The sequence below is a fragment of the Halomicrobium sp. IBSBa genome (assembly GCF_017612575.1).
Taxonomy (GTDB): domain Archaea; phylum Halobacteriota; class Halobacteria; order Halobacteriales; family Haloarculaceae; genus Halomicrobium.
Window position 1 is genome coordinate 1 of record NZ_JADPQC010000001.1, and the last position, 220,867, is coordinate 220,867.

Here is a 220,867-nt window from a genome sequence, read left to right on the forward strand (position 1 = left end):
ACAGCGTAGAGACCGAGGTCCCGTCGGCGCATGCGCCGACGAGGACCTCGTAGATGTCCTCAGCGTCGATTTCAGCGTTGTTGGCGAGGCTCAGAGAGACTTCCTCGTCAAGTCGGTTGACGAGGAAATTAAGGAGCTGGTCTTCGTGGATTTCACTGTCTGCTTGCTGCTGCTGTTTGGACACATCTTCAGCAAGCAGACGTTCTAACTAACCGGCTTTGTGAAGTACTGATGATTTCTCGCACCCGTTCAACGTGGTTCGTCTCGGATTGAACGAATGCTGTGAGGATGGCTTCGACGATCTCGGAGCGACTGGCTCCGAGATCGTCACACTCATCGACCAATTCATCCACTTCTCGCACGATTTCCTCGTCAACAGCGACGCCGAATTTCTCTTTCGCCATTGATAAAACAATTTAGCAACAGCGTGCACCAAGTGTACGCCGGTTTCAATTTGTCTGAGCTGATTCAGCAAGCCATGTGAACTCTTCTATGACAGGCTCTATATTCCGCCAATATCCGAGAATAGTGACTGATAATTATTCGATGACATTTTGTGATTGCATACTTAGTATCGAAGGGCGAGTGAATGAACCGACCAGATTACTTCTACACGAAAGATTTGAGAACACGTGAGTTGAGAGCGCGAGACCGAAACTATTGGAGACAGTTCGGTCTCGTGCGTGCGGCGGGAACAATCATCCCACTACGTTGAACGGTTATATTTTACGAGGTATAGATAAATAAATGACCCAAACACATGTCCGTATATTACCGGTGAGCATCCGACCCAATCATTATAATCGGATCACTTGTGAGGAGTGAGATCTGAACAATACTCTCTTCACGCCAATCATTAGATATATCCTAAGTTTCTGAGTCGCTCGTCAACCTCCTCCAGTTCGTCCGTTTTCTCACTTTGTGGTTGATAGCTCCCTTCGTCGGTCGCTGTCGTCTCGACCCATGGGACTCTTTTGACGGCAGGATGGGGCAATCCTGGTGGATGGCCGGTCAGCCCTAACTCTCCAATGAGTTGTCCATGATCTGCTGTTATTACGACCCGTTCTGCCTCAATATTCTTGAGTAAAAGACCGACTGAATCCAGAACTGCCCTCAGATTCTCTATATAGCCCTCCCACAATTCCTCGTGGGAGATTTCGCCGGCCTCGTACTTGTTGTACGGTCTGTCATAGACCAACTTCGACTCGGTGGCGGGGTCATCGGTGCGGGAAATGAATGGGCGATGTGGCTGGAAATAGTGGACGACCATTCGATCAGCAACACTCTGTCGACCGATGTCTATTGCTCGGTCGGTGGCCTTCGATGGTGGAACGTTCCCTCCGAGGTTCGTCCTGTCAGTCGACACCACCTCGAAATACGCGAAATCGGTCTTCCGTACTGGGTTCCATGCCAGAGACCCGATCGGAAATGCCCTCTGGTACGGTGGGTTGAGTTCATCTCTAAAAGTTGCTGTCGCAAACGGATTGGTCGAAATCAGGGCGGTCTCTTCGATCTCGCCTTTGTATCTGGTTGAAAATGTTTGCACGGTCCACTCGTGGGAAGAACTACCGACTGACCAGATCGTGTCTACATCCGTTATAAACGGATACTCATCTGCGACTTCGCGCATCGCATCAACACGACAGGCGTCTAAGACGAGTAGCAGATCCCACTCCTCAGAGAAGATGTTTTTGCCGATCGGATATCGACTGGTGACCGTGAAATTAACTCCATTGAACACGTCTAGTCCAGCGCGTTGAACCGCATACGTAAGTGACCGGTCAGTGATGTTTTGTTTAAACTCCCGTACGAATTGAAGTGGGTCCACAGTCATACAGTGATACAGACATCAACGAGGGCAACGATATATAACTTCGTACACTCTTCCAGAGATCGCGTTAAGCTATAGTAACAATTGAAACGATTCACACACCGGTCGCACTGCTGTCGTGCGATCGAGTGTGCATTGACTTTCAATAGCTACTATAGCTAAGTATCCCCATCTAGTTTTCTCGACTGCATGGCAGCCCAACAGACGCCATCCTTCGACGATCTTGAACCGGTCGACACGAACACGCAGGACGACGAGTACGATAGCGAGTGGATCGAGCTCGACCAGGGCGAGGACGTGGGCGGCATTCGCCACACCGAGCAGACTGCCGTCTTCGAGCCGGAGGACGGCGAATCTCGTCGGGAAGTGACTGTTGACGCCGACGAGGCGCGGGTCACTTGCTGGTCGGCTCCGCGTCGTCGGCTCCGACGACTGTCTCGTCGGGCAGATCCACGTCGGGCGTCCGGCCGAGCGTCAGCAGTCGTTCGGTGAGAGTCAGTTCGTCGGGACTCGGCGTCGGCTTCTCGATCTGTTCGTACTCGACGGCGACGCCGTCCTCGGTGGGGGCGATTCTGACCGCACAGAGCTGATAGGAGGGGTAGAACACCGGCGGGAGCAGGCCAATGACGCCGTCCCGGCGGTGGAGGCGTTTGAGCCACGTGCCGGTGTTGACGACGAGGCCGCCGTCGACGCTCTGGACGGAGGGGCGGTGGGTGTGGCCGTAGCAGAAGATGGTCGTCGCCGGCTGCTCGTCGAAGACCGTCCGGGCGGCCGCGGCATAGGGTGCCTCTGCGTCGACGGTCAGGCCGGTCTCGAAGATGCCAAAGCGGTCGATGGTCTTCCTGATGTCGCGTCGGAGCAGGGACAGTGGGATCGCGACGAGCAACAGGACACCGGCGACGGCGATGTTGATCGCGAGCAAGAACCACACTGCGGTTCCGATGGTACCGAACTGACCGAGGAACGTGGTCGTGGCGTTGACGGGGAGCGACCAGATGTTCAGGAGATCCAGGCCGGCCAGGACGGCCAGGACGGCGCTGACGTTGAACAGCAACAGGAACGGGATCAGTGCGTACCGCAGTACCGGATTCATCTCGCGGTAGAAGTACTTCGAGAGCATCCAGACCGGCACGCGCTCCGTGGGCGTGACCGCCTGGACGTCCTTGAGCCAGTTGTACTTCCCCCGGTTCGAGAGCTGGCCGGCCCGGCTCGTCACGAGCGTGTTGTAGTAGTAGCCAAGCGGCGTCACGTGTGGGTCGCCCCAGTTGTCGATGTGGTTGTTCGGATCCTGCTGGTGGCCGTGTTCGAAGTGGATCGCGTGGTCGCCGACCGGGCGAGTGATCGATTTCGACTGGACGAGATCGACGTTGTACTCGGCGAAGCGCTCGACGTAGGCGTCGTAGGCGGCGAGTTCGTGGTCGTGGTTGCCGGGGACGAGCGTGATGGGAATCTGGTCGCCGGTCGCGCGCAACTGCGCGAACAGCTCCGGATACGTCGATTCAAGCACGTCGAACTTCGCCATCCCCTCGACGGTGGTGAACTCCCAGAGGCCGAACGCGTCGCCGTTGATGACCAGCGCAGCGTTCTCGTCGGTCCGTTCCAGCCGTTGCAGGAAGGCGAGCAGTTCGTCGAGAAAGTCGACCTCCTCCAGTTGCTCGTCGCCGCCGATGTGGAGGTCGCTGATCACGTAGTAGACGCGGTCGTCGTCGCCGGCCATTGCACTATGGTGTCGAGGCCACCGCAAAAGGCGTTGCTCTCGGTAAGTGGGATCGCCGGCCGTTCGGCTGCCGTCCGCCACCGCCGAGATCGGTCGTCTCGGAGCAGTGACAGCCGGCGGTGTCAGTGCCGACCCGTACTGGTCACGTCGATGCCGACACCGGATTCTCGAACGGAGACGCTGACGCTGGTACCGAAGTACTCGAACTGGAGTTGGCTGCCCGCCTCGGCAGTGCTCACGAAGTCGTCGATCGCTTCGGGATCGAGCGCGTCGTAGAGTGGTGGGAGGTCGGTTCGGGGCACGTCCCGCGTGTGTGCGACAGTCCTGATGATCCGATCGCTCGGTGTCAGCGGCTCGCCGTCCGTCTGTAGCATTGTTCTCGTCGCAGGGCTACGCGGTAGCGTGTGAAAAGTGACGCTCATTCTGATAGTACAGTCGTTATCTATTCTTGGTTGCCAGAACGGGGAGGAGTACGCGCAGCCAGCCGATCAGGCGGCTGCTTCGACGGCGGCCAGCACGTCGTCGTAGTCGGGTTCGTTGGTGGGGTCGTCGGCGACCCAGCTGTAGGTGACTGTGCCGTCGTCGTCGAGCACGAACACCGCGCGGTTGGCGATGCCGTGGAGGCCGAGGTCCTCGATGTCCATCTCCAGGTCGTAGGCGCGGATCGCCTCGCCGCTCATGTCGCTGACGAGGTCGAACTCGATGCCGTGTTCCTCTCGGAACGCACCCTGTGAGAACGGCGAGTCGGCGCTGATACCCAGCAGTGTCGCGCCGGCCGCTTCGAAGTCCGCGAGGTGGTTCTGGAGCGCGACCATCTCGTTGGAACACGGCGGCGTGAACGCGCCGGGGAAGAAAGCCAGGACGATCGGGCCGTCGCCGACGTGGTCCGAGAGGTCGAACGGTTCGTGATCGCTCGTTCCGACAGTCGCCGTGAACATCGGGGCGGAGTCTCCTTGGGATACCATCGCCCGAGGGTACACACGGTGCGGTTGTAAAACCGACCCCAAACGGACGGGCAGTGTTTAGTGAACTGATTTTGGGTAGCAATGCATCGAAAGCCCTCGCGCTGTTCCGGTCCCGGGACCACTGCTGCGCTCCGGTGGGTGCTTGCAGGGTCCGGGTTCCCGGAACGGCGCTCGCCCTTTCATCCGCCAGGACGTAGCTGGTGGCACTGTCCACGAGCCTGGTGGATGAAAGGGCGAGGTGCGCTTCGCGGCGTCTGCGGCGGCTCTATCCTCGCTCCCGCTCGGATAGAGCCGCCGCAGACGCCGCCGAACGTGTCGAGGGCTTTCGGTGCAGCAACGGCCGCATTCGATTCACTAAATACGACCAACGGACGCCGCGTCGTCGCCGGTCGTAGCAGCACTCGTGGTCACTGGTCGGTCGCGGTCTCCAGTAGCGTCTCGCGCTCCTCGAAGAAGGCGGGCGCGTCGGCGTCGGCCTCCAGTTCCAGCACTCGTGTGATCGCCTCGGTCGCGTCGCTCTCTGCCTGGAGGGACGCTGCGAGGTCGACGTAGGCTGCTGCGAGTGTGCCGATCTCGTCGAGGCGCTCCTGCTTGTCGGCGACCGTCGACTGCTTGGCCTCCAGTTCCGCGACGGTCGTCTCGTCGACGGCCTCGCCGGGGCCGGCCGGCTGGTCTGGACTGTCTGCCTGTTCCCGACCGGACGCGAGTCGGTCGCGGACGGCGGCGGCCTCCGTGTCGATCTCGTCGAGGAGGTCGTCGATCTCCGCAGAGAGTCGCTCCGACTGGCCCGAGAGGAGGCGCGCCTGTGTGTGACAGTAGTCTACGACGGCCTCGACTGACTGCTCACGGTCGTCCATACTGGAAGTACGCCATCGAGCGGGAAGGTCGTTCCGTCACGAGCCCGGCCGCTCAGAACGTGAAGTCGTCGCCGCTGCCCTCGTCGCGGGCTGCGGGGTCGGTCTGGTCGTTCATGTTCTGATCGAAGAGGTTCTCACCGGGTTCTTCGGTCTCTTCCTCGGCGGGTCCGTACGCGGACAGGCCCATCGTCAGCAGTTCCTCGTAGGCCTGTTCGCGGTTGAGGTACTCGCCGGACTCGACGAGCCGGTCGATCTCGGAGACGATCCGGTCGGGGAGGTCGACGCTTGTCTTGGCCATGTTCACCCCTCTGTGAGGTACCACCGTCAACGTTACGCTCCCCGTAAGGGCGCTGCCGACACGAACATTAAAGTATGTGTGGTGTTAACATGGATGTAGCGCCAGGGAGCAACCGGCGGGAACCACCGTCGAGGCAAACTGGTCGTGGCACTGCACCACAACGTCGAACGCGGCGACCGTGGCTCCGATCCCACCACGAACGCACACCAGCGGAGTCCACGGTTGCCCCCTTCACTGGCAGGACCGATCCCCCTGCCTCGCACCGTTTCGCTTTTTTGCGCGAACGTTAAGGGCTCGGGCTCACGTAGCCACCGCTATGGACGGGGCCCGGTTGCCGGGAACGTCGGCAGACGACGGCGACCGCATCGTCGCCCACGTCGACATGGACTGCTTCTACGCGGCCTGTGAGCGCCGCCGCGAGCCGGCACTGGAGGACGAACCCGTCGTTGTCGGCATGGGCTTCGAGCCCGGAGAGACACACGGTGCGGTCGCGACGGCCAGCTACGAGGCCCGCGAGTACGGCGTCGACAGCGCGATGGCGATCTCGGCGGCGCTCGAACGGCTCCCGCGAAAGGTCGACGCCGTCGAGGATCCGGCCCTGGATGTCGCCGACGCCGGCTTCTACCGGCCGGTCGACATGGAGTACTACGAGTCGGTCAGCGACGCGGTCCGGACGATCCTCCACGACCACGCGCCGGTCGTCAGAGAGGTGAGCATCGACGAAGCGTATCTCGACGTGACCGACGTGACAGAGTGGGAGGCCGTCGAGCAGTGGGCGGCGCGACTGAAGGACGAGATCCGATCGACCGTCGGCGTCCCGGCCAGTGTCGGTGTCGCCCCGACGATGAGCGCCGCCAAGGTCGCGAGCGACCGCGACAAGCCCGACGGGCTCGTCGTGGTCGAACCGGGGGATGTCCGGAAGTTCTTCGCAGACCTCCCGGTCGAGGACGTTCACGGCGTCGGCCCGGTCACGGCCGAGGAACTGGGCGAGCTCGGGATCGAGACGGCCGGGGAACTGGCGAGCGAAGAACCGGACGTGCTCGAAGCGCGCTTCGGTGAGCGCGGGCTGGAGATCTACCGCTACGCACGCGGCGAGGACGACCGCGATGTCACGCCCCGCGGGCGGCCAAAGAGCCTCTCGCGGGAGTCTGCCTTCACCGAGGCGACGGACGACCGCGAGCAACTGGCCGACCGCGTCCGCTCGCTCGCGGCGTCGGTCGCGGATCGGGCCACGAGCAAGGACGCGCTGTACCGGACGATCGGCATCAAGGTGGTGACGCCGCCGTTCGACGTCAACACTCGCGCCCGCTCGCTTCCGGGACCGGTCGACGAGCCCGACCTGGTCGAATCCGTCGCGCTGGACCTGCTGGACGAGTTCGAGGGCCAGCGCGTCAGGAAGGTCGGCGTCCGCGTCTCGAACCTCTCCTTCGCCGCGGGTCGACAGGCGAGCCTCGGGGGCTTCGACGGAGCTGACGACGATGGCGAGAGCGTCGAGACGACGAAGGTCGACGACGGAGCCGCCGAACGGGCTTCGGACGGACAGGTAACGCTGACCGGTGCCCCCTGGGCCGGCGACGAAGCGGCCGACGACGCCACGGCAGACTCTCTGGAAGGCCAGACGACGATCGACGACTTTCGCGGGTGATACTGCCGGCTGTACCTTCGTGACGAGCTTCGCCACCCCGGGAGTGGCGAAATCGGTCACAGATGTACAGCCGGTAGTACGAGCGTCGGCGTCCCCAGCGACGGCACACGACGGCCGTTCTCGCCGCTCGTCGCCCGCCCGCTCGGCTGCGCGTGACGGGCGTCTGACGGAGAGTTATGAGGCGGTGGAAACTGGTAGTGGACAACTGAACCATGGCCGAGACGGAACACATCACTGTCGCGACGACCAGCGCCGGTGTCGGCGGAACTGACGAACCGGACCGTTCCGTCGACCTCCCGGTCGTCGAACTCCTCACCGGCCGGGGGTTCGTCACGGGCAAGTCCGGCTCCGGAAAGTCCAACACGGCGTCGGTCATCGCCGAGAAGCTGCTGGACAACGGCTTCGGACTGTTGATCGTCGACATCGACGGAGAGTACTACGGCCTCAAAGAGGAGTACGAGATCCTCCACGTCGGCGGCGACGAGGAGTGTGACATCCAGGTCACCGTCGAACACGCCGAGAAGATCGCCTCGCTCGCGCTCGAACAGAACGTTCCGATCATCCTCGACATCTCGTCGTTCCTCGACCAGGAGGAGGCCGAGGACCTCCTCACCGAAGTCGCTCGGCACCTCTTTGCCAAAGCCAAAAAGCAGAAACAGCCGTTCCTCATGCTCGTCGAGGAGTGCCACGAGTGGATCCCGGAGAAGGGGTCGGTCAACGAGGTCGGGCAGATGCTCATCAAGATCGGCAAGCGTGGGCGCAAACACGGCCTCGGAATGGTGGGGATCTCCCAGCGGCCGGCCGACGTGAAGAAAGACTACATCACGCAGTGTGACTGGCTGGTCTGGCACCGGCTGACCTGGAACAACGACACCAAAGTCGTCGGTCGGATCATCGACTCGGAGTACGCCGACGCCGTCGAGGATCTGGACAACGGCGAGGCGTTCCTGATGACCGACTGGGCCGAGACCATCCGCCGGGTCCAGTTCCACCGCAAACAGACCTTCGACGCGGGCGCGACGCCGGGACTGGACGACTTCGAACGGCCGGAGTTGAAGTCAGTCAGCGACGACCTCGTCAGCGAACTGGAGACAATCAGCGAGGAGAAAGAACAGACTCAGGGACGGATCAAGGACCTCCGGGAGGAACTGGACAAGAAGAACTCCCGGATCGCAGAGTTGGAGAAGGAACTCCAGGACGCCCGTGACATGACCCGCATGGCCGAACAGTTCACCGAGGCACTGCTGGACCACGTCGAGGGGTACAACCCCGGCCGCACGCAGAAGGAGAAAGAGCGGACCCGACAGGCACAGCTCCGGGGTGCGCTCGACGACGGTGACGAGGCCGACGACGAATCGACTGAGGCCGAATCGACCGAGCACGAACCGACGGAGGGCGAATCGACCGACGACCAGTCCGCGGGATCGGACGGCCCGGACGGGGAGCCGACCGACGAATCCGAGCCCGCATCGGCCGCGGACGAACCAGCGGACACCGCTGACGAACCCGTCGATAGCTCGGACGAACCCGCCGACACGCCGGACGAAGGCGCTGTGGCCCCAGACACGGACGAACCCGCTCCCGACGGGACCTCTGGCGGCGGGTTCGGCGACGCCTTCGGCTCGTTCGCCGACGGTGGCCCCGCCATCTCCGGCGGCGAGCCGGCGGGCGACGCTGGCGAGGCGACGACTGCCGATGGCTCGACCGACGCCACCGACGACGCTGGCGACGAACCGGACGGGCTCGACCTCGACTTCGAACCGGCGGCCTCGGGGAACGCCGACGGCGGTGCCGAAGTCGCGTTCGCGGACGCGACGGCCGAGGAGAACGAGTCCGGCGACGCTGACGACCGGCGAGAGTCCTCCACCGACGAGGGACCCCACTCACAGCCGCGGTTCGTGGTCGACCTGCGAACCGAACTCGAAGAGATGGACGAGAAGACCAGACGGATGTTGCAGTACTACGTCGAGCAGGGCGCGGACACGCCGCTGAACGCGCACTTCTCTGCGGGCGGGAGCGGTGATCGGACGAGCGCCTACGCGCACAACCGCGAGCTCCGGCTGGCCGGGTTCGTCGAACACGTCGGCCGCGGGCGGTACGCGCCGCGGCTGAAAGCGCTCGTCCGAGAGCGTGCTCCGGACGAGCCGTCGGCGACCGCGGTCGTCGACGCCGTCACGGAGCTTCGAAGCACGATCGGAACGGCGTGAACGGGCGGGCTCTCGCCCCGAAGTTCCACATCTGCCGACCCGTCGAGACGGTGACGTTACTTCAGCGGTGCGACCAGATCCTCCAGCGCGGCACGCGGATCGTCGGCCTTGGCGACGCCGCTCGCGAGCAGGACGCCGCTCGCGCCGAGGTCGCCGGCCGACACCACGTCTTCGCCGGTCGAGATGCCAGCGCCACAGAGCACGTTGACGCTCTCATCGACCGACGCCGCGGCCGAGACCGCGTCCGTGACGATGTCCGGGTCGGCCTTGCTGACCGGCGTCCCGGTCCCGATCAGGGCGGGCGGTTCGACGGCGACGGCGTCCGGTCCCAGCGCCGCCGCGGCGGCGATCTGTTCGGGGTTGTTGGCACAGACGATCGTCTCCAGGTCCGCGCGCTCGGCGGCGTCCAGCGAGCCGTCGACGTCGGCGAGCTTCAGTCGGTTCTCGGAGTGGTTCAACAGCGTCCCGGTCGCACCGGCGTCGGCCGCGGCCTCCGCGAGCGTGGAGCCGGTGTGGCTGCCGTGCTCGACGGGACTGACGTGCTGGGCCCACGTCTCGACACCGGTCTCGGCGACGGCGTCGAGGTGGGCCGCCTGGGGGGCGACGGCGACGCGAACGCCGGTCTCGTCGCTCACGTCGGCGGCGGCGGTCGCGACTTCGATCGGATCACACGGGTACGCTTTGAGGTTTACCAGAACGAACATACAGAGGCCACCGGACGCCGGGATCATATGCGTTGCGTGACGGCCCCGCGCTCGCCGGTCCCAGTATCGTTAATACGAACAAGCGGGTACCCACTGCTACGAGCGTGAGTGATCTGGTGCCAGACGAACCGACGGTGTTGGTCGTAGAAGACGAGCCCCAGCTGGCGGATCTCTACGCGGAGTACGTCGACGACTCGTACACGGTCCTGACGGCCTACAGCGGCGAAGCGGCGATCGAACAGCTCGACGAGGCCATCGACGTCGTGCTGCTCGACCGGCGGATGCCGGTCTGCTCGGGCAACGAGGTGCTCGCCGCCATCGAAGACCACCCACTGGACTGTCGGGTCGCGATGGTGACCGCCGTCGACCCCGACTTCGACATCATCGAACTCGGCGTCGACGACTACCTCGTCAAACCCGTCACCCAGGACGAGATCCGGGAGGTCGTCGATCGACTGTTCAAGATCTCGGAGTACAACGATCAGCTCACGGAACTCACCGGAAAGAAGCTCAAGCGCAACGTCCTCCAGGTCGAGAAGCCACCGCGTGAACTCGAAGCCAGCGAACGGTTCCAGCAGCTCGAAGCCGAGATCAGAGAACTCGAAGCGACGGTCGAGACGATCGCAGACGACCTCGACGTCGAGGAACGCGACCTGCGACTCTAGTCCTTTCGCTTGACCACGTCGCCGAGCGTGTACTCGCCACTCGACGAGCCACCGCTCCACTCCTCGTCGGCGTCGGTGCCGCCGGCACTCAGCGAGATGTCGAGCTCGCGTTCGAGCGTCGTCTGGACGTCGTCGCTGGGCAGCGTGTCGCCGTGTTCGAGCTTGCGGATCAGACTCGCCTTCAGATTGAGCTCACCGGCCAGCTCCTCTTGAGTGAGGCCGCGTTCTTCGCGGGCCTCGCGGATTCGCTGATCGTAGTCCTGTGCCAGCTCGTCCATCTCGTCGAACATGTCGTGTCGGGGGCGGCTACTGGAGCTGCTGGAACTGCTGGAGCTGCTCCCGGAGCTGCCGGACGAAGAACTGCTCGTCGAGTACTTCGTCGAGGTCGAGGAGCTGTCCTCCGTCGTGACCTCGGTCCCGAAGTCGGTACATTCGTCGCAGACGTCGAGCTCGGCACCCTCGATCTTCACTCGATTCGGAGAAGCGACGTCCTTCCCGCACATCTCACACTGAACCATACGCACGGCTTCGATGTGGCGAGGCATAAATGGTGTGGCACCGGGTCACGGCTCGTCGTGCCTCCCAGTCCCGAGTAGCGTTCCCCGTCGCGACGGACTGTGGCGTCGGTCAGTCCAGCGCCCGCATCGCGTAGTAGAACCGCTGGAGCGCCGTCAGGTGGCCCACGACCGCGAAGACGACCAGCAGCCAGCCGACGACGGTGAGCCCCTGGAAGGGCTGGGTGAGGACGGCCGCGAGCGCGCCCGCGACGCCGATCAGCGCCAGCCGATCCGCGCGACCGAGCAGCCCGCCGTACACCCGATCGAGGTCGACCGCCTGGGCCTGTGTGCCGAGGTAGGAGGTCATCAGGACGCCGGTGACGGCCGCCAGTCCGAGGTCGTACCGACCGATTCCGGCCGCGAGGCCGACCAGCATGACGATGTCGGCGTACCGGTCGAGCACGTGATCCAGCAGGTCACCGCCAGAGGAGGCGACCGACAGCTCTCGAGCCAGCGCGCCGTCGACGAGGTCGAGCCAGCCGTTGGCGAACACCAGCACGGCACCGACGGCGTACAGCAGGGGCCGATCGCCCGCCAGGAAGAACACGCCGCCGGCTGCGGCCGCGAGGGCGAACGCGACGACGCTGACGCCGTTGGGGCTCACGCCCAGCCGTTTTGCGACCGTCACGAAGGGGCCAAGCGCCCGGTCGGCGAGTGGGCGGAACTGATCCAGCGTCATAGCCACTCGACGAACGAGACGGTGCCGGCACTCGGCTCGCGCTCACCGGCGACGACGGCCTCGATCGCTTCGGCGACCGCTGCTCTCGATCGGTCCGTCGTGTCGATCTCGTAGACGGCGTCGGTGCCGTGGGCCTCGACGGCCTCGGTGAGGATCACGTCGAGGGCCTCGCTCTCCGCGTTCTCCGCGATCGAGGCGTCGCTCTCGTCCCGGTCGGCGAGGCGCTCCTCGATCGTCGCCGGGTGTGCCCGCAACACGATCACGCGATCCGCGTCGAAGTGGTGGGCGAGGTGAGACTCGACGAGCACGTCGTCGCGGCCGTCGAGCCACGACTCGATCGCCGCGAAGTCGGCCACGACGCTGTCGCGGTCCTCGTCGACGCCGTCGGCCAGCCCCTCGCGCTTGATCGCGTCGTTGAGGTGGATCACGTCAAGGTCGGTCGCCAGTCGCTCGGTCGCCGTCGTCTTCCCGGTGCCCGGCGTCCCGGTGACCGCGACGCGCATCAGTCGAGCACCCCGTTGACGACCTCGACGGCCGTCTTCGCGTCCTCGCGCGTGCCACAGGTGATCCGGACGCACTCGGGCAGGCCGAAGCTGCCACAGTCTCGGACGATGACGCCGTCGCGCTGGGCCGCGTCGGCGACGGCCTCGGCGTCGCCCACCTCCGCGAGCACGAAGTTCCCCCCGCTCTCCCAGGTCCGTGCGTCGAGGTGCTCGTGGTAGTACTCGCGGGCCCACCGGGCGGTCTCGACGGTCTTCTCGACGTGTTCGTCGTCGTCCAGTGCGGCCAGTCCCGCCCGACAGGCCAGTTCGCTGGCCGCGAACGGGGTGTTGATGCGCGCGTAGGCGTCGGCCCACTCCTCGGGGACGAAGCCGTAGCCGAGGCGAACACCGGCGAGTCCGTACGCCTTCGAGAAGGTCCGCAGGACGGCCACGTCGTCGCGCTCGTCGACGAGTGCGCGCGCGCTGGTCGCGTCGGTGAACTCGCCGTAGGCCTCGTCGACGAGGACGAGCGTCTCCTCGTCGGTCCGGTCGGCGATCTCGGCCACGTCGTCGTTTCCGATCTCCGTCCCGGTGGGATTGTGGGGGCTGGTGAGATAGACGATCCGCTCGCCGTCGTAGGCTTCGAGCACCGTCTCGGCCGTCTGCTCGAAGTCGTCGGCCTTCGAGAGGGTGTACTCTCGGATCGTCCCGTGGTGGAACCGCGCGCTCATCGGGTAGTAGGCAAACCCCGGCGCGGGGACGAGGACCGCGTCGCCCGGCTCCAGCATCGCGCGGGCGAAGTAGTCGAGGACGCCGTCGCCGCCGTTGCCCAGCCAGACCTGTTCCGGGGCGAGCCCCCAGCGGTCGGCGAGGCGATCGACGAGGTCCGCGTGGGAGGCCTTCGGGTACGAGTGCATCTGTTCGGCCGACGACCGGATCGCCTCGACGGCGGCCGGACTCGGACCGTACATGTTCTCGTTCGACGCGAGCTTCACGAGATCGTCCGGGTCCACGTCGAGTTCCCGAGCGACCTCTTCGATCCCTCGCCCGGCACGGTAGACGCCGTGGGCCGAGAGGTCCCGTGGTTGCATGGTCGATGCAAGCGGACGGGAGGGCTTAAGCGTGCTCACTGTGGGCGGTGTGGCGCGATTACAGTCGTTGATAGCGCGGGGGAAAACAATATGATACGGGCACTGTTCCTGTGAATCGATGCCGTTACTCATCGACGTTCGGAAGCTGTCGATCATCAACCAGCTGATCAAGAGCGGGGCCGAGAACGTCACGGCCTCGCTGGAGACGCTGGCCGGCGTCGAAGCGACCGTCGAGATCAAGAGCCTCTCGTTCGTCGAACCGTCGGACATCCCCGCAGAGATGGGTGACGGCGAGATTTACGGGGCTCGCGTCAGGCTCACCGAGCCGCCCTACGGCGTCTTCCTGATGACCTTCTCCCCGGCGACGGCGGCCGAGGTCGCCAGTCTGCTCACGAACACGTCGACGGAAGACGGCTTCAATCAACTCCACGAGAGCGCACTCTCGGAGATGTGTAACGTCCTCACCTCGGGGTTCATCGACGGCATCGCGAACACGCTGGAGACGACGATCGACTTCGCCACGCCACAGCTGGAACGGGATCAGGCGACGGCGATCGCCGACGACGCGTTGACCCACGTCAGGCGCGACTCGATGTCGATCGTCCTGGACTCGATCGTCGACATCGCCGACTCCGACGTGGCGTTCAAGCTCCGGATCTTCCTCGTTCCGGACCCGGGCTCGTTCGTCCACGTGATCGACCAGCTGGAGCTCGATCGGTCGACGAGCGAGCCGACGCGGTCGAAGGCCCACGAGGTCGAGGAGCTCGACATGACGGCCGACGACCCGGTCGATCTCGGCGAGTAATCCCCACTGTTTGATTACGGTCGAGTCCCGACGGCAATCCATGAGCGAGCTACTGGCTGGTATCTACGCCGTCCACATGACGTTTGCCGCTCTGTGGACGGGGAGTGTCGTGTTCGTCGCAATCGCCGTCCTGCCGACCGCGATGGACGGCGAGGGATCGCCCGCGCCGCTGTCGGCGATGATCGGGAAACTGAAGCTCATCTCGCGGACGAGTGCCCTCTTGCTCTTCCTCACTGGCGGCCACCTCGCGGCGACCCAGTACGGAGCCAGCGGTCTCACGGGGACGTTCCGTGGCTACCTCGTCATCGCGATGCTGGTCCTCTGGTTCGTGCTGGCCGGCCTCGTCGAGGTCGGATCGAGCAAGCTCACGGACGGGTTCGACCAGCAGAAGCTCAGAGAGCCGGCGCGGAACGCCCGGCCGTTCTTCCTGGGGGCGACGGTCGTCGCCGTCCTCCTGTTGCTCGACGCGGGCATCATCCTCGGTATCTGATCACAGCCGTTCGTCGAGTGCGTCGCCACACCGAAGCGCCAGCGCCGCGATCGTCAGCGTCGGGTTCATCGAGCCCGCGCTCGGGAACACGCTCGACGACGCGATCCAGCAGTTGTCCAGGTCGTGGGTCCGGAGGTCGGGGTCGACGACGCTCGCTGCGGGGTCGGTCCCCATCCGCGTCGTCCCCATGTGGTGGGCAGCGGGACCGGTCGAGTCTGGCCCCGCAGTCCAGCCGATGTCGACGCCAAGCTCCGAGAGGACGGCGTGTTGAATGCGGTTCGCCCGCTCGATCGTTCGGAGCACGCGCTCGCCCCACGACCAGTGGATCTCCGGGACCGGGTTGCCGTGGTCGTCGGTCGTCGACGAGTCGAGCGTGATCCGGTTCTTGGCCCGCGGGGGCTGGCCGACGAGCCCCCCCATCGCGACGTGGTTCCCGTAGCCCGCCCGGAGGTCGTCGAGCAGGTCGTCACCCCACGTCTCGGCGTCCAGCGCCATCTCGACCGGCGACGGGCCGGCGTAGTTGAGAAACTCCAGTTTGATCGGCGACAGTGGCTCCTCCGCCTGGGCGACGACCACGTCGCCGTCTCTGGTGACCGCCTGTCCGGGCTCGTCGTAGAACTGGTGGCTCTCGCTGGTGAGGAAGCCGACGTGGTTCTGGCGGGTCGGCTCGTCGATCGTCCCGCCGGCCCCGGCAAAGAGGTGTTCCATGAAGTACCGGCCGACAGCGCCCGAACTGTTCGCCAGTCCGTCGGGATGATCGGGCGAGCGAGACAACAGGAGGAGCCGCGGAATCTCGATCCCGCCGGCCGCCAGCACGAACTGGCGAGCCCGCTGGCGGTGTTCGGTTCCGTCCGGCGTCGCGTACACCGCGGCCGCGATCCGTTCGGCGTCGTCGCCGGTCTCCAGTCGCTGGACCGGTGCGCGGTCGACGACTCGGGCACCCGCGCGCTCGGCCTTCTCGACGTGGGTGTCGGCGCTGTACTTCGCGCCGGAGGGACAGACCGGCTGACAGGTTCCGTAGCCGACGCAGGCCGATCTGTCGTCGTAGGGCTCGCTGTTGCGAGCGTTGGGCACGCTGTGGGTCGTGATACCGAGCCGTTCGCAGGCGGATGCAAACAGCGAGTCGCTGTACGACGGCTCGAACGCCGACATGGGGAACGGCGTTCGCCGTGGCGGTCCGAAGGGGTTGTCCGACGCCCCCGCGACGCCCAGCGCCGACTCCGCCTCGGCGTAGTAGGGGCGGAGCTCCTCGTAGTCGATCGGCCAGGCCGGATCGTCGTTCGGGTGGTCCCCGGCGAAGTCTGTCGGATGGAGCCGCGGGACCATCCCCTGCCAGTGGAGCGTCGACCCGCCGACGCCCTTGACGCGGTTGGCGTTCAGCGGGTAGAACTGCTCGCCGCCCGTCGAGTACTCGTCGCGCTCGCCGCCCATCTCCCAGATCGACAGGTCGTCGTGAGCCGGTCGGATCGAGCGCTCCATCTGCTCGGGCCGTGCGTCGAAGTCGAACCGCGGCCCCGCTTCCAGTACGACCACGTCGTGGCCGGCGCTGGCGAGCCGATGGGCCACGAGCGCGCCGGCCGGCCCCGCACCGACGACGCACACGTCCTGTCTGGGTGACGGCGTGTGCGACTGCACGCGCGAGAATTAGGCAATCCTAAACTTATGGGTTGTCATCCGGACCAACACCACTCTCCACGGCGATGGGCACGGTCGTCGACGCCAACGACACGTTCTGTGACCACTGGAAACGGCGAACGGTGCACTAAGAAATCCCGCCGTTCCGGTCAGGGAATCCGCACGCTGTGTTTGAGCGTGCCGACGCCCTCGATCTCGATCTCGACGTTGTCGCCGTCGGCCAGCGGGCCGACACCCTCCGGCGTCCCGGTCGCGATCACGTCGCCGGGCTCTAACGTCATGTAGGCCGTGATCTCCTCGATGAGCTCCGGGATCGAAAAGATGAGGTGTTCGATCGAGGAGGACTGTTTGGTCTCGCCGTTGACGCGGGTCTCGATCGTCGCGTCGTCGGGGACGTGTTCCGGCGTCGCGACGAGGGGGCCGATGGGACACGCGTTGTCGAAGGCTTTCCCGCGAACCCAGTTTTGTTCTCTCTCCTGGTCGTCGCGGTTCGAGAGGTCGTTGACGCAGGTGTAGCCCGCGATCACGTCCTCGGCGTTGCGCTGGCTGACGTTCTTGCACTGCTCGCCGATGACCACGCCCAGCTCTGCCTCGTAGTCGATCCGGTCTTTGTCCGCCAGCAGCGTCACCGTCTTGTCGTGGCTCGCGACGGTGTTTGGCGGTTTCAGAAAGAGGAGCGGTCGATCCGGCACGTCGTTGTCCATCTCGTCGGCGTGCTCCGCGTAGTTGCGGCCCACACAGACGATCTTCGTGGGCTCGCAGGGCGGGAGTACGTCGACTTCTTCCGGGGCGTAGGATTCGTCGCCGAAGGCGATGCGGCCGTAGGGGCCGGCCGCCGCCGTGACGACCGGCTCACCGTCTTCGACGGTCCACCGCCCGCCACGGACGTTCCCCGCAGAGTCGCGAAATCGAACACGCTTCATACGGCCGGCAACACGGCCGGTACTGATAAGCGTTTACACGGCCATTCGAGGGCCGTCGTGCGGTACGACGGCTGCCTAGGATCCTATCGTCAGTCGTCTCTGCCGTCGGGCGAAACGACCGCACGCCGCAGCGGTCGGGCCACACCGTCGGCCGTCCATCTGTGACGGTCGACGCCGCCACGGACGGCGAATCGATTCATACTACCGGCTGTAAATCTGTGACCGATTTCGCCACCCCGGGGTGGCGAAGATCCTCACGAAGTTACAGCCGGCAGTATCAGGCCGTTATAGTAACAATTGAAACGATTTACACACCGGTCGCACTGCTGTCGTTCGATCGGGTGTGCATTGATTTTCAATGGCTACTATAGCCAACGGGCTCACTCCACGTCGATGGGATCTTCGATGTCGCCCGTGATCGACTCCAGCAGGTCGGTGACGGTCACCATGCCGACGACCTCGCCGTTTTCGATGACCAGCGCGAGTTCCTGGTTCTCGGCCTGGAACTGGTCGATCGCGTCGCTGACGTCCACGTCCGGCGAGAGAGTCACCGGCGGAGCTGCGAGCGCTTCGAAGTCGACGGTTCCCTCGGCCAGATCGTCGCGGTGGCGTGCGAAGACCGGGAAGTAGAGGATGCCACGGAAGTCGGTCAGCTCCCCGCCGACCAGCGGGTACCGGGTGTGTGGGTTCTCGGCCATCCGCCGGAAGTTCTCCGCTGGGTCGACCGTCGTCGACAGCGCGACGATCTCGTCGGTCGAGACCATGACGTCACGAACGGGCTGTTCGCCGATCTGGAGTGCGTTCATCACCTCGGTGCGACGCTCCTCGCTGAGGTCGCCCTCGTCCAGGACCGACCCGAGCTTGTTCCGGAGGTCCGCCCGCGACTCGATGACGTCTTGTTCGGTTTCGAGCCACGCGCCGGTCATCTCGATACCGAACAGCTTCAGCGTCCACTTGGCGACTCCGTCGCCGACCGTGATCAGCGGCGAGATCAGGTGATTGAACCAGTACAGCGGCCTCACACCGTAGCGACACACCATCCGGGACCGCTCGACCCCGAGGTACGTCGGCGTCTGCTCGCCGTGGGTCAGGTGGAGGAGGTTGATGATCAGGAACGCGAGGATGGCACCAGAACCGACCGTCGCGAGCAGGGTATTCCTGAACAGCGGTTCGAACAGCGCTGCCAGCGCCGGCTCGGCGACGATCCCGACGGCGATGCTCGAAGCCGTGATCCCGACCTGACAGGTGGTGAGATAGATTTCGAGGTTCTGGGTCATCTCCCACGCCCGTTCGAGCGCGGCGTCGCCGTCGCCGACGAACTCGGACTCGGAGAACTGGCGAGCCCGCGTCAGCGCGAACTCGATCGCGACGAAGAAGCCGTTCGCGAGTATCAGCGCGACACCAGCGACCAGTCTGACGCCGATCTCTGGAGGATTCATCGCCGATCCGTTCTGGCCGACGCCTGTTATACCTCATGGATCGAAAACCACCGCAAAGTGTTTGTTCCAGAGTTCCCTAATTTCCCATTGTGAAATTGTCGCGTCGGCTACGGGACTCGCTCGCCGGGAAGCTCCCGGCCGCGCCCGTGCTCGTCGTGACGGGGATCCTGTGGTTCGGCGGCGCAGTCTGGAACTTTCAGGGAGAAGTCACGACGCTCGAAAGTGCCGCGTTACCGGTCGTAACGTTCGTGCTGACGGGTGGATTCTCGACCGGCGTCGTCTTCGTCGGCTACCGGCTCTCCCAGAGCCAGTTCACACCCGAACAGCGGTGGTCGATCGTCGGCTGGACCGTCGGCGGACTGGGGATCACGGTGTTGTTGCACACCGCGACGCTGGCGATCCGCGCCGCGGAGGGGCGACCGATCGGCGAGCCCCAGTTCCCGCTGCTCGTCGCCGGGGGCGTGGGCGCACTTGCGGGCTACGGGATCGGTGAGTTGCTGGTCGACGTACGCCGGTCGGCCGCCCGGGCCGAACGGGCTCGTGACGGCATGGCGTTCGCGAACAGCCTCCTGCGCCACGACGTTCGCAACGCTCTGCAGGTAATTCTCGGACAGGTCGACGTGTTGACGGCCGTCGACGACGAGCGAGCGACCGAGGCCGCGAACCGAATCGAGAGCCAGGTCGAGGCGCTGTACGATCTCACGGCCAACGCCGAGGCCGTCACGGGCGTCCTGACGGGCGAGGCGACTCCGGAACCCAGAAACGTCGTCGAAGACATCGAGGCGAGCGTCGCGACCGTCACCGAATCGTTTCCCGACGCCACCGTCGAGACCGCACTGCACGACGAGCTGGTCGTCCGGGGCACCGACGCGCTCAGACCGGTCTTCGCGAACATTCTCGACAACGCTATCGAACACACGGGTCCAGAACCGACTATTCGCGTGACGACCGAGACGGCCGACGGTATCGTCCGCGTTCGATTCGCCGACGACGGCCGAGGCATTCCCGAGGCCCAGCGCTCCCAGATCTTCGAACGCGGCGTCACGACCGACGGAGGGAGCAACGGGCTCGGGCTCCACATCGTCTCGACGCTGGTCGAACGCTCTGACGGCTCGATCTACGTCGAGGACAGCGATCTCGGCGGGGCGGCGTTCGTCGTCGAGTTACCGATCGCGGAGTGAGACCGCTGGACGGGACTTCCCGACCGGGACGGCGACGTTCGCGAGCGACGGGTGTGCCACGGCAGGGTAACCTGCACGGGAGGGAAGCGTTTTGCCCGTCCAGAAACTGCAGGCGGACATGAGCGACCCCACTGTGACCGTCCTCCCGGGCGACGCCGACCTCGAACCCGCCTTCGACGTTCGCCGCGACGTGTTCGTCGACGAGCAGGGCGTCGACGAGGCAATCGAGATCGACGGCAAAGACCCCGACGCGACCCACGTTCTCGCCGAGGTCGACGGCGTCCCGGTCGCCACCGCACGGCTGCGAGTGATCGACGACGGCGTCGGCAAGGTCGAGCGCGTCGCGGTTCGTGGCCCTCACCGCGAGTCCGGCGTCGGTCGCCAGGTCATGCATCGGATCGAGCAACTCGCGATCGACGACGGGCTCGACCGCCTGGAACTGCACTCCCAGACCCGTGTCGAAGGGTTCTACGAACGACTGGGCTACGAGACGGTCAGCGACGAGTTCGACGAAGCGGGCATTCCCCACGTCGAGATGCGAAAGGACCTGTGAACGCGACGATCCCCGAAGGCCGCCCGTGACCGGTTCCGTGGCTCACGGACTCGTTCGCGATGCTCCCGGCACCTCACGTTCGTTCGAAACACGAGAAACGGGCCGGAAGGGATTTGATACTACCGGCTGTAAATCTGTGACCGATTTCGCCACCCCGGGGTGGCGAAGATCTTCACGAAGTTACAGCCGGCAGTATGAACCACGGTCAGAGCGAAGCTCTTCCCTGCTTCAAATCCATCCGCGAAGCTCTTGGCTTCTCACGTTCGTTCGAAACACAAGAAGCGGGCCGGAAGGGATTTGAACCCTCGACCGACGGCTTAAGAGGCCGTCGCTCTGCCAGACTGAGCTACCGGCCCAGTGCATTCGAACGTTAGCGGGGCGAGTAAAATAGGTTTCCTTTCGACGCCGCCGTGCAGGGGTTCCACATCCCGCCGCCACCGGAGACAGTTGATATAAGAGGCTTCGATCCGACTCGTATACACACAAATGAGTACAGCCAGCGGGATCACCATGGCCTCTATGTCGAAGTACGCTATTCTCGGGTGTGGGAGCGTGGGCCATGCCGTTGCGGAGGAACTGGTCGACGAGGGCAAGGACGTGCTGATCCTCGACCGCGACGAGGGACGGGTCGAAGCACTGCGCGACCAGGACCTCAACGCCCAGGTGGGCGACATCGCGGACGACGAGATCAGCCAGACGCTGAGCGACAGAGACGTGGTGTTGATCCTCTCGTCCGACGTCGAAGCCAACGCCGCGGCGGTCCGGAACATCAGGGCCGACGACGGCGAGCAGTTCATCGTCGCCCGGGCCGACGACCCGGTCTCGGCCGACGATCTCAGCGAGGTCGGGGCGGACGTGGTGATCAACCCCTCGACCGTGATCGCCGACTCGGCGATGCGGGCTCTCGAAACGGGCGAGTTGGAGTACAAGGCGAGCCAGCTCGCCGAGGTCATCGAGGACACCGACCAGCGGATGGCGGTGCTCATCCACCGCTCGCCGGACCCAGACTCGATCGCCAGTGCGGCGGCGCTGCGGACGATCGCCCAGAGTCTCGACGTGGAGGCGGACATCATCTACGAGGGCGAGATCGGCCACCAGGAGAACCGGGCGTTCGTCAATCTGCTCGGGATCGACCTGGTCTCGCGCGACGACGTCGACCTCGACGACTACGACACGTTCGCGCTCGTCGACACCGCCAAAGGCGGCGACCCGACGGTCGAACAGGTCGATCTCATCATCGACCACTACGAGCACGACCACGCGCACGACGCGACCTTCGAGGACATTCGACCCAACGTCTCTGCGACCTCGACGATCCTGACGAAGTACATCCAGGAACTGGAGCTGAGCCTCCAGCAGGAGGTCGCGACGGCGCTGCTCTACGGGATTCGGGCGGAGACGCTCGACTTCAAGCGAGATACGACGCCGGCCGATCTCACGGCGGCGGCGTACCTCTATCCGTTCGCCGACCACGACACGCTCGAACAGGTCGAGTCGCCGTCGATGTCCCCGGAGACGCTGGACGTGCTCGCGGAGGCGATCCGCAACCGCGAGGTCAAGGGCTCGCATCTGGTCTCGAACGCGGGGTTCATCCGCGATCGCGACGCTCTGTCACAGGCCGCCCAGCACCTCCTCAACCTCGAAGGGATCACGACGACGGCGGTGTTCGCGATCGCCGACGACACGATCTACCTGGCGGCACGTTCCAAGGACATCCGGATGAACATCGGCAAGGTACTCGACGACGCGTTCGGCGAGATCGGCGACACCGCGGGCCACTCGACGGACGCCAGCGTCGAGATTCCGCTGGGCATCTTCACCGGCATCGAGACCAGCGAGGACAACCGCGACACGCTGCTGGCACTCACCGAAGAAGCCGTCCGGAGCAAACTGTTCGAAGGGATGGGCGTCGACAGCGAGAGTTCGAACGGGAACTGACGGGCGTCTGGTGGCGGTCGCCGCGTCGATTCTCTAGGCGGTAACTTCGTCTTCTTCCTCTTCGTCGGCGGGTTCGTTGCCCGCTTGGAGTCGCTCGACGATGTCGTTGACCACGACGACGTCGCCGACGGCCTGGACCCAGCGGTAGGGGACGATGACGCCGCGCGCCTGGTTCGCCTTCGCCGAGAACAGTTCGCGGTTCAGTTCGTGCAGCGCGAGTCCGGTCACGCTCTGGCGGTCGAGGTCGAGCCGGATGTCTTCGACTTCACCGACGAAGACGCCGGTGTTCGTGTACACCTCGCGACCCACGAGCGTCGTGATTTCCTGGGGAACGCTGTCCCGATCCATATGGCTCCGGAGGGTGGCCGGCACCTTAATTGTTGGTAGGTGTCTGACGCGGCGGCCACACGACCGCCTGTCGTCGGCCACTCGTCTGGTCCCCTCGCGGGCGAACACCTCACCGCGCGTCGACGACGCGGTCGACGCTGCGCGCGAAGCTGTCGGCCAGCTGGTCGTCGAGCGCGTCGCCGGTGATCGTGTAGACGCCCCGGAGGGTCCGGTCGCGGGCCGCCGTGGTGACGTGATCGAAGAAGCGACACACTCGGTCCTGATGGGCGTACATCGCCAGTACGTCGAGCGCGTCGAACAGGACCCAGCCGTGGCCGGCGTCGAGTGCGCCCAGCGCGCTCGTAAAACGCATACTGAGGCCGGTCAGATCGTCCGGGACGACCGGCTCGCTCGTCCACAGCGGTCCGTCGTATTCGAGCTCGGAGCCGGTGACCGGCACCAGCCCGACCCTCTCGACGGCCAGGCCGCGTTCTCGAAGCCGGCGTTCGACGGTCGCCGGTGGCGTCGACGAGACGAACACGACGTTGCCCGTGACGCTCCTCGGCAACAGCGAGAGCGACCGCTGCATCGACGGCATCGAGACCAGTACTTGCGTTCCGGGCTCGACGCGGAGTCGCCGGTCGTCGAGTCCCTGTGTGTCGTTTTCGCTGCGCACGTCGTGTCACCACCGACCGCACTGCCGGCACAGGCCGCTGGGCCTGCACCACCCAGAGGGGACCCAGCCCTCGTTTCTGGTCGTTGATTCGTCCCGACGCTTAAGTGTATTCCGCCCCCGTTCTCGCCGCCCCCAAACAGTATCGGTCACTGAGACCAAACACCGGTGTATGCCGTCGACAGTCGTACACATGGCGGTCGCGGGCCTCATCGGGGCGGCACTGCTCGGGACGGCGTTCGACCGGCGGTCGGTGCTGATCCTCTTCGGGGCGATGATCGCCGCGGATCTGGACTCGTTCGTCGGTCTGGTCTCGGTCGTGGGCCACCGGACGGCGTTTCACACGCTGCTGGTGCCGATCACGGCGACCGTCGTCCTGCTGGTCGATCTCCGCCGGGGCGAGGGGTCGTGGGTACGGCGGCGCTGGGGCCCTCGTGGCGTGCGCATCACCTGGGTGACGATCGTGGCGTACGCCGGTGCGGCGATCGGGCTGGACCTGTTCTCCGCCGGTGGAGCGAACCCGTTCTGGCCGCTCCACGACCAGTTCTACGTGATCGACGGGAAGATAGAGCTCTCCAGTCGGCGGGGAATCGTCCAGACGTTCGTCGATCTCGGTTCCGAGCGGGGCAGCGACGCGAGCAGTAGCGAGACGGTTGCTCGGGGGACTTCTCGGGACGTCAACGTGAGCACGGGCATCGACCCGAACCCGGACGGCGGCGACACGCCCGGACCCGTCGACCGTGTGTTCCCCGTCGTGCGGTCGGGGTGGCAACTCCTCGTGCTCGTGGTGGGAACGACCGTCACCGCCGCGCGGTTCTACGTCGACCAGACGGTGCCAGCGGAGTGACTACTCGGGATCCGGGACGGCGGCCGGCGTGTCGGGGACGTGATCGACGCCGCCGACGAGGTCGCGCGCGCTGGCGGTGTCTTTCAGCCCGGTCCCGGTGACGACGAGCGTGGCGCTGTCTCCTGGGGCGACGACCCCCGCCTCGACCGCGGATTCGAGGCCCGCGAGCGTCGCGGCGCTCGCGGGCTCGGCGTAGATGCCCTCGGTCCGACCCAGCGTGCGCTCGGCGTCCAGAATCTCTCGATCGGAGACGACGACGGTGGCTCCGCCGCTGTCTTCGAGCGCGCGACACGCCTTCTGTGCGTTGTGTGGGTGGCCCACGTCGATGCTGTCGGCCTGCGTCTCGCCGCCGGCCCGTGCCCGCTCGCCGGTAAAGCGGTCGTGGATGGCGGTTGCGCCCTCGGCCTGTACGCCCAGCAAGCGCGGACACTCCTCGACGATGCCTAACTCCGCGAACTCGCGGAACCCCTTCCAGGTCGCCGCCAGCCCGCAGCCGTTGCCCATCGGATAGACGATCCAGTCGGGCACCGAGGCCCGGCTCTGCTCGGCCAGTTCGTGGCCGACGGTCCGGAGTCCCTCGACGGCGTAGGGGTTGACTGCGGCGCTGCAGTCGTACCACTCGCGGTTCGCTGCGACGCGGCGACACAGCGAGAAGGCGTCGTCGTAGTCACCGTCGACGGCGTACACGTCGGCACCGTAGACGAGCGGCTGGACGGCCTTGCCCTCGGGCACGTCTGCCGGGACGAAGATACAGCACTTCAGGCCCGTCCGGGCGGCGTACCCCGCCAGCGACGCCGCGGCGTTGCCCGTCGACGCACAGGTCAGTACCGACTCGTCGCCGGCCAGTGCGCGACTCGTCAGGACGGCGCTGGCCCGGTCTTTGATCGATCCCGTCGGATTGCCGCGTTCGTCTTTGAGCCGGACGGTGACGCCGAGTTCCCGCGAGAGCGTCGGCGCGTCGAGCAGCGGCGTCCCGCCCGCGCCGAGATCGACCGCGTGCCCGTCCGTCGGCAACAGCGGGGCGTACTTCCAGAGGTCGTCGATCCCCTCTCCGACGCCGTCCGCGACCGCCTCGCGAGCACCGGACTGGTCGTACTGTACGTCGAGGATGCCGCCGACCCCGTCGTGGTCCGGACAGACGAGTCGCTCGTCTGCCGGGACGAACACGCGGCCACAGTCGATGCATTCGAGTGCGATAGTGGGGTTCACGGTACCAGCGACGCTGAATCTGCGTTCGTGGATTGGTTCCCTGCGACGCGTATATGCCTTCTGGGATTCCGCGGTCCCCCGCCGCGTTCCGGACCGTTGATGTACCCCCTCGCACACGTCCCGGTATGGGTCTCGCAGTGCGACGACGACTCGGGGTCGCCGACACCGTGACGCTGGTCAACGCCGTGATCGGGTTCGCCGCCGCGGTCGTCGCCTACAGCGATCCGGCGCTGGCGGCGCGACTGATCCTGCTGGCCGCGATCGCCGACGCGCTCGACGGGATCGTCGCCCGCTTCGCCGGGAACACGGAGGTCGGACCGCTGCTGGATTCGATCACCGACGTGGTCTCGTTCGGTGCGACGCCGGCACTGTTCGTCCACGGCGTCGCCCGCGAGGCCTACGGCCCGCTGGGCGAGACGGACACGCTGTTTCGTCTCGGGCTCGTCGTCCTCGCGTCGTCGTTCGTCGTCTTCTCGGTCGTCCGAACCGCGTTCTACACCGTCTACGTCGACGAGGGCGAACAGCGGCCGGGTATCCAGAACACGCTGGCAGCGACGATTCTCGCGGCGGCCTACCTCGCTGGCGTCGCACCCGTGCCGGTGTTGCTGGCCGGAACGGTCGTCCTCTCGGTGCTCATGATCGCGCCGGTGGGCTACCCCAAACTCCGCGCTCGGGACGCGCTGGTCCTGGGACTCGTCCAGGCGGGTGCGATCGTCGATCCCGGCGCTTTCCAGCGGGTGTTCCCTCGCGTCCTGCTGGTCGCCGCCGTGGCGTACCTCTCGCTCGCACCCCGCTACTACTGGGGAGAGTGACGCCGTCGTTCGCACTGCGTCAGGCCGTCGGAGTGATCGATTCGACGCGCTGATGGGGAAAGATTTTACCGCCGGACATCGAACAGACGAGCGATGTCGAAGAAAGCCGTACTTCTGGTTGCAGCAGCCGCCCTGGCCCTCGTCTACTTCGTCAAGAAGTAACTGACGGGTGTCCGAATCGCACGTCAACCGTCGTCCCACCCGGTCTCTGCTCCGACCGGCGGGCGTTCCTTTTCCGAAGTCACTTACCCGGTCCAGGTCGTAGCGACGGACATGTACGGCGTCGTCACCAGGAACGAGGAGGAACTGTCGTGGTCCGAGTTCGACCGCGGATTCTACGAGGTCAAAGACGTGACCGGCCGTGCGGCCGAGCCGGTCGCCGACGCCGTGAACATGGTGTCGTGTTTCGGCGACAACGCCGCCGAGGAGTCGCCGGAGCTGCTGCCGGTCGACGACGAGGGCAACGAGGCGACGCGGGACCGACCGTACTTCGACTGGTCGTACGTCTGTCCCACCCACGACCGATATCGGGAGGGGCTGCTGGAGCTGATCGGGGACGCCGCCGCCGAGAGCGAGGATCTGCGTCTGGACGACGTCGGCTTTCCCCGCGACGAGTACTGCCACTGTGACCGCTGTGAACGTCGCTTCGAAGCCAGCGACTACGACGAGTGGACCGAGTGGCGCGACAGCGTCATCACCTCGTTCGTCGCCGACGCCCGCGAGCGCGTCCCCGGCGACCTGTACCTCACGCTCTACCCCGATCCGTACCCCGGCCACCTCTCGCGGCGAGCCGGAATCGACGTGGAGGCGCTCGAAGCCTACGTCGACGAGTTCGTCGTGCCCGTCTACGACATGGCCTACACGACGACCTACTGGCTCGAAATTATCGCCCAGGGGTTCGTCGACCGGCTCTCGACGCCGTTCAGTCTCGAACTGTACGCCGTCGACGTGGACATCGACGACCTCCTGAAAGCGGCGGAGGTCGCAAGCGAGTACGGAGAGAGCGTGCTCTTTGGCTACGACGCGAGCAACGCCCGGGCGACGCTGCGCCGACTCGACGCCGACGAGCGCGACGGGAAGTCGTTCGGTCCGGACAGCTAGGCCTGTTTCTCGCGCCACTCACGCAACTGCTCCCGGTCTCGCGTGTCCTCGGGCAGTTCGTCGAACCACCCGGCGTCGGAGATCTCGCCGTCGGGGTCGTCGACGGTCAACTCCGTCTCCACTGCGCGACCCTGGAACATCGGGAGGACGCCCCAGGTGTCGTACTCCGCACAGTGGAACTCGGCGCGTGCGAGAATCGCGAGCCCCTCGTCGGTCGCCTCGATGCCGGCTTCCTCGCGTAGTTCGCGGCTGGCGGCCTCGCGGAACGACTCCGTTCCGTCGACCTGTCCGCCCGGCAGCACCCACATGTCCACGTCGTCGTGGCGCACGAGCAGCACCTCTCCGGCGTCGTTCGTGACGACGGTGTGGACTCCGTAGGGCAGTCCGTTCTCGCGGGTCCGTTCGGCGACGGTCTTGAACCGCGGTCGCGAGACACTCCGGTGGCGCGAGAAGGTGCTGTAGTCCTCGTAGTTCGAGGCGAACTGGTGGCGGGTCTGCTCGGCCTGCTGGCGGGCCTGGTCTGCCAGGTACCACAGATTGTCGACGGCCGTCATACCCGTCTGTGACAGGGACGGCCGCGACAATCGCTCTCCGATCCTGACCCACGTGTCCGAGCCCGATCCGACGCCGGCAGTGTCGACGGCGGGCACCGTGGAGACGGGTCCGTGGCCCGAGAGCGCCACGAACGACGACGAGTGGCGAACGCGATCATGCCCGCCAATAGAGCGGGTACTGTCATAAGTGTTCGAGGGCGAAGGGAAAATCAGTCCCTTTTTGCGGGCCGGTCGACTACGGCGAGGTATGGCATTCGAAGAAGACGACACTGTCGTGTTGCACGACAAGCACAGCGAGTACGACGGCGAGGAAGGGACGATCACGCAGGTCGTCGAGACGATGTTCGGTGACGCGAACTACACGATCTCGTTCGAGGACGGCCAGGAGCAGGGCATCCCCGAGGACTCGCTCGAAGCGGTCGAGGAGTAGGCCGGGATGTCGTCGGTCCCGTTTCACTACGTCGACCTGCGGGCGTTCGCCTACGCGACCGAAGACGAAAAGCGGGTCGCAGAGGCGCTACAGACGTATCTCCCCGAGGAGACCGAACTGGAGCGGGCCGAGTCGGAGGGCCACTACGGCGACCGAATCGTCGTCCTCTCTGCGCGGGTCGAGAACGCGGACGACATCCGCCACGTCCTCACGCAGGTCGCGGCGGTCGACGACCTCGAAGCGGTGCTCGAAGAACTGGATGACCGCGTCGACGACAACTGTTCGTTCTTCCTCACCTTCGACAAACAGGCGGCGTTCGGGAACAGCGTCGAGCGAGGCGACGGGATCACGCTGCGCGCGAAGGTCGAAGCCTATCCCGCCAAACGCGAGACGGCCATCGAGAACGCCCAGGACGCCCTCTCGGAGCTGTGATGTACGCGGCCGTTCACGCCCGTCCGGACGGGCAGAGTACGGTCGCCAGGATGGCCCAAACGGCCAGCCAGTATGGCTACGACGGGATCGTCGTCAGGAACCACGGCGACTGCGCGGCGACGTTCGACGCCGAGGCGATCGCCGACGAGTACGACGTAGCCGTCGTCGAGGGGATCGAGGTCCGGGCGTCTGATCCGTCCCGGGCCAGTGGCCTCGTCGGGAACCACCGGTCGTCCAAGACCATCGTCGCGGTCCACGGCGATTCCGTCGCGATCAATCGCTTCGCCGTCGAGCAGCCCACCGTCGACGTCCTCGCCCATCCGACGCGGGGCGACGGCGACGTGAACCACGTACTGGCGAAGGCCGCCGCCGACAACGGTGTTCGCCTCGAATTCTCGCTGCACGACGTGCTCCACGAGACCGGTGGGACGCGGGTCCGTCACATCCAGTCGCTGCGGAAACTGCGCGAACTCGTCGAACACTACGACGTGCCCTACGTCGTCAGCGGGGACCCACACAGCCATCTCCAGCTCAGAGCGCCGCGGGACCTGATCGCGCTGGGCGAGACCATCGGCTTTTCGCCGGACCAGATCGAGACGGGACTCAGAGAGTGGGCCGAGTTGACCGAACGGAACCGCCGCCGACAGTCGGACGCGTTCGTCGAACCAGGTGTCTGGCTCGACGACGAGTGAGCCACTGGGCCTCGTCGAGATCTGGAGACGGCAACTGCCCCTCCGAACGCGACTGTACGACAGCAATCGAATAGGTCGACACGCCGCCAGCTTTCCCGCTTTCGGACGGCGGCACGAATTGATACAGGGTCGTTGCGGTGGATTTATGATGTATGGTTGTTTTCCTAACACTCATGGGGGAGACTGTCAAGTCGTTCGACGCGTACGTCCTCTCGGGCGTCGCAGCGGTGCTGGGTACAGGGTTCGTCGTCGGTGCGATGCTGGCGTTGCTGGGTGGTACCGAGACGACAGCAGCGATGGTACTGACCGACTCGGTGCCGGTCGGGACGGCGGTCGGCGTCTTGCTGTTGTTGACCACGGGCGCGTTCGTTTCTGGCCAGCGCTGGGCTCGCTATCTCGGCTTTCTCGCGTTCGTCGCCGTCGTCCTGTTCGGGTTCCCGTCGCTGTCGAGTCCGTCGGTGATACCGGTGGTACACACGTCTCTGTCGGTGCTCGCGGCGGTGTACCTCCTCTTCCGGAATCCGATCTCGAAGGCAGAGCGCTCGCAGGTCGACGAGTCCACGAGCGCGAGCAAAGTCGGCTCGACGATCCGGTGACGGCCGGGGTCCAGCGGGGCGAGATTTCGACAGTGTATTTGGGCCTGCCGACCAACGACGCCCATGAAACGATCGATCGACGAACACGCCGACCGATTCTCCGACCACGCCGCGGACTACGACGAGAGCCAGGACTCCGAGGAGTACCGCGAGTGTGCCGACCTCGTCGTTCGCCACGCTGCCCCCTCGGCCGACGACGTGGTGCTCGACCTCGGCACCGGAACCGGTGCGATCGCGCTGCCGCTGGCTGATGCGGCGGCCGAGGTCGTGGGTCGGGACATCAGCGAGGGAATGCTCGAACAGGCACAGGCGAAGGCCACGGAGCGTGGCATCGACAACGTCTCCTTCGGCGAAGGACGATTCCGGGAGCCCTCGGTCGAGGGCGAAGTCGACGTCGTCACCTCGAACTTCGCGATGCACCACCTCGACGACGAGGCAAAGCGCGAGGCGATCGACGCCATCGCGGCGCTCGAACCGCAGCGGTTCGTCCTCGGTGACGTGATGTTCTTCGACGAGCCCGATCCGTCGATCCCCTTCTACGATCCGTCGGTCGACGACCCGGCCACCGTCGGCGTCCTCGCAGACGCGTTCACCGACGCCGGCTTCGCACTGACGGCCGTCGAGATGGTCCACGGACAGGTGGGGGTCCTCGTCGGCGAGCGAGTGCCCGACGCCGAGGCCGTCGACCAGTCCTGACGGATGAAACACCACCCCAAACACCTACAGCCCCGGTGGCGCTACCTCGGGGTCGAAATCGAGAGCTGGCCCGACGCCGACTTCGGTCGCCGCGCTCTCCAGCGGGAGCTCTGGTACGCTGCCCAGAACCTCGTGGGCGACGCCGGCAGTGCCGACCTCGATCTCACCGTGCTCCGGTTCGCGTTCGAGGACGGCCTGGGGAGCGCGCTCGTCCGGACGCGGCGCGGCCGGACCGACAGCGCACGTGCCGTGATCGCCTCGCTGTCGACGATCGACGACGACCCGGTCGGCGTCCGGGTCCGTGGCACGAGCGGCACCGTCCGTGCGTGTGAGGAAAAATATATACGACGCGCATCGGAATCGTCCGCACAGAGACAGGTCGCGTTCGACGGCGACGAGCGGACGGCAGTCGCCCGTGACGGCCGTGTCGACGTTGCCACCGACGACGGATTTTCGGGCGCGACCGACCTCGATCTCCAGTAACTATGCAGGGACAAAACCAACAGCAGGCCTACGACCGCGGCAGCACCATCTTCTCGCCCGACGGGCGACTCTACCAGGTCGAGTACGCGCGCGAAGCAGTCAAGCGCGGCACCGCGAGCATCGGCGTCAGGACCAGCGGTGGCGTCGTACTCGCCGTCGACAAGCGGATCCGCTCGCCGCTCATGGAGCGATCATCGGTCGAGAAGATTCACAAGGCCGACGACCACATCGGGATCGCCAGCGCCGGCCACGTCGCAGACGCCCGCCAGCTGATCGATCTCGCCCGGCGACGGGCACAGATCAACCAACTCCGCTACGAGGAACGGATCGGCGTCGAGACACTGACCAAAGAGATTACCGACCACATCCAGCGATACACGCAGGTCGGTGGCGCGCGTCCGTTCGGCGTCGCGCTGATCATCGCCGGGGTCGCCGACGGCGAACCCAGGCTGTACGAGACCGATCCCTCGGGAACGCCCTACGAGTGGAAGGCGCTCGCGGTCGGTGCCGACAGGGCCGACACGCGGGCCTACCTCGAAGAACACTACTCGGAGACGCTGGCCCTCGACGGCGCGATCGGACTCGCTCTCGAAACACTGGCCTCGGTCAACGACGACGCGCTCGCGCCGGAGGCGGTCGGTCTCGCAACGGTCGACGCCGAGACCGAACAGTTCCGCACGCTCTCGGACGAGGAGACGGAAACACACCTCGCCGAGCGAGACCTCCTCGCGGACGACGAGGACCTCGAAGAGTAACCTACCGCCGCGTCCGCAGTCGGTTTTCGCTGCCGTCGTGGAAAGGTCTTTGAACCGGGCCCCAGTAGCGTCGGGTATGATATCACTTGACGAAGCGGTGACGGCGAGACTCGAATCCCACGGCCAGCGGTTCGAAGTGCTCGTCGACCCCGACGCCGCGCTGGCGATCAAACGCGACGAGTTCGACGGGGAACTCGAAGACGTCATCGCCGCCGAGGACGTGTTCGAGGACGCCTCTCGTGGCGACCGCCCGCCGGAAAACTCCCTGACAGAGGTGTTCGACACGACGGAGCCACTGGCGATCATCCCGGAGGTGATCAAGCAGGGGGAGATCCAGATCACGGCCGATCAGCGCCGCGAGATGCAAGAACAGAAACACCGACAGCTGATCCAGCAGATCACACGCAACGCCGTCAACCCCCAGATGGACGACGCACCGCACCCGCCAGACCGCATCGAGTCGGCCCTCGAAGAGACGGACTTCAGGGTCGATCCGATGGAACCCGTCGACAATCAGGTCGACGACGCGCTAGACGCGCTCCGACCCGTGATCCCGATCCGGTTCGACGAGGTGACCGTCGCGGTCCAGGTCCCCGCGGACTACGCCGGTGCCGCCCAGTCTCGCATCCGGCAGTTCGGCGACCTCGAACGCGAAGAGTGGCAGGCGGACGGCTCCTGGATCGGCGTCATCACCTTCCCTGCGGGGATGCAAAACGAGTTCTACGACGTGGTCAACGAGCACACGAGCGGCGAGGCCGAGACCCAGATCGTCAAGGACGAAGACGAGATCTCGATTCGGTGAGCGACCCAGAAGTGTCTTTCGTGGTCGCACAGACCGAGATCCCAGCCGGAGAGTAGCCCGTCGCTCTCGGACGAGTGCTGGGTCGGACGAGATTGTTCGACTGCGGCGAGAACGATTCGTACCGGCGCTATCCCTTCCGGAAGCCAACGAGGAAGCCGCCGGTGAAGCCGGCGCTCACGGGCAGGGCCGAGAGGAGGCTCATGACCCATCCCGGCGGCTGTGCGCCCGCCGTCTCACCGGCCGCAGACGAGACGTTTCCAGCGGTGCCGCTGATGGCGCTCCAGTTCACTTCGAGGATGCCACGGGTCTCCAGGAACTTGAACAGCGCCAGTTCGATACCGACGAGGATCGCGATGAGCTTCGCGACCTTTTTGGCCGCGAAGCCGATGACGCCCCCGATCACGGCACCGCCGCCGACTTCGAGGCCGACCTGCTGGAGGCCGGGAAGCTCTAGCTGCAACGGCAACTCTATCATATCCGTACTCTCACCGTGATCCGTTAAGGGTCTTGTGCCCTCTGGATCGGCCGGCCGAATCGAAGTAAGCAGCGGCTACTGCACGTCGGAACGGAACGCTAGCTGCCCGATACCGTCGATAGCCGTCGCTGTGGCTGCTGTGGCCGGCGGATCGTGTGAGTACCCCGCAGACTAAATAATCGGGCGACGTAGGAAGCGACGAGTGACGGCTAGTACCACAGCGGAGCGAGCGGTCATCGCCAAGCGCGTCGACTCGGGCACCGCAGACACCGAGGAGATCACCGACCTCGCGAGAGCCGCCGGCTACGAGGCCGTCGGCGAGGTGACACAGACGCGGACGGAAGATCCCGCCTACCACCTCGGAGAGGGGAAGGTCACACGCCTCGCGAACGTCGTCGCCCGCGAGGGCGCGACGGCCGTGATATTCGACAACGAGCTGGGACCCTACCAGACGTACAACATCGGCAACGAGCTTCCCGACGGCGTCCAGGTTGTCGACCGCTTCCGGCTCATCCTGGAGATCTTCGGCCAGCGCGCCCAGACACGCAAGGCACAGCTCCAGGTCGAACTGGCAGAACTGCGCTACGAGTTGCCCCGGGCCGAGGCGAAGGCCAGCCTCGCCAAGCGCGACGAGCGGCCCGGGTTCATGGGGCTGGGCGAGTACGACGAGAGCCGCGAAGAGGACATCAAAAAGCAGATCTCGCGAATAGGCGACGAGCTGGCGTCCATCGAGGAGACCGAGCAACACCGCCGCGAGCAGCGCCGCGAGTCCGGTTTCGATCTCGTCGCGCTGGCGGGCTACACGAACGCCGGCAAGTCGACGCTGTTGCGCCGCGTGGCCGACGACGTCGATGTCGACGAGAACGAGGAGCTACACCCGGACCTCGATCCGACCGCCGAGAGCGAAGACCGGCTGTTCACGACTCTTGGGACGACGACCCGCCGTGCAGACATGGACCAGCGGGACGTGCTGGTGACCGACACCGTCGGCTTCATCTCGGATCTCCCCCACTGGCTCGTCGAGTCGTTCAAGTCGACGCTGGACGCCGTCTATCGCGCCGACCTGGTGTTGCTCGTCGTCGACGTGAGCGAACCCATCGAGGAGATCCGCGAGAAGCTGGTCACGAGCCACGACACGCTGTACGAGCGCAACGAAGCGCCGATCGTCACCGTCCTCAACAAGACGGACACGGTCGACGACGCGGAGATCGAGCGCAAACGCGCGGCGCTCTCGGGACTGGCTCCCAACCCCATCGCCGTCAGCGCGAAAGAGGGCGCAAACGTCGACGCGTTGCTCGACCGGATCCACGACGAACTGCCGGACTACGAGCGCGAACGCCTCGTCTTGCCGATGACCGACGAGACGATGAGTCTCGTCTCCTGGATTCACGACCACGCACAGGTCGACAACGTCGACTACGGCGATCAGGTGATCGTCGAGTTCGAGGGCCGGCCGGCCGTCGTCGAGCAGTCACGCGCCAAGGCCGGCGAACTCGTCGAAGCGTCGGCCTAGGTCGGAACGCTACTGTTCTCCCTGCCAGAGCGCCCGTGGGAGCGCCGCGACCAGATCCGTCGCCACGAGTCCGTTGCCCTGCTCGTCGGCGACGAGGTCGCCTGCTCGCCCGGTGACGTACGCGCCGATCGCCGCGGCGTCGTGTCCCCCACACGTCGCGGCCAGCGCGCCGACCACGCCAGCGAGCACGTCGCCGCTACCGCCGACGGTCATGCCGGGGTTGCCGGTGCGGTTGACGCGGGTGCGCGTCCCGTCCGAGACAATGTCGTAGGCACCCTTGACCAGCATCGTCTGACCGATCCGTGCGGCGAAGTCGGCGACGCGCTCTGTGCGCTCGCGCCACTCGTCTGCCGTCTCGCCGCCCATCGTCCGAAGCTCGCCCTGGTGGGGCGTACAGATCAGGTCCGCCGTCGTCTCGACCTCCGGGACGACCGACAGCGCGTCGGCGTCGACGACGGCGCGACCGTCGTACCGTTCGAGGAAGTCCGCGGCCGCGTCGAGTGTCGGCTCCGCGTCACCGAGCCCCGGCCCGAGGACGACCGCGTCGCTGGCGTCTGCGAGGGCGATCAGTTCGTCGACGTGTGACGGCGCGAGTGTCGCGCCGTCCAGCGGTCTGACGATGAGGTTCTCGCTGTAGCCCTGTACCGCGTCGGCGACGCCGCGGGGACAGGCGACCCTGACGAGGTCGCCGCCGGCTCGCAGCGCCGCCTGTGCCGCCAGTGCCGGTGCGCCCGTGTACGGGCCGCCGCCGACGACGAGCACCTCGCCGTTGTCGCCCTTGTGGCTCGTCGGATCGCGGTCGAGCCGACGCAGGTCGCCCCGCTCGACGAACAGCTCGGCGGTGTCGGGGATACCGATGTCCGCGACGGTGACGGTCGCATCGAGCTCGTCCAGCCCGGGCTTCGTGTCGTGGAACGTGACGACCCGGTCGGCCTCGACGGCACCTTCCGCCAGCGATCCGGTGTCGCCGTCCATCCCCGAGGGCACGTCGACGGAGACGACGGTGCTCTCGCTGTCGTTTATCCGTGTGGCCGCCGTCGCCGCCGGCTCGCGGAGCGAGCCGCTGATCCCCGTTCCGAGCATCGCGTCGACGATCACGTCGGGGTCGTCGAGCGCGAACTGGCTGGCGTCCCGGACCTGCTCGGTCTCGTAGTCGGACTGCCGAAGCGCCGTCCAGTTCTGACGTGCGATCTCCGTCGTGATCGTCTCGGGCCGCCCCAGCAGCGAGACGTGCAGGTCGTATGCGTCGAGAAACCGGGCCGCGACGAACGCGTCGCCGCCGTTGTTCCCACGGCCGGCGACGATCCGCACCGACGCACCCTCGTCTGCGATCCCTTCGACCACCCGAGCCACCGCGTTCCCCGAAGACTCCATGAGCTGTTTTCGAGGGATGCCCAGCGCGGCCGCGTTCTCGTCGACGACTGCCATCTCCGAACCGGTGATCATGGCTGGGTCTTGGCGCGCGACCACCCTAACGGTAGGGGACGCCGTCGGCGTCGACACACCAGCCGCGCCTTCGCGGTCTCGTCGTTGCCACCTCGAAGGCGCGAGATCAGCGCCGAATCTCGAAGCCCTCGATCCCCGCCGGCTCCTCGTACTCGACCTCGACGCCGTCGACGCGAGCTCTGGGACTGCCCTCGTGACACCACTCGACCATCGACTCGACGGCCGGCGCAGGTCCCTCGAAAACTGCTTCGACGCGGCCGTCCGCGAGATTCTTCACCCAGCCGTCGACGCCCGCCTCCCCCGCAGTCTCGCGGGTGTTGGCGCGGTAGAAGACGCCCTGTACCTTGCCGCTGACGAACACGTGTGCGCGTGTGCGGTCGGACATGGTCGAGTGTGATTACGCCGAGACCCAAGAGCGTGTTCACGCCGCGTCGCCGCCGCTTCGGAGGTAGTGAAACACGTACGTCTGCGCGTAGCCGGCGTACTCGCCGCCGAGGGCCTCGCGGATCGCCCGCGAGGTGTCTGCGTAGTTGCCCCGATCGGCGGCCGGGAAGTACTCCTCGATGGTCGTCTTGATCCAGGTGTCCAGCGGGACCGCCTGGAGGAAATCGAGCGAGAACAGTAACACGCAGTCGGCGACCTTGTCCCCGACGCCGACGAACTGGGTGAGGTGGTCGCGAGCGTCCTCGTAGGCCATCTCGCGGGCCGCTTGCGGGTCTGCCTTGCCCTCGGCGACCATCGTCGCGGTCCGCAGGACGTACGGCGCGCGGTAGCCCAGCCCGAGGTCTCGCAGCGCCTCCTCTGTCGTCGCTGCCAGCTGTTCCGGCGTCGGGTACGCGTGGTAGGTCTCGCCGTCGAACGTGACCGGATCGCCGTACGTCTCGCGCAGCGCCTGTTGCATCCCGTGGATGCGGCCCACGCGCATCTGTGCCGAGCAGATGAAGGAGATCAGCGAGCCGAACGGCGGATCGCGGACGAGACGCATCCCCCAGTACTCGTCGTACGCGTCCTGGACGACGGCGTCGTCGGGTGCCGTCGCACGGATCGCTTCGAGGTCGTCGTCCAGCCGGAGCAGCCGCCGGAGGTGTGGCGTCGCGTCGATGTCGCTCTCCCATTCGAGGTGGCCGTCGCGCTGTCGAACCCTGATCACGTGGGCTCGACCGTCGACTCTGACAGTCGTCCAGTACCACGCCGAGCCGCCGTGTGCGCCGTCCTGATCGTACATCCGACCGTCAGAGCGGTCCCAGAGGTACGACTGGCCGCTCTCGACCGTCGACTGGAGGTCGACGCCACCAGGCAGGCTCGTGATCGCTATCTGGCCCCGTTCCATCGACTCGTCGTCGGGGCTTGGGCGGTTTCTAGTTTTCGAGAGCGTGACGGGCTAACCTTCTTAATACTGGCAGTCGAATCGACATGTATGGATTGTCGAGTTGTCGTCGAGGCCGCTGTGCCCGTCTACGACGTGGAAACTCCCGACGAGGCGGTCCGGATCGCGATCTCGAAGACCGGCGAGATGCTCAATCCGGACCTCAACTACGTCGAGATCAACATGGGCGAACGACAGTGTCCTCACTGTGGCGACGAGCTCGAACCCGCCTTCATCGCTGCCGACGAGAGTCTGGTCGCGCTCGAACTGGAGATGACCGTCTTCAACGTCGAGCGCGACGAACACGCCGCCCGGATCGCTCGCAAGGAGATCGGGCAGCGCCTCGAGAACATCCCGCTGGAAGTGTTACAGATCGAAGCGATCGAGGAGACGGACGACTCCGACGCCGAGGACCCAGCGGAAACGACCGACGACGGAGGCAACGACGCTGAATCCGATACTGACGAGACGGGCGCGGAGTCGGATTCGGACGACGTGTTGCCCGAGTTCGACGAGTTAATGAACGAATAACGTCGGTATCTCTCACGCGACAGCGCACTATCCGTCGATTTTGTAGATGACGGCGACTGGTGACTGAGAGCGAAGTTCAGTCGGCAGCAGCAGAAACGGGTTCTTTCTCTTCGGCGTTCATCTCGGAGGTAATACCCTTCGCGAGGGCAAATACAGCGGCCTTGTGGTCCGTCTTCGACTTGTGGATCGAGGTCGGCTGGACACCGAGATCGACGTACTTGTCGTGTTCTACTGTGTCCCCTGTTTCTTGTTCGTAGTGGTTCTGTACCTGTGCAAGCAGGCCGTGGAGATGGATGAGTTCCTGCTTCTTCATAGTCACCCACACCTAGAAACCGAAGGGTTATAGTACTACTCTGAGTGTGGTTAACACACACCTTTCAATTACGGTCCCGAAGTAGACGGATTGTACTCCGCTCTCGCCGAAACGAATACGGTGTCTACTGTCTCTTGACCGCTGTGTAGTCACTGTCTACGCTCTGTGCAGGCGGAGCGTGAAAGATTTTTGGTCGCCGCTGTGCTGGGTGACAGTATGGACTACGACGAGATGCTCGACCAGGCGATCGAGGAGACGCCGGAGATCGAGGGCGACGGCGAACGGTTCAAAATTCCCGACCCGGACCTCCGCCAGGAGGGGAACGCGACGGTGTTCGAGAACTTCCAGTCGGTCTGTGATCGGCTCTCGCGAGCGGACGAACACGTGATGCAGTTCCTCCAGAACGAGGTCGGGACGAGTGGCCACATCGACGAGAGTGGCCGGGCCAGGCTCACTGGTGAGTTCCGGGAGCGACGCATCGCCGACGCGCTCGACGCCTACGCCGACGCCTACGTGCTGTGCCCGGAGTGTGGGCTCCCCGATACGAAGCTCAAGGACGAGCAGGGCGCGACGGTACTGCGATGTGAAGCCTGCGGCGCGCAGTCACCGGCCGGGCCGTAGCTACTGTAGTCCCTTCAGCGTCTCCAGGTCTCTGTCGGTTCTGGTGTACTCCGCGAGTCGCCGACTGGCGTGACAGTTCGGACAGTGGTACGTGGCGTCGTGTTTCGGGAGCGCGGTCGGCGTCGACTCCCAGTCTTTCTTGCACTCGGGACAGAGCAGTCGAACGTAGGCCTCCTCCATGATTGTGAATAACACGCAATGGACGCCGAAAAAGGTTCGTGTACCAGCAGCGAGCGCAGCCGACTCGGCGAGCGAGGGGTTACGCCGGGAGGCCGTCGACGTCGAGCAGCTCCTTGTAGCGGTTGCGGATCGTGACCTCTGAGATGTCCGCGACGCCGCTGACCTCGCTCTGTGTGACCTTCTCGTTGGTCAGCAGGGCCGCTGCGTACACGGCCGCGGCCGCGATTCCGACCGGGGACTTCCCGCTGAGGATGCCACCGTCACGAGCCGCTTCGATCAGTTCGCGTGCGCGTCGCTCGGTCTCGTCCGACAGCGACAGCTCGCTGCAAAAGCGCGGGACGTAGCTCTCGGGCTTGGCCGGGGCGACTTCCAGGCCCAGCTCCCGGATGATGTAGCGGTAGGTCCGGGTGAGCTCCATCCGCTCGACGCGGGAGACGTGGGTCATCTCGTCGAGTGACCGGGGGTTGTTCGCCTGACGGGCGGCGGCGTACAGCGCCGACGTGGCGACGCCCTCGATGGAGCGACCGGGCAGCAGGTCCTCGTCGAGCGCGCGGCGATAGATGACGCTGGCGGTCTCACGGACGTTCTTGGGGAGTCCGAGCGCCGAGGCCATGCGGTCGATCTCGCCCAGCGCCTGCTTGAGGTTGCGCTCCTTGGAGTCGCGGGTGCGGAACCGCTCGTTCCAGGTACGCAGGCGCTGCATCTTCTGGCGCTGGGAGCTCGACAGGGAGTTGCCGTATGCGTCCTTGTCCTGCCAACCGATGTTGGTCGACAGGCCCTTGTCGTGCATCATCTTTGTCGTCGGCGCGCCGACGCGGGACTTGCTGTCTTTCTCGCTGGCGTCGAACGCGCGCCACTCGGGACCGTGGTCGATCTCGTCTTCCTCGACGACCAGTCCACAGTCCTCACAGACGGTCTCACCGTGTTCGGAGTCGAGTTGCGTGTGGCCGCCACACTCGGGACAGACGTCTTCGTCGACGTCCGCCTCCTCTCGCTCGATCTCTGTGCTGGTCTGCTGTTCGCCGCTGTTGGTTCGGGTATGTATTTCGCTCATAGTGGATGCCTCGCTTGCTGAGGACACAAACCTTAAAAAACAGTCTGCGACCTTCTTAACAAGTAGTTAGTTAGAAAAGTATATAAGGCTTTTGGTAGCGGAAGCGGCAATTCGCAAGACTGCACCGTGCTGTCAGTTGTCATGGGTGTGTAGAGCGTCGACAGGAGACGGTAGTTCGAGCGGTCGCCTTCCCGCGGTGGCAACTGGTAGTGACCGCCTAGACGGTAAAGAGGTGGCCCTCGGTCGGCACGTCGAACAGTCCGATTCGCGCCCCGGCGTCGAGCCACGCGTGGCCGTAGGAGAACGACGCCAGCGCGTTGACCGGGTCGTCGTCCGCCCGGAAGTGTCGGCCGTCTTCGAGATACGACGCCGCCATCTCCGCGCACTCGACGGCCGCGTCGTGCATCGGCGTCCCCTCCGGTGGCGCGATCTCGGCCGCCGCGACGGCCTCTGCGAGCAGTCCCTCGTATCGATCGGTCTTCTCCCGTAGCTCCGCAGCCATACCCGGTACAGACCGTCGAGTGGCTAAGCGGTTTCGTCCGATGGGCGCGGACCAGACACGACAGCGCAACCTACAAAGCCCGCCACGAAGTAGGGAAAGTAATGACTGAAGACGTCGTCGAACACCGGAGACTCATCATCGCTGGGACGGGTATCGCGGGGCTCACCGCCGCCATCTACGCCGCCCGCTCGAACAACGATCCACTCGTCTTCGAGGGGGACGAACCCGGCGGACAGCTCACGCTCACCACAGACGTTGCGAACTATCCGGGCTTCCCGGAGGGGATCAGCGGCCCCGACCTGGTCAACGACATGAAAGAGCAGGCCCAGCAGTTCGGTGCCGAACTCGATCACGGAATCGTCGAGAACGTCGACGCGAGCGATCGCCCGTTCCGTGTCGAACTCGCCAACGGCGACGCCTACACCGCCGACGCCGTCATCGCCGCCTCCGGAGCGAGCGCGCGCACGCTCGGCGTCCCCGGCGAGGACGAACTGATGGGCTACGGCGTCTCGACCTGTGCGACCTGTGACGGGGCGTTCTTCCGCGACGAGGACATGCTCGTGGTCGGCGGCGGCGACGCCGCCATGGAGGAGGCCACCTTCCTGACGAAGTTCGCGGACACCGTCTACCTCGCACACCGCCGCGAGGAGTTCCGTGCGGAGGACTACTGGATCGATCGCGTGCAAGAACAGGCCGAGGACGGCGACATCGAGATCATGCGCAACACGGAACTCCTGGAGATTCACGGCTCGGCCGAAGACGGCGTCGACCACGTCACGCTGGCCCGCAACGACGAGGGGTACCCCTCGGAGGCGCTCGACGACCCCGACACCGAGCAGTTCGACTTCGACGTGGGCGCGGTCTTCCTCGCGATCGGCCACACGCCCAACACCGGCTACCTCGAAGACACCGGCGTCGAACTGGACGAAGCCGGGTACCTCCAGACCGAGGGCGGCGTCGGCGACGGCGAGACCGCCACCGCCGTCGAGGGGCTGTTCGGTGCCGGCGACGTGGTCGACCACCACTACCAGCAGGCCGTCACCGCTGCGGGGATGGGCTGTAAGGCCGCCCTCGACGCCGACGAGTACCTCGAATCGCTCCCCGAAGCGTCCCAGGCCGCCGAGACGGCCCCGCAGGCAGACGATTGAGGAATCGGACACCGCCTTCCCGCGGTGTGCTCGCCGACCCGCAGTCCCTTTACGTAGCGGCGGCCAACGAGCAGTCATGACAGACGACACTGTCACCGTGACACTCGAAGCCGGCGAAGAACGCGACGAACTGACCGTCCCGACTGCGCTCGTGGACATGCTCCGAGAAGGCGAGGAGTCCGATCCGGAAGTCGTCGGCGACATCGCGATGTTCGGCATGGCCCAGCGGATTCACGGTGCCGTCCACCACGCACAGGGCGAACCCGACGCCGAGATCGAGTCCGTCAACGAGACGGCGATGGAGCTGTTCGAAGAGCGCTTCGGCGCGACGTTCTCCGAGCTGACCGGCCACGACCACTGATTGCGATCTCTCTTTCCGAGCCGACGGCTCCCGTACTGTCGGCTGTAAGATAACGCTCCATCGACACGCTCACGCCGCGTCGGTGACCGTCCACGAGAGGAGGACGCCGTCGTCTACCCGCTCGACGCCGTCGAGCGAGAGCGCCGGAAACTCGTCGACGAATCCCTCGCCGTCTGCCAGGGTCGGGGCGTCCCGTCCGCCGATCACCGTCGAGCCGACGAACACCGAGAGCTCGTCGACCAGTCCCGCCTCGAACAGCGAGAAGATCAGCTCGCCCCCGCCCTCGACCATCAGCTGGTCGATGCCGTCGCCCTCCAGCTTGGCGAGTGCGGTGACCAGATCGACGCGGTCCTCGCCGGCTGCGATGACGGTCGCGCCCGCTTCTTCCATCTGCGTGACGAAGTCCGTCGGTGCCGCCTGGCTGACCAGCAGGTATGTGAGTGCTGCCCCGTTGAGGACGCGTGCGTCCGGCGGGGTCCTGATCTGCGAGTCGGCGACGACTCGCGCGGGATTGGCGGGCTCGCCACGTTCCTCGCGGGCCCGCTGGCGCTCGGGGTCGTCGAGTGTGAGCGACGGATCGTCGGCCAGCACCGTCCCGACCCCGACCATGACCGCGTCGCTCTCGGCGCGCAGCTCGTCGACCCGGTCGAAGTCCCGCGTTCCCGAGATCTCGATCTGTTCGCGGCGGCGCGTCGACAGCTTCCCGTCGGCGCTCATGGCGGCGTTGACGACCACGTGCATGATCGTCAGGAGGGAAGTGGCGCAAAAACCGGTTACGAAACGCTATGCTTCGGACTCGCGCTTGCCGTCGGCCAGTAGCTTCCGGGCGTCGATGGCCTTCTTGCCGTGGGCGCTCGTCCGGAGCCTGACCGCCGGCCCGTCGAGCCAGAGTTCGCGAACGTCGACGACGATCTCGGACGACCAGCTCTTGATCCGACCCTCGCCGTGGCTATCGATTTCGATAAAGGTGCGCGGCGTTCGCTGGCGACCCATCGTCCACTCTGTGTCCCCCAGCTCCATCGTCTCCGCTTCGAGCGCTTCCCACTCGAAGATCACGACGTGTTGCTCGCGTGGCTGATCCGACCGCTCGTGGTCGACTCGCGTTCGGGTCTCGTAGTCGACGCCGAAGTGCGCGGCCCACAGCTCCAGATACTCGAAGTCGAACTTCTTCTTGCCCTCTCCCTCGCCGTCCCTGTTCGTCCAGACGACGTGGGCGTCCGAGGGCTTCTTCCCGAATGCGCCGCCCATGTCATCGACCCCGCTGGCGCTGTCGTTCACGTCCGTCACCGAGCGAACGCGGGCCGACCAGTCCCGCGCTCGATCGCCGTCGACGCACCGAGCTGTCGCCCGTGATACTGTCGGCTCTCACCGTTTCGAGAGACTCGTGACCCCGTCCCGGGGTTCGTAACAGACGGACGGCCGGCAGTGTGACCCCGCACTGTGGCATACGCGTGAAGTACCGTTATCTCGAATAAAAACGTGCTGGCCATACGTCAACGGGAGAATACGTACACGTTCGTCTCCGCTCGGTCGCGGTGTCGGCCCACCACCGAACGCTTTTCATCGCCGCCGCCGAACCACGGCCCGATGACACTCGACGAGCATGCCGAGGAACTCGCCTCCGACCTCGGTGTCGACAAAGAGGAGGTCAAAGAGGATCTGGCGAATCTCGTGAACTACTCCGTCCCGATGGACGAGGCAAAGCAGAGCCTCAGACGCAAGTACGGGGACGGCAGCGAGGGCGGGGCGACGCCATCGAGCAAAGACATCGCCGACATTTCGGCGAGCGACTCGAACGTCACCGTCACGGCCCGAGTGCTGACCGTCGGTCAGCGGTCGATCCAGTACCAGGGCGACGAACAGGTGATCTTCGAGGGCGAACTCGCCGACGAGACCGGGACGATCTCGTACACGGCCTGGGAGGACTTCGGACTGGCTGCCGGCGACACGATCACCGCGGGCAACGCGGGCGTCCGCGAGTGGGACGGCCGACCCGAGCTGAACCTCGGCGAGAGCACGAGCATCGAGCGATCCGACGAGCCGCTGGACGTGCCCTACGAGATCGGCGGCGACGCCGAACTCGCGACGCTCGCGCCGGGCGACCGCGGGATCAACGTCGAGGTGCAGGTCCTGGAGGTCGAGGAGAAGACGATCGACGGCCGCAACGGCGAGACCGACATCCTCAGCGGCGTCTTCGGCGACGAGAGCACCCGGCTCCCCTTTACCGACTGGGACCCACACGCCGAGATCGAAGCCGGCGCGTCGATCCGCATCGAAGACGTGTTCGTCCGGGAGTTCCGGGGCGCGCCGTCGATCAACGTCTCGGAGTTCTCGACGGTGACGCCGCTGGACCGGACGGTCTCGGCGACCGAGAACGCACAGCAGATGCCGATTCGCGAGGCTGTCGACTCCGGCGGACTCTTCGACGTCGAACTGACCGGCAACATCATCGAAGTTCGGGACGGCTCGGGCCTGATCGAGCGGTGTCCGGAGTGTGGCCGCGTCGTCCAGAACGGCCAGTGCCGGAGCCACGGCACGGTCGACGCCGTCGACGACCTGCGGACGAAGGCGATCCTCGACGACGGCAGCGCCACCGTGACGGTCGTGCTCGACGACGAACTGACCGCCGAGGTGTACGGGGGTGACCTCGCGGACGCGACCGAGCACGCGCGCGACGCGATGGACAAGGAGGTCGTCGCCGAGCGGATCGCCGACCGCATCGTCGGCCTGGAGTACGTCGTCCGTGGCTCGCTGTCGGTCGACGAGTACGGTGCGAACCTCGACGCGACCAGCTTCGAGGAGAGCGACGACGATCCGGCAGAACGTGCTCGGACGCTGCTCGCGGAGGTCGAGCCATGAGCACCGACGAGGACCAGGGCGGCGCAGGCCGGCGCGAGGTCGCCTATCGCCTCTTTGCGGCCGAGTTCGACGACGCGGACTTCTCGTACTCCGAGAGCGACGAGGAGCGTGCGCCCAACTACGTCGTCACGCCGACGGGCGCACGCGTGAACAGAGTGTTCCTGGTGGGCGTGCTGACCGAGGTCGAGACGGTCAGCGAGGACTACCTCCGGGCCCGCGTCGTCGACCCGTCGGGTCCCTTCGTCGTCTACGCCGGCCAGTACCAGCCCGAGGCGCTTGCCTTCCTGGAGAGTGCCGACCCGCCGACGTTCGTGGCGGTCACGGGCAAGGCTCGGACCTACCAGCCCGACGACAGCGATCAGGTGTACACCTCCGTCCGGCCCGAGTCGATCAGCGAGGTCGACGCGGCGACGCGGGACCGCTGGGTCGTCCAGACGGCCGAGCAGACGATCGACCGCGTGGCACGCGCCGCAGAGGGCAAACACGCCGACCTGACCGGCGACGACCTGCGGGCGGCGCTCGTCGACCACGGCGTCGACGAGGGGGTGGCCGCTGGTATCCCCATCGCACTGGAACGGTACGGAACGACCGGCGACTACCTCGCGGCAGTGCGGGACCTCGCGACCGACGCCGCCCGCGTCGTCGCCGGCCAGCGAGACGAGGTCGAGCCACTGACCGTCCGACCGGGACAGGGCAGCGACGATCGACTCGCCGGGCTCGTCGAGCGACCGATCGAATTACCGGCCGACGACGAAGGGGCTGAGACGGTCGCCGAAGAACCGGTCGAAACAGACCGACCGGACGAGGGGGCCGACGATCAGCGTGCGGGAACCGCCGAAGCGACGACGGGCCAGCAGCCGAGCGGTTCGGACGACCCCTCGATCGACGACGAGTCCGCGGGCGAGACGACCGAGAGCGTCGGCGACGTGGCCGAGGAAGAACCGTCCGGATCCGACTCGACGGACGAGACAGCGGAAGCGTCACCAGGCGAGACGGTAGAAGTGTCGCCGGACGAAACGGTGTCCCCAGACGAGACGACAGAACCGTCGCCGGACGAGATCGACGCGACGAGCGACGAGCCCACCGACGAGTCAGCGTCAGACCGCGAGACGGCGGCCACCGATCCGTCCGCTACGGCGGAGACAGAGCCGACGGACGACGATCTCGGGGAGTTCGACCCCGAGTTCGAACTCGACGAGAGCGAACGCGAGGAGATCGAGTCCGAGTACGGCACGGAGTTCCAGAGCGGGACCGAGGTCGACGAGCCCGGAGCGGCCGACATCGACACGCCCGATCCCGAGGCCGTCGACGCCGAGAGCACCACGGCAGCCGACGCGGAGCCGTCGTCCGACGCCGAGCCGAGTGAGGGCGAAGCCGCCCGAAGCGCCGACTCGCCCGACGAGGACGACGCGACCGACGTGGATCTCGAAGACGCGGTGATGGACGTGATGGACGATCTGGACGACGGGGACGGCGCAGCCCGGACGGCGGTCGTCGACGCCGTCGTCGATCGGACCGGCGGCGATCCCGACGCCGTCGAGGACGCCATCCAGGATGCGCTGATGGGCGGGCGCTGCTACGAGCCTGACGACGGCCTGTTGAAACCGATCTGATGGGCGTCGAACCGGTTCCAGACCGCCCCGCTGCGGTCGCAGCCACCGGCGAGGAGCGCTGTCTCGTCGTCGCGGACTACCACGCCGGTATCGAGCGGGGGCTGCGCCGCGAGGGCGTCGAACTGGCGAGCGACGCCGACGTGCGACGTGACCGGCTCCTCAATCTGCTCGCCGAAACCGCGCCCGACCGACTGGTCGTCCTCGGCGATCTCGTTCACTCGATCGGCGATCCGGCAGGGGCCGAACGCGAGGAGGTGACGGCGCTCCTCGACGCGGTCGAGGTCCCGGTGACCGTCGTTCGCGGGAACCACGACGGCGGGATCGACGAACTCTGTGCGGACGCGGCGACGCCCGTGACGGTCACACCCAGCGACGGCGTCAGGATCGGTTCGGTCGGGTTCGCACACGGCCACACCTGGCCGAGTCGAGCGGTGCTCGGAGCCGACGTGGTCTGTGTCGGCCACGAACACCCGGTCGTCCGTCTCGAAGACGAGGTCGGCGGCCGGCGGGTCGAGCGCGCGTGGCTCCGCGGACGCGTCGACCCCGCGCCGTTCGAGAGCCAGTTCGACGGCGCACTGGGTATCGACGCCGATCTCGTCGTGTGCCCGGCGTTCAACGACCGCTCTGGAGGCACGTGGGTCAACGTCGCCGGCCAGGAGTTTCTCTCTCCGTTCCTCCCGGCGGGACTGGCCGACGGACAGGCCTACCTCCTCGACGGCACGCGTCTCGGTCGGTACCGATCGATTTGAAGGCCGTAGTCCGATCCTACCGGCCAGTAGCGGGCGTATAACAACGTGGGTAGCACCGGGCTGTCCACCATGGGCGCGGTATCGTCGGACCACACGCTGGGGCGCTGTCCGGACTGTCAGACCGAAATCCCGCTCGGGCTGGTCATCATCGAGTACGAGACCGACGCCGGACGAGAGTCCTACGCCGAGTGTCCGGGCTGTCGGGAAGTGGTCCACCCGGTCTAGAACCATGTCGCGATCGTCGTGAGGACGAACAGCGACGCACCGACCACGACGACCCACAGCAGCGGCCCGCTCTCGGTCGGCGCACCGGATTCCTCGGGATTCGAGAACCCCGCCAGAGCGGTGAGCAGGACCAGCGCGCCGACGCCACCGGTGATCCAGTCGATCGTCGTGAGACCGGTGGATGCGGCGAGTGCGGTGTCGACGACCGAGACGACGCCGAACGCCGTCAACGAGACGAGATAGAGGACGCGAACGTTCATACAGTCGTTCGGGCGAGCGCGAACATATGGCTGGCGTCCCGCGTGGGAGCGATTACTGAGTCCCAACTGCTATTAAGATAGACTGTATTCGTATAAAAATCTGTACACTATCTCCGATATTCACATAATTTTCCGGCGGTATCTCATGGCTGATAATTCCCGGGGAACGTATTTATACCAAAAAATATTTCTATCATACCATGCGTACAAGGCGCGACGCACTCAAAACGGCCGTCGGTACCGCGGCGGTTGGCCTCTCTTCGGGCTGCTTGGGTACTCTCAGCGGCAGTGACCAGACTGTCTCGTTCGGGGCCGTGTATCCTCTCAGTGGACCCCTGGAACAGGTGGGGACACACGGCAAGCGGGCGACCGAGCAGGCGGTTCGAGACATCAACGCTGCAGGCGGTATCAACGGACGCAAGATCGAACTGACGGCGATCGACAGCGAGGCGACCGTCGAGACCGCGGTCGAGGGATACCGCGAGTTCGCCGAGAGCGGCGGCGTCGGACTCGTCGGCGGACTCGTCAGTGACGTGTCGATCGCACTCTCACAGGAAGTCGCCGACGACGAGATCATGGAGGTCAGTCCAGCCAGTACGGCACCGCAGCTGACGACCGCCGGGCGGGCCAGCGATCGGAAGTACTTCGGGCGGACCGTTCCCAGTGACGGGCTCCAGGCGGCGGCGATGGCGAAAGTCGTCGACGACTCACTGTACATCGGTGCCGACTCCGTCGCGCTGTTGAGCATCGACAACTCGTTCGGGGCCGGGCTCGCGGAGGCACAGCGGTCGCTGCTTGACGCCGAGATCGTCGCCGACGTGCGCTACGACTCCGAAGCCGATTCGTTCGACGGGACGCTCGATACCGTCTTCGAGAACGACCCGGATGCGGTCGCATTCACGAGCGTCTCGGGACAGGAACGGGGCATTCTCGACGCGTACAGCCAGCGAGACGAAGACGTTCCGTGGGTATTCTCCGCGGGTATGTTCGGCGGCGACGTGCCGTCGTACTACGAAGGGTTCTACAGCGCGTCGCTGTCCTCGTCACGGACGGACGCGTACTTCGATCTGGTGCGCCGGCTCTCGGACATCGATTCACTCGCAGCGTTCGCCGCCAACGGCTACGACGCGATGTTCCTGATGGCTGCCGCCGCACAGCAGGCGGGCGAGACGACCGGCCCCGCGATCGCCGACACGATCCGGTCGGTCTCTGGGGGGACGGGCCACACCGTCTCTGTCGGTGACTTCGACAAAGTGCGCTCGCTGACGGACGCGGGACGCGAGCTGAACTATCAGGGCGCGTCGGGCGGCGTCGACCTGACCGAGAATCTCGAACCGCTGAGTTCGTACCTCATCCAGCAGGTCGACGGCGGCGTCGTGGAGTCCCTGGAGTTGCTCCAACGGGGCTTCTTCGAATCGGAGGGCCAGCGATGAGCTGGGGGAGCAAGCGGCTCGTCAGCTCGATCGAGCGGTCCCTCCCGGACGTGATCAGACGACGGTACGCCGCGAAGTTCGGCGTCCTGTTGCTCGGCGTCGTCCTCGTCCTCGCGGCCGGTGGGGGGCTCGTCATTCTGGAGACCGAGTCGCTCGTCGAGAGCCAGACCGAAGACCAGATCCGCGGCGTCGCCGAGTCACAGGCCGCGTCGATCTCCGAGTGGTCCTCGACCAAGCAGTCGACGGCGTCGTTCCTCGCCGACTCGCTGTCGGATCGGTCCGGCGAGAGCGCAGCCGACAACCAGCGATGGCTCGAACAGAAGCTCATCGGGCTCCCCGGTGACGTTCGCTCGCTCCACTACGTCGACGCCGCGGAGGGCTCCGTCGTCGCGAGCACCGACGACGGCCTCCAGGGCACGTCGTTGAGCGCCGTCGAAGCACCGTGGACCGACGGCAGCGGCGCGATCGTCGCCTCGGGGCCGACCTCGACCTCCGAGCCGTACGAGAGCGGCAGCGAGCCGGTCATCGCGTTCGTCCAGCCGGTGCCCGGAAACGACCAGTACGTGGTGCTGACCGCGTCGCTCGAAGCGCGATCCCACGAGTTCACCTCGCCGTTCGCCACCGGCGACGTGAAGGTCGTCAGCCAGGACGGGCGGATCGTCCTGGACAACCGAAAGGGATCGCTCCTCGAACAGTACGAGACGACCGACGGCTCGACGGAGACCGCCGTCGAGTCGGCACTCGGCGGTGAGACCGGGTACAGACAGGTCTCGGCCCGAACCGGCATGGACGAGGGTCAGTACGTCATGGCGTACACGCCGATCACCGGCACGGAGTGGGTCCTCCTCTATCACGTGCCCGCGAACCGCGCGTTCGCGCTCCAGTCGGCCGTCTCCGAGAACATCGGACTCCTGCTTGCGCTTGCGGTCGGCGCGCTGTTCGTCGTGGGTGCGACGATCGGCCGGGGGACCGCCCGTTCGCTCGCCCACGTGGCCGAGAGCGCGGAGGACATCGCTGCGGGCGACATCAACAGCTCGATCCCCGAGACCGACCGCATCGACGAGATGGGACAGCTGTACGACGCCTTCGCCGCGATGCAGTCGTACCTGACGACCGCCGCCGACCAGGCCGACGCGATCTCGGAGAAGCGGTTCGACGACCCCGCGCTCGACGAGGAGATCCCCGGCGAGTTCGGCGCGGCGCTGGAGAAGATGAGCGTCGACATCCAGGAGCTGATCGCCAACATCGAGGAGGCCAAAGACGAGGCAGAGTCCGCACAGGCGGAGGCCGAGTCGATGGCGACCGCCCTCGAAGCGAAGGCCGAACAGTTCAGCGACGTGATGGACAGTGCCGCGGCCGGCGACCTCACCCAGCGGATGGACACCGACAGCGACTACGACGCGATGGTCGACATCGCGGAGAGCTTCAACGAGATGGTCTCGGAGCTCGAACGGACCGTCGTCCGCATCGAGGAGTTCGCTGGCACCGTCGACTCCTCGACGGAGTCGATCTCCGCGAGCGCACAGGAGGTCAAGTCCGCGAGCGAACAGGTCAGTCGGTCCGTCCAGCAGATCGCGGAGGGCGCAGACCGTCAGAACGACCACATCCAGCAGGTCAGCGGGGAGATGACGGATCTCTCGGCGACCGTCGAGGAGATCACGTCCTCGACCGACGAGGTCGCCTCGAAGTCCCAGCGCGCAGCCGAAACCGGCGCTGAGGGACGCGAATACGGGCAGCTGGCCGCAGACGAGATCGAAGCGATCGACGAGACGGCGACCGAGGCCGTCGAGCAGGTCGAGTCCCTCGCCTCGGAGATGGAGCGGATCGGCGAGGTCGTCACGCTGATCGACGACATCGCCGACCAGACGAACATGCTGGCGCTGAACGCCTCCATCGAGGCCAACCGAGCCGGCGAAGCCGGCGAAGGGTTCGCTGTCGTGGCCCGCGAGATCAAGGCACTGGCCGAGGAGACCCAGGACGCGACCAACGACATCGCGTCGCTGATCGAGAACATCCAGTCTCGGACGGACGACACCGTCGACGACATCCGCGAGATGGGCGACCGCGTCGACAACGGCAAGGAGACCGTCGAAAACGCCACGGAGGCCCTCTCGGAGATCGTCACGCAGGTCGAAGACGCCAACTCCGGGATCCAGGCGATCAGTGACGCGACCGACGAACAGGCGGCCTCCATGGAGGAGGTCGTCTCGATGGCCGAGGAGGTCGGCTCGATCAGCGAGGAGACCTCTTCCGAGTCGGAGAACGTCGCGGCGTCGGCCGAGGAACAGGCCGCGTCGATCTCGGAAGTCACGAGCAGCATCCAGTCGCTGTCGAGCCAGGCGAGTGACCTGAAGGAACTCGTCAACCAGTTCGACACCGACGCCGAAAGCACCACCGGCGAAGTGTCGGCCGCGTCGGACGACTGAACAGTCCGCACCCGAGTCGGGCCGTTGCGGACCGGCGCTGTCCGCATCTTTAACCTCGTCCAGCCGTTAGCAGTGGCGATGAGTGAGACGGGCGCTGACGCGTTCACTGCACTCGGCGGGTCGGTCCGTTCGGCGCTGTCCGAGCGGGGCTTTACGACGCCGACGGAGCCCCAGCGAAAGGCGATTCCGCCGCTGGCGGCGGGCCACGACGCGCTCGTCGTCGCGCCGACGGGGACCGGGAAGACGGAAACGGCCATGCTCCCCGTCTTCGACGCGCTGGCCGACGAGGACCGCTTCGGCATCGGAGCGCTCTACATCACGCCCCTCCGGGCGTTGAACCGCGACATGCGCGAGCGACTCGACTGGTGGGGCGACACGCTCGACCTCGAAATCGACGTGCGCCACGGCGACACGACCGACTACCAGCGACAGCAGCAGGCCGACGATCCGCCCGACGTGCTCGTGACGACGCCGGAGACGCTCCAGGCGATGTTGACCGGATCGAAGCTCCGGACCGCACTGGAAGCCGTCGAGCACGTCGTCGTCGACGAGGTCCACGAACTCGCGGCCGCCAAGCGCGGCGCACAGCTGACCGTCGGGCTGGAACGACTGCGCGAGGTGTCGGGCCCCTTCCAGCGGATCGGGCTCTCGGCGACCGTCGGCGATCCCGAGGCCGTCGGACGCTTTCTCACCGGCGACCGTGGCTGTCGGATCGTCGAGGTCGACGTCGGGAGCCGTCTGGACGTGTCTGTGGTCCGGCCGACGGTCACCGACGACGACGAGCGACTGGCCAGCGAACTCGTCACCGACCCCGAGGTCGCCAGCCACGTCCGCCGGATCGACGAACTGATCGCGGCCCACGACTCCGTCCTGGTGTTCGTCAACACGCGTCAGACGGCGGAGGCGCTGGGCTCGCGGTTCAAAGAACTCGGCACGAACCTCGGGGTCCATCACGGCTCACTGGCCAAGGAGACGCGGATCGACGTGGAAGACCGCTTCAAAGAGGGCGATCTCGACGCCCTGCTCTGTACCTCGTCCATGGAGCTCGGGATCGACGTCGGCCACGTCGACCACGTGGTCCAGTACGGCAGCCCCCGACAGGTCGCTCGCCTCCTCCAGCGCGTCGGCCGGGCAGGCCACCGCCGGGACCTGCTGTCTTCGGGAACCGTCGTCACCACCCACCCCGACGACACGCTGGAGGCGCTGGCGATCACGCGACAGGCTCTCGACGGCGAGGTCGAGCCCGCCGAGATCCACGACGGCAGCCTCGACACCGTAGCCAATCAGGTACCCGGCATCGTCATGGACGTCGGCGAGATCCGCGCCATGGAAGCCTACGAGATCGTCACGCGGGCCTATCCCTTCCGGGATCTGACCGTCGACGAGTTCCGGGAGGTGGTTCGCGAACTCGGCGAGAATCGCGTCATCTGGATCGACGAGGACCACGATCGACTGGAGAAGCGACGAGGGACCTGGCAGTACTTCTATCAGAACCTCTCGATGATCCCCGACGAGGCGACCTACGACGTCGAAGACGTGGCCTCGGGCGACCAGATCGGCACCCTCGACGAGCAGTTCGTCGTCAACTTCGCGAACCCCGGCGAGGTGTTCATCCAGCGCGGGGAGATGTGGCGGATCACGAACGTCGACGAGGACGAGGAAGTCGTCACGGTCTCGCCGATCGAGGACCCGGCCGGCGAGGTGCCGTCGTGGGTCGGCCAGGAGATTCCGGTCCCACAGGCGGTCGCCCGCGAGTTCGGCGAACTCCGACGCGTCGCCGGCAGACAGCTTCAGGACGGCGCTGGAGCCGACGCCGTGGCTCGTGACCTCACGCGGCGCTACGAGGGCGATCCGGCCACCGTCGAGAGCGGGCTCGAACAGCTCCGAGACCACGAGGCTCCCATCCCCGACGACGAGACGATCGTCGTCGAGATGCACGGCCGCGAGGTCGTCGTCAACGCCTGTCTGGGCCACCAGGTCAACGAGACGCTGGGCCGACTGCTCTCGTCGCTGGTGGGCCAGCGAGCCGGCGCGACCGTCGCGATGGAAGTCGATCCCTACCGGATCGAACTCGAACTGCCCAGCGGCGTCAGCGGCGGCGACGTGATCGACGTGCTGGAGACGACCGATCCCGAGCACGTCCGCCACATCATCGAGCTGAGCCTGAAAAACGCCGACGCCCTGAAGTTCAAGCTCGCACAGGTCGCGGCGAAGTTCGGCACGCTCAAGCGCTGGCAGGGCTCCGGATCGGGCCGGTTCGGGCGCGATCGACTGCTGGCCGCCCTCGAAGACACGCCGATCTACGACGAGGCCGTCCGCGAGGTGTTCCACGAGGACCTGGCCGTGGAAGCGACCCAGACGGTCCTGTCGGCGATTCAGTCTGGCTCGATCACCGTCGAGACCGTCGGCGACCGCACGCCGATCGGCCTCGGCGGCCGTTCCTCGGGTCGGGAACTGCTCTCGCCGGAACACGCCGACGCCAGCGTCATCCAGACCGTCAGGGAGCGCATCCAGAACGACCGAGTGCTCCTGTTCTGTCTCCACTGCCGGGACTGGCGGCGCAAACAGCAGGTCGGTCGCGTCCGCGACCAGCCCGACTGTCCCGACTGTGGGTCGACGCGCATCGCCGCACTCAATCCGTGGGCCGAGGAGGTGATCTCGGCGGTGCGAGCCGCGGACAAAGACGAGGAACAGGAGAAGATGACCGAACGGGCCTACCGGTCGGCGTCGCTGGTCCAGAGCCACGGCAAGCAGGCGGTGATCGCGCTGGCCGCACGCGGTGTCGGCCCCTACAACGCCGCTCGCATCATCAACAAACTCCGCGAGGACGAAGACGAGTTCTACCGGGACATCCTCCAGCAGGAACGCGAGTACGCACGGACGCAGTCGTTCTGGTGAGGGCACTTGCACACACGATCTGCTCGGTGGCTGGAGATTGGGTAGCTTTTTGTTCGTCAGTTGATCACGATGGATCATGCCAGAGACTGCGGTATCGGAATCCAGAGCGCTCCTCGAACGGTCGCCCGACGAGCGCGAGGCACTCGATATCGGCGACGACGAACTCGTCGACGCTCTGTTCTCGGTGATCGAGCACGGGAGTCAGGCCGAGAAAGTAATCTCTGACTGTACGTTACCGGCACTAAACCTCGACTTCAGAACGATCGAGAGCGACAACAACCATCCGGTCGTCTTCAGGAACTGTACGTTCGAAGGGGCGGTTAGCGCTGTCGACGCCGACGTGACCGTGCCGATCAGCTTCGAGAACTGTGACATCGGCGGTCTCGAACTCTCTGGAGCCCGCTTCGAGTTCGATCTGTCACTGTCCGGGTCGACCGTGAGCGGTGACGTAGACGCCTTCGAAGCGCGGTTCGACGACCAGTTCGACGTGACGGGATCGACGTTTACTGGCCCCGTTACACTACAGGAAGCACACTTCGGCAACGACGCGGACTTCGAACGGGCCAGCTTCGAGGAGTCGGTCTCGTTCGAAACCGCCTCGTTCAGTGGTGCATCGAACGAACTCGGAGACAATGCCAGTTTCGAGGATGCGACCTTCGAGGCGGAGGTCGACTTCCGTCAGGCAGCGTTTACGTACGCAGACTTTGCAGACGTATCCGTCGCCGGTCGTGTCAGATTCGAAGAGACGACGTTTACCGGCGACGTGGCGTTTACCCGTGCGACCTTCCAGAGCGAAGCGGACTTCGACGAGGTCGATTTCGGTGGCGATGTCGACTTCGAGTCGGTCACTTTCCAGGGCACTGCGGTGTTTCGCGGAGCGGAGTTCGAGGGCGGTGCCCGTTCACTCGAAGAGGACGCGACGTTCTCGCAAGCGGTGTTCGACGACGAACTGAACGCCTGTGACGCGCACTTTCGAGACGGGCTGTTCGACGGTATCACGGTGAACGGCCGTGCGACGTTCGAAGGTATCCGCTTCGACGGCGACGCTTCCTTCGAAGCTGCGACGTTCGCCGACGAGGTCGACTTCGACGAGGCCCGGTTTTACGGCGACGTGAGCTTCCAGCAGGTGTCGTTCGACGGCGTCGCCATATTTCGCGGAGCGGAGTTTCGGGGTGCCGACAATCACCTCGATGAGGACGCCTCGTTCGACGCAGCGACCTTCGGCGCGCGGGCGGGTTTCGAGGACGCCGTCTTCAGCTCCGGATCGTTCGTCGACACCCGCTTCGCTGCCGAGACCACCTTCCGCGGTGCAAAGTTCGATCGCGCCGTCTTCCACGTCGTTCCGATCACGAACGAAAGCTACGTCGACTTCACCCGCGCGATCATCAAGGACGGAGAGATCCGTCAGCCAGAGGGAGGCTGGGTTCGTTACGATCTGACGAACGCGAGTCTGGGCTCCGTGTCGTTGCGTGCAACCACCGAGAGCGACCACCGACAGCTCCTCGACTACTTCCGTTTCTGCAACACGGAGTTCAACGAGTTCGACGGCTACGACTTCGACTTCTCGGCTCACACGGACTACCTGGATCGAAACGACTGGTCGCTCCACGAGTTCGACGAGAACTTCGCCGACGTGACGTTCGCGCTGCCGATGACCCCCGAGAACGTCGAGCGTACCTATCTCAAAGCCAAGACGGCAGCCTCCAGTGCTGGCCAGATGAAGGCTGCTGGCGAGTTCCGGGTCAGACGCCAGCAGTTCGCCCGGAAGAAGTACGTCGGCATCGCCAGAGACGGGACGACCGATCTCGTGACGCGGGCGAAAAACGCCAGTCGCGCCGTGGAGAACGCGTTCCTCGGCGTCACCTGCGGTCACGGAATGCGATTGGGGCGGATCGTCGCGGTCTTCGCGCTCTTCCCGTTGTTCCCAGCGATGCTGTACGCCTTCGGTGGATCAGCGTTCTCGACGACGATCCCACCGATTTCTGGTGCCCCAAGTCTGTTCTCTCCCGAGGGACTGTCGATCCTCTATCGGAATATCCACTTTAGCTACATCACGTTTCTCACTATCGGCTACGGTTACATCGGCCCGGAGGGTGCCGCCGCGAGAGCGATGGCCGGGATGGAAGTGTACGTCAACGTCATCCTCTCGGGGCTGGTGTTGTACTGTCTGATCAAACGCTCAGAGATATAGGGTCCCCGGAGTGCGCTACGGGAAAAGACCTTTTCGAGTCCTCGCCGAACGCTCGATCATGACGGAACGAGTGAGCGGAGAAGACGTGATCGTCGAACACGCAACCGAGGATGTCGTCGTCGAGTCGGCCGAAGATGTACACGTAGACGCCGGTCGCATCGAGGGGAAACTGGTCATCGAGTCGGCCCAGGACGTGATCGTCGAGAACAGCAGCGAGGTCCACGTCGAACAATCCGAAGACGTGACCCTCGATTCCGGAACGGTAGAAGGCGACGTCAACGTCGACAACGCACAGGACGTGTCCGAGGACGACAGTTTCCTCTGAAGATGGGCGGGAACTCCGAGCTACGGGTCGTCGGCACGCGCAAATCCCGGTCACTGGGGGAAGTAGGGGGCACGATCTCCGTCGAGAGCGAGCGCGGATCGGTCGAGTTCACTGCGACCGACGACGTCGTCCTGACTGTCGGCGGCGAACGGAACTCGGTCACGGCACACGGAAGCGGTAGCACCGTCCGTCTCAGTATCGACGGCGACCGGAACAGCGTCTCGATCGCCCGGTCGCTCGACCTGGAGATCCACGACGACGAAGGCGTGGCGAACTCGATCGATCGTCACGGCGAGGAACAGAGCGGCCCCGAACTCGTGCGAACCGACCGAGCGGAGGCCTACGCAGATCTCGGGTTGTTCGACTATACGATGGTGTCCTACCAGACCAACGCCACCGAGCGAGAGTTCTGTCACAACTGCGGCCGCGACGCCGAGACGATCGTCCGACGACACGAAGAGACGGTACTCGCCGTGTTCGGGTTCACCGTCACGCTCGGGGAACGAACGGGGTCGGACGAGTGTCCCGAGTGTACACCCCACGTCCCCGACGAAGACGTGGAACTCACTGAAGCAGAGCGACGCGAGATCTTCCGCTGATCATCCCGTTTCGGGCCGTCCCCCGAGTCGCTCGAACAGGGTTTCGGTAAAGACGGCACAGTCGTGTTCCGGATACGTGTGCCACGTCTCGTAGCCACTGTCGACCGCGTCGACGGCGGTTACTGCACGGTCCGAAAAGTCGTAGCGCAGATCGAACGATCGCGTGGTCGGGAAGCGCTCGATCGGGTCGACGCGGATCTCCGTCGTACACGCGACCCGTTCAGTTTCGTACGAGACGCAGCGAGCGTCTCGTCGGCGAAGGTCGATCGTTCGACTCCCAGTGACGGTTCGCTCGTCGCAGGACGCGATCTCTGCGAACCCGAGCGACTGGGCACGAACGCAGTGAGAGCTACCGATGACGGCAGCGGCGAAATCGACGCCGTCGACGGTCACTGTCGTCTCCTCGTAGACGTTCAGCCGGTCCGGATCTGTGAGTTCGTATCCAAAGTGAAGCAGTTCGTGGTTCATACGTAGCCGATGACGATGTCGTAGTTGGGATCGAAGATGCTGTTTGGCTCGACACCCCGATATCGATCGATCGCGCGCCACTCTCGGCGTTCGTAGGCAGACTGCACTCGTTCCGTTCGAGCGTTTCGTGCTGTTTCGAGTGTCAGTTTCTCGCTCGGACTCGGGGAGAGCAAGTAGAACTGTTCTCCACGCTCTAACTGTCCGTCCCGATCGAAGTCGCCGTATGTGCTGTAGTCGACGTAGCCACGAAAGCCGGCCTCGCGGACAGTGTTGGCGTAGGCCATGTGGTGGTTCGCAAACTTGTGCCGGGAGTACACCCACGTCGCCACCATCCCGTCGTCGGTCACGTGTTGTCGTAACTGCGTGTAAAATTCCGTCGAGTACAGCGGTAGTGCGTCGTCGGAACGCGCACCTGGCAAGTCCAGCAAGATCAGGTCGTACTGTCGATCGGTCGAGCGGAGGTACGTTCGAGCGTCTGCGACGTGTGTCGTCAGTCGGTCGTACTCGTAGGCGTCGTTGTGGTACTGCTCGAAGAACGGGTGGTCTCTCGTGTAGTTCATGAACTCCCCGTCGATGTCGACGTGGTCGACGGTGACACCGTACTCTCGGAGGTGATCAACGGCGATCCAGTCACCGCCACCGATCAACAGGACGCGCGTCTCGGACCCGTTCTCGAACTGGGACATCGGCACGTCGACCAGTCCCTCGTGGTAAGAATCGACCCACCGGTCACAGAGCTGGACGGCCATATCGAGCCGTAAACACGTATCAGTGCCAGGCACGTCAGTGAGCTGTCGCTCGTACAGAACGGCGTCCTGATACTTGGTGGTGTGGCGTTCGGTCACGTCGACCGACGCCGTGCTGGGCGGATACTCGCTCTCGATCGCCCCCTCGACGTAGAAGTCGGTCAGCGAGTCCTCGACTTGCTGCTCGTTCGCCAGCACACCGGCGTACGTACCGGTAAGGAGGAGACCGACCAGCAGTAGTGCCTTGCTGCTCTCGGTGAAACGTACTGCAAACGACAGTGCCGCGACGGCGTTGAGCAGGCCCAGAACGACGATCGCGGTGATCAGACCCATCGAGGGGTAGAGGAAGAGTGCGTAGACCACCGTCCCGACGAGGCTTCCGAAGTAGTCGACGCCCAGCACCTCGCTGAACGCCGAGCGCTCGCTGGTCACCATCGAGGACAGGAACGGAATCTCCAGTCCAGAAAGCACGCCGACTGCGATAATCGGCAGGTGAGAGGCGACGAGAACAGCGGTGTCTTTCGCCGGAAAGCGAACGTCTGGAACGCTGTTGAGCAGGATCATCACCAGTAGTCCCAGCGGTCCGACGACGGCCAGCAGCACCTCGATCCTGAAGAAGTTCGTCTCCGCTTCGCCGACGTAGTTGTACAGGAAGGCACCGACGCCCAGCGAGAACAGGTACAGGCCGATCGTGATCGAGTATCGTAGGACTGTTCCGCCAAAGAGGACTCGCAGCATCTCCGAGTAGATCAGTTCGTAGACGATGCTACAGAAGGCAACGACCAGCGTCAGGCCGAGCAGGAGCACTCGATCGGACCGCAGTGACGAACGGAACTGTGAGAGCACGCGTTACAGGCGCGGTGAAACTTTCCACGGGTTCTCGATCTGGTAGCCCGTCCCCTCTTCGGTGACCTCGAAGTCGATCGCTTCCCAGCCGAAGTCGTGTGTTCCCTGTTCGGCTTCGAGTTTGGACCCGACACGGAACCATCCGGGGCGAACGTTCTCGTAGGTCAGGGTCTGTTTGCTGGGATCGGACCAGGTTTCGTCCCAGTCGACGGGACCCGGTCCTGGTGGATCGTCGGAGTACTGATCGTCGGACCCGAGATACGCGAGCCCCACTCGCCGGTGAGCGGCCTGGTACTGCTCGATCTCGTCACGGTGGTCTTCGCGCCACTCGTCGTCGTCGTCGTCTCCATGGTAGATCGCCCGACCGTGATGACCGTGCGGTGCCGCCGCGTATCCCCCAGCACCGCGTCCCGTCGCACCGCCACCTCGTCCACCGCCTTTCTGTCCTCGTGCCGTCCCGACTATCGAGCGTCCACTGCCCGCGATGTCGAGACTCGCTTCTACATCTGCTCGTGACTCGACAACTGGCTCCTCGACCAGCGGTACTTCTAACGTCCCGGAGCTGACTCGCAGCTCGTCGAAGACGTCCGATTCTCTGGGAGGGGTCGACGTGGAGCCGCTACAGCCCGCGAGGGAACCAATTCCGGCGAGGCCAAAGACACTCGCGCGGACGAACGATCGTCGGCGCATATTTCACGCACTATCTGTTTGGGACAATGAAAGTTGCGAAAGTCACGCACCACGCGCAAAGCGGTGTGACGGCCGGCAGACGGTGGGACCTGCTCGGCAGAAACGACTAAACCCGGCCCCCGACAGGGGACACACATGCGACTGGAGGAATACTGGGGTATCGGGCCGAAGACGAGCGCGCTGCTCTCGTCGGAACTGGGCGTCGACCGCGCGGTTGCGGCCATCGAATCCGCCGACACCCGCGAACTGACGAAGGCGGGGCTCTCTCGGGGCCGAGCGACGCGCATCCTCAGGCGGGCGACGGGGGCCGAGGCGATGGATCTGCTGGCGACCCGCGACACCCGCGACGTGTACAAGGCGCTGCTGGACCTCGCCGAAGAGCACGCGGTCACGGAGCACGCGGCCGACCGAATCCGAGTGCTGACGCCGCTGCCGGACCGGGCGGCGATGGAAGAGCGACTCTCGTCCGTCCTCGACGCGCGCGACGCGTGGGCCAGCACCGACGAGGCGACGCGCGACGACGTGCTGGCGGCGTTCGACCGCTACGACAGCGTCGACGGGGGCGAGCTGTCTGCCGTCCGGACGGCGCTTGCGCTACAGGAGACCGGCGTCGACGACGGGGTGTTCGAGCCGATCGCGACGCTGGAGGGCGACCGACTCGACGACGCGGCGCGTGCGCTGGCCGGGTTGCGGGGCGACGGCGACCGGGTCGGCGACGGTGCCGACGACCAGCTCGACGGACTGCGAGCCCAGCTCGGACAGGTGGAGGATCTCGTTGCGACCTCGCCGGAGGTCGTCGAGGAACTCCAGTCCGAGGCCCGCCGGCCCGACGAGTTTCGGGACGCGCTGACTCGCTATCTGACCGGCGAGACCGGCGTCGACGCCGCGCGCGTTCGCGACGCGGTTCCGCAGGAGGCCGCCGACGCACGGGACTTCGTCGAGAGCGCGCTCCGGTCGCTCGCCGGCGATCTCCGCAGTGCGGTAGACGAACGCGAAGCGACCGTCGCCGCGACTCTGGAGGAGGATCTCGCGGCCGCCCGCGAGACCGTCGACGCGGCCGTCGAGGCCGTCGACGACGCCGCGCTGTACGTCTCACTGGCACGCTTCGCGCTGGCGTACGACCTCACCCGTCCGACGTTCGTCGCGGACCGGGAGACCATCGCCGTCCGTGGCGCGCGCAACCTCGCGCTACAGGACGCCGGCGACGACGTACAGCCGGTGACCTACGCCGTCGGCGACCACGACCTGCCCGCGGGCCGGGAGCCCCCGACCGGTGACCGGGTCGCCGTCCTGACCGGCGCGAACTCGGGCGGGAAGACGACGCTGCTGGAGACGCTGTGTCAGGTGCAGCTGCTGGCCCAGATGGGGCTGCCCGTGCCGGCCGACGACGCCGAAGTGGGGCTCGTCGACGCGATCGTCTTCCACCGCCGTCACGCGTCGTTCAACGCGGGCGTCCTGGAGTCGACGCTCCGGTCCGTGGTTCCGCCGCTGACCGATGCCGGGCGGACGCTGATGCTGGTCGACGAGTTCGAGGCGATCACGGAACCGGGCAGCGCCGCCAACCTCCTGCACGGACTGGTGACTCTGACCGTCGAGCGCGACGCGCTCGGCGTGTTCGTCACGCACCTCGCGGACGACCTGGAGCCACTCCCCGAGGCCGCACGGACCGACGGGATCTTCGCCGAGGGGCTGTCGCCGGACCTCGATCTCGAAGTCGACTACCAGCCGCGTTTCGAGACGGTCGGCAAGTCGACGCCGGAGTTCATCGTCTCTCGACTGGTCGCCAACGCGGCCGATCCGGTCGAACGCACCGGCTTCGAGACGCTGGCACAGGCCGTCGGCGAGGAGGCGGTCCAGCGAACCCTCTCTGACGCCCGCTGGTCCGAGGGCGACAGCGACGACTGACACTGTCGTCGTCGTTGTTTTATCCGCGATCTCAAGTTCGACGACGATCGACACAGCGGGATATTGACAAGGCAGGGGGCACAACTGTCGGTGATGGCAATCCAAAAGCTGCTGCCGGTAACGTACGCGTGGCTCGTCGTTCAGGGACTGCTGGCGTCGCTCCTGCCCAAGCAGGCGATCGAGCTGAACTCGCGCCTGACGCTCTCGGGGTTCGAGAATCCCGGTGACCTGGAGCCCAAGGCCTGGTACGTCAGAGCGACTCGCGTCGCCGGCGTCGGCATGCTGACCGCCGGCCTCGCCGGTCTGCTGTCGGTGTCTCAGCTGGAGGACGACGACGCCGAGACTGCGGAGTCGACCGACCCGATCGAAGTCGACATCGAACCGGACGACTGACACAGATTACTGTCGTCGTTTTCTCAGATCGATCGACGCCGCCGCGCGATCGGCTGGAAAATTGCGACAACCGCCCGTATCAGGCGTCGTCCGCCAGGACCAGTCCGTCGACGGCGACGACGCCGAAGCCGTCTTCGAGTTTTGCTTCGAGGCCCGACGCGGGATCGGTCTCGTCGACCGTCGCGGTCACCGCCACGTTCACGTCGACGCGGATGTCGGTCCAGGTCGGGTCGACGCCAGTGACACGGTCGATCGTCACCGCGTCGACGGCGTCGACACCGGCGAGTACCGCCGCGGCACCGGTTTCGAGGTCTCCGGACTCACCGCGCGGGACGCGCAGTGAGACGCTGGCCGTTGCATCGACCGTGGGTGTCGCTGTCAGCGACATAGCACTTCGCCGCGAGTCGAACGCGGAGCGGCCGAGGGCCGCCTGGTACCGACCAGCGAAGCGGTGATCCATCCGCCGGCGTCGAGCGCCAGCGATGCCTCTGTCTGGCACCTGCGGTCGTCGACGCCGAACTGCCGGGCACCACGGCGGTGCCACCACGACGCGGCGTCGTGGATTTGAGCGTCTCACCGGGGGTCGAACCCGCCCGTCAGACCGAACGGTGGTCGACGGGAGTCCAGCACTGTGAGACGAGAGCGCGGGTCACGGACAGACGGGACGCCGCCCGTCGTGACCGTGGGGAGTCCAGAACCGTGGCCCGCGCCGGTCGCCTACGCGGCGATCGATGCGGGCCGACGATCCCAGGTGTCCACGCGAGCGCCCAGCGCCACCGGAATAGGGGACCGCAGTGCCCGGATCGCTGCCCCGGGATTTGCGGCGGACTCGCAGCCGGCGAGGCGTGCGAGCGTGGTGGTTGTGAGCGGATTGAGCATTTGGAACACCGTGGGTCGTCGTTCGTGCCACTTCCTACAGGAGGATATATATTAAATCTTTATCACGAATGGCAGGACGTACCACGGGTTGTGGTACCGCATCTAGCGGTACGGAGAGACGGTTGATACTGAGGGTACATAAATAAGTGGGGCGTTCCCGGCGGTTGAAAAGCCGCTGTCCGACTTATGTGTCGGAGACGCTACGGTCGATACATGGCACGAGACGCTCGACACGGAGACTGGGCGACGATCACGAGAGCCGCGTTCGTAGTCGGGGGTGGTGTTCGATGACCGACGCCGACGTGACCCGCCGACGCCTGCTGCAGGGTGCGGCCGGGCTCACCGTCGCGGCCGCCGCCCGTCCCGCAGTTGCGCAGTCCGACGGGCCGGAGTTCGGGGGCTGGTTCGACAACGTGGGCAACTACGACGGCGTGGTCGACGAGACCGGTAGCGGCGAAGTGACGGTCTCTGTCGGCGCAGACGCCAACGGCGGTGCCTTCGGGTTCGGCCCCGCAGCCGTCGAGGTCTCGCCGGGAACGACGGTCGTCTGGGAGTGGACCGGGAGCGGCGGCTCACACAACGTCGTCGCCGAAGACGGCACGTTCGAGAGCGAACTCACGAAAGAGAGCGGCCACACCTTCGAGTACACCTTCGAGGAGACGGGCACCTACAAGTACGCCTGTACGCCCCACCGCTCGATGGGGATGAAGGGTGCCGTCGTGGTCAGCGAGGGCGGCAGCTCTGGGACTGAGACGGCCCAGAGCGAGGAGAGCGGCGGCTCGGAGCCGGAGTTCGGGGGCTGGTTCGACAACGTGGGCAACTACGACGGCGTGGTCGACGAGACCGGCAGCGACGAGGTGACCGTCTCTGTCGGTGCAGACGCCAACGGCGGTGCCTTCGGGTTCGGCCCCGCAGCCGTCGAGGTCTCGCCGGGAACGACGGTCGTCTGGGAGTGGACCGGGAGCGGCGGCTCGCACAACGTCGTCGCAGAGGACGGGACGTTCGAGAGCGAACTCACGAAAGAGAGCGGCCACACCTTCGAGTACACCTTCGAGGAGACGGGCACCTACAAGTACGCCTGTACTCCCCACCGCTCGATGGGGATGAAGGGTGCCGTCGTGGTCTCGGAAGCCAGCGCCGGTGCCAGCGGTGACGGAGGCGGCGAAAGCGGCGGTGGCTCCGGTGGCTCGGGTGGCGACCCGTTCTCACCGGGTGCCAGCGCGCTCGGCATCTCGCTGCTGATCGCGTTCCTCTCCCCGCTCGGACTGGCCGCGTTCCTCCGACGACGCGGAGCGGACGAGTCAGGCTCGGGCGGTCGCCCACGCGCTGGCGACTGATCGCACGACCGGGCGGCCCCCGCGGCCAGCAGCCACCGTTATCTGCTTCCCGCTCGACGCTCGCGTATGAAGCAGTACGACAGACTCTACCGACTCTACGACGACTTCGATACGGCGTCGTTGCGTGCCTATCAGGAGTTCGTCGACCTCTTTCCGCCGGTCGATTCGCGGGTCGCACTGGACCACTGGCAGGACGCCAGCGACGAACTGGACGAGCGAAAGCGCGAGATCCGGGAGGCGTACCCGACGACCGGCGAGCGCTACGCGGCGATCGCGGCGTACCTCGACCGAGACCAGGCCTTCACCGCGCTGGATCTGGCGACCGAGTACGGCCGGCCGATCAACGCGCTCGTGCTTGACGTCGACGAGACGCTGCGCAGTGCCGGGACGACCGACAACGAAATCCCCCGAGAGACGCTCCACTTCCTCCATCTCCTCCACGAGGACGGCATTCCGATCGTCGTCTGTACCGGACAGACCCTGGAGAACGTCAAGGGATTTCTCATCCAGGGGCTCGGCAACGCCTTCGTTCACTCCGGTGACGTGAGCATCGTCTACGAGTCGGGCAACGGCGTGTTCACGCCCCGCCACGGTAGCCAGACCAAGCAGCTGCTGTACGAATCGCTGGACGAATCGATCACGAACGTCTTCGACACCGTGCGCTCGCGGATCCTCGCCGACGCCCCCGACGCCGTCGCGCGAGGCTGTCACCTCCAGGGCAACGAGTTCAACGTCACGCTGAAGCCAAACGCCGAGAACGGCACCCGCAAGGCGGTCGAGATCATCGACGACGGCCTGCTGTACCTGCTCGATCTCCTCGGCGAGACGGTCGCGAGCGAGGTCGACGCCGACGTAGACGAACCCGGCGAGTGGGCGCGGGCGTACTACGCGTCCGACCCCGAGATCCGCGCGGTCATCGAAGACGCGGGCGAGGGACAGGAAGCCAGTCCCGACGAAACGCCGCCCGCCCTCCGGTCGCTGTTCGACCGCATCGACGTGGGGTACTACGAGGGTGACGCCGCGGAGATCGTCAGCCTCGAACTCGACAAGCCGACCGGGGTCCGGGCCGCGTTCGACGTACTCGACATCGACGACCCGTTCGCGCTCGTGATGGGCGACAGCAAGAGCGACCTGCGGGTCATGGAGTGGCTCGAACGAGACGACGCCGGCATCGCCGCCGCGCCGGAACACGCCTCGCGGGACGTGCTCGATCACGTCGTCCGGACGAACGAACTCCTCTTCGACGAGGGCGACGCCGCTGCGGTGCTGGCGGTCGTCTACGGCCTGAACCGGCTCGTCACGAGCCGCGACGACGCGGACGCGTGAGCGCGGCGACAGCCGCCCGGACGGTCAGGACTGGGAGTGAGCGGCCTCGACGTGTGCCAGTGCCTCCTCGGGCGTCATCCCGCGGACGCCACAGGAACACGAGCGCAGCTCCGGATCGGTGAGCTCGTCGACTTCGACCGTCCGAGCGCGCTGAAGCCCCTCGTCCGGGTCGTAGTCGTAGTAGAGCCGGTAGTTCACCTGCGTGACCCCCTCGATGCGATGGTCGGCGTCGGGATCGGGGTTCTCGATCGCGTCCTCGTGTTCGGCCTGCATCTCCGCTTGCCACTGTTCGAGCGTCGCCTCCGGATCGCGGTCGTCGGTCATACCTCGTCCTCGCCGCGACGCCTGAAAAATCTCCGGCCCGTGTCCTCGTTCGCGATCAGGGCTCGACGAGCACTTTGATCGCGTCGCGTTCGTCCATCGCCCGGTAGCCCGCGGCGATCTCCTCCAGCGAGACGGTCTCGGTGAAGATCGGCGACGGATCGAGCGTCCCGCCGAGCACGTCTTCGAGTAGCTCGTCGGCGTACGCTCGCACCGGCGCGACGCCGCCCCGGAGAGCGACGTTGTCTCCGAACATATCGAAGATGGGCACACCGGCGTCGTCGACGCCGTGAGGGACACCAACGTAGCCGACGGTACCGCCCGGCCGACAGACCTCGACGGCCTGCTCCATCGCGCTGGCGGCACCCACGCATTCGAGCACGTGCTCGGCACCGCCGTAGGTCAGTTCGCGCACCCGATCGATGACGTCGGTGTTGTCGCCGCCGAGCACCGTCTCGGTCGCCCCGAACTCGGCGGCCAGCTCCAGCCGATCGGGGTGGTGTCCGACGGCGACGATCCGGGACGCTCCCAGTCGTCGCGCCGCCAGGACACCACAGAGCCCGACAGCACCGTCTCCGACGACCACGCAGGTGTCGCCCGCGTCGACGCCCGCACTGACCGCCGCGTGGTGGCCCGTCCCCATCACGTCGGTCAGCGGGAGCACGGATTCGAGCACGTCCTCGTCGTCGGCGTACCGATCCGGGACGCGGACCAGCGTCCCGTCGGCGTGGGGCGAACGGACGTACTCGCCCTGCGCGCCGCCGTTGTCCCCGCCCCAGCTGTCGCCGTTGACACAGGAGGTGTGGAGTCCGCGACGGCAGTACTCACAGTAGCCACAGCTGACGACGAAGGGCGCGAACACGCGATCACCCGGCCGAACGCTGTCGACGTCGTCGCCGACGGCCTCGACGATCCCCATCGGCTCGTGACCGACGCGTGAACCCGCCTCGCGGTCGCTCTCGCCGCGGTAGAACCAGAGGTCCGAGCCACAGACCGCGGTGTGTGTCACGCGGACGATGGCGTCGCCGGGGGCTTCGATCTCCGGCCGCGGTACGTCCTCGACGCTGATCTCGCCTGGTCCGTCGTAGATGGCAGCACGCATGTGTACTCCCACGGCGACGAGGCCCTAAAGTGGGACGCCTACGCGCTCCCGCACTGATAGTAACAATCGAAACGATTTACACACCGATCGCACGACAGCAGTGCGATCAGGTGTGCATTGCCTTTCATACTGCCGGCTGTCACTTCGTGAAGAGCTTCGCCACCCCGGGGTGGCGAAATAGATCACAGATGTACAGCCGGCAGTATCAATAGCTACGATAGCTCTATGGACTACACTTCCGTGTCGTGTCGTTTCGCAGAAGAGAACTCCTCACGTACGTTCGTCGCAGAATGCTCCGTCAGGGATTCGAACCCGATGCCAGACCTCGCTTCGCTCGGTCTGCTGTGATTCGAATCCCTTCCTTCCGCGCTTCTGTTCGAACCAACATCGTCGCTATCGCTCTGGAGTTGGTTCGAGAGAAGTGCTCCGTCAGGGATTCGAACCCTGGTCCTTGCCGTGAGAGGGCAAGATGATTGGCCGGACTACACCAACGGAGCGCACCTCAACGTATCGGGGAGATACGTATAATGGTTGCGTTTTGGCACCGCCCTGTGTGGGTTACGCATGCAAGCACGCCCCCTCGCCGTCACTCTTCGTCGTCGAACGGCGAGCCGGCGGCGTCGGGTTCGTGGCCGGCGAGGCTGATGATGTTCTCGCGGCCGACGCGGAGCTTGCTGATCTCACCGTCCTCTTCCATGTCCGAGAGGAGCATGCTGACTTTGGACTTCGACCAGTCGGTCTCCTCGACGATGTTGACCTGCTTCATGCGCCCGCCGTTCGATTCGAGGAGCTTGACGACGCGGTCGCTGTCCGAGAGCAGTTCCTTGTCGGGGATCGGCGTCTGGCTGTCCGTCGCCGAAGCGGTTGTCTCCGAGTCGCTGTCGGTGTCGCTGGCGGTGCTCGCGGTGTCGCCGGGCAGCGAGACCGAACCGTTCCGGTACGCGATCGCGCTGCCGACGCCGAGCACCAGGATGACGACCCCGACGATCCAGACCATCGGGTTGTCGGTCCCGCTCGGGAGCGGTGCCGTCGTCTGCGGGCTCTGCGTGTCGTCCTCGGCACCAGAACCGCCAGCGGCGGTCGTCGCGGCAGAACGCGGTTCGAGTTCGAGGTACGGTCGCTGCTGTGCGAACTGCTGTTCGCCCTCCCAGGTGACGCTCTGGCTCTGTGTCAGCGAGTCGGGCTGGGTCTGTGAGGTCGGCGCGGGGTCGACAGTGGCGAACTGGAGCCCCTCACCGCTGACGAACACGATCGACTGGTCCGGCCCGATGTAGAAGTTCTCGCCGAACACGTCGCCGACGACGACCCGCACTCCGTCGGTCCGGGCGAAGTGCGTCCAGGTGAACGACAGTGCGATCGTCCCGCGGTCGTCGAAACTCGCCGTGACGTTCGTGTAGGCGTTGCGGTCGAACGACTTCGCTGCCATCGGCCGACCGGTGGCGTTGCGGCCGATCGCGGTCAGCGCCTCGGAGCGGCTGACGAAGTTCCGGTACAGATCCGTCTCCTCGCTCTCGAAGCGCTCGCCGAAGTCCCGAAACTGCCGTTTCTCGGAGTCGTTGGCCAACCGACGGTGGTGCTGGATCGACCAGCGCGCAGAGCCGTTCTCGGTGACCGTGATCTCGAACGTCGTCTGGTCGAATCCGTCGGGCTGGACCAACAGGCCACTCGACCTCGTCTCCTGGGCAGTCGTGACGGCGGCCCCGCTCACGAGCGCGGCCACGAGCAGACACCCGAGGAGGACCTGACGATGCATCTGTCATATACCACCTGAGGACAGAATAAAAACGCTGTGTTGCGCCGAACGCTCGCCCCGACGAGAGCGGAGATTCCGGTCTCGTACGGATGAGCCCCTTCGTGTGGGTGTTCGCTACCTTGCGACGGCGAAATCGGTCACAGAAGGAAGGAGAGTCAGTCAGCGAGCGCGTCTGCGAGCCGTTCGACCGGATGTGACGGTGATTCGTGCCCGCGTCGATCACCGAGCTGTGTGCGACAGGACGCCCCCGGTGCGACGACGGCGTCGCCGTCGCTGTCCGCGATCTGATCGAAGAGAATCCGTCCGATCGCCTGGCTCATCGAGTAGTGTTCGGCCTCGTAGCCGAAGCTGCCGGCCATCCCACAGCAGCCCGAATCCAGCGGGTCGACGGCGTAGCCCGCCCGCCTGAGGACCCCGACGGCGTGGTGGTCTCGCGAGACGGCCTTCTGGTGGCAGTGGCCGTGGTAGGTCAGCGTCTCCTCGCCACCGGTCCAGTCGACGCGCTCGTCGAGGCGGAACCGATCGAGGTACTCACAGAGGCCGTACGCGTTGTCGGCGACGGGGGCGGCGTCCGAACCCAGGAGGTCACGGTAGTCCGACTGGAACATCACGGCGTCGGACGGCTCGACGAGAACCACGTCCCACCCGTCGCCCACGCGGCCCTCCAGCGCGTCGACGTTCGTCCGTGCGCGCTCGCGAGCCACGTCGACGAAGCCCTTCGAGTGGGCGGCGCGACCGCTGCTGGTCGCGTCGTCTGGGACGGCGACGTGTACGTCGGCGGCTTCGAGGACGCGGACGGCCGCACGGAGCACGTCGGGGTTGCTGTAGTTGTTGTACGTGTCGGGGACCAGCAGCGCCCGGCGCTGTGCGTCCTCTGGGTCGACGGCGGGGCCGCGCTGGGCGAACCAGTCCTCGAAGGACTCGCGCCGGAAGGTCGGGAGCGATCGCTCGCTCGCGATCCCGACCAGCCGCTCGGCCAGTACGTCACTGCCGGGTGCCCTGGCCAGCCAGTTCGACAGCGGTGCGAGCCGACTCCCCCAGGCGCTGAGCGTCTCGACGTGCGCGAACAGCTTCGACCGGAGGCTCGCACCGTGTTCCTGGTGGGAGGCGTGTTCGACCTCGGTCTTGAGCTTGGCCATGTCGACCTCGCTGGGGCAGTCTTTCGCACACCCCTTGCAGCCGATACAGAGGTCCATGATCTCGTCGACGAACGTCTCGTCTGTCGGATCTGCCGGGAGGTCGCCGCTCATCGCCTGGCGGAGGGCGTTGGCTCTCCCCCGCGTCGCGGTCGACTCCTCGCCCGCGGCCCGATAGGTCGGACACATGACGCCGCCGGTCGTCTCCTGAGGGCCGCGACAGCCCCCACAGCCGTGACAGAGCTCGACCATCCCCTGGAACCCGTTCTCGTTGTCCCACTCCATGGCCGGCTCGAACGACATCTCGAACTCGTAGTCGGGATCGAACCGCAGGTCGTCGGTCATGTCGACGGCGCGGGCCCGCGCGGGGACGCCCTCGGGAATCGTCTCGTCGGCGGCGTAGCCACACACCTGTCCGGGGTTCAACAGCCAGTCCGGGTCGAAGGCCGCTTTCAGCTCCCGGAACACTTCCCACACGTCCTGTCCGTACAGCTTTCGGTTCCACTGGGTGCGCGCACGCCCGTCGCCGTGCTCGCCCGAGACGCTGCCGCCGTAGGTCGTGACGAGGTCGGTCGCGCCGTCCGCGATGGCTGCCATCTGCTCGACCCCCTCGACCGTCTTCGTGTTCACCAGGGGCCGAATGTGGAGACAGCCCGGACCGGCGTGGGCGTAGAAGCTCGCGAACGTGTCGTTGTCGGCCAGCAGCTCCTGGAACTCGGCGACGTAGTCCGCGAGGTTCTCCGGCGGGACGGCGGTGTCCTCGATGAAACTGATGTGTTTCGCGTCCGAGGTCCGACCGAGGAGAATCGGGAGCCCGCTCTTGCGGAGCTTCCAGAACCGCTTTCGTTCGCTCTCCTCGTGGGCCTCCTGGCCGTGAAACGCCTCTCGTGGCGCGTCGGTCAGCGAGTCGGCCCCGCTCTGTGCGACGCCGTCGGTACCGACGCTCCCGACCCGATCCGCGAGGAGATCCGCGACCCGCTCTTTGCCCTGCGGGTCGTTCTCGGCGTAGAACTCGACGAGCAACACCGCGCCGGTGTCCGCCGGGAGGAGCTGGTCGACCAGGTCGCCGAACTCCTCGGTGTCGGCGGCCAGCTCAAGCAACACGTCGTCGAGGACTTCGACCGCCGCGGGATCGTGTTCGAGGATCGCCGGCACGTCGGCCATCGCGTCGATGAGGTCGTGATAGGAGATCAGCGCCAGCGACTTCGTCTCGGGGACCGGCTCCAGCGAGACCGTCGCTTCGGTCACGATGGCCAGCGTCCCCTCGCTGCCCGCGAGCAGCCGCGCGACGTTGACCGATCCGTCTTCGGCCTCCGAGAGGAGGCGATCGAGATTGTAGCCGGAGACGTTTCGCTTGAGGTCGGGAAACGCCGCGGTGACCGCCTCGTGCTCGTCGTCGACGAGCCGTGCGATCGCCGCGTATATCTGACCTTCGAGCCCGTCCCGGTCGGCCCGCGATCGCAGTTCGTCGAGTGTCACCTCGCCGAACGTCGTCACGGTCCCGTCCGCGAGGACGGCCTCGCAGTCCTCGATGTACGCGTCGGTCTTGCCGTACTTCAGGGAGTGTGCGCCCGTGGAGTTGTTGCCGATCGCGCCCCCGAGGACGCTCTTGTCGCCCCACGCCGGATCGGGGGCGAACTTCAGGTCGTGGTCGGCGAGCCTGTCGTTCAACGCCCCGAGGGTGACGCCGACCTGTGCGCGTGCCGTGCGTCGCGCCGGATCGACCGACTGGATCGCGTCCATGTGGCGCGAGCAGTCGACGACGACTGCTTCGTTGACCGCCTGTCCCGCGAGGCTCGTCCCACCGCCTCGCGGCAGGACCGGCGTTCCCCGCTCGGCGCAGTAGTCGACGACCGCTGCCACGTCGGCCGTCGAGGTCGGATAGACGACGCCGATCGGTACCACCTCGTAGGCGCTCGCGTCGGTCGCGTACAACTGTCGCGTGTACTCGTCGAACCGGACCGCCCCGTCGATGCGGTCTTCGAGGGCGGCGACGAACGCGGGGCGCTCGACGGAACCCCCCTCGTAGTCGTAGTCCGCCCGATCGTCGGTAGCCGGGTCCGGCCCACCCCGATCGTGTCGTGTTCCCATATCGGATTCTTCGACCGGATCCCGATTAAAGCACCGGGCCACCGCTCTCGCTGCCGGCTGTCAGCCCGCTCTCTGCTCTCCGGACGGGAACCGAACGGCCGCGACAATCAGAGTTCTTTCCACTCGGAGGGCTGGCTCGTGAGACCCATGACGCGGGCCTGACGGGTGCCGTCCTCCTCGCGGAACTCGACGAGGCCGTCGAACGCCTGCTTGATGACCTGGAGGGTCTGGTCGTCGTGTGCGCCGGAGTCGATCGTGAACACGCCGACGTAGCCCGCCGAGTCCAGTCGCGACGAGAGGATGTGACAGAGCTTGAACACGGTCTTCTTGTCCGTGTACGTCAGCATCGTCGACAGGGAGACCAGCGCGAGCCGTCCCTGGTCGCGCCCGCTCTTGTGGAGCCCCTCCAGTGCTTTCGTGATGCCGATACCGATGCCGGTCAGGTCGCCCGGTGAGTTCACGTGATGGATGTATGCGCCGCTCTGTGCGGCTTCTCCTCCGCTGTTGTCGCCGCGGCAGTCGACGACGCCGAGCTGGGAGTCGTCCATCTCGGGTACGTCCGTTCGGAACTCGTCGACGACCGAGCTCGCCTGATCGTTTGTCGTCACGACGACCGCCCCCTCGCCGTTACCCACCCCATCTTTGAGGATATCCATCGCGAGGGCCTCTTTGCCACTCATCGCAGGTCCCGCGACGAGTAGGCTCGTCCCCGGACGAACCGAGTCCAGCGCGTCGAAGTCGAGTACGGTTGACAGGTCGTACATATTCTCTGACAGTTTATTCGTCTTCACCATTACTGAGCCCACGCAACGTTGCGATAAAGTCGGCGTCGTCGCCGATACCACCGAGTGATTCCGAGAGTTCGGATTTTAGTTCTCCGATCTCCTCCTTAAGTTCATCGTATTTGTCGCTCTCTTCCAGCTCCGCGCTACTCTTGCTCGCTTCGAGCGTCGCTTGCTTCTCGACCAGCGAGTAGTACTCCTGCAGGAGAGTGTCGTACTCCGAGCGTTCGAGCAGGTTCTCCACGGTCTCGTGGAGCTGTTCGCTCCGGATCGGCTTCGAGAGATACGCGTCGAATCCCATCTCCAGAATGTCGAAGTCCGGTTCGACCGCCGTCACCATCGAGACGCGACAGCCGAGATCACGTTCCCGGATACGCTCTAGTACCTCGTCGCCCGAGAGTCCCGGCATCATACGGTCGAGTAACACGACATCGACGCTGTCGTCGAGTAGGTCGAGCCCTTCGTCACCGTCGTGGGCCATCCGGACTTCGTAGTCGTTTCGGAGCCATAGCTTGTATGTTTCCGCGACGTCCGGTTCGTCCTCGACGATGAGCACGACGGGGCGATCCGATTCAGACATCTATTCTCTACACGTGGTTACTTTTTCATCATACATAGCCCTGTGGGTCTGTCAGCGCGCCGAATCAGCGGCCAGTAAGTCAGTTAGGTCCCACTGTGTGGCGGCCCTCCTGCGTCCCGATCGAGCCCTCGCGTCTCCGAACAGTGCCTTCCGGCGAGACAGACCAGCACACACAAGCCCGTCGGGCCCAACCTCGATCGTATGATCCGAAACCTTGCACCGTCGAGCGGGGTCTTTACCAGCAACGTCTTTCTCGTCGAGGGCGAGACGACGACGCTGGTCGACGTGGGCAACGACTTCGACGTGGTCTCCGAGGTGCGAGCCGTCGTCGACGAGGTCGATCAGGTCGTCCTGACACACACCCACCGCGATCACGTCGGCACCCTCGACGCGGTCCGGGACGCGTTCGACGCGCCGGTCTGTGGCTACGACGACGGCTTCGACGGCGTCGACCGGGCGATCGCCGACGAGGCGACCCGACAGATCGGCGACGAGGAGTACGTGGCGCTTCACACGCCGGGTCACAAGGACGACCACCTCTGTCTCTACGCGGCCGAGGCGGGCGTGCTCTTCGCCGGTGATCTGGTGTTTGCCAACGGGAGTTTCGGTCGGACGGACCTCGAAGAAGGCGACCGATCGCTGCTCGTCGAGAGCATCGACCGCCTCCTCGATGTCGTCGACGAAGACCTCGCCGAGATGCACGCCGGTCACGGTCCCAGCGTCACGGACGACCCGTACGGCAACATCGAACTGGCGAGGCAGGCCGCGCGGTTCTGATACTGCCGGCCCCGGCAGTCGAACACGCTCTGTCAGGCCAGCCCGTAGTAGCCCGGCTCGTCGTCGGCACTCGGCTCGGCGAAGACGAAGGCGTCGGCGTGTTTGATGAGCCACGGAATGGCCCAGTCCATCAGGACGTTCTCGGTCTCGACGTCGAGTTCCGCCTCGGCTTCCAGCCCCTGGAGGAGGCGACCGATCTCGTAAATCGTGTACATCTCGTCGTCGTCCAGTACCTCCTCTGGCTCGCGAAACTCCAGCGGGCGGAGATCGTCGAACTCGTCTTTCGGTTGTGGCATGGGCGCTGGTTCCGCGCCGCCGTGCGTAAAGCCCTCGAAAGCGACGCGCCGTCGTCGACGGCGAGTGTCGCCACTGATCGACGATATCGAAAGAAAGTGCGAAGCTCGGGAGCCCGCCGTCGGGCGACGTTACTCGAAGTGACCGACTGCGGTCTCGTACTGCGATGCGACCTCGTCCCAGTCGACGACCTCGAAGAAGGCGTCGACGAAGCTGCCGCGGTCCGGGCCGTAGTCGTAGTAGTACGAGTGCTCCCAGACGTCCAGCGCCATGATGGGGTGAGAGCCCCAGAGCGCGCCCTGGTCGTGCTTGTCGACCGTGACGTTGCGGAGCTGTTTGGCGACCGGGTCGTAGACGAGCAGCGCCCAGCCACCGGCGGCCGAGGCGGCTGCCTCGAACTCGCCTTTCCAGCCTTCGTAGGAACCGAAGTCCGCTTCGATCCGGTCACGGAGTTCGCCCGACGGCTCGCCGCCGCCGTTGGGGGACATGTTGTCCCAGAACAGCGTGTGGAGATAGTGTCCACTGCCGTTGTGGGTGACGTTGCCCAGCGCACCGGCGCTGGATCCGAACTCACCCGACTCGCGGTTCTCCGCGAGGGTCTCCTCGGCGGCCGCGAGGCCGTTGACGTACCCCTGATGGTGGGTGTCGTGGTGCCAGGTGAGTACCTGCTCTGAGATGTGGGGCTCCAGCGCGTCGTAGTCGTACGGAAGTGGCGGCAGTTCCGGATCTGAGTGTTCGGACATGATAAATCTCCTCCATCTTTTGGGTCGGGCGGACGCCTGTTAAACGTTTAGGAGACGCACGATACCACACCGCACGCACGTGCCGACCGCCTGCTGGCCGTTCTCGGCCGGTAATTCGGGTCCCGACGCCGAGACCGTCGGCGACCCGTCTTGGGCCTAACTCTCGCCGCGGGCAGTCTCGAACATCTCCAGGGCCTGGTCGCGTCGCTCGCTGTGGTCGACGATGGGATCGGGGTACTCCGGGGCGGCGTTGCGACGCTGGGTCGGGCTGAGATCGGGCCATTCGTGGATCACCGACGGCTCGGCGTCGCGCAGCTCGGGCACGTACGTCTTGATGTACTCCGCGTCGGGGTCGTAGCGCTCGCCCTGCGTCATCGGGTTGAAGATCCGGAAGTACGGCTGTGCGTCGGTACCCGTTGAGGCCGCCCACTGCCACCCGCCGTTGTCGTTCGCGGTGTCGTGGTCGACCAGACGCTGTTTGAACCACTCGTATCCCGCTCGCCAGTCGATCAGCAGGTCCTTGGTGAGAAAGGAGGCGACGATCATCCGGACCCGGTTGTGCATGAACGCCTCCTGGCGGAGCTGGCGCATCCCGGCGTCGACGATCGGGTACCCAGTCTCGCCGTCCTTCCAAGCCTGGAGCGCCTCGGGGTCGTCGCGCCACTGGAGCGGCCGCTCGTAGGACTTGTAGTTGTCCGTGACGACCGACCGGTTGGCAAAGAGGACCTGCGTGTAGAACTCTCGCCAGGCCAACTGCGACTGAAACTCCTCGACGGATTCGCGCCGTTCCTCGTCGTTGGCCGCTTCCGCCGCGCTCGCAGTCCGTTCGTACACCTCTCTGATACCGATCGTCCCGAACTTGAGATGTGCGGAGAGCCGCGACGTACAGTCGTCTGCGGGGTAGTCCCGGCGATCCTCGTACCGATAGATGTCGTCCTCGCAGAACGCGTCGAGGAGAGCACGGGCCGGCTCCGTCCCGGCTGAGGGGATCTCTGCCTGTGGTTCCTCGAAGCCCAGATCGTCGATCGACGGCAGGGGGTCGCCGGACACGTCGGCCAGTTCGTCCGGGCTGGGTGCGTCGTAGGGCTCGTCTTTCTCTCGGTCGTGCCACTTCCGCCCGAAGTAGGTAAACACTGAGTACGGATCGCCGTCGTTGGTCGTGATCTCGCCGGGGCGATGGAGGACCGAATCGGTGACCGCCTCGCGTTCGACGCCCGCGTCGTCGAGGGCCTGTCGGACGGCGATGTCGCGCTCGATGCCGAGCCCGGAGTAGGCTTCGCCCCAGGTCACGCCGTCGGCTCCGAACGCCTCGGCCAGCCGCGGGATCTCGGCCGTCGGATCGCCGCGAGCGATCACGAGGTCGCTCCCGCGGTCACGGTACTGTGCCCGCAGCGAGTCGAGGGCGTCCAGCATGAACGCCACACGGGGCGGTGCGGCGTGGTCGAGGACGGCGTCGTCGAAGACGAACACCGGGACGACCGGGCTGTCGGCCGTCGCCGCGGCCAGGCCGGCGTTGTCGCTCGTCCGGAGGTCGCGTCGATGCCAGTGGATTCGCATACGAGACAATCGGCCCGGCCCCTTCTCAAAGGCACCCCTACTCTGTTGGTGGCGACCTGACCAACGCTTTTGGTCGTCCTGGTCGTCGGTGCGGGACATGACCGGAGATCAGGTCCGCGTCGAGATCGCAGACGAGGTCGCAACGATCACGCTGAACCGCCCCGAGGCACGGAACGCGCTCTCCGCGGAGGCCGCAGACGAACTCGCTGCGGCGATCGAGACCGCTGAAGACAGCGGGGCACGGTGTGTCGTCCTCCAGAGCGAGGGTGCGGCCTTCTGTGCCGGCGGAGACGTGGACGCGATGCTGGAGAGCATCGACCGGGACGTGCCGCCGGCAGAGCGCGTCGAGGTCGTCGTCGGCGCGGTCAACCGCGCGATCAAGCGCGTCTACGACTGCCGGCTCCCGACCGTGGCGAAGATCGACGGCCCGGCCTTCGGAGCGGGTGCGGGGCTGGCGATCGCCTGTGACCTGCAACTCGCGAGCCCGGCGGCGAAGATCAGCTTCGGCTTCCGCCGCGTCGGGCTCGCGGTCGACTCGGGCGTTTCCTACCTCCTCCCGCGGCTCGTCGGGCTCAACACGGCCAAGGAGCTGATCTTCACGGGCGAACTGGTCGACGCCGACCGCGCCCGCGATCTCGGGCTCGTGACCCGCGTGTTCGAGGCGTCGTCGTTCGACGAGGGCGTCGAGAACATCGTCGAGACGATCGCGACGGGGCCGACGGCCGCACTGACGGCCTCGAAGCGACTGGTGAACCATCAGCCCGACTCCTTCGACGCCGCGACGGCGCGGGAAGCGAACGCGCAGGGCGTCGCCTTCTCGACCGCGGACCACGAGGAGGGCGCGCGAGCCTTCGTCGAGAGTCGCGAACCCGAGTTTGAAGGGCGCTGATACCGCCGGCTTCGCTCGTTCGTCAACGCTTATGTAGTGTGGGGTTTACGCCACGACCAATGGCCGACAAGGCGACGTTTCGACTCGCGCTCGATCGGGAGAGCCGATCGGGACGCTACTACCGCAACGCCGTCGAACGACACTGGGACCCCGCGGCGATCGACCTCGACGACGACCGCGAGCCACTCGTCGAAGTACACCCCGCGACCTTCGACCACCTGCGCTCGACCGTCGCGAAGTTCGGTGCCGGCGAGCGCGCCGTCACGGAAGATCTCGCCCCGCTCTCGGTCGTGCTTGACGACGCCGCCGACCAGGCGTATCTCAGCACGCAGCTGTACGAAGAGGCGCGCCACCTGGATTTCTTCGAGCGGTACTGGACGACGGTGATCAACCCGGTCGAGCGCGAGCGCGACCTGCCGGTGAGTTCGCCGACCGAGGACCGGTGGGTCAACGACGCGTACGACGAACTGCTCGCCCGCACGGACGCGGCGATGCACCGACTCCTCGACGACGACACGCCCGAGCACCGCGCGATCGCGCTGTGTCACTACCACCTGACCATCGAGGGTATTCTGGCACAGACGGCCTACTGGGGGCTCCAGCAGAGCTACGGCCCTTCAGAGCCGGCCCTTCCGACGCTGCCGGGCTTTACCACCGGACTGGAGCGCATCCGGAGCGACGAGGGCCGCCACGTCGGGTTCGGGATGAGCAAACTCCGCGAACTCGTCGCGGACGGCGTCGATCCACAGCTGCTACACGACACCGTCACCGAACTCCTGGGACTGGTCCAGCAGACGACGACCGACGGACTGGGCGAGGGCAGCGAGGAGACGCCGGGCCCTTCCGCCGACGACCTGCAGAACTACGCGATCGAGAAACACACCGAGCGGATGGCACAGATCACGTCTCCCGAGACCGACCTGCCGGACGTGGACACGCTCGTGACCCTCGATTCACCGTGATCCGTGCCGACGACAGCGTGCGCCGAGAGATGCCAACTTCCAAGACCATAACACCGGAATGTGGGATATGAACGCGGACGAATCTCCAGACTGGGAGTTCAAGGAACGTGACGTGTTGATCCTCAGAGAGCTGGCCGACGATCCGGAGCTCTCCTCGCGAGACCTGGCCGACATCCTCGAAGCGGACCACGACATCTCGGTGTCACACGTCACCGTCAGCGAATCGATCCGCAAGATGCGCCAGGAGGGGGTCTTCCGCGACACGATCGTCCCCAACGAGGAGTACTTCAACTTCGCGCTGTTCGAGTTCAAGTTCAACCCGGAGCACTTCGAGGACGGCTGGCGCGAGGCCATGACGGCGATCCGCGACGACAGACACACGATGTTCTACTTCCTCTCGGACGGGGAGTACCAGTGGAAGTCGGTGATGATGTTCCCGAGCCGGAAAGCGGAGTCACGCTGGATCCACGAGTTCTACAAGGACCACGGACGCGTCGTCCAGAACATCCGCAACTCCGTGATACACAACGTCTTGAAGTTCCAGACAGATCCCGAGATATTCACGGAACTCGAACAGGACGACACCTAGAGCTTGCTCTCGGCGTCTTCCGCGAGTTCCTTCATCCGCTTGCCCACGCGGCCGGCGTCGGAGAACTCGTCTTCGCTCATCGCGGTCGCCAGCGAGTTGCCCAGCACGAAGACGGCGTGTTTGTGTTCGCTCTTGGACTTGTGAACGTCCGAGGGGCGCACGTCGAGCTCGCCGTAGGCGTCGAACAGCTCGGGGTCGACGCTGTCCATCTCGTCGCGGAAGAAACGCATGATCAGCACCATCTGTTCGTGAAGCTCGAGAAGCTCGTCTTTGTGCATCTTGCCACTAGTAGGCGGTGCCAATAGTATAAGAATTGCTTGTGAACAGCTACCAGTGGTGGTTCGTCTGCTGAGCGCCGCTCGCTAGAAGACGTACTCGTCGTCGTGACCCATCATCCCGTCGTCCTCGAACCCCCCGGGGTCGTCCTCGTCGTCCATGGGCCCGCTGGTCTTGTAGGCTTTCAACCCGGTCGAGAGGAGATCCTCGATCGCTTCCTCGCGGGTGAGGAACTCGCCTTCTTCGACGAGCTGGGCGATCTGCATCTCGAGATGTTCCGGGATCGTTATCTCTACCTGTGGCATCGGAACGTACGGTGGTTCGATAGATCCCCTTATAAATCTGGCGGGGCGAGTTACCGAACGTGAGAATAATATTGTGGCTTCCGACGACATAGGTTTTCGATATCGAAATATTTCTGTTGAATGCAGAAAGCGACGACGCCCGGCCACGCGGCGGCCAGTAGCCGGCCGATCGATCACGAACGACCCGCCACTTCGTGACGATAGTCACGCTGAAGCGTCCCCCGTCCGTAGGTCGCACTATGTGTAGAACGGGTCGTCGGGACCGACGCTGGCAGCCGAGCGAGGGTGACCGGCAGTGACCGAGCCAAACGAGAACACGCTCTGGGGACGGGTCATCGTCGAAGAACTCGTCGCGAACGGGATCGAGGCGGTCTGTGTCGCACCCGGCAGTCGCTCGACGCCGCTGACCGTCGCGGTCGCACAGCACCCCGAGATGCGCGTCTACTCTCACCTCGACGAGCGGTCGGCGGCCTACTTCGCGCTCGGTCGGGCACGGCGGACCGGGACACCGACGCCGCTGATCTGTACCTCCGGCACGGCAGCGGCAAACTTCCACCCGGCGGTGATCGAGGCCGACCAGTCCCGTGTGCCGATGGTTCTGTTGACCGCCGACCGGCCCCGAGAACTGCAAGACAGCGGCGCGAACCAGACGATCGACCAGGAGAAGCTCTACGGCGACGCCGTCCGTCAGTACCGCTCGCTCCCAGAGCCCGCACCGGAGCCGCGTCGGCTCCGATCTCTTCGGACCACTCTCTCTCGGGCCGTCGCGACTGCGACCGACACGCCCGCGGGTCCGGTCCACCTGAACGTGCCCGTCTCGAAGCCGCTCGAACCGACGCCGGTCGAGGGCGCGGTTCCGGACGATCTCCCGGAGCGCGCTCCGGTGGGTGCGAACGGCCGGGACGGGCCGATGGTCCGAACGACCCGCGGCGACCGGACGCTCTCGGCGTCGGAACTGTCCGCGCTCGCCGACCGACTCGACAGAGAGCGGGGCCTGATCGTCGCTGGTCCGTCGAACGGACCCACGCCCGACCGAGACGCGCTGGCAGCGCTCGTCGACGCCACGGGCTTTCCGGTGCTCGCCGATCCGCTGTCGGGGCATCGCTTCGGTTCCCACGTCGTCGACCGGCCCATCTGTGGGGGGTACGACTCGTATCTCGACGCCGGGGAGTGGCCCGATCCGGATATCGTCCTCCGGTTCGGGGCCTCGCCGACCTCGAAGACGCTGCGTCACTGGCTGCGCGACGCCGACGCCGCCCAGTTCGTGGTCGATCCGGCCGGCCAGTGGCGCGAAGCGACGTTCACCGCGACCGATCTCGTCGTGGCCGATCCGACGCGGCTGGCGACGGGGCTGGCCGAGCGACTCGACCGACCGGCCACGGCCTGGACCGAGCGGTTCGAGACCGCAGAGGCCCGCTACTGGGACCTCGCCGAGCGCGCACACGGCGAGCAGTTCTTCGAGGGGACGGTCGCCGCGACGGTCGCCAGCGCCGTCCCGAATCCGGCGACGGTGATGGTCTCGAACAGTATGCCGGTTCGGGACCTGGACCGGTTCGGACGGCCCCGAGCGGCCGACGTGACCGTCCTGGGCAACCGCGGGGCCAGCGGGATCGACGGGATCACCTCGACGGGACTCGGTGCGGGCAGCGCGACCGACGACCCGCTGGTCGTGCTCACCGGTGATCTGGCCTACTACCACGACATGAACGGCCTGCTCGCGGTCGTGCGCTGTGACGTGGACGCGACGATCGTCCTCGTGAACAACGACGGCGGCGGCATCTTCCACGAACTCCCCATCGAGTCCTTCGAGCCGCCCTTCACCGACCAGTTCCGGACGCCCCACGGACTGGACTTCGAGCCGACGGGCGCGCTGTACGACCTCGAATACGGCCGCGTCGAGGATCGTGGTGCCCTCGCCGACGCCGTGGCGTCCTCGGCCGGTGCGTCCGGCACGCAGATCGTCGAGTGTCGGTTCGACAGCGAGCGGAGCCATCGGTACCGGGATCGGGTCCACGAGCGCGTTCGCGAATCGCTGTAGGGCGCTATCGACCAACGATCGAACGGGTCAAAAGCGAGAAGCCAAACGGCAGCCAGACGCTCCCGAGCGCGACGATGCCCACGAGCCCGGTCACCGGGACGCCGAGCGCGACGAGTGCGAGGGGCACCAGGAGACTCCAGGTGCCAAACACCAGGACGCCCACCGACGGCTGGGACTGGAGGTAGCCGATCAACAGCAGGGCACACAGGCCGACGGTGGCGTTGACCACCAGCGTGAACGGTGGAAACACCGTGGACGCCACCATGATCGGATAGAGGACGAACGTCAGCGCGGCGAGTGAGAGCGGTGTGTCGGCCACGAACGCCCGCAGCGAGTGGCCGCTCGAACCCACGTCGTGTCTGACGTTGTAGGTCGCCTGACGGCTCGCGGTCCCCGTCTCGTAGATCCGTTCGCGCTGGCGGCTGTCACGGGTCGAGGTACCCGTCGGCCGGGTCCGTCCCGTCGACGTGCCACTGCCGGGCGACGCGCCCGCCGTCGTCTGTCCGGCCGCGGTCGCTCCCGTCGCCGCGTCGCGTGCGTCTCGCACGCGCTCGCTGGCCGTTCGCTCCCGGCGTCGCCGCTCCGAGGGACCCGCGTTCGTGCCCGCGGCAGTCGACTCGCTGGGACCCTCCGTCTCGCTGTCCGCCCAGCCGGCTTCGCGGGCCGCACGGGCCGCCGCGCCACGGGCGTCGTGGTGGTGATCGCTCCCCGCTGTGTCCGCGCCGACGTACGCCTCGTGTCCGAGTCGATCGTAGCGGGCGCGCTCGTCGTCGTCGGTCAGCACGTTGCGGGCCTCGATCACGCGCTGGGTGGCCTCGTCGGCGTCGGCGTCGTCGTTGTGGTCCGGATGAGTCTCTTTCAGTCGCTCGCGATAGGCGTCCTCGATGTCGCTCGCGGTGGCATCCGGTTCGACCCCGAGCACGTCGTAGAACGTCTCTGTCATCGAGCGAACACGCTTGGGGTGATATCGTCGTGTGGTGATATTAACAGTTGTGTCGCGCCGATCCCACGCTACAGCGTCACGCGCTCGCCGGTCCGGGCGGACTCAACGGCCGCGCGGATCACGCGCATGTCGACGACGCCGTACTCGCCGTCGGCGAGCGGTTCGGTGTCGGCCAGGAGGTGGTGGCTGAAGTAGTCGAACTCCGCTTGCATCTGCTGGGCCTCGCCCATCTCCGGGAGGTCGTAGGTCGTGTCGATCCCGCTGCGAGAGACGGTGAGTCCGGAGGGCTTCAGGAAGGCCGGCTCCAGCACGAGCTGGCCCTCCGTGCCGGTGACCCGCAAGAATCCGTCCTCGTAGCTGTTCTGACTGGCCGAGATCGACGCCAGCACGTCGTCCTCGTAGACGATCGTCGCCGCGGCACGCTCGTCCGGCACGTCCTCGAACCCCTCGCTGCCCGAGTACATCGCCGACTGGACCGCTACCGGGTCCCGGTCGAGGACGAACCGCGTCGTGTTGATCGGATAGACGCCCAGATCTGTGATCGATGCGCCCTGACCGGCGAGGTCGGGGTTCAGCCGCCACTGGTCGCGGTCGGGAATCATCTCCAGCAGGCGCTGGGACATGTGGCCGTGGACGTGGGTCGGGTCGCCGACGAACCCGTCGGCCACCAGCTCGCGCATCCGGCGGACGGCGGGGTCCGTGTGCATCCGATAGGCCACCATCAGCGTCACGTCCGTGGCGGCCTCGGCCATCGCCTCGGCGCGCTCGACGCTGGCTTCCATCGGCTTCTCACAGAGCACGTCCTTGCCGTAGCTCGCCGCGGCCTCGACGTAGGGCAGGTGCAGCGCGTTCGGCGTCGCGACGTAGACCGCGTCGTACTGGTCCGTGCCGGCACCGTCGGTGAACTCGTCGTAGGTCAGCGCCGTCTCGACGCCGTCGAACTCCTCGGCGAAGGACTCTGCCTTTTCCGCCGAGGAACTGACGACGGTCGTCGTCTCGCAGTGCTCGGACTGCTGGGTCGCGGGGACGGCGTAGTCACGCGTCCACCACCCCAGACCGACCATCGCGAAGCGGACGGTTCCGCTCACGTCGGTCTCCCAGTCGCGCCCCATGAAGTCGTCGAAATACTCGGCGAGTGCCATGCGAGTAGGGTCGCCCGCGAGCGAGATAAGTGTGACCTCGACAGCCAGCGTGTGGCTCTGCCACGCTCGCGGCCGCCCTGTTCAGTTCGCTCGTGTTGCTCGCTCCGCTGACGTTCGCTCTCCTCGTCGGCGGGGCCGTGACGGTGTTCGATCTCCTCGGCATCGGGGCTCCGGAGCCGCTGGCACTCGTCGGGCCATTCGTCGCCGGAGCGGTGGCGCTGTGGCTCGCCGTCGAGAGCGCGCTGGTCCAGCTGTACGGCCTCGGGGTGCTCGACCGCGGGCGGCCGATCCAGCGGCGGCTCCGGTACCTCACGATCGGTGTCACCGTCGTCGCGAGCGTCGTCGCCATCGGTCGCTTCCTCGCGATGACGGTCCCGTGGGCGATCGAGACCCGCTCGACGACCGTGCTGGTGCTCGCTGGCGCGCTAGTGCTCGCCGTCGTCGGAGCGTGCTATCGGACGGCCGCGGCCGCCAGGACGGGGTACGCGCGGGTCTCCCGACCGCAGACGGACGAGCCCCGAGAGTAGCGCTGTCATACTGCCGGCTGTACGTCTGTAACGCATATTGCGAACCGGTGGTCGCGAACGTCTCGAAACAGTGACAGCCGGCAGTATCAGGCGCGCCACTCCAGCACCGTCGCCGCCCACGTGTAGCCCGTCCCGGCGGCGAGAAAGAGGACCACGTCTCCGTCGTCGAGCCACCCGCGGTTCCTGGCCTCGTGGGTCGCGAGCGCCTGGTCGACGCTCTGGACGTGGCCGTACTCCTCCAGGTACAGCTGGTCGCGCTCGCCGAGCCCGAACTGGTCACAGAGGTGGTCGTGGAACGACCGCTTCATGTGGGTGATGGCAGCGAAGTCGACGGCGGCGCGGTCGTAGCCCGAGGCGTCGAGGGCGTCGTCGGCCACCGCGAGGAAGTTCGGCAGACTCACCTCGGCGAGCCGCGCTTTCATCGACTCGTGGTCCGGGACACGCAGGGAGTGGCGACCCTCCTCGACGGTGGCTTTCGAGGGGGGCTGGACGGTCCCGCCGGCCGGGACGATCACGTCGCGCGAGAAGCTCCCGTCCGTGATCGCGGCGCTCTCCCGAACCGTCGCGAGGGCGCGCTCCCCGGCGTCCCGTTCGAGGACCATCGCGCTCGCCCCGCTCCCGAAGTTGAACATGAAGGAGGTGTCCGGGTCGTCGTAGTCGACGAGGTCCTCCTCGCGGCTCGCGGCGATCAGCAGCGCGCGGTCGATCGCTCCGGCCGCGAGCTGTGCGGTCGCCTCTCGGATCGCGATCGGCGCGCCGGCACAGAGCGCGTAGCTCTCGCTGGCGTAGGCGTCGCTCGCGCCCAGCCGCTGGGCCACGTCCGCGGCGAGGCTCCAGACGACGTGGTCTTTCAGCTCGCTCCCGTGGTAGCTGACCAGATCGAGGGCCGCGGCGTCGACGCCAGCGTCGTCCAGCGCCCGCCGTCCCGCCTCGACACAGAGGTCGCTGGGCTGCTCGTCGCGCGCGACGCGCTTCTCGCTGACGCCCATCTTCTCGACGACGACCGACTCGGGGATGCCCGACCGCTCGGCGATCGTCGCGCCGGAGATCGTCGCTTCGGGCAGTTCGACGGCCAGACCGGTCAGGTGGACCGTCATCGGTCACCCCACAGTCGTTCGGGCAGTCGCCGCGCGACCCGGCCGCCCAGCCGCGAGCGGACCGTGCCGACGATGCCGTCGGGGACGTAGAGGACGAACAGGACGAAGACGATCCCGACGTAGAGGCTCGCGTGGCCGTTCAGCGCGGCCGTGATGAACCCCTCGACCGTGAGCCCGCCGACGAGTTCGGTCGTCAGGAACCCCTCCGAAAGCGTCTGTTCCAGATACGGGAGCAGGCCGCCGCCCTGACCCCGCTTCGAGAGGAACTCCCGGACGGTCTCGTCGAACAGGTGGCCCCAGAGCGGGCCGGCGAGGGTCCCGAACCCGCCGATGATGCTGGCAAGCAGCGCGTCGCCGCTGGTCAGGAAGTAGAACCCGGACTCGGGGGTCACGGAGCGTTTGAACCCCGCGAGCAGCCCGCCGGCGACGCCGCCGAAGAAGCCGCTGATCGCGAACGCGCCCAGCTTGTAGCGGAAGGTGTCGTAGCCGATGGCCTCGGCGCGTTCCTCGTTCTCGCGGATCGCGACCATGACCCGGCCAAAGGGCGAGTGGAGGATCCGCTGCATCGCCGCGAAGCACAGGAGGACGACGATCCCCACGGCGTAGAACGAGACCGTCGTCGTCCCGAGGGTGTGGCCCGCGAGCGCCAGCGTGTCGCCGGTCAGCGTGCCCAGCGCGACGGTCAACTGATCGACGTAGGGCACCCCGAGCTCGAAGCCGCGGGCTCCGCTCAGCGCGATCCCGTCGCGGGGGTTCGAGCCGACGTAGTCCCAGTCCCGGACGAAGACGTAGAGTACCTGTGCGAAGCCGAGCGTGATCATCGCGAAGTAGACCCCGGTCAGCCTGAACGAGACCAGACCGATCACCACCGCGAGCACCGTTGCGAGGACCGCACCGACGACGAGTGCCACCAGGAACGGCGTCTCGGGACCCAGCAGTGGGACCTTCCCGTTGGCGATCAGGAGGACGGTGTAGGCCCCGGTGCCGTAGAACGCCGCGTGGCCGAAAGAGAGGTAGCCGGTGTAGCCGCTGACGAAGTCGAACGACATCGCGAACAGCGAGAAGTACAGCACGGCGACCATCGTCTCCATCCGCGGGAGGACGGTGACGGCCACCTCGGCCAGTGGCGACTGGGTGAGGAGGTGATAGATCGCGGGGTAACACGCCAGCAGCCCGACGACGACGAGATACACCTGGTGGCGCTCGACGGACTCGATCGGCCAGCTGGTCCGGACACGCCGTCGGATGGAGGTGCTGGCGCTAATGGCCCCCCACCTCCTCGACACCGTAGATGCCCTGTGGGCGGACGATCAGCGCCACGACGAGGATCATGAAGATGGCGACCTCCGGGAGCCAGGTCCACTCGACGACGACGTTCTGGAACCACCAGGTCGTCGTCGCGTCGACGAGACCGACGATCAGTCCGCCCACGACCGTCCCCCGGAACGTGCCGAGCCCGCCGATGATGACGACGACGAACGCCGGCAACAGCGACTCGGCCGCGAGCGGGACGCTCGCTCCCCAGACCGGGTCCCACATCAGGAGGGTCCCAGCGACGCCCGCGATGCCCGCCCCCAGCGCGAAGACGACGGTGAAGACGCGCCGAACGTCGATGCCGAGCGCCTCGGCCATCTCGCTGTCCTCGCTCCCGGCCCTGATGAACAGGCCGTATCGCGTGCGCGTGAGGAATCCCCAGATGGCAGCGACCGTCAGTGCGCCGAGGACGATCTCGAACAGCGCGAGTCCGCGCACGGAGACCGGTCCGAGCGACTGGGACGTTTCCAGAAAGGCAGGGATCGTCCCGAGCGCGGCCTGCCACTCCGCGAGGGGCTGGAGGCCGTAGAAGCCGACGACGATCCGGGCCAGCTCTTCGAGCACGAGCGTCACGCCGAAGGTCAGCAGGATCTGGTAGATCGGCGGCCGATCGTACAGCGGCCGGATCAGGCTCACCTCGATGGAACCACCCAGTGCCGACAGCAGGCCGAAGACGACCGCCATCGCCACGAAAAACAGCGCCAGCCGAGCCCACGGCCCCGTTCCCTGTGCCACCGTCAGGACCATCACGAGGCCGCCGAGGTACGCGCCGATCATCGTCAGTGCCCCGTGTGCGAAGTTCAGCACGCCCAGCAGCCCGAAGATCAGCGTCAGCCCGGCCGCGATCATGACGTAGATCGCCGCCTTCGAGAGCCCCTGGAGGACGACCTCCGCGAACGTGCCCGGCCGGACGAACTCGGCGAGGCCGTCGACGAAACCCACCTGCAAGAGGGCCTGCTGGACCAGTTCGAGCGCGAGCGTCATGCGGACAGGTACCTCCTGAGCCGGTCGTCGTCGGCCGACACCGCGTCGGCGTCGCCCTCGTCGACCACCCGCCCGTTGTCGAGGACGTAGAAGCGATCTGCCAGATCCAGCGCCAGCGGGAGGTTCTGCTCGACCAGCAGCATCGTCGTCTCGCTGGCGGCCGCGGCCAGTGCGTCGGCCACGTCCGCGACGATCTGGGGGGCGAGCCCCTCGCTGGGTTCGTCCACCAGCAGGAGGTCGTTGTCCCCGACCAGTCCGCGCCCGAGTGCGAGCATCTGCTGTTGGCCCCCCGAGAGCGTGCCGGCCGCCTGATCGCGGCGCTGTTCGAGGATCGGGAACGTCTCGAAGGCGATCGACAGCGCCTCGGCCACGTCGTCACCGTCGGGCACCGACACGCGGAGGTTCTCTGCGACGCTCAGCTGCGAGAAGATCCGCCGGTCCTCGGGGATCCACCCCACGCCCATCTCCGCGACCTCGTGTGTCCGGCGGCCGACGAGGTCGGTCCCGTCGTAGGTCACACTCCCCGACCGCGGGGGCGTCAACTGGAGGATCGAGCGCAGCGTCGTCGTCTTCCCGACGCCGTTGCGACCCATCAGCGCGACCACGTCGCCGCGCTCGACCGACAGGGAGACGCCTTCGAGCACGTGGCTCTCGCCGTAGTACGTCTCGATGTCGGCTACGTCGAGCAGGGCCACGCTACGCGACCCCCTCGGGCTCGCCCGGTTCGTCGCTGTCTTCGCTCAGGTCGCCGGTCTCGTAGCCGCCGAGATAGGCCTCCTGGACGGCCGGATCGGCCCGAACGGCGTCCGGTTCGCCGTCGGCGATCACCGACCCCTGGTTCAGGACGACCACGCGGTCCGAGACCTCCATCACGATGTCCATGTTGTGCTCGACGAGCAGGACCGCGTGGTCTCGGGCCACGTCCTCGATGAGCGCGACGATGTCGTCGACGCTCTCGGAGCTGACACCGGCGTTCGGTTCGTCGAGCAAGAGCACGTCCGGGTCGCCGGCCAGCGCGATCGCCACTTCGAGCTGTCGGCCCGCTCCGTGGCTGAGGTTCTGAGCGAGGTCGTCGGCCCGTTCGGACAGCCCGACCCGTTCGAGGATGTCGCGAGCCGCGGTCAGATCCGCCTCGTAGGCGTCGCTGGTCCGCCAGAACGTCGCCGCGTGGTCGCTGTGGGCCTGTACGGCGACCCTGACGTTTTCGAGTACCGTCGAGGTCGGGAAGACGTTCGTGATCTGGTACGAGCGGTGGACGCCGAGGCTCGCAATCTCGGCCGGGGGCGTCGCCGTCACGTCCACCCAGTCGCCGTCGTGGCGGAACTCGATCCGTCCGTCTGTCGGCTCCAGTGCGCCCGTCAGCAGGTCGAAGAACGTCGTCTTGCCCGCGCCGTTGGGGCCGATCAGCGAGCACAGCTCCGACCCGAGGTCGAAGTCGACGCCGTCGACCGCCGTGATACCGCCGAACCGCTTCGTGAGTCCCCGCGTCCTGAGCATGTTACAACGAGCAGTTCATGTCGTCGCTGTCTGCCGGAATCGTTACCTGGTCGCCGGAGATTCGGGCCAGGGGGTCGCCGGGCTGGATGAGCGAGTCCCAGCTGTCGGCCCACTGGTCCCGTGTCGGAACGGGGTTGGCGACGGTCATCTCCGAACGGGCCTGGTTGTTGTACTCCTGGAAGGTGTAGCCGTTCTCGCCTTTCGGCGTGTCGGTGACGGTCATCCCCTTGAGCGCGCCCGTGATGTCGTCTGGATCCGTCGAGCCGCCCTCGGTGACGGCCTGGTGGATCGCCGACGCGCCCGTGAACGTGCCTGCGGTAAAGAGGTCGGGAACGACGCCGTAGGCGTTCGTGTACGACTCGACGAAGGCGTCGTTGATCGGGTTGTCGTACTGGTTCCAGTGATAGCGCGTCGTGAACGGTCCCAGTCCCGCGCCCTCGATTTTCTCCTCTGTGAGCGGGTCGCCGAGCACGCGCTGCATCGTCTGGCCGACGACGGCGTTCGTGATCCGGGTGGCGAACCCGCCGAAGACGCGATAGGAGTAGTCGCCCGAGAGGAAAGCGCTGAACAGATTCGGGAGCGTCGCGACGGTGAACCCGCCGACGATCCCCTCCGCGCCCGCGTCTGCTGCGTTCTCCAGCAGCCCGTCCCACTCCGAGTACCCCTGGTTGACGAACCGCTCGCCGACGATCTCGATGCCCTCGGACTCCAGCACCGATCGGTAGTTGTTGACGACGGCCCGGCCGAAGCTGTAGTCCGCGCCGAACAGGTACACCTTCGATACGTCGGTCTCGGTGGCGACGTACCGGCCGCCAGAGCGGGCGTCCATCGCCGTGTTCTCGCTGGCCCGGTACACCAGATCGCCGCAGGTCTCGCTCTCTGCAGTGATCCCCGCCGACGCCGCCGGCCCGACCATCATCGGGACCGACGACGCCTTCACGACGTTGGTGATGACACGCGAGGCCGCACCCGAGGACGAACAGCCAAAGAGCATGTCGACGCCCTCGTTGCTCACCAGATCCGTCGCGGCCGACTGCGCGCCGTCGGCGGTGAACTCCGTGTCGCGGACGATCAGCTCGTACTCCACGTCGCCGGCCGAGACTGTCGTCGTCCCGGTGCCCACGTCGGTGGGCGGATCGGCGTCGCCCTTGTACGCGAGCCCGGAGAGCAGTCCCCAGAGGCCCTGCTGGCCGTAGTACGCCAGGTCCCCCGAGAGCGGCTGGAGGACACCGATCGAGAGCCGTTGCGAACTCGACTGTGTCGTCGACGTGTCTTGCATGTTTGTCTCCGTGTCGCCGTCACCACCGTCGCCGGTACAGCCCGCGAGCGCGACGACGCCCGCACCACCGAGCGATCGGATCGCACGCCGTCTCGTGACAGTCCGGTTCATAACGAATAATGACTAGCTCCACAGCCACAAAGCCACGAAGGTTTACATGTTAACGAGGGCGGGAGCGCTACTCGATGTCGTCCAGCGCCGTGACGACGCGGTGTATCATCTTCCGTTGCCCCCGGCGGAGGTTCTTCGAGACCGCCGGCTTGGAGACGCCGAACTCGTCGGCCAGGCTCCCGAGGGTTGCGTCGCGCGGCGTCTCGAAGTAGCCACTGGAGACGGCGGCTTCCAGGGTCTCGCGTTCGGTGTCCGAGAGATCCTGGCACCCCTCGATCAGCGTCATCGCCGCACCGGCGTTTTGCACCAGATCACCCATCTCCGGGAGGGAGGTGTCGGTGCGCTCGACGACCTCGTACTCGTTGTTCCGGTCGAGCTCCGAGAGGGCGCTGTCGGCCTCGCTACTCGCGTCGAATCCGACGTGCCAGACCTCGCTCCCGTCCTCGATGTAGAAGGGACCGGTGACGTAGCCGTCGTTGCTCCTGATCGTCGCCATCGCGTCGGTCTCGGCGATGACCGTCCTGATCTGGGCGACGTTGTCGCGCCGCGCCACGAGCGAGCAGTCGTTCATGTTCCCGTGCTCGCGCAGCGTTTCGAGCCCCACGGAGAGTTCCTCACGGTCGGCCCCCTCCACGACCATTCGCGTCTCTAGCTCCTGCGTTCGCCGATCGAAGTCCCAGTGGACGGCCGAAAAGGTGAGAGCGTGATCTGCCGTCGTATCGATGAACGGACAGTCGTACTGCTCTACGTCCATTGATAGTTCGATCATGCGACGACCTTTCTCTCTGTACCACACGCTAGACCATGATAAACAATTCCGCCCTCGAAGGAAGTAGGGAGCTGTTACTGTGTTGATACCGTCGCCGGACCGTACTGCTGCCCGCCACAGTCTCACGACAGTCGCCGCCCAGGCGCGGCGACACTCGTCACAGACAGTATCAGGAACCGTACTCGTCAGCGACCGCGTCGCGATCGATCTTGTCGGGACCGCTGCGGGGGAGCGAAGCGACGAAGACGAGATCTCTCGGTCGTTTGTACCGTGCGAGTCGGCCGTCCAGAAACGACGTGAGCTCTTCGAGCGTGAGCGAGTCGTCGCCGACGACGACGGCTCGGCCGACCTCGCCCCACTGGTCGTCGTCGACGGGCACGACGACCACGTCGTCGACCTTCGGATGGCCGGAGACGGCGTCCTCGACCGCTGCGGGGAAGACGTTCTCGCCCCCACTGACGTACATGTTCTTCTTGCGGCCCTCGATGCTGACGTAGCCGTCGTCGTCGATCCGCGCGAGGTCGCCGGTAGCGAGCCAGCCGTCCTCCCGGAAGGTTGCGGCGGTCGCTTCGGGCCGGTGCCAGTACTCCGTCGCGGCGTGGGGCGACCGGAGGTGGAGTTCGCCGACTTCGCCGCGAGGGAGTTCCGTGCCGGTGTCGTCGACGATCCGCACGTCGACGTGGACGTTCGGGACACCGACGGTGTCGGCCTTCTCGCTGGGCCAGTCGTCGGGCATCGCGAAGTTGTTGGGGCCACACTCGGTCAGCCCGTACCCCTGTGAGAGGTCGACGCCGCGGTCCCACCACGCCGACAGCACCGACTCTCGACAGGGGCCGCCGCCGGACTTGGCGAGTCGCAGCGTCGAGAGGTCGGTTTCGGCCCACCGTTCGTGGTCGACCATCATCCGCAACACCGCCGGGACGGCCACGAGGAGCGTGGCCGACCGCGCCTCGATCAGTTCGAGCACCTCGCCGGGATCGAACTCTCGGGCGAGGACGACGGTCCCGCCCATGTGAAAGACCGGCACCGTCAACACGTTCCACCCGCCGGTGTGGAACATCGGGAACGTCAGCGGCGTCACGTCGTCCGGCCGCAGCCCCCAGGCGGTGACGGTGTTGGTCGCGTTCCAGACGATCGCCTCGTGGCTGAGGACGGTCTCTTTGGGGATCCCCGTCGAGCCGCCGGTGTGCAAGAACAGGTGTGGGGCTGCCGGCTCCAGCGTCGGCCCGTCGTAGGGGGATCGGTCGGCCGGCAGCGATTCGTCGAGGCGGTCCCAGGTCGTCTCACCGGCCGTCGCCAGCGAGCGCACCGGACAGTCGATGTCGGCGTCGGCGAGGGCCTCGGCCGCGTCGTCGGCGAACGGCTCCTCGACGACGAGCAGCGACGGGGCCACGTCGTCGAGCAGCGTCCCGAGTTCCGGCGGTGCCAGGCGATGGGAGAGGGGCGCGAGCACGCCGCCTGTCTTGCCCGTCGCGAAGAACAGATCGACGAACTCGGGACGGTTTCGTGAGAGCACGGCGACGCGGCCGCCTGCGTCGGGATCTGCCCCGCCCTCGCGGGTCACGCCGTGATCGGCCAGCAAGCGCGCACAGCCGTTGGCGCGGCGGTCGAGTTCCGCGTATGTGTACTCCGTGCCGCTGGTCGCGTCGACCAGTCCGACCCGGTCGGGCGACAGCGCCCGCCTGCGTGCGCTCCAGTCACCCACCCACCGCTGGGGCCCGTGCTCAGACATCGTCGAGGAACGACCGGAGGTGTTCGTTGACGGTGTCGGCCTGTTCGATGAAACAGAGGTGCGAACCGCCGTCGACGGCCACCAGACGACTGTGGGGAATCGCCTCGTCGAGCAGCGTCGCGTTCTCGAAGGGGATCACCTCGTCGGCGGTGCCGTGGACGATCAGCGTCGGCAGGTCGATCTCCCCGAGCCTGTCGCTCTCGTCGAAACCGACCGCGGCGGCGCTCTGCCACTCGTAAGCCTCCTCGGAGGGGTCGGTCTCCAGTCGCCACTCGACGATGCGGTCGACCACGTCGGACCGTTCTTCCCAGAACTCGTCTGTCACGGCCGGGCGCATCTTGTGTCGGATCGTCGCCGCCTCGTCGTACTCCTCGGGGACGTTCAACATCCGCTGCTGGGTGTCCGCCGGAATCGGGACCGCCGCCTCGCCGCCCGGCGTCGTCGCGATCAGCGTCAGCGAGTCGGCCCGGTCGTAGTCGAGGACGTACTGCTGGGCGATCATGCCGCCCAGGCTCGCACCCACGACGTGGGCCGTCTCGACGCCAGCGTCGTCGAGGACGGCCTCGAAGTCGCCCGCCATCTGCTCGGTGGTGTACGGCCCCGCGGGCTCGTCGGAGTCGCCCGTGCCGCGGTTGTCCCAGACCAGCGTCTCGTAGGACTCTGAGAGCGCCTCGCGCTGCCAGCGCCACATCCAGGTGCCGTAGCTCAGCCCCTCGACGAACGCGACCGTCTCGGCGTCTGCAGGACCCGAGCGTTCGTAGGCGAGCGTTACACCGTCGTGCGTGGCAGTCGGCATAGTTTCACTTGGTCGTGATATCCCATCAACATTGACGTTCACGTGTGAACCCTGGCTCTCCACACCGGCGGCCGCCGCGACTGTTCCGTTCGACGGAACGGCCTCGGGCGGTCGATCTGGGACCGAGCCACGACGTTCCGTGGCAAGGCAATCATAAACAATGGACGAATGCTTACAGTGGGACGACAGGCATTTTGACTTTCGCTAGAGTTTTAGGACTCCCCCGAGTCTCCACTGGTATGAATTTGCACGCCAGGGAAATAAACGAGGACGTGCGCGAGCTGGGGGAGCTCCTCGGGGAAGTGATCGAAGCACAGACATCCACCGAAGGCTTCGAGACCGTCGAGAACATCCGAACGTCGTCGATCGACTACCGGCGCGGCGACGCCGACGACCGCGACGACGTCGAACGGACGCTCGACCGTCTCTCGCCGGACATGCAGGACATCGTCGCCCGTGCTTTCACCACCTACTTCGAACTGATCAACCTCGCAGAGGAGCGCCAGCGGGTCCGCGAGATCCGCGAGGGGAGCCAGGAGGGCGTGCTCGAAGACAGCGTCACCGACGCCGTCGAGAAGCTCTCCGAGCGGGGAGCAGACCCAGAGACCCTCGAACAGGTCCTCGACGACGTGCTCATCGAGCCGACGTTTACCGCCCACCCGACCGAGGCACGACGCAAGACCGTCAAGGCCAAGCTCCGGTCGGTCGCCAACGACCTCGAAGTGCTCGACGAGGTCCGGCTCACGGACAGCGAACAGGAGGACATCGAGGACGACCTCGCCGCGGAGGTCACGAGCCTCTGGCAGACGCCACAGGTCCGCGACCGCCGCCCGGAAGTGACCGACGAGGCGCTCAACGTCCAGTGGTACATCGAGAACGTCCTCTTCGAAGTGATCGACGAGGTCTACGACGAACTCGAAGACGCCATCGACGAGGAGTACGACGGTGAGATCGACGTGCCCAAGCTCTACGAGTTCCGCTCGTGGGCCGGCTCCGACCGTGACGGCAACCCCTTCGTCACGCCCGAGATCACCGAGGAGACTCTGGAGCGCCAGCGCGATGTCGTGCTCCCGCTCTACCGGGACCGCCTCAAGGAGCTGTCGGGCGTGCTGAGCCAGGACGCCAGCAACATCGACACGACCGACGCCTTCGACGAGCGGCTCGAAGAACACAAGGAAGCGCTGCCCGGCGTCGCCAGCGAGGCCGAGGAACGCTACCCCGACGAGCCGTACCGCCAGAAGCTGAAGCTGATGCGCGAAGGCGTGCTCCGGGTGGGCGACGTTCGCTCCGGGGGCTACTCCGATTCGAACGACCTGCTGGCCGACCTCCGCGCCATCGCCGACGACCTCCGTGCCAACGACGCCGACGTGATCGCCGAGGCTCACGTCGACCCGCTGATCCGCAAGGTCGACACGTTCGGCTTCACGCTGGCCGGACTGGACATGCGGGACCACCGCAAGATGCACACCGACGCCATCGCGGAGACCGTCGACCGCGAGGGCATCGACTACGCCGACATGGACGAAGACGAGCGCGTCGAGTTCCTCACCGAGGCCATCCTGCAGGACGGCCAGATCGTCGACATGGAAGACGTCGACGGCCTCTCTGACGACTCGGCCCGCGTCATCCGACGGTTCCGCAAGCTGGCCGACTGGCAGCGCGAGTTCGGCGTCGACGCCATCGACACCTACGCGATCAGCTGGTGTGAGGAAGCGAGCCACGTACTGGAAGTGCTCTTCCTGGGCGATCAGGCCGGGATCGTCGACCTGCCGGGCTACTGCGGGCTCGACATCGTCCCCCTGCTGGAGTCGAAGTACGCGCTCGACGGCGCGCGTCGCATCATGGGCACGCTGTTCGAGAACGACGCCTACGAGGCGGCACTGGCGGCCCGCAACGGCGTCCAGGAGATCATGCTGGGTTACTCCGACTCCAACAAGGAGAACGGCTATCTCGCCGCCAACTGGTCGCTGTACCGCAACCAGAAGCGACTGGCGGCGATCACCGACGACTTCGACGTGGAGATGCGGCTGTTCCACGGCCGCGGCGGTTCGATCTCGCGCGGCGGCGGCCCGATGAACGACGCGATGCTGGCCCTGCCCAACGAGACCGTGACGGGCCAGATCAAGTTCACCGAGCAGGGCGAGGCCATCGCCGAGAAGTACGCCAACGAGGCTATCGCAGAGCGCAACCTCGAACAGATGCTCAACGCACAGGTTCGCTCTCGGTACAACGCCCTCGAAGAGCCCGTCGAAGAGATCCCCGACGCCTGGGAAGAGGCCATGGAGACCGCCTCGGAGGCGGCCCGCCAGAAGTACGAGTCGCTCCTGCAGACGGAGGGATTCGTCGACTTCTTCGAGCAGGCGACGCCGATCTCGGTGATCGAGAACCTCAACATGGGCTCTCGTCCCGCCTCCCGGTCGGGCGACCGCAGCGTCGAGGACCTGCGAGCGATCCCGTGGGTGTTCTCCTGGACCCAGGCCCGCTGTATCATCCCCGGCTGGTACTCGATCGCGACGGGGCTGCAGGCGTATCTCGACGACGGCGGCGACGTGGAGACTCTCCAGGAGATGTACGAGGAGTGGCCGTTCTTCCAGACCAAACTGGACAACGCGTCCCTCGCGCTGGCCCGGACGGACTTCGACATCGCCGAGGAGTACGCCGCGCTGGCCGACGACGACCTCCGAGAACGGATCTTCCCCGACATCCGCCAGGAGTACGAGGACACCGTCGACATCGTCACGGAGATCACCGGCCGTGACAGCCTCCTCAAGCGCGAGTGGCTCGAACAGAACCTCGACCGCCGGAACCCCTACGTCGACCCGCTCAACCTCCTGCAGGTGCGCCTGCTCGCACAGAGCCACCTCACGGAGACCGAGCGCCGGACGCTGCGCCTGACCGTTCAGGGGATCGCCGCCGGCATGAAAAACACCGGATAGCGCCTCCCGGTCGACCGGTCGGGGTACCGTGATACGACCGGCTGTACATCTGTGACCGATTTCGCCACCCCAGGGTGGCGAAGATCTTCACGACGTTACAGCCGGCAGTATGAGACAGTCGCCGACCGAGACCGCTTTCGACGGAACTTCCGGCTCGGAAACTCTCGTTCTGTTTTTATACTCGATCCGATCCACCAGTGGGTATGGCCCTCCACACTGGCCGCGAGATCGATCGTGACATCGGCCGACCGCCCTCCCGCTCTATCGCCCCGCCGACGGTGACGCCGCCGTCCCTTCCCGAAATCGAGTGGAGGGACCGGTGACGATGCGACTCGAACTCGACGGGATCGAGAAGCGGTACGGCGACGAACATGCGCTTCGGGACGTGGACCTCGTGCTCGAACCCGGCGTCGTCGGGCTGCTCGGCCCCAACGGTGCCGGCAAGTCCACGCTCATGCGGATCGTCACGACCGTGCTCCAGCCGACCGACGGACAGGTCCGCTGGAACGGGACCGACGTGGGCGAGGAGCCACGCGCGATCAGGGACTCGGTCGGCTACCTCCCCCAGTCGTTCGGCGTGTATCCGAGCCTGACGGCTCGGGAGTTCCTCCGCTATCTGGCGGCGATACGGGGCGTCTCGAACGTCGGCGAGCGCATCGAGGATCTCCTCGCGCTCGTCAACCTCGAAGCGGCGGCCGATCGTCGCCTGGGCGGGTTCTCGGGCGGCATGCGCCAGCGCGTGGGCATCGCTCAGGCGCTGCTCGCGGACCCGGACCTGCTCGTCGTCGACGAACCGACCGTCGGACTCGATCCGACAGAGCGCGTCCGCTTCCGGAACGTCCTCGCCGAACTCGCCGAGGATCGGATCGTGGTGCTCTCGACGCACATCGTCTCGGACGTGGAGGTGACTGCGAGCGACATCGTCCTCCTCCACGACGGACGCGTGCTGGCCCACGAGTCCCCGGCCGCGCTGCTCGACGAGGTCGAAGGTTCGGTCTGGGAGTGGACCGTCGGCGACGACGACCTCGCCGCGGTCAAACGCGAGTACACGATCAGCGGAACGGCCCGGCGCAGCGACGGCGTCGCGGTCCGGGTCGTCTCGGCGTCGCGGCCGACGCCGGCAGCCGAGCCCGCGGAACCGACCCTCGAAGACGCGTACCTCGACGCGATCGGACGATGACCGGGCCACTCAGACCGGTCCTCGCTGTGGCACTGGCGGACTTCAGAGAGCGGTCGCGCTCGACGACGTTCCTCGTCGTGCCGCTGCTGGTCGCGTACTTCGTGAAGATCGTCACCGTCGACTCGACGCTGGTGGTCGGCACCGACTACACCGGCCGCCCGACGATCGCCTGGCTCGCCGGGATGACGACCGTCATCGGGACGACGGTGCTCGTCCTCTTCGGGTTCTCCCTCGTGAAAGGCAGCATCGGCAGAGACCTGGAGACGGGGGTGAGCGAACTGATCGCGCCCTCGTCGCTGTCGAACGGCCAGTACCTCCTGGGGAAGTGGCTGAGCAACGTCGCCGTCCTCGCGTTCGGGACGCTGGTGCTGCTCGCTTCGACCGGCGTCGCCTCCCTCTTCGTCGGCGTGGGCGCGTTCGACCCCTGGGCGTTGATCTCGCCGTTCCTCCTGATCACGCTCCCGGCCATGACCGTCGTCGCGGCGGTCGCGGTCTGTTTCGAGACGATCGGACCACTCCGTGGCACTGCCGGCACCGTGATCTACTTCCTGCTCGTGCTGACCGCCATCGTGGCCGGGATCGCACCGGACCCCCCGCTGGATCTCGTCGGACTCGCGGTCGTCCGCGACAGCATGGCCCAGTCGATCGCGGCCCAGTATCCCGCCTTCGACGGGTCGGTCTTCGGCTTCACGTACACGGACGATCCGGGCGGTCTCGCCGAATTCACGTGGGCGGGAATCGCCTGGACCGGGGCGCGACTCGTGACCCGCCTCCCGGTGCTCGCAACCGCGTGTGGGTTCCTCGGTGGGGCCTGGCTCGCGTTCGACCGGTTCGACGACGCGACGCGCTGGTCGTTCCTGTCTCGCTCGGAGTCTGATCGAGAGACCGCGGACGACGAGGTCGAATCGCCGACGGCAGACGATCTCTCGACGACAGCGGATCCGTCGGTCGACGTCGACCTCGCACCCGTCAGCCGCGACGGCGGCTCGACCGGCCCCGTCTTGCTGGCCGAGCTCCGGATGGCGCTTCGCGGCTATCCGCGGTGGTGGTACGCAGCAGCCGTGCTGGCCGTCCTCGCGACTGCCGTCGCGCCGATCGGTGTCGTCCGCACGCTCGTCGTCCCGCTCGCGCTCTTGCTCCCGCTCTCGGCGTGGTCGGCACTCGGGACGCGCGAACGGCGACACCGCACGACAGAGCTGGTGTTCGTCGGCAGCAGACCGACCCGGCTGCTGGGCGCGACCTACGCGTCCGGCGTCGCGATCGGGCTGTTGGTGTCCGTGCCCGCACCCGTCCGGTTCGCCCTCTCGGGGATGGACGGCGCGCTCGTGGGCTGGCTCGCGGCCGTCCTGTCGTTGCCGGCGATCGCGCTCGCGCTGGGGGTCTGGACCGGGCGGTCCAAGAGCTTCGAGATCGCCTATCTGACGGCGTGGTACCTCGGTCCCGTGAACGGACTCGGCGCGCTCGATTACGTCGCCGCCCGGCCCTCGACGGCGTCGGCGGGGATTCCAGTCGTCTACCTGGCACTCGCGGTCGTCGCGCTCGGCGCGGCACTCGTGGGCCGGCGACGACAGTAGCTCCGCCGTCACTGTTCCCACGGACGCGGGTGAGCGTTCGGACGTATCATTTTCTGAACCATCGCGGCGTTCGTCACACGACGTGAAGTATAAGAATTAATCTACGTTTGGCCGTCCGTGGTGGTGTTGGCGCACCGTCTGTATCAGCCACGACATCGCTCCTCGGTCGGTCTCAGCGCCCCGCCTCGTCGCTTCGAAGCGGCCACCGAACGCTTTTGTACGATGGCATAGATGTCACGGACATGGCGATAGAGACAGTCATGCTGGCACTCGGACACACCGACAGCGAACGCATCGACGAACTCACCGAGACGGTCATCGACATCGCCGGAGCCACCGGCGCGTCGGTGATTCTGTCGCACGTGTTCACCCCAGAAGAGTACGACAACGCGACCGAACGACTCGACTTCAGCGATCCGGCCGACGCGGACGTCGACGAGGTGACGAGCCGACTCTCGATCGTCCGTGACGTCAAAGAGTCCCTGGAGGACGCGAAGATCGACTACCGGATCACCGGTCGGATCGGCGAACACGGCGCACGGATCGTCGACCTCGCGACCGAGGAAGGGGCCGACCACCTGATCGTCGGCGGCCGCCGTCGGTCACCGACCGGCAAGGCCGTGTTCGGATCGACGGCACAGCACGTCCTGCTCGAATCGCCGTGCCCGGTCACCTTCGTCCGCGGCGATCACTGATACCGGCGGCTCTCGGCTCTCACTCGACCAGCGCCGCCGCGACCAACTCGATCGGGTGGCGGATGTCGTAGCCGGTGCCGTGCTCCATCTGCATCGAGCAGGTGGGACACTCGGTCATGCCGGTGGTGCTCTCGGCGTCCTCCATGTGGTCGAACATCTCCTCACCGATGGCCATCGACTTCTCGTACTTCTCGTCTTTCCAGCCGTAGGTGCCCGAGATGCCCGAACAGGAGTCGCCCACGTCCTCGACTGCGACGCCGTCGAGATCGCGGAACAGCTCGACTGCCTGCCGTTCGAGCCCCTGGTTGCGGGCGTGACACGGCGCGTGATAGGCGAACTCTTCGGCGAGTTCGTCCCCGATCTCGGCGTCCTGGAGGGCACCGCGCACGTCCTCGTGGATCCGGAGGTACTCGATGGACTCGAACGTGTTCTCGGCCACGTCTTCGATGCCGTCGATGTCGAACAGCTCGGGATACTCCTGTCGCAGCGCCAGCGAGCACGACGTACAGGAGGCGATGGCGTCGTATCCCTCCTCGACCAGATCGGCCATCGAGGAGACGTTGACCTCGGCGTGGCGGCGGGCGTCGTCGAGCATCCCGTTGGCGAACATCGGCGTCCCCGAGCAGCCCTGTTCGGGCACGACGATCTCGTAGCCGAAGTGCTCGTACACTCGAACGAGGGCCCGCGCGACCTCGGGGGTGTTGTACTCGGAGTAACAGCCGTGGAAGTACGCGACCTTCTTGTCGGCGTCGAGGGGTTCGCCGCGGCGTTCGCGGGCCTCGCGAGCGCGCTCGCGGGAACCGGCAGCGCCGCCCTGAGCGGCCCACCACTCGGAGAACGTCTCCGTCGCGAAGGCCGGGAACTCCCGCTCGCTCGTGACACCGAGAGTCTTCTCCATGACCCAGCGGGCGGGCCCGAAGTTCATCGCGACGTTGGCGATCCGGGGGACCTTGCTCGCCAGCCACGCGGACGTGCGGTAGTTGGCGAGGATCCGGTTGCGCCAGTACTCCGTCGAGAGCTTGCTCATCTGCTCGTCGACGTACTCGCCGCGGGCCTCGTTGTGCATCTGGCTGAGCGGGACCCCCGAGGGGCAGGCGTCGTCACAGCGCATGCAGTTCGAGCAGTCCATGATGGAGTCGTCGACGGCGAACTCGTCGCCGTCGTCGGTCTGCTTGAGCCGCCACTGCTCTGGTCCCTGGAACTTCGGTCCCGGGAACTCGTCGTCGACTTCCGCGACCGGGCAGTTGGTGTCGCAGGTGCTACACTTCGTACAGGAGTCCGCGCCGGGTCGCAGGTCCATCGTCTCCTCGTCGGGGAACACCTGGACCGGCTCGAACTCCTCGCCCGTGTTCGGTTCTGTCGGTTCGAACGACTCCTCCGTCGGTGTGTCAGCTGAATCACTCATGTCAGATCCTCCGTCGCCGCTCGCCCGGCCGCGTAGCCGGTCGCGATCGAGACGCCGCTGCCGGACTTCTCGGCCGCGAAGTCGTAGCCGCCGATCGTCGCCCCAGCCGCTCTGAGGTTCTCGAACTCCACGCTTCCGCTGACCCCACGTGGCCGCAAGTCGCTCCCGACGTCGACGCCGAAGCGCGCGAAGGCGTGGTCGTCGAAGACGCCGTCTTCGAACCAGTCGTATCGGTCTCCCGGATGCGGGACGTGACAGTCGAAGATCGGCTCTCGAACGCCCTCGCGGTCGCTCTCGACGCCCTTGCTGACCAGCCCGCCCGTCGCGAGGACGTACTGGTCGGCGCTGTAGGGGACCCGAGAGCCGTTGCGTTCGACGACCACGCGTTCGATCCGGTCCTCGCCCTCGTAGTCGACGACGGGATTGCCGACCTCGTAGCGCGCCCCCGACCGGTCGAGCGCCTCGAAGAGACGGTCTTCGAGTCGCAGTCCCGGCAGCGAGGGCGGTCCCATCGGGACTTCGAAGACGGCCACCCCGAGCTCCTCGGCCAGTGTCGCCCTGACGGCGTCGGTGTGATCGTCGCCCAGCACCGCGGGGAAGCCGACGCGTTCGTGGCCCTCGATGTGGGAGGCGACCCGCTGGGCGAGCGCGCTCCGGGTGTCGACCTTCCGGCCGTCGACCGCGACGGGACTGTTCTGGTCGAGCAGCTTCGCGTACCGGGTGACCTTGGCGTCGGCCTGGAGGTCTCCGGGGAACGTGATCGTCACGCCGTCGGCCGAGAACGGCGCGCCCGCGGCCTCGACGTGACTCGCGGCGAGCGGTGCGTCGAAGTCGACCAGCCGCTCGAAGCCGACCAGGAGCGTGTCCCGGTCGTCGCTTGCGACGCCCTCGGCGGCTCCGGCGGGGTAGCGGGCGGTCGGCTTGACCGTCCCGCCGTGGGTCGGCAGTAGTGCGTTTGTCTCCGTGTGGTCGCCGTGGTAGCCGTCGACGGTCTCGTCGAACAGCGCCATCGCGTCCCGAACCGTCTCGACGCCCACGAGCCGGTAGGGGTGGTCCTCGTGGAGCTCCGGAATCGCGTCGTACGGATCGACGACGACCTCGTCGCCGACGTACCCGAGCACGTCGATCAGTCCGGAGGCCTGCCGGAGCGAGCTCTGCTTGTAGGAGACCAGGCGCACGTCCGCACCCGCGCGGGCGGCCGCGATCGCGCTCGTCACGCCCGCGAGCCCGCCGCCGACGACCAGCACTTCCGAGTCAATCGCCATCTGCGGCCTCCCCGACGGTGTCCGACCCCAGGCGACGATCCGAGCCCGGTCCGCTGTCGAAGGCAGCGAAGTCGACGGGATGGGTCGCCGGATCGTGGTCGCGGTTCTGCGTCGTCGCGTGCAGCGCGTAGTTGATCATCGCCTGCTGGAGCTGGTTCCCCCAGAGCGCGTGGCGCTGTCCCTTCCACCGTTCCTGTAGCAGGTCGTCCCAGGAGTCTCGAACCGTCGCCTCGTCGAACTCGGGGTGGAGTTCGCCGGCCAGGCGATGGATGCAGAAACCGCCCTGGCAGTTGCCCATCGACGCTCTGGTCCGGATGCGGGTCCCGTTGAGGTCCGCGCCGGCCTGCGAGATCGCGTCCTGTACTTCGGCGCGCGTGACGCCCTCGCAGTTACACAGCACCGGGTTCGGCTCGCCGGTGCCGAGCACCTCCTCGGCCCGCGATCCCAGTCGCTCGACGCTGCGCCGGCCGATCGGCGAGCGCAGGCCGAACTCGTCCATGTAGTCTCGCAGCACCGAGAACTCCTCGCTGCCGGGCAGGGGCACGTCCGCGGTCCGGCAGTCGGCGTCCATCCCGAACTTGGCGACGACGTGGTCGGCGATCTCTTCGCCCATCATCCGGTAGGTCGTGAACTTCCCGCCGACGATGGTCGTCATCCCCGGCAGGCCGTCGCGTTCCTCGTGGTCGAGCAGGAAGTAGTCTCGCGTGATGTCGGTCGGGTCTTCGCTGCCCACTTCCGGCGGTTCGTACAGCGGGCGCACGCCCCAGAACGACCGGATCGAGCGCGCGTCGGCGAGCATCGGCACCAGTTCCGAGAGCGTCTCGATCATCTGGTCGACCTCCCACTGCTCTTCTGGGTAGTCCTCCGGGTCCTCGACCTCCTCGTCGGTCGTCCCCAGTATCGCCGTCGTCTCGTGGGGGACGATGATGTCCGCGTCGCCCTTGGGCCGACAGCGGTTGATGACGGTGTCGACCTGCCGGACGTTCATGATCGTCATGACGCCCTTCGAGGGCCGGACGGCCACGTCGAGGTCGGCCATGTCGCCGATCCGGCCGGCCCACGCGCCCGTCGCGTTGACGACGTGGTCGGCCCGGATCGTCTCTCGGCCCGACTGGACGCCGTGGACGCGCTCGCCGGACTTGGCCCCGTGTTCGACCTCGACGCCGACGATCTCGCCGCTCTCGACGAGCAGATCGGTGACCTTCGAGTGGGTCTCGATGCGGGCACCGTGTTCCTGTGCGCTGGCGGCGTTGGCGACGACGAGCCGGAACGGATCGACCGCGCCGTCGGGGACGGAGATCGCCTTGTCGACGTCCGTCGCGAGGTGGGGCTCGCGTTCGCGTGCGCGTTCGCCAGAGATCACCTCCGCGGGGATGTCGCAGTCGGTACATCCCTGTAGCTTCTCTTCGAAGTACGATTCGGAGTCTTCCGGACGCTTGACGAACATGCCACCGGTCATCTCGACGCAGTGGCTCGCGATGTCGCGTAACACGCGATTCTCTTCGATACACTCGCGTGCGCTCTTCTGGTCGGAGACTGCGTACCGGCCGCCGCTGTGGAGCAGTCCGTGCATGCGCCCCGTCGTGCCGTGTGTGAGATTCCCCTGCTCGACGAGGGTCACGTCGGCCCCGCGCATCGCGAGGTCTCGCGCGACGCCCGCGCCGGTCGAGCCACCTCCGACGACGACGATTCGTGGTGTCGATGCCATCTATATTCGGAGTCGTTAGGTCGCCACCCACTTTACTTCACCGACGAACGGATACCGACAGTAAAACTAGTGATCGTTAACACGATTTTGGCGCGTCGTGCGGACCATGCTCACCGACGCCGACTGTCTCGCTGGCTCTCGGCGCTGCTGATTGGGATACATCTCCTGCAAGCCGGGCGGTACCACCGCTTTAGACGCCGACGTACTATCTTTATCTACCTTATACATCTACCAATAACTATTATATACGTACGGTATGGACCTGCTACGTATCGTATGTTCATCACGACCAGGAGGCGCGTTATCGATGTTTGACTGGCGGTCGACGAACTCGACCGAAGCGGAGACGCGCTCGGACGGCGGCGAGGCGGTCGGAGACGACGAACAGGCACGAACGAGACAGGAACTCGAACGGCAACTCTCCGAGGCACGCGCGCAGCGCGACGAAGCGATCGAGGAGCGCGAACGGGTTCAGGAGACCCTGACAGCGGAACGCGAACGGGCAGAGACACTGGAGCGTGCGATCGAGGATCTGACTTCGGTGGTCGCGGCCAACGCCGAGGGAGATCTGACGGCGACGCCCGGCGACGCCGACGTAGCGGAAGTCTCGGAGCTGTACAGTGCCTACCGGGATCTCCTCGCCGAGTGGCGCGACACTGTCGAGACGGTCTCGGTGTTCGGCGAGCAGGTGGCGTCGTCGACCGAGCAGGTCGACGAGCGTCTCGACTCCGTGAAAGGTGCGAGCCGCGAGGTCAGCGAGGCGGTCGACGGCATCTCGTCGGGCTCCCATCGACAGAGCGAGCGGATCAACGACATCGCAGACGAGATGGAGGCCCTCTCGGCGACGATCGAGGAGATCGCAGCGTCGGCCAACGAGGTCGCGACGGCGACCGGTGACGCCGCGGCCCAGGGCGATCAGGCCCGGTCCTCGGCGACGGAGGCCAGGTCCGAACTCGAACAGCTCTCGGCGCGCTCCTCGGAAACCGTCGAGCAGATCGAGCGGCTCAACGACCTCCTGACCGAGATCGAAGACATCGTCGAGTTCATCACCGACGTGGCCGACCAGACCAACGTTCTCGCGCTGAACGCGAACATCGAGGCCGCCCGTGTGGGCGAGGACGGCGAGGGCTTCGGCGTCGTGGCCAGCGAGGTCAAAGAGCTGGCCAGCGAGACGAAGCGAGCGACGGCGGAGATCGAGGACTCCATCGACCGAGTCCACGAACAGGCCGAAGCGACCGTCGAGACCGTCCACGAGACGAGCGAGAGCGTCGACCGGACACACGACACCGTCGAATCGGTGACCGACGGTCTCGAACGCGTCGTCGGGCAGGTCGAGGAGATCGACACGAGCATCCAGGAGATCGACGAGGCCACCGACAGTCAGGCAGCGTCCACCCAGGAGATCGTCTCGATGGTCAACGCCGTCGGCGACATCAGTGACGACACCGCCTCCGACGCCGAGGTCGCGGCGACGGCAGCCAGGACACAGACGACCGAGCTTGCCGAGGTGTCGACGCGCGTCTCGACGCTGGCCGAGCGGGCCGGCACGCTCGAATCGACGTTCGACGACTACGAACTCGCCGACGAGACCGCGGACGAAGACGCGACCGTCGTGGAGTTCTGGCACGCGATGGGCGGCGAGAAGGGGCTGTTGCTGGAGGAACTGGCCCGCGAGTTCGAGGCCCAGACCGACGGCATCCAGCTCTCGCTGTCGTCGAAGGGGAGCTATCGCGGGACGCTGGACGCGGCACTGACGGCGGCCGAGAACGGATCGCCACCGGCGATCGCCCAGATCTTCGAGATCGGGACCACGCGAGCGCGCGACAGCGGCCAGTTCGTGCCGGTCGAACAACTGCTCTCCCGAGAACACGTCGATTCGCTCCTCGACCCGGTAGCGAACTACTACCGGTTCGACGGGACGTTGCACTCGCTCCCGTTCAACGCCTCGAATCCGGTCCTGGTGTACAACCGCGACGCGTTCGAGCGCGCGGGACTCGATCCCGACCGGCCGCCCGAGACGCTCTCGGCGGTGCGAGACGCCTCGGAACGCCTCGTCGACGCTGGCGTCTCCGAGTACGGCATCACGTTCGCGAACTACTCGTGGTTCGTCGAACAGTGGTTCGCGGAAGCGGACGAGCCGCTGGTCGACAACGACAACGGACGCGCCGGACGACCGACGACGGCGAACCTCGGGAGTCAGTTCGGCCAGTCGCTGTTCGAGTGGTGGCGCGACATGTCCGAATCGGGGTATCACTACGACCCCGGCATCGAGGCGCGAGGCGCTGCCAGAACCGCGTTCCACGACGGAGACGCCGCGATGCTCATCGGATCGACATCCTCGCTGACGGGGATCGAGTCGGGCGCGGCGTTCCCGGTCGGAACGGGGCGATTCCCGGTGCTCGACGACAGGACGGGCGTGCTGGTCGGCGGCGCGTCGCTGTGGGTCGGTGCCGACCACTCGACGGCCGTCCACGACGCGGTCGGCGAGTTCCTGACCTGGCTCACTCAGCCCGCACAACAGCAGCGCTGGCACCGCGAGACCGGCTACTTCCCGGTCCACGAAGGGGCGATTCCGGAACTACGGGCGTCGGGGTGGTTCGAGGAGAACACCCACTACGCGACGGCACTGGACCAGCTGATGGAAACGACCGACACGATCGGGACCCGCGGAGCGCAGATCGGCCCGTTCGACACGGTTCGGACGATCATCGAGGAGGGCGTCGAACGGCTGTACACCGCAGACTCGACGGCCGAGACGCTGGAATCGATCGACGAGCAGATCGCGGCGACGCTGGACTCGTACCAGTAGCGGTCGTTTCTGCGGATGATTTACTGACGGTTCGACAGCGCCAGTAACATTTATAATGATTGCCTATGTTGTTTATCGATAGAGCGGAACAGCAGATAAAGTTTCGCCCCACGGAGTACACAACGATGTCAGACACATACGTCGGTGCGATCGATCAGGGAACGACCGGTACCCGCTTCATGGTGTTCGACCACAGCGGCAGCGTCGTCGCCAACTCGTACGAACAGCACGAACAGATCTATCCGGAGCCCGGTTGGGTCGAACACGATCCGACCGAGATCTGGGAGAACACGAAGGCCGTCGTCACCGCTGGCCTCGACGCCGCCGACCTCGATGCCACCCAGCTCGAAGCGATCGGGATCACGAACCAGCGAGAGACCACGATCGTGTGGGACAGAGAGACCGGGCGGCCGATCCACAACGCGCTGGTGTGGCAGGACCGACGGACGACCGACCGCGTCGAGGAACTGGAAGAAGCGGGCAAGATCGAGATGATCCGCGAGAAGACCGGGCTGGAGGCCGACGCCTACTTCTCGGCGACCAAGACCGAGTGGATCCTCGACAACGCCGAACCCCTCAAGCTGGAGAGTTCCCGCACGCGAGACCTCCGTGAGCGTGCCCGCGACGGCGAACTCCTCATGGGGACGATCGACTCGTGGCTGATCTACAACCTCACGGGCAACCACATCACCGACGTGACCAACGCCTCCCGGACGATGCTCTACGACATCGAGGGGCTGTCGTGGGACGCGGAACTCCTCGAAGAGTTCGGCGTTCCCGAAGCGATGCTCCCCGAGGTGCGTCCGTCCTCCGACGAAGCGACCTACGGGACCACCGACCCCGACGGCTTCCTCGGTGCCGAGGTCCCCGTCGCTGGTGCCCTGGGCGACCAGCAGGCCGCCCTGTTCGGTCAAACCTGCTTCGATGCCGGCGACGCGAAGAACACCTACGGCACGGGCTCATTCTACCTCATGAACACCGGCGAGGAGGCCGTCGGGTCCGATCACGGGCTCCTCACCACAATCGGCTTCCAGATGTCCGGCGAACCCGTCCAGTACGCGCTGGAGGGGTCGATCTTCATCACGGGCGCGGCGATCGAGTGGCTCGAAGACGTCGACCTCATCAAGAACGCCGCACAGACTGCCGAGCTCGCCCGCTCGGTCGAGTCGACAGACGGCGTGTACATGGTGCCGGCCTTCACCGGGCTCGGTGCGCCACACTGGGACGGGCGCGCACGCGGGACGATCGTCGGCATGACTCGCGGGACCCGGAAAGAGCACATCGTCCGTGCGACCCTCGAATCCATCGCGTACCAGACCCGAGACATCGCCGAGGCGATGGAGGCAGATTCCGGCGTCGAGACGACGACGCTGCGCGTCGACGGTGGGGCCGTCAAGAACAACTTCCTCTGTCAGCTCCAGTCCGACATCATCCAGACGGAGATCTCTCGGCCGGAAGTCGACGAGACGACCGCGCTCGGCTCGGCTTACGCCGCCGGCCTCGCCGTCGGCTACTGGGACACGATCGACGAACTGCGGGACAACTGGCAGGTCGACCGCAACTTCGAGCCCGAGATGGCACCAGAGCAGGCAAACAAGATGTACGGACGCTGGGACGACGCCGTCGAACGCTCGCGGGACTGGGCACAGGAGGAATAACGAATGCTCGAGGTCCTCCTGCAACTGCCGATCATCGACATCACCGCCGAGCGCTTCGTCACCCTGCTCATCGCGGCACTGGCCGGCGGTGCGTTCGGTGCCGCCCTGGGTGCGCTGCCGTCGTTCATCTTCACGGGGTTCGTCGTGTTCCTCGGCGAGGGGATCGCGATTCTCCAGCGAGAGATCGGCAGTCTCCCGGACGTTCCGGACGGCGAGTTGGCCACGGGTATCACCGGCGTCATCGGCTTCGGGATGGTCACCGGCCCGCACGTCGCCTTCGCTGGCGGCGTCGCCGCTGCGGCCTACGCCGGCAAGAAGTACCCCGAGATGGAGCCGGCCGGCTGGGACTACCACTTCGGGAAGAACATCTCCTTCGCTCACGGCACCAAGCCAGACGTGCTGGCGGTCGGGGCAGTGTTCGGTGCCCTCGGGATGATCATCACCCGCGTCATGGGCGGGATCGGCTTCCCGACCGACAACATCGCGCTGTCGGTCGTCGCGACGGCGTTCATCGCTCGCCTCGTCTTTGGCTACCCGCTGGTCGGCAAGGTGGCCGGATCGAGCCTGCTCGACATGTCGCCGTTCGAGCGCGAGGAACCGCGCCGGATGGCCGACGGCGGCGAAGTTCCGGCCGAGCACGAAGGGCGACTGGCGACCGAGCCGTGGCTCCCCCACCAGTACAAGTGGTCGGGCGTCACCGTGATCGGGCTGGTCACCGGCGTCCTGGCGGGCTACATCTGGCTGGAGACCGGGAGCGTCTTCCTCAGCTACGGCATCTCGGCGGCGAGCCTGCTCTTTCTCGCCCTCGGGATCGAGAAGATCCCCGTCACGCACCACATGACGCTGATCGGTGCCGTCGGTGCGGTCCTCGCGGCCGACGTGATCGCGAGCCCGCCGGTGATCCTGCTGGTGGCGGCCCTGTTCGGCGCGATCAGTGCGCTCCTGGGCGAGGTGACCCAGCGACTGTTCTACTCGCACTCGGGCACCCACGTCGACCCACCCGCGATGGCGATCGCGATCGCGATGCTGGCGGTCGGCGTCCTCTACCTGGCAAACGTCCTCCCGAACGCCGGCTACCTCGGACTCTGATCGCGACATCGACAGGAGAGATGGCACAGCTATCCACCCGGTTCGGCCGACGCGCTCGTCGTCCGACCGACGGGGACGACTGGATACCGGACAACCCGGGTCCTTTTAATAGTGTAGACGATATCACTCACAACGCCTCCCAGGATCGCTCATGGATATCGACGCGAGAATAAAACGACGACAGCGCCGGGGCGGTGGCCCCCGACTGATTCAGGACTACGAATCGCTGTCCCCGGTCGCACACATCGACGATCCGTCGGACCGAGGCCCCGTCTTCGAGCGACTGCTCGATCACCTCGATCCGGTGTTCGACGGCCGCTTACCGCCCAACGCCTACGTGTCGGGCCCGTTCGGCTCCGGGAAGTCGGCGATCGTGACGGCACTGTTCTCGCGACTCGGCCGACTGTCGACCGAACAGCGGTCGGTCATCCACACGAGTACCCGTGCGGCAGCGCCTCCCTCTCCGGAGTTCGTCTACGTCGATCTGCGTGAGACGACGAGTCGGTTCGCGTTCTACCACCGCGTGCTCGACGGACTCGTCGACGACCGGGTTCCCGAACACGGGATCAGCACCTCGGAGCTTCGCCGTCGGCTCCACGAGATGCTCGGAGCCGCGAGCATCGGCGTCGTGATCGCCGTCGATCACGTCGGCGAGCAGGGCAGCACCGACGCCGAGGCGCTGATCGACCTCTTCGCGGGGCTGCCCAGCAACGTGAGCTGGCTGGCGATCGGACGAGACGACCCCGAAGAGACACTGTTGACCGAGTACACGGCGACGACGATCCCAGTCGAGCCGTACCGTCGACAGATGCTCGTCGACGTGTTGATGACGCGTGCCTCGGACGGACTCGCTCCCCAGGCGCTGAGCCACGAACAGGCCCGTACGATCGCCGAGTGGGCGGACGGCAACGCACACGACGCGCTGGCGGCGCTGTTTATCGCGGCCGACGACGCGAGTCAACGAGAGGGAACTCGCGTCGGCCAGGACGACGTCGAGGCCGCCATCGAGCAGATCCCACGACCCTCGGTGTCGCTGGCGAGAGTGCTCGCGCTGCCAGACAACAAACAGCGCGTCCTGCGAGAAGTCGTCGAACTCGATTCGGCCGAGCGTGCGTCCGTCACCGCGACCACGGAGGCGATCGCCGCGAAAGCGACCGTCGACCTCTCGCCGGGAACGGTCAAGCGGTACCTCTACGAGATGGCCGAAGGCGGAATCGTCGAACGCGTCCAGTCCGGCCTCGAAAGCGGGAAGGGACGACCGCCCAGCCGCGTGGAACTGCGCTTTCCACCGGCGGCGTTTCGCCGCCTCTACGATCTGGAACGGGGCTGACCGCGTCGGCGATTACCGCTCGCCGGTGCCGTCGGTGATCGCCGAAGCGAGCGCGCCCATGACGACGATGTCTTCGCCCAGCGTCGTGAGCTTCACGTCCGGGATGTTTCCGAACACCATCTCCGATATTTCGTCTCTGATCGGGTCGAGGACGGCGTCGGGGTTGTTCAGCGCCACTGCGCCACCGACGTAGACCACGAGCGGGGCGTACGCCTGGACCACGTTTGCGATCCCGATGGCGTTGAGGTGGCCGACCTGCCCGATGACGTACTGTGCGAAGTCGTCGCCATCCCGCGCACGGTCGAACACGTCCGCCGCGTCGAAGTCACCGCTCTCGACCGGGAGCGACGTCTCCATCCCGTCTTCCGTGTGGAGCTGCATCGCGTACTTCGGGATGTTGTTGCCCGAACAGTACGCCTCCCAGTGGCCGTCCGAGCCACAGCCACACGTCATCACGCCGGCCGGGTCGAGGGTCATGTGTCCGACCTCACCGGCGTTGCCGTCCCAGCCGTCGACGACGTTGCCGTCGACGGCGACCCCGGCACCGATCCCCGAGGAGATCGTCAGGTACACCATGTCGTCGGGGTTGCGGTCAGAGAAGAAGCGTTCGCCGATCACCCCGGCGTTGGTGTCGTTGTGCAGATACACGCGTTCCGAGTCGATCAGGTTGCCGACGGGGCCGGTCAGCGGGATCCGACCGATCGAATCCGGGAGGTTCGCGGGTCCCTCGACGATCCCCTCGGCGAGATCCAGTGGTCCGATCGATCCGATACCGGCGGCGACGACGGAACTTGGCGATACGTCGGCGTCGTCACAGGCGTTGCGGAGACAGTCGAGGATCGCCTCGGTGACGGCGATTCCGTTGGGTCCCCTCGGTGTGGCCTGCGTGTCTGACCCGAGTTCGCGGGCGGACTCGTCGCCGACGACAGCACGAATGTTCGTCGCGCCGAGATCCACCCCTGCGTATGCGGCCATGATATTGGATGGGTGAACCCTTCGATACTTAACTGCACATATTCACACCGCCGGCTGTCTCTCTGTGACGCATTTTCTCATTTCGGGTGAACAATACGGTAAAGCAGTGACGGCCAGCGATCTCACTGCCGGCTCGTGTCGCTACGAGCGGTCGTCTTCGGTGGTGTCCTCGTAGACGATGCCACGCTCTGCGTCGAGCGTGACCTGCGTTCCGTCCGCCAGGTCCGGGAGTTCGGCGTTGGCGATCATCGGGATCGAGAGCTCGCGCGCGACGATCGCAGCGTACCCCGTCGTCCCGTCGTGGGCGTCGACGATGCCGCCAATCCGTTCGACCTCGCCGTCGAACTCGCCGTCGAAGTCCGCGGCGATCGAGATCACCGCACCGTCGGGCACGTCGGAGAGGTCGCCGTCGGGCACGTGATAGACCGGCCCCGACACCAGCCCGTCGACGACCGAGCGGCCGTTGGCGATCCGTTCGGCCGCGACGTGGACCTTCAGGAGATTGGCCGTGTTCATCCCTTCGAGCTCGGTCATCATCCCGGAGAGGACGACGACGGTGTCGCCGCCGTCCGCTGCCTCGGTGTCCAGGGCCGCCTGTACGGCGTTCTGGATGATCGCGTCCGCACCCTGGGTCGTGTACTCCGTCGAGACGGGGATAATCCCCCACGAGAGGGCGAGCTGTCGCCGCACCTCGTCGCTGGGCGTCGAGGCGACGATCGGGATCGACGGCCGGTACTTGGCCGACTTGAGTGCGGTGTAGCCCGATTCGGAGGCGGCGACGACCGCCGAGGCCCCGATGTCCCGAGCGAGGAACCGGGCGGACCGCGCCAGCGCGTCCGTTCGCGTCTCGCCCGCGGCCGGGACCTGTTGCTCGCGATTCTGGTCGTACTCGGGGGCCGACTCGACGTCGCGAACGATGCGGTCCATCGTCTCGACGACGCGGACTGGATTGTCGCCGATCGCGGTCTCGCCCGACAGCATCACCGCGTCGGTGCCGTCGAGGACGGCGTTGGCCACGTCGGAGGCCTCCGCGCGGGTCGGACGGCGCTCGTGGATCATCGAGTCGAGCATCTCCGTCGCCGTGATCACCGGAACGCCGGCTTCCTGGCACTTGCGGATGATGCGCTTCTGGAAGATCGGCACGTCTTCGAGCGGGCACTCGACGCCGAGGTCCCCACGCGCGACCATCACGCCGTATGCGGCGTCGACGATCGAATCGAGGTTCTCGACAGCGCCGGCCCGCTCGATCTTGGCGATGATCGGGATGTCGATGCCGCGCTCTTCCATCTCGGCCTCGATCTCGTAGATGTCTTCGCCCGAGCGGACGAACGAGGCGGCCACGAAGTCGGGTTCTTTCTCCGCGGCGACGTCGAGCTCTCGCCGATCGTTGTCCGTGACGGCGGGCAGGTCCAGCTCGACGCCGGGGACGTTGACGCCCTTGCGGGCACCGAGTTCACCGCCGTTCTCGACGGTCGCGTAGACGGAGTCGCCCTCAACGCGGTCGACCGTCGTCTCGATCCGACCGTCGTCGAGCAACACGCGATCGCCCGGCTGGACGGACGTGATCGACAGCGAGAGGCCGACGCGCTCTGGCGTCGCCTCGTCTGACTGGACGAACTCGACCGTCGAGCCCTCGTCCAACTGGATCGGCTCGCGGATCGGAGCCGTTCGCACCTCCGGGCCTGGCATGTCGAGCATCGACGCGACCGGTCGCTCCGTGGTCGCGTCGACTTCTCGGATTCGGTCGATCATCTCGCGGCGGTGCTCTGGCGTGCCGTGGCTGGCGTTGAGCCGCGCCACGGACATGCCGGCCTCGGCGAGACCGCGAATCTGCTCGACCGACTCCGTCGCCGGTCCCAGCGTACAGACGATCTTCGCGCTACGCATCGGGTCGTCCTCCGTCGATTGCAGAGAGCTTCCGAACAACCATACGAGAGCGTACCCGGTCAGGGGATAAGAAGGTTATCGACCAGACGAATACTGCAGCGTCGACGCCGTGGATCACCGAGAGATGTCTGCGGTTCCGCCCTCGATGACGGCCGCCACCTCCTCCGGCGTCACGACGGCGATGTCGCCGGGGATCGACCGCTTGAGCGCGGCAGTGCCGGCGGCGTACTCCAGCGAGGTTTCGACGCTCTCGCCCGCGACGTACTGCGAGAGGAAGCCGCCCACGAAGGAATCGCCGGTGCCGACGGGGTGGGCACTCGTCGCCTCGAACGTCGGCTGTTCGTGGATCGTCCCGTCGGCGACGGCCAGTGCCGGCTCGGACCCGCGCGTGAGGATCGTCACTTCGAAGTCGAACTCCTCGGCCAGTCCGCGGGCGATCGACGCCGCCTCGCCCGTGCGCCCGAGCACGTTCTCGGCGTCTCGCTGGGCGACGATCAACACGTCGACGTGGGGGAACAGCTCCGTGAGCGTCTCACGGGCGTCGTCGGGCTCCCAGAGCTTCGACCGGTAGTTCACGTCGAAGCTCGTCAGCGTGTCGGCGTCGGCTGCCGCTTCGAGCAGCGTCTGTGTCGTCGCCGCCAGGGTCTCGGACAGTGCTGGGGTGATACCCGTGGTGTGAAACGCCGACGCCGATCGGATTCGATCGACCGGGAGCTCGTCCGGCGTCGCCGTCGTCACCGCCGCGTCGGCCCGGTCGTAGATGACGTTGTTCCCGCGTGGGGACTCTCCCGATTCGAGGTAGTAGGTCCCCTGTCGCCCCTCGTCACTCCAGACGATGTCGGTCTCGACACCGTGGCTCGCGAGTTCGCCGGTGACCCGTCGGCCGACCGGGGAGTCCGGGAGCTTCGACACCCACGTCGCGTCGAGGCCCAGCCGCTGTGTGGCGACTGCGACGTTGCTCTCTGCACCCGCGGCGCGAACGACGTACTGGTCTGCGGTTTCGATCCGTTCGTCGCCCGGCGGCGACAGCCGGAGCATGGTTTCTCCGAAGGTAACGAGATCCGTCATATAGGTGCGTCAACTCGCCCCGGTATAAAATCCGCCGGATTCCCGAGTCGGCGTCCCGCACTGTGACACACTCCAAAGGCTTTTGTATTCAAATAATACACACAAACCTATGCGAAACAGCGACGTGTCGCCAGCGGATGGCACAACGACGGGCATGCCCGTTCGCGGCGAACAAGCTCTCACTGGTGGTGGGACACGATGAGCGACACAGAGTCGTCTTCCGAAAGCATCGTCCAGAAGATCACGCCCAACTTCATCAGGCGGAGCTTCGCGCTGAAGTTCGGGCTCGTCCTGCTGGTGATGGGGCTGTCGGTCGGCATCATCGGGTTCGCGGCGACCGAAGAGGTCCGGACCCAGACACAGGACAACGTCGAAGAACAGTTCAAGAACACGGCCGTCCAGCAGAGTGACATCGTCGAGCAGTGGGTCACACAGAACAAGCTGTCGACGAAGCTCATCTCGAATCAGGACCAGTGGGGTGACGACGAGACGGATCTCGAACTCGCTCTCGAAAACGAGCTGTCCCGGCTGCCGGCCGACGCCAGGAACGTCCACCTGCTGGAGACGACGCCGTCGGGGTCGTCCGTCGTCGCCAGTACGAGCCTCCGTGCGGACTCGTCGGCGCTGTCGGCGAACCTCCGGTGGACGTCCGAGATGGAGCGCAGCGACGCCAGTCAAGTGCTCGTCTCTGACGTCTACCGCGACAGCCAGGACAGCGCATCGACGATCGGATTCGCCAGCCCGGTGCCGGCCTCCCAGAACCGCATCCTGGTCGTCGAGTACCGACTCGACGAACTCGCCGATTCGATCAGTCCGGCCGAGGACGAGTCCGCACGGTTCACACAGGTCGTAGACAGCCACCGAACGGTCGTCGTCGACCAGGCCTACGCCGGCAACAGCGACCGAGAGGGGATGACGCTGTCGACGTACCCCGTCCAGCAGACGGTCGACGACGCGAACGCGCTGCGGGGCACACAAGAGAGCGCCAGCGTCAAGACGGCGATGGCACCCAGCGGCGACCTCGGACTGAACGAGGAGTACACCGTCGGCTACGCGCCGGTCTCTGGAACTGACTGGGTCGTCCTGACCCACGCACCGTCCTCGACGGTGTTTGGCTTCGTCGAGGATGTGCAGCTGTACGGCCTGATCGCGACGGCCAGCCTTGTCGTCTTCATCGGCGGCATCGGTGCGGCCCTCGGCTGGAGCACCTCGTCGTCGATCGATACGCTCACCCGGAAGACCGAAGAGATGCGGGAGGGCAACCTCGACGTCGAACTGGACACGTCACGGATCGACAACATCGGACAGCTGTACGACGGCTTCGCCGACATGCGTGACGCGCTCAGAGAACAGATCGACGAAGCCGAGCGCGCACGCAAAGAGGCCGAGGTCTCGCGCGCGGAAGCCATGGAGATGAGCAACTACCTCCAGGAGAAAGCCACCGATTTCTCCGTCGCCATGGAGCAGACCGCGGGCGGGGACATGACCACGCGAATGGAGCAGGACGGGGAGAACGAAGCGATGGACACCATCGCGAGCGAGTTCAACGCCATGATCGAGGAGTTGGAGAAGACGACCGGCCAGCTCAAGAGCTTCTCCGACGAGGTCGCGGAATCCGGTGACGTGGTGTTGCAAAGCGCCGAGTCCGTCCGTGACGCCTCCGAGCAAGTCGCCGAGTCCATCCAGAAGATCTCCGACGACGCCTACGAGCAGAAAGACCAGCTACAGACGATCTCCGAGGATCTCGACGAACTGGTCGAGACGCTCGAAGCCCTCGAAGCAGAGCAGCAAGCGGTCGACCTCGGTGACTCGCTCACCCAGTTCCGCGCCGTCGCGACCCAACTGCAGGAGGCTGCAGACACCAGCGAGCAGATGATGTCCGAGTCCGAGACCGTCGCCGGTGCCGCCGAGGAACAGGCCGCCGAACTCAACGAAGTGTCCTCGCGTGCCGAACAGCTGAAACGGTACGCTCGACCGCTCGGGGACATCCTCGACCGCTTCGAGACGGAAGCCGAACACGAGTTCGTCTTCTCCGGCGGCCCGTCACAGACGACGCGCACGCAAGAAGAGAGCGAAGACTGACGACGCGGTTCCGGATTCTCCCGATCCGTCGTTTCGGTGCCGCCGTCGGAACTAGCACTTCTCATACTGCCGGCTGTCACTTCGTGAGGATCTTCGCCACCCGGGGTGGCGAAATCGGTCACAGATTTACAGCCGGTAGTATCAGTCCGACTGATACACTATCGTCCCGCATCGCTGGCGTCGTCTCCCTCGTGAGACCGGATCGGCGGGCTGTGACGACGCCGACAACGAGTCGTGCGTCTCGAACTTCGGCACCACTGCCACTCTTGCCGTCTACGAGCGTCGCCGACGTTCTGAACTGGTCGCTCGACTCGCTGCTGGACTGACGTGCCTCTGAGACGTACTGTTCACTGCCGTTCGCACCCTCATTGCGTATAGCACTATGCGATTTATTTGTTCCACTGTGGCCACCTCCGACGGGCGGAAGTGAGAAAAAACAGCCACGCACAGCGACCGAAAGCGAGCAACGAGGGGAAAACGCCAGCGCCAGCAGGACACCCACGGCCCGCTGCCGGGCAGCACCCGACGAGGACGGTCAGAAGCCGTCGAGAGACCAGCGATAGGCTCGCCTGCATCGATCGTCGTCGGTAGAGGTGTGGCGTCGAGATCCGTCGCCAACCGCCACGCTGTGACGACGAGGCTGTGCCAGACAGCGGTGTCCAAATAGGGGCTGACCGAAGCAACTGGAAAGCACCGCAAGCCCACGCTGGGTGGACCCTCACGGTGTCGCCGGCCGATTGAACCGCGGCCCTTGCAAGAATCTCGCCGATACCTGTACGCGGCCGCAGCGCCGTTCGAACGGGCTGAGGAGCGGAGTCCTGGTGCAAGCACGCAGAGCGTGGTTCGAGAGGGCCGACGGCTCTTCCCCTCGACGGTGAGTCGCCGGACCGCAAGCGCGAGGGCATCGGTGTCTACGAGTCGGCAGAGACCGCAGCTTCTCTGAACACGACCTTCCGGACTGCCGGTACATTCATTAGCCCGCCGCCTGTCGCTCGAATACTGGCTTCGCGGGCTTCGCCCGAGCGTTCGTCGAGAACGCTCACTTCGATCGAGCCCCGCTACAAACCACACACCGACCATGACGACAGACACACCTTCTCCGGAGGTCGAATCGATCGTCGACTACGAGCGCCTCGCTGCGGACGATACGATTCCGTATCACGAACGGCGAGATACCGTCGACGCGGCAGTCGTCGAACAGGTGAGAGACCTTCCAGATCTCGCTTGCGTGGGCATCACGAACCCAGCGGGCGAACTCCTCCTCCGACGGCAGACAGACACCTGCTCGTGGAAGATCCCCGTCGAGAACGTGGCACCCGACGAGGAGTTCACGGCTGCGATCGTCGATCACGTTCGCGCGACGATCGGCTTCGAGATCGAGCGGACGGCGATCGAAGGCGTCTGGCAGGTCACCGTCGAAACGGACGACGGCGAACAGACCGCGACTCGGGGATTCGTCACCGTCCGTGGACTCCCCCTCTCGGGAGAGTACGACCTCACCGCCGTGGAACCGACTGGTGAGTCGGTCCACGCGGTCGAGTGGTTCGACGAACTGCCCGCGGACGTCGACGTAGTTCCAGGCACTGACGTATTTTTGGACTGAGTGGCGGCGTCGAAGGGCGTCCGTCTCTCGGGACTGCTACCGTCGGCCGCAACACTGTGAACGGCTGGACGGCCACGAGGCCGAGATGACTGCCGACGGATACAGTCGGTGTGGACTCCCGGCTGTCGAGTGTCGCCGCGACGGGCAGCCGTCCAGTTTTCCATTCGGTCGTCGCTTACTTCGGACACAGAGAACGCTCAGAGCCGTGAGCGATCGGCACCGTAAGAAACCTCGTCCGACGCGACCGGTCGTGCAAGAGACACCTGCGTCGCAGAGTCTCCCCTCAGTCGCGGTGCTCCGACCGACGACAGTCGGCACCGTCCACAGCGAGCGGCCGCTGCTGACCAGATCGACTGGCGCTGTCGACGGATTGTGTTGCTACTGAGAGGGGAGTATTTATTTGTGTATATGATCTCCGCCGAGATTTGAAGTCATACACACAAATAACATATTCCCAGACGGCCGTTATAGGATGTCGGTGTCACAGATAAGGTCATTTATCTGTGGGCGTGAGTTAGATTGATGTGGCTGGGAAGTGACGAGACCGACATGGCACGTGACGGCGACGTCGACACCTCCCGAGCGAGGATTCAGTCCTACGTTCCGACCTACCAGAAACAGGAGTGGCAGGCACACGCCGACGAACTCGACATGAGTCTCAGCGAGTTCGTCAGATCGATGGTACAGGCCGGGAGGCGTGGTTTTACCGTCGACTCGGTCGAAGACCGGTCGTCGACAGTGGAGAAATCCGGTGAAGGAGAACAATCTGACGCTGACCCCCAGGGTCAGCGTCTGGAAGACCGGGTTCTCTCGACCCTCGCCGACGGCGACAGCTACGAGTGGGACGAACTGGTCGCCGCAGTGACCGACGACATCGAAGCGCAACTGGACGAGACGCTACAGGAACTGCAAGCGCGCGACGAGATCAGATACAGCGGGCGCGAGGGAGGGTACGTCAAGAAATGAGCTCCGATACCGACGCCGTCGACGCGAGCGAGGACCCGGTGGGCTACTTCCTGGACGACATGACATACCACGGGAAGACAGATCGGACACGAGAGTACTACGAGCGCGTGCTCCGGGAGTTCGAGTCCTTCCTCGACAGCGGAGCCCGGCCGGTAGGACTGGGCGAAGCGACCCACCGGGACTGCATGGCGTATGTCCACGGGCTCAGAGACGAGCAGAGCGACTCGACCGTCGCGACGTACGCCTCCTACTTGCATCGGTTCTACGCGTACATGAACCAGGTCGGAACCTTCGAGGAGAACCCGATGGCGCTGGTGATGGAGGAGATGGACGAGACGATCGACACCGACCCCCAGCGCCGAGAGATCCCGATCCCGGCGATGCGGTCGTTCGTCCAGGACATCGACCACCCCATGGAGCGAGCGGTCGTCGTCACCCTGTTGAAGACCGGGATGCGTGCGGGCGAACTGTGCAACCTCGACGTTCGTGACCTGCATCTGTCCGAGTGTGCGGTCACGGCGGGGACTGCGATTCGACCACAGCTCGAAGAGCGTCCCGACTCGCTGTTCGTCTCGGCCGAGCCGGCGCGTGGCGCGGTCGTCAACGGCGAAGAGCGGACGGCCTCGAACAAGCGAAAGCGGGACACGACGATCCCCGTCGACGCGGAGTTGGGCGACGTACTCGAACGATGGCTGGCCGTCCGCCCGGATCCGAGATCGACCGCAGAGCCGCTGTTCACGTCGACGAGCGGAGACTGGGGGAAGCGACTCACGCCGGATATGGTCCACCACGTCGTCGAACGCCACGCACGCGACCGCGGCTGGTACCAGGACGGCGGCGACGCGGCCCAGAACGTGACGCCTCACTACTTCAGACACTTCTTCACGACACACCTCCGCGATCGAACGGGTGATCGGGGGATCGTGAAGTACCTGCGCGGCGACGTAGCCCAGGACGTGATCGATACGTACACCCACGAGTGGGGCGACCGCGTTCGCACCGTCTACGACGAGCACGTGTATGATATTTGTTAACACTCGATGCCATTTTGTCGGCGGCGCGGCGGCAGCTCGCAGACACGTAAACTGTATGCCGCTATATCAATAGTTGCGGTACAGATCGCACTCACAGGTGGGGAACTGCCGGAGTGCGAGAGCGCGGGGAGAAGAGAGCGATCGCGTGTCGGCGTCATACTGCCGGCTGTCGGTCTGTGAAGAATTTCGCGACCCGTGGTCGTGATCGTGAAACAGTGACAGCCGGCAGTATCAGTCGAACCCGGCGAACTCCGAGCGGTCGACCTCGTCGATTGCCTCAGCGAGTCGCTCGACGGCGGGCTTGTCCCGACGGTCCGGCGTTGTGAGTACGCGGACCCGCTGTCGGCCCAGCGAGACGAAATCGAGTTCGAGCGCCGTCGCAGTCGCGCGAAGTCCGAGGCCGGCGTCGGCGTCTCCGGCGGCGACTGCTCGTGCCGGGCTCTCGTCGCCGCTGGTCGTCAGGTCGTACCCAGAGATGTCGTCTGTCAGTTCGCTTCGAGTGACTTCGCGTTCGTCTGCGAGGGCGTCGAGATGGGCGTCGAAGCTGGTACGCAACCCGAATCCGGTCGCGAGATTGACCATCGATCCGTCGCCGTCGATCAGCGACGGGACGCCCTCAATTCCGTCGGGATTGCCCGCGGGGACGACGAGTCCCCACTCGCGAGTCCAGCCGCCCAACTCGACGGCGTCCGCCGACTCTCCGGTCGGGCCAGCGGCGACCACCACGTCGGGGATACCCGCACGCAGTCGCCGCAGTGCCTCGTGCGTCCCGACCGGGAGAAAGCGGGGATTGTCCAGCCCGTCGAGGAGCTGGGAAACCACGGGATCGGAGTCGCCGGCACACAGCACCGACGGAGGCCGAACGTCGGGCGAGAACAGCTCTACCGTGACGGTTTCGCCCGCGTCGAGGAAGGCCGTGTCGGCGGGCACGGTCACGGTTCCGTCCGCGTCGACGAGACTCGTCGTCGCGCCGCTACCCTTGTCGACCGGGTAGACGAGCAGGTCGCCGTCGCCGTTCTCGACGAGGCCGGCAGCCAGCAGCCGGCGGCGACCCTCCTCGGAGCGCTCCCGGACGACCATCTCGCCGGTGACGGTCGCGGTGGCGGGTTCGGGGAGGCCCGCAGCGTCGCGGACCTGCGGTGCGACGAACGTCCGGAAGATCGTCAGCGCAGAGACCGGATAGCCCGGCAGGCCCACGTACGCCGCGTCGTCGAGTTCACCGACCAGCATCGGCTTCCCGGGCTTGATCGCGGTCCCGTGCAGGAGGAGCGTCCCCTGGGCTTCGACGACGCTGTAGATCACGTCGACGGCGCTGGCGCTCGTCGATCCCGACGAGAGGACGAGATCACACTCCGTCGCGGCCCGCCGGAGCAGTCGCTCCATGGCCTCGTAATCGTCGCCGACGTGGGGGTACAGCTCCGGCGCGCCGCCGGCCTCCGCGACGGCCGCGGCGATCGTGTAGCTGTTCACGTCGTAGATCTGTCCGGCCTGGCTCTGGAGGGGTTCGCCCGGACGGACGAGTTCGTCGCCCGTCGAGAGGATACCGACCGTCGGCTTCGCCCGGACCGGCACCTTGTCGACGCCGAGCGCGGAGAGGAGTCCGATCTCGCGGGGAGTGAGCCGCGTTCCGGGACCGAGCGCTCGGGTCCCGGCCGCGATGTCTGCCCCCGAGAGCATGACGTTCTGGCCGGGCGTGACTGCGGTTCTGATCTCGACGCCCTCGTCGGTCGTCGTCGTCCGCTCGACGATCACGACCGCGTCGGCAGCGTCGGGCATCACCGCGCCGGTCGAGACCTCGACCGCCGTTCCCGGTTCGACCGAGACCGTCGGTCGCTCACCGGCGTGGACCGCGCCGGCCAGCGAGAGCGTCACCGGGCTCGCCTCGTCGGCGTCGAAGGTGTCCTCGGCCCGGACCGCGTACCCGTCCATGCTCGCCCGATCGAACCCCGGCACGTCCAGCGTCGCGTCGATGCGCTCGTCGAGGACGCGCCCGCGAGCTTCGTCGAGGGGGACCGTCTCGGCCCCGGGATCGATGTCGAGGCCGTCGACGACCTCGTGTGCGCGCTCGGGCGTCGCGAGGTCACGGAACTCCTTGCGGTCGCTCACGGCGACCACTCCCAGTCCTCGACGGCGACGGTTCGACCGGCGTCGTACCCCTCGCTGTCTTCTGGAACGACGACCCAGCCGTCCGCCAGCGCGACACTGGAGAGGACGCCGGCACCGCTCGCTCTGGTCGGTGTCGCCGTCTGCTCGTCGCCCTCGTCATCCAGCCGGACCCGGACGAACGAGCGCGTCCCGATCTCGCTGGCGACCTTTCGCTCCAGTCGGGCCTCCGTCACCGGTGGCTCGCGCTCGGGGAGGTGTGCGAGCGTCTTGAGGGCCGGCCGGAGCAGCTGGACGGCGTTGACGATCGTCGCCACCGGATAGCCCGGCAACACGAGGATCGGCGTCTCCTCGACGCGGCCGACGGCGACCGGGTGGCCGGGCTTGAGCGCGACGCCGTGGACGGAGACGGACCCGAGATCGTCGACGACCGCCGGCAAGAGATCCCGCTCACCGACCGAGGAGCCGCCGGTCGTCACGATCAGGTCGTGGTCGAGGTCCCGCTCGATTGCCCTCTGAAGTGCTGCCTCGTCGTCGGTGACCACGTCGCGGTACGTCGGTTCCCCTCCCCACCGCCGGACGTACTGAGCGACGGTCTGGCCGTTCGTCTCGACGACTTCGCCCGGTTCCGGATCGGACTGGACGAGTTCCTCGCCCGTCGGGACGACGCTGATCCGCGGGCGCTCGAACACCTCGACGGTCTCGACCCCGAGTGCCTTCAGCAGTCCCAGATCGGAGGGCCGGAGCTGGTGGCCGGGATCGAACAGGTGCTGCCCTTCCGCGACGTCGTCACCGACTGGCCCGACGTTCTGGCCGCTGGCGACGGCGTCGAACACCTCGATCCACTCGTCGTCGACCTCGACCTGCTCGACCCGTACGACCGCGTCGGCACCCGACGGCAGTTCGCTCCCGGTGTGGACGCGGCGGGCGGCGTTCGGACCGACCGACTCCGATCGCTCCAGTCGGACCGGCGACCGGCGTGTCGCTCCGAACGTGTCCTCGGCCCGGACGGCGAAGCCGTCCATGGCCGCGCGCGGATAGTGTGGCACCGGCCGCCGAGCCGTGTGTTCGCTCGCGAGTGCCCGGCCGTCGGCGTCCGCGATCGGCACGTCCTCAGTTCGGGACACCGGCGACAGCGAGTCGAGCAGCCGCTCGCGGGCCGGCCCGAGCCGCGTCCGCTCTCTGAATCCGACGCCCTGAGGGTCGTCTGTCATACTCGAACACAGGCCGCCGGAGGGCAAAAAGCTACGACTTCGCGAGCCCGTCCGCACCGCGTTCGGCCGGACGCCGTGCGTCGACCGGGCAAACTGCGACACGCATCCGGATCAGTCCTCGGTGTAGGCGTAGGGGGCACGGTCGCCCTCCTCGTCGCGGTACTGCTCGTTGGGTTCCCAGCCGTCCTCGGTCTCGACCATGTACTCGCCGTAGTAGGGGACGCGGCCGGCTACGGTCGCCCGGAACGCCTCGCGCATCCGGGACTTCGTCTCGCCGATCGACCGGAGGTCGTCGTTGCGGTTCAGACAGCCCTTCAGGTAGCCGTCGTGAGTGAGTCGCACCCGGTGGCAGTTCGCACAGAACGTCTCGTTGCCCACCGGGTCGACGATCTCGACCATCCCCTCGCGATCGCCGTCGTCGCTCGCGACGAAGTACCGCCGCCGGTCGTGCATCTGGCGGTGCTCGATCCGGTCGGCCTCGTCGGACAGCCAGTCGTGGACGCGATCGATGTCGATCGCCCACTCCGGGTGGCCGGCCAGCTCGGGCATGTACTCGATGAGCTGGAGGCGAAGTCCCTCGTTCTCGACGACGTGATCGACCATCTCCGGGACGTATCCCGCCGTCGGCTCGAACACGACCATGTTGATCTTCACCGGGGCGAGTCCCGCGTCGACCGCCGCCTCGACGCCCTCCAGCACTCGGTCGTACGCGCCGCTCTGAGTGAGTTCGGCGAACGCCTCCCGGTCGAGCGCGTCCTGGGAGATGTTGACCCGTTCGAGTCCGGCGTCGACGAGTTCGGTCGCTCGCCCGGGCAGGTAGGTTCCGTTCGTCGTCAGCGACACCGTCATCTCGTCGGGCGTCCGTGCGACGATCTCCGCGAGGTCCTCTCTGAGTAGCGGTTCCCCGCCGGTGAACTTCACCGAGTCGACGCCGAAGTCGGCGGCCACTTCGAGGAAGTCGACGACCCGATCCGTCGAGAGTTCGTCGTCTTGGGCCGCCAGTGGCCCGCGCGTGTCGCCCAGCCCCTCGTTGTGGCAGTAGACGCAATCGAAGTTACACCGATCGGTCAGCGAGACGCGGACGCCCGAGACCTCGCGACCGAACTCGTCTGACAGCATTCGAGTTGAGACAAGGCGTTCGAGACTGATAAGTGACGTTGGTCACCGGTACGGGATCGTTCCCGCCCGGTGGGAATCCCACCGGCGACAGTCTCAGTCCGAACCCGCAAGCGTCGATAGCAGATCGACGACGTACTCGACCTCGTCGTCGACGATCGTGTGGCCCATTCCCTCGTAGAGTCGCGTCTCGACGGTGGCTCCGAGACGCTCGAACACGTCCGCGGACTCGGTGACGCGAGTCTCCGGAATGTGCGGGTCGGAGTCGCTACAGCCGAAGAAGGCCGGCGTCCCGTCGAGTTCTCCGTCGTGGTCGAAGTCCATCCCGAGCGGTCCGATGAGTCCGCCGCTGAAGGCGACGAGTCCACCGTACTCGCGGGGGTTCCGGGCGACGTACTCGCTGGCGAGACAGGCACCCTGGGAGAACCCCATCAGGACGATCTGCTCGTGGTCGATGCCGGCTTCGAGGGCTCGTTCGACCGTGTCCGCGACGACGCCCAGTGCAGCGGTGAGATGGGGCTCGTTGCTCTCGATCGGGTCGACGAAGCGGTTGGGGTACCAGCTCCCGCGCTGTGCCTGCGGTGCGAGATACGCGACGCCGTCGACGTCGATCTCGTCTGCGAGCTGGAGGAACCCCTCGGCTCTGGCCCCGCGGCCGTGGATCATCACGACGGCGACGCTGGCGTCGTCCAGCGGAGTGCCCGCGGTGTGGACCGGCTGATCGGCGTGTGGCTCACTCATCTGTCGGCCCCGGCTGTCCGTGTCGGCGTGATGCTGTGTCGTGACATGGTGGTAGTGCCGTCGCGGTGACGGACGTACGACGACGTAGGTCACCGAGGGCCAAAGGTCTGTGCTGACACCGATGTCACCGCAGGGCCGCTACTGGAGCGCCAGGACGGACTCGTCGGGCGCAGCGAACAGCTCCCTGACTCGATCGACGCCGTCGCCGACCTCCGAGCGGTTCTCCAGCAGGACGGTCTCGCTGGGGAACAGCTGCTCTCCCAGTTCGAGCCCGTGGTCGCGGGCGGTCGAACCGGTCACGGTGAGGTAGACGCCCAGCCCGGCCTCGGCGATGGCGGCCTCCTCTTCCTGTCCGTTCTCGGGGTAGACGAACTCGATGTCTCGCAGGGCGTCCGTGCCGATGACGGCCTCGACCAGCCGCTCGTAGCGCGGCGAGATACAGAGCTCGCCCTCGTAGGCACGGAGGAACTCACGAGAGAGATCGTGAGAAAGCGACTCGCGAACCGCTGGGATTCCAAGCAGCGTGTGATACACCGTATCACCCATCCCGGTGACGACGCGAACGTCCGTGTCGACCGGATCGATCCGCTCGTTGATGGCCGCGATCTCGGTCAGGGGGTCGTCTCGCAGCTGTACGACCTCTTCGAGAACGAGGTCGGCACTGTCAAAGCCCAGCGCGAACTCGTGTTTGCGCAGCGACCGGAACGGCTCCTCTCGACCGACCAGACGCAGGTCGATTCCGTCGACCGGGACCGTCAGGCTATCGAAGACGACGCGTCGGGGCATCCCCTCGCGGTCGTCTCGCAGGAGCGTGTACTCGGGTCTGGTCGGGTCGTCGAGGTCGCTGTACGCCGCGAGACGATCGTACACCGGCGCGTCGGGTGTGGCGTCGTCCTTGGTGATGGCCTTCTCGTAGCGCAGCGTCGAGATCACGTCGTCGGCGATCTCGGTGAACGCTGCCGTCGTCGCCAGCCGTTCGAGCACGGCCTCCAGCGGGCGACCCTTGCGTGGAACGGCCACGCTGATCGTCGTCATTACGATGACACAGACGATGGGGGAGTAAAACGAGTCCGGTTTCACACCGGCGTGTGTCTCCGTGTCGAGACGTTCGCCGCTACGGAGTAGGCGAAACGGAAGCCGCCGGTCGCGTCAGTCGCCGCCGCCACCGATGACCGACGAGAGCTGTTCGCGCCACTCTTTGAGCTCGGCGATCTCCTCGTCGATCTCTTCGATCTGGCTCTCCACGCCGGCGTCGGCCATCTCCTCGCGTATCTCTTCGAGGTCGTCCTGGACGCCTTCGAGGGTCGACTCCAGCTCCGATACGTCGTCTGTCACGTCGTCGACGCTCTCGTCGATCTGCTCGACGCCGTCGGCGAGTCCGTCGATCTGAGCGCCGTTCTCGGCGGCCGTCGACTTGACCGACGCCAGTTCGGACTCGAACTCCTCGACTTCGGAGCGGAACTGCTCGACCTCGGACTCGAACTCGTCGATGAGCTGTTCGCCCGTCCCGTTCTCGTCGAGGAACTCTTCGAGTGCGTCGGTGTACGCGACGACGTCGGAGACGTCTTTCTGGAGCTTGTCGATTCGGGCCGTCACGGAGCCGTCGTCGCTCGCGAGGTCGAAGGCCTTCCGGAGGATCTGGACGTCTTCCTTCCGGACCTCGTTGTTCCGGAGTTCGTTCGCCATCGCTGCGACGAGGCTCCCGCCCTCGACTTCGACGCTGCTTGCGGTCCCGTTGTTGGCCGCCTGCTGGGCCGATTCCGCGTCCTCGGCCGCCTCCTCGGCGTCGCCGTCTGTCTCTTCGGGAGCGCGTTCGGTGGCACCGCGCTGGTGACCCTCGTTGTTCGGGTCCTTCAGATCGAGGGTCTCGATGTCCTCGTCGTCGGACTCTTCGAGTCCCGGAACGCTGTCGGCGTCGCCGCTGATCACGTCTTTGACGGCGTCGGACCCTTCGCCGACCAGTTCGCCCCCGTCGTCTTCCAGCGGTGGGTCGATGCGGTCGATCCGGGGTTCGGTGAGGAACTGCTCGACGTTGTCGGTGCCGGTCGCACGGATACCGTACACCGTCGTGTACTCCGAGTCCGCTTCGAGTTCACGCTCGAACGCGATCTCGTCGTCGTCGATCGTCCAGAACTCGCTCCCGTACTCCGGGTGAAAGCCCAGATCCTCGACTGCCACGTCCTCCGGAACCACGTCGGTCAGCCGCACGGTCACCGGTTCGGTCCGACTGGACGCGAACTTGAACGCGATGGCAGGCACCGGGAACTCGTCGGCCTCGTACCGTTTGGTGACGGTCACCCCATCGGAGGCCACAGTAATCTCCTCGTACGCCTGAGAGTCACTCATGTCTCGAATAGCGTCGAGCGAGAATATTAAAGATACGTATTGCCTAGCTTATTACTTCTGTGAGCTGGCAATTTATCCCAGGTCGATCCGGTCGCCGATCTCGACGATGTCGAGGGTCGCCGGAGCGGGGAAGCTGTTGACGTGGTTGTGCAGCACCGTCGGCTCCGTCGTCATGCCCTTCCACATGTCCCAGTGGGTCGGGACGAGCGTCTCAAGCTGGAGTTCGTTCGCGGCTTCGACGATCCTGTTCTCGTCGTTGTACCACTTCGTGCGTTCGGGTTCGCGGGTCTCCTTGTCGGGGATCATCCCGACGGTGCCGAACGCGAGGACGCCCACGTCGATGTCGTAGGACTCGCCGACCGGCTCGAACGCGCCGGGCCGCGCGTCGCCGCCGTGGAAGAAGGTTCCAGCGTCGTGTTCGAAGACGTACGAGACGGGGTGGTCGGCGTCGGGGTCGTTGGCGGGTTCGACGTGGACCGTGAGGTCACCGACCTCGAAGGTGTCCCCTTCACCGATCTCGCGGAGCTGGTCGTCGTCGACGTCCCACGCTTCGGTCCAGTTTTCGTCCGAGACCACGTCGTGGCTCGCGTCGGTGCCGTAGAACGTGGCTCCCGTCCCGGCGAGAATCGGTGCCTGACTCGGGCCGTGCGTGTGGTCCGTGTGTTCGTGGGTCGCGAGGACCGCGTCCGCCTCGCGCACGTCGTCGGGATCGAACGGGACCGGAATCATCCGGACCGTCCGCGGCGGATCGCCGATACCCAGATACGGGTCGATGTAGACGACTGCGCCGCCGCTGGACTTGAGTACGAAGCCGTTACAGCCCAGATACCAGATCGCGAGTCCGTCGGGATCCGCGTCTTCGACCGCGCGAACGAGCCAGTCGCCCCAGTCGGAGTCGACAGTCATGGTTGCACGTGTCGCGAGCGGCCGCTAAGTCCTTGCGGAAGCGGGCGACGGCCTAGAGCGAGACGGCGGACTTGCCCGAGAGGGACTCGGGCACGACGACCGTGGCGGTGGTCTCGCCGCCGGCCTGGGTAGTCAGCCTGATCTCGGCGGACGATCCCTCGGTGAGGTCGCCGCTGACGAGCTTCCCGTTCAGGTCGTCTTCCTCTTCGCTGCTGGGAACCGAGTCGGTCTGGAACCTGATGATCGCCCGGTCGGCCTGGTCGTTGAGGGCGTTGCTGTTCGAGATCGAGCCGTCGTCGTCCTGCAGCGTCGACGTGATGAACCCGGCGTCACCGCTCGATCCGCCCGATCCCTCGGCCGCCGTGTAGCTGAGGACGTTGTAGCTGCCGCCCGACGAGACCCACTGGGCGGTCGTCGTCGACAGGTCCACGTTGCCCGAGCCCGGCGCTCGCTTGACGGTCACGTCGACCGTCGTCACCTCGAAGCCCTCGCCGTCTTTCACGATGTCAGTGCCGGCGATGTCGACGACCTGGAGGCGGTTGGTCACCTGCTGGCTGCTCTGTTGGCCGCTCTGTTCTGCGTTCGTCTGGAGAAAGCCCGCGGTGTTGATCAGTACGCCCGCCGCGATCGCCGCGACGAGGACCATCGCGATGAACACGATCAGCGTCCCGATCCCGACCTGACCGCGGTCACTCGCTCGCTCACGTTGCCCACTCTGTTGCATCTGAATAGTACTCGCTCCGCTTGTCTAACGGTGGCCACTGCTCGGTAATAAGACTACGCGCCGAATTATCAGGTTCTGTATTCGGGAACTGTAGCGGGTTTTCAGACGCCTCGAACTCACCTGCGACACAGGAAGTAGCTGATCGAGACAGCTTCGACGAACGCCGACGGCAGCGGATTTCGCGACCTATTTCAGACACTGATACCTCGAATGGCGGCAGACTCCGGACGGCGACACCGGAGGTCCAGCCGACGATACTGGCGGTCCGCCGACGCGCTACTCGCCGGCCGTCGGTCGGCGTCGTCACTCCGGGAAGAAAGCGGCGACGAGAAGTGACCGCGAGCCGCGGCGTGGAGCCGGTTCCCATCCCGTCCGGTGCCGGGCTGTCCGTCAGGAGTGGCACCGTCCGGGGCGGCGACACCCCGAACCGGCGGCCAGTCGGGTCAGTCCTCGCAGCAGCCGCCGGCCTTCTCGCCGAAGTCGACGACGAGCTGCTCGGAGACGACTTCGTTGAGTTCCTGGAGGCGCAGTTCGAGTTCGCTCTGGACTTCGAGGTACTCGCTCATGACCGGCAGGTCGTGGAGCTCTTCCTGTGCGGCCTGGAGCTCTCTGAGCGCTTCCTGGTCGGCCTGTCCCGTCTGGCGTGCGAGCATGAACTCCTCGCGGATGGACTCGAACTCCTCGATCTTCTCCTGGGCCTGTTCGTCGTTCTCGACGGCCGCTTTGGCTTCGGCGAAGCGCTGGTACACCGGTAGCTGTGTGATCGCGTCGCCGAACTCGGCGGCGATCTCTTCGACGTGGCTGTCGACGGCCGGATCGGAGGTCTCGGACTCGATACTCATCTCTCCGTCCTTGGTGCTGGCCGCCTAAAGAGTTGCCGAACCGCCACCGGGGGAGCAGGCTTTTCAGGGTAGAGCGGCAAGTCAGTGTATGGCATTGACACTCGTCGGTGGCGCGATGCTCGCCGTTCTGGCCTTCGGATTCGTCGCGTTCGGTGACCGGATCGCAGATCGACTGGCGTCGGTCGACGACGCCACACAGGAGCTTCTCCTCGACGAGTCCTGATACTGCCGGCTGTCGGTCTGTCGCACGTCTCGCCGCCACGAGTGGCTCCGCGACGAACAGCGGGTCGGCCACAGCGGAGACAGTGTCGGCACGGCCGGCGACACCGTCTGGAAGCGCGCGTGTTATACGCGCCGAGACGCTACCCCGGTCCAATGAGTCAGGACCGCAGCGAGGGGGATCTCCGGGCGACTGGGCTCGCTCTCAAGCACGACCGCGAGTGGGACTACGAACTCGACCGCATCGTCGAGGAGGTCGCCGACCGCGACGCAGAGACCGTCGGACTCCAGTTCCCGGAAGGGCTGAAGCGCCGCGGACCGGCCGTCGCCGACGACCTCCGGGACGAACTCCCAGACGACACGCAGGTGATGATCTCGGGCCAGCCCTGTTACGGTGCCTGTGACCTGGACACGTACCTGATGCGCCGGACCGACGTGTTCGTTCACTTCGGCCACTCCCCGATGAAGGAGTCGGACAAGATCATCTACGTGCCGCTGTTCTCGAACGTCGACGTGTTCCCGATCATGGAGCAGGCCCTCGAATCGGAGCTTCCCGCTCCCGACGAGGACCCCGAGGTCGGGCTCGTGACGACGGCCCAGCACATGAACAAGTTCGACGAGATGCGCAGCTGGCTCGAAGAACGCGACTACGAGGTCCACACCCGCAAGGGCGACGACCGACTGACCCACGAGGGACAGGTGCTCGGGTGCAACTACGCCAGCGCCGAGGTCGACGCCGACCAGATCCTCTACGTCGGCGGTGGGAAGTTCCACCCGCTCGGGCTGGCGATGGAACACCCCGACAAGAAGGTCGTCATCGCCGACCCGGTCAACAACGCCGTCCACGTCGCCGACACGGAGAAGTTCATGAAACAGCGGTACGCCTCGGTCCACAAGGCGATGGACGCCGAGCGATGGGGCGTCATCTTCTGTACGAAGATCGGACAGGGTCGCTGGGACCAGGCGACCGAGATCGTCGAGAACAACGACGACGCCTACCTCATCACGATGGACGAGGTGACGCCGGACCGCCTGACGAACTTCGGGATGGACGCCTACGTCAACACGGGCTGTCCGCGGATCACGACCGACGACGGCCCGCAGTTCAAGAAGCCGATGCTGACGCCCCAGGAGTACCGCATCGCCATCGGCGAGGAGGACCTGGAGGAACTCGCCTTCGACACCTTCCACGGCACCTGGTGACGTCGTCGACTGCCCGTGACGACCGTCGCGGCTTTTTGCCACGAGTCCTCGCACGACAGTGACGGCTGTGGTGGCGAGCCCTCGACCGCCAGAGGATTGAAGCGGTGTCGTGCCCACTAGCTGGCATGGACTCCGAGGGCGGTGACGACACGGCCGACGCGTCGACGCGTCACCTCGAAGCGCTACAGGACCTCACGTCGGCGATGGCCGACGGGGACGGGGCCGTCGAAGAGCGCATCGAGCGCGTCCTCGAAGTCGGCTGCCAGCACCTCGGATATCCGAGTGGATACCTCTCGGCAGTCACCGGCGACGAGTACGAGATCGCCGTCGCGGCCGGCGAAAGCGCGGCCGACGCCGTCGGCGACACGTCGCCACTCGCCGAGACGTACTGCCGACACACGCTGTCTGACGGGGGTCTGTACACGATCCTCGATGTCGGTGAGAGCGCGCCGGACGATCCGGCCTACGACAGGTGGGGTCTGGAGACGTACGTCGGCGTCCCGATCGAGGTCGACAGCGAGACTTATGGGACGCTCTGTTTCGGGGACTCGTCGGACCCGAGATCGACGCTGGATCCCTGGCAGGGAGTGCTCCTCGATACGCTTCGACAGTGGGTCGAGTCGGAACTGGAACGCGAGCAGATCGCGTCGCTGCGGGATCGCAACGAGCGACTCCTCGAAGCGACGTTCGACTCCCCGAACGTCTTCGTCGGGATTCTCGACCCGGACGGAACGTTGCTGCGTGCAAACGAGACGGCGCTCTCTTTCGCCGGGGTCGACATCGACGACGTGCGTGGCCGCCCCTTCCCGGAGACGCCCTGGTGGAACCACGACGACGAACAGCAGGCGCAGTGTCGCGACGCGATCGAGCGAGCCGAGGGCGGCGAGACCGTCGAGTTCGAGGGAACACACGTTGGGGCCGACGGCTCTCGCATCAAGACGGCCGTCACGGTCCGGCCGGTGTACGACGACGGAGCCGTCTCGGAGATCGTCGCGGAGGGGCTGGACATCACCGACCTGCAAAACAGGAAAGAACAGATGGACTTCTTCAACGGGATCCTCCGACACGACATTCTCAACGGGATGAACGTCGTCCGGGCGCGGGCCGAGCGGCTCGAATCCGAGCTCGACGGAGAGCTCAACGACCACGCACAGACGATCCTGGAGTGGAGCGACGACATCGTCGAGCTGACCCAGAAGGTCCGCTCGGTGCTGTCGACGCTGTCCGAAGACGGTCTGACAGACCCGGAACCGGTCGATCTGCGAGCGATGCTCGAAGCGGCGGCGACTCGGCCGACGAGCGCGGACCAGCACTGCTCGGTGTCGATCGACGTGCCGGCCGTGACTGTCGCTGGCGACGACCTCCTCGACGACGTGTTCGCCAACGTCATGCTCAACGCCGTCGAACACACTGACTCGTCGCCGTCAATCGAGGTGACTGCGACCGAGAGCGCGGAGACGGTACAGGTCCGCATCGCGGACGACGGCCCGGGAATCCCGCCCGAACGGCGACCGTCGGTGTTCGAACGCGGTGCCCGGCGAAGCGGGTCGAGTGGCACCGGGTTCGGACTGTACTTCGTGGACGTGATGGTCGACTCCTACGGCGGCTCGGTCTGGATCGAAGAGAGCGACCGAGGTGGGACCGCCGTCGTGATCGAGTTGCCCCGTGCCGAATAGCTCACCAGTATATATTTGAGTCCACGCGCTGGACAGGCCAACAATGGCCGACCGAGACGACGTGTGCGTTCTCGTCCCGACGTACAACGAGGCGGCGACGATCGGCGACGTCGTCGCCTCGTTCGTCGGACAGGGGTTCGAGCACGTACTCGTGATCGACGGCGGTTCCGACGACGGCACGCGCGAACTCGCCGCCGAGGCCGGTGCGAGAGTCGTCGAGCAATCCGGCACCGGCGAGGGCTCCGGAAAGGGCCAGGCCGTCCGTGAAGCGCTCGACCGCTACGTCGAACAGCCCTACGTCCTCATGCTCGACGGCGACGCCACCTACCGGCCCGACGAGGCCGACCGACTGCTGGAGCCGCTGTTCGACGGGCGCGCAGAGCACGTCATCGGGAACCGCTTTGCAGACATGGAGCCCGGCGCGATGACCCGACTGAACCAGATCGGCAACGGGATCATCAACACGGCGTTCTCGGTGATCCACGGCCGGGATCTGACGGACATCCTCTCGGGCTACCGCGCGTTCACCCTGGAGTCGGTCAGGCAGTTCGACCTGACCGCCGACGGGTTCGGGATCGAGACGGAGATGGCCGTCGAGTGCGTCAAACAGGGGGTCTCGACGACGGTCGTGCCGATCACCTACCAGACCCGCCCGAACGACTCGGAGACGAATCTGGACCCGTTCAGCGACGGTGCGGTGATCATTCTGACGCTGTACCGGATGGCAAAGACGAACAATCCCCTGTTCTACTTCGGGAGCGTCGGCGTGGTGAGCGCACTGTCCGGGGTCGTGCTGGCGATCTACGTCGCCTACGAGTGGTTCGTCGTCGGCGTCTCCCACGAGGTGATCGCGCTCGTCGCCGCCTCGGGGCTGCTCTTTGGCATCCAGTTGCTCATGTTCGGCGTGCTCTCGGACATGATCGTCGCGCTGAACCGCGAACAGACCCGGCGGCTGAGCGAGATCGCACGCCAGGTCGGCGACGAGTCGGCCGCCGCCGACGTAGCCGACGACACGGAGCCGAGCACGAAGGAAGAATCGGACGGCGAGCGGGCCAGTTCGACTGGCCGCCCCTAGAAGGGGACCAGCGCCCGAAGCTGCGAGAGGAGACTGTTGCTCGTGGCTTCGCGTCGGGCCTCGAACACCGGGTGGAGGGTGTTGAGCAGTTCCTGCTTGTTCTCGAAGGTCGTCTTCGGGACCTGTTCGAGCGCCTCCGCGACCGTGATCGAGTGGCCCGTGGCGTCGAAGGGAACATCGCGGTGCCCGATCTCGGACCGGAGCGTCTGTTTGTCGGTCGGATACTCGATATCGGCGTCGCTCAGTGTTCCGTCGAGCGCGGCGATACCGAACTCGATCGCGTCCGGTTCGTCGCCGTCGTCGTCTGCCGGTGGCCGGACTCCCATCGAGTCAACAGTGGTACTTGCAGGTGGAAAAAGCTACGCTGTCGGGCCGCTCTCGTGTCATACAGTTTATCGTCGGTGCGTCCCGCCGATCGTCGCCACGAGAGATGACTCCCGGGAAACCGCGACGAGAATCCGTCTCACTGCGTCTCGATCTCCGGCGTCGCGACGGCGTCGTCGAGCCACTCGTCGGCCCAGTCGCCGATCTCGTCGAACACCGGCGCGAGCGCCTCGCCCTTCTCGGTTAGCGTGTAGTAGGTCGCGACCGGCGCGGCCTCCTCGACGCGCCGGTCGACGAAGGAACGGTCCTGCAGGTCGTCGAGGACCCGCGAGAGGGTGCGGGAACTGGTCCCGGTCTCTCGCTTGAGTTCGTTGAACCGCTGTTCGCCGTCGAGCAGTTCGTACAGCACCGCCAGCCGCCACTTCGATCCGATCAGGTCGAAGGACTCGACGACCTGGCAGGTCTCGTCTGGCTCCGGGGAAAACGTGGATGACATCGTTGGCTCACTCCCTCGTTGTCGCCAGCGAGATATATAGGTTCGGTTCCGAACCAGGTAACAGAGTGATACCCGGTTTCTGAGTGCAACCTGTCGCCGCCAAGGATAAGCCACAGCCGTCCCATGATCGGGACATGCTACCGGGCCCGATGGATGCGGTTCCGTCGTGGCTGCCCCTCAGGACGCTTGCCGTCCTCCTCGCCGCCGTGGTCTCGCTGGGGGTCGCGCTCGTCGCCAGCGATCGAACGGCTCGGCGACTCGGCGCGCTCCGTCGGCGTCTGCTGCTCGGCGTTCCGTGGGGCACCGTGCTCACGATCGGCGCGGTCGCGCTCGTCTATCTGTTCGTCCAGGGTGGCATCGAAGACCCCAGAGATCCGCTGGTGATCCCGTTCCGATCGTGGTCGTATCGCTATCCGCTGGGCATGGTGACGGCCGCGTTCACACACTCCAGTCTCGGCCACGTGACGGGCAACCTCGTGGCGACGGCGGCTTTCGGCTCCGTCGCCGAGTACGCCTGGGGCCACTACCCCCGAAAGCGAGGCGCTCACTCGTTCGGATCGGCGCTGACGAACCCGTTCGTCCGGATCTTGGTCGTTCCCGCCGGGGCGCTCGTCGTCGGGCTGTTCACGTCGCTGTTCGCACTGGGGCCCGTCGTCGGGTTCTCCGGGGTCGTCTTCGCCATCGCGGGCTTCGCACTCGTCCAGCGCCCGCTGACGGCACTGCTGGCCTTGCTGGCCGATCAGGTCCTCGGATTCCTCGTCGTCGCGGTCCAGACACCGCGCGTCGTCGCCGTCCCGCGTCCGCGCGTCATCACACCGTGGTGGGCCAGCATCGCGATCCAGGGCCACGCCATCGGACTCTTCGCCGGCATCTTGCTCGGGTTCGGCCTGCTGTACTACCGGGACCGCTGGCCCGACCCGACGCGGCTGTGGTTCGGACTCCTCGTGTTCGCGGAGTTTCAGGGACTGTGGGCGCTGTACGTCCCGGAAGGCAACGGCCGATTCGTCCTGTTTCGGTGGCTCGGCGCGGCGGTCGTCTTCGTGCTGACGGCCGTCGTCGTCCTCGGCACCTGGGACGCCGACGAGCGGGCCGGCTCGCGGCTGGACTGGATCGTCGAGCGCCGACTCCCCGAATCGACGGCCGGGATCCACACGGTCGGACTGGCCGTCGTCGTCGTCCTCTTGGTCGGGCTGAGCGGCGCGGCGATCCCGTACAACGTCGCGCCGATCGGCGACTCGCCGGCCCCACAGCCGACGGTCGAAGTTCGGGACTACACCGTCAGTTACGGCGAGGACGTGCCCGACGGCTACGTGCGGAGCGTCTCCCTGCCGTTCGTCGACGATCCGACGGCGATCAACACCAGCGGCGTCGTCGTCACGAGCCAGCGACGCCACGTCTGGCAGACGGTCGTCCTCGAATCCCAGCTCCAGAACCGCGGTTTCGCGACCGTCGACGTCGGCGGCGTCGGCTGGCGACGGAACGTCCACGTCAACCGCACGGGCTGGCGACCGGCCGGCAACGACAGCGTCTACAAGGTGTACCTCAGGCCGGCCGGCGACGAGCGGACGCTCGGCTACACGAGTGAGCCGCGCCGAGCCGACCCGATCGTCGCCGGCCGGAACGTCACGCTGGTCCCGACCGACGAGGGGTTCGCCTTCGCGGTGTCCAGAGAGGGCCGGACGCTCGCCACCGCGTCGGTGCCCGGTCGGAACCGGACGACCGCCGCTGGCGGGCTCACCTTCCGGCGCAACGGCTCACAGGTGTTCGCGAGCGGCGAGGGGACGCGCGTCACGATCGCGACCCGCGAGGCGGCGTAGAACGGCGACTACCAGTCGATTCGGTACACTTCCGCGGTGACGGCTCGCGACTCGTCCTCGTGGTGGTCGAACTGGCGCGGGATCTCGAACTCCGTCTGGTAGGAGTCGGTGACGGTGCCGCCGTTGTCGGCCGCGAACGAGCCGACGAACTCCTGGCTGCCCTCGTTGTGGATGGAGTACGAAACGTCCGCCAGCGCGGCCGTCGTCTCCAGGAACGCCCGGTCGGCGTGTTCGTTGCCCGACTGGGCACCGAACGGCGGGTTCATCACGACCGTCGTCCCGTCGCGATCCGGGCGCAGTGGCGCGTTCTCGGCGTCGCCACGGACCCAGGAGACCGACGTGGCAGAGGCGACCTTCCGCTCGTTGTCCCGAGCGGTCCGTAGCGGTGCCGGATCGACGTCGAGCCCGACGGTTCGCTCGGGGCCGCGCAGCGCCGCGCCCAGCGTCAGCATCCCGGTCCCACAGCCTAGGTCGACGATCGTGCGATCCTCGATGTCCCCCCGGAGGTCGGCGAGGTGGATCAGGTGGGCCGCAAGCTCCGGCGGCGTCCGATACTGTTCGAGCGGGGCTCGCGGATCGTCGAATCCCGCCACCACGCCGAGTTGCTGGGCCAGCGCTCGCTTGGTCGACATTGCCGGCTACTACTGGAGAGACGTTCAAAAGGTTAGTGACTGGTCGGATGGTCCCGGCGCGATCCCGTCATTGCACCGTCGGCTTGCCTCGCGCGTGTTTGATCCAGCGGTCCATCTGTTGGTTGAGACACCAGAACAGGACGACCACCATGGCGGCAAACGCCAGCAGGACCACGACCGCGAGCGCGACGGGGTTCCGAGCCGGCAAGCCCAGGAGCAGTATCAGCGACGCGACGAGCGCCATCTCCAGCGCACAGCGGAGCCCGGCAAACAGGAACGGTGGATGCGGGACCGACGAGAGTTCGCCGCCTGATTCAGACATGGCTACGGGTACGGTAAACCGCTACCTCAAGCTTGTGTCCGTTTCGTCGACAGGTCCGAGACTCGCGGCGGCCCCGGTCGGCCGTTGTCTCAATCGGCCGGAGCGTAAAACGTCGTCTGGCCGTGGGTTTATTCCACCGCCGCCGATAGTACGCCCATGGACGATCAGCAGACGCGTCGTGGTGTGCTGGGTTCGATGGCAGCGGCCGTCGGTGCCGGCGTCGCGGGCTGTCAGGCCCCCACACTGGACACGGCCGCCGGTGCCGAAGGGCAAGCGGCCAGCGACGGCTACAGCGCCGTCTACGAGCAGGTGGTCGACTCCGTCGCGACGGTCCGTACGTACACCGAGAACAGCCGCGGCGGGCAGGGGAGTGCGTTCGTCTACAGCGACGACTACCTCGTGACCAACGAACACGTCGTCGGCGACGCCGACGAGATCTACGTCCGCTACCGCGAGTCGGGCTGGATCGAGTCCGCCGTCGTCGCCGTCGACGCCTACAGCGATCTGGCCGTCATCGAGGTCACCGACAAACCGGCGAGTGCCACGCCGCTGCCCTTCGTCGAGGCCGACCCCGGCGTCGGAACGGAGGTGGTCGCCATCGGCAACCCCTTCGGGCTCTCGGGCTCCGTCTCGGCCGGGATCGTCAGCGGCGTCGACCGGACGCTCCCGGCGGCGAACGGCTTCTCGATCCCCGACGCCGTCCAGACCGACGCGGCGGTCAATCCGGGCAACAGCGGTGGCCCGCTGGTCACGCTCGACGGGACGGTCGTCGGCGTCATCAACTCCGGCGGAGGCGACAACATCGGCTTCGCGATCTCGGCGGCACTCACCCGCAGGGTCGTCCCGTCGCTGATCGACGCCGGGGCCTACGACCACTCGTACCTCGGCGTCCGGCTGACCGATCTGACGCCGCCGATCGTCGAGGCCAACGACCTCCAGACGGCCGAAGGCGTCTATATCGACGAGGTCGTCACGGACGGACCCGCCGAGGGCATTCTGGAGCCGTCGGACGGCGAAGACGTCGTCAACGGCGTCAGAGTCGGCGTCGGCGGCGACGTGGTCGTGGCGATGGACGAGACCCCGACTCCGTCCCGCCAACACCTCTCCTCGTTTCTCGCACTTGAGACGACGCCGGGCGACACGATCGCCGTCGACGTACTCCGTGAAGGGTCCCGAGAGACGGTCGATCTCACGCTGGGCGAGCGACCGGAGATATAGTCGTACGGATTCTCGTCGATCGTTCCCGAATCGACTACACGACCCGTGCGGTCGAGGCAAACGGCGACAGAAATCCGTCTCAGTCGAGGCGTTCGGCGGCGTCCCGATCGACCAGCGGCGCGGCGTTTTGCTCGGGGAGCGTGACCACGTCGTCGGTCGAGAGGTCGTACTCGCGCTGATCGATCCCGAAGATCTCGCCGACCTCGTCCGTGATCCGGACCGTCGCGCGCTCGATCGTCGGCGTCGCCGGCTCGTTGCCGGTGTCGGGCGCGTCCGGCGAGATCGTCCCCGCGTCGTCGGACGGGGGCGACGGTACCGTACCGCCGTCGGAGGCCGGTGATTGCTCGCCGGCCAGCGGGTCGTCCCGGCTGGCTCCGCCTTCTGGCGGTCCGTCCGGCGGCGCGTCGGGCGGCAGGTCGACGCTCTCGTCGCTGCCCATCAGGTCGGCCGCTTCGATCGTCGTCGGCTCGTCGCTCGACGGGGGATCGGTGGGCGGCTCGGGTTCCGGTTCCGCCCCGGCGTCGTCGGGCTCGGACGACACCCCGTCTGTGGGGCTCTCGTCGACTCCCGCGTCCTCGACTGCGTCGGGCGTCACGTCGCCAGCGAGCACGTCGAGGACGTGATCGCGGTTGCTCTCGATGGCGCTGACCAGCGTCTCGAAGAGGTCCCGTTCCTCGCGGGTCAGCCCCTCTTCTTCGGCCGGCATGTCGGCGGCAGCCAGCGACGCCATCTTGACGATCTTGCCGACGCGGCGCTCGTAGATCGCTTCGACCGTCGACTCGGCGGTGTTGATGTCGTCGGTCAGGCGGTTGACCTCCGGGGCGTCGAAGGGATCGTCGGCCCGGTCGGCCACGCTGTCGCGCTCCTCGCGGAGCTGCTGGATGAACTCCCCCGCGTCGGCGTAGAACGACTCCCGCAGCTGCTGGAGGCTGTCGGTCTGGCGCTCGCGGGACTGGACTGACTGGAGTTCGTCGAGATTCATTCTGGGCCTTTCTCGGCACGGCCGCGGGCCATCGCGAAGACGCCCACGTGCTCTGGATAGGTTCCAATGCCCGGTTCCAATGTAAAGCTGTCGCCACCGAGTTCGACCGGGCCGCCGTCAGTGACTTCGATCGTGATGTCGTGGCCGCGGAAGGTCTCCGGGACGGCGTCGACCAGCGGATCGAAGTCGTCGATGGCGTCGCGCTCGATACGCTGTACTTCGAGACCGCTGCCGCCGTGGAGGCTGCCGGGCAGGCGGATCAGGCGGTTCGTGTCCGTCGTCACCGGCTCGTCGATCGGCGCGTTGTCCATCGCGACGACCTCGGTCATCAGCGGCTTGGCGATCTGGAAGAAGGCCGGATGCACGTCGATGTTGCCGGCCGCGAGCTGGTCGTAGTTCTTGCGGGCCGCGCTGAGTGCCGCCGTCGCCTTCCCCTCGCCGATCCCCTCGTACTCTCTGAGGCGCTCGATCGCCGCCTCCTCGTCGCGTTCCAGCAGGTCGTCGACGACGCTCATCACGTGGCGGTGTGCCCGGCGACTCCACCCGCCTTCGGTCGAGAGCGTCCGCTTCTGTGCCGGCGAGGACCGCCCCGCCGTTCCGGCCACCGCCTCCTCGTCGACGAGCTGTTCGAACTCCAGCCCGATCCCGCGGACGTAGTCGACGATCTCGCGGCGCGCGTCCCGTTCGAGCTGCTGGATGCCCGCGTCGCGGACGTGGACGTGATACCCCCGGCCGCCGGAGAAGACGACGGTCAGGTCCTCGAAGCCGAAGTCGTTCTCCAGGAAGTCGAGCAGCCGGAGCAACGCTTCCTTGCACTTTGCGAGCATCTGCGCGTAGCTGTCTTCGCCGAGTTCGACGGCGGGCAGGTGATCGGCGTCGAGGTCGAACACCAGATCGGACGACCGCCACTCCTTGGCGCTCATCGAGGAGGCGCTGGGGTCGCGATACCGGCCCGCGGAGAAGTAGACGTGTTTGGGCCGCTTGCGCTGGAGGAACTCCCCCAGCTCGCCCAGATCCAGCAGCGAGCGGTGTCGGACCATCGTCTCGCCCGGCCCGTCGGTCCAGGGGATGAACCCCCACTCGCGCTCGTTGGCGTCCGGCGGCGGCGTGAACTCGCTGCGGCGATAGTGGTCGCCGAAGCGTCCCCGGAGGTACGCCTGCGTCCGCTCTTCCATCTGAACACGTCTTTGCGGACGGCCATCAAAGGAGTTGCGTTCGGTCCGCCGGTGGTGTCAGCCACGCAGGAGATTCGAGAGCTTCTCGCGGATCGAAGCGTCGCCGAGCTTGAGGTAGTAGGCGTCGCCGCCGTCCTCGTAGTAGTTGTCGATCTCGCGTCGGCGCTCGAACCCGAGGTGTTCGTAGAACGAGATCGCCGCCTGATTGGTCGCACGCGCGTGACAGGTGACACTCCCGTAGTCCTCCGAGACGCGGGCGATGAGCCGCTTGCCGAACCCGTGGCCGCGGTACTCCTCGTCGACGGCCAGAAAGAGGATGTAGCCGTCACTGCGGACGGCCGCGAAGCCGATGAGGCGGTTTCGGGAGCCGTCGACGTAGAGGTAGACCCGAGATCGGCGGTAGGCGTCGCTGAAGAACCCGTGTCGCTGTCTGAGGACGCCGTCACGCTCCCGGATCCGCTCTTTGAGCTCCCAGGCGGCATCGACGTGATCGTCGTTCCCGCGATCGACGATCCGCGATTCGACGTTGACGCTCACTGTCTCCAATAGCCCCCAGGAAAGTATAATTTTACCGGTCGGGTTTTTGACACCGGGGCCACAGGACTCGATCATACTGTCGGGGTCAAGGTTAGGCGTCGCCGGCCCTAACAGTGTGTATGACGTTCTCGAAGGTCCCCCGTGTGGCACTCGCGCTGGTCGCGCTCGCAGCCATCGCTCGACCGGCCGCCGCGCACGTCGACTACGTGACCGATCCGACCGGTGATACGATCGACGCGATCGCGTTCGTTCGCGAGACACTCGCGGAGCCGGTCAACGCAGCGCTGTTCGTCGGGAGCGGTGCGATCGGCGTCGTCGGGCTGGCGCTGTACCTGCGCTACCGTCCGCGTGTCGTCGATATCGAGATTCTCCGCGCCAAACTCGCGACCTACGAGGACCTGATCCCGTGGATGTTGCGCCTGAGCCTGGGGCTGCCCCTCGTCGGTGCGGGCTTTCAGGGATACCTGTTCGCACCGACGGTGTCGTTCGATCCCGCCGCGAATCCGCTCGTGCGTGTCGTACTGATCGGTATCGGGTTCTGCCTGCTCTTCGGCCTCGGCACGCGAATCATGACCGTCCTCGGGATGGGACTGTACGTGCTGGCACTGGCCGTCAGTCCCGACGCGCTGCTGGCACTGGAGTACGTCCCCGGCTTCGTCGCGCTGTTCGTCCTCGGCGGCGGTCGCCCCAGCGCCGACGACATCCTGCTGGACATCGCCTCGACGGAGGGATCGATCTACGGTCGCATCGACCGGATCCACCTGCTGAAAGTCTGGCTCGACGAGGTGATGGCCCCCTACCGCCGGTACGTCCCGACGGTGCTTCGGGTCGGGCTGGGCGTCTCCTTCGTCTTCCTCGGGGTCACGCAGAAACTCGGTGACCCGGCGCGGTCGCTCGCGGTAGTCGAGAAGTACGACCTCACCGCCGTCGTCCCGGTCGATCCCGGTCTCTGGGTGCTGGGCGCTGGCGTGCTGGAAACCGCCGTCGGGCTCGCACTGATCGTCGGCCTGCTGACGCGGGCCAGCGCCGGGGTCGCCTTCCTGCTCTTTACGGCGACGCTGTTCGGCCTGCCGGACGATCCCGTGCTGGCACACGTCACGCTGTTCGGGATGGCGTCGGCACTGGTGACGCTCGGGAGCGGCCCGCTGTCGCTGGACAGACTGCTCGGCGAGGAGCCAGCGGGCGACGTGGAGGCAGTGTCGTCGACGGATTAGCGTTGGGTCCGGGAGAGAGTCATTGCTCCGACGGCCACTCGTCGATCGTGGTCCGGTTGCCCTCGTAGACGTACTGCACCTCGATCTCCGTCGAGGAGGTGACCGGCGTGCCGAAGGCGTTGTTCTCGCTGAGCTGGACGATGTCGCCCGGACCGACGGTCGTCGTCTCGTTCGTCCCCGCCGCTGCCGCCCAGGTCGTGTCCTGGTCGGCACCGACGAAGTGGATCTTTCCGGCTTCGAGTTCGTCGCCGCGGTCGTGGGTCACGATGAGCGTGTTGCTCTGCTCGATGTGATCGTAGGAGAAGTTCGCCGACGGGGGGCCGGTCTCCTGGCTGTCTACGATGAGGACGTTCAGTCCGACCGAGGCGGTCACGACGACGGTGATGCCGACCAGAATCGCGACGCTCGTGCTCTCCGAGATCGCTCGCTCGTCCAGAGACGACCCGATCGACATCATAGTCAGTGGATGGTGTGTGTCCGCAGTTAAATATGGTTCGGCGATGGGGAAAGCCCTTGGTGGCGGGGGTCCGAGCCACGAGCATGATCGACGAGACCGTCGAGGAGATTTCCGAGATGCAGACCCACAGCTCCTCCGTCGTCGCCGTGAAAGCGGCGAGAGCGCTGTCGGCGCTCGCCGACCGCGAGTTCCCGACCACCGAGGAGTACGTCCGGGCGCTGGAGCGAAACAGCAGCGCACTTCGACGCGCGAACCCGTCGCACGCGTCGTTGCACACGACCCAGCAGGCGATCGTCGAGCGCGTCTCCGGGGCGGACCTCGACACCGTCGCGGACGCGAAAGCCGAGACCGACGCCGCGATTCAGGCCGTCGTCGAGCAGGTCGAGGCCGGCAAAGAACGGGCCGCAAAGCGGTGTGGCGACCGCCTCGATCCAACTGCGACGATCCTCACGCACGACTACTCCTCGACCGTGATCGAGAGTATCGAGCGTGCGATCGAGACCGCCGACGGAGAAGTCGACATGACGGTGTACGTCACGGAGGCACGCCCCCGGTATCTCGGTCGCAAGCTGGCTCGATCGATGGCGGGGATCGACGGCGTCGACGTGCGTCTGATCGTCGACAGCGCCGCCGGCCACTATCTCTCGGAGTGTGACCGCGTGCTCGTGGGCATGGACTGCATCGTCGACGACACGCTGTACAACCGCATCGGGACGTACCCGATCGCGGCGGCCGCCGCCGATCAGGGCGTTCCGGTGACCGTCGTCGGATCGGAGTCGAAGCTGATCGACGGCGGCTTCGCGTTCGAAAACGAGTTCCGTTCGGTCTCGGAGGTGATGCGAGAGCCGGCGGAAGGGTTCTCGATCGAGAACCCGGCCTACGACGCGACGCCGACGCGTCTCCTGGACAGCGTCGTCACGGACGAACGCGTCGTAGAATACGACGAGTGAGACCGGCGGCCGTCTGTTCGCCGAGGGCGTCACCACTCGTGGCGTCGAGATCGGTCACGGTCGCCGGTGGCAGTCAGTGAACTCCGATTTTATACTGCCGGCTGTCACTGTTGCAAGATATTCGCGACCACAGGGTCGCAACATTCGTTACAGACGGACAGCCGGCAGTACGAGACGCCCGGAAAAACGAGACGAACTACCGCGTCGCGACCGTCGAACGGCAGTCGGGACAGACGAGTTCGCGCTCGTCGGCTGTGGCGCGGACAATCCAGTTTCCGTCGGCGGAACTCTCGAATTCGCAGGTCGGACAGAAGAGCAACGACTTCCGGCGACCGGTCGTCGGTGGCGGTGCCTCTGCACTCGCTGCAGTGCAGCGTGAGTCGATACTGGTCATCGACTGTGCCTAGCTGGTGGACGGTGAAATACCTGTTGGCTAATTGTTTAATTGTTCCTGTAGTACGGTGTTGTACCGCGATAACGCCTGTCGTGGTCGGGCGCTACGCAACCCTTTTATCCGGAGACGCGGATTGGACGAGCATGACGACCGGTGGTGTCTCGGGGGGCCAGAGCGGGACGGCCACGGCGACGCCGACAGCGTCGCCGACCGGGACGCTCGAATCGCCGGTGCCCTACGGGATGTTTCCGGGCGTGCCCGACTGGATCCTAGATCTGGGCGCAGTGGTCGTGGTCCTCGTGGTGGCGTACTTCGCGTCACGGCTCGTCGTGCTCGTGTTCGGTCGACGCATCGCGCGGCGGTTCCAGCGCCCGAGTCTGACTCGGACCGCGATCAGGGGAATCCGGGGCGCGGTGTTCTTGATCGCTCTCCTGTCGATCCTCCGCATCTACGGGCTCAAGCTGAGCGACATCTCGCTGTCGGTCGCCGTGTTCTCTGCCGTGGTCGGTGTGGTGATCGCACCGGTCGTCGGTTCGATCGTCAGCGGCGTCTTCCTGCTCGCGGACCAGCCCTACGAGATCGGCGACATGATCGAACTCTCCGACACCGATACGCGGGGCTTCGTCGAGGACATCACGCTCCGATACACGAAGATATTCACTCTCGACAACACGTTCATCGTCATCCCGAACGGGACAATCCGGGAGCGAGACGTGGTCAACTACTCCGCAGAGGACCCTCGAACGCGCCTGCGACTCGACATCACGGTGACCTACGAGGGTGACCTCGACGAGGCCAGGCAGATCGTCGAACGGTCGGCTCGAAACGTCGACGCCGTCATCGAGGGCGGGCCCGACATCCGCGTCGGCGCGGCCAGATACCCCGCCCCGCCGACGTGTTACATCAACAGCTTCGCCGACCACGGCGTCCAGCTCACGCTCCGATACTGGGTCAAAGAGCCCTACAAGCTGCTCGCGACCCGCTCGAAGGTCCAGACGAACGTCTGGGCCGCGCTGGAAGACGCCGACGTGGAGATCGCTTACCCCCACTCGCATCTGTACTTCGACGACACCAGCGGTCAGATGCAGGTCGCGATGGAGGAGGGAGCGCCCGACGACCCGTCACCCGACCCCGACCGCGACGGCCCACCGTGACGGCGACGACGATCCATACGAGAAGTCGTTAAAAAGGCAGGCCGAATACATTCGCGCTCGTTCCTCGGCGACAGGAACCGCGGTGTCGGTTTATATTTGTCAGCTACCCAGGCGCGAGTATGGACAGACGTGGCACTGCACACCCAGTATCTGTGCCTGATGGTGGCTCTGAGGAGAGACTAGCACAGCCACCGGCTGCACGTGTACAGCACGTTCGTCGGGCGGACGGACCCACGAGAGGAGTGGCGAGGGGACGATGAGGCGCAACACGATCCTGATCGTCCTGTTGATCGCCGCGGTGTTGCTCCCGATGTGGTACGTCTCGCTCCACGGAGAGGCGCCGTCGGAGGAGATCGCGATCGACGAGAGTGTCACCGACATCCGACCCCTCGACGGCTTCGTCGACACGCCGAACAAGCTCTCGCCCAGTCAGGTCGGCGTGATCGTCTGGGTCGGACTGTTCGGACTGCTGGGGGCGCTGACCGCGGTCCACCGGTTCATGAACGACGCCGTGCGACCGCCGGACGACGCCGAGGCGGTCGCGGACGGCGGGACGGTGTCGTTGCCGTGGCTCGAAACCGACGAGCGCTGGATCGTCGAGTACCACGACGCGACCGACGCCATCGAGGGGCTCGTCGCGATGGGCGGGCTGACCGTCCTCGCGATCGTGTTCGCCGCGCTGTTTACCGGCGAGTACCTGACGCTGGCTCGAACGCAGTACTTCGGCGTCTACGCCGCCGGGATGTTCCTCTCGCTGGCGCTGTCGACGGTCGCCTACTACGCCTGGTTCATGCCACACATCGAAGTCGCGGAACACAGGGGGCACGAATGATGGACTACCCGAAACCGGACGACGACGGAGACGACGAACAGTGTCCGTGTGCTGGGAGCGCGAGCCAGCCGAGCATCTTCACCGACGACCGCGCACAGCTCCAGCGGCGCGACTTCGCGAAGGTCCTCGCGACGACCGGCGGATTGACCGCCGTCGCGAGCCTCGCCGCGCCGCTTGCCGGCCTGACGCAGGTGTTCGAGCGCGGATACAGCGGCCCGATCTACTCAGACGGGATCAACCTCGTCGACGGAGACGGCGAGCGAGTCACCGAGAGCACACTGTCGGCCGGCGAGCAGATGACGGTGTTTCCCGAGCCGCGACCGGGAATCGAGGACGCTCCGACGCTGCTGGTGCGCTTCTCGGAGGACGACTACGGCGGCGACACGAACATGGCCTTCACCGTCGACGGCTACGCCGCCTACTCGAAGGTCTGTACGCACGCGGGCTGTATGGTCTCGAACCGAGAGGGGAACACGCTCGTCTGCCCGTGTCACTTCGGGAAGTTCGATCCGCTGTCGGGTGCCGCAGTGACCGACGGGCCGCCGGGACGTGCGCTGCCACAGCTCCCGATCACGATGACCAGCGAGGGGGAACTCGTCGCGACCGGAGACTTCGAAGGGACCGTCGGTCCCGGAGGTGAATGATGTCCCGAGCGAAGCAGGTCTACGACTGGTTCGACAGCCGACTCGACCTGAAGAACGGCCAGACGTTCCTCGGGAAGGCGTTCCCGGCCGAGGACTCGTTCCTGCTGGGGGAGGTCGCGGTCTTCTGTTTCCTCCTCCTGATCCTGACTGGCGTGTTCCTCGGGTTCTTCTACGAGCCGTCGACCAGCGCCGTCCAGTACGACGGCAGCGTCGCCCAGTTCCAGGGCGAGGAGATGCCCGAAGCGTTCGTCTCGGTGCTGCACATCACCTACACCGTCCCGTTCGGGATGTTCATCCGACGACTCCACCACTGGGCGGCCCACCTGTTCGTGGCCTCGATCGGGCTCCACATGCTCCGGGTGTTCTTCACCGGGGCCTACCGCAACCCGCGGGAACCGAACTGGGTCGTCGGCACCGGGCTGGCGGTGCTCGCGATGGGGGCGGCCTACACCGGCTACGCGCTGCCGTTCGACGAGTTCGCCGCGACGGCGACGGGGATCGGGTACAATCTCACGGTCTCGGTGCCGTTGATCGGTGACTTCCTCGGGGAGATCATCTTCGGGGGCGAGTTCCCCACGAGCGCGACGATCCCGCGGCTGTACTTCCTGCACGTGCTCGTGATCCCGCTGCTCATCCTGGGCGGACTGGCCCTGCACATGTTCATCCTGATCCGCCAGAAACACACCGAGGCACCCCGCGAAGACGACGTCGAGACCGGCCGCGAGGCGATCGACCGGGAGAACGACGACGTGATCGTCGGGCTCCCGGCGGTCCCCAACCAGGCCGCGGTGTCGGCGGTCGTGTTCTTCCTGACGGCCGCGACGCTGTCGCTGCTGGCCGGCCTGCTGCCGGTCCACAACGTCGCCGAGTACGGCCCCAACGACCCCGCAGCCACGCCAGAGCTCATCATGCCGGACTGGTTCCTGATGTGGGTCTACGGCTTCCTGAAGCTGCTGCCGGGCATCGCCGTCGACCTCGGTCCGATCCACATCAACAGCGAGTTCCTCGGCGGGATCGTGCTGCCCGGTCTCGTCTTCGCGGCGATCCTGGCCTGGCCGTTCGTCGACCGGACGCCGGAGGTTCACTTCACCGCCGACCCGCTCGATCGGCCCTGGCAGACCGCCGTCGGCGTCGCGGCGGTGGCGTTCGTCATGATCGCCTCCATCGCGGGGATGAACAACATCCTCGCGAACCAGGTGCTCGACGTATCGACCAGCGTCGTCAATCCGATCCTCGCGGCCGCACTGTTGGTCGTGCCGACGCTGTTCGGGATCGTCACGTACCTGCTGTTGCGCGACGGCGATTCCGCGACGCCCCCGGAGTCGGACGGCGAAGACGTCGCGGCCGACGGCGGACCAGCGAGTTCGTCCGACGCGGCCGATGGGGGTGGCGACGATGACTGACGCCGCCGCCCTCTCGGAGCGACAGTATCGACTGCTGGACACGGCGAGCAAACTGCTCGGGCTCGGACTCGTCGCGCTGGGCCTCGAAGCCGGCGGCTCGACGCCGACCGGGTTCGCGCTCGCCGCCGTCGGCGCTCTCTGTGCGACGCTTACGGTGTTTCTGACTCATGAGTGAACACGACATCGACGACGACCGGTGGATGGACAGCTCCGGAATTACTCGACGCGACTTCGTTCGCGGCCTCGGAGCCGCCTCGATCGTCGGCGCGACCGGCCTGTCGTTCGCCGACGAGGAGATGGACGGGCTGCAGGCGGTCGACGACCCGATCGGCTCGTACCCCTACCGCGAGTGGGAGGACCTCTACCGCGAGGAGTGGGACTGGGACTCTGTCGCCCGGTCGACCCACAGCGTCAACTGCACCGGCTCCTGTTCGTGGAACGTCTACGTCAAGGACGGGCAGGTCTGGCGCGAGGAACAGGCCGGCGACTACCCCGTGATCGACGAGGACCTCCCAGATCCGAACCCGCGGGGCTGCCAGAAAGGAGCCTGCTACACGGACTACGTCAACGCCGACCAGCGCGTGCTCCACCCGCTGCGCCGCACGGGCGAACGCGGCGAGGGCCAGTGGGAACGCATCTCCTGGGACGAGGCACTGACCGAGATCGCCGATCACGTCATCGACGAAGTGCAGGCGGGTCGGTACGACGCCATCTCCGGGTTCACCCCGATCCCGGCGATGAGCCCGGTCTCGTTCGCGTCGGGCAGTCGCCTCGTGAACCTGCTCGGCGGCGTCTCCCACAGCTTCTACGACTGGTACTCCGACCTGCCACCGGGCCAGCCGATCACGTGGGGGACCCAGACGGACAACGCCGAGTCCGCCGACTGGCACAACGCGGACTACATCATCGCCTGGGGATCGAACATCAACGTCACCCGCATCCCCGACGCGAAGTACTTTCTCGACGCCGGCTACGAGGGGGCGAAACGTGTCGGGATCTTCACCGACTACTCCCAGACCGCGATCCACACCGACGAGTGGCTCGCGCCGGAGGGCGGCACCGACACGGCCCTCGCGCTCGGGATGGCCCAGACGATCGTCGACGAGGAGCTGTACGACGAGGCCCACCTCAAAGAACAGACCGACATGCCGCTGCTCGTGCGAGAAGACACCGGGAAGTTCCTCCGGGCTGGCGAGGTCGGTCTCGCGGCGGACGCCGACGATCCCGACAAGGTGTTCGTGATGGTCGACGAGGACGGGAAGCTCCGCCGCGCCCCCGGCTCGCTCGGTGAACGCGACGGCCAGCACGACCCCGAGGCGAGCATCGAACTCGACTTCGATCCGCAGCTGGGCGTCGAGCGAAGCGTCGAGACCGACGACGGCGAGGTGGCGGTCCGGTCGGTCTGGGAGAATCTCCGCGAGGAACTGTCCCAGTACACGCCCGAGTTCGTCCACGAGGAGACCGGCGTCGGCGAGAACACCTACCAGCGCGTCGCCCGCGAGTTCGCAGACGCCGACGCGGCCAAGATCATCCACGGCAAGGGCGTCAACGACTGGTACCACAACGACCTGGGGAACCGGGCGATCCAGCTGCTCGTGACCCTGACCGGGAACCTCGGCGAACCCGGCACCGGGCTGGATCACTACGTCGGTCAGGAGAAGATCTGGACGTTCCACGGCTGGAAGGCACTCTCCTTCCCGACCGGCAGCGTGCGGGGCGTGCCGACGACGCTGTGGACCTACTTCCACGCCGGCATCCTCGACAACACCGATCCCGACACCGCCGAGAAGATCCGCGAGTCCATCGACGAGGGCTGGATGCCGGTGTACCCAGAGGAGCGCGAGGACGGGTCCCGGCCGGACCCCTCGACGATGTTCGTCTGGCGTGGCAACTACTTCAACCAGGCCAAGGGCAACGTCGCCGTCGAGGAACAGCTCTGGCCGAAACTCGACCTCGTCGTCGACATCAACTTCCGGATGGACTCGACGGCGATGTACTCCGACATCGTCCTGCCGGCGGCGAGCCACTACGAGAAGCACGACCTGAACATGACGGACATGCACACGTACGTGCACCCGTTCACGCCCGCCGTCGAGCCGCTGGGCGAGGCCAAGCCAGACTGGGAGATCTTCCGCCTGCTGGCCGAGAAGATTCAGGAACGAGCCCAGGAACGGGGAGTCGAACCGGTCGCGGACCGATCTTTCGACCGCGAGATCGACCTGACGACGATCTACGACGACTACGTGCGCGACTGGGAGACCGACGAGGAGGGTGCGCTCGAAGACGGCCGCGCGGCCTCGGAGTTCGTCCTCGAACACAGCGAGGAGTCGAACCCCGCGGACAGCGACGAGCAGATCACGTTCGCCGACACCGTCGAGCAGCCCCAGCGTCTCGAAGCGGCGGGAGACCACTGGACCTCCGACATCGAAGACGGGGAGCCATACGTCCCCTGGCAGGACTACGTTCGGGACAAACAGCCCTGGCCCACCTTCACCGGCCGCCAGCAGTACTACGTCGACCACGACTGGTTCCTCGAACTCGGCGAGGAGCTGCCCACCCACAAGGAGGGGCCACAGGACACCGGCGGCGACTACCCCCTCTCCTACAACACGCCCCACAGCCGCTGGTCGATCCACTCGACGTGGCGCGAGAACACGAAGATGCTCCGGCTCCAGCGGGGCGAACCGACGGTCTTCCTCAACCCCGAGGACGCGAGCGAGCGCGGGATCGAGGACGGCGACACCGTCGAGGTGTACAACGACATGGGCAGCGTCGAGGTACAGGCCAAGATCTACCCGTCCAGTGACCCCGGCACGGTCCGGCACTTCTTCTCGTGGGAGAAGTTCCAGTATCCGGGCCGAGACAACTTCAACACGCTCGTCCCGATGTACATGAAGCCCACGCAGCTGGTCCAGTACCCCGAGGACACCGGGGAACACCTCTATTTCTTCCCGAACTACTGGGGGCCGACGGGCGTCAACAGCGACGTGAACGTGGACGTTCGCCCGGCGGGAGGTGACAGCCAATGAGCTCGAACACCCAGGACGGAGACGAGGACACTCACATCGAGGTCGCCGACGGCGTCGACCACCAGGTCGCGATGGTGATGGACCTCAACAAGTGCATCGGCTGCCAGACGTGTACGATCGCCTGCAAGAGCCTCTGGACGGAGGACGGGGGCAGCGAGTACATGTACTGGAACAACGTCGAGACCAAGCCCGGCGAAGGGTACCCGCGAGGCTGGGAGGACTCCGGCGGCGGCTGGCAGTCCGAGGAACACTCCGAGCGCCAGACCGGCGAGATCCCCGACCGCGAGGACTACGGCCGGGCCTGGGAGTTCAACCACAGCGAGATCATGTACGAGGGCAGCGACGAGCCGCTGCGCCCCCGCGACGGCGCGGAGTGGGGCCCCAACTGGGACGAGGACGAGGGGGCCGGCGAGTACCCCAACAGCTACTACTTCTACCTCCCGCGGATCTGCAACCACTGTACCCACCCCTCCTGTGTCGAGGCCTGCCCGCGGTCGGCGCTGTACAAGCGCGAGGAGGACGGCATCGTCCTCGTCGACCAGGATCGCTGCCGGGGCTACCGCTACTGCGTCGAGGGGTGTCCCTACAAGAAGGTGTACTACAACACCGTCTCGAAGAAGTCCGAGAAGTGCATCTTCTGTTACCCCCGTATCGAGGGCGAGGGGCCGGACGGCGAGACGTTCGCGCCCGCCTGCGCCGAGGAGTGTCCCCCGCAGCTCCGGCTGGTGGGCTTTCTCGACGACGAAGACGGACCCATCTACAAGCTCGTCGAGGAGTACGAGGTCGCGCTCCCGTTACATCCGGAGTTCCAGACCCAGCCCAACGTCTACTACATCCCGCCGTTCGCCCCGCCCCAGCACACCGACGAGGGCGAGTCGGTCGACGTGGACCGCATCCCGCGCCAGTACCTGCGAGAGCTGTTCGGCGACCGCGTCGACCAGGCACTGGACACGATCGAACGAGAGCGCCAGCGGGCGAGACAGGGCGCTGACAGCGAACTCATGGAGATCCTTCAAGACAAGAATCCGGCCGAACAGTACCGGTTGGAGGTGTTCGAAGATGACTGACAGAGCGAAGCGACGGCAGTCATCTTCGAGCTCGGGAGAGCTCGCTCTCCCGGTGTTCGAAAGACGAGCGAAGCGAGTCTTTCGGCGGTCGACGATGCGTAGCGAAGTGAGCAATCCTCAGGCTCGGCAGAGCTTCGCTCTGGAGGTGTTCGAAGATGACTGACGGAGCGCAGCGACGTGCCCTCGCCGCGGCGGCGCTCGTGGCGACGCTGGTGGTCGTCTCGACGGTCGCGACGCCGCTGGCGAGCGCGCGGCCGGCCCACGAGATCCCCGTCGTCGAGGGTCCCGACGGCCCACTCGACGGACCCGACGCCGACGGCTGGGCGGCGGTGCCCGCCAGTGACGTGCCCCTGACCAGCGCGCCGTCGAGCGTGCCAAACGCCGACGACACCACGATCAAGGAAGTGAACGTACAGGCGGCGACGACCGACGACCGGCTCTACCTCCGTCTGGAGTGGCACGACCAGACCAGAGACGAGAGCGCCAGCGACGTGCGGGCGTTCGCCGACGCCGTCGCCGTGCAGTTCCCGGCCAACCGCAGCGCCCGGCCGCCCATCGCGATGGGCGGGCCAGACAACAGGGTCAACGTCTGGTACTGGTCCGGCGACACCGGCACCCAGGAGCTACTGGCGGGCGGTGCCGGCTCGACGACGCCGTTCGAGGAGCCGGCGATCGACGCGACGGCCACCCACGAGGGGACCGGCGAGAACGCCACCTGGACGGTCGTCTACTCGCGGCCCCTCGACGCGACCAGCGAGAACCGGACCGCGATCAGCGACGACGGCGACCTCGACGTCGCCTTCGCGGTCTGGAACGGCTCCAACGGCGAGCGTGCGGGACAGAAGGCGGTCAGCGAGTGGTACTACTTCCCGATGAGCGGTGGGCCGGGCGGACCGCCCTACCAGACGCTGCTGTGGACGCTGGCCGGGCTCGCGGTCGTCGCGGTGACGGCCGTCACCGCGTTCGGCGTCTACAGAGCGGGAGGGGGCCAGAGCTGATGGCGACCACCACCGACTCTCCCGACGATCTCGACGTGGACGCGGCGGCCCGAGCGACGCTGTTCCGGACCCTGGCACACGCCTTCCGGCATCCCGACGAGGCGTTCCACGAGGCCGCCACCGAGGGGACGCTCGACGCCGACATCGAGGCGTGTGTCGCACAGACGACGCTCGACGTGGCGGCCCCCGACTGTACGACCGACGACGACTACGAGACCCTGGCGGCCCGATACAACGACATCTTCGAGCTGGGGTACAGCGAGTACACGGATCGGACCGACGGCTCGCTCGACGCACGGGGACCGCCGGTGCCGCTGTACGAGTCGAAGTACCGGCCGGATCGGTCCTGGAACGACGTGAACCTCGATCTGGCGCGGGCCTACGACTACTACGGGCTCGCCATCGAGCAGGACGATCGAGACAACCACGACGCGCTGGCCTACGAGCTGGAGTTCGCGTCGTTTCTCGCCCGCCGGGAGGCCGCCGTCGACGAGAGCGCAGCGGCCGCCCGGCTGGACTTTCACGACCGCCATCTCGGGCACCTCGCGGCCGGCGTCGCCGATCGCCTCGCCGACGAACCCGGAACCGGCGTGTACGGCCGTCTCGGGCAGTTCATGGAGCGAGTCGTCCGCGCGGACCGAAACGACCTGGCTGCACGGCTGGAGGGAGCATGACCGCGAGCGAGATCGAGCGGCCCGCCGTCGCGCGTACGGTCCCGGCCCGTCGGCGAACGGTCACAATCGTCGCGACCACCGTCGTCGCGCTCGCAGTCGGCGCGCGGTTCGTCTCGGCGATCCTCGTCAACGCACCGGCGGGACCGGCGACGCTCCCACGGGAGCCGATCGCGGGCGCGACCACGGGACTGGCCGCACTCGCGGCGCTGTGGCTCGGCGCGAGCGAGGACGACCCCGTCGCGGGCGTCGGCCTCCTCTTCGTCGGCGTGTTCGGACTGCTCGCGGCCGCCGTCGGCCTCGCCACGCCCGCTGCCGTCGCCGTCGCCACGGGGACCGGCGTCGTCGCGGTCGGCTTCCGCCGTCGACTCACCGTCTGGACGGGCGCGGCGACCGCGTTGCTCGTCGCGGCCGTCGCAGTGGGACTCGCGGCCGGCTTCGGCTGGCCCGAACTCAGACCGCTGGGTTCGACGCTCGCACTGCTCGGGATCGCCGCGACGCCACTGTACGCTGGTGCTGGCCCGCGTACAGCCGGAGTCGGCGCGGGTGCGTTCGCCGTCGTGGTGGCCGTCGGCCTCGCGAATCCGTTCGTCGCGGGCGCGACCACCCTCGTCGGCAGCGGCGTCGTGGGCACGTCGCTGGTCGTCGTCGGGCTGGCCGTCGCTGGCGCGGTAGCGGCGGCGAGCACGGCGCTCCGAGAGCGGCGCTTCGCCCTGCTTGCCGGCATCGCGTTGCTCGCCTTCGCTGGCGTGCCGGCGACGCTCTCACGAGCCGTCCCGTTCGCGCTCGGGATCGCGACGCTGCTCTCGCTGGAGGTGGGGCGATGACCGACGACGAGTTCGAGCAACACCGCAAAGCGGAGCCGGACCCCCAGCTCGATCCCGAACGGAGCCCCGGACGCCACGCCGACATCGACGCGCTCGAAGACATCGAAGTGAGCCGCGACGACGTTACCATCGGCGAGGCGACGCCGGCCGAGCTGGCGGCCGCCGACACCGAGCCGGTGGAGGGCGACGATCCCAGCGAACTCCTGGCCGCTCTGGAGGCCGACAGCGCGATCGACCGACGGCGGGCCGCGCTCGCGCTGAAAGACCGGGCGACGAGCGAGACGATCGTCGCGGGACTGGCCTACGCCGCGACCAACGACCCGGACGACGACGTGCGCCAGTTCGCCGTCGAGGCGCTGACCGCCCACGGGACCGACGCCGGCTCGGGGACGGAGACCGGCGAAGCGGCCGCAGCGGTCGCGGTGGAACTGCTCGACGATCCCGACCCGTGGGTCCGCTCGGAGGCCGTCGTGGCGCTCGACAACCTCGACCGCGACGCCCACGAGTCCGACCTCGAAGCGGCGGTGTCCGACGGCCACCACGCCGTCCGCCGGAACGCGGCCATCTCGCTGTTCAAGCTCCGAGGCGAGGCGATGGCCGACCTGTTGATCGAACAGAGCCGCGACGACAGCGAGCGCGTCCGCGAGTGGGCCGCACACATGCTCGGCGGCGTCGACGAGGACCGGGCCCGCGACCGCCTGCGGGAGCTGACGGACGATCCCGCGACGGTGGTCCGCCAGACGGCCGAACGCGCCCTGGAGGTCGAGCCGAGTCGCTTCCGCCGCCAGTTCGGCGGCGCGCTGGAAAACGACAGTCGCCTGTTGCCCGGCGAGGATCGCCTCAACAGGATGCCGGATCTCTAAGATGACAGATACGAACACAGACACTCTGACCGATCGCGTCGAAGCGGCGTTGCGTGCGGTGCGCGACCCACAGGCCGACCTCTCCGTGTTCGAGGCCGGCTTCGTCGAGAACGTCGTCGTCGACGACGGCGACGTGACCATCGAAACTGACATGACCGCGCTGGACGGCGACACGGCGAACCAGGTCGTCCAGGCCATGCTACGCGCCGTCGACGACGTGGCCGGCGTCGGAGGCGTCCACGTCGAGCGGACGACACCCTCCAGCGACGACCGGGCGAGCGTCCGCGAGTTCGACCACGTGATCGCCGTCGCCAGCGCGAAGGGCGGCGTCGGCAAGTCGACGACGGCGACCTACCTCGCCTGTGCGCTGGCGGCCGACGACGACGTGGCGCTGTTCGACGCCGACATCCACGGCCCGAACGTGCCGGAACTGCTCGACGTGAGCGGGCCGGTCCAGTCCAGCGAGGAGCGCGATCCCCTCCCCGTGTCAGTCGGCGGACTGGACGTGATGAGCGTCGGCCTGATGGAGTCGGGCGCGCCACTGGCCTGGCGCGGCGCGATGGCCCACGACGCGCTGGACGACCTCTTTACGAACACCGCGTGGCGCAACGACGACGTGCTGGTGATCGATCTCCCGCCGGGGACCGGCGACGTGGTGCTGACGACGCTCCAGGAGGTCCCCGTCGACGGCGTCGTCGTCGTCACCACGCCGTTCCACGCCAGCGTCAGCGACACGAGCCGCACCGTCGAACTGTTCCGAGACAACGACGTGCCCGTCCTCGGGACCGTCGTCAACATGGCCGAGTACGTCTGTGACTGCTGTGGCGAGTCGAACGACCTCTTCCGAGAGGAAGCAGTCGGCGATCTCGATGCGACCGTCCTCGCCGAACTCCCCTTCACCCACGACCTGCAAGGGACGCCGACGCCCGGCGACGTACCAGCGCCCGTGGCCGACCTCGCCAGCGAGGTCGACGCCGCGATCGACACCGCCGACGAGGTCGACGTACCGGACACCGCCGTCGACATCCGCGGCCTCGCGCCGGACGACCGGAAAGCGCGAGTCCGCAAACGATTCACCGCGCTCGACGGCGGCGAGCCGTTCGTCCTCGTCAGTGACCGGGACCCGACGCCGGTCGGGAACTTCCTCGGCCGCCTGGCCGACGCTCCACGGGCGGCGTTCGATCCCTTCGAAGTGCGCCGAGCGACCCCCGACGACTGGGTACTGGAGACGATCAGGCCCTCGACAGAGTAGCTGTCGCTCGCGAGAAATCAGTTCGGCGGCAGCGAAACGAAGAGGAGGGCTCAGTCGGCGGTCATCTCGGCGCGGTCGGCAGCGTCGGTGGCCATGGGCGTGACGAGCTTGTAGGCACCCCAGACGGCCAGGACGAGCAGCGCGGCGATGACGATCCCGGTTCGCAGCGTCGGGTCGAGCAGCGGCGTCGCGATCACGTCACCGGCGTCGTTGGTCAGTGGGGCCGGGCTGTAGGGTTTGCCCGCCAGCAGTTCCAGCACGCCCATGACGACGATGCCCAGCACGAACAGGGCACCGCTCAGTCCCAGCGCGATACGGTCGACGATCGTTGTGGTGTCAGTCATTGTAGGTCACCTCGTTAGCCGAGGATGTAGCGTAGTTTCGGGTGGCGTTTGACCAGCTTCGTCTGCTCGACGATGGCGTCGAGCCCGTAGTATCGGCCCGCGCCCAGCACGAGCACGGTCACGAACAACAGCAGCCCCATCAGGTCGCTGTTGACCAGTCCGTGGCCGAACTCGGCGTTGCCGATCCAGAACAGGGTCATGAAGGTGACCCCGCCGATGGACGCCAGCCGCGTCAGCAGGCCCGCCATCAGCGCCAGCCCGATCAGCGTCTCGAACAGCGGAACGCCGGGCGCGATCAACCACGCCAGGTTGTTCCCCATCCAGACCGGGATCGGCCCCAGGGCCGTCCCCGTCATCTCCTGCATGTACATCGGTCCGTAGCTGTAGGCCAGCCCGTCCTCGATGAGCTTCGTCACGCCCGCGTGGAAGAACCACCAGCCCGTGATGACCCGCAGCAGGGCCAGCCAGTAGCTCGTCAGCGGCCCGTCTAACTCGAGCTCGAAGTTCGTCGCCAGGGGGTTTGCCGTGTTGGTTGCCATAATCTCTCCCTCACATGTACGTGTTGGCGTTGATACGGGATATAAGAGGACGCGTGTTCCCAGCGGGTGAAAACCGCTCTCAGATTCCGAGAGCGCGATCGAGTGAGAACACTTGAAGGCGCTCAATTATCGGTAGACAATAATCGACAGTTCACTTATGCGTGTGACTGACGGATCTTTAGTTGTGAGATGTATGACAGACCTCGAATCTCTCGGTGTACGACCGATGGACGACGAATCGATTCGAGCGTTCCTGCAGAGTCGCGGTGTCGGCGTCCTCGGACTCCCGACGGACGGCCCGCCGTACCTGCTCCCGATGTCGTTTGGCTCCGACGGCGAGGGAACGCTGTACTTCACGTACGTCGCGGGCGACCGCAGCGAGAAGCGGGCGCTGACAGAGCGAGCGGCGGCGGCCAGTTTCCTGGTCTTCGATGCGCCGTCGCCGTTCTCCTGGCGCAGCGTCGTCGTCCACGGGCCGATAGAGCGAGTACCCGAGAGTGAGTGGGACGGTATCGGAGACGACCTGTCCGACGGGTGGCGGCCGGCGGTGTTCGAGGCGGCAGTGTCCGACGGCGGGACCGCCGTGTATCGACTCGACATCGAACGACAGAACGGTTTCGAGCAGAGTAGTCTCCCCCCGGGATACGCCCGCGAGTAGCAACTCCTCGCGGGGTCGTCGTAGGTCCGCCGACGCCGCGGCGTGTCGTCGTGTCTAGATGGAGTTCAGTATCGATTGTAATATCTTGATCGCGTGCGAAAACCACAAAGAGTGGTATTAAATCGACTCTATATGATGTTTTCAAAAATTGAGAACGACCCGGTCCTTTGACCTTCGTCGTCGTCGATGTCTCGCACACCTATGCTCTCGACGTTCGTCGGTTGGTACAAGCGCCAGATACGCAGGTCGCTGACACTCGTCGGCGTAGACAAGTCCCTGGAACGAAAGATCCTCGCTGCCGTCGCGATTCAGTTCGGTGTCTCGCTGACGCTCGTCGTCGTCTCGCTGTTTCTCTCGGGGATCGCGCAGTTCGCGCTGACGATCGCCCTGTTGCTCGGTGCGGTGCTCGTCTTCGTGAACACGATCTTCATCACGAGAGAGGACATCGTCGACCCCATCACGACGCTGGCGGACCGCGCGGACGCGATCGCCAGCGGGACCGTCGACATCGACGTCCCGGACAGCGACCAGCCCGACGAGATCGGAACGCTCGTGTCCTCGTTCTCACGCGTGCACGGCTACTTCGACACCGTCTCCAGGCAAGCAGACGCCCTCGCTCGTCAGGAGTTCGACGCGGCCGCACTGGACGAAGAAGTGCCCGGACAGATGGGCGAGTCGCTCGATCGCATGGCGGACAATCTGGAGCAGTACACCGACGAGCTCCAGCAGATGACCGACCGGCTCGAACGGCGGTCGGAGAATCTCCAGCAGCTCGTCGAGACGTTCGGAGCGGCGGCCGAGCGAGCAGAGGCCGGAGATCTGACGGCGCGAATCGACGCCGACGAGATCGACGGCGACGAGGCGCTGTTCGACGAGGTCGTCACCAACTACAACGATCTAATCGCGAACCTCGACCAGACGGTCGGGGACGTGACCGACTTCGCTGCGTCGGTCGCGACGGCCAGTGATCGCGTCGACGAGAACATGAACGAGGTCGACAGGGCCAGCGAAGAGATCGCGGCGTCCGTCGACGAGATCTCGACCGGCGCGACCAGACAGACCGAGCGCCACGAGGACGTGGCACAGGAGATGAGCAAGCTCTCGGCGACCGTCGAAGAGATCGCAGCGACGGCAGACGAGGCCGCACAGACGGCGAGAGACGCCGCAGAGCGTGGCGAGAACGGCCGAGAAGACGCGATCGAGGCGCTGGACGAACTCGACGAACTGGAGTCGAAGATCGATCACATCGCGACCGCAGTGGCGGACCTCGGAGAGCAGATCGCCGCGGTCGAGGAGATCGTCGACGTGATCACCGATATCGCAGAGCAGACGAACATGCTGGCACTGAACGCCTCGATCGAGGCCGCACGGGCCGACGGCACCGGGGACGGGTTCGCAGTGGTCGCCGACGAGGTGAAGGCCCTGGCCGAGGAGACGCGCGCGTCGGCCGACGAGATCGCCACGCTGGTCGAGTCGGTGAGCGAGGAAGCCGACGAGACGGTCACCGAGGTCAGAGCGATGGACGAACAGGTCGCGAGTTCGACGACGACAATCGCGGCAGCACTCCGAGACTTCGAGGAACTCGTCACCGTCGTCGGCGAAGTCGACGACTCGATGCAGGAGATCTCCGACGCGACCGGCGAGCAGGCGAAGACGACCGAAGAGGTCGCGAAGGTGGTCGACGATCTGACCGCGGTGAGCGAGCAGACCCGCGACGAGGCCGAGCAGGCTTCAGCGGCGGCCCAGCAACAGACCGAGACCGTCGAGACCGTCTCGGAAGACATCGGGACCGTCGCGGACCGGGCCGACGAGCTGCTCGAGATGTTGCGCTCGTTCGAGACGGAGACGACGGCCAAACAGTCGGGCAACGCACGCTCTCCCGCAGTCGCGGACGGTGGCCGTCTCGAAGCAACGACGGAGGATCGTTCCGCGACGGAGAACGGCGAGAAGCCAGCGAATCGATAGCCCAGCGAGTCACTCGATCGGTGCAGTGACGATCTCGCAGTCGAGTTCGTGCCGGAGGAAGTCTCCCACGTCGGTCTCGTCGGTGAGCCGCCGGACCATCGATCGCCAGCGGCCGGCCTGTTTGCGTCCGATCACGACGAGATCCGCGTCCAGACTGACGACCTCTTCGAGGATGGTCTCCTCGACGAGGAGGCCGGACGCGACGGCGTATCGGGTCCGTGGCAGTCGCCCGAACTCCGACTGGACGGCGTCGCGCAGCTCCGCTCGCGTGACGCGTCGTCCCTTCTGGTAGAGGTTGACGTGCAGAACCGTCAGGTCGGCGTCGCGTTCCTCGGCGACGCGAATCGCCGTCTCCAAGGTCGTTCGCGAGTGCCCGGACAGCGGGTACCTGACCGGGACGACGACGAGAGTCATGTCGTGGTGGGTAGCACGCTCGCTCGTACAAGTGTTGTGCTCTGCTACGGAGTGATGTCGCCGTCGCCCGGACGACCCACCGGAAGACAACGTCTATACCCGTGCCGCGCCCACCACTCCCTATGGAACGACACGACAGTCCGGACGGGCAGGCGCTGTTCGTGAACCGGTCGGAGTCGGAGATCGGTTCGAAGGGGCCATTCTACGTGGTGTACAGCGACGACGAGGGGACGACGCGCTGGGGATACTTCTGTTCGAACTGCGAGAGCGTCGACAACGCGATGGACGCGATGGGGCGAGTGCAGTGCAACGAGTGTGCCAACGTTCGCAAGCCCGACCAGTGGGACGCCGCCCACGAGTGAGAGCCTGACCGCAGACAGCTGCCGGCCAACTACTGTCAGCCATCGGGACGGTCAAAATACTTAAGACATGTGCCGTGGTATCGGTTGTCAGATGGCGGCCGTAACCACCTCGCTGGCCGATCAGGCTTCGTCGATTTTCGCAGACCTCGGGTATTCAGTGTCGCGTACAGACGGCGAACTACGAGCGGAGCGCAAGTGGCGCGTCGTCCGCGTCACGTGTTCCGAACCCTCGACGATCCCGACAGACGGGCGTCACCGGTGTTTCGTCACCGAGATGGAGGACGCGGTGACCACCTATCGCCGGCTCTCCGTGGAGAGCCCGTCGTACGACTGGGCCGTCCTCGGCGTCGACGACGACGGCGAGTACGCGGTGTATCGTCCCTCTACCTGAGACGGGCGGTCGTAGAGCCGTCTCAGATCCCTCTCAGACCCACCACGCAGCGTGGCGTCGGCCGGATGACGCCTGCGACCGCCCGTCCGAGCCTCGACGGGGGCAACTGCGCGCCTGGCACGACGAGCGATCGGTGCCGAGAGACGTGCTACCACGGGCGCGAGACACTTATACGCGCTCACGGTCAAACACAGCGTATGTTCGTGGGTCACGGCGTCGCGGCGTTCGCGCTGGTCGGAGCCGTGGCGCTGTCTCGCGAGATCGACAGCCACCGGGCGCTCCAGTTGGCGATCGTCGCCGGCCTGTTCGCGACGCTCCCGGATATCGACATCCTCTACGGGCCGCTGGGACTGCTCGACGGCGTCTCCGGTGTGTTCGACGCGACCGACGCGTTCTGGTCGACGGGGAACGTCGTCCATCGCGGTCCGACCCACTCGCTGGTGTTCGGGACGAGCGCGGCGGCCGCGTTCTCGCTGTGGCGTCGGTCGAGCGCGGGCCGCGTCGTCGCTGCCACCGTGCTGGCCGGGCTGGCAGCCCTCGCGACCGCGACGGCCGGCTCGGTGGCCGGTGCGGTCACGGTACTGTTCGGCGTCGGTGGTCTCGTGATCACCCAGTTCGCCGCTCGCCGGGGACTGTCGTCGGGTGCCGTTCTCGCGACGGCGCTCGTGGGGCTTGTCACACACCCGTTCGGGGACCTGTTCACCGGCGAGCCCCCAACCTTCCTGTACCCGCTGGACGTACCGGTCGTCACGGAGCGGGTCGCGCTCGCGGCCGATCCGACCCTGCACCTGCTCGGGGCCTTCGGAATCGAGCTTGCGACCCTTTGGCTCGGGCTCCTCGTCTACCTGCGCCTGACCGGTCGCGGGAGTCGACCACAGATCGACCGCAAAGCCGTCCTCGGGCTCTCGTATGCCGGTGCGGCGGTCGCGCTGCCGGCCCCGACGCTGGAAGCGTCGTACCAGTTCGTGTTCACCGTCCTGGCGTTCGGAGTGCTCGGAGCCACCCAGCGTCAACTGTTCGGCAGACAGCTCCGGGCGGTCGACTGGCCCAGAGCGTGCGCGACGGGACTGGCCGCGGTGACGGCGGCCGCGCTCTCGTATCTGATCGTCTACCTCGCGGTGCTGTGATCGGTCGACACTGTTTCAACCGCGGACGACATGGGGGCCAACATGAGTAGCGACATCGGGCGGCTCCTCCGCCACCAGCGAACGAACGCCGTTCTCTCGTGGCTGCTGATCGGGTTGCTCGTGATCGCGATCGCGACGAGCATCTGGCGTGATCGGCTCTGGTGGGCGGCCTTCGCGCTGGCAGTCGTCGCGCTGGCGGTACTGCCACCCGTCCGCTTTCGGAGCTGGCAGACCACCCTCCCGTGGGAAGTGACCGGTCTCGCCGCCCTCCCGGTGCTCGGGCGGGCCTACGCGACGGTGCCGGTGACCGGCCAGGTCGCGACGTACCTCTCCGTCGCGGCGATCTCGCTGGTCGTCGTCGTGGAACTACACCTCTTTACCCCGGTCCGGATGACGGACGGCTTCGCCGTCGCCTTCGTCGTCGTGACGACGCTGGCGATGGCGGGTGTCTGGGCCGTCTTCCGGTGGTCGGCAGACATCCTGTTGGAGACGACGCTGCTGTTGAAGCCCGGCGTTCCCGAGGCAGAGATCGAACACGCGCTGATGATCGAGTTCGTCGCCTCGACGGTCGCCGGTGTCGCCGCCGGGCTGATCTTCGCGTTCTACGTGCGCCGGCAGGTCGAGGCGACCGAGCGCCTTCCGACAGAGGTGTCGCGATGAAACTCAGAGACCGCATCGGCGTCTCGGCGTCGACACAGCGACGGCTCACACGCCTCATGCAACTGTCGCTGATCGGGATGCTCTTTATCGGAATCGAACGCGGTTCGACCGGGATCATCGTCAACACCGGCATCGGGCTGCTGGTCGCCCAGCTGCCGGCCGTCCTCGAACGGGACTACGAGATTCCACTCGACGCCGGACTGACGCTGTGGATCACCGGTGCCGTCTGGCTCCACGCGCTGGGCACGGTCGGCTTGCCCGGCGCAGAGGCGAACTTCTACGCGACGATCTGGTGGTGGGATCACCTCACCCACGTCCTCTCGTCGTCGATCGTCGCCGCGGCGGGGTACACGACGGTGCGATCGCTCGACCAGCACAGCGACGGGATCCACATTCCGCCCCGGTTCATGTTCGTGTTCATCCTCCTGTTCGTGCTCGCGTTCGGCGTCCTCTGGGAGGTCATCGAGTTCGCCGTCAGCACGGCCGCGGCGAGTGTGGGCAGTGCCCCCGTCCTCACGCAGTACGGACTGAATGACACGATGCTGGATCTCGTCTTCGACACGATCGGTGCCGTCGTCGTCGCGGTGTGGGGAACGGCGTACCTCACCGACGTGGTCGGCATCCTCTCGGAGACGCTGGACACGCGATCGACCTGACACTGCCGGGCAAGCCTTCGTGATCCCCCACGACACCGGGTGGTCCCGGCCTTTATCACTGGTGGCTGTGAACGATGAACATGGTCTTCAAAAAGATCACGCTGATCGGGACCAGTGCCGAGAGCTTCGACGACGCCGTCGACGACGCCGTCGGCCGCGCAGAGGCGACGCTGGACAATCTCAAGTGGGCAGAAGTCGAGGAGATGGGCGTCGAGATCGCAGGCGTCGAGGGCCGCGAATACCAGGCCGAAGTCGAGGTGGCCTTCGAGCTAGAGGAGTGACGATCAGGTCCGGAACGACTCGCCACACCCACACTCGCTCTCGACGTTGGGGTTTCGAACGTGGAACCCTTCGCCCTGTAGTCCGCCCTCGAAGTCCAGCACGGAGCCCTCGATGTAGTTGAGGCTGGACTGGTCGATGAACACGCGGAGGCCGTGGTGTTCGTACACCTGGTCGTCGGGCTCGGGCTCGTGCTCGAAGCGCATGCCGTACGACAGCCCGGCACAGCCGCCCTGCTGGACGAACAGCCGAAGTCCCGCCTCGTCGACGTCCATCTGTTCGCCCTCCATGAGATCGACGGCCTCCGCGGCCGCCGGCTCGGTCACGTCGATACCTGTCCCCCCGGGGTCCGCGTCTACGGTACTGCTCATACGGGTACAGTTGCTCCCGAACGTGTTAACAGTGACGCCGGGATCACAGCGGCTTGCGATAGACGTGTTCCTCGACCGCGGTCGGGCCGAACGTCGTCGTCTCCGTGGTGACGTACTCGAACCCCTGTCGCTCGTAGAAGCCGATTGCTCGCTCGTTGCCGGCCAAAACGGTGAGTCGGAGCGACGCCGCCGACAGCCGGCGGTCGACGGCAGCGAGCAGTTCGCTCCCGATGCCGTTGCCCCACAGCAGCGGCTCGACGTAGAGCCGCGAGAGATAGTACGTCTCGGGTGGGTCGTCCGGTTCGACGTTGGCGTAGCCACGAACGCGGCCGCCGCGACGTGCGACGAGGAACAGGCTGTCGGGCTCGGTGATCTGCTCGCGGAGCCGTTCGGTCGCGTACCACTCCTCGACGACGGTGTCGAGCAACTGCTCGTCGAGGAGCCCGGCGTAGGCCGCCTGGAAGCTCCAGTCGGCGACCCGCTGGATCGCGGGGAGGTCCTGGATCGTCGCTCGTTCGATCGGTGTCGCGACCGTCATCTGGGAGTGAGCGCTCAGGTGTCGTCGAATCGCTTGCGGACGCTCTCGGCGTGGGCTTCGAGCCCCTCGGCCTCCGCGAGCGTGGTGATCGTCGACTCGATGTCGGCCAGTGACTCCTCGGAGAGGCGCTGTACGGTCGTCGAACGCAGGAACGAGTCCACGGAGAGCCCGCCGGTGACGCGCGCGTGGCCGCCCGTCGGCAACACGTGGTTCGGTCCGCTGGCGTAGTCACCCGCCGCCACGGCGCTGTAGGGGCCGAGAAACGCCGACCCGGCCGATGGGATGCGGTCGAGTATCGACTCGTCGTCCTCGGCGACGATCGAGAGGTGCTCTGCCGCGTACTCTTCGGCGAACAGCACCGCCTCGCTCATCGACCGCGCGAGGAAGACGCCAGAGGCCGCGTTGTCGAGGGCACCGCGGATCACGTCCGCTCGCTCGCGCGCGCCGGCCTGGCTGTCGACGGCCGCCGCAACGGCCTCCGCGAGCCCCTCGTCGTCGGTCACGGCGACGACGGAGGCGTTCTCGTCGTGTTCGGCCTGGGCGACGAGGTCGGCGGCGACCAGTTCCGGATCGGCGCTCTCGTCGGCGACGACCATGATCTCGGAGGGACCGGCCAGGAAGTCGATCGCTACGTCCCCCCGGACGATCGACTTGGCGGCGGTCACCCACCGGTTGCCCGGCCCGACGACCTTGTCGACGGCGTCGACGGACTCGGTCCCGTAGGCGAGTGCGGCGATCGCCTGCGCGCCGCCGGCCTGGTACACCACGTCCGCACCGGCGACGTGGATGGCCGCAAGCGTCACCGGGTTGATCTCTTCTGCGGGCGGGGTCGCGACGGCGACGTGTTCGACACCGGCGACCTTCGCCGGAACGACGCCCATCAGCGCGCTGGAGGGGTACGCTGCGGTTCCGCCGGGGACGTACGCACCGGCGCTCTCGATGGGACGGTACCGACGGCCGAGTTCGCGCCCCTCGAAGGAGTCGCGCCAGTCGGTCGGCAACTGTGCCTCGTGGAAGGCCCGAACGTTCGCTGCGGCGTCCTCGATGGCCGACAGCGTCGCCTCGTCGAGTTCCTCGACGGCGCGCTCGGCGTCGTCGGTGATATCGACGTTGCCGACGGTGACGCCGTCGAACTCTTCGGCGAACTCCCGCAGCGCCACGTCGCCCTCTTCGCGAACCCGATCGACGATCTCCTGCACGTCGTCGCGGACCTCGTCGACGCCGGCATCGCGCTCGAACAGCGCGCGCCGTTCGTCCGGACCGAGGTCTCCGACGCGTCGTACGTTCATACCCGTCGTTTGGACCGCACGGAAAAACGGTTTGCCATCCACGGCCCGCCGTGATCGGACGCCGAGCCACAACCCGAATAAACGAGCCGTCCCTACGGGCGAACGTATGACGACACTGTCCGTCGAAGGGATGTCCTGTGAGCACTGTGAACAGACCGTCGAAGAGGCTCTCGAAGCCGTCAGTGGCGTCACCGACGCCAGCGCCGACCACGAGGACGAGCGTGCCAGCATCGAGGGCGACGCCGACGTGGCGGCCCTGGTCGAAGCAGTCGAGGACGCGGGCTACTCGGCCCAGACGTAGGCTCCACGTTCAGCTGATCGGGAACGATCGACCGCTCCACTCCTCGATCTGTAGTTCGTAGGGCGTCACGCTCCCCGAGTCCCCCCAGACCACGGGGTTCGGTGCAGAGCGCGTCCGCTTTGCCAGTGTCGCGAAGGCCGTCTCGACGGCCTCGTAGCTCGTTTCGACCAGCTTCCCTCTGACCACGACGCTGCGCCAGGTCTCCCGCGGCTCGGTCTCTTCGAAGACAGTGACGGACACGTAGGGATGTCGCTCCAGCGCCCGGTGTTTCTCACTGTCCGTCCCGCCTTCGAGCTGGAGGGCGAAGACGTCGGCGTCCGCGTCGTATCCGAAAGCGACGGGGATGGCGTAGGGATAGCGACCGGTCTCGCCGAAGGCGAGGACGCCGATACCGTTCGCCGCGAGGACCTCGGCGATCGCTTCGTCGGTGAGTTGACGCATCGCTGTGTGCGTGATCGATCGGTTCCCTGTTGTGCGTGTCGCTCTGTTTTCATCCACCGGGAACTGGAGGGGGTGCTTTTGAGGATGCTGGGGCCAGCCCAGCGTATGCAACTGGAGTCCGAGGACGCGTTCGCCCGGTGGGACGACGAACGCTACAGCACACAGATCGATCGCTTCGACGAACAACACAAGCGGCTGTTCGGTCTGCTGAACGATCTCCACACGGCCATGGACGAGGGCCACTCACAGGACGAGATCGGTGACATCCTCCGGGAACTCGAACGGTACACCGAGTACCACTTCGGCGACGAGGAGGAGTTCATGCAGGACTGTGGCTACGCGATGGACTGTGCCGACTGTTTCTACGACCACCGCGAGATGCACGAGGAGTTCGCGTCGACGGTCAGCGACTTTCGCGAGCGTCACGAGGACGGCGAGTACGTCACGATGGAGGTCCTCACCTTCCTCCGGGACTGGCTCGACAGCCACATCGCTGCGGGTGACGAAGACCAGCGCTACAGCGAGTACTACCAGACGGAGATCGACGAGACCTACGAGTACACGCCCGGAACGCTCCGGCAGCGTCGCCACTCGGAATCACCTCCCGAGACGACCCAGCCGACGACGGTCTCCGTCGAAGAGGAGGTGCTAGACGGCGGCGAGCTGTCCGTCCCCGCCGGCCCGATCGCGTCGTGGTTCGAACAGGTGGCGACGACACACGGGGACCGCGTGGCGACGATCGAACACGACGGCGACGAGCAGACCGAACGGACCTTCGAGTCGCTGTACGAGCGTGCCACAGCGGTCGCTGGCGGCCTCCTGGAGACGGAGCTCACGCCGGGCGATCGGCTGGCGATCGACCTCGAATCGAACGGCGAGGCGCTCCTCTTCGACCTCGCCAGCCACCTCGCCGGGCTCGTCTCCGTCCCGCTGTATCCCTCGTTCGACGACGAACAGCTGCGATCGATCGTCACGACCGCCGAGATCGACGGGTTCGCGTCTCCGGGTGACCCGCCCTCGGCCGTCGAGCGGGCAGTCGACGTGGTCGTCGACACGGAGCCGCTGCCGGCGTCGCCACAGCGCTCCCTGCCGGGGCTGAACCGCCGCGGCACCGACCTCGCGACGATCGTCTATCAGGTCCCCGCAGGCGGCGAGCCGACCGGCGTCGAGCTGACCCATCGGAACCTCCGGGCGGCCATCGCGGCACTGAGCGACGCGCTCCCACTGGATCCCGATGCGACGGGGACCGCGCTCCTGCCGTTCGCACACGTCTCCCAGCGCGTCGGAGCCTACTACCTCTGGGACGCCGGGGCCACCGTCGCGTACACCGACCGGGCCAGCAGTGTCGAGGCACTGCCGGCACTCAGCCCCGACGTGCTGATCGGCGTCCCCAAGCTGTACCAGCAGCTGTACGGCGAGCTTCAGGACCGAATCGGCTCCTTCGGCTGGGCCAAGCGCAAGGTCGCCGGGAGCGTCACCGGCTACGGGCGCGACGTGATCGACGGTAGCGGCACGCCGCTGAAGTATGCGGCGGCAGAACGACTGGCCTATCGGCCGCTGCGCCAGGAGTTCGGCCTCGACGACCTGACCTACGCACTGTCGTGTTCCGGTCGCCTCGACGATCACCTCCTCGATTTCTTCCACGGCCTCGGTGTCCCCCTGTGTGAACTGTACGGGACCGCCGAGACGAGCGCCGTCGGGACGATCAACGGCCCCGACGACTTCGAGCGCGACAGCGTCGGAGAGGCACTGTCCGGCGTCACCGTCGGGCTCTCGGCCGACAGCGACGTCCTGATCGACGGTCCGACGGTCATGGACGGCTACTGCAACGACCCCGAGGCGACCGAGCGGGCAGTACACGACGGGTGGTTCCGTACCGACGACGATTCGATCGACGGCAGTGATCTCGGGCTCTCGGAGTGATACTGCCGGCTGTCACTTCGTGACGAGCTTCGCCACCCCGGGGTGGCGAAATCGGTCACAGATTTACAGCCGGTAGTATGACCCACGCCTCGAAACCGGACCACAGACGTCCACGGAGACCGCAGGAGAACGAGGGAGACGCCGACTACGCGGCCGGCTCCGACCGCGAGTCCGCTCCGACTTCCCGCAAGACGACGTTGACGACGACGCCGATCAGGACGACGATGCTCGCGAAGTACAGCCACGTAACGAACAGCAGGACGGCCCCGAGGATACCGTAGGCCGCGTACTGCCCGGCGTTGGCCGCGTAGACGCGAAATCCGAGCTGGAGCAGGACCCACCCGCCCGCAGCGATCACCGCGCCGGGGAGGATGTCTCGCAGCGACACGTCGACCGGCGGCAGGACGTAGTAGATCGGCAGGAAGGCGAGGGTGATGACGACGACCAGCGCGACGGTCCCGAAGACGTTGACGAACGGGATTTCCCAGGGCTGGATCGAGAGCGCGAGCCCGACGAGGACCGCGGTCCCGACCGCGAGTGCGACGCCGACGACGACGACCAGTCCGTTCCGCACCTGCTGGAGGAGCGACGTGTGGACCTCGGCGGCGTACACTTCGTCGAACGCCTGATCGAGTCCGCGAAAGAGCTTCAGTCCGCTCCAGAGCAACACCAGGAAGCCGACCAGCGAGGCCGTCCCCCGCCCGGCGGTGTCGGTGAGCGCACCCGCTACGAGTTCCTGACCCGACGCCGAGAGCATCCGGCCCAGCACTGCGACGACCCGGTCGGCGAACGCCTGGCCGCCGAGCGTCGAGGCGACGGCGGTCGCCAGCAGCAGCAGGGGTACGATAGACACGAACGCGTAGTAGGCGATCCCCGCCGCGAGGAACGTAACGTTCCGGTCGCGAGCGAGCGTGACAACCGAACGAAGGATCGACATACGTCACGTATAGCGGGCACTCGGTTGAATGCGGCGGTGGCTCCGCGTCCATCGGGACGGAGGACTGTCTGCGGAAGGGAGCTGTCGCCCGAAACACTACCGGGCGAGGTTTCACCAGCTGATCCGCACTCAAAGTACAGCAGTACATTCATTACGTGAGCACGCTAATTTCGCAGTATGCCCGTGAGTATTGACGAGTTCGAATCGGGTGACTTGCCGGAGGGGCCGAGCGTCCCCGAACAGGTGATTAGGTACCTCAACACGCACCAGGACGCGGCGTTTACTCGGTCGGAGATAGCTACTGCCATCGACGAGAACCCGAACACGGTTGGCACCGCGCTCACGCGATTGAAAGAGCGTGGTCTCGTCCGTCATCGAGGGCAGTACTGGGCACTCACCGAGGACGAACAACGGGTCGCCGCAGCGTACGATCTGCACGACGTGAGCGAACAGCTCGACGAAGCCGATGGTGGAATCGAGTCGGAGCGTTGGGACGCTGTCGCACCCGACCAGCCCCATCCAAGCGAACAAAATTCGAGCGAGGACGAGTGATCGATGGAGCCGGAACGCGGCGACGTCGTCAGGAGTACCGATCCGTTCAAACTTGGCACTGACCGCCAGCGACCGTGGCTCGTCGTGAACAACAGTTCCCACCCCTTCGCCGACGAGCAACACGTCGCGGTCGCTATCTCGACGAAGGAATACGACGACTCGCTTCGTCTCGGGGAGGGCGTCTGGGAAACGGGCGGTGTTCCACGAGAGTCGTTCGTCTCGCCGTGGGCGATCCACTCGCCCCGAAGCGAAGACCTCGTTGCGTGGCAGGGCCGAGTTACTGATGCATTCGCGGATCGCGTCGTAGACTCACTGGAGATGTATCTGCGGTAGTTCGAAAGTGTACGCCCGAAACACTAACGACCGGCATCATCCGGGGCAGTGCGCCCTGTCGACCGGCAAACCCTCGTGTCGGGCGGGAGGCGTGAAACGCCTCCATGTGGTGAGACGGCGTCAGCCGTCGAGCCGAATGTCGCGTGCCCGGGTTCGCCGCGCTGTCATCGTCCCGAAGGACGGGCCTCGGGCGGGGACAAAAGGCACGCAGTCGGGGATACTCCGTCGGACGGGTAAGGGGTTGCGGTCCGGCCGCGACCACGGCAGCGGGGGGTCATACGGTTTCGTGTCGGTGCTGACCGGCGATCGTCGCCACGGGGGAGACGATCCCGGTAAACTGCTACACAATCCGTCTCAGACGGTGTACTCGGACTCGGCGAGCTGGACGTAGCCGCCGTCGCGGTACTGGAACTTGCGCCACTTGTAGCCGGCGACGGTCTTGAGCCCCAGCGTGCCGGCGGCCAGGGCCTGTCGCCACAGGGATCCGTCGACGGTCTGCATCGCGTTGACGGTCGCGAACACGCGGTCCCAGGTCGCGGGATCGTACCCCTCGACCAGGTCGGCGAAGGCGACGTTGCGGAGGATCTCGGATTCGAGCGCGTCCTTCCAGGCGTCGTTGTAGCGGTCGAGGGCGTCGGTCGCGGCCAGTTCTCCGGCGAGAGAGCCGGTTCGGACGGCGACGTGGTCCCCGCCCTCGTGGAAGGCGGAGGTCGCGCCCATCGCGCCGCCGACGACGGCGACGTTCGCGTCGGTCGGCGAGTCGATCGGCCGGGTCGAAGAGATCGGGTACGTCTCCGTGCCGTCGGTCTTGCCCCGATCCTCGACCAGCGGGAAGTCCTCGAGGTCGTAGTCGGGAAACTCCCGTTCGAGCAGGCGCTCGACGTAGGTGCGACCCTGCGGGATCTTGTCGTCGTCCTCCCGGAGCAGGGCCCACTCGCTGGCGTCGTAGTCGTCGATGTCCAGCCCGATCGGCATCGTGAGCCCGATCCGAGCCACGTTGTCGTCGTTCGGGAAGATCCACGGGTAGGCGGTGTGGCCGGGCATCACGCCCCACCAGAACTGGATCCGGTCCTCGGGGAACAGTTCCTCGGGCATCCGGCGGTGCTCCTGGTAGGCGATGTGGTTGGCCTCCGTCGACGGGAGCCGCTCGGAGAGCGACTCGTCCGCCGGGAGGAACTGATCGAGGACGCGGCCGGTGACCGTCCGCTGGGGGCCGTCCGCGAGGACGAGCGCGTCGGCGACGATCGACTCGCCGTCCGAGAGTTCCAGCGTGTGCTCGACGCCGCCCGAGAGGTCGGTGTCGACGCCCGTGACGCTCGTGCCGACGCGGTACTGAGCGCCCGCTGTTTCGGCGCGGTCGCGCAGCCAGTCGTCGAAGCGGGCTCGCTGGAACGTGAAGCCGAATCCGGGATACGCGGAGTCGATCCCCGTCTCTTCGATCAGGACCGACTCGTTGGGCCCGATGAACTCCGCGCCGTCGAGTTCCGCGAGCGTCACCGAGTCGGGGAACTCGTCGGGACCGAAGCCGGCGAGTTCGGTCCAGTAATCCAGAAAGCCGGCGGCGTCCGTCGAGTCGGGGCCCAGTCCGTCACGGTCGGCTCTCGGGACCCCCTTCTCGACCACGACGGCCTCGGCACCCTGTTCGGCGGCTGCCCGACCGGCAGACGTACCGGCGGGCCCGCCGCCGACGATCGCGACATCTACGCGCTCCATACCCCACCCCTGTTCGGAGGGGGCTTAAATTCCTTGCTCGCCACTCATCGCGCGACGGCCCGACGGTCAGGTGACAGATCGCGGCTCCGATCCCAGATCGTCGCTGACCGCCGCGAGGATCGCCTGTCGCCAGTGCCCGTCGAACTGTTCGAGACGGTCGTCGAGCGTGGTTCGCGTGGCCTCGAGTTCGGCGATCAGGTCGTGGTACTCGTCGCTGTCCCCGAGCGCGTCCCGACTGATCCGGAGTTCGAGCGTCGCCTTCCGCGCGGTCAGAGAGAAGTACTCCCGGAGCAGCTGCCGGCAGGCACCCCGTGAGAGCATCGTCTCGACCACGTCGAGCACCGTCTCTCGCGACACCGGCTTGGTCAGGTAGTCGTCGACGATCAACTCTCGAACGTCGAAGTCCGGTTCCACGCCGGAGATCATGACGACGAAACAGTCGTCCGGTCGCTCGGTCAGTCGCTGTGCCACCTCCGCCCCGTTCATGTGGGGCATCTCTCTGTCGAGGAGCATCACGTCGGCGTCCCCCACCTTCTCGAGTGCCGCCCGCCCATCGGCGGCGGTCAGCACCTCGTACTCGTCGTCGAGCCAGATCGAGTGGAGCTCCCGGCAGGCGGGATCGTCGTCGACGACGAGCACGGAGTCCCAGTCACCACTCATTACACCGACCGTGGAACCACACCGTCATTAAATGTGGCATCGCGAAGCGGCCAGCGACCCGTCGATGTCGTCGCTCGATCCGTCGCTGTCGATATTTCTCCACGCGTGTATCGAAACGAACGGAACAGCGAGGGGCGTCCACCACCGGTCGCCGTGACAGTACTGTTTTGAGCCACTGGCTGGAACGACCAGTATGTCCCTGGTCCAAGCGGAGGTGGCTGTGCGTGACTGAAATCGCCATCCTGCGGCAGAAAGCACACGGCCTGCCGGTCGAATCGTACGCCGACGCGGTCCGCGAGCGACTGCCCGAGGCGACGGTCACGGTCGCACGGACCCCCGAGCAAGAGCGAGCGGCCGTCGAGACGGCGACGGTGGTCTCTGCCGGGCCGTTCGACGACGAACTGCTCGATTACGCCCGCGAGATCCAGCTGTTCGCGAGCATCTACGCCGGCTACGACCACCTGCCCCTCGACGAGTTCGCCGAGCGAGAGATCGCGCTGACGACGGCCTCGGGAGTCCACGGCCCGAACATCGCCGAGCACGTGATCGGCGCGTTTCTCGCCTTCACGCGGCGCTTCTTCGAGGCGCGTCGCCGCCAGCGAGAGCGACAGTGGCGCGCCCTCCAGTCGGGCGAACTCGCCGGCTCGACGGTGGCGGTCGTCGGGCTCGGCGCGATCGGCCAGGCCATCGTCGACCGACTCGCGGGGTTCGACGTCGACACCGTCGGCGTCCGCTACAGCCCGGAGAAGGGCGGACCGACCGACGAAGTGTACGGCTTCGACGAGATCCACGAGGCCGTCACCGACGCCGAGTACGTCGCCGTCGCGTGCCCGCTGACCGACGCGACCGAGGAGCTGTTCGACGAGCAACTGTTCCGGACGATGCACCCCGAGGCGATCTTCGTCAACGTCGCCCGCGGCGGCGTCGTCGATACCGACGCGCTCACGTCGGCGATCCAGAGCAACTACATCGGCGCGGCACAGCTGGACGTGACCGATCCCGAGCCGCTGCCCGAGGACCACCCGCTGTGGGGCTTCGACAACGTCTTCGTGACGCCCCACGCCTCCGGCCACACGCCCGAGTACTACGAGCGCACCGCCGACATCCTCGCCGAGAACGTCAGGCGCGCCGCAGAAACTGGCGAGTGGGACGGGCTCCGGAACCAGATCCCCCTCTAATCCTCGGCCATCGTCGCCCGGTAGCCGGCGATGCCTTCGAGGAACAGGTAGACGCCGGTGATGCCACCGAGAGCCCACATGAGCACCCGACGGACCCCGAACGGACCGAGCGTCCGCTCGCCAGCGAGCACGACGAGTGGGACGAGCGTCAGGAACGCCAGGATGAGCCACAGAAACCGCCGTCGCGCGGTGAGTGACACGCTGCCACCGCCACCACGGAGGACGAAGTAGAGATGGCCACCACCGAAGACGATCGCCTCGAACAGCCCCACGAGCAGCGGCTGGGTCCACCAGACCGACAGGTCGAGTCGTGTCGCACCGACGCCCAGCACCACCAGCCCGACGGCGGCGGCCCCAGCCTGTACCTTCGTCTCACGTGATAGCATCACAACGATCCGTCTGCGCCGATCCAGAAAAAAGTGCGAGAGACTGCTACAGGTAACCGTTCGCCGCCAGCAGTTCGCCGTTGAGTACGCTCGCGCCCGCCGCACCGCGCATCGTGTTGTGCGCGAGGCAGTTGAACTGGAGTCCGTCGGTCGTCTCCTGGACGCCGCCGACCGCGACACCCATCCCGTCCTCGATGTTGCGGTCGAGGCGAGGCTGGGGCCGATCGGGCTCGTCGAAGACCCGGATCAGCTGGTCGGGCGAAGACGGCAGGTCGATACCCGACGCCGAGCGTAGCGCGTCCTCGGCGTCCGCGACAGTCACGTCGTCCTCGGTGTCGACCCAGACGTTTTCGAGGTGGCCGTCGAGCGTCGCGATGCGGTTACAGGAGGCCGCCACGTCCATCTCGTGGAGGTCGATCGCCGTGCCGTCGAACCCACCCAGCAGCTTCCGGGACTCGGTCTCCATCTTCTCCTCCTCGCCGCCGATGTGCGGGATGGCGTTGTCGATGATCTCCATCGACGTGACGCCGTCGTAGCCCGCGCCCGACACGGCCTGTAGCGTCGAGACGCGCACGTCCGTCAGGCCGAAGGCCTCGTCGAGTGCCGCCAGCGGCGGCACCATCGTGATCGTCGAGCAGTTCGGGTTCTTCAGGAGCGCGCCGTCCCAGCCGCGTTCCTCGCGCTGGCGTTCGAGCACGTCGAGGTGGTCGGCGTTGACCTCGGGGATCACGAGGGGCACGTCCTCGTCCATGCGACCGTTCGAGGAGTTCGAGGAGACGACGTAGCCCGCCTCGCAGAACTCCGGTTCGACCTCGGCACCGACGCCGGAGGGGAGCGACGAGAAGATCAGGTCCACGTCGTCGGGCACGTCTTCGGGCGTGGTCGCGCCGACTTCGATCTCGGCCACGGCCTCGGGAATCGGCGCGTCGATGCGCCACTTGGCCGCCTCTCGGTACGCCTTGCCGGCACTGGATTCGCTGGCAGTCAGTGCTGCGATCTCGAAATCGGGGTGCGGTTCGAGCAACTGGATGAGTCGCTGACCGACCGCACCAGTGGCCCCCAGAACACCTACACGTACAGTCATCGGTTCACACACTGCCGTGACCAGTCAAAACAGTTTGGATAGCGAGCGACTCCCTGGAGGTCGTACCGCCCGCCGCCGGTCGCGAGTCGATCGCACGGTGTCCCGCCGCGTGGGGTCCGGTACGGTACTCCAACCCCCCGATCACTCGGTAGTCGCTCGTTCGCCGAGGTCTTCGAGCGCCCAGGTGACGATCCGTGCCTCGACCACGTCCCGTTCCTCGACGTGGTCGTCCTCGCCGTACGTCTCGATGGTCTCTCGGGCGTCGGCGAGCATCTCGCGCTCGCGTGGCCGCTGGTCCGGTTCCTCGCGCACGTCGTTGAGCAGCGCCTCGAAGTCCTCGCGCAAGTCGAACGAGGCGTGGGCGACGTTGCACCGCGAGAGAGGGCTCATGCCCGTTTCGAGGACGAGATCACGAACCGTCTCCCAGTCGTCCGCGCAGAAATACACCGTGACGGTGCTTTCGATATCGCGCCAGGCGATGGGGTCGCCGTGTCGCATCAGCTGGACGGCCCGCGGGGGCAGGTCGATCCGGGTGGCCGTCTCCTCGGTCCCGCACAGACAGCACGGCTCTTCCGTGGTCCCGGTGTACATGGGTGTGTGTTGGCCCTGGGACAGTTGAGACTACCGGCTGTACATCTGTGAACGATCTTCACGAAGGTACAGTCGGCAGTACGAGTGTGTCGCTCGCGGCGAGGGGAGATGGAACGTTTTAATCACCGCGGTGGGGTACCAGAGGTATGGACACCGCCGATCGCCTCGAACTGGCGACGCGTCACACGCTCGAAGTCATCGAGGAGGAGGAACTCCAAGCGCTGTTCGACGAGGGCACTCCCTCGGCGTACATCGGCTACGCGCCCACGGGTGAGATGCACATCGGACACTACACGACGATGCGCAAGCTGGCGGACTTCATCGAGGCCGGCATCGACGTGACGGTGCTGATCGCCGACCTGCACGCGCACCTCGACGACGAGAAGAGCCCCTTCGACCTGCTCGACGCCCGCTCGGAGTACTACCAGGTCGCCATCGAGGGGATGATCGAGGCCGCCGGAGCGGACCCAGAGGCGATCTCGTTCGTCCGCGGGACCGACTTCCAGCTCGACGAGGAGTACACCCTGGAGATGTACCGTATGGCGGCCGAGACGACTCTCGCCAGGACCCAGCGGGCCGGCAGCAGAGTCGTCCGCGAGTCCGAGAGCCCGAACCTCGGCGGGCTGATCTACCCGCTGATGCAGACCCTCGACGTGAAAGCCCTCGACGCCGACATCGCCTACGGCGGCGACGACCAGCGCGGGATCTACATGCTCTCTCGCGAGACGCTGCCCGACCACGGACACGACGCGCCGGTCTGTATCTTCGCGCCGCTGCTGTCGGGGCTCACCGGCGAAGAGATGAGCGCCTCGAAGGAGGACACGAAGGTCAACCTCAACGACAGCCACGACGCCGTCGTCGAGAAGATCGAAGACGCGTACTGCCCGATGGGCGAGCGCGAGGACAACGGCGTACTGGAGTACCTCGAATACCTCGTCTTCCCGGTGCTCGAAGAGCGCGGCGAATCCTTCGTCGTCGAGCGCCCCGACGAGTACGGCGGGAACCTCGTCTACGACGAGTTCGACGAACTGGAAGCGGACTTCCTCAGCGAGGAGCTCCACCCGGCAGACCTCAAGCCCGCCGCCGGTGAGTACGTCTCGGACGTGATCGGGCCGATCCGGGAGCGACTCGACGCGCGCCCCGAGTTGCTCGCAGAGGCCTACCCCGAGAAGTACGACCAGTAGCACCGTGACCGGCCGCCCGGGCCGAACCTCGGCGGGACAATTTTCTCCGCGTGCGTGACCGAGAGCGAAGCCACTATGCGCCAGCGCGCGCAGGGATCGGTATGTCCGACGGCCCCTCGCGAGCGGACGTCCGCGAGACCTACGAGACGATCGGGAGCCACTTCTCGAAGACCCGCGAGTACGCCTGGCCGGAGGTCGAGTCCTTCGTCGAGGATCGGTGCCGGGGGGGAGTCGCGCTCGACGTTGGCTGTGGCAACGGCCGGCACGCCGAACTGCTGGCAGACCACGCCGACCGCGTGGTGGGGCTCGACGCCAGCCGCGAACTGCTGGCGGCCGCGCGCGACCGCCTCGGGGCCTGTCCCGCCACGACGCTGCTCCAGAGCGACGCGGCGACGCTGCCACTAGCCGACGACTGTGCCGACCTCGCGGTCTACGTCGCCACGATCCACCACCTCCCCCAGCGGGCAGACCGGCGTGACAGCCTCGACGAACTCGCACGGGTTCTCGGGCCCGACGGGCGCGGACTGGTCAGCGCCTGGTCGACGGCACACGACCGCTTCGACGCGAGCGCCGACGCCGATCGGGGCTTCGACACCACCGTCGACTGGACGTTGCCGGGCGGTCGAACGGTGCCACGGTTCTACCACATCTACGCACCCGCCGAGTTCGAGCGCGACGTTGCCGCCAGCGACCTCGCGCTGGAGTCACTGGAGATTTCGAGTGGGAACTGCTACGCCGTCGTGCGTCCCGAAGGGAAACGCCCTTAAAACAGCACCAGCTATTGGCGAACGAGTGGCGGCGGGGCGCACCGTGGAGACGTTCCGTCGTCACGAGTCTGGCGGTGCGTAACGCGACGCGTTGCGAACCCCAGCGCAAACGAAGTAAGCGGCGGTGGTGAGCAGTTCTGGAAGAACTGCGAGGCACGCCGCAGGCGAAGCATGCGGCGGTGGTGAGCGATTCCAGCGTAATCGTGAACCTCGGCGCAAACGAAGTAAGCGGCGGTGGTCTAGTGGTAGGACCTGAGCCTTCCAAGCTCATGGCCCGGGTTCAAATCCCGGTCGCCGCATTTCTGCGAGGAACAGCTGCGAGCGAAAAGAGCGGCGTCACTCCTCGATCGTCACCCACACGTCCGAGACGAGGGTCGCGTCTGGGTTGTTCGGCAGCGAAAGCCGGAGTCCGTCGTCGGTCTCGATCCCGACCACGTCCGGCGTGTTGAGGCCGTCGAGTTCACGGTCGGGGTGGGTGAGCGGCCGTGCCCGCTCGGGGAACCGATCCAGTTCCGGGGCAGTCGATCCGCCGTCCCGGTCGAGTCGCCGACGCCCGGCGTCGTCCGTCGACCGATCGCGGACCAGCAGCGTCAGGACTCGACCTCGGAGGTATTCGAGGAGGCCCTGGACCCGTCCCGACACCGACCCGTGCGGTCCGTCCGATCCGTCGCGGGCGTCGGCGGTCAGATCCGGCATGCGAACGCCGTTCATGCGCGAGCGTTGACGGTGCCCGCATAAATTCATGCACCGGGTACGCTCGGTAAGCCCGACGTGACGGGGCGGTAAGGGCCCACGGGACCGTCGGCTGCGAGCGGCTACAGCTCGATCCGCTCGACCAGCTGGTCCTCGTCCTCGCGGACGTTGAGCGCGACGATCCGGACGTGAGATTCCAGCCCGGAGCCCTGGAGCTTCGCCTTCAGGAGGTTGTCGACCTGGTAGACGCCCGCGGCGTTCGACATCTCGATCTCGACGAGGACTGGTTTGTCGTCGCCATCCTGCAGAAAGACGCGCTTAATCGCCTGGCTCGACACCGTGTTGATGCCGCGGCCGCCGTAGTTGTACGGGATGCGCGAGCGCCCGCTCTCCATGTCCAGCGCGTCGGCGACTCTGACGACGCCGGCCTCCAGCGTCAGCGGATCTTCCTCGGTGTGGTGACAGAGGATCGCGTGCAACACTTCACCTTTCACCCGTACTGCAGCCTCCGTGTCGTAGTAGGCCGGCAGGAAGTCGTCGAGGAGGTCGGCCGCGAGCGGGATCGAGTAGTAGGGGTGGTCGTCCCGGTGGACGACGTGGCCGATATCGTGAAGGGTCGCAGCCAGCGCGATGATGACGGCTTCGTCGGCCTCCTCCAGGCCCTGTTCGCTGGCACCGTTGAACTCGATGCCGCCGCGCTTGAGCAGGTCGTAGAGGCACAGCGCCCGGTTGCGAACGATCGAGATGTGCTTCGCGCCGTGGTCGTTGTAGCGCTTGCGAGTGACCGGGTTGACGTTCTGTGCCTCCAGGTACGCCTGGATCTCGGTGTCCGACTCGATCGCGGCCAGCATTTCGTTCACGCGCTCGTCGGGGAACGCGTGGTCGGCGTCGGGATCGTACCGCCGGCCGCGGGTATCGAGCGACTCGTCGTTGCTCATATCACAGCAGTTGACGAGGGAGCGAGAAAAAGTCTCGCTTACCCGCGCCGCGTCGTCGACACGACGAGGCGTGCGCGCTACGGACGGCCGGTACGATCGGCAGTACGGTCGTTCAGGAACTGACAGCCAGCGGTCTCACTCCGCCTCGTCGGCCAGTCGTTCGGGCGCTTTCTTTTCTTTGATCTCGCCGACGACGTTGTCGACCGAGTCGCGCTGCTGGGCGATCGTCGCGCCGAGCAGCCCGCCGAGCGCGCCGCCGGTACTCGCGGCGTTCCTGCTGAAGACGGCACCGACCGCCGCGCCGAGTGCCGCACCAGTTGCCGCGTACTTCGACCGTCGGAAGACCCGTTTGAGGCGAGTTCGCATACTCGATACGTCGGGCGCTCGGGTTATAAGTGTACGTCACGGCCGACGGCGGATCGAAACCACCCGACGGCGAGCGAGAGTAGGCGTGACGACGAGATAGTTGACGCTCTCTTTTCATTTCGAAGCTGCTATATTAGCCCTATTGAACTGCTGACAGTCCAACACCTTCAGATATGGATACATATATGATAGGTTTCACAGGCGTTATATCACTCCATCGTGAACCCGGTCAGTAAGTATGGCCGAACGAGCAACGTGGACGACACGAATCGGATTTCTGGTAGCCGCGATCGGGAGCGCGGTCGGGCTCGGAAACATCTGGCAGTTCCCGTTCAAGACGGGGGCCAACGGCGGGTCGAGCTTCCTCGTCTTCTATCTGATCGCCGTCGTCGCGATCGGGTTCCCGGCGTTGCTGGGTGAGTTCGTCCTCGGTCGGCGGACGCGCCTGAACGCGATCGACGCCTTCGGTGAACTCGGACACCGGCAGTGGCGCATCGTCGGCGCACTCGGCGTCGCGACGGGGTTCTGGATCCTCTCGTACTACAACGTCGTCGGCGGCTGGGTCATGCGCTACATCGTCGGCAGCGCGACTGGTGCCTACTTCGACGCGCCGGCCGAGTACTTCGGTGCCGTCTCGGCGGGACCGGAAGCGATCGCGGCCCAGGCGCTGTTCGTGCTGGTCGTCGTCGGCATCGTCGCGCTGGGCGTCGAGGACGGCATCGAGAAGGCGACGAAGGTGATGGTTCCGAGCATCGTCCTCCTCATGCTCGCGATGGCGGTCTGGGCGCTCACGCTGGAGGGCGGGGCCGCGGGCTACGAGTACTTCCTCTCGCCGGACCTCGACACGCTGCTGGCGAACGCCAGCACGGCGATTCCCTTCGCCGTCAGCCAGGCGTTCTTCACGCTGTCGCTCGGGATGGCGATCATGGTCACCTTCTCCTCGTACGTCGGCAACGACGACAACCTCGCCGTCGACGGCGGGATCATCGTCGGGACCAACACGCTCATCGGCGTCCTCGCCGGGCTCGTCGTGTTCCCGGTCCTCTTCGCCAACGGGATCGATCCGGCGACCAGCGGTCCGTCCGCCATCTTCATCGCGATGGCGAGCGGGTTCGCCGAACTACCGGCTGGTCGGCTCCTCGGCGTGGTCTTCTTCGGTGTCGTCCTGATCGCCGCGCTCTCCTCGGCGATCAGCCTCCTCGAAGTGTCTGTGTCCTGGGCGACCGACAACTACGACGTGGGACGCGTGCCGCTGGCAGCCGGACTCGGGGTCGGGCTGTTCGTCCTCGGGCTCCCGTCGGCCTGGGACACGGCGTGGCTCACGTGGTTCGACAACCTCGCGTACCAGCTCCTGTTGCCGGTGTCGGTGCTGTTCGCGATGCTGTTCGTCGGCTGGGTGCTCGGCGACGAGGCACTTACAGAGATTCGACAGGGGATGTCCGGGATGGACTGGTTCGGGCCGATGTGGCTCTGGACGGTCCGGATCGTCGTCGTCACTGGCGTCGCCGCGACGCTCGTGCTCGGCCTGCGGACGCTGTTCGTCGAGGGCGCGATCGTCCCGCCGGTATAGGGGCGACCGCCGCTCAGCGCACCAGGTACGGATCGTCGTTCGGGAGGAATCGCCCGAGGTCGGCCTCGCGGCGGTAGTCCGAGGCCAGCAGTGCTTCGAGTGCCCGAACGAGTCGTTCTTCGTCGTCTGTGTCCCACGCCGTGGGTTCTTTGATCGGGTAGACGAGCCACCCGGCCCCGGCGACCTCCGTGGCGTGGCGCTCGTCCATGTCGATGTCGTCGGTGGCTTCCGAGGTCGCGATCGAGAAGACGTGGCGCGTGGCTCGCTCGCCGACCGGGAGCAAGACGTGGGCCGTGATCGCTCGCAGCTCGGAGTCGAACAGCGGCTCCAGGTCGTCGTATGAGCGCTCGCTCGGCGTTCCGTCGGCGACGCACATGTGGAGATACGAGAAGTAGGTCTTGTCGACGGTCGGGGGCGTCCCAGCTTCGAGCAGGAGGCCCGCGTCGACGAGCGCCCGCTGGAGCCGATCGCCGGCCTCGCAGTCGGTGAAGGGAATCCCGGAGTCGATTCCCCCGTGGACGCCGGGGTGGTCACCGACGACGTGGAAGTGGGCGTTGGCGTCGCCGTACCCCGCGACGTACTGTTCACAGCCGGGGTCGAAGCCGAAGGGGTTGGCCGGCCGGTCCGTAACGTTTCTCACGGCCGACGGGAGGCGACAGACCGACTTTACTCCGACGGTTCACACAGAGTGTCACGATCGATCGGGACCCTGCCAGCGGTTCGTACCGCCGGCTGTCTCCGTGCGGGTGGTCGTAATTCACAGCGAAGCACGTCACAGACCGACAGCGATCGCGTCAGTCGCTCGCGACGACGTCCGAGTCGGTCGGTCCCTGACCGTCGAACCGGGCGACGAACTCGTCCAGCGTCCCCGGGTCGTCGGCACCGGGCAGCGGTTCCTCGGCGGTCGTACAGTCTGTCGCGACCCCCAGCCGATCGCAGACCAGATCGGTCGTCGCCTCGGCCATCTGCCGGTAGGTCGTGAGCTTTCCGCCGACGACGCTGACGGCGTTCGCGACGCCGTCCTCGGCGTGGTCGAGGCGGAAGAAGCCACGTGAGATCCCGCGCCGCTCGGACTCTGCCTCGTCGGGCGCGTACAGCGGGCGAACGCCCCACCACGTCCGCTCGATCTCGGCGTCGGCGACCGGGGGCAGCATCGCCGCACACTCCTCGATGCAGGTCTCGACCTCCCAGTCGGCCTGCTCGTAGTCGTCCGGGTCCGAGGCGGGCACGCTGGTCGTCCCCAGGACGGCCTGGCGCTCGTGAGGGACGACGATGTCGCCGTCGTCCGGGTCACGACATCGGTTCAGGACGGGGCCAACCCGGTCGTAGTCGACGGCCACCATCACGCCCCGTGAGGGGGCCATCTCCACGTCGAGACCCGCCATGGCCGCGACCTCGCCGGCCCACGCACCGGCGGCGTTGACGAGGAAGTCCGCTTCGATCGTCTCCGAGACGGTGCCTCCGAGGTGGGCCGACGTGACCCGTCCGTCCGCGACCGTCACGGATTCCAGTGGTGCGTTCGGGTGGATCGACGCGCCGTGGTCGGCCGCGTCCGCGGCGTTGGCCGCCACCAGTCGTGAGGGATAGATCACGGCGTCGGGCACCCGAAACGCCCGTTCGACCGCTCCCGAGAGGTCGGGAACGAGGTCGCGGGCCGCTGTGGCGTCCAGCAGCTCGGTGTCGATGCCCAGTTCCTCGCAGGCCGCGCGCTTGCGCTCGAAGTAGTCGGGGTCGTCGTCGGCTAGCTGGACGAACAGCCCGCCGGTGTCGCGAATGCAGTCCCCGGCGATCGACCGGAGGATGCGGTTCTCCTCGATACACTCCCGGGCACCCGTCGGGTCGGCCTCGGCGTAGCGCGCGCCGCTGTGGAGCAGCCCGTGTGACCGCCCGGAGGTGCCACTCGCGAGGCCGCCGCGCTCGGCCAGCGTCACGTCGACGCCGCGCAGTGCGAGGTCGCGTGCGATACCGACGCCCGTCGCACCGCCGCCGATCACGAGGACCGTCGTCGATCGTGTCATCACTAGATGTTGGTCTCTACGCACATGACCCTGCCGCCGAGAGCGGGCTCCGGTGATGCTCTGGGTGGCCCAGCGTCGCCGTCTAGCAGCGCGACACTGATTGTCACACTTCCCCGACTCGCGTCGCCGGACGGAGTCGGCCCGCCTCCCGCAAAGGTTTTTCCGACCGTCGCTGTCTATGCCAGTCATGCACAGCACAGCCGAGGGTGGTTCGGCGTGACCCACGAGGACCGCGTCGACGACCTGCGCGAGCGCAAGCGCGAGGCAGAGCGTGGCGGCGGCGAGGACCGCATCGAGGCCCAGCACGACAAGGGGAAGCTCACGGCCCGCGAGCGCATCGACTACTTCCTCGACGATGACACGTTCGTCGAGATCGACCAGCTGCGCGAACACCGCTCGACGAACTTCGACATGGACGAACACCACGTCCCCGGCGACGGCGTCGTGACGGGCTACGGCGAGGTCGACGGCCGGAAAGTGTTCGTCTTCGCCCACGACTTCACCGTCTTCGGCGGCTCGCTGGGCGAGGCGTTCGCCCAGAAGGTCTGTAAGGTGATGGACAAGGCCATCGAGACCGGCTGTCCGATCATCGGCCTCAACGACTCGGCCGGCGCGCGCATCCAGGAGGGCATCGACTCGCTGGCCGGCTACGCCGACATCTTCCATCGGAATCAGCAGGCCAGTGGCGTCGTCCCACAGATCTCGGCGATCATGGGACCCTGTGCGGGCGGCGCGGTGTACTCGCCGTCGATCACGGACTTCGTCTGCATGGTCGAGGAGACCAGCCACATGTTCATCACGGGACCGGACGTGATCGAGACGGTCACCGGCGAAGAGGTCGGTTTCGACGAACTCGGCGGAGCCCAGACCCACGCCAGCGAGTCCGGGGTCGCCCACCTGACCGCGGCCGACGAGAAGGCCGCGATGGACGACATCCGGTACATGCTCTCCTATCTCCCGCAGAACAACGTCGAGGACCCGCCTCGCGTCGATCCCTGGGACGATCCCGAGCGCCGAGACGAGGAGCTGGTCGACGTGGTTCCCGAAGCCCCCCAGCAGCCCTACGACATGACGCGAGTCATCGACGGGATCGTCGACGAGGGGTCGTACTTCGAGGTCGCCGAGGCGTTCGCCCGGAACATCACGATGGGGTTCGCCCGACTGGACGGCCACGCCGTCGGCGTCGTCGGCAACCAGCCCCGCGTCAACGCCGGGACGCTGGACATCGACGCCTCCCGGAAGGCCGCGCGCTTCGTCCGGTTCTGTGACTCGTTCAACATCCCGATCTGTACGTTCGTCGACGTGCCCGGCTTCATGCCCGGCAAGGACCAGGAGCGCAACGCGATCATCAACCACGGCGCGAAGCTGCTGTACGCCTACTCCGAGGCGACGGTGCCGCTGTTGACCGTCATCACGCGGAAGGCCTACGGCGGGGCCTACGACGTGATGGCTTCCAAGCACATCGGCGCGGACGTGAACTACGCCTGGCCGACCGCCGAGATCGCGGTCATGGGGCCACAGGGCGCGGTGAACGTCCTCTACGACGACGAACTGGAGGCGGCCGACGACGTCGAAGCCCGTCGACAGGAACTGATCGACGAGTACCGCGACGCCTTCGCGAACCCCTACACGGCAGCAGAGCGGGGGTTCGTCGACGACGTGCTGGAACCACAGGAGACGCGGCCACGGCTGATCGACGATCTGGAGACACTGCGAAACAAGCGTAAGCACCAGCCCGAACGCAAGCACGGCAACATCCCGCTGTAGGGTCGCTGGCGTTTCTCAGCGGTCGAAGACGCCGATCATCTCGTCGGCCGTCGCCTGTGCGTCCCACTCGTCGATGAAGCCCGCGATCGCCGCTTTCAGGTCGACGAGCTGTGCCGAAGACATGCTCAGGCCGTGGGTGATCGTCTGGGGCTGTTCGGTCGAGCGGTCGAGTTGCTGGTGCTGGGACTTTCCGAAGTCGGTGAAACCGTCGATCGAGGCGTCTTTCCGGGCCGGTAACGATCCTTTGTTCCGACTGAACCGCTCCTGTGCGTCACACGAGCCGACGTATTCGAGGAACGTCTCGAGCGCGTCGCTGTCTGACTCCGACGACGGGATGAACGAGTCCATGACGACGGCGAACATGTTCTCCGTTCCGGGGAACGCGACGCGGTCCCACTCGGACTGGAAGTCGAAGTCCGGCGTCTCGTCGAACACGCCGGCCGCCCAGTCGCCCTGCGGGTAGACCGGCGCAGCCCCGTCGATGAACTGCTCGTTGGCGTCGGTCATCCCGTCGTACAGCGAGTCCTCGCTGGACAGCGCCGCGAAGCGCTGGATGTGTTCGAGCGCGCTCACGATCACGTCGCGGTGACGCGACGCGTTGCCCGCGGTCATCGCCTCGAAGGTGGCGTGATCGGACAGTCCCAGGAGCGTGATCTCCCACAGTTGCAGCACGGTGAACGGGTCGGCCATCGGGAGCAAGAGCGCCGGTCCGTCGTGGTCGTCGGCGACCGCTTCCAGCATCTCGACGAGTTCGGTCGGGTCCGACGCTCGCGCGGGGTCGATCCCGATCGCCTCGACGGTCTCGGTGTGGAGGTACATGTCGTTGGCCCGGTGGATCGTGACCGGGACCGCGTGGTACCGGCCGTCGACCTGTGCGACGTCGGCCGCGACCGATCGGAAGTTCGCAGCCATGTCAGAGGCCTCCCAGAGGTCGGTGATGTCCTTGACGGCGTCGACTTCGGCGTAGCCGGCCATCTCGCCGCCGGGCCAGCCAGTCCAGACGTCCGGTGGGTCCTCGCCCAGAATTCGGCTCTTGACCTGGAGGCGCATGTTGTCGTAGTGGGTCTCCCGAACCGAGATCGAGCTGTGCCTGTCGGCGAACCCGTCCATCATCGCTCGCAGTGCGGCCTCGCCGTCGCCCCCGACGTAGTGGTGGACGAGTTCGAACGTGCCACCACGAGACTGCTGAACTCCGCTAGACATTACCGTACCATCGCCCGGTTACCGTGATAAACATTCGCCCGCCAATATCTCACGTGATAGCCGGAGCTGCCGGAGCGACCACCGCGGCTGTGCCCCGCCGACACGGAAGGGCGGACCGGATCGGTAATCGATCGGCCGGTCAGAGACGTGTAACTCCGCATAGTTTTATGAGGGGGTCGTCGGTACTGGGAGATATGTTCGACAAGGTTCTCGTTGCGAACCGCGGCGAGATCGCGGTTCGGGTCATGCGGGCCTGCGAGGAACTGGGGGTCGAAACCGTCGCGGTCTACTCTGAAGCCGACAAGCACTCGGGCCACGTCAGATACGCCGACGAGGCGTACAACGTCGGCCCGGCCCGCGCGGCCGACTCGTATCTCGATCAGGAGGCGATCGTCGACGCCGCCCGCCAGGCCGACGCCGACGCGATCCACCCCGGCTATGGCTTCCTCGCCGAGAACGCCGACTTCGCAGCCCGCGTCGAGGCCACCGACGGGATCACCTGGGTCGGTCCCGAGAGCGACTCGATGGAGTCGCTTGGCGAGAAGACGAAGGCCCGCACGATCATGTCGGCCGCCGACGTGCCCATCGTCCCGGGGACCACCGACCCGGTGACCGACCCCGAACAGGTCCACGAGTTCGGCGACGAGAACGGCTATCCGATCGCCATCAAGGCCGAGGGCGGCGGCGGCGGCCGCGGCATGAAGATCGTCGAGAGCCCCGACGAAGTCGAGGACCAGCTCGAATCGGCCAAACGCGAGGGCGAGGCGTACTTCTCGAACGACTCCGTCTACCTCGAACGCTACCTCGAAAATCCGCGCCACATCGAGGTCCAGATCATCGCGGACCACCACGGCAACGTCCGCCACCTGGGCGAGCGCGACTGCTCGCTTCAGCGCCGTCACCAGAAGGTCATTGAGGAGGGACCCAGTCCCGCCCTGTCGGACGAGCTCCGCGAACGGATCGGGGAGGCCGCTCGCCGGGGCGTCTCCGAAGCCGGCTACTACAACGCCGGCACCGTCGAGTTCCTCGTCGAAGAGCAAGACCGCGAACCGGGCGAACTGCTCGGTCCCGACGCGAACTTCTACTTCCTCGAAGTGAACACGCGCATCCAGGTCGAGCACTGCGTCACCGAGGAGATCACGGGGATCGACATCGTCAAGTGGCAGCTCAGGGTCGCCGCCGACGAGGAGCTGGGCTTCGCCCAGGACGACGTGGCGGTCGACGGTCACGCCATCGAGTTCCGGATCAACGCGGAGAACGCCGCCGACGACTTTGCACCCGCGACCGGCGGCACCCTCGAAACGTACGATCCCCCCGGCGGCGTCGGCGTCCGGATGGACGACGCGCTGCGACAGGGCGACGAGCTGGTGACCGACTACGACTCGATGATCGCGAAGCTCATCGTCCACGCGGGCGACCGCGAGGAGGCCATCGAGCGGGGCAAGCGCGCGCTCGGCGAGTACGACATCGAGGGGATCCCGACGATCGTCCCCTTCCACCGGCTGATGCTCACCGACGACGAGTTCGTCCAGGGCATGCACACGACGAAGTACCTCGACGAGACGCTCGACCCCGAGCGCATCGACGCGGCACAGGAGCAGTGGGGGACCGAGACGACGACCGACGCGGACGACGAGGAAGTGACCGAGCGGGAGTTCACCGTCGAGGTCAACGGCAAGCGCTTCGACGTGGAGCTGGAAGAACGCGGCGCGCCGCCGATCGAGGTCGGTGAGATCGAGAGCGGCGACGGCGGCGACCGTCCCCAGCGACCCGGCGGTGGCGGCTCGGATTCGGGCGGCGACGGCGGCGGAGCCAGCGCCGAGGGCGACGAAGTGACCGCGGAGATGCAGGGCACGATCCTCGAAGTCAACGTCGACGAAGGCGACGAGGTCGAAGCCGGCGACGTGGTCTGCGTGCTCGAAGCGATGAAGATGGAGAACGACATCGTGGCCGAACGCGGCGGCACCGTCACCCAGGTGGCCGTCGACGAGGGCGAGTCCGTCGACATGGGTGACCTGCTGTTCGTCGTCGGGTGACCGCTCGCGTCGCGTTCGGCGGTCGCTGACAGACGGAGACGTTTTTGCCGTTCCCGCCGAGGGGCTCCGTATGCAAGCGACACGCGAGCAGGTGCTCGACGCGCTCTCCGAGGGGCCGGTTGCCGGGCCGGCCCTGGCCGATCGTCTCGACGTCTCGCGGGCGGCGATCTGGAAACACGTCGAGCAGCTGCGAGAGGAGGGGTTCGAGATCGACAGCGGCGACGACGGCTACGAACTCGTGTCCGTCCCCGAGTTCGGCGCGAGCGCCGTCGCGTACGGGCTCGAAGCGCCCTTCGATATCGAGTACCACGACAGCATCGACAGCACGAACCGCCGCGCACGGGAGCGTGCGGCGGAGGGCGAGGGCGACGTTGCGGTCCTGGCCGACGAGCAGACCGGGGGTCGTGGCCGGCTCGACAGGGCGTGGGCCTCGCCCAGCGGCGGCGTCTGGCTCTCGCTCGCGCTCCGTCCGAAGGTGCCGATCGCGCACGCGCCGGCTTTCACGCTGGCCGCGGCCGTCGCCGTCACCCGCGCCGCCCGCGAGGCCGGCGTCGACGCACGGATCAAGTGGCCAAACGACGTGGTCGTGGGCGACGACGAGCGCAAGCTGGCGGGCATCCTCACCGAGGTCGAGGGCGAGGCCGACCGCGTCGACTGGGTCGTCGTCGGGATGGGGATCAACGTCAACGTCGACCCGTCGGCGCTGCCGGCGGCGGCCGACGCCACGAGCGTCCAGGAAGCGGTCGGGCCGGTCGATCGGCGCGTGTTCACCCAGCGACTCCTAGAGGAGTTCGACGCGCTCCGTCGCGATCTCGACGCGGTCGTGCCGGCGTGGCGCTCGGACGCGACGACGCTTGGCAAACGGGTGCGCGTCGAGACGCCCGGCGGCACCGTCGAGGGCGAGGCCGTCGACATCTCCTTTCCGGGCGCGCTGGTCGTCGACACGGGCGAAGAGCGGGTGACGATCACGGCCGGCGACTGCGAGCACCTCCGGCCGGCCTGATACTGCCGGCTGTCACTGTTGCAAGCGATTCGCGACCACGGGGTCGCGGAATGCGTCACAGACTGACAGCCGGTAGTATGAGACGGTTGCTCGGCGATGCATCCCGGCGTCGTCGCCACCGACCGCACCACTTTGGCCTGCCAGACTGGCGCTTCAGGCGGCGGTCAGCGCCTCGTCGACGTGGACCGTCAGGACCGGGACGGGCGAGCGCCGCACCACGTGTTCGGCGACGCTGCCCAGCAGGAGCCGATCGATACCGCCGCGTCCGTGGGTGCCCATCACGATCAGGTCGGCACCGCTCTCGGCCGCGTGGGCGACGATCTCCCGTTCCGGGTTCCCTTCGAGAATCGTGTGTTCGACGGTGGTCTCCGGCGAGCAGATCCGCTCTGCGGCCTCGATGGCCATCTCGCCTTCGTCGCTGAGCAGGCCTCGAATCCCCTCGACGGAAGCGCCGGTCGGCATCGTCGTCATGTGAGAGGTGTCGACGACGTAGACGACCTCGACCGCAGCACCGTGTCGTCGCGCGATCTCGTCGGCGTGTTCGATGACCCGCTCCATGCCGGCCGAGCCGTCCGTCGGCAGGAGCACGCGGTCGTACATTGTCTCGTGTTAACAGTTCACTGGGTGGGTGCTTAAGCCTTGCCTGCGTAGTGGACGCGTTCGACGTCGTCGACGCCGGCACGCCGGACGATCGCGCGGACCGGGTCCTGCGCGCCCGAGAGGTTGTCGGAGTCCCCGTCCAGCACCAGCAGATCGGCGTCGCGGCCCTCGGCGACGAGCCCGCAGTTCAGGCCCGCGATCTCGGCACCGTTGACCGTCGCCATCCGGAGGACCTCGGCGGCCGGAACGTCGGCGAGTTTCGCCGCCCAGGCCATCTCGCGGAACATCGACGGGCTGTTGGTCATCACGTTGTCCGTCCCCAGCGCGACCGTCGTTCGCTCGACGAGGTCGGCGACGGGCGGGACGCCGACGTTCGTCACGACGTTCGAGCGCGGGCAGACGACGACGGGGACCTCGCTGTCGGCCACGCGGTCGAGGTGCAACCCCTCGGCGTGGACCATGTGGACCAGAAAGTCCGGATCGAGGTCCAGCGCGGGGTTGATGTCGCTGGCGTCGACCTCCCCGGCGTGGATGCCGAACAGTTTCCCCGTCTCGGCGGTCGCGGTCCGTTCGTGGCTGAAGTCGCCGTCGGCGGCCCCGCTCGCACCGAACCCGTCGCTTCGCTCCATCGCCGCGACCGTCTCCCGTCCGAGCACGACGCCGTCGATCGGCGAGTCCCGCAGTGCCGCCTCGATCGCCGCGACGCCGTCGACCCCGCCCTCGCGGAACTCGACGAACGCGGCCGTTCCCGCGCGCTGCATGAACGAGATCGTCCGGGACATCGCGTCGACGAGTGCCTCGCGGCTGGCCTGTCTGAGCAGCCTGTGCTTGAGACCGTCGGGCGGCGCGACGAGTTCTTCCAGCGTGAGGCCGCCGCCGGCCTCCTTGGCGATGGAGTCGCCGATGTGGGTGTGGGCGTTGACGAACGCCGGGAGGATCCACGAGGAGGGGTCGACCGTGGTTTCCTCGACGGCCGCGATCTCGCCGTCCTCGATCACGACGCGGCCCTCGATCGGTTCGAACTCGCGGCCGCGGAAGATCGTGCCGGCGAGAATGGTCTGGTCGCTCATGGGAACACGTGGTGGCTCCGGTCAGTTGAACTCGTCGAGTGTCGCGTGGACGCCCGGCCGCGCGTCCCGGACCATCGCTCCGTCGGGTTCCAGGCCGAGCACGCGGATCGCACTCTCGCCCACGCGGTCGGCGACGGCCTCGGGCGCGTAGACACCCAGCCGCCACTGATCTCGCTGGGCCGCTCGGAGGGCGGTGACCAGCGTCGACTGGTCGCCCAGCCCGCGGACCTCGCCGTTGACGACGACCCGACTCGACGACTCGGGCATCGACGGTTCGCCGGGCACGTCCAGGAGGACGGCGTCAGCGTCGACGTTGGCCGCGTCGGCGATCGCCCGCTCCTCCTCGCGGATCTCGGCGTGATCCATCGCCAGCAGTTCGTCGGGCACGGCCCTCATCTCGGCCCAGATCGCTCGCTTGTACAGGCGACGCTCCGTGAGACGGTGTGCGTACCCCGCCGTCGCGTCGGTCCGACGCAGCGAGACGAGCAGGTCGCTGTCGTCCCAGCGGCGCAGTTCGGCCGGGTCGGTGTCGGTGGCTTCGAGGAGCCGCTCGGTCCCGCGTCGGAGCATCGTCTTGGCGATCCGGGCGACGTGGTGCCTGTAGACGGTCGGGTTCATCAGCGCACGGGCCAACAGCAGCGACTCCGCGGTCTGGACGTTGCCCTCGTCCAGCACGAGGTCGCCGTCGACGAAACGCAGCTCCCGGATCAGCCGCTCGTGGTCGATCGTGCCGTAGGGGACGCCGGTGTGGTGGGCGTCCCGCACGAGATAGTCCATCCGATCCACGTCGAGTTCGCCCGAGACGAGCTGTCCGAGTTCGCCGTCCCCGGCGACGAGGTCGGCGACCGCGTCGTGGTCGAGGTCGTAGTCGGCCAGCACACGTGCCACCTCGCCGCGGTCGAGCAGGTCGTGGACGTCGTCGTGGTACTTCCCCGTCTCGCGGTAGATCAGCGCCTCGACGTTGTGACTGTACGGCGAGTGGCCCACGTCGTGCAACAGCGCCGCCGCCCGGACGCGTTCGGCCTGCCGGCCCTCGATCCCGAGGTGGCTAAGCGCCTCGTCGGCGAGGTGATAGACGCCGAGGGAGTGCTCGAAGCGGGTGTGGTTGGCCGACGGGTAGACGAGCGTCACCGTCCCGAGCTGAGCGATCCGGCGGAGCCGCTGGACGGGCGGCGTGTCCAGCAGCGCCTCGGCCACGCCGTCGACGGCGATGTGGTCGTGGACGCTGTCCTTGATCGTGGTCATCGAGTAGTGCTTGGTCGGGTCCGAGGATAAGCGTGGTTCCGACAGTGTCAGGCAAACGTCGAGAGCAACTCGTGGAGCTCGCCGCGGCGGGCGTGTCCGGCGTCGACGGCCTCACCGGGTGATCGGCCCAGTTCGCCGACCGTCTCGATGGCGTCGACGGGATCGTACCCGCGACCGTACACGAGCCAGGCGGCGAGGACGTGGCCGGTCCTGCCGATGCCGGCCAGACAGTGTACGACGACCGGCTTCTCGGCCTCGACGGACTCCTCGATGAACGGCAGGATCTCCGCGTCGAGCGTCTCGGCGTCGGCCAGGTGGTGGTCGGCGATCGGGACGTGTTCGACGTTCTCGCCGCCGAAAGCCCGGACGTACCGGCCGGTACTGGCCTCCGTCTGGTCGAGCTGGGTCCCCGAGAGCAGGCAGAGCACGCGCTCGATGCCCCGTTCCTGCATGAACGCGATCCACTCTTCGACGGCGTCGTCGGGAGCCGCAGTCGAGTGCCAGCCGGGACAACACGCACCGTAGACGTACTCTTCGTCGGGGCCAGCGGGAGCGAACCGGTGGGCGTCGACCCGGTCCAGGCGTCGGAATTCGGACATTGTCTTCCCTAGATGGTCCCCGAGACTTGAATCAACCCCTTCGGTTCTCAATGTTGAAAATCCGCCGCCGGGCTGGCCCGTGACGCCCGGTGAGAGACGATGTTTTATCAACTCCGTCCCCACTACAGGGGGTATGGTGACGTTTCTCTCCGGCGGCACCGGAACGCCGAAGCTGCTCGCCGGGGCCGACGCCGTCTTTCCGCCCGAAGCGACGACCGTCGTCGGCAACACCGGCGACGACGTGGTCCTGGGTGGACATCTGGTCTGTCCGGACGTGGACACGGTGCTGTTCCTCGACGGCGGCGTCCTCGACCGCGAGACCTGGTGGGGTATCGATACCGATACCGCCGAGACACACGACGAACTGCACCGACTCGCCGAGCGGGCGGGCCTCGCGGACGGACCGCGATATCTCCCCGACTCTGCACAGACTGGCGGCCGCGAGATCGGGCGCTGGCGGCGCTTCTCCGGCGTCGCGGAGTTCATGCACATCGGCGACCGCGACCGGGCCGTCCACGTGACCCGGACGAGCCTGCTCGACGAGGGGCACTCGCTGACCGAGGTGACAGCGACGCTCGCCGACGCGTTCGGGCTCGACCGCACGCTCGTGCCGATGAGCGACGATCCGGTGGCGACGCTGATTCACACGCCCGACGGCGTCCAGCACTTCCAGGAGTGGTGGGTCGCGAACGGCGGCGATCCGGCGATCGAGCGCGTCGAGTTCCGCGGGCGCGAGGAGGCGACGACCACACCGGCGGTCGACGCAGCGCTTTCCGAGCCGGTCGTGATCGGTCCCTCGAACCCGGTCACGAGCATCGGCCCGATGCGTGCCGTCTCGGGGTTCGAGTCGGCGCTTGAACGCACGCCGGTCGTGGCCGTCTCGCCGTTCGTCGGCGAGGAGGTGTTCTCCGGCCCCGCCGGAACGCTCATGACGGCGACGGGGCACGAGGCCAGTACGGCCGGTGTCGCGGACGCGTACCCGTTCGCGGACGCGTTCGTCCTCGACGAGGACGATCCGACGACGCTCGACCGGCCGACCGTCAGAACGGACACGCGAATCGACGACGACGCGGACGCCGAACGCGTCGCCCGCGCGGTCGACGAGGCGCTGGAGGTGGTCGCGTGAACTCGGATCGGGGTGGGGCGCTGTTCGATCCCCCCGTCGCGCTGGCGAGTCTCAGCGGCCGCTCGGACGCCGAGTGGGCAGAGGGTGGCGGTCCCTTCGCCGGCTGTGCCTTCCTCGGCGGGATCGCGCTGGACGACGCCACCCGGCGCGCGGCCCAGTCGATGGTCGAACGGGACCGCTCGGAGTTCCTGCCGTCCGACCCGCTGGCCTTCGTCCAGCGACAGCTGCGAGCGATGGACGAACTGCCGATCAGAGCCGGCGTCAACGTTCGCAGCGCCGCGCTCGCGCCCATCGAGGACGCCGCCGGGCGCTGTCAGGACCACGACGCGATCCTGGAGATCAACGCCCACTGTCGGCAAGAGGAGATGTGCGAGGCCGGAGCCGGGCAGGCCCTACTCGACAGGCCCGAGAAGCTCTGTCGGCAGGTCGAGGCGGCGACCGCGACCGGTGCGACCGTCAGCGTGAAAGTCCGCGCGGAAGTCGACGGCGTGGACCTGCCGACCCTCGCCGCGAAACTGGAGCGGGCCGGCGCGGACGCGGTCCACGTCGACGCGATGGACTCCGAGCACGTCGTCGGCGAGATCGCGGACGCGACCGGCCTGTTCGTGATCGCGAACAACGAGGTCAGAGACGCCGAGAGCGCCCACGAGTACTTCCGGTACGGTGCCGACGCGGTCAGCGTCGGCCGGGCGAGCGACGACCCGGACGTGCTGGCGGCGGTCCGGCACGCGACCCACGAGTGGTTCCAGACGGGGGCGAAGCCGTGAGAACGACCGCCCAGAACGCCGAGTTGGCGCTGTTGCTCGAAGTCGCCGGGACGCCGAAGCCCGGCAACGTCGACCGGGAACACGAGTACGAGGACCTCCGGTTCGAGCACTTCCTCGCCGGTGCGGTCGGTGCCCGACCCGGCTTCGAGCGCGCAGCCGCGGGCGATCCGATCGGTGACGCGTTCGAGCACGCAGTCGAGGGGATGGCCCAGCAGCGCGGGGGCAACACGCAGTTCGGCGCACTCCTCGTGGTGACGCCGCTGGTCGCGACGGCGGCCAGCGGTGCGCTCTCGCGAGAGCACGCGCGGGCAGTCGTCGCCGAGACGACCGTCGACGACGCGGCGGGCTTCTACCGCGCGTTCGAACACGTCGACGTGGCCGTCGACGAGCCCCCGGAGGGTATGGAACCGCTTGACGTTCGCCGCGGAGCCGACGCCGTCCCGACGCTGCGCGACCGCGGGCTGACGCTGGCGGACGTGATGGAACGGAGTGCCGACGTGGACGACGTGGCCGCCGAGTGGACCGACGGCTTCGAACGCGTCTTCGACGCAGCCGACCGCATCGAGAGCGCGTCCGGACCGGTCGCTGACCGCGCGGCGACGGTGTTCCTCGAACTGCTGGCGGCCCGACCCGACACCTTCGTGAGCACGCGACAGGACCGAGAGACGGCCCTGGCCGTCCAGCGACGAGCGCAGGCCGTTCTCGACGGCGAGGACGACGTGGACGAGTTCGCAGCAGATCTCGTCGAACGAGACATCAACCCCGGAACGACAGCGGACCTGATCGCCGGGGGGCTGTTCGTCGCGCTGGAACGGGGGCTGTCCGTGTGACGGCGTCCTGGCCCGTCGATCTGGACGGCGTGACCGAGTCGGTCGTGACGACCCTGGGGCCCAACGACCGCTGGAACGTCGCCGCGCTGGGGCTGCACGCCTCGGCGAGTGACGATGTCGTCTTCGCGCGCACGTGGGGTCGAACCCGAACGTGGCGGAACTTCCGCGAGCGCGGCGAGGGGTACGTCCAGTTCACGGCCGATCCCGTCGACTTCGCCGAGGCGGCGATGACGGTCCGCGAGGAGGACGAACCGGTCCTTTCGAGCGCTGACGCGTGGGTCTGCGTCGAAGTCGAAGAACGCGCGAGTGGCACCGACGGGGGCACGGAGTGGGTCGAGTGGACGCTCACACCGATCGAGTCGGCGGTCGAGCACCGCACCGTTCCGACGACGAACCGCGCCTACTACGCCGTCGTGGAGGCGACCGTCGCGGCCTCTCGGCTCGACGTGCCCGAGTACGACACCCAGACGCTCCGCGATCGGATCGACTACTTCGAGAGCGTCGTCGAGCGCTGTGGCGGCGAGCGCGAGCGCGAGGCCTTCGCCGTCGTCCGAGAGCGCGTCGGCAGCGAATAAGTAGCGTGTCACTCCCCACCAACCGACCGTCGTTCCGAATCCTTTTAGAGGGCCACTCCGGTAAGTGGCCGTATGGCAATCAAGCCCGCCTACGTCAAGAAGACAGGGACGCTCCTGATGGAACGGTATCCGGACGCTTTCGGTGCGGACTTCGAGCACAACAAGGACGTCGTCACCGAGCTCACCAACATCGAGTCCAAGGGCGTTCGCAACCGCATCGCCGGCTACATCGCACGCAAGCAGTCCGCCCAGACCGCCGAAGCGTAACGCGGCTCTTCTCTCTGCTCTCACGACGACCGAACAGTCGCGACTGGATCCTCTCGGACGGAGTATTTACAGACGGACAGCCGGCAGTATCACTCCGACTCGGAGCCAACGTCGTCGGTCGTCGCGACGACGTCGAGCTCGGAAACGTCGGCGGTACACCAGTGACAGAACTCGATGTCGGGATCGAGTTCGCGACCGCAGTTCGGACAGTGAGTGAGCCGTCCGTCGTCGGTGACCGACACCCGAGCGACCGCGTTGTGGACGTGTGCGAGAGCGTACGCGTCGAGGACGCTGAGCGTGGCGACCAGCAGGAGCGGCGCGAGTGCCAGCGGGTCAACGCTGCCCTGGCCCGCCGCTTCGAAGGCCGCGGGGTCGACGAACAGGACCGACACGGCGAACAGCGCCACGAGCCACCCGAGGGCCCGACGCCACCGCCGGAGATAGAGGTGACCGAGTCCCGTCGCGAGCGCGCCCAGCAACGCGGCGAGCAAGGGTCGTTTTCGGGATTGCGATCGTTCCATACGCGGACTTACTCGTTAGTCAGCCATAAACCTTCTCTCGACCACCCACAGAGCGCGACCGCAGGCCAGTGACGGGGGTATTGCGGCGGTGTATCGATTTGGCAGACCGAAACAGTAAAGCGGATTACTAACTGTTCAATTAGTATAGTGGTGGACCGTTCGCGAGACGTTTCCCTTTTCGGCCGAGCCGCTCCGCGTCGACGTGGTGTCACACCGCGCTCTCACAGCGACACGCGAACCCCACGCGGACGACGCCGGGCGATCGACCGGCTCGTAGAGATCAGTATGCTGGGGAGGACGAACGATCGATGATGGTGCGATCCTCTCTCCGCGCGCTCGTCAGTGGCCCGCTGGCACCGCAACTGCGACGGTTCGTCGCCGTCGGCATCGTCGCGGCAACCGTCCAGATGCTCCTGCTGTGGCTCTTCGTCGACGTGGCCACGCTGAACTATCTGCTCGGGGCACTCGTCGCGATCGAGGTGACGATCGTCCTCTCGTACGTCCTCAACAACGCCTGGACCTTCCGGTGTGCCCAGAAGACCGGCGTCGGGGAGTATCTGTACGGACTGCTCAAGACCAACGTCGTCCGTGGGTCTGCGATCCCGATTCAGCTCGCGCTCCTGTACGGACTCGTCGAGTGGAGCGCACTGACCCACCTGCCGGCCAACGCCGTCGCGATCCTCGTCAGCGGCGTGTATCGGTACGTGCTCGACGCGCGCTGGACCTGGAGGGGAGCGTGACGCCGACGCTGCTCGCCCTGTCGACGGCGGGGCTCGCCGAGTCACTGTGGACCGGCACGGAGGCTCTCGTCGAGTCGGCGACCGGCTGGCCCGGAATGGGGATCGTCTTTACCTACTCGTTCCTGATCGCGTTCGCGCTCCCCGGTCCCAGCGAGGTCGTGTTGGCCGCGCCCCTCGACCTCGGACTCCCGCCCTGGGCGCGACTGAGTGCGATCATGCTGGTCAGCGCGTTCGGGAAGGCCGCCGGCAGCGTCTTCGCCTTCCACATCGGACAGGGAGTCAAAGAGGCGGGGCCGATCGTCCGGTGGCTGCGCCGCTCGCGGTGGGACGTACTGGAGTGGTCCGAAAAACGGTCCGTCCAGCTGGCTCGCCGATACGGGTACGGCGGCCTCGCGATCGCCCTGTCGGTTCCGTTCTTCCCCGACACGATCTCGATCTACGCGTTCGCGGTCCTCGAACGCGACTACGTCCGGTTCGCCGCGGCGACGTTCCTCGGGAGCCTGGGCCGGCTCGTGGTCACGCTCGGCCTGCTCGGCGGCGTGACCGCGGTGTTCTGATCGACCCGACGCCGTCTACTGGTCGGGAGCCATCCGGTCGGCGTGGCGTTTGCGGTGGACGATCCCCTGATTGATCGCAGTCCGGTGGACGAACTCGCGGAACGCCTCGCCGGTCTCGCTGTCCTCGTCCAGTACCATCGGTTCGCCGTCGTCGCCGCCCTCTCGGACCGCCGGGTCCAGAGGGATCTCGCCGAGGAAGGGGAGGTCGGTCTCCTCGGAGAACTCCCGGCCCCCGCCGGAGTCGAAGATGTCGTGTTGCCCACCGCAGTCCGGGCAGGTGAACGTCGACATGTTCTCGACGAGTCCCAGGACCGGCGTCTCGTGGCGGCCGAACATCTCCAGTCCCTTGCGGGCGTCGTCCAGCGCGACGGTCTGGGGGGTCGTGACGATCGTCGCGCCCGTGACGGGGATGTTCTGGAGCATCGTCAGCTGGGTGTCGCCGGTGCCCGGCGGCAGGTCGATCACCATGTAATCGAGGCTCCCCCAGACCACGTCCTCCCACAGCTGTGTGAGGACGCTGTCGACCATCGGCCCGCGCCAGATGACCGGGTCGTCCTCGCCGACGAGGAAGTCCATGCTCATGAGCTTGATCCCGTACTTCTCAGGCGGGATGATCTCGTCGTCCTCGGTCGCCTGCGGGTGCTGGTCCGCGTCGAGCATCCGGGGGACGTTCGGCCCGTACACGTCCGCATCGAACAGCCCTACGTGGGCACCGAGCTCCGAGAGGCCGACGGCGAGGTTGACCGCGAGCGTGCTCTTGCCGACCCCGCCTTTCCCCGAAGCGACGGCGATGACGTTCTTGACGCCCGGCAAGACGTTGCCCTCCGCGTCCATCCCGCGGTCCACGTTGGCGGTCAACTCGATCTCCCGGTCCGCGTCGTCGAGCGCCTCGCGCACGTCGGCCGCGATGGCGGTCTCGTTGGGCGAGTACGGCGCGCCCAGCGCGAGGTCGACGGCGATCGACGCGTCGTCGATCTCGATCTCGTTGACCAGGCCGAGCGACACGATGTCGTCGCGGAGGTCCGGATCGCTGACCTCGCGGAGGCGCTCGCGTACGGCAGCTTCGTCCATACGCGTGCTACGCGGGGGACCGGCGATAAGGGTTGTGACGTACGGAGCAGCCCCAGTTCATACTACCGGCTGTACATCTGTGACCGATTTCGCCACCCCGGGGTGGCGAAGATCGTCACGAAGGTACAGCCGGCAGTATCAGGGACGGCGAAAGGTGTAGACGGCCGCGTCGTCGCCGGTCTCGAACGTCACCTCGATCACGCCGTCCTCGTGGTCGAAAGCGAGTCGTTCGGCCGGCCCGGCGAAGTCGTGCAGGGGCATCCCCGCGTCGACGGTGCCGTCCGGTTCGACGGCGAAATGTGCCGTCGAGCCGAACGTCGCGACGAGGGTTCTGTCGGATCGCTCGGCCACGTCGGGAGCGAACCGACCGAGTTCGGTTTCGAGGCGGTGGCGATCGTCGGGATCGACGACTGTCGGAGCCATAGCTACCGGTTCGTCCGGGGCGTGCAAATCGGTGACGACGGGGCGGGTGATTCGTTGCGTTTATGTATACCCGGCGTGGAAATCTGAGTAGACTCGTGCAGGGGCGCGGCGTCCCGAGTCCTCGTCGAGAGGGCGCGAGTACTATGAACGCGTGTCGTGGTAGCCAAGCCTGGCCCAAGGCGCAGGGTTGCTAACTCTGTGGCGTACAGCCTCCGGGGTTCGAATCCCCGCCACGACGCTCACACCCGACTAACCACACATGAGTGCAGAAGAACCAGAACTGGACGAAGACGTGGACGAGGAGGAACTCCGCTACTTCGTCCGTATCGGACAGACTGACCTCGACGGTACGAAGTCCGTCGAGCGTTCCCTGACAGACATGAACGGCATCGGCAAGCGCGCAGCGCGCATCATCGCCGAGAAAGCCGGTGTCGACCGCCAGGCGCTCTTTGGCGCGCTGGACGACGAGGACATCGAGGCCGTCGTCGAGAAGGTCGAGGGGTACGCTGACGAGGTCCCGGAATGGCTCACGAACCACCAGAACGACTTCTACTCCGGTGAGACGACCCACGAGATCGGTAACGACCTGCAGATGCAGCGTCGCGCCGACGTCAACCGGATGCAGATGATCGACTCCTACAAGGGCGTTCGCCACAAGCGCGGCCAGAAGGTCCGCGGTCAGCGAACGAAGTCCACCGGCCGAACCGAGGGCACCATCGGTGTCAACGTCGAGGCCATCAAGGAGGAACAGGCCGAGGAAGCGGCCGCCGAGGAAGACGAGGGCGGTGAGGAATAATGGCACTCGGATCCAACACCAAGTTCTACGAGACGCCGAACCACCCCTACCAGGGTGAACGCATCGCCGACGAGCAGAACCTCATCGGCCGCTACGGCCTGAAGAACAAGGAGGAACTGTGGCGCGCACAGTCCGAGCTCCGTAGCTACCGACGCGAGGCCCGAAAGCTGCTGGGCCGAGCGGAGGGCGAGGGCTCCCGGTTCGAAGCCGACGAGTTCCTCACCCGACTGAAGCGACTGGGCGTCCTCAACGAGACCGACGCACTCGACGACGTGCTGTCGCTGGACGTCACCGACGTGCTCGAACGCCGACTCCAGACTGTCGTCTACCGCAAGGGCTACGCGAACACGCCCGAGCAGGCCCGACAGTTCATCTCGCACGGCCACATCGTCCTCGGTGACGCCCGCGTCACCCGACCCGGCATGAAGGTCGAGTCCGACAGCGAAGGCGACGTCGGCTTCGACGAACACAGCCCGATCGCGGACGAACTCCACCCAGAACGAGCGGAGGCCCAAGAATGAGTGAATCCGAAGACAGCAAGTGGGGCATCGCCCACGTGTACGCATCGTTCAACAACACGATCATCACCATCACGGACCAGACCGGTGCCGAGACGCTGGCCAAGTCCTCCGGTGGGACGGTCGTCAAGCAGAACCGCGACGAAGCGTCGCCCTACGCCGCGATGCAGATGGCCGAAGTCGTCGCCGAGAAGGCCAAGGCCCAGAACATCGAGGGCGTCCACGTCAACGTGCGCGGTCCCGGCGGGAACCAGCAGAAGTCCCCCGGCCCAGGCGCACAGGCGACGATCCGCGCACTCGCCCGTGCAGGCCTGGAGATCGGCCGCATCGAAGACGTCACACCGATCCCGCACGACGGGACCCGCGGTCCCAAGAACGCCGGATTCTAACCAATGACACAGGACTACGAGGTCGAGTTCGTCGAACGCTCCGATCGCGAGGCACGGTTCCTCGTACGCGGGATCAGCCCCGCCTTTGCCAACGGCATCCGCCGGGCGATGATCGCCGACGTGCCGACCTTCAGCGTCGATACCGTCCGAGTCATCGAGAACTCCAGCGTGATGTTCGACGAGCAGATCGGACTCCGCCTCGGGCTGGTCCCACTCACGACCGACCTCGACGACTTCGAGGTCGGCGACGAAGTGACGCTGTCGATCGACGTCTCCGGTCCCGAAACCGCCTACTCCGGTGATCTGGTCAGCTCCGACTCCCTGGTCGAGCCGGCCGACGACAACATCCCGATCATCGATCTCAAGGACGGCCAGCGCCTCGAAGTCGAGGCCGACGCCGTCCTGGATCGTGGCCGCGAACACGCCAAGCATCAGGGCGGCGTGGCCGTCGGGTACCGACACCTCCAGCGCGTCGAGGTCGTCGGCGACAAAGGCGAGTTCGAGGACGACGAGACCCACATCCTTCGGGGCGTCATCGAGGAGCAAGCTGCCGAACACGTCGACGGGGACGCCGATGACGGCGACCTCGTCCTGACCGAGGAGTTCGACAGCGATCTCACGAAGCGCTACCCCGGCAAGGAACTGGAAGTTCACGACGTAGAGAACGCGTTCGTCTTCCACGTCGAGACTGACGGTTCCCTCTCCGTCGAGGAGCTCACCCTCCGCGCGGTCGATTCGATTCGATCCCGTGCGGACGAACTACGCGACGCAGTCCAACTATAAGATGACCCCTGCCCCAACCGCACCGATGATCGCGACGCCACCCCGCGCCAGCGTGAGGATCGAAAGCGGTTTTACGGGGCAAACAAAACGACCTATTGCGAGCAGGGATAGCCAAGTTTGGCCAACGGCGCAGCGTTCAGGGCGCTGTCCCGTAGGGGTCCGCAGGTTCAAATCCTGCTCCCTGCACTTTCTCACACAGGAGGAACGTCATGAGTAAGACTAATCCGAGACTCAGTAGTCTCATCGCCGACCTGAAATCCGCCGCCCGTTCGGGCGCGGATGTCTGGGGCGACATCGCCGAGCGTCTCGAAAAGCCACGACGCACGCACGCGGAAGTCAACCTCGGCCGTATCGAACGATACGCCCAGGAAGACGAGACCGTCATCGTGCCCGGCAAGGTGCTCGGTTCCGGCGTCCTGCAGAAGGACGTGACCGTCGCAGCTGTCGACTTCTCCGGAACGGCCGAGAAGAAGATCGACCAGGTTGGAGAGGCAGTATCGCTCGAAACCGCAGTCGAACAGAACCCCGAGGGCTCGGAGGTGCGCATCATCCAATGAGCGTCGCAGAATTCGACGCGGACGTCGTCGTCGACGCCCGCGACTGCATCTTCGGACGCGTCGCTTCCAACGTCGCACAGCGCGCGCTCGACGGCGAGACGATCGCCGTCGTCAACGCCGAAGAAGCCGTCATCACGGGTAACGAGGACCAGATCATGGAGAAGTTCGAGAAGCGCCGCGAGGTCGGCTCCGATCGAGGTCCGTACTACCCGAAGCGACCGGACGGCATCTTCAAGCGCTCGATCCGCGGGATGCTTCCCCACAAGAAGACCCGCGGTCGCGAGGCACTCTCGAACGTCCGCGTCTACGTGGGCAACCCCTACGAGGACCACGACCTCGACGCGGAGATTCTGGAGGGGACCTCGCTGGATCGACTGTCGAACATCAAGTTCGTCTCGCTCGGAGACGTCAGCGAATCCATCGGAGCGAACGTAACATGGTAACGAACACCTCTGGCAAGAAGAAGACGGCCGTCGCCCGCGCGACCGTTCGCGAGGGCGAGGGTCGGGTACGTATCGACTCCCAGCCGGTCGAGCTGGTCGATCCCGAGCTGGCCCAGCTGAAGATGCTGGAGCCGTTCCGGATCGCCGACGACGACCTGCGCGAGCAGGTCGACGTGGAGGTCTCCGTCGAAGGTGGCGGCGTCATGGGCCAGGCCGACGCGGCCCGGACCGCGATCGCACGCGGCCTCGTCGACCACACCAACGACGCCGAACTCCGTGACGCGTTCATGGAGTTCGACCGCTCGCTGCTGGTCAACGACGTTCGCCAGTCCGAAGCCAAGAAGTGGGGCGGCCCCGGCGCACGGGCCCGCTACCAGAAGTCCTACCGCTAAGGTGATATGATATGATGGTACCGGTCCGGTGTTTCACCTGTGGTAACGTCGTCGCCGAGCACTGGGAGGAGTTCAAGGCCCGCACCCGCGAAGCCGAGGAGCCAGAGGACCCCGAAAAGGTCCTCGACGAACTCGGCGTCGAGCGCCACTGCTGTCGCCGGATGCTCGTCTCGCACAAGGACCTCGTCGACATCGTGGCACCCTATCAATGATGGTTCAGGAAAACCGCTACGAGAAGGCGCGGATCATCGGTGCGCGAGCGCTGCAGGTGGCTTTCGGTGCGCCGGTGCTCATCGACACCGAGCAGACCCAGCCGATCCTCATCGCGGCCGAGGAGTACGACGCTGGCGTCCTGCCCTTCACAGTTCGACGAGGTGACAACTGATGACGCTCATCACGGACGTACGACTGCGCCGCGTGCTCGACTCGCGTGGCAACGCGACGGTCGAGGCCGACGTGCTCACCGAGAGTGGCGGCTTCGGACGCGGCAAGGCACCGAGCGGAGCGAGTACCGGCGAGTACGAGGCCATCGAGTTGCCTGCCAACGAGGCGATCGCACGGGCACGCGAGGACGCGCTGCCCCGACTGATCGGCGAGGTTCACGCCGGCAATCAGCGTGACGTCGACGCGGCGCTTCACGCGGCAGACGGGACCGACGACTTCTCGGAGATCGGGGCCAACAGCGCCGTCGCCATCTCGATGGCGGCCGCGAAGGCCGGAGCCGACGTGCTCGGTGCGCCGCTGTACCAGCACCTCGGTGGGACGTTTCGGGGCAACGAGTACCCGACGCCGCTTGGCAACATCATCGGCGGCGGCGAACACGCCGCGGACGCGACGAACATCCAGGAGTTCCTCGCGGCACCCGTCGGTGCGCCAAGCGTCGAAGACGCCGTCTTCGCCAACGCCGCGGTCCACCAGGAAGTCCACGACATCCTCGCCGAGCGGGACCTGCCCGCCGGCAAGGGAGACGAGGGCGCGTGGGCACCGTCAATCTCCGACGACGAGGCCTTCGAGATCATGGCCGAGGCAGTCGAGACCGTCGCGGACGATCTCGGCTTCGCGATCTCCTTCGGCCTGGACGTGGCCGGTGCGGAACTGTACGACGCCGAGGAGGACGGCTACGTCTACGACGACCAGGTCCGCTCGGCCGAGGAGCAGATCGACTACATCGCCCAGAAAGTCGAGGAGTACGACCTCGTCTACGTCGAGGACCCGCTCGACGAGAACGACTACGAGGCCTTCGCCGACCTGACCGACCGGGTCGGCGACCAGACGCTGATCTGTGGCGACGATCTGTTCGTCACCAACGTCGAGCGCCTGCAGGCCGGTATCAACGCCGGTGCAGCGAACTCCATCCTCATCAAGCCCAACCAGATCGGGACGCTCACGGACGCCGTGGACGCCATCGAACTGGCCCGGGACAACGGGTACGCGTCGGTCGTCTCCCACCGCAGCGGTGAGACGGAAGACGCCACGATCGCACACCTCGCCGTCGCGACCGACGCACCGTTCATCAAGACGGGCGCGGTCGGTGGCGAGCGAACAGCCAAGCTGAACGAACTCATCCGAATCGAGGACAACGCAGTATGAGCGGCAACGAAAACGAAGGTCTCGACGCAGAGGACTCCGACTTCGACCCCGAAGACGACGTCGAAGCAGAGGCCGACGCCGAGGCTACCGACACTGAGGAACCGGCCGCCGACGCCGAGGCCAACGAGGCCGACGCCGAGGCTGAAGAAGCTGACGAGGGACCGTCCCTCGACGAGGACGTCATGCCTGACGACGAGGCAGACCTCCTCATCCCCGTCGAGGAGTACCTCGGCGCGGGCGTCCACATCGGGACCCAGCAGAAGACCCAGGACATGGAGCGGTTCATCCACCGCGTCCGGACCGACGGGCTGTACGTGCTGGACGTCTCGATGACGGACTCGCGCATCCGCACGGCAGCGGACTTCCTCGCGAACTACGACCCCGAGCAGATCCTCGTGGCCTCCTCGCGACAGTACGGTCGGTTCCCGGCCGAGAAGTTCGCCGACGCCGTCGGTGCGCGGGCCCGGACCGGTCGATTCATCCCGGGGACGCTGACCAACCCCGACTACGACGGGTACATCGAGCCCGACGTGGTCGTCGTCACGGACCCGATCGGTGACGCCCAGGCCGTCAAAGAGGCAATCACCGTCGGCATCCCGGTCATCGCGATGTGTGACTCCAACAACACCACCGCGAACGTCGACCTGGTCGTCCCGACGAACAACAAGGGGCGCAAGGCACTGTCGGTCGTCTACTGGCTACTGGCCAACGAGACGCTCGACCGCCGTGGCTCGGACACCGTCTACGAGCTCGCCGACTTCGAGAGCGAACTGTAGACGCCTCCCGATTTTCCGTTCTCACAGACCCGGTAGCGACTGCGATCACCGCCGGACGGGATAGTTTAAGAGCGACGGCGGTGAACGACGCCACATGGCACAAGGAGATACGCTCGTCAACGCCCTGATCGGTGCAGCCGTCGGCACCGTCGCCGGTGCAGTGTTGCCCCTCGGACCGTTACTGGGCGGACTCACGGCGGGCTATCTGGAAGGTGGCGATCGCTCGGACGGACTCCGCGTTGGTCTCTACGCCGGTCTGGTGGCGCTGATCCCACTCGGACTCGGCGGATTCGTGGTCGGCTCTCTGTTCGGGCTCTTCGCGATCGGTGTCGGTCCCGACGGATTCGCCTTCGGGGTGCTGGGGATCGCGTTCATGCTGCTGTTGTTCGCTCTCTACGTCGCTTACGTCGTGGGCTTTAGCGCATTGGGTGGCTGGCTCGGCAACTACGTGAAGTACGACACTGAAATCGGCTCGTGAGATGACCGGGCTGTTCCGTGACGCTGGGTGGGGCGCGGCGGTGACGGTCGTCCTCTCGGTGCTCCCTTTTTCGCCCGTCGTGGGCGGTGCCGTCGCGAGCCACCGGCGTGGCTGTCGCTACGCGACTGGCCTGGCCGTCGGCCTGCTCTCTGGCGTCGTCGCCGCGATCCCGCTGCTCGTGTTGTTCGTGCCGACGCTGTTGGTCGTCGGCTGGCTCGGCTACGGCGTCCCGCCGTCGTCGCCGGCCTACGATCTGTTTCTGGCCATCGTCTTCGGACTGTTCGGGCTCTACACGGTCGGACTGAGCGGGCTGGGCGGGCTCGGCGGCGTCTGGGCGCGTCTCCACACCGACTGGGACCTCGATCCCGCCCGGTGGCTGTAGGTCGATGGACTGTCGGTTTGGTACACGATTCAAACGTCGAGCGCCCGTAGATCACACGATGGCAGAGACTCCGCCGGGGCCGAAGGGAGAACCGCTGTTCGGAAGCAGTCGCACGTACGCCCAGGACCCGTTCCGGTTCGTCGAGGCGCTCGAATCGGCGTACGGCGGCGTCGCACGCTTCGACATGGGGCCGATGGACACCCTCCTGATCGCAGAGCCGGCGCTCGTCCAGCAGATTCTCGTCGACGACGACTCGAAGTATCGGAAGCCGGACTTTCAGGACGACGCGCTGGGTGACCTGCTGGGAGACGGGCTCCTGCTGAGCGAGGGCGACACCTGGCAAGAACAGCGCAAGCTGGCGAACCCGGCCTTCAGCATGGCACGCCTCGCGGACATGGACGACAGGATCGTCGACCACGCCGAGTCCCTCGTCGCCGACTGGCAGGACGGTTCGGTGGTCGACGCCGAACGCGGGATGACCCACGTCACGCTCGACGTGATCCTCGACCTGATGATGGGCGTCGAGTTGCCAGACGAGCGCGTGACGACCGTGCAGGACCAGCTCGTCCCGCTGGGGGCGCGGTTCGAGCCCGACCCGATCCGCTTCGCGATGCCCGAGTGGGTGCCCATGCCAGACGACGCCGAGTTCGACGCGGCGGTGGAGACGCTCGACGGCGTGCTCGACGACATCTTCGAGCGCCGTCGGGGAACGACCGGCGGCGAGGACGGCCCGATGGACTTCCTCTCGATCCTCATGCGGGCACGGGATCGCGGCGAGCAGTCCGAAGAGCAGTTGCGCGACGAGATGATGACGATGCTGCTCGCGGGCCACGACACCACTGCGCTGACGCTGACCTACACGTGGTTCCTCCTCTCGGAACACCCCGAGGTCGAGCAGCGACTCCACGAGGAGATCGACGCGGTCGTGGGTGACGAACGGCCGACGATCGACCACGTCCAGGAACTTGAGTACCTCGACTGGGTGATCGACGAGTCGATGCGCATGTACCCGCCCGTGTACACGATTTTCCGGACGCCGACCGAGCCGGTCGAACTCGGTGGGTACGACGTTGCGCCGTCGACGGTCCTCATGCTGCCACAGTGGGCCGTCCACCACTCCGAGCGCCACTGGGAGAACCCGGAGGAGTTCGACCCCGAACGGTGGGCTCCGGAACGGAGCGAGGGGCGACACCGCTTCGCCTTCTTCCCCTTCGGCGGCGGCCCCCGCCACTGTATCGGCAAGCACCTCGCGCTGCTGGAGGCGAAGCTGATCGTCGCGACGGTCGCCAGCGACTACCGGCTCCGCTTCGAGGGCGAGACGCCGCTGGAACTCATGCCGTCGCTGACGGTCCACCCGCGCCAGGAGATGTCGATGCAAGTCGAGGAGCGGTAAGGACGAGAGACGGAGTCGGTTTCAACGGTTACTATACGGATGGCCACGCAGGGCCGAGTATGGTTACAGCGAGCGCTCCCGGGAAGGTGTACCTCTTCGGGGAGCACGCGGTGGTCTACGGCGAGCCGGCGGTCCCCTGCGCGATCGAGCGCCGCGCTCGCGTGACCGCCGAGGAACGGGCAGAGGGGCTCCGCGTTCACCTCGACGATCTCACGCTTGACGGCTTCACGATCGAGTACAGCGGCGACGCGACGGATCGACCGGACGTGAACGTCTCCGAGCCACTCGTCGAGGCGGGGGTCGGCTACATCAACGAGGCCGTCAAGCAGGCACGCGACGCCGCCGACGCGCCGGACGCGGGCTTCGAGATCAGCGTCGAGAGCTCCATCCCGCTGGGAGCCGGGATCGGCTCGTCGGCGGCCGTCGTCGTCGGCGTCATCAAGGCGGCGACGGCGGAGCTGGGCGTCGAACTCGACGCCCGGGAGGTGGCCGAGCGAGCCTACCGCGTCGAGCACACCGTCCAGGACGGGGAAGCGTCGCGAGCCGATACGTTCTGCTCGGCGATGGGCGGTGCCGTTCGCGTCGAGGGCGACGACTGTCGGCGCATCGAGGGCGTCGACACGCTCCCGTTCGTCATCGGCTACGACGGCGGGGCCGGGGATACCGGCGCGCTCGTCGCGGGCGTCCGGCAGCTCCGCTCGGAGTACGACTTCGCGGCGGACACGGTCGAGGCGGTCGGCGACATCGTCCGAGAGGGCGAGCGGGCACTGCAGGCCGGCGACCTGAGCGAGCTGGGTGAGCTGATGGACTTCAACCACGGCCTGCTGTCGGCGCTGGGGGTCTCCTCGCGATCCCTGGACAGCATGGTCTGGGCGGCGCGAGACGCGGGCGCGCTGGGCGCGAAGCTCACCGGCGCTGGCGGCAACGGCTGTGTCGTCGCGCTGGACGAGACCGACGCGACGGAGACCGCGCTCTCGTACACGCCGGGCTGTGAGAACGCGTTCCGTGCGGCACTGGACACCGAGGGGGTTCGGATCGAATGAGTCCCGAGACGGTCGTCCTGAAGCTGGGCGGGAGCGTCGTCACCGAGAAGGACCGTCCAGAAACCGTCGACACGGCGGCACTGGAGCGAGCCGTCGCCGCCGTCGCGGAGAGCGACGCCGCGCTCGTGGTCGTCCACGGCGGGGGGAGCTTCGGCCACCACCACGCGGACGAACACGGGGTCTCGACGACCACCGGGACCCGCGACCCAGAGGGGGCGCTCGCGATCCACGACGCGATGGTGGAGTTGAACCGCGCCGTCGTCGAAGCCCTACAAGCGGCCGGGGTCGCCGCGCTCCCGGTCCAGCCGCTGTCGGCGGCCGCCCGCGACGAGGACGGAGCGCTCTCGCTGGCGACCGAGCCCGTCGAACGGCTCCTCGACGAGGGGTTCGTCCCCGTCTTGCACGGCGACGTGATCGCCCACGAGGGCGAAGGCGTGACGGTCCTCTCTGGCGACGAACTCGTCGTGGCGCTCGCGCCAGCCGTCGACGCCGACCGAGTCGGACTGTGCTCGACCGTCCCGGGAGTGCTCGACGGCACGGGATCGGTCGTCGACCAGGTCGACGCCTTCGCGGACGTAGCCGACGCGGTCGGCGACAGCGACGCGACCGACGTGACCGGTGGCATGGCCGGGAAGGTACGGGCGTTGCTGGCGCTTGGCGTGCCCGCCCAGATCTTCGGGCCGGACGCCCTCGACGCCTTCCTCGCCGGGGAAGCGCCCGGAACGACGATCGCCGGTGGCCGGGAGTAGCCGGGTTCGAACACACTTCTCACCTGGGCGAAACCTATTTGTTCGCGTTGGCTATTGTCCAACGTATGGCAGTAGTCGGAATCAGTGGCGTTTTCAGGTACGGCACCCGCTTTCTCGCCCATCTACTCGTCGTGACACTGGTCGGTATCGTCCTCGTGTTGACCGGAAACCTCCTCGGAGGGTTCCTCACCGGCACGATCGCGAGTCCCGGTTTCAGAGCTCCGGCCACGACGGCCGGCTGGGGCGGCGTCGCGATCGCCCTCGTCGGCGTCCTCGCGACGATCGGGGGCGTCAGCGGACTGTTGTTCAAGCTCGTCGCCGACGGGACGGCCGTCGGGACGCGCTCGGTCCTCGAATCGAAGGGCCAACTCGACAGTGCCACCGCAGACGCCGACGAGAGAGCAGACGACGGTGTGGAAGCGGGCGACGAGACCGACACCGTCCAGAACGACGCTCCCGACACGGAGCCGGTCGCAGAGAGCGAGCCAGAGAGTCAGACACCGCCGGAGACCGACCAGCCAGACCCGCAGCCGGCGTCTGAACGGTCGAGCCCCGAGCAAGTGGCTGGACAGCCCGACGCCGAGGCATCGTCCGAACAGCGTCCTGCTGCACAGGTGGACGACGATCCTCGACAGCCGGACCAGCCAGTTGCCGAGTCACGAACCCCCGAGGCGGTCGAGCCACAGCCGACGGACGAGCGCACGCCGGGAGCAGAGCCCACTGCCCAACAGCCCGACCAGCCCGGACCGCTGGACGAGCCGGCGGGCGACCGGTCCGCGGACGAGCCCCCGAGTCGCCAGCCACTCGACGAACCGGGAGACAGCCAGCCCGGTGTCGAGCCGACGGAGAGCCGATCCGAGACCGAGTCGACGGACGGCCAGCCTGCGAACGACCCCACGAGTGGCGGACCGATCGACGACGCTGCCGAGAGTCAATCCGAGCCGGACGACGAACCGAGCGACGAGCCGTCGAATGGCGGACAGCCCGAATGGACGCCGCCGGACCCCGAAGAGTTCGAACAGCACCAGTCGACCCAGGACGATCAGTCCGACGGGGAGACCGAGGTCGACGAGTCGTCGCCGCGAGACGATCCCTTCGTCGATAAACAGCCCGCGCCCGACGAGACGCGCCTCGTCGACGACGAGCAGTTCGACGACTCGGTCGAGAGTGCAACGAGTTGGGAGGACCTCCAGGAGACCGCCGCCGACACCACGACGGGCGACGACGAGGAGACCACGACCGACGGCGACGCCTACGAAGACGACCTCGACGACGAGGACGAGAGCAGCTACTCCTTCGAGACCAAGGGTGACGGCGATCCGCTTTCGGACGCGCTCGACGGCGAGTAGCCACGTCACACCCCCCGCCGCGGAACCCCGCCGTTTTTAACAGCGGCCGTCGTAGGCCCAAGTAACCGAGCGTACGGCCGCCCGGCGAGCGGGAGGCGGCCGGCGGACGACGGTCGGGAACTACTGGTTCCCACCCATCGCGTGATCCGGGGCTACGGGGCGACCCGGTCGGCCTGCGGACCACAGGACCTGTCGAGCGAGCGATCGACGAACTGTCGTAGCCGGTACCCCCCGCGTTCGTGCGGCCTTACTCGGAGAGGCAACTATGGAAGTAGAAATCGCAACGATTGGCGGTTACGAAGAGGTTGGCCGACAGATGACGGCCGTTCGCGCGGGCGACGACATCGTCATCTTCGACATGGGCCTGAACCTCTCGAAGGTACTGATTCACGACAACGTCGAGACCGAGCGGATGCACTCGCTCGACCTCATCGACATGGGTGCGATCCCGGACGACCGCGTCATGTCCGAACTCGAAGGCGACGTGAAGGCCATCGTGCCGACACACGGCCACCTCGACCACATCGGCGCGATCTCGAAGCTCGCACACCGCTACGACGCGCCCATCGTCGCGACGCCGTACACGATCGAGCTGGTCAAACAGCAGATCAAGAGCGAGGAGAAGTTCGGCGTCCAGAACGACCTGGTGAAGATGGATGCCGGCGGCACGATGTCCATCGGCGACAAGAACGAACTGGAGTTCGTCAACGTCACCCACTCGGTCATCGACGCCATCAACCCCGTGCTCCACACGCCTGAAGGGTCTGTCGTCTACGGTCTCGACAAGCGGATGGACCACACGCCGGTGCTGGGCGACCCCATCGACATGAAGCGGTTCCGAGAGATCGGTCGCGAGGGCGAGGGCGTCCTCTGTTACATCGAGGACTGTACGAACGCCGGCCGGAAGGGCCGAACGCCCTCCGAGTCCGTCGCGCGCCGCCACCTCAAAGACGTCATGACCAGCATCGAGGACTACGACGGCGGGATCGTCGCGACGACGTTCTCCTCGCACATCGCCCGTGTGAAGTCCCTGGTCGAGTTCGCGGACGAGATCGGCCGACAGCCGGTCCTGCTGGGCCGCTCGATGGAAAAGTACTCCGGGACCGCGGAGCGACTCGACTTCGTCGACTTCCCCGACGATCTGGGGATGTACGGCCACCGCAAGTCTGTCGACCGCACGTTCAAACGGATCATGAACGACGGCAAGGAGAACTTCCTGCCGATCGTCACCGGCCACCAGGGCGAGCCCCGCGCGATGCTCACCCGCATGGGCCGTGGCGAGACGCCCTACGAGCTGGAAGACGGCGACAAGGTCCTCTTCTCGGCGCGGGTCATCCCCGAGCCGTCCAACGAGGGTCAGCGCTACCAGTCCGAACAGCTCCTGAAGATGCAGGGCGCGCGCCTCTACGACGACATCCACGTCTCGGGGCACCTCCGCGAGGAAGGCCACTACGAGATGCTGCAGGCGCTCCAGCCCCAGAACGTCATCCCGGCTCACCAGAGCATGTCCGGGTTCGCACCGTACGTCAGCCTCTGTGAGAGCCAGGGCTACAAGCTCGGTCGCGATCTGCACGCGACCAGTAACGGCAACCGGATCACGCTGGTCGAGTAGGATGGCTCGTCAAGAGGACGTCGAGGCGGCGATCGTCGCCCGCCGCGAGCAGGTCAACGACGCGATCGAGCGAGAGCTCCCGGTCGACGAGCCCGAGGAGCTCTACGAGGCGTCGCGGTACCTGATGGACGCCGGTGGGAAGCGACTCCGTCCGACGATGCTGCTGCTGGCGGCCGAGTCACTCGCCGACGTCGAGCCACAGTCGACGAACTACCGGTCGTTCCCGACCGTCGACGGCGGCGAGATCGACGTGTTGCGCGCCGCCGTCGGCATCGAGACGATCCAGTCCTTTACCCTGATCCACGACGACATCATGGACGACGACGACCTGCGTCGCGGGGTCCCGGCGGTCCACCGCGAGTACGACCTCTCGACGGCGATCCTCGCGGGCGACACGCTGTTCTCGAAGGCCTTCGAGTACATGCTGGATACGGGCGCGGAGCCGGATCGATCCGTCGCCGCGACGAAGCGACTCGCCCAGACGTGTACGGAGATCTGTGAGGGCCAGTCGTTCGACATCGACTTCGAGAGCCGTGCGGCGGTCACGACCGACGAGTACCTCGACATGGTCGAGCTGAAGACGGCCGTGCTGTACGCGGCCTCGGCGTCGATCCCGGCACAGCTGATGGGTGCCGAGGAAGCCGTCGAACCGCTCTATGGCTACGGGCTCGACGTGGGACGGGCCTTCCAGATCCAGGACGACTTGCTGGACCTGACGACGCCCTCGGAGAAACTGGGCAAGCAACGCGGCTCCGACCTCGTCGAGGAAAAGCAGACGATCATCACGCTGCACGCCCGCCAGCAGGGCGTCGACGTGGAGGGACTCGTCGAGACCGACTCCGTCGAGGCGGTCACCGAGAGCGAGATCGACGACGCCGTCGCCGAGCTCGAAGCCGCCGGGAGCATCGAGTTCGCCCGCGAGACGGCCCACGACCTGATCGCCAGCGGGAAAGAGCGCCTCGAAGTGCTGCCGGACAACGAGCCGCGCCAGCTACTGGCGGGGATCGCCGACTACCTCGTCGAGCGCGAGTACTGACGGGAACCGTTCCGACGTAATTTTCACCCCGCCCCGCCGACGTGCGTGCATGGACGACGATCTACGCGCCCGCGTCGAAGACGCCGCCGAGAAAGCGGCGCTGACGAACGCGGTCAAGCACGACAGCGAGGCACAGGTCGGAGCGATCATGGGGCCCCTGATGGGCGAGCACCCCGACTTTCGCGAGTACGGCGACGAGATTCCCGGCGTCATCTCGCCGGTCATCGAGCGCGTCAACGGGATGGACGCCGACGAGCGCCGCGAGCGACTGGCCGAGATCGCACCCGACGTGCTCGACGACCTGGAGAGTGAGGACGAAGAAGACGACCAGCCCCTGCCGGACCTCCCGAACGTCTCCGAGTACGACGAGGTTCGGATGCGACTGGCCCCGAACCCCAACGGGCCGTGGCACCTCGGGAGCGCCCGGATGCCGGCCGTCATCGGGACGTACAAGGAGATGTACGACGGGTGGATGCTGTGTCGCTTCGACGACACCGACCCCGAGACCAAGCGGCCGGACCTCGACGCCTACGACGAGATCCGTGACGCGATCGACTACCTCGGGTTCGAACCCGACGAAGTGATCACGGCCAGCGACCGTGTCGAGACCTACTACGAGTACGCCAGCGAACTGATCGAGAAGGGCGGGGCCTACACCTGCTCGTGCCCGCAGGCGGAGTTTTCCGACATGAAAAACAGCGGCGAGGCCTGTCCACACCGCGAGAAAGACGTCGAGCAGGTCCACGCCGAGTTCGAGGCGATGATCGACGGCGACTACGAGAGCGGCGAGATGGTGCTGCGGGTGAAGACAGACATCGAGCACAAGAATCCCGCACTGCGCGACTGGGTCGCGTTCCGCATGATCGACACGCCCCATCCACGCGAGGAGGCCAGCGACTACCGCTGCTGGCCGATGCTCGACTTCCAGAGCGGGCTCGACGACCACCTCACGGAGATCACCCACATCATCCGCGGGATCGACCTGCAGGACTCGGCAAAGCGCCAGCAGTTCCTCTATGACTACTTCGACTGGGAGTACCCGGAAGTGCTCCACTGGGGCCACGTCCAGATCGACGCCTACGACGTGCCGATGTCGACCTCGACGATCATCGAGAAGATCGAGGCCGGCGAACTCACCGGCTGGGACGACCCGCGCGCGCCGACGATCGCGAGCCTCCGCCGTCGGGGCATCCGCGGCGAAGCCATCGTCGAGGCGATGACGGGGCTTGGCACCTCCACCTCGAACGTCGACCTGGCGATGTCGGCGATCTACGCGAACAACCGCGAACTGATCGACGACGACGCCGACCGAGCATTCTTCGTCCGCGACGCCAAGGAGACCGGTGGGATCGTCGAGTATCAGGTCGTCGGCGGGCCCGACGCCGGGGAGCCGTACGTCCACCCGGACCACGAGGATCGCGGCCGCCGAGCGATTCCGGTGGGCGACGCCGTCGTCGTCGAGGGCGACGACCTGCCGCCCCACGGCGAGCGTGTCTGGCTCAAGGGCTACGGCTGCGTTCGCCACACCCGCGACGCGCTGGAGTACACCGGCGACGACCTCGACGTGGTGACCGACGGCGACGTCGACGTGATCCACTGGGCACCCGCGGACGGCCCGAGCGTCCAGCTGCGGACGATGGACGGGGACGTGAGCGGGATCGCGGAGCCCGGTGTGACCGACTACGAGGCCGACGACGTGGTCCAGTTCGAGCGCGTCGGCTTCGCCCGGATCGACGCGGTCGGCGAGAGCGAGGACGTGCTGGCGTACTACGCCCACCCCTGAAGCGCCACCACGCTTTTGTCTCGCCCGCTGTGGGGACTAGATATGGACCCGATCCCAGGCGGCGAGTGCCAGCGGAGCGACGAGTCCGAATCCGACGACGGGACCTGCGACCGCTGTGGTCGCGAGCTGGAGTGGACGCTCGATCCCGACGGCGTCCAGCGACGCGAGTGTCCACACTGCGACTAGGCGGGCCAGCGTCGCGGAGGCAGGGCGGACTCCGACGAGCACTTGTATCGACGGACCGATCCTTCCGGGAGTGACGACTGACACCAGCGGGACGGTTCATTTCGAGATCGCGTTCCACGAGACACCGGCGCGGACGCTCCGGCTCGACGTGTACGAGCCCCGCGAGAGCGGGCCGCGACCGACCGTCGTCCTGTTCCACGGCGGGGCCTTCCGTTCGGGCGAGAAGACCCAGCTGGCCGAACAGGCGCGTGCTCTGGCCGACGCTGGATACGTCGTCGTGACCCCGGAGTACCGGCTCGCCGACGAGGCGACGTTCCCGGCCGCGCTGATCGACGCCAAGGCGGCGGTCGAGTGGTGTCGCGTCGAGGGTGCGGAGTACGGGATCGATCCCGAGCGGCTCGCGGCGGCGGGCTACTCAGCGGGAGCGAACCTCGCGACGCTCGTCTCCGTGACGGCCGACGAGCCGGGCTTCGAGCCCGAGGCCTACCCCGGCGCGTCTTCGGCGGTCGCGGCCGCCGTCGGCTGGGCCGGCATCTACGACTTCCGGTGTTTCGACGCGGACCCGGACGCCCACGTCGACTACCTGGGCGGGACGCGTGAGGCGATGCCCGGGGCCTACGACTTCGCGTCGCCGATGGGCCAGACGGACGTGGGGACGCCCCCGACGCTGGTCGTCCACGGCGACGCCGACGAGGTCCTCCCGATCGAGCAGGCCCGGCGGTACGCCGACGCCGTCGACGCGCTGTCGATCGGGGCCTTCGTGGTGATCGATGGCGGCGACCACGGCTTCCCGGACGACGCCTTCGACCGGACGATCGAGGAGACCGACCAGTTCCTCACGGCACAGTTGGGCGGTCAGCGCGACGAGCGGCGGCCGCCGGACGACGGACCGTTGGACGGTGGGCCACTGGACGACGGACCGCTGGGCGACGGCGTGGCTGGCGAGGGTCTCGACACCGGCAAACCGACGGACGACGAACGGATCGGCCGGCGGTAGCACACACCGGTATCAAAGGCTTAAGTGCGTGCCAGCGGAGTATGTAGGTACCAATGGCTATCGATCCCGAGTTCGAGGAGAACCGCGACATCGCCGAGGACCACGAGGGCCACTCGGTGTGGGGGCCGGTCGAGGAGCCCGAGACGCTTGGCATCCACGGAACGC

At 66.5% G+C, this 220,867-nt stretch carries 230 protein-coding genes, 5 tRNA genes and 1 pseudogene (1 of these 236 cut by a window edge); 128 read left to right on the top strand and 108 right to left on the bottom strand.

Annotation, left to right across the window (positions count from 1 at the left end; translation table 11 throughout):
- From IL252_RS00005 to IL252_RS00040, 8 genes and pseudogenes are all read right to left on the bottom strand, one after another.
- Positions 1-184: pseudogene (locus IL252_RS00005) on the bottom strand (ISH3 family transposase); the annotation flags it as partial.
- 4 nt (positions 185-188) lie between these two features.
- Positions 189-404 carry a ribbon-helix-helix protein, CopG family gene (locus tag IL252_RS00010; RefSeq protein ID WP_208625717.1) on the bottom strand — a complete coding sequence of 72 codons (216 nt, stop codon included), beginning with the start codon at positions 402-404 and terminating at the stop codon, positions 189-191.
- A gap of 452 nt (positions 405-856) precedes the next feature.
- A complete protein-coding gene (locus tag IL252_RS00015; RefSeq protein WP_208625718.1) occupies positions 857-1,834 on the bottom strand; it encodes a hypothetical protein in 978 nt (325 codons plus the stop codon).
- Between the two features lie 391 nt (positions 1,835-2,225).
- Positions 2,226-3,548, bottom strand: coding sequence for a metallophosphoesterase (locus tag IL252_RS00020; protein ID WP_208625719.1), 1,323 nt, complete (start codon positions 3,546-3,548; stop codon positions 2,226-2,228).
- A gap of 122 nt (positions 3,549-3,670) precedes the next feature.
- Positions 3,671-3,922 (bottom strand): HalOD1 output domain-containing protein, encoded by a 252-nt coding sequence (locus tag IL252_RS00025; RefSeq protein ID WP_208625720.1) that lies wholly within the window; start codon positions 3,920-3,922, stop codon positions 3,671-3,673.
- A gap of 114 nt (positions 3,923-4,036) precedes the next feature.
- Positions 4,037-4,513, bottom strand: a complete 477-nt coding sequence (locus IL252_RS00030; protein ID WP_208625721.1) for a redoxin domain-containing protein — start codon at positions 4,511-4,513, stop codon at positions 4,037-4,039.
- A gap of 407 nt (positions 4,514-4,920) precedes the next feature.
- Positions 4,921-5,370 carry a hypothetical protein gene (locus IL252_RS00035; RefSeq protein ID WP_170094388.1) on the bottom strand — a complete coding sequence of 150 codons (450 nt, stop codon included), beginning with the start codon at positions 5,368-5,370 and terminating at the stop codon, positions 4,921-4,923.
- 52 nt (positions 5,371-5,422) lie between these two features.
- Positions 5,423-5,668 (bottom strand): CopG family transcriptional regulator, encoded by a 246-nt coding sequence (locus tag IL252_RS00040; RefSeq protein WP_018258868.1) that lies wholly within the window; start codon positions 5,666-5,668, stop codon positions 5,423-5,425.
- Between the two features lie 316 nt (positions 5,669-5,984).
- Here IL252_RS00040 and dinB point away from each other — a divergent pair, with 316 nt between their 5' ends.
- Together dinB and IL252_RS00050 are read left to right on the top strand one after the other, a co-directional pair.
- Positions 5,985-7,313, top strand: a complete 1,329-nt coding sequence (gene dinB, locus IL252_RS00045) for a DNA polymerase IV (RefSeq protein WP_208625722.1) — start codon at positions 5,985-5,987, stop codon at positions 7,311-7,313.
- Positions 7,314-7,525: 212 nt separating this feature from the next.
- A complete protein-coding gene (locus tag IL252_RS00050; protein ID WP_208625723.1) occupies positions 7,526-9,520 on the top strand; it encodes a DUF87 domain-containing protein in 1,995 nt (664 codons plus the stop codon).
- A 56-nt stretch (positions 9,521-9,576) separates the two neighbouring features.
- Here the strand turns inward: IL252_RS00050 and tpiA are convergent, their stop codons facing one another.
- On the bottom strand, positions 9,577-10,224 hold the full coding sequence (tpiA, locus tag IL252_RS00055; protein ID WP_208625724.1) for a triose-phosphate isomerase: 648 nt from the start codon (positions 10,222-10,224) through the stop codon (positions 9,577-9,579).
- A 104-nt stretch (positions 10,225-10,328) separates the two neighbouring features.
- Here tpiA and IL252_RS00060 point away from each other — a divergent pair, with 104 nt between their 5' ends.
- The gene (locus tag IL252_RS00060) at positions 10,329-10,889 is read left to right on the top strand and encodes a response regulator transcription factor (RefSeq protein WP_170094392.1); all 561 of its coding nucleotides are present in this window, start codon (positions 10,329-10,331) and stop codon (positions 10,887-10,889) included.
- On the opposite strand, the gene IL252_RS00065 is transcribed toward IL252_RS00060, so the two are convergent.
- From IL252_RS00065 to hisC, 4 genes are all read right to left on the bottom strand, one after another.
- Positions 10,886-11,407: a multiprotein bridging factor aMBF1 gene (locus IL252_RS00065; protein ID WP_153553493.1), complete on the bottom strand. Its 522-nt coding sequence runs from the start codon at positions 11,405-11,407 to the stop codon at positions 10,886-10,888. The genes IL252_RS00060 and IL252_RS00065 overlap by 4 nt on opposite strands.
- Positions 11,408-11,516: 109 nt before the next feature.
- Entirely contained in the window at positions 11,517-12,125 is a 609-nt protein-coding gene (locus tag IL252_RS00070; RefSeq protein ID WP_208625725.1) for a CDP-alcohol phosphatidyltransferase family protein, read from the bottom strand.
- The gene (locus IL252_RS00075) at positions 12,122-12,628 is read right to left on the bottom strand and encodes an adenylate kinase family protein (RefSeq protein ID WP_208625726.1); all 507 of its coding nucleotides are present in this window, start codon (positions 12,626-12,628) and stop codon (positions 12,122-12,124) included. The genes IL252_RS00070 and IL252_RS00075 overlap by 4 nt, the downstream gene beginning before the upstream one ends.
- The gene (gene hisC / locus IL252_RS00080; RefSeq protein ID WP_208625727.1) at positions 12,628-13,698 is read right to left on the bottom strand and encodes a histidinol-phosphate transaminase; all 1,071 of its coding nucleotides are present in this window, start codon (positions 13,696-13,698) and stop codon (positions 12,628-12,630) included. Before hisC ends, IL252_RS00075 begins: the two co-directional genes overlap by 1 nt.
- Before the next feature lie 118 nt (positions 13,699-13,816).
- Between hisC and IL252_RS00085 the strand changes: the two genes are divergently transcribed.
- Both IL252_RS00085 and IL252_RS00090 read left to right on the top strand, forming a co-directional pair.
- Positions 13,817-14,503 (top strand): chemotaxis protein CheC, encoded by a 687-nt coding sequence (locus tag IL252_RS00085; RefSeq protein WP_208625728.1) that lies wholly within the window; start codon positions 13,817-13,819, stop codon positions 14,501-14,503.
- A gap of 40 nt (positions 14,504-14,543) precedes the next feature.
- Entirely contained in the window at positions 14,544-14,993 is a 450-nt protein-coding gene (locus tag IL252_RS00090) for a hypothetical protein (protein ID WP_018258858.1), read from the top strand.
- Here IL252_RS00090 and IL252_RS00095 read toward each other — a convergent pair whose 3' ends face one another.
- From IL252_RS00095 to IL252_RS00105, 3 genes are all read right to left on the bottom strand, one after another.
- A complete protein-coding gene (locus IL252_RS00095) occupies positions 14,994-16,628 on the bottom strand; it encodes a GMC family oxidoreductase (protein WP_208625729.1) in 1,635 nt (544 codons plus the stop codon). It abuts the gene before it with no gap.
- 149 nt (positions 16,629-16,777) lie between these two features.
- Entirely contained in the window at positions 16,778-17,551 is a 774-nt protein-coding gene (locus IL252_RS00100) for a fumarylacetoacetate hydrolase family protein (protein ID WP_153553500.1), read from the bottom strand.
- A 380-nt stretch (positions 17,552-17,931) separates the two neighbouring features.
- Positions 17,932-18,990, bottom strand: coding sequence for a CNNM domain-containing protein (locus IL252_RS00105; RefSeq protein ID WP_208625730.1), 1,059 nt, complete (start codon positions 18,988-18,990; stop codon positions 17,932-17,934).
- Positions 18,991-19,079: 89 nt separating this feature from the next.
- On the opposite strand from IL252_RS00105, the gene IL252_RS00110 reads away from it, so the two are divergent.
- Both IL252_RS00110 and IL252_RS00115 read left to right on the top strand, forming a co-directional pair.
- Positions 19,080-20,171 (top strand): ATP-binding protein, encoded by a 1,092-nt coding sequence (locus IL252_RS00110; RefSeq protein WP_244256602.1) that lies wholly within the window; start codon positions 19,080-19,082, stop codon positions 20,169-20,171.
- A gap of 118 nt (positions 20,172-20,289) precedes the next feature.
- On the top strand, positions 20,290-20,724 hold the full coding sequence (locus IL252_RS00115; RefSeq protein WP_208625731.1) for a GNAT family N-acetyltransferase: 435 nt from the start codon (positions 20,290-20,292) through the stop codon (positions 20,722-20,724).
- A 282-nt stretch (positions 20,725-21,006) separates the two neighbouring features.
- Here the strand turns inward: IL252_RS00115 and IL252_RS00120 are convergent.
- Positions 21,007-21,080, bottom strand: a tRNA-Lys gene (locus tag IL252_RS00120).
- A gap of 130 nt (positions 21,081-21,210) precedes the next feature.
- Here IL252_RS00120 and IL252_RS00125 point away from each other — a divergent pair.
- Positions 21,211-22,662, top strand: a complete 1,452-nt coding sequence (locus IL252_RS00125; RefSeq protein WP_153553503.1) for a DHH family phosphoesterase — start codon at positions 21,211-21,213, stop codon at positions 22,660-22,662.
- A gap of 33 nt (positions 22,663-22,695) precedes the next feature.
- On the opposite strand, the gene IL252_RS00130 is transcribed toward IL252_RS00125, so the two are convergent.
- Positions 22,696-23,010, bottom strand: a complete 315-nt coding sequence (locus IL252_RS00130) for a PRC-barrel domain-containing protein (RefSeq protein WP_170094401.1) — start codon at positions 23,008-23,010, stop codon at positions 22,696-22,698.
- 109 nt (positions 23,011-23,119) lie between these two features.
- A complete protein-coding gene (locus tag IL252_RS00135) occupies positions 23,120-23,665 on the bottom strand; it encodes a hypothetical protein (RefSeq protein ID WP_208625732.1) in 546 nt (181 codons plus the stop codon).
- A 169-nt stretch (positions 23,666-23,834) separates the two neighbouring features.
- On the opposite strand from IL252_RS00135, the gene IL252_RS00140 reads away from it, so the two are divergent.
- The gene (locus IL252_RS00140) at positions 23,835-24,509 is read left to right on the top strand and encodes a metal-dependent hydrolase (RefSeq protein WP_244256604.1); all 675 of its coding nucleotides are present in this window, start codon (positions 23,835-23,837) and stop codon (positions 24,507-24,509) included.
- On the opposite strand, the gene thrC is transcribed toward IL252_RS00140, so the two are convergent.
- Complete coding sequence (gene thrC, locus IL252_RS00145) at positions 24,510-25,718, bottom strand: threonine synthase (protein WP_244256612.1); 1,209 nt, start codon at positions 25,716-25,718, stop codon at positions 24,510-24,512.
- 125 nt (positions 25,719-25,843) lie between these two features.
- Here thrC and IL252_RS00150 point away from each other — a divergent pair, with 125 nt between their 5' ends.
- Positions 25,844-26,530: a protein sorting system archaetidylserine synthase gene (locus IL252_RS00150; RefSeq protein WP_170094404.1), complete on the top strand. Its 687-nt coding sequence runs from the start codon at positions 25,844-25,846 to the stop codon at positions 26,528-26,530.
- Positions 26,531-26,803: 273 nt separating this feature from the next.
- Positions 26,804-27,631, top strand: a complete 828-nt coding sequence (locus IL252_RS00155) for a hypothetical protein (protein ID WP_208625733.1) — start codon at positions 26,804-26,806, stop codon at positions 27,629-27,631.
- On the opposite strand, the gene IL252_RS00160 is transcribed toward IL252_RS00155, so the two are convergent.
- Positions 27,628-28,185, bottom strand: a complete 558-nt coding sequence (locus IL252_RS00160; RefSeq protein WP_170094405.1) for an NUDIX domain-containing protein — start codon at positions 28,183-28,185, stop codon at positions 27,628-27,630. The genes IL252_RS00155 and IL252_RS00160 overlap by 4 nt on opposite strands.
- Positions 28,186-28,432: 247 nt before the next feature.
- Here IL252_RS00160 and IL252_RS00165 point away from each other — a divergent pair, with 247 nt between their 5' ends.
- The 8 genes from IL252_RS00165 to IL252_RS00200 all read left to right on the top strand — a co-directional run bounded on the left by IL252_RS00165 (position 28,433) and on the right by IL252_RS00200 (position 33,071).
- The gene (locus IL252_RS00165; protein ID WP_015763347.1) at positions 28,433-28,615 is read left to right on the top strand and encodes a hypothetical protein; all 183 of its coding nucleotides are present in this window, start codon (positions 28,433-28,435) and stop codon (positions 28,613-28,615) included.
- Between the two features lie 6 nt (positions 28,616-28,621).
- On the top strand, positions 28,622-29,047 hold the full coding sequence (locus tag IL252_RS00170) for an RNA-binding protein (RefSeq protein ID WP_153553510.1): 426 nt from the start codon (positions 28,622-28,624) through the stop codon (positions 29,045-29,047).
- A complete protein-coding gene (locus IL252_RS00175; RefSeq protein WP_208625734.1) occupies positions 29,047-29,739 on the top strand; it encodes an RNase P subunit p30 family protein in 693 nt (230 codons plus the stop codon). Before IL252_RS00170 ends, IL252_RS00175 begins: the two co-directional genes overlap by 1 nt.
- A gap of 173 nt (positions 29,740-29,912) precedes the next feature.
- The gene (locus tag IL252_RS00180) at positions 29,913-30,335 is read left to right on the top strand and encodes a hypothetical protein (RefSeq protein ID WP_244256621.1); all 423 of its coding nucleotides are present in this window, start codon (positions 29,913-29,915) and stop codon (positions 30,333-30,335) included.
- A gap of 63 nt (positions 30,336-30,398) precedes the next feature.
- Complete coding sequence (locus IL252_RS00185; protein ID WP_208625736.1) at positions 30,399-31,031, top strand: class I SAM-dependent methyltransferase; 633 nt, start codon at positions 30,399-30,401, stop codon at positions 31,029-31,031.
- Positions 31,032-31,034: 3 nt separating this feature from the next.
- The gene (locus IL252_RS00190; RefSeq protein ID WP_208625737.1) at positions 31,035-31,514 is read left to right on the top strand and encodes an Rpp14/Pop5 family protein; all 480 of its coding nucleotides are present in this window, start codon (positions 31,035-31,037) and stop codon (positions 31,512-31,514) included.
- Between the two features lie 2 nt (positions 31,515-31,516).
- On the top strand, positions 31,517-32,269 hold the full coding sequence (gene psmA, locus IL252_RS00195) for an archaeal proteasome endopeptidase complex subunit alpha (protein ID WP_208625738.1): 753 nt from the start codon (positions 31,517-31,519) through the stop codon (positions 32,267-32,269).
- 76 nt (positions 32,270-32,345) lie between these two features.
- Positions 32,346-33,071: a ribosome assembly factor SBDS gene (locus tag IL252_RS00200; RefSeq protein ID WP_208625739.1), complete on the top strand. Its 726-nt coding sequence runs from the start codon at positions 32,346-32,348 to the stop codon at positions 33,069-33,071.
- A gap of 127 nt (positions 33,072-33,198) precedes the next feature.
- Here the strand turns inward: IL252_RS00200 and IL252_RS00205 are convergent, their stop codons facing one another.
- Entirely contained in the window at positions 33,199-33,546 is a 348-nt protein-coding gene (locus tag IL252_RS00205; RefSeq protein ID WP_015763355.1) for an FUN14 domain-containing protein, read from the bottom strand.
- 202 nt (positions 33,547-33,748) lie between these two features.
- On the opposite strand from IL252_RS00205, the gene hflX reads away from it, so the two are divergent.
- Positions 33,749-35,059: a GTPase HflX gene (hflX, locus tag IL252_RS00210; protein ID WP_208625740.1), complete on the top strand. Its 1,311-nt coding sequence runs from the start codon at positions 33,749-33,751 to the stop codon at positions 35,057-35,059.
- Positions 35,060-35,068: 9 nt separating this feature from the next.
- On the opposite strand, the gene IL252_RS00215 is transcribed toward hflX, so the two are convergent.
- The 3 genes from IL252_RS00215 to IL252_RS00225 form a co-directional block, all read right to left on the bottom strand.
- Complete coding sequence (locus IL252_RS00215) at positions 35,069-36,505, bottom strand: NAD(P)H-hydrate dehydratase (protein WP_208625741.1); 1,437 nt, start codon at positions 36,503-36,505, stop codon at positions 35,069-35,071.
- A 106-nt stretch (positions 36,506-36,611) separates the two neighbouring features.
- A complete protein-coding gene (locus IL252_RS00220) occupies positions 36,612-36,890 on the bottom strand; it encodes an acylphosphatase (RefSeq protein ID WP_208625742.1) in 279 nt (92 codons plus the stop codon).
- A gap of 36 nt (positions 36,891-36,926) precedes the next feature.
- Positions 36,927-37,835 (bottom strand): DNA-3-methyladenine glycosylase, encoded by a 909-nt coding sequence (locus IL252_RS00225; RefSeq protein ID WP_208625743.1) that lies wholly within the window; start codon positions 37,833-37,835, stop codon positions 36,927-36,929.
- 87 nt (positions 37,836-37,922) lie between these two features.
- Between IL252_RS00225 and IL252_RS00230 the strand changes: the two genes are divergently transcribed.
- Positions 37,923-38,402, top strand: a complete 480-nt coding sequence (locus tag IL252_RS00230; RefSeq protein WP_170094415.1) for a DUF555 domain-containing protein — start codon at positions 37,923-37,925, stop codon at positions 38,400-38,402.
- Positions 38,403-38,478: 76 nt separating this feature from the next.
- Here IL252_RS00230 and IL252_RS00235 read toward each other — a convergent pair whose 3' ends face one another.
- On the bottom strand, positions 38,479-38,715 hold the full coding sequence (locus IL252_RS00235) for a UPF0058 family protein (protein WP_015763361.1): 237 nt from the start codon (positions 38,713-38,715) through the stop codon (positions 38,479-38,481).
- A gap of 216 nt (positions 38,716-38,931) precedes the next feature.
- Here IL252_RS00235 and IL252_RS00240 point away from each other — a divergent pair, with 216 nt between their 5' ends.
- Positions 38,932-39,336, top strand: coding sequence for a translation initiation factor IF-2 subunit beta (locus IL252_RS00240; protein ID WP_208625744.1), 405 nt, complete (start codon positions 38,932-38,934; stop codon positions 39,334-39,336).
- Here the strand turns inward: IL252_RS00240 and IL252_RS00245 are convergent, their stop codons facing one another.
- The 3 genes from IL252_RS00245 to IL252_RS00255 form a co-directional block, all read right to left on the bottom strand.
- Positions 39,337-39,516, bottom strand: a complete 180-nt coding sequence (locus tag IL252_RS00245; protein ID WP_015763363.1) for a hypothetical protein — start codon at positions 39,514-39,516, stop codon at positions 39,337-39,339.
- 79 nt (positions 39,517-39,595) lie between these two features.
- Positions 39,596-40,570 (bottom strand): transcription initiation factor IIB family protein, encoded by a 975-nt coding sequence (locus IL252_RS00250; protein ID WP_208625745.1) that lies wholly within the window; start codon positions 40,568-40,570, stop codon positions 39,596-39,598.
- Positions 40,571-40,787: 217 nt separating this feature from the next.
- The gene (locus tag IL252_RS00255) at positions 40,788-41,072 is read right to left on the bottom strand and encodes a DUF357 domain-containing protein (protein ID WP_208625746.1); all 285 of its coding nucleotides are present in this window, start codon (positions 41,070-41,072) and stop codon (positions 40,788-40,790) included.
- Between the two features lie 101 nt (positions 41,073-41,173).
- On the opposite strand from IL252_RS00255, the gene IL252_RS00260 reads away from it, so the two are divergent.
- Positions 41,174-42,220 carry an NAD(P)/FAD-dependent oxidoreductase gene (locus tag IL252_RS00260; RefSeq protein ID WP_208625747.1) on the top strand — a complete coding sequence of 349 codons (1,047 nt, stop codon included), beginning with the start codon at positions 41,174-41,176 and terminating at the stop codon, positions 42,218-42,220.
- Positions 42,221-42,296: 76 nt separating this feature from the next.
- Complete coding sequence (locus IL252_RS00265; protein ID WP_015763367.1) at positions 42,297-42,581, top strand: hypothetical protein; 285 nt, start codon at positions 42,297-42,299, stop codon at positions 42,579-42,581.
- Positions 42,582-42,650: 69 nt separating this feature from the next.
- Here the strand turns inward: IL252_RS00265 and IL252_RS00270 are convergent, their stop codons facing one another.
- The gene (locus tag IL252_RS00270; RefSeq protein ID WP_208625748.1) at positions 42,651-43,322 is read right to left on the bottom strand and encodes a 2,5-diamino-6-(ribosylamino)-4(3H)-pyrimidinone 5'-phosphate reductase; all 672 of its coding nucleotides are present in this window, start codon (positions 43,320-43,322) and stop codon (positions 42,651-42,653) included.
- A 42-nt stretch (positions 43,323-43,364) separates the two neighbouring features.
- On the bottom strand, positions 43,365-43,868 hold the full coding sequence (locus IL252_RS00275) for a hypothetical protein (protein ID WP_244256623.1): 504 nt from the start codon (positions 43,866-43,868) through the stop codon (positions 43,365-43,367).
- Between the two features lie 300 nt (positions 43,869-44,168).
- Between IL252_RS00275 and IL252_RS00280 the strand changes: the two genes are divergently transcribed.
- The 4 genes from IL252_RS00280 (at position 44,169) to IL252_RS00295 (ending at position 48,027) form a co-directional block, all read left to right on the top strand.
- Positions 44,169-45,440, top strand: a complete 1,272-nt coding sequence (locus IL252_RS00280; RefSeq protein WP_208625749.1) for a Single-stranded DNA binding protein — start codon at positions 44,169-44,171, stop codon at positions 45,438-45,440.
- Entirely contained in the window at positions 45,437-47,053 is a 1,617-nt protein-coding gene (locus IL252_RS00285) for a hypothetical protein (protein WP_208625750.1), read from the top strand. The genes IL252_RS00280 and IL252_RS00285 overlap by 4 nt, the downstream gene beginning before the upstream one ends.
- Positions 47,053-47,802: a metallophosphoesterase gene (locus IL252_RS00290; protein WP_208625751.1), complete on the top strand. Its 750-nt coding sequence runs from the start codon at positions 47,053-47,055 to the stop codon at positions 47,800-47,802. Before IL252_RS00285 ends, IL252_RS00290 begins: the two co-directional genes overlap by 1 nt.
- Positions 47,803-47,871: 69 nt before the next feature.
- Complete coding sequence (locus IL252_RS00295; RefSeq protein WP_208625752.1) at positions 47,872-48,027, top strand: hypothetical protein; 156 nt, start codon at positions 47,872-47,874, stop codon at positions 48,025-48,027.
- On the opposite strand, the gene IL252_RS00300 is transcribed toward IL252_RS00295, so the two are convergent.
- Complete coding sequence (locus IL252_RS00300) at positions 48,024-48,287, bottom strand: hypothetical protein (protein ID WP_208625753.1); 264 nt, start codon at positions 48,285-48,287, stop codon at positions 48,024-48,026. The two genes, IL252_RS00295 and IL252_RS00300, sit on opposite strands and share 4 nt — an antisense overlap.
- Positions 48,288-48,487: 200 nt before the next feature.
- Between IL252_RS00300 and IL252_RS00305 the strand changes: the two genes are divergently transcribed.
- From IL252_RS00305 to IL252_RS00330, 6 genes are all read left to right on the top strand, one after another.
- Positions 48,488-49,720 (top strand): ABC transporter substrate-binding protein, encoded by a 1,233-nt coding sequence (locus IL252_RS00305; protein ID WP_279634265.1) that lies wholly within the window; start codon positions 48,488-48,490, stop codon positions 49,718-49,720.
- On the top strand, positions 49,717-52,146 hold the full coding sequence (locus IL252_RS00310; RefSeq protein ID WP_208625754.1) for a methyl-accepting chemotaxis protein: 2,430 nt from the start codon (positions 49,717-49,719) through the stop codon (positions 52,144-52,146). The genes IL252_RS00305 and IL252_RS00310 overlap by 4 nt, the downstream gene beginning before the upstream one ends.
- Before the next feature lie 78 nt (positions 52,147-52,224).
- Entirely contained in the window at positions 52,225-55,044 is a 2,820-nt protein-coding gene (locus IL252_RS00315; protein ID WP_208625755.1) for a DEAD/DEAH box helicase, read from the top strand.
- 76 nt (positions 55,045-55,120) lie between these two features.
- Complete coding sequence (locus tag IL252_RS00320) at positions 55,121-57,235, top strand: pentapeptide repeat-containing protein (protein ID WP_208625756.1); 2,115 nt, start codon at positions 55,121-55,123, stop codon at positions 57,233-57,235.
- A 58-nt stretch (positions 57,236-57,293) separates the two neighbouring features.
- A complete protein-coding gene (locus tag IL252_RS00325) occupies positions 57,294-57,560 on the top strand; it encodes a hypothetical protein (RefSeq protein ID WP_208625757.1) in 267 nt (88 codons plus the stop codon).
- 2 nt (positions 57,561-57,562) lie between these two features.
- Complete coding sequence (locus IL252_RS00330) at positions 57,563-58,159, top strand: hypothetical protein (protein WP_170094431.1); 597 nt, start codon at positions 57,563-57,565, stop codon at positions 58,157-58,159.
- Here the strand turns inward: IL252_RS00330 and IL252_RS00335 are convergent, their stop codons facing one another.
- The 3 genes from IL252_RS00335 to IL252_RS00345 are packed head-to-tail and all read right to left on the bottom strand — an operon-like array spanning position 58,160 to position 60,909.
- Positions 58,160-58,627, bottom strand: coding sequence for a DUF2617 family protein (locus tag IL252_RS00335; RefSeq protein ID WP_170094432.1), 468 nt, complete (start codon positions 58,625-58,627; stop codon positions 58,160-58,162). It abuts the gene before it with no gap.
- Positions 58,624-60,219 (bottom strand): spermidine synthase, encoded by a 1,596-nt coding sequence (locus IL252_RS00340; protein ID WP_208625758.1) that lies wholly within the window; start codon positions 60,217-60,219, stop codon positions 58,624-58,626. Before IL252_RS00340 ends, IL252_RS00335 begins: the two co-directional genes overlap by 4 nt.
- A 3-nt stretch (positions 60,220-60,222) precedes the next feature.
- Positions 60,223-60,909 carry a hypothetical protein gene (locus IL252_RS00345; RefSeq protein WP_153553539.1) on the bottom strand — a complete coding sequence of 229 codons (687 nt, stop codon included), beginning with the start codon at positions 60,907-60,909 and terminating at the stop codon, positions 60,223-60,225.
- A 135-nt stretch (positions 60,910-61,044) separates the two neighbouring features.
- Between IL252_RS00345 and IL252_RS00350 the strand changes: the two genes are divergently transcribed.
- Both IL252_RS00350 and IL252_RS00355 read left to right on the top strand, forming a co-directional pair.
- Positions 61,045-62,814, top strand: coding sequence for a DNA mismatch repair protein (locus tag IL252_RS00350; protein ID WP_208625759.1), 1,770 nt, complete (start codon positions 61,045-61,047; stop codon positions 62,812-62,814).
- A gap of 93 nt (positions 62,815-62,907) precedes the next feature.
- Positions 62,908-63,207 carry a hypothetical protein gene (locus IL252_RS00355; protein WP_208625761.1) on the top strand — a complete coding sequence of 100 codons (300 nt, stop codon included), beginning with the start codon at positions 62,908-62,910 and terminating at the stop codon, positions 63,205-63,207.
- A 79-nt stretch (positions 63,208-63,286) separates the two neighbouring features.
- Here IL252_RS00355 and IL252_RS00360 read toward each other — a convergent pair whose 3' ends face one another.
- Positions 63,287-63,595 carry a hypothetical protein gene (locus IL252_RS00360; protein ID WP_208625762.1) on the bottom strand — a complete coding sequence of 103 codons (309 nt, stop codon included), beginning with the start codon at positions 63,593-63,595 and terminating at the stop codon, positions 63,287-63,289.
- Positions 63,596-64,373: 778 nt separating this feature from the next.
- On the opposite strand from IL252_RS00360, the gene IL252_RS00365 reads away from it, so the two are divergent.
- A complete protein-coding gene (locus tag IL252_RS00365; RefSeq protein ID WP_208625764.1) occupies positions 64,374-65,423 on the top strand; it encodes a halocyanin domain-containing protein in 1,050 nt (349 codons plus the stop codon).
- Between the two features lie 66 nt (positions 65,424-65,489).
- Positions 65,490-66,749, top strand: a complete 1,260-nt coding sequence (locus tag IL252_RS00370; protein WP_208625766.1) for an HAD family hydrolase — start codon at positions 65,490-65,492, stop codon at positions 66,747-66,749.
- 24 nt (positions 66,750-66,773) lie between these two features.
- Here the strand turns inward: IL252_RS00370 and IL252_RS00375 are convergent, their stop codons facing one another.
- The 7 genes from IL252_RS00375 to IL252_RS00405 all read right to left on the bottom strand — a co-directional run bounded on the left by IL252_RS00375 (position 66,774) and on the right by IL252_RS00405 (position 74,514).
- The gene (locus tag IL252_RS00375; RefSeq protein ID WP_170094439.1) at positions 66,774-67,073 is read right to left on the bottom strand and encodes a hypothetical protein; all 300 of its coding nucleotides are present in this window, start codon (positions 67,071-67,073) and stop codon (positions 66,774-66,776) included.
- A 55-nt stretch (positions 67,074-67,128) separates the two neighbouring features.
- The gene (locus IL252_RS00380) at positions 67,129-68,172 is read right to left on the bottom strand and encodes a zinc-dependent alcohol dehydrogenase family protein (protein ID WP_208625768.1); all 1,044 of its coding nucleotides are present in this window, start codon (positions 68,170-68,172) and stop codon (positions 67,129-67,131) included.
- A gap of 422 nt (positions 68,173-68,594) precedes the next feature.
- A tRNA-Glu gene (locus IL252_RS00385) sits at positions 68,595-68,669 on the bottom strand.
- An 89-nt stretch (positions 68,670-68,758) separates the two neighbouring features.
- Positions 68,759-69,925, bottom strand: coding sequence for a hypothetical protein (locus IL252_RS00390; protein WP_208625769.1), 1,167 nt, complete (start codon positions 69,923-69,925; stop codon positions 68,759-68,761).
- A 155-nt stretch (positions 69,926-70,080) separates the two neighbouring features.
- Positions 70,081-73,152, bottom strand: a complete 3,072-nt coding sequence (locus tag IL252_RS00395) for an FAD-binding and (Fe-S)-binding domain-containing protein (protein WP_208625771.1) — start codon at positions 73,150-73,152, stop codon at positions 70,081-70,083.
- Between the two features lie 107 nt (positions 73,153-73,259).
- A complete protein-coding gene (locus tag IL252_RS00400; protein ID WP_208625773.1) occupies positions 73,260-73,916 on the bottom strand; it encodes a hypothetical protein in 657 nt (218 codons plus the stop codon).
- Positions 73,917-73,929: 13 nt separating this feature from the next.
- Positions 73,930-74,514: a HalX domain-containing protein gene (locus tag IL252_RS00405; RefSeq protein ID WP_208625775.1), complete on the bottom strand. Its 585-nt coding sequence runs from the start codon at positions 74,512-74,514 to the stop codon at positions 73,930-73,932.
- 201 nt (positions 74,515-74,715) lie between these two features.
- On the opposite strand from IL252_RS00405, the gene IL252_RS00410 reads away from it, so the two are divergent.
- Positions 74,716-75,291: an MBL fold metallo-hydrolase gene (locus IL252_RS00410; protein WP_208625777.1), complete on the top strand. Its 576-nt coding sequence runs from the start codon at positions 74,716-74,718 to the stop codon at positions 75,289-75,291.
- Between the two features lie 32 nt (positions 75,292-75,323).
- On the opposite strand, the gene IL252_RS00415 is transcribed toward IL252_RS00410, so the two are convergent.
- From IL252_RS00415 to IL252_RS00425, 3 genes are all read right to left on the bottom strand, one after another.
- On the bottom strand, positions 75,324-75,587 hold the full coding sequence (locus IL252_RS00415) for a DUF5827 family protein (protein WP_153553551.1): 264 nt from the start codon (positions 75,585-75,587) through the stop codon (positions 75,324-75,326).
- 129 nt (positions 75,588-75,716) lie between these two features.
- Positions 75,717-76,328 carry a superoxide dismutase gene (gene sod / locus IL252_RS00420; protein WP_015763492.1) on the bottom strand — a complete coding sequence of 204 codons (612 nt, stop codon included), beginning with the start codon at positions 76,326-76,328 and terminating at the stop codon, positions 75,717-75,719.
- Positions 76,329-76,484: 156 nt separating this feature from the next.
- A complete protein-coding gene (locus IL252_RS00425) occupies positions 76,485-77,885 on the bottom strand; it encodes a deoxyribodipyrimidine photo-lyase (protein WP_208625779.1) in 1,401 nt (466 codons plus the stop codon).
- A gap of 97 nt (positions 77,886-77,982) precedes the next feature.
- Here IL252_RS00425 and IL252_RS00430 point away from each other — a divergent pair, with 97 nt between their 5' ends.
- The 3 genes from IL252_RS00430 to IL252_RS00440 all read left to right on the top strand — a co-directional run bounded on the left by IL252_RS00430 (position 77,983) and on the right by IL252_RS00440 (position 80,325).
- Positions 77,983-78,774, top strand: coding sequence for an enoyl-CoA hydratase/isomerase family protein (locus tag IL252_RS00430; protein ID WP_170094449.1), 792 nt, complete (start codon positions 77,983-77,985; stop codon positions 78,772-78,774).
- A gap of 59 nt (positions 78,775-78,833) precedes the next feature.
- Positions 78,834-79,736 (top strand): ribonucleotide-diphosphate reductase subunit beta, encoded by a 903-nt coding sequence (locus IL252_RS00435; protein WP_208625781.1) that lies wholly within the window; start codon positions 78,834-78,836, stop codon positions 79,734-79,736.
- 67 nt (positions 79,737-79,803) lie between these two features.
- On the top strand, positions 79,804-80,325 hold the full coding sequence (locus IL252_RS00440; RefSeq protein ID WP_208625783.1) for an Lrp/AsnC family transcriptional regulator: 522 nt from the start codon (positions 79,804-79,806) through the stop codon (positions 80,323-80,325).
- Here IL252_RS00440 and IL252_RS00445 read toward each other — a convergent pair.
- Together IL252_RS00445 and IL252_RS00450 are read right to left on the bottom strand one after the other, a co-directional pair.
- The gene (locus IL252_RS00445; protein WP_015763487.1) at positions 80,322-80,603 is read right to left on the bottom strand and encodes a UPF0058 family protein; all 282 of its coding nucleotides are present in this window, start codon (positions 80,601-80,603) and stop codon (positions 80,322-80,324) included. The genes IL252_RS00440 and IL252_RS00445 overlap by 4 nt on opposite strands.
- 84 nt (positions 80,604-80,687) lie before the next feature.
- Positions 80,688-80,906 carry a ribbon-helix-helix domain-containing protein gene (locus tag IL252_RS00450; protein WP_015763486.1) on the bottom strand — a complete coding sequence of 73 codons (219 nt, stop codon included), beginning with the start codon at positions 80,904-80,906 and terminating at the stop codon, positions 80,688-80,690.
- A 295-nt stretch (positions 80,907-81,201) separates the two neighbouring features.
- Between IL252_RS00450 and menD the strand changes: the two genes are divergently transcribed.
- The gene (gene menD, locus IL252_RS00455; RefSeq protein ID WP_208625785.1) at positions 81,202-82,944 is read left to right on the top strand and encodes a 2-succinyl-5-enolpyruvyl-6-hydroxy-3-cyclohexene-1-carboxylic-acid synthase; all 1,743 of its coding nucleotides are present in this window, start codon (positions 81,202-81,204) and stop codon (positions 82,942-82,944) included.
- A gap of 4 nt (positions 82,945-82,948) precedes the next feature.
- Here the strand turns inward: menD and IL252_RS00460 are convergent, their stop codons facing one another.
- Both IL252_RS00460 and gfo6 read right to left on the bottom strand, forming a co-directional pair.
- Positions 82,949-83,887: a J domain-containing protein gene (locus tag IL252_RS00460; protein ID WP_208625787.1), complete on the bottom strand. Its 939-nt coding sequence runs from the start codon at positions 83,885-83,887 to the stop codon at positions 82,949-82,951.
- Positions 83,888-83,955: 68 nt separating this feature from the next.
- Positions 83,956-85,029 (bottom strand): D-xylose 1-dehydrogenase Gfo6, encoded by a 1,074-nt coding sequence (gene gfo6 / locus IL252_RS00465; protein WP_208625789.1) that lies wholly within the window; start codon positions 85,027-85,029, stop codon positions 83,956-83,958.
- A 92-nt stretch (positions 85,030-85,121) separates the two neighbouring features.
- Between gfo6 and IL252_RS00470 the strand changes: the two genes are divergently transcribed.
- Positions 85,122-85,556: a hypothetical protein gene (locus IL252_RS00470; RefSeq protein WP_244256645.1), complete on the top strand. Its 435-nt coding sequence runs from the start codon at positions 85,122-85,124 to the stop codon at positions 85,554-85,556.
- 86 nt (positions 85,557-85,642) lie between these two features.
- On the opposite strand, the gene IL252_RS00475 is transcribed toward IL252_RS00470, so the two are convergent.
- The 9 genes from IL252_RS00475 to IL252_RS00515 form a co-directional block, all read right to left on the bottom strand.
- Positions 85,643-86,653 (bottom strand): 3-oxoacyl-ACP synthase, encoded by a 1,011-nt coding sequence (locus tag IL252_RS00475; RefSeq protein ID WP_208625791.1) that lies wholly within the window; start codon positions 86,651-86,653, stop codon positions 85,643-85,645.
- Positions 86,650-87,846, bottom strand: a complete 1,197-nt coding sequence (locus IL252_RS00480) for a branched-chain amino acid ABC transporter permease (protein WP_208627351.1) — start codon at positions 87,844-87,846, stop codon at positions 86,650-86,652. The genes IL252_RS00475 and IL252_RS00480 overlap by 4 nt, the downstream gene beginning before the upstream one ends.
- Before the next feature lie 67 nt (positions 87,847-87,913).
- Positions 87,914-88,951, bottom strand: coding sequence for a branched-chain amino acid ABC transporter permease (locus IL252_RS00485; RefSeq protein ID WP_244256653.1), 1,038 nt, complete (start codon positions 88,949-88,951; stop codon positions 87,914-87,916).
- Positions 88,948-89,646, bottom strand: coding sequence for an ABC transporter ATP-binding protein (locus IL252_RS00490; protein WP_153553563.1), 699 nt, complete (start codon positions 89,644-89,646; stop codon positions 88,948-88,950). The genes IL252_RS00485 and IL252_RS00490 overlap by 4 nt, the downstream gene beginning before the upstream one ends.
- 1 nt (position 89,647) lies before the next feature.
- Positions 89,648-90,448, bottom strand: a complete 801-nt coding sequence (locus IL252_RS00495) for an ABC transporter ATP-binding protein (protein ID WP_208625793.1) — start codon at positions 90,446-90,448, stop codon at positions 89,648-89,650.
- A 1-nt stretch (position 90,449) separates the two neighbouring features.
- On the bottom strand, positions 90,450-91,838 hold the full coding sequence (locus tag IL252_RS00500) for an ABC transporter substrate-binding protein (RefSeq protein WP_208625794.1): 1,389 nt from the start codon (positions 91,836-91,838) through the stop codon (positions 90,450-90,452).
- 67 nt (positions 91,839-91,905) lie between these two features.
- Positions 91,906-92,607, bottom strand: coding sequence for a helix-turn-helix domain-containing protein (locus IL252_RS00505; RefSeq protein ID WP_208625795.1), 702 nt, complete (start codon positions 92,605-92,607; stop codon positions 91,906-91,908).
- A gap of 169 nt (positions 92,608-92,776) precedes the next feature.
- Positions 92,777-94,339, bottom strand: a complete 1,563-nt coding sequence (locus tag IL252_RS00510; RefSeq protein WP_208625796.1) for an AMP-binding protein — start codon at positions 94,337-94,339, stop codon at positions 92,777-92,779.
- Positions 94,332-95,135: an alpha/beta fold hydrolase gene (locus tag IL252_RS00515; RefSeq protein ID WP_208625797.1), complete on the bottom strand. Its 804-nt coding sequence runs from the start codon at positions 95,133-95,135 to the stop codon at positions 94,332-94,334. Before IL252_RS00515 ends, IL252_RS00510 begins: the two co-directional genes overlap by 8 nt.
- Before the next feature lie 239 nt (positions 95,136-95,374).
- On the opposite strand from IL252_RS00515, the gene ppc reads away from it, so the two are divergent.
- The 4 genes from ppc (at position 95,375) to IL252_RS00535 (ending at position 101,520) form a co-directional block, all read left to right on the top strand.
- The gene (gene ppc / locus IL252_RS00520) at positions 95,375-98,071 is read left to right on the top strand and encodes a phosphoenolpyruvate carboxylase (RefSeq protein WP_208625798.1); all 2,697 of its coding nucleotides are present in this window, start codon (positions 95,375-95,377) and stop codon (positions 98,069-98,071) included.
- Positions 98,072-98,396: 325 nt separating this feature from the next.
- Positions 98,397-99,251 (top strand): ABC transporter ATP-binding protein, encoded by an 855-nt coding sequence (locus IL252_RS00525; protein ID WP_208625799.1) that lies wholly within the window; start codon positions 98,397-98,399, stop codon positions 99,249-99,251.
- A complete protein-coding gene (locus IL252_RS00530) occupies positions 99,248-100,825 on the top strand; it encodes an ABC transporter permease (protein ID WP_244256654.1) in 1,578 nt (525 codons plus the stop codon). The genes IL252_RS00525 and IL252_RS00530 overlap by 4 nt, the downstream gene beginning before the upstream one ends.
- 242 nt (positions 100,826-101,067) lie before the next feature.
- On the top strand, positions 101,068-101,520 hold the full coding sequence (locus tag IL252_RS00535; RefSeq protein WP_208625800.1) for a universal stress protein: 453 nt from the start codon (positions 101,068-101,070) through the stop codon (positions 101,518-101,520).
- A gap of 19 nt (positions 101,521-101,539) precedes the next feature.
- Here IL252_RS00535 and IL252_RS00540 read toward each other — a convergent pair whose 3' ends face one another.
- The 3 genes from IL252_RS00540 to glpA are packed head-to-tail and all read right to left on the bottom strand — an operon-like array spanning position 101,540 to position 105,898.
- The gene (locus tag IL252_RS00540; RefSeq protein WP_208625802.1) at positions 101,540-102,925 is read right to left on the bottom strand and encodes an anaerobic glycerol-3-phosphate dehydrogenase subunit C; all 1,386 of its coding nucleotides are present in this window, start codon (positions 102,923-102,925) and stop codon (positions 101,540-101,542) included.
- Positions 102,922-104,190, bottom strand: coding sequence for a glycerol-3-phosphate dehydrogenase subunit GlpB (gene glpB / locus IL252_RS00545; protein ID WP_208625804.1), 1,269 nt, complete (start codon positions 104,188-104,190; stop codon positions 102,922-102,924). Before glpB ends, IL252_RS00540 begins: the two co-directional genes overlap by 4 nt.
- The gene (gene glpA, locus IL252_RS00550; protein ID WP_170094470.1) at positions 104,180-105,898 is read right to left on the bottom strand and encodes an anaerobic glycerol-3-phosphate dehydrogenase subunit GlpA; all 1,719 of its coding nucleotides are present in this window, start codon (positions 105,896-105,898) and stop codon (positions 104,180-104,182) included. Before glpA ends, glpB begins: the two co-directional genes overlap by 11 nt.
- 307 nt (positions 105,899-106,205) lie before the next feature.
- On the opposite strand from glpA, the gene IL252_RS00555 reads away from it, so the two are divergent.
- The 4 genes from IL252_RS00555 (at position 106,206) to IL252_RS00570 (ending at position 112,784) form a co-directional block, all read left to right on the top strand.
- Positions 106,206-108,707, top strand: coding sequence for an extracellular solute-binding protein (locus IL252_RS00555; RefSeq protein WP_208625806.1), 2,502 nt, complete (start codon positions 106,206-106,208; stop codon positions 108,705-108,707).
- Between the two features lie 125 nt (positions 108,708-108,832).
- On the top strand, positions 108,833-110,365 hold the full coding sequence (gene glpK / locus IL252_RS00560) for a glycerol kinase GlpK (RefSeq protein ID WP_208625808.1): 1,533 nt from the start codon (positions 108,833-108,835) through the stop codon (positions 110,363-110,365).
- A gap of 3 nt (positions 110,366-110,368) precedes the next feature.
- Entirely contained in the window at positions 110,369-111,454 is a 1,086-nt protein-coding gene (locus tag IL252_RS00565; RefSeq protein ID WP_208625809.1) for a hypothetical protein, read from the top strand.
- Positions 111,455-111,605: 151 nt separating this feature from the next.
- The gene (locus IL252_RS00570) at positions 111,606-112,784 is read left to right on the top strand and encodes a Cdc6/Cdc18 family protein (protein ID WP_208625811.1); all 1,179 of its coding nucleotides are present in this window, start codon (positions 111,606-111,608) and stop codon (positions 112,782-112,784) included.
- A 12-nt stretch (positions 112,785-112,796) separates the two neighbouring features.
- Here IL252_RS00570 and IL252_RS00575 read toward each other — a convergent pair whose 3' ends face one another.
- From IL252_RS00575 to kdgK1, 3 genes are all read right to left on the bottom strand, one after another.
- Complete coding sequence (locus tag IL252_RS00575; protein WP_208625813.1) at positions 112,797-113,759, bottom strand: ROK family protein; 963 nt, start codon at positions 113,757-113,759, stop codon at positions 112,797-112,799.
- Positions 113,760-113,900: 141 nt separating this feature from the next.
- A complete protein-coding gene (gene pyk, locus IL252_RS00580; RefSeq protein WP_208625814.1) occupies positions 113,901-115,646 on the bottom strand; it encodes a pyruvate kinase in 1,746 nt (581 codons plus the stop codon).
- A 114-nt stretch (positions 115,647-115,760) separates the two neighbouring features.
- Complete coding sequence (gene kdgK1 / locus IL252_RS00585) at positions 115,761-116,714, bottom strand: bifunctional 2-dehydro-3-deoxygluconokinase/2-dehydro-3-deoxygalactonokinase (RefSeq protein ID WP_208625816.1); 954 nt, start codon at positions 116,712-116,714, stop codon at positions 115,761-115,763.
- Between the two features lie 198 nt (positions 116,715-116,912).
- Between kdgK1 and IL252_RS00590 the strand changes: the two genes are divergently transcribed.
- From IL252_RS00590 to IL252_RS00605, 4 genes are all read left to right on the top strand, one after another.
- Positions 116,913-118,796: a methyl-accepting chemotaxis protein gene (locus IL252_RS00590; RefSeq protein WP_208625818.1), complete on the top strand. Its 1,884-nt coding sequence runs from the start codon at positions 116,913-116,915 to the stop codon at positions 118,794-118,796.
- 1,078 nt (positions 118,797-119,874) lie between these two features.
- Entirely contained in the window at positions 119,875-120,399 is a 525-nt protein-coding gene (locus IL252_RS00595) for a hypothetical protein (RefSeq protein WP_208625820.1), read from the top strand.
- A gap of 549 nt (positions 120,400-120,948) precedes the next feature.
- Positions 120,949-121,365 carry a DUF5805 domain-containing protein gene (locus tag IL252_RS00600; RefSeq protein ID WP_208625822.1) on the top strand — a complete coding sequence of 139 codons (417 nt, stop codon included), beginning with the start codon at positions 120,949-120,951 and terminating at the stop codon, positions 121,363-121,365.
- Positions 121,362-122,399, top strand: a complete 1,038-nt coding sequence (locus IL252_RS00605; RefSeq protein ID WP_208625824.1) for a tyrosine-type recombinase/integrase — start codon at positions 121,362-121,364, stop codon at positions 122,397-122,399. The genes IL252_RS00600 and IL252_RS00605 overlap by 4 nt, the downstream gene beginning before the upstream one ends.
- A gap of 231 nt (positions 122,400-122,630) precedes the next feature.
- On the opposite strand, the gene IL252_RS00610 is transcribed toward IL252_RS00605, so the two are convergent.
- The 9 genes from IL252_RS00610 to IL252_RS00650 all read right to left on the bottom strand — a co-directional run bounded on the left by IL252_RS00610 (position 122,631) and on the right by IL252_RS00650 (position 132,391).
- The gene (locus IL252_RS00610; RefSeq protein ID WP_208625826.1) at positions 122,631-124,505 is read right to left on the bottom strand and encodes a molybdopterin biosynthesis protein; all 1,875 of its coding nucleotides are present in this window, start codon (positions 124,503-124,505) and stop codon (positions 122,631-122,633) included.
- Complete coding sequence (gene glp, locus IL252_RS00615; protein WP_208625828.1) at positions 124,502-125,716, bottom strand: gephyrin-like molybdotransferase Glp; 1,215 nt, start codon at positions 125,714-125,716, stop codon at positions 124,502-124,504. Before glp ends, IL252_RS00610 begins: the two co-directional genes overlap by 4 nt.
- A gap of 111 nt (positions 125,717-125,827) precedes the next feature.
- The gene (gene moaA, locus IL252_RS00620; RefSeq protein WP_208625831.1) at positions 125,828-126,835 is read right to left on the bottom strand and encodes a GTP 3',8-cyclase MoaA; all 1,008 of its coding nucleotides are present in this window, start codon (positions 126,833-126,835) and stop codon (positions 125,828-125,830) included.
- 93 nt (positions 126,836-126,928) lie between these two features.
- A complete protein-coding gene (locus IL252_RS00625; RefSeq protein WP_208625834.1) occupies positions 126,929-127,573 on the bottom strand; it encodes an alpha/beta hydrolase in 645 nt (214 codons plus the stop codon).
- 138 nt (positions 127,574-127,711) lie between these two features.
- Positions 127,712-128,608 (bottom strand): hypothetical protein, encoded by an 897-nt coding sequence (locus IL252_RS00630; RefSeq protein ID WP_208625837.1) that lies wholly within the window; start codon positions 128,606-128,608, stop codon positions 127,712-127,714.
- Positions 128,609-128,722: 114 nt separating this feature from the next.
- A complete protein-coding gene (locus IL252_RS00635; protein WP_170094486.1) occupies positions 128,723-129,919 on the bottom strand; it encodes a hypothetical protein in 1,197 nt (398 codons plus the stop codon).
- A gap of 72 nt (positions 129,920-129,991) precedes the next feature.
- Positions 129,992-130,825, bottom strand: a complete 834-nt coding sequence (locus IL252_RS00640) for an MBL fold metallo-hydrolase (protein ID WP_208625839.1) — start codon at positions 130,823-130,825, stop codon at positions 129,992-129,994.
- 52 nt (positions 130,826-130,877) lie between these two features.
- Complete coding sequence (locus IL252_RS00645) at positions 130,878-131,549, bottom strand: archaellin/type IV pilin N-terminal domain-containing protein (RefSeq protein WP_170094488.1); 672 nt, start codon at positions 131,547-131,549, stop codon at positions 130,878-130,880.
- Positions 131,550-131,992: 443 nt separating this feature from the next.
- Positions 131,993-132,391 (bottom strand): YlbF family regulator, encoded by a 399-nt coding sequence (locus tag IL252_RS00650; protein WP_208625842.1) that lies wholly within the window; start codon positions 132,389-132,391, stop codon positions 131,993-131,995.
- An 88-nt stretch (positions 132,392-132,479) separates the two neighbouring features.
- Between IL252_RS00650 and IL252_RS17700 the strand changes: the two genes are divergently transcribed.
- The 4 genes from IL252_RS17700 (at position 132,480) to aglJ (ending at position 136,564) form a co-directional block, all read left to right on the top strand.
- Positions 132,480-132,614, top strand: a complete 135-nt coding sequence (locus IL252_RS17700; protein ID WP_015763443.1) for a hypothetical protein — start codon at positions 132,480-132,482, stop codon at positions 132,612-132,614.
- A 152-nt stretch (positions 132,615-132,766) separates the two neighbouring features.
- Complete coding sequence (gene dph2 / locus IL252_RS00655) at positions 132,767-133,813, top strand: diphthamide biosynthesis enzyme Dph2 (protein ID WP_153553593.1); 1,047 nt, start codon at positions 132,767-132,769, stop codon at positions 133,811-133,813.
- A gap of 125 nt (positions 133,814-133,938) precedes the next feature.
- Positions 133,939-135,489: an ATP-binding protein gene (locus IL252_RS00660; RefSeq protein WP_208625845.1), complete on the top strand. Its 1,551-nt coding sequence runs from the start codon at positions 133,939-133,941 to the stop codon at positions 135,487-135,489.
- 43 nt (positions 135,490-135,532) lie between these two features.
- Positions 135,533-136,564 carry an S-layer glycoprotein N-glycosyltransferase AglJ gene (aglJ, locus tag IL252_RS00665; protein WP_208625848.1) on the top strand — a complete coding sequence of 344 codons (1,032 nt, stop codon included), beginning with the start codon at positions 135,533-135,535 and terminating at the stop codon, positions 136,562-136,564.
- On the opposite strand, the gene IL252_RS00670 is transcribed toward aglJ, so the two are convergent.
- Positions 136,561-136,890: a hypothetical protein gene (locus IL252_RS00670; protein ID WP_153553596.1), complete on the bottom strand. Its 330-nt coding sequence runs from the start codon at positions 136,888-136,890 to the stop codon at positions 136,561-136,563. The two genes, aglJ and IL252_RS00670, sit on opposite strands and share 4 nt — an antisense overlap.
- A gap of 137 nt (positions 136,891-137,027) precedes the next feature.
- Entirely contained in the window at positions 137,028-137,384 is a 357-nt protein-coding gene (locus IL252_RS00675) for a helix-turn-helix domain-containing protein (RefSeq protein ID WP_170094492.1), read from the bottom strand.
- 134 nt (positions 137,385-137,518) lie between these two features.
- On the opposite strand from IL252_RS00675, the gene IL252_RS00680 reads away from it, so the two are divergent.
- Positions 137,519-139,201 (top strand): rhomboid family intramembrane serine protease, encoded by a 1,683-nt coding sequence (locus IL252_RS00680; protein ID WP_208625850.1) that lies wholly within the window; start codon positions 137,519-137,521, stop codon positions 139,199-139,201.
- Between the two features lie 8 nt (positions 139,202-139,209).
- Here the strand turns inward: IL252_RS00680 and IL252_RS00685 are convergent, their stop codons facing one another.
- The gene (locus IL252_RS00685) at positions 139,210-139,833 is read right to left on the bottom strand and encodes an METTL5 family protein (protein WP_208625853.1); all 624 of its coding nucleotides are present in this window, start codon (positions 139,831-139,833) and stop codon (positions 139,210-139,212) included.
- A gap of 67 nt (positions 139,834-139,900) precedes the next feature.
- Positions 139,901-140,155 carry a hypothetical protein gene (locus IL252_RS00690; RefSeq protein ID WP_208625856.1) on the bottom strand — a complete coding sequence of 85 codons (255 nt, stop codon included), beginning with the start codon at positions 140,153-140,155 and terminating at the stop codon, positions 139,901-139,903.
- A gap of 156 nt (positions 140,156-140,311) precedes the next feature.
- On the opposite strand from IL252_RS00690, the gene IL252_RS00695 reads away from it, so the two are divergent.
- Positions 140,312-141,373: a S1C family serine protease gene (locus IL252_RS00695; protein WP_208625859.1), complete on the top strand. Its 1,062-nt coding sequence runs from the start codon at positions 140,312-140,314 to the stop codon at positions 141,371-141,373.
- A gap of 79 nt (positions 141,374-141,452) precedes the next feature.
- On the opposite strand, the gene IL252_RS00700 is transcribed toward IL252_RS00695, so the two are convergent.
- From IL252_RS00700 to IL252_RS00710, 3 genes are read right to left on the bottom strand one after another with little or no spacing between them, the layout of a single operon-like run.
- Complete coding sequence (locus IL252_RS00700; RefSeq protein ID WP_208625862.1) at positions 141,453-142,355, bottom strand: DNA replication complex GINS family protein; 903 nt, start codon at positions 142,353-142,355, stop codon at positions 141,453-141,455.
- Positions 142,352-143,530 carry a DNA primase small subunit PriS gene (gene priS / locus IL252_RS00705; protein WP_208625865.1) on the bottom strand — a complete coding sequence of 393 codons (1,179 nt, stop codon included), beginning with the start codon at positions 143,528-143,530 and terminating at the stop codon, positions 142,352-142,354. The genes IL252_RS00700 and priS overlap by 4 nt, the downstream gene beginning before the upstream one ends.
- Before the next feature lie 57 nt (positions 143,531-143,587).
- Positions 143,588-144,067, bottom strand: coding sequence for an N-acetyltransferase (locus IL252_RS00710; RefSeq protein WP_170094498.1), 480 nt, complete (start codon positions 144,065-144,067; stop codon positions 143,588-143,590).
- Positions 144,068-144,186: 119 nt separating this feature from the next.
- Between IL252_RS00710 and IL252_RS00715 the strand changes: the two genes are divergently transcribed.
- Entirely contained in the window at positions 144,187-145,281 is a 1,095-nt protein-coding gene (locus tag IL252_RS00715) for a DoxX family protein (RefSeq protein WP_208625868.1), read from the top strand.
- 19 nt (positions 145,282-145,300) lie between these two features.
- Here IL252_RS00715 and IL252_RS00720 read toward each other — a convergent pair whose 3' ends face one another.
- The gene (locus IL252_RS00720) at positions 145,301-145,735 is read right to left on the bottom strand and encodes a type IV pilin (protein ID WP_244256656.1); all 435 of its coding nucleotides are present in this window, start codon (positions 145,733-145,735) and stop codon (positions 145,301-145,303) included.
- Between the two features lie 86 nt (positions 145,736-145,821).
- On the opposite strand from IL252_RS00720, the gene IL252_RS00725 reads away from it, so the two are divergent.
- From IL252_RS00725 to IL252_RS00785, 13 genes are all read left to right on the top strand, one after another.
- Positions 145,822-146,688: a translation initiation factor eIF-2B gene (locus tag IL252_RS00725; protein WP_208625873.1), complete on the top strand. Its 867-nt coding sequence runs from the start codon at positions 145,822-145,824 to the stop codon at positions 146,686-146,688.
- A gap of 537 nt (positions 146,689-147,225) precedes the next feature.
- The gene (locus IL252_RS00730) at positions 147,226-148,236 is read left to right on the top strand and encodes a mechanosensitive ion channel family protein (RefSeq protein ID WP_208625876.1); all 1,011 of its coding nucleotides are present in this window, start codon (positions 147,226-147,228) and stop codon (positions 148,234-148,236) included.
- Positions 148,237-148,492: 256 nt separating this feature from the next.
- Positions 148,493-149,068 (top strand): hypothetical protein, encoded by a 576-nt coding sequence (locus IL252_RS00735; protein WP_208625879.1) that lies wholly within the window; start codon positions 148,493-148,495, stop codon positions 149,066-149,068.
- Positions 149,065-149,712, top strand: coding sequence for a ubiquinol-cytochrome c reductase iron-sulfur subunit (locus tag IL252_RS00740; RefSeq protein WP_153553611.1), 648 nt, complete (start codon positions 149,065-149,067; stop codon positions 149,710-149,712). Before IL252_RS00735 ends, IL252_RS00740 begins: the two co-directional genes overlap by 4 nt.
- Positions 149,712-151,115 carry a cytochrome bc complex cytochrome b subunit gene (locus tag IL252_RS00745; RefSeq protein ID WP_208625882.1) on the top strand — a complete coding sequence of 468 codons (1,404 nt, stop codon included), beginning with the start codon at positions 149,712-149,714 and terminating at the stop codon, positions 151,113-151,115. Before IL252_RS00740 ends, IL252_RS00745 begins: the two co-directional genes overlap by 1 nt.
- Positions 151,108-151,290: a hypothetical protein gene (locus IL252_RS00750; protein WP_170094504.1), complete on the top strand. Its 183-nt coding sequence runs from the start codon at positions 151,108-151,110 to the stop codon at positions 151,288-151,290. The genes IL252_RS00745 and IL252_RS00750 overlap by 8 nt, the downstream gene beginning before the upstream one ends.
- The gene (locus tag IL252_RS00755; RefSeq protein WP_208625884.1) at positions 151,283-154,144 is read left to right on the top strand and encodes a molybdopterin-dependent oxidoreductase; all 2,862 of its coding nucleotides are present in this window, start codon (positions 151,283-151,285) and stop codon (positions 154,142-154,144) included. The genes IL252_RS00750 and IL252_RS00755 overlap by 8 nt, the downstream gene beginning before the upstream one ends.
- Positions 154,141-155,211: a 4Fe-4S dicluster domain-containing protein gene (locus tag IL252_RS00760; RefSeq protein ID WP_208625885.1), complete on the top strand. Its 1,071-nt coding sequence runs from the start codon at positions 154,141-154,143 to the stop codon at positions 155,209-155,211. Before IL252_RS00755 ends, IL252_RS00760 begins: the two co-directional genes overlap by 4 nt.
- 155 nt (positions 155,212-155,366) lie before the next feature.
- Positions 155,367-156,209, top strand: coding sequence for an ethylbenzene dehydrogenase-related protein (locus IL252_RS00765; RefSeq protein ID WP_208625887.1), 843 nt, complete (start codon positions 155,367-155,369; stop codon positions 156,207-156,209).
- Positions 156,209-156,883, top strand: coding sequence for a molecular chaperone TorD family protein (locus IL252_RS00770; RefSeq protein ID WP_208625890.1), 675 nt, complete (start codon positions 156,209-156,211; stop codon positions 156,881-156,883). The genes IL252_RS00765 and IL252_RS00770 overlap by 1 nt, the downstream gene beginning before the upstream one ends.
- On the top strand, positions 156,880-157,707 hold the full coding sequence (locus IL252_RS00775; RefSeq protein WP_208625892.1) for a phosphate ABC transporter permease: 828 nt from the start codon (positions 156,880-156,882) through the stop codon (positions 157,705-157,707). Before IL252_RS00770 ends, IL252_RS00775 begins: the two co-directional genes overlap by 4 nt.
- Positions 157,704-158,570 carry a HEAT repeat domain-containing protein gene (locus tag IL252_RS00780; RefSeq protein ID WP_208625894.1) on the top strand — a complete coding sequence of 289 codons (867 nt, stop codon included), beginning with the start codon at positions 157,704-157,706 and terminating at the stop codon, positions 158,568-158,570. Before IL252_RS00775 ends, IL252_RS00780 begins: the two co-directional genes overlap by 4 nt.
- A gap of 1 nt (position 158,571) precedes the next feature.
- The gene (locus IL252_RS00785; RefSeq protein WP_208625897.1) at positions 158,572-159,822 is read left to right on the top strand and encodes a P-loop NTPase; all 1,251 of its coding nucleotides are present in this window, start codon (positions 158,572-158,574) and stop codon (positions 159,820-159,822) included.
- Between the two features lie 50 nt (positions 159,823-159,872).
- Here IL252_RS00785 and IL252_RS00790 read toward each other — a convergent pair whose 3' ends face one another.
- Both IL252_RS00790 and IL252_RS00795 read right to left on the bottom strand, forming a co-directional pair.
- The gene (locus IL252_RS00790; RefSeq protein WP_208625900.1) at positions 159,873-160,166 is read right to left on the bottom strand and encodes a hypothetical protein; all 294 of its coding nucleotides are present in this window, start codon (positions 160,164-160,166) and stop codon (positions 159,873-159,875) included.
- 14 nt (positions 160,167-160,180) lie between these two features.
- Positions 160,181-160,705 carry a DoxX family protein gene (locus IL252_RS00795; RefSeq protein WP_170094513.1) on the bottom strand — a complete coding sequence of 175 codons (525 nt, stop codon included), beginning with the start codon at positions 160,703-160,705 and terminating at the stop codon, positions 160,181-160,183.
- A 226-nt stretch (positions 160,706-160,931) separates the two neighbouring features.
- Here IL252_RS00795 and IL252_RS00800 point away from each other — a divergent pair, with 226 nt between their 5' ends.
- Both IL252_RS00800 and IL252_RS00805 read left to right on the top strand, forming a co-directional pair.
- Positions 160,932-161,363, top strand: a complete 432-nt coding sequence (locus IL252_RS00800; protein ID WP_244256664.1) for a pyridoxamine 5'-phosphate oxidase family protein — start codon at positions 160,932-160,934, stop codon at positions 161,361-161,363.
- 186 nt (positions 161,364-161,549) lie between these two features.
- The gene (locus tag IL252_RS00805; protein WP_244256673.1) at positions 161,550-163,328 is read left to right on the top strand and encodes a methyl-accepting chemotaxis protein; all 1,779 of its coding nucleotides are present in this window, start codon (positions 161,550-161,552) and stop codon (positions 163,326-163,328) included.
- A 9-nt stretch (positions 163,329-163,337) separates the two neighbouring features.
- Here IL252_RS00805 and IL252_RS00810 read toward each other — a convergent pair whose 3' ends face one another.
- Complete coding sequence (locus IL252_RS00810) at positions 163,338-163,742, bottom strand: universal stress protein (RefSeq protein ID WP_208625905.1); 405 nt, start codon at positions 163,740-163,742, stop codon at positions 163,338-163,340.
- A 122-nt stretch (positions 163,743-163,864) separates the two neighbouring features.
- On the opposite strand from IL252_RS00810, the gene IL252_RS00815 reads away from it, so the two are divergent.
- The 6 genes from IL252_RS00815 (at position 163,865) to IL252_RS00840 (ending at position 167,219) form a co-directional block, all read left to right on the top strand.
- Positions 163,865-164,104, top strand: coding sequence for a DUF5816 domain-containing protein (locus IL252_RS00815; protein WP_153553626.1), 240 nt, complete (start codon positions 163,865-163,867; stop codon positions 164,102-164,104).
- 91 nt (positions 164,105-164,195) lie between these two features.
- Positions 164,196-164,495, top strand: coding sequence for a hypothetical protein (locus tag IL252_RS00820; protein ID WP_170094516.1), 300 nt, complete (start codon positions 164,196-164,198; stop codon positions 164,493-164,495).
- Between the two features lie 197 nt (positions 164,496-164,692).
- On the top strand, positions 164,693-165,622 hold the full coding sequence (locus IL252_RS00825; protein ID WP_208625908.1) for a metal-dependent hydrolase: 930 nt from the start codon (positions 164,693-164,695) through the stop codon (positions 165,620-165,622).
- Between the two features lie 42 nt (positions 165,623-165,664).
- Positions 165,665-166,282: a hypothetical protein gene (locus IL252_RS00830; RefSeq protein ID WP_208625911.1), complete on the top strand. Its 618-nt coding sequence runs from the start codon at positions 165,665-165,667 to the stop codon at positions 166,280-166,282.
- Positions 166,279-166,938 carry a hypothetical protein gene (locus tag IL252_RS00835; protein WP_208625914.1) on the top strand — a complete coding sequence of 220 codons (660 nt, stop codon included), beginning with the start codon at positions 166,279-166,281 and terminating at the stop codon, positions 166,936-166,938. Before IL252_RS00830 ends, IL252_RS00835 begins: the two co-directional genes overlap by 4 nt.
- Before the next feature lie 80 nt (positions 166,939-167,018).
- Positions 167,019-167,219, top strand: a complete 201-nt coding sequence (locus IL252_RS00840; protein ID WP_015763403.1) for a dodecin — start codon at positions 167,019-167,021, stop codon at positions 167,217-167,219.
- Positions 167,220-167,222: 3 nt separating this feature from the next.
- Here IL252_RS00840 and IL252_RS00845 read toward each other — a convergent pair whose 3' ends face one another.
- From IL252_RS00845 to hisD, 3 genes are read right to left on the bottom strand one after another with little or no spacing between them, the layout of a single operon-like run.
- The gene (locus IL252_RS00845; protein WP_015763402.1) at positions 167,223-167,588 is read right to left on the bottom strand and encodes an iron-sulfur cluster assembly accessory protein; all 366 of its coding nucleotides are present in this window, start codon (positions 167,586-167,588) and stop codon (positions 167,223-167,225) included.
- A gap of 43 nt (positions 167,589-167,631) precedes the next feature.
- On the bottom strand, positions 167,632-168,126 hold the full coding sequence (locus IL252_RS00850) for a GNAT family N-acetyltransferase (RefSeq protein ID WP_208625917.1): 495 nt from the start codon (positions 168,124-168,126) through the stop codon (positions 167,632-167,634).
- A 14-nt stretch (positions 168,127-168,140) separates the two neighbouring features.
- Positions 168,141-169,415, bottom strand: a complete 1,275-nt coding sequence (gene hisD, locus IL252_RS00855) for a histidinol dehydrogenase (RefSeq protein WP_208625920.1) — start codon at positions 169,413-169,415, stop codon at positions 168,141-168,143.
- A 106-nt stretch (positions 169,416-169,521) separates the two neighbouring features.
- Between hisD and IL252_RS00860 the strand changes: the two genes are divergently transcribed.
- Positions 169,522-169,716 carry a heavy-metal-associated domain-containing protein gene (locus IL252_RS00860; RefSeq protein WP_208625923.1) on the top strand — a complete coding sequence of 65 codons (195 nt, stop codon included), beginning with the start codon at positions 169,522-169,524 and terminating at the stop codon, positions 169,714-169,716.
- A gap of 9 nt (positions 169,717-169,725) precedes the next feature.
- Here the strand turns inward: IL252_RS00860 and IL252_RS00865 are convergent, their stop codons facing one another.
- On the bottom strand, positions 169,726-170,157 hold the full coding sequence (locus IL252_RS00865) for a pyridoxamine 5'-phosphate oxidase family protein (protein ID WP_208625925.1): 432 nt from the start codon (positions 170,155-170,157) through the stop codon (positions 169,726-169,728).
- A gap of 105 nt (positions 170,158-170,262) precedes the next feature.
- Between IL252_RS00865 and IL252_RS00870 the strand changes: the two genes are divergently transcribed.
- Positions 170,263-172,080 carry a bacteriohemerythrin gene (locus IL252_RS00870; RefSeq protein ID WP_244256688.1) on the top strand — a complete coding sequence of 606 codons (1,818 nt, stop codon included), beginning with the start codon at positions 170,263-170,265 and terminating at the stop codon, positions 172,078-172,080.
- 145 nt (positions 172,081-172,225) lie between these two features.
- On the opposite strand, the gene IL252_RS00875 is transcribed toward IL252_RS00870, so the two are convergent.
- Positions 172,226-173,017 (bottom strand): YihY/virulence factor BrkB family protein, encoded by a 792-nt coding sequence (locus IL252_RS00875; RefSeq protein ID WP_208625931.1) that lies wholly within the window; start codon positions 173,015-173,017, stop codon positions 172,226-172,228.
- A 177-nt stretch (positions 173,018-173,194) separates the two neighbouring features.
- Between IL252_RS00875 and IL252_RS00880 the strand changes: the two genes are divergently transcribed.
- Together IL252_RS00880 and IL252_RS00885 are read left to right on the top strand one after the other, a co-directional pair.
- Entirely contained in the window at positions 173,195-173,569 is a 375-nt protein-coding gene (locus IL252_RS00880) for a helix-turn-helix transcriptional regulator (protein ID WP_170094526.1), read from the top strand.
- Positions 173,570-173,572: 3 nt separating this feature from the next.
- Positions 173,573-173,902 (top strand): hypothetical protein, encoded by a 330-nt coding sequence (locus IL252_RS00885; RefSeq protein WP_208625933.1) that lies wholly within the window; start codon positions 173,573-173,575, stop codon positions 173,900-173,902.
- Positions 173,903-174,256: 354 nt separating this feature from the next.
- Here the strand turns inward: IL252_RS00885 and IL252_RS00890 are convergent, their stop codons facing one another.
- Together IL252_RS00890 and IL252_RS00895 are read right to left on the bottom strand one after the other, a co-directional pair.
- Entirely contained in the window at positions 174,257-175,615 is a 1,359-nt protein-coding gene (locus tag IL252_RS00890) for an NAD(P)/FAD-dependent oxidoreductase (protein WP_208625936.1), read from the bottom strand.
- Between the two features lie 66 nt (positions 175,616-175,681).
- A complete protein-coding gene (locus IL252_RS00895) occupies positions 175,682-176,275 on the bottom strand; it encodes a response regulator (protein ID WP_208625939.1) in 594 nt (197 codons plus the stop codon).
- Between the two features lie 218 nt (positions 176,276-176,493).
- Between IL252_RS00895 and IL252_RS00900 the strand changes: the two genes are divergently transcribed.
- On the top strand, positions 176,494-177,453 hold the full coding sequence (locus IL252_RS00900; protein WP_369334721.1) for a D-2-hydroxyacid dehydrogenase: 960 nt from the start codon (positions 176,494-176,496) through the stop codon (positions 177,451-177,453).
- On the opposite strand, the gene IL252_RS00905 is transcribed toward IL252_RS00900, so the two are convergent.
- The 3 genes from IL252_RS00905 to IL252_RS00915 form a co-directional block, all read right to left on the bottom strand.
- Positions 177,450-177,839 (bottom strand): hypothetical protein, encoded by a 390-nt coding sequence (locus IL252_RS00905; protein ID WP_208625943.1) that lies wholly within the window; start codon positions 177,837-177,839, stop codon positions 177,450-177,452. The two genes, IL252_RS00900 and IL252_RS00905, sit on opposite strands and share 4 nt — an antisense overlap.
- 46 nt (positions 177,840-177,885) lie before the next feature.
- Positions 177,886-178,923 (bottom strand): aspartate-semialdehyde dehydrogenase, encoded by a 1,038-nt coding sequence (gene asd / locus IL252_RS00910; RefSeq protein ID WP_208625945.1) that lies wholly within the window; start codon positions 178,921-178,923, stop codon positions 177,886-177,888.
- 141 nt (positions 178,924-179,064) lie between these two features.
- Positions 179,065-179,514, bottom strand: a complete 450-nt coding sequence (locus IL252_RS00915; RefSeq protein ID WP_170094533.1) for a hypothetical protein — start codon at positions 179,512-179,514, stop codon at positions 179,065-179,067.
- A gap of 146 nt (positions 179,515-179,660) precedes the next feature.
- On the opposite strand from IL252_RS00915, the gene IL252_RS00920 reads away from it, so the two are divergent.
- The 3 genes from IL252_RS00920 (at position 179,661) to IL252_RS00930 (ending at position 181,764) form a co-directional block, all read left to right on the top strand.
- Positions 179,661-180,698 (top strand): tyrosine--tRNA ligase, encoded by a 1,038-nt coding sequence (locus IL252_RS00920; protein ID WP_208625948.1) that lies wholly within the window; start codon positions 179,661-179,663, stop codon positions 180,696-180,698.
- 101 nt (positions 180,699-180,799) lie between these two features.
- Entirely contained in the window at positions 180,800-181,465 is a 666-nt protein-coding gene (locus tag IL252_RS00925) for a class I SAM-dependent methyltransferase (protein WP_208625951.1), read from the top strand.
- A gap of 228 nt (positions 181,466-181,693) precedes the next feature.
- A tRNA-Gly gene (locus tag IL252_RS00930) sits at positions 181,694-181,764 on the top strand.
- Between the two features lie 37 nt (positions 181,765-181,801).
- Here IL252_RS00930 and IL252_RS00935 read toward each other — a convergent pair.
- From IL252_RS00935 to IL252_RS00945, 3 genes are all read right to left on the bottom strand, one after another.
- Entirely contained in the window at positions 181,802-182,176 is a 375-nt protein-coding gene (locus tag IL252_RS00935) for a hypothetical protein (RefSeq protein WP_208625954.1), read from the bottom strand.
- 104 nt (positions 182,177-182,280) lie between these two features.
- The gene (locus IL252_RS00940) at positions 182,281-183,096 is read right to left on the bottom strand and encodes an HD domain-containing protein (protein WP_208625957.1); all 816 of its coding nucleotides are present in this window, start codon (positions 183,094-183,096) and stop codon (positions 182,281-182,283) included.
- A 135-nt stretch (positions 183,097-183,231) separates the two neighbouring features.
- Positions 183,232-183,462: a hypothetical protein gene (locus IL252_RS00945; protein WP_208625960.1), complete on the bottom strand. Its 231-nt coding sequence runs from the start codon at positions 183,460-183,462 to the stop codon at positions 183,232-183,234.
- Positions 183,463-183,700: 238 nt separating this feature from the next.
- On the opposite strand from IL252_RS00945, the gene IL252_RS00950 reads away from it, so the two are divergent.
- A complete protein-coding gene (locus tag IL252_RS00950; protein WP_208625961.1) occupies positions 183,701-185,032 on the top strand; it encodes a sodium-dependent transporter in 1,332 nt (443 codons plus the stop codon).
- 13 nt (positions 185,033-185,045) lie between these two features.
- Here IL252_RS00950 and IL252_RS00955 read toward each other — a convergent pair whose 3' ends face one another.
- Both IL252_RS00955 and IL252_RS00960 read right to left on the bottom strand, forming a co-directional pair.
- Positions 185,046-185,672 (bottom strand): uracil-DNA glycosylase family protein, encoded by a 627-nt coding sequence (locus tag IL252_RS00955; RefSeq protein WP_208625964.1) that lies wholly within the window; start codon positions 185,670-185,672, stop codon positions 185,046-185,048.
- Between the two features lie 154 nt (positions 185,673-185,826).
- Positions 185,827-187,050 carry an FAD-dependent oxidoreductase gene (locus IL252_RS00960; RefSeq protein WP_208625968.1) on the bottom strand — a complete coding sequence of 408 codons (1,224 nt, stop codon included), beginning with the start codon at positions 187,048-187,050 and terminating at the stop codon, positions 185,827-185,829.
- Positions 187,051-187,266: 216 nt separating this feature from the next.
- On the opposite strand from IL252_RS00960, the gene IL252_RS00965 reads away from it, so the two are divergent.
- Positions 187,267-188,817, top strand: coding sequence for an acyl-CoA carboxylase subunit beta (locus IL252_RS00965; protein WP_208625971.1), 1,551 nt, complete (start codon positions 187,267-187,269; stop codon positions 188,815-188,817).
- 15 nt (positions 188,818-188,832) lie between these two features.
- Here IL252_RS00965 and IL252_RS00970 read toward each other — a convergent pair whose 3' ends face one another.
- A complete protein-coding gene (locus IL252_RS00970) occupies positions 188,833-190,020 on the bottom strand; it encodes an ABC transporter substrate-binding protein (RefSeq protein WP_208625974.1) in 1,188 nt (395 codons plus the stop codon).
- Between the two features lie 194 nt (positions 190,021-190,214).
- Here IL252_RS00970 and IL252_RS00975 point away from each other — a divergent pair, with 194 nt between their 5' ends.
- Both IL252_RS00975 and IL252_RS00980 read left to right on the top strand, forming a co-directional pair.
- Positions 190,215-192,056, top strand: a complete 1,842-nt coding sequence (locus IL252_RS00975) for an acetyl-CoA carboxylase biotin carboxylase subunit (RefSeq protein ID WP_208625977.1) — start codon at positions 190,215-190,217, stop codon at positions 192,054-192,056.
- Between the two features lie 70 nt (positions 192,057-192,126).
- Positions 192,127-193,059, top strand: a complete 933-nt coding sequence (locus IL252_RS00980) for a biotin--[acetyl-CoA-carboxylase] ligase (RefSeq protein WP_208625979.1) — start codon at positions 192,127-192,129, stop codon at positions 193,057-193,059.
- 153 nt (positions 193,060-193,212) lie between these two features.
- Here IL252_RS00980 and IL252_RS00985 read toward each other — a convergent pair whose 3' ends face one another.
- Genes IL252_RS00985 through IL252_RS01000 form a run of 4 tightly spaced genes read right to left on the bottom strand, consistent with a single transcriptional unit; the run spans position 193,213 to position 196,573 of the window.
- Positions 193,213-193,659, bottom strand: coding sequence for a universal stress protein (locus tag IL252_RS00985; protein ID WP_170094547.1), 447 nt, complete (start codon positions 193,657-193,659; stop codon positions 193,213-193,215).
- A 32-nt stretch (positions 193,660-193,691) separates the two neighbouring features.
- Complete coding sequence (locus IL252_RS00990; protein WP_208625981.1) at positions 193,692-194,729, bottom strand: amidohydrolase family protein; 1,038 nt, start codon at positions 194,727-194,729, stop codon at positions 193,692-193,694.
- Positions 194,730-194,750: 21 nt separating this feature from the next.
- Positions 194,751-195,974, bottom strand: coding sequence for an HD domain-containing protein (locus tag IL252_RS00995; RefSeq protein ID WP_208625984.1), 1,224 nt, complete (start codon positions 195,972-195,974; stop codon positions 194,751-194,753).
- Positions 195,975-196,021: 47 nt separating this feature from the next.
- Complete coding sequence (locus tag IL252_RS01000; RefSeq protein WP_170094550.1) at positions 196,022-196,573, bottom strand: dual specificity protein phosphatase family protein; 552 nt, start codon at positions 196,571-196,573, stop codon at positions 196,022-196,024.
- Between the two features lie 133 nt (positions 196,574-196,706).
- Here IL252_RS01000 and cofD point away from each other — a divergent pair, with 133 nt between their 5' ends.
- The 5 genes from cofD (at position 196,707) to IL252_RS01025 (ending at position 200,138) form a co-directional block, all read left to right on the top strand.
- Positions 196,707-197,699 carry a 2-phospho-L-lactate transferase gene (gene cofD / locus IL252_RS01005; protein WP_208625987.1) on the top strand — a complete coding sequence of 331 codons (993 nt, stop codon included), beginning with the start codon at positions 196,707-196,709 and terminating at the stop codon, positions 197,697-197,699.
- 20 nt (positions 197,700-197,719) lie between these two features.
- Complete coding sequence (locus tag IL252_RS01010; protein WP_208627355.1) at positions 197,720-198,466, top strand: tRNA-dihydrouridine synthase; 747 nt, start codon at positions 197,720-197,722, stop codon at positions 198,464-198,466.
- Positions 198,463-199,296 carry a triphosphoribosyl-dephospho-CoA synthase gene (locus tag IL252_RS01015; protein ID WP_208625990.1) on the top strand — a complete coding sequence of 278 codons (834 nt, stop codon included), beginning with the start codon at positions 198,463-198,465 and terminating at the stop codon, positions 199,294-199,296. Before IL252_RS01010 ends, IL252_RS01015 begins: the two co-directional genes overlap by 4 nt.
- Positions 199,293-199,871 carry a DUF447 domain-containing protein gene (locus tag IL252_RS01020; protein WP_208625993.1) on the top strand — a complete coding sequence of 193 codons (579 nt, stop codon included), beginning with the start codon at positions 199,293-199,295 and terminating at the stop codon, positions 199,869-199,871. The genes IL252_RS01015 and IL252_RS01020 overlap by 4 nt, the downstream gene beginning before the upstream one ends.
- Positions 199,872-199,943: 72 nt before the next feature.
- Positions 199,944-200,138 carry a 30S ribosomal protein S17e gene (locus tag IL252_RS01025; protein WP_018258376.1) on the top strand — a complete coding sequence of 65 codons (195 nt, stop codon included), beginning with the start codon at positions 199,944-199,946 and terminating at the stop codon, positions 200,136-200,138.
- An 89-nt stretch (positions 200,139-200,227) separates the two neighbouring features.
- On the opposite strand, the gene IL252_RS01030 is transcribed toward IL252_RS01025, so the two are convergent.
- Positions 200,228-200,659, bottom strand: coding sequence for a zinc ribbon domain-containing protein (locus IL252_RS01030; protein WP_208625996.1), 432 nt, complete (start codon positions 200,657-200,659; stop codon positions 200,228-200,230).
- Between the two features lie 311 nt (positions 200,660-200,970).
- Between IL252_RS01030 and IL252_RS01035 the strand changes: the two genes are divergently transcribed.
- Positions 200,971-201,399, top strand: coding sequence for a GtrA family protein (locus IL252_RS01035; protein WP_208625999.1), 429 nt, complete (start codon positions 200,971-200,973; stop codon positions 201,397-201,399).
- A gap of 17 nt (positions 201,400-201,416) precedes the next feature.
- On the top strand, positions 201,417-201,956 hold the full coding sequence (locus IL252_RS01040; protein ID WP_244256886.1) for a YqaA family protein: 540 nt from the start codon (positions 201,417-201,419) through the stop codon (positions 201,954-201,956).
- Positions 201,957-201,971: 15 nt separating this feature from the next.
- On the opposite strand, the gene IL252_RS01045 is transcribed toward IL252_RS01040, so the two are convergent.
- Both IL252_RS01045 and IL252_RS01050 read right to left on the bottom strand, forming a co-directional pair.
- Complete coding sequence (locus tag IL252_RS01045) at positions 201,972-203,027, bottom strand: Mrp/NBP35 family ATP-binding protein (RefSeq protein ID WP_208626002.1); 1,056 nt, start codon at positions 203,025-203,027, stop codon at positions 201,972-201,974.
- A 138-nt stretch (positions 203,028-203,165) separates the two neighbouring features.
- Complete coding sequence (locus tag IL252_RS01050; protein WP_208626004.1) at positions 203,166-203,450, bottom strand: hypothetical protein; 285 nt, start codon at positions 203,448-203,450, stop codon at positions 203,166-203,168.
- A 153-nt stretch (positions 203,451-203,603) separates the two neighbouring features.
- Between IL252_RS01050 and IL252_RS01055 the strand changes: the two genes are divergently transcribed.
- The 25 genes from IL252_RS01055 to IL252_RS01175 form a co-directional block, all read left to right on the top strand.
- Positions 203,604-203,688 (top strand) — tRNA-Ser (locus IL252_RS01055).
- Between the two features lie 21 nt (positions 203,689-203,709).
- On the top strand, positions 203,710-204,246 hold the full coding sequence (locus tag IL252_RS01060; protein ID WP_015763537.1) for a 30S ribosomal protein S13: 537 nt from the start codon (positions 203,710-203,712) through the stop codon (positions 204,244-204,246).
- Entirely contained in the window at positions 204,246-204,767 is a 522-nt protein-coding gene (locus IL252_RS01065) for a 30S ribosomal protein S4 (RefSeq protein WP_153553667.1), read from the top strand. Before IL252_RS01060 ends, IL252_RS01065 begins: the two co-directional genes overlap by 1 nt.
- On the top strand, positions 204,764-205,153 hold the full coding sequence (locus IL252_RS01070) for a 30S ribosomal protein S11 (protein ID WP_015763539.1): 390 nt from the start codon (positions 204,764-204,766) through the stop codon (positions 205,151-205,153). The genes IL252_RS01065 and IL252_RS01070 overlap by 4 nt, the downstream gene beginning before the upstream one ends.
- 3 nt (positions 205,154-205,156) lie before the next feature.
- Entirely contained in the window at positions 205,157-205,936 is a 780-nt protein-coding gene (locus IL252_RS01075) for a DNA-directed RNA polymerase subunit D (RefSeq protein WP_208626007.1), read from the top strand.
- A gap of 101 nt (positions 205,937-206,037) precedes the next feature.
- Positions 206,038-206,122: transfer RNA gene (locus IL252_RS01080), tRNA-Leu, on the top strand.
- A 23-nt stretch (positions 206,123-206,145) separates the two neighbouring features.
- Positions 206,146-206,493, top strand: coding sequence for a 50S ribosomal protein L18e (locus IL252_RS01085; RefSeq protein WP_015763541.1), 348 nt, complete (start codon positions 206,146-206,148; stop codon positions 206,491-206,493).
- Positions 206,490-206,936 carry a 50S ribosomal protein L13 gene (locus tag IL252_RS01090; protein ID WP_153553669.1) on the top strand — a complete coding sequence of 149 codons (447 nt, stop codon included), beginning with the start codon at positions 206,490-206,492 and terminating at the stop codon, positions 206,934-206,936. The genes IL252_RS01085 and IL252_RS01090 overlap by 4 nt, the downstream gene beginning before the upstream one ends.
- Positions 206,930-207,328, top strand: coding sequence for a 30S ribosomal protein S9 (locus IL252_RS01095; RefSeq protein ID WP_015763543.1), 399 nt, complete (start codon positions 206,930-206,932; stop codon positions 207,326-207,328). Before IL252_RS01090 ends, IL252_RS01095 begins: the two co-directional genes overlap by 7 nt.
- Positions 207,329-207,339: 11 nt before the next feature.
- The gene (locus tag IL252_RS01100) at positions 207,340-207,540 is read left to right on the top strand and encodes a DNA-directed RNA polymerase subunit N (RefSeq protein WP_015763544.1); all 201 of its coding nucleotides are present in this window, start codon (positions 207,340-207,342) and stop codon (positions 207,538-207,540) included.
- Positions 207,537-207,713 (top strand): DNA-directed RNA polymerase subunit K, encoded by a 177-nt coding sequence (locus IL252_RS01105; RefSeq protein ID WP_153553670.1) that lies wholly within the window; start codon positions 207,537-207,539, stop codon positions 207,711-207,713. Before IL252_RS01100 ends, IL252_RS01105 begins: the two co-directional genes overlap by 4 nt.
- The gene (eno, locus tag IL252_RS01110; RefSeq protein WP_208626010.1) at positions 207,713-208,918 is read left to right on the top strand and encodes a phosphopyruvate hydratase; all 1,206 of its coding nucleotides are present in this window, start codon (positions 207,713-207,715) and stop codon (positions 208,916-208,918) included. Before IL252_RS01105 ends, eno begins: the two co-directional genes overlap by 1 nt.
- Positions 208,915-209,694 (top strand): 30S ribosomal protein S2, encoded by a 780-nt coding sequence (rpsB, locus tag IL252_RS01115; protein ID WP_208626013.1) that lies wholly within the window; start codon positions 208,915-208,917, stop codon positions 209,692-209,694. Before eno ends, rpsB begins: the two co-directional genes overlap by 4 nt.
- A 94-nt stretch (positions 209,695-209,788) precedes the next feature.
- A complete protein-coding gene (locus IL252_RS01120; protein WP_208626016.1) occupies positions 209,789-210,172 on the top strand; it encodes a DUF5518 domain-containing protein in 384 nt (127 codons plus the stop codon).
- Between the two features lies 1 nt (position 210,173).
- Positions 210,174-210,554 carry a DUF5518 domain-containing protein gene (locus IL252_RS01125; protein ID WP_208626018.1) on the top strand — a complete coding sequence of 127 codons (381 nt, stop codon included), beginning with the start codon at positions 210,174-210,176 and terminating at the stop codon, positions 210,552-210,554.
- 58 nt (positions 210,555-210,612) lie between these two features.
- Positions 210,613-211,947 (top strand): cytochrome P450, encoded by a 1,335-nt coding sequence (locus IL252_RS01130; protein ID WP_208626021.1) that lies wholly within the window; start codon positions 210,613-210,615, stop codon positions 211,945-211,947.
- A 59-nt stretch (positions 211,948-212,006) separates the two neighbouring features.
- On the top strand, positions 212,007-212,990 hold the full coding sequence (gene mvk / locus IL252_RS01135) for a mevalonate kinase (RefSeq protein WP_208626024.1): 984 nt from the start codon (positions 212,007-212,009) through the stop codon (positions 212,988-212,990).
- A complete protein-coding gene (locus IL252_RS01140; protein ID WP_208626026.1) occupies positions 212,987-213,739 on the top strand; it encodes an isopentenyl phosphate kinase in 753 nt (250 codons plus the stop codon). Before mvk ends, IL252_RS01140 begins: the two co-directional genes overlap by 4 nt.
- Before the next feature lie 65 nt (positions 213,740-213,804).
- Positions 213,805-215,088 (top strand): hypothetical protein, encoded by a 1,284-nt coding sequence (locus IL252_RS01145; protein WP_208626028.1) that lies wholly within the window; start codon positions 213,805-213,807, stop codon positions 215,086-215,088.
- A 265-nt stretch (positions 215,089-215,353) separates the two neighbouring features.
- A complete protein-coding gene (locus IL252_RS01150) occupies positions 215,354-216,700 on the top strand; it encodes a ribonuclease J (protein ID WP_208626030.1) in 1,347 nt (448 codons plus the stop codon).
- Between the two features lies 1 nt (position 216,701).
- Positions 216,702-217,736 carry a geranylfarnesyl diphosphate synthase gene (locus tag IL252_RS01155; protein ID WP_208626032.1) on the top strand — a complete coding sequence of 345 codons (1,035 nt, stop codon included), beginning with the start codon at positions 216,702-216,704 and terminating at the stop codon, positions 217,734-217,736.
- 49 nt (positions 217,737-217,785) lie between these two features.
- On the top strand, positions 217,786-219,519 hold the full coding sequence (locus IL252_RS01160) for a glutamate--tRNA ligase (RefSeq protein WP_208626034.1): 1,734 nt from the start codon (positions 217,786-217,788) through the stop codon (positions 219,517-219,519).
- A 42-nt stretch (positions 219,520-219,561) separates the two neighbouring features.
- Positions 219,562-219,705: a hypothetical protein gene (locus tag IL252_RS01165; protein ID WP_170094571.1), complete on the top strand. Its 144-nt coding sequence runs from the start codon at positions 219,562-219,564 to the stop codon at positions 219,703-219,705.
- Between the two features lie 70 nt (positions 219,706-219,775).
- Positions 219,776-220,702 (top strand): alpha/beta hydrolase, encoded by a 927-nt coding sequence (locus IL252_RS01170; RefSeq protein ID WP_208626037.1) that lies wholly within the window; start codon positions 219,776-219,778, stop codon positions 220,700-220,702.
- Between the two features lie 53 nt (positions 220,703-220,755).
- Positions 220,756-220,867 carry the start of a ferredoxin family protein gene (locus IL252_RS01175; protein WP_015763560.1) on the top strand. Its footprint extends 218 nt past the window's final position, so only the first 112 of its 330 coding nucleotides appear in the window; its start codon is at positions 220,756-220,758; its stop codon lies off the right edge, out of view.

What these genes read in the sequence shown, in the direction of transcription:
- IL252_RS00085 (WP_208625728.1), top strand. Translation starts at nt 13,817, where the DNA reads ATGCCGTTACTCATCGACGTTCGGAAGCTGTCGATCATCAACCAGCTG.
- IL252_RS00180 (WP_244256621.1), top strand. Translation starts at nt 29,913, where the DNA reads ATGGGGGAGACTGTCAAGTCGTTCGACGCGTACGTCCTCTCGGGCGTC.
- IL252_RS00160 (WP_170094405.1), bottom strand. Translation starts at nt 28,185, where the DNA reads ATGACGGCCGTCGACAATCTGTGGTACCTGGCAGACCAGGCCCGCCAG.
- IL252_RS00290 (WP_208625751.1), top strand. Translation starts at nt 47,053, where the DNA reads ATGGGCGTCGAACCGGTTCCAGACCGCCCCGCTGCGGTCGCAGCCACC.
- IL252_RS00075 (WP_208625726.1), bottom strand. Translation starts at nt 12,628, where the DNA reads ATGCGCGTCGCGGTCACCGGGACGCCGGGCACCGGGAAGACGACGGCG.
- IL252_RS00130 (WP_170094401.1), bottom strand. Translation starts at nt 23,010, where the DNA reads ATGGATCGGGACAGCGTTCCCCAGGAAATCACGACGCTCGTGGGTCGC.
- eno (WP_208626010.1), top strand. Translation starts at nt 207,713, where the DNA reads ATGACGCTCATCACGGACGTACGACTGCGCCGCGTGCTCGACTCGCGT.
- IL252_RS00850 (WP_208625917.1), bottom strand. Translation starts at nt 168,126, where the DNA reads ATGACGGTCGCGACACCGATCGAACGAGCGACGATCCAGGACCTCCCC.
- IL252_RS00335 (WP_170094432.1), bottom strand. Translation starts at nt 58,627, where the DNA reads ATGAACCACGAACTGCTTCACTTTGGATACGAACTCACAGATCCGGAC.
- IL252_RS00330 (WP_170094431.1), top strand. Translation starts at nt 57,563, where the DNA reads ATGGGCGGGAACTCCGAGCTACGGGTCGTCGGCACGCGCAAATCCCGG.
- IL252_RS00105 (WP_208625730.1), bottom strand. Translation starts at nt 18,990, where the DNA reads ATGAATCCTCCAGAGATCGGCGTCAGACTGGTCGCTGGTGTCGCGCTG.
- IL252_RS00205 (WP_015763355.1), bottom strand. Translation starts at nt 33,546, where the DNA reads ATGATAGAGTTGCCGTTGCAGCTAGAGCTTCCCGGCCTCCAGCAGGTC.
- IL252_RS00680 (WP_208625850.1), top strand. Translation starts at nt 137,519, where the DNA reads ATGCTACCGGGCCCGATGGATGCGGTTCCGTCGTGGCTGCCCCTCAGG.
- IL252_RS00925 (WP_208625951.1), top strand. Translation starts at nt 180,800, where the DNA reads ATGTCCGACGGCCCCTCGCGAGCGGACGTCCGCGAGACCTACGAGACG.
- IL252_RS00345 (WP_153553539.1), bottom strand. Translation starts at nt 60,909, where the DNA reads ATGCGCCGACGATCGTTCGTCCGCGCGAGTGTCTTTGGCCTCGCCGGA.
- IL252_RS00510 (WP_208625796.1), bottom strand. Translation starts at nt 94,339, where the DNA reads ATGTCTGAGCACGGGCCCCAGCGGTGGGTGGGTGACTGGAGCGCACGC.
- IL252_RS00730 (WP_208625876.1), top strand. Translation starts at nt 147,226, where the DNA reads ATGACGACCGGTGGTGTCTCGGGGGGCCAGAGCGGGACGGCCACGGCG.
- IL252_RS00990 (WP_208625981.1), bottom strand. Translation starts at nt 194,729, where the DNA reads ATGAGCGACCAGACCATTCTCGCCGGCACGATCTTCCGCGGCCGCGAG.
- IL252_RS00265 (WP_015763367.1), top strand. Translation starts at nt 42,297, where the DNA reads ATGACAGACGACACTGTCACCGTGACACTCGAAGCCGGCGAAGAACGC.
- IL252_RS00935 (WP_208625954.1), bottom strand. Translation starts at nt 182,176, where the DNA reads ATGAACGGCGTTCGCATGCCGGATCTGACCGCCGACGCCCGCGACGGA.
- IL252_RS00430 (WP_170094449.1), top strand. Translation starts at nt 77,983, where the DNA reads ATGACCGGAGATCAGGTCCGCGTCGAGATCGCAGACGAGGTCGCAACG.
- IL252_RS00740 (WP_153553611.1), top strand. Translation starts at nt 149,065, where the DNA reads ATGATGGACTACCCGAAACCGGACGACGACGGAGACGACGAACAGTGT.
- IL252_RS00355 (WP_208625761.1), top strand. Translation starts at nt 62,908, where the DNA reads ATGGCAATCCAAAAGCTGCTGCCGGTAACGTACGCGTGGCTCGTCGTT.
- IL252_RS00305 (WP_279634265.1), top strand. Translation starts at nt 48,488, where the DNA reads ATGCGTACAAGGCGCGACGCACTCAAAACGGCCGTCGGTACCGCGGCG.
- IL252_RS00880 (WP_170094526.1), top strand. Translation starts at nt 173,195, where the DNA reads ATGCCCGTGAGTATTGACGAGTTCGAATCGGGTGACTTGCCGGAGGGG.
- IL252_RS00295 (WP_208625752.1), top strand. Translation starts at nt 47,872, where the DNA reads ATGGGCGCGGTATCGTCGGACCACACGCTGGGGCGCTGTCCGGACTGT.
- IL252_RS00950 (WP_208625961.1), top strand. Translation starts at nt 183,701, where the DNA reads ATGGCCGAACGAGCAACGTGGACGACACGAATCGGATTTCTGGTAGCC.
- IL252_RS00770 (WP_208625890.1), top strand. Translation starts at nt 156,209, where the DNA reads ATGGCGACCACCACCGACTCTCCCGACGATCTCGACGTGGACGCGGCG.
- IL252_RS00185 (WP_208625736.1), top strand. Translation starts at nt 30,399, where the DNA reads ATGAAACGATCGATCGACGAACACGCCGACCGATTCTCCGACCACGCC.
- IL252_RS00240 (WP_208625744.1), top strand. Translation starts at nt 38,932, where the DNA reads ATGGACTACGACGAGATGCTCGACCAGGCGATCGAGGAGACGCCGGAG.
- IL252_RS00370 (WP_208625766.1), top strand. Translation starts at nt 65,490, where the DNA reads ATGAAGCAGTACGACAGACTCTACCGACTCTACGACGACTTCGATACG.
- IL252_RS00775 (WP_208625892.1), top strand. Translation starts at nt 156,880, where the DNA reads ATGACCGCGAGCGAGATCGAGCGGCCCGCCGTCGCGCGTACGGTCCCG.
- IL252_RS00530 (WP_244256654.1), top strand. Translation starts at nt 99,248, where the DNA reads ATGACCGGGCCACTCAGACCGGTCCTCGCTGTGGCACTGGCGGACTTC.
- IL252_RS00350 (WP_208625759.1), top strand. Translation starts at nt 61,045, where the DNA reads ATGCGACTGGAGGAATACTGGGGTATCGGGCCGAAGACGAGCGCGCTG.
- glpA (WP_170094470.1), bottom strand. Translation starts at nt 105,898, where the DNA reads ATGGCATCGACACCACGAATCGTCGTCGTCGGAGGTGGCTCGACCGGC.
- IL252_RS00235 (WP_015763361.1), bottom strand. Translation starts at nt 38,715, where the DNA reads ATGAAGAAGCAGGAACTCATCCATCTCCACGGCCTGCTTGCACAGGTA.
- IL252_RS00150 (WP_170094404.1), top strand. Translation starts at nt 25,844, where the DNA reads ATGGGTCTCGCAGTGCGACGACGACTCGGGGTCGCCGACACCGTGACG.
- IL252_RS00505 (WP_208625795.1), bottom strand. Translation starts at nt 92,607, where the DNA reads ATGATCGAACTATCAATGGACGTAGAGCAGTACGACTGTCCGTTCATC.
- IL252_RS00140 (WP_244256604.1), top strand. Translation starts at nt 23,835, where the DNA reads ATGCCGTCGACAGTCGTACACATGGCGGTCGCGGGCCTCATCGGGGCG.
- IL252_RS00820 (WP_170094516.1), top strand. Translation starts at nt 164,196, where the DNA reads ATGGCGGCCGTAACCACCTCGCTGGCCGATCAGGCTTCGTCGATTTTC.
- IL252_RS00405 (WP_208625775.1), bottom strand. Translation starts at nt 74,514, where the DNA reads ATGTCTGAATCGGATCGCCCCGTCGTGCTCATCGTCGAGGACGAACCG.
- IL252_RS00575 (WP_208625813.1), bottom strand. Translation starts at nt 113,759, where the DNA reads ATGGCCGCATACGCAGGGGTGGATCTCGGCGCGACGAACATTCGTGCT.
- IL252_RS00495 (WP_208625793.1), bottom strand. Translation starts at nt 90,448, where the DNA reads ATGCTCAGGACGCGGGGACTCACGAAGCGGTTCGGCGGTATCACGGCG.
- IL252_RS00635 (WP_170094486.1), bottom strand. Translation starts at nt 129,919, where the DNA reads ATGAGTGACTCTCAGGCGTACGAGGAGATTACTGTGGCCTCCGATGGG.
- IL252_RS00325 (WP_208625757.1), top strand. Translation starts at nt 57,294, where the DNA reads ATGACGGAACGAGTGAGCGGAGAAGACGTGATCGTCGAACACGCAACC.
- tpiA (WP_208625724.1), bottom strand. Translation starts at nt 10,224, where the DNA reads ATGTTCGTTCTGGTAAACCTCAAAGCGTACCCGTGTGATCCGATCGAA.
- IL252_RS00700 (WP_208625862.1), bottom strand. Translation starts at nt 142,355, where the DNA reads ATGAATCTCGACGAACTCCAGTCAGTCCAGTCCCGCGAGCGCCAGACC.
- IL252_RS00365 (WP_208625764.1), top strand. Translation starts at nt 64,374, where the DNA reads ATGACCGACGCCGACGTGACCCGCCGACGCCTGCTGCAGGGTGCGGCC.
- IL252_RS00125 (WP_153553503.1), top strand. Translation starts at nt 21,211, where the DNA reads ATGAGTACAGCCAGCGGGATCACCATGGCCTCTATGTCGAAGTACGCT.
- IL252_RS00725 (WP_208625873.1), top strand. Translation starts at nt 145,822, where the DNA reads ATGATCGACGAGACCGTCGAGGAGATTTCCGAGATGCAGACCCACAGC.
- IL252_RS01075 (WP_208626007.1), top strand. Translation starts at nt 205,157, where the DNA reads ATGACACAGGACTACGAGGTCGAGTTCGTCGAACGCTCCGATCGCGAG.
- IL252_RS00860 (WP_208625923.1), top strand. Translation starts at nt 169,522, where the DNA reads ATGACGACACTGTCCGTCGAAGGGATGTCCTGTGAGCACTGTGAACAG.
- IL252_RS00785 (WP_208625897.1), top strand. Translation starts at nt 158,572, where the DNA reads ATGACAGATACGAACACAGACACTCTGACCGATCGCGTCGAAGCGGCG.
- IL252_RS00795 (WP_170094513.1), bottom strand. Translation starts at nt 160,705, where the DNA reads ATGGCAACCAACACGGCAAACCCCCTGGCGACGAACTTCGAGCTCGAG.
- IL252_RS00390 (WP_208625769.1), bottom strand. Translation starts at nt 69,925, where the DNA reads ATGCATCGTCAGGTCCTCCTCGGGTGTCTGCTCGTGGCCGCGCTCGTG.
- IL252_RS00380 (WP_208625768.1), bottom strand. Translation starts at nt 68,172, where the DNA reads ATGCGTGCTGCCATCTACGACGGACCAGGCGAGATCAGCGTCGAGGAC.
- IL252_RS00450 (WP_015763486.1), bottom strand. Translation starts at nt 80,906, where the DNA reads ATGCCACAGGTAGAGATAACGATCCCGGAACATCTCGAGATGCAGATC.
- IL252_RS00745 (WP_208625882.1), top strand. Translation starts at nt 149,712, where the DNA reads ATGTCCCGAGCGAAGCAGGTCTACGACTGGTTCGACAGCCGACTCGAC.
- IL252_RS00015 (WP_208625718.1), bottom strand. Translation starts at nt 1,834, where the DNA reads ATGACTGTGGACCCACTTCAATTCGTACGGGAGTTTAAACAAAACATC.
- pyk (WP_208625814.1), bottom strand. Translation starts at nt 115,646, where the DNA reads ATGCGTAGCGCGAAGATCGTCTGTACGCTGGGACCGGCGACGGAGTCG.
- IL252_RS01130 (WP_208626021.1), top strand. Translation starts at nt 210,613, where the DNA reads ATGGCAGAGACTCCGCCGGGGCCGAAGGGAGAACCGCTGTTCGGAAGC.
- IL252_RS00025 (WP_208625720.1), bottom strand. Translation starts at nt 3,922, where the DNA reads ATGCTACAGACGGACGGCGAGCCGCTGACACCGAGCGATCGGATCATC.
- IL252_RS00535 (WP_208625800.1), top strand. Translation starts at nt 101,068, where the DNA reads ATGGCGATAGAGACAGTCATGCTGGCACTCGGACACACCGACAGCGAA.
- psmA (WP_208625738.1), top strand. Translation starts at nt 31,517, where the DNA reads ATGCAGGGACAAAACCAACAGCAGGCCTACGACCGCGGCAGCACCATC.
- IL252_RS00270 (WP_208625748.1), bottom strand. Translation starts at nt 43,322, where the DNA reads ATGCACGTGGTCGTCAACGCCGCCATGAGCGCCGACGGGAAGCTGTCG.
- IL252_RS00835 (WP_208625914.1), top strand. Translation starts at nt 166,279, where the DNA reads ATGAAACTCAGAGACCGCATCGGCGTCTCGGCGTCGACACAGCGACGG.
- IL252_RS00765 (WP_208625887.1), top strand. Translation starts at nt 155,367, where the DNA reads ATGACTGACGGAGCGCAGCGACGTGCCCTCGCCGCGGCGGCGCTCGTG.
- rpsB (WP_208626013.1), top strand. Translation starts at nt 208,915, where the DNA reads ATGAGCGGCAACGAAAACGAAGGTCTCGACGCAGAGGACTCCGACTTC.
- IL252_RS00890 (WP_208625936.1), bottom strand. Translation starts at nt 175,615, where the DNA reads ATGGAGCGCGTAGATGTCGCGATCGTCGGCGGCGGGCCCGCCGGTACG.
- IL252_RS00280 (WP_208625749.1), top strand. Translation starts at nt 44,169, where the DNA reads ATGACACTCGACGAGCATGCCGAGGAACTCGCCTCCGACCTCGGTGTC.
- IL252_RS00600 (WP_208625822.1), top strand. Translation starts at nt 120,949, where the DNA reads ATGGCACGTGACGGCGACGTCGACACCTCCCGAGCGAGGATTCAGTCC.
- IL252_RS00565 (WP_208625809.1), top strand. Translation starts at nt 110,369, where the DNA reads ATGCTCGAGGTCCTCCTGCAACTGCCGATCATCGACATCACCGCCGAG.
- IL252_RS00155 (WP_208625733.1), top strand. Translation starts at nt 26,804, where the DNA reads ATGTACGGCGTCGTCACCAGGAACGAGGAGGAACTGTCGTGGTCCGAG.
- IL252_RS00190 (WP_208625737.1), top strand. Translation starts at nt 31,035, where the DNA reads ATGAAACACCACCCCAAACACCTACAGCCCCGGTGGCGCTACCTCGGG.
- IL252_RS00570 (WP_208625811.1), top strand. Translation starts at nt 111,606, where the DNA reads ATGGATATCGACGCGAGAATAAAACGACGACAGCGCCGGGGCGGTGGC.
- IL252_RS01070 (WP_015763539.1), top strand. Translation starts at nt 204,764, where the DNA reads ATGAGTGAATCCGAAGACAGCAAGTGGGGCATCGCCCACGTGTACGCA.
- IL252_RS00625 (WP_208625834.1), bottom strand. Translation starts at nt 127,573, where the DNA reads ATGAGTGAGCCACACGCCGATCAGCCGGTCCACACCGCGGGCACTCCG.
- IL252_RS00800 (WP_244256664.1), top strand. Translation starts at nt 160,932, where the DNA reads ATGGACGACGAATCGATTCGAGCGTTCCTGCAGAGTCGCGGTGTCGGC.
- IL252_RS00750 (WP_170094504.1), top strand. Translation starts at nt 151,108, where the DNA reads ATGACTGACGCCGCCGCCCTCTCGGAGCGACAGTATCGACTGCTGGAC.
- IL252_RS00050 (WP_208625723.1), top strand. Translation starts at nt 7,526, where the DNA reads ATGGCCGAGACGGAACACATCACTGTCGCGACGACCAGCGCCGGTGTC.
- IL252_RS01150 (WP_208626030.1), top strand. Translation starts at nt 215,354, where the DNA reads ATGGAAGTAGAAATCGCAACGATTGGCGGTTACGAAGAGGTTGGCCGA.
- IL252_RS01060 (WP_015763537.1), top strand. Translation starts at nt 203,710, where the DNA reads ATGAGTGCAGAAGAACCAGAACTGGACGAAGACGTGGACGAGGAGGAA.
- IL252_RS00660 (WP_208625845.1), top strand. Translation starts at nt 133,939, where the DNA reads ATGGACTCCGAGGGCGGTGACGACACGGCCGACGCGTCGACGCGTCAC.
- IL252_RS00920 (WP_208625948.1), top strand. Translation starts at nt 179,661, where the DNA reads ATGGACACCGCCGATCGCCTCGAACTGGCGACGCGTCACACGCTCGAA.
- IL252_RS00715 (WP_208625868.1), top strand. Translation starts at nt 144,187, where the DNA reads ATGACGTTCTCGAAGGTCCCCCGTGTGGCACTCGCGCTGGTCGCGCTC.
- IL252_RS00300 (WP_208625753.1), bottom strand. Translation starts at nt 48,287, where the DNA reads ATGAACGTTCGCGTCCTCTATCTCGTCTCGTTGACGGCGTTCGGCGTC.
- mvk (WP_208626024.1), top strand. Translation starts at nt 212,007, where the DNA reads ATGGTTACAGCGAGCGCTCCCGGGAAGGTGTACCTCTTCGGGGAGCAC.
- IL252_RS00970 (WP_208625974.1), bottom strand. Translation starts at nt 190,020, where the DNA reads ATGTCTAGCGGAGTTCAGCAGTCTCGTGGTGGCACGTTCGAACTCGTC.
- IL252_RS01145 (WP_208626028.1), top strand. Translation starts at nt 213,805, where the DNA reads ATGGCAGTAGTCGGAATCAGTGGCGTTTTCAGGTACGGCACCCGCTTT.
- IL252_RS00805 (WP_244256673.1), top strand. Translation starts at nt 161,550, where the DNA reads ATGTCTCGCACACCTATGCTCTCGACGTTCGTCGGTTGGTACAAGCGC.
- hisC (WP_208625727.1), bottom strand. Translation starts at nt 13,698, where the DNA reads ATGCAACCACGGGACCTCTCGGCCCACGGCGTCTACCGTGCCGGGCGA.
- dinB (WP_208625722.1), top strand. Translation starts at nt 5,985, where the DNA reads ATGGACGGGGCCCGGTTGCCGGGAACGTCGGCAGACGACGGCGACCGC.
- IL252_RS00640 (WP_208625839.1), bottom strand. Translation starts at nt 130,825, where the DNA reads ATGACTGTCGACTCCGACTGGGGCGACTGGCTCGTTCGCGCGGTCGAA.
- IL252_RS00445 (WP_015763487.1), bottom strand. Translation starts at nt 80,603, where the DNA reads ATGCACAAAGACGAGCTTCTCGAGCTTCACGAACAGATGGTGCTGATC.
- IL252_RS01065 (WP_153553667.1), top strand. Translation starts at nt 204,246, where the DNA reads ATGGCACTCGGATCCAACACCAAGTTCTACGAGACGCCGAACCACCCC.
- IL252_RS00315 (WP_208625755.1), top strand. Translation starts at nt 52,225, where the DNA reads ATGAGTGAGACGGGCGCTGACGCGTTCACTGCACTCGGCGGGTCGGTC.
- IL252_RS01050 (WP_208626004.1), bottom strand. Translation starts at nt 203,450, where the DNA reads ATGGCTCCGACAGTCGTCGATCCCGACGATCGCCACCGCCTCGAAACC.
- IL252_RS00695 (WP_208625859.1), top strand. Translation starts at nt 140,312, where the DNA reads ATGGACGATCAGCAGACGCGTCGTGGTGTGCTGGGTTCGATGGCAGCG.
- IL252_RS00175 (WP_208625734.1), top strand. Translation starts at nt 29,047, where the DNA reads ATGTACGCGGCCGTTCACGCCCGTCCGGACGGGCAGAGTACGGTCGCC.
- IL252_RS00810 (WP_208625905.1), bottom strand. Translation starts at nt 163,742, where the DNA reads ATGACTCTCGTCGTCGTCCCGGTCAGGTACCCGCTGTCCGGGCACTCG.
- IL252_RS00260 (WP_208625747.1), top strand. Translation starts at nt 41,174, where the DNA reads ATGACTGAAGACGTCGTCGAACACCGGAGACTCATCATCGCTGGGACG.
- IL252_RS00845 (WP_015763402.1), bottom strand. Translation starts at nt 167,588, where the DNA reads ATGAGCAGTACCGTAGACGCGGACCCCGGGGGGACAGGTATCGACGTG.
- IL252_RS00685 (WP_208625853.1), bottom strand. Translation starts at nt 139,833, where the DNA reads ATGTCGACCAAGCGAGCGCTGGCCCAGCAACTCGGCGTGGTGGCGGGA.
- IL252_RS00525 (WP_208625799.1), top strand. Translation starts at nt 98,397, where the DNA reads ATGCGACTCGAACTCGACGGGATCGAGAAGCGGTACGGCGACGAACAT.
- IL252_RS00100 (WP_153553500.1), bottom strand. Translation starts at nt 17,551, where the DNA reads ATGAAGCGTGTTCGATTTCGCGACTCTGCGGGGAACGTCCGTGGCGGG.
- cofD (WP_208625987.1), top strand. Translation starts at nt 196,707, where the DNA reads ATGGTGACGTTTCTCTCCGGCGGCACCGGAACGCCGAAGCTGCTCGCC.
- IL252_RS00030 (WP_208625721.1), bottom strand. Translation starts at nt 4,513, where the DNA reads ATGGTATCCCAAGGAGACTCCGCCCCGATGTTCACGGCGACTGTCGGA.
- IL252_RS00230 (WP_170094415.1), top strand. Translation starts at nt 37,923, where the DNA reads ATGGATTGTCGAGTTGTCGTCGAGGCCGCTGTGCCCGTCTACGACGTG.
- IL252_RS00650 (WP_208625842.1), bottom strand. Translation starts at nt 132,391, where the DNA reads ATGAGTATCGAGTCCGAGACCTCCGATCCGGCCGTCGACAGCCACGTC.
- IL252_RS00985 (WP_170094547.1), bottom strand. Translation starts at nt 193,659, where the DNA reads ATGTACGACCGCGTGCTCCTGCCGACGGACGGCTCGGCCGGCATGGAG.
- IL252_RS01030 (WP_208625996.1), bottom strand. Translation starts at nt 200,659, where the DNA reads ATGGAACGATCGCAATCCCGAAAACGACCCTTGCTCGCCGCGTTGCTG.
- IL252_RS00395 (WP_208625771.1), bottom strand. Translation starts at nt 73,152, where the DNA reads ATGGGAACACGACACGATCGGGGTGGGCCGGACCCGGCTACCGACGAT.
- IL252_RS00070 (WP_208625725.1), bottom strand. Translation starts at nt 12,125, where the DNA reads ATGACGCTGGATCAGTTCCGCCCACTCGCCGACCGGGCGCTTGGCCCC.
- IL252_RS01045 (WP_208626002.1), bottom strand. Translation starts at nt 203,027, where the DNA reads ATGGACGAAGCTGCCGTACGCGAGCGCCTCCGCGAGGTCAGCGATCCG.
- IL252_RS01100 (WP_015763544.1), top strand. Translation starts at nt 207,340, where the DNA reads ATGATGGTACCGGTCCGGTGTTTCACCTGTGGTAACGTCGTCGCCGAG.
- dph2 (WP_153553593.1), top strand. Translation starts at nt 132,767, where the DNA reads ATGAGTCAGGACCGCAGCGAGGGGGATCTCCGGGCGACTGGGCTCGCT.
- gfo6 (WP_208625789.1), bottom strand. Translation starts at nt 85,029, where the DNA reads ATGGCACTCGCCGAGTATTTCGACGACTTCATGGGGCGCGACTGGGAG.
- IL252_RS00225 (WP_208625743.1), bottom strand. Translation starts at nt 37,835, where the DNA reads ATGGAACGGGGCCAGATAGCGATCACGAGCCTGCCTGGTGGCGTCGAC.
- IL252_RS00035 (WP_170094388.1), bottom strand. Translation starts at nt 5,370, where the DNA reads ATGGACGACCGTGAGCAGTCAGTCGAGGCCGTCGTAGACTACTGTCAC.
- IL252_RS00415 (WP_153553551.1), bottom strand. Translation starts at nt 75,587, where the DNA reads ATGCCACAACCGAAAGACGAGTTCGACGATCTCCGCCCGCTGGAGTTT.
- IL252_RS00360 (WP_208625762.1), bottom strand. Translation starts at nt 63,595, where the DNA reads ATGTCGCTGACAGCGACACCCACGGTCGATGCAACGGCCAGCGTCTCA.
- IL252_RS01120 (WP_208626016.1), top strand. Translation starts at nt 209,789, where the DNA reads ATGGCACAAGGAGATACGCTCGTCAACGCCCTGATCGGTGCAGCCGTC.
- IL252_RS00945 (WP_208625960.1), bottom strand. Translation starts at nt 183,462, where the DNA reads ATGCGAACTCGCCTCAAACGGGTCTTCCGACGGTCGAAGTACGCGGCA.
- IL252_RS00250 (WP_208625745.1), bottom strand. Translation starts at nt 40,570, where the DNA reads ATGAGCGAAATACATACCCGAACCAACAGCGGCGAACAGCAGACCAGC.
- IL252_RS00245 (WP_015763363.1), bottom strand. Translation starts at nt 39,516, where the DNA reads ATGGAGGAGGCCTACGTTCGACTGCTCTGTCCCGAGTGCAAGAAAGAC.
- IL252_RS00310 (WP_208625754.1), top strand. Translation starts at nt 49,717, where the DNA reads ATGAGCTGGGGGAGCAAGCGGCTCGTCAGCTCGATCGAGCGGTCCCTC.
- IL252_RS00425 (WP_208625779.1), bottom strand. Translation starts at nt 77,885, where the DNA reads ATGCGAATCCACTGGCATCGACGCGACCTCCGGACGAGCGACAACGCC.
- IL252_RS00830 (WP_208625911.1), top strand. Translation starts at nt 165,665, where the DNA reads ATGAGTAGCGACATCGGGCGGCTCCTCCGCCACCAGCGAACGAACGCC.
- IL252_RS00980 (WP_208625979.1), top strand. Translation starts at nt 192,127, where the DNA reads ATGCAAGCGACACGCGAGCAGGTGCTCGACGCGCTCTCCGAGGGGCCG.
- IL252_RS00460 (WP_208625787.1), bottom strand. Translation starts at nt 83,887, where the DNA reads ATGACAGAGACGTTCTACGACGTGCTCGGGGTCGAACCGGATGCCACC.
- glpB (WP_208625804.1), bottom strand. Translation starts at nt 104,190, where the DNA reads ATGGCGATTGACTCGGAAGTGCTGGTCGTCGGCGGCGGGCTCGCGGGC.
- IL252_RS00870 (WP_244256688.1), top strand. Translation starts at nt 170,263, where the DNA reads ATGCAACTGGAGTCCGAGGACGCGTTCGCCCGGTGGGACGACGAACGC.
- IL252_RS00485 (WP_244256653.1), bottom strand. Translation starts at nt 88,951, where the DNA reads ATGACGCTCGCGCTCGAACTGGTCCAGCAGGCCCTCTTGCAGGTGGGT.
- glp (WP_208625828.1), bottom strand. Translation starts at nt 125,716, where the DNA reads ATGACAGACGACCCTCAGGGCGTCGGATTCAGAGAGCGGACGCGGCTC.
- IL252_RS00755 (WP_208625884.1), top strand. Translation starts at nt 151,283, where the DNA reads ATGAGTGAACACGACATCGACGACGACCGGTGGATGGACAGCTCCGGA.
- asd (WP_208625945.1), bottom strand. Translation starts at nt 178,923, where the DNA reads ATGACTGTACGTGTAGGTGTTCTGGGGGCCACTGGTGCGGTCGGTCAG.
- IL252_RS01140 (WP_208626026.1), top strand. Translation starts at nt 212,987, where the DNA reads ATGAGTCCCGAGACGGTCGTCCTGAAGCTGGGCGGGAGCGTCGTCACC.
- hisD (WP_208625920.1), bottom strand. Translation starts at nt 169,415, where the DNA reads ATGAACGTACGACGCGTCGGAGACCTCGGTCCGGACGAACGGCGCGCG.
- IL252_RS00090 (WP_018258858.1), top strand. Translation starts at nt 14,544, where the DNA reads ATGAGCGAGCTACTGGCTGGTATCTACGCCGTCCACATGACGTTTGCC.
- IL252_RS00065 (WP_153553493.1), bottom strand. Translation starts at nt 11,407, where the DNA reads ATGGTTCAGTGTGAGATGTGCGGGAAGGACGTCGCTTCTCCGAATCGA.
- IL252_RS00885 (WP_208625933.1), top strand. Translation starts at nt 173,573, where the DNA reads ATGGAGCCGGAACGCGGCGACGTCGTCAGGAGTACCGATCCGTTCAAA.
- IL252_RS00285 (WP_208625750.1), top strand. Translation starts at nt 45,437, where the DNA reads ATGAGCACCGACGAGGACCAGGGCGGCGCAGGCCGGCGCGAGGTCGCC.
- IL252_RS00840 (WP_015763403.1), top strand. Translation starts at nt 167,019, where the DNA reads ATGGTCTTCAAAAAGATCACGCTGATCGGGACCAGTGCCGAGAGCTTC.
- IL252_RS00720 (WP_244256656.1), bottom strand. Translation starts at nt 145,735, where the DNA reads ATGTCGATCGGGTCGTCTCTGGACGAGCGAGCGATCTCGGAGAGCACG.
- IL252_RS01090 (WP_153553669.1), top strand. Translation starts at nt 206,490, where the DNA reads ATGAGCGTCGCAGAATTCGACGCGGACGTCGTCGTCGACGCCCGCGAC.
- IL252_RS00215 (WP_208625741.1), bottom strand. Translation starts at nt 36,505, where the DNA reads ATGATCACCGGTTCGGAGATGGCAGTCGTCGACGAGAACGCGGCCGCG.
- IL252_RS00115 (WP_208625731.1), top strand. Translation starts at nt 20,290, where the DNA reads ATGAGCGACCCCACTGTGACCGTCCTCCCGGGCGACGCCGACCTCGAA.
- IL252_RS01165 (WP_170094571.1), top strand. Translation starts at nt 219,562, where the DNA reads ATGGACCCGATCCCAGGCGGCGAGTGCCAGCGGAGCGACGAGTCCGAA.
- IL252_RS01085 (WP_015763541.1), top strand. Translation starts at nt 206,146, where the DNA reads ATGAGTAAGACTAATCCGAGACTCAGTAGTCTCATCGCCGACCTGAAA.
- IL252_RS00895 (WP_208625939.1), bottom strand. Translation starts at nt 176,275, where the DNA reads ATGAGTGGTGACTGGGACTCCGTGCTCGTCGTCGACGACGATCCCGCC.
- IL252_RS00440 (WP_208625783.1), top strand. Translation starts at nt 79,804, where the DNA reads ATGAACGCGGACGAATCTCCAGACTGGGAGTTCAAGGAACGTGACGTG.
- IL252_RS00020 (WP_208625719.1), bottom strand. Translation starts at nt 3,548, where the DNA reads ATGGCCGGCGACGACGACCGCGTCTACTACGTGATCAGCGACCTCCAC.
- IL252_RS00690 (WP_208625856.1), bottom strand. Translation starts at nt 140,155, where the DNA reads ATGTCTGAATCAGGCGGCGAACTCTCGTCGGTCCCGCATCCACCGTTC.
- IL252_RS00815 (WP_153553626.1), top strand. Translation starts at nt 163,865, where the DNA reads ATGGAACGACACGACAGTCCGGACGGGCAGGCGCTGTTCGTGAACCGG.
- IL252_RS00540 (WP_208625802.1), bottom strand. Translation starts at nt 102,925, where the DNA reads ATGAGTGATTCAGCTGACACACCGACGGAGGAGTCGTTCGAACCGACA.
- IL252_RS00915 (WP_170094533.1), bottom strand. Translation starts at nt 179,514, where the DNA reads ATGTACACCGGGACCACGGAAGAGCCGTGCTGTCTGTGCGGGACCGAG.
- sod (WP_015763492.1), bottom strand. Translation starts at nt 76,328, where the DNA reads ATGTCCGAACACTCAGATCCGGAACTGCCGCCACTTCCGTACGACTAC.
- IL252_RS00255 (WP_208625746.1), bottom strand. Translation starts at nt 41,072, where the DNA reads ATGGCTGCGGAGCTACGGGAGAAGACCGATCGATACGAGGGACTGCTC.
- IL252_RS00670 (WP_153553596.1), bottom strand. Translation starts at nt 136,890, where the DNA reads ATGGGAGTCCGGCCACCGGCAGACGACGACGGCGACGAACCGGACGCG.
- IL252_RS01125 (WP_208626018.1), top strand. Translation starts at nt 210,174, where the DNA reads ATGACCGGGCTGTTCCGTGACGCTGGGTGGGGCGCGGCGGTGACGGTC.
- IL252_RS00630 (WP_208625837.1), bottom strand. Translation starts at nt 128,608, where the DNA reads ATGACGACGATCAGCGTGGCCGTTCCACGCAAGGGTCGCCCGCTGGAG.
- IL252_RS00515 (WP_208625797.1), bottom strand. Translation starts at nt 95,135, where the DNA reads ATGCCGACTGCCACGCACGACGGTGTAACGCTCGCCTACGAACGCTCG.
- IL252_RS00220 (WP_208625742.1), bottom strand. Translation starts at nt 36,890, where the DNA reads ATGTCCGACCGCACACGCGCACACGTGTTCGTCAGCGGCAAGGTACAG.
- kdgK1 (WP_208625816.1), bottom strand. Translation starts at nt 116,714, where the DNA reads ATGACGGATCTCGTTACCTTCGGAGAAACCATGCTCCGGCTGTCGCCG.
- IL252_RS00865 (WP_208625925.1), bottom strand. Translation starts at nt 170,157, where the DNA reads ATGCGTCAACTCACCGACGAAGCGATCGCCGAGGTCCTCGCGGCGAAC.
- IL252_RS00905 (WP_208625943.1), bottom strand. Translation starts at nt 177,839, where the DNA reads ATGCTATCACGTGAGACGAAGGTACAGGCTGGGGCCGCCGCCGTCGGG.
- IL252_RS00170 (WP_153553510.1), top strand. Translation starts at nt 28,622, where the DNA reads ATGTCGTCGGTCCCGTTTCACTACGTCGACCTGCGGGCGTTCGCCTAC.
- IL252_RS00760 (WP_208625885.1), top strand. Translation starts at nt 154,141, where the DNA reads ATGAGCTCGAACACCCAGGACGGAGACGAGGACACTCACATCGAGGTC.
- IL252_RS00645 (WP_170094488.1), bottom strand. Translation starts at nt 131,549, where the DNA reads ATGCAACAGAGTGGGCAACGTGAGCGAGCGAGTGACCGCGGTCAGGTC.
- IL252_RS17700 (WP_015763443.1), top strand. Translation starts at nt 132,480, where the DNA reads ATGGCATTGACACTCGTCGGTGGCGCGATGCTCGCCGTTCTGGCCTTC.
- IL252_RS00010 (WP_208625717.1), bottom strand. Translation starts at nt 404, where the DNA reads ATGGCGAAAGAGAAATTCGGCGTCGCTGTTGACGAGGAAATCGTGCGA.
- glpK (WP_208625808.1), top strand. Translation starts at nt 108,833, where the DNA reads ATGTCAGACACATACGTCGGTGCGATCGATCAGGGAACGACCGGTACC.
- IL252_RS01155 (WP_208626032.1), top strand. Translation starts at nt 216,702, where the DNA reads ATGGCTCGTCAAGAGGACGTCGAGGCGGCGATCGTCGCCCGCCGCGAG.
- IL252_RS00040 (WP_018258868.1), bottom strand. Translation starts at nt 5,668, where the DNA reads ATGGCCAAGACAAGCGTCGACCTCCCCGACCGGATCGTCTCCGAGATC.
- IL252_RS00825 (WP_208625908.1), top strand. Translation starts at nt 164,693, where the DNA reads ATGTTCGTGGGTCACGGCGTCGCGGCGTTCGCGCTGGTCGGAGCCGTG.
- IL252_RS01095 (WP_015763543.1), top strand. Translation starts at nt 206,930, where the DNA reads ATGGTAACGAACACCTCTGGCAAGAAGAAGACGGCCGTCGCCCGCGCG.
- IL252_RS01105 (WP_153553670.1), top strand. Translation starts at nt 207,537, where the DNA reads ATGATGGTTCAGGAAAACCGCTACGAGAAGGCGCGGATCATCGGTGCG.
- IL252_RS01025 (WP_018258376.1), top strand. Translation starts at nt 199,944, where the DNA reads ATGGCAATCAAGCCCGCCTACGTCAAGAAGACAGGGACGCTCCTGATG.
- IL252_RS00200 (WP_208625739.1), top strand. Translation starts at nt 32,346, where the DNA reads ATGATATCACTTGACGAAGCGGTGACGGCGAGACTCGAATCCCACGGC.
- IL252_RS00590 (WP_208625818.1), top strand. Translation starts at nt 116,913, where the DNA reads ATGAGCGACACAGAGTCGTCTTCCGAAAGCATCGTCCAGAAGATCACG.
- IL252_RS00475 (WP_208625791.1), bottom strand. Translation starts at nt 86,653, where the DNA reads ATGACGGTCCACCTGACCGGTCTGGCCGTCGAACTGCCCGAAGCGACG.
- IL252_RS00410 (WP_208625777.1), top strand. Translation starts at nt 74,716, where the DNA reads ATGATCCGAAACCTTGCACCGTCGAGCGGGGTCTTTACCAGCAACGTC.
- IL252_RS00960 (WP_208625968.1), bottom strand. Translation starts at nt 187,050, where the DNA reads ATGACACGATCGACGACGGTCCTCGTGATCGGCGGCGGTGCGACGGGC.
- IL252_RS00735 (WP_208625879.1), top strand. Translation starts at nt 148,493, where the DNA reads ATGAGGCGCAACACGATCCTGATCGTCCTGTTGATCGCCGCGGTGTTG.
- moaA (WP_208625831.1), bottom strand. Translation starts at nt 126,835, where the DNA reads ATGCTGTCAGACGAGTTCGGTCGCGAGGTCTCGGGCGTCCGCGTCTCG.
- IL252_RS00320 (WP_208625756.1), top strand. Translation starts at nt 55,121, where the DNA reads ATGCCAGAGACTGCGGTATCGGAATCCAGAGCGCTCCTCGAACGGTCG.
- IL252_RS00605 (WP_208625824.1), top strand. Translation starts at nt 121,362, where the DNA reads ATGAGCTCCGATACCGACGCCGTCGACGCGAGCGAGGACCCGGTGGGC.
- aglJ (WP_208625848.1), top strand. Translation starts at nt 135,533, where the DNA reads ATGGCCGACCGAGACGACGTGTGCGTTCTCGTCCCGACGTACAACGAG.
- IL252_RS00780 (WP_208625894.1), top strand. Translation starts at nt 157,704, where the DNA reads ATGACCGACGACGAGTTCGAGCAACACCGCAAAGCGGAGCCGGACCCC.
- IL252_RS00435 (WP_208625781.1), top strand. Translation starts at nt 78,834, where the DNA reads ATGGCCGACAAGGCGACGTTTCGACTCGCGCTCGATCGGGAGAGCCGA.
- ppc (WP_208625798.1), top strand. Translation starts at nt 95,375, where the DNA reads ATGAATTTGCACGCCAGGGAAATAAACGAGGACGTGCGCGAGCTGGGG.
- IL252_RS00375 (WP_170094439.1), bottom strand. Translation starts at nt 67,073, where the DNA reads ATGACCGACGACCGCGATCCGGAGGCGACGCTCGAACAGTGGCAAGCG.
- IL252_RS00595 (WP_208625820.1), top strand. Translation starts at nt 119,875, where the DNA reads ATGACGACAGACACACCTTCTCCGGAGGTCGAATCGATCGTCGACTAC.
- IL252_RS00790 (WP_208625900.1), bottom strand. Translation starts at nt 160,166, where the DNA reads ATGACTGACACCACAACGATCGTCGACCGTATCGCGCTGGGACTGAGC.
- IL252_RS00500 (WP_208625794.1), bottom strand. Translation starts at nt 91,838, where the DNA reads ATGAACCGGACTGTCACGAGACGGCGTGCGATCCGATCGCTCGGTGGT.
- priS (WP_208625865.1), bottom strand. Translation starts at nt 143,530, where the DNA reads ATGGAAGAGCGGACGCAGGCGTACCTCCGGGGACGCTTCGGCGACCAC.
- IL252_RS01035 (WP_208625999.1), top strand. Translation starts at nt 200,971, where the DNA reads ATGGTGCGATCCTCTCTCCGCGCGCTCGTCAGTGGCCCGCTGGCACCG.
- IL252_RS01160 (WP_208626034.1), top strand. Translation starts at nt 217,786, where the DNA reads ATGGACGACGATCTACGCGCCCGCGTCGAAGACGCCGCCGAGAAAGCG.
- IL252_RS00995 (WP_208625984.1), bottom strand. Translation starts at nt 195,974, where the DNA reads ATGACCACGATCAAGGACAGCGTCCACGACCACATCGCCGTCGACGGC.
- IL252_RS00555 (WP_208625806.1), top strand. Translation starts at nt 106,206, where the DNA reads ATGTTTGACTGGCGGTCGACGAACTCGACCGAAGCGGAGACGCGCTCG.
- IL252_RS01000 (WP_170094550.1), bottom strand. Translation starts at nt 196,573, where the DNA reads ATGTCCGAATTCCGACGCCTGGACCGGGTCGACGCCCACCGGTTCGCT.
- IL252_RS00400 (WP_208625773.1), bottom strand. Translation starts at nt 73,916, where the DNA reads ATGTACGACCTGTCAACCGTACTCGACTTCGACGCGCTGGACTCGGTT.
- IL252_RS00675 (WP_170094492.1), bottom strand. Translation starts at nt 137,384, where the DNA reads ATGTCATCCACGTTTTCCCCGGAGCCAGACGAGACCTGCCAGGTCGTC.
- IL252_RS00875 (WP_208625931.1), bottom strand. Translation starts at nt 173,017, where the DNA reads ATGTCGATCCTTCGTTCGGTTGTCACGCTCGCTCGCGACCGGAACGTT.
- IL252_RS00975 (WP_208625977.1), top strand. Translation starts at nt 190,215, where the DNA reads ATGTTCGACAAGGTTCTCGTTGCGAACCGCGGCGAGATCGCGGTTCGG.
- IL252_RS00165 (WP_015763347.1), top strand. Translation starts at nt 28,433, where the DNA reads ATGGCATTCGAAGAAGACGACACTGTCGTGTTGCACGACAAGCACAGC.
- IL252_RS00940 (WP_208625957.1), bottom strand. Translation starts at nt 183,096, where the DNA reads ATGAGCAACGACGAGTCGCTCGATACCCGCGGCCGGCGGTACGATCCC.